Here is a 230,686-nt window from a genome sequence, read left to right as displayed (position 1 = left end):
AACGCCTGCGATCGGGGCTTCGCCTGCGGAATAGATGTCCACCATTTCTACCGTGTCGGCGTTTTCGAAGGCGGTGAGGAACTCCGTCCAGAGATCGCGGGTGCGGGTGTAACGATGCGGCTGGAAGAGCACGTGGATCGCGGAGTAACCGCAGTCCTTCGCAGCGCTCAGTGTGGCGAGTACCTCCGTTGGGTGGTGCCCGTAGTCATCGACGACCGTCACGCCGTTGGCTGTGCCCTTGGTCTGGAAGCGTCGGTCGACCCCTCGGAAGGAGGCGAGGCCCTTGGCAATCTTCTCCGGGCTGAGGCCAAGTTGGATGCCGATGGCGATGGCGGCGGTCGCGTTGAGAACGTTGTGACGGCCTGGAACGTGAAGGTTGAACGGTCCCATGAGGAGGCCGTGATAATTGACGTGAAATGTAGAGTGTGCGCTCTCGGAACGGGGGAGCATACTCACCTGGAAGTCGGCATCGGAGCTGAGCCCGTACGTGTGGACGCGGTGTCGGACACGGGGCAGGATGGCCCGCAGCATCGCGTTGTCCACGCAGGCCGTGATGGCCCCGTAAAAGGGCACCTTGTCCATGAACTCAACGAAGGCGGATTCAACGTCGGCCATGTCGCGATAACAGTCCATATGTTCGCGGTCGAGGTTGGTCACAATCGCGAGGATGGGGAAGAGTTTCAGGAATGAGCGGTCGCTCTCGTCGGCTTCGGCCACCAGATACTGCGAACTTCCCAGCCGGGCGTTCGACCCAAGGGCATCAACGCGTCCCCCGACGACGACGGTAGGGTCGAGGTCGCCACCCGCAAGGACAGCCGCGACCATGGACGTCGTGGTCGTCTTGCCGTGCATGCCTGCAACCGCTATCCCGTACTTCAGGCGCATAAGTTCAGCGAGCATCTCGGCACGCTGGATGACGGGTACCTTACGTGCGTGCGCTTGGAGAACCTCGGGGTTGTCCTTGGCAACGGCGGAGCTGGTGACCAGAACATCGGCGTTCGAAGCGTTTTCGGCGCGATGACCTTCAAAGATCGTGGCCCCCAGCGATTCCAGCCGAGCGGTCGCGGGTGACCGGCGAAGGTCCGATCCGGAGACGGTATAGCCCATGGTAAGCAGTATCTCCGCGATACCGCTCATGCCAATGCCGCCGATGCCGATGAAGTGGATCCGCTGCGTGGGAGCGAAGAGAAAATGGCCTGGTACGAACATCTGTTCACTCTATCAGCGGTGGCCGGATGCGCAAGAGACGAAAAGGCCGGAGGTTCGTCCCTCCGGCCTTTCATGCGTGGATGCTAAAAGTCTACTGCTGAGGAGGTGGTGGTGGGCCGTCGCCGCCCCGCCCACCCATGCCGCGCTCACGCTGGCGCGCCAGCATGGCGTCGTACTTGGGCTTCTGGTCGTCGTTCAAAACGGCGCGAATCTTGGCCTCGCTGGCGGCGCGCATGGCCATCATCTTGTCGCGCTTCTGGTCCTGGGGGGTAGCGGTGTCCTCCCGCAGTGCCATCATCTCCTTCCGGTTGTCGGCCTGGATCGTCTTGATCTGCGCGACTTGGTCCGGCGCGAGATTAAGTGCCCTGGTCATCATTTCGAGCTGACGCTCGGGGTTCATGCGTCCGCCGGGACCGCCCGGAGGTGGACCCTGCTCGCCGGATGGCGGCGGGGGAGGGGTGTCCTGCGCGCGCAGGGAAACGGCACCAATGGATAGCGTACAAAGCGCCAGTGCGGCGACGCGCACTGCATTGCGGGGGAAGTTCTTCATGGTGATGCCTCTTTTCAGTCGTGCTGGTGATGGCGATCGTGCTGCGTGTGAAGAGTAGCCCGGGGCGAGAACGCCCTTGGTCCTTCGGGAGCTTCGGTGAGAAAGCATACCCCAGCGAAGTGCTAATGCGTACAGACGATGGCTGGCTGAAAAGGTTCCGGCGAAGGCGATAAAAAGCGTCCCTTATCGCGAAGCAGCTTTGATGGGACTTCGACGCCAGGCTTGGACTCTCGCTAAATCCCGCGTTCCGATTGAAAACAAAAGGGATCGCCCTTCTTGGCGGCGTAGGCTTCCACCACCTCAAGAAACGCCCGTGCCGCGTGCGACAGCGTCGCCTGGCGCCGGTAGATGAGTCGGAGTTTCCGTTCGAGCTGAAGTTCGGGAATGGGAATCTGGATAAGCGAGCCATTCTCCACCTCGGACTGCACGGTCAGTCCCGGGACCAGCGCAACGCCGTTCGACATCTCGACGAAGCGCTTGATCGACTCAATGGTGGGCAGTTCCACACCCATGTGGAGCTGCGTCTTGTGCCGTTTGAAGGCCTGCACCACCTTGAGCCGCTGGGGAGAGGCGACGTTATGGGCGATGAAGTTCTGCGTTCCAAGCTCGCGGATCGATACCTGCTCGCGTTTGGCCAGGGGATGCCCGGGAGCGACAACGAACTGGAGCTCGTCGCGATAGACGACGACGGACTTCACCTGAGGATCTTCCGGGCGGAAGCTGACGATACCGATCTCCACCGAGTGCGAGAGTACGTCGTCCGGAATCCGGCTAGCGAGCTCGCGGCGCACGGCGATCTTGATCCGCGGATTCTGGCGGCGGTACTCGTCCAGTAGGGGAAGAAGGTACAGGCACGTGTACTCGTTGGCCGCGAGCGAGAGCTTGCCGCGATGCAGTTCACGCAGCTCGGTCAGGGCGGATTCGGCCTCACTACGCAGATTCAGCAGCTTGGCCGCATAGTCGCGCAGCACGGCGCCGGCATCGGTCAGGGTGCCGTCGCGCGACGATCGCTCAAAAAGAACCTCACCCAACTCCGACTCGAGTTTCGCGATAGCCTGCGATACCGCCGGTTGGGTACGATGCAGGCGGGCCGCGGCACGAGAAAAGCTGCGCTCTTCAGCAACGGCAAGGAAGGTTTCTAAGACGAAGAGGTCCAACGGGGTGCATCTCCTGTTCGGTGCGCGGCCCTCTAAGGATGGCCGATGCTGTCATTAGAATGCATGATACTGATTTGCGCACGCATAAGACCGGATTATGATGAATGAAGTTCGAGAGGCAGTCCTTATGGTAGAGACCGACGTAAAGCACACTGACGGAATCGTATTCTTCGACACGACGCTGCGGGATGGCGAACAATCCCCCGGATGCACCATGCATGCGGACGAAAAGCTGCGTCTTGCTCACCAGTTGGCGGCACTTGGCGTGGACGTCCTGGAAGCGGGATTCGCCATCGCGTCGACCGGCGACTCGGAGTCAATCCGGGCGATCGCCCGTGATGTGAAGGGTCCGAGGATCACCTCGCTCGCACGCTGCAAACGAGAGGACATCGAGGCCGCGGCGTATGCGATTGAGCCGGCAGCGAAGAATCGTATCCATGTGTTTCTGGCGTCGTCCGATCTCCATCTGGAAGCCAAGCTGAAGATCACCCGGGCCCAGGCGCTGGAGCAGGCGGCGGAGTCCGTCCGTCTCGCTTGCACGTACAGCGACGATGTCGAGTTCTCCGCGGAGGATGCGACCCGTACCGATCCAGATTTCCTGACGCAGATCGTCACCGTCGCCGTCCAGGCCGGTGCGAAGACCATCAATCTTCCCGACACCGTGGGCTATACGACGCCCGCTGAGTACACGCGTCTGTTCCAACGGATCAAGGCGACGGTGCCCGGTATTGAAAACATCATCCTCTCCACGCATTGCCACAACGATCTCGGCATGGCGGTCGCAAACTCCCTGGCCGGTATTGAAGGCGGCGCGCGGCAGGTAGAATGCACCATCAACGGCATTGGCGAGCGCGCGGGCAATGCGGCGCTCGAGGAGATTGCCGCAGCATTGATGGTGCGGCGCGATGTCATGCCTTACACCAACAACATCGTGATGACGCAGCTCTACCCGACGAGCAAGATGTTGGCGGAGACAATCAGCTTCGGTTGCTCGCCAAACAAGGCCGTCGTTGGTGCCAATGCCTTCGCGCATGAATCCGGCATTCACCAGCACGGCATGATGGCGAACCCGCTCACCTACGAAATCATGACGCCAGCCTCCGTCGGAGTTGCCGCAACCAACATGGTGTTGGGGAAGCACAGCGGACGACGCGCACTGGCGGACAGGCTGTCTGCCCTGGGGCATGTACTCGACCGGGAAGAACTGGATGCCGTGTATGGCCGGTTTACGGCGTTGGCCGACCGGAAGAAGTCGATCTACGACCAGGACCTGCTGGGATTGCTGAAAGCGGAGTCTCCTGTTCTCGCACCCGTTTTAGACATGTAACCAGATTGGCAACTTTTTTGATTGAGGGATTCTGAATGCGTTTGAAGATCGTTGTTCTGGCCGGCGATGGAATTGGACCTGAGGTAACGCGGGAGGCTACGAGTATTCTGCGTGCGGTCGCCGAGTTCGGTGGGCATGAGTTTACCTTCGTCCCGGCTCTGCTTGGTGGCGTGGCGATCACGGCCGAGGGCACGCCGTTGCCGCAGGCTACGTTGGATGTCGCGCTCGATTCGGACGCTGTCTTACTCGGCGCCGTGGGTGACAACAAGTTCAACGCGCTTTCGCCCGACAAGCGGCCAGAGGCTGGCCTGCTACAGATCCGTCAGGCACTCGGTGGATTCGCCAACCTGCGTCCCTCGGTCGCGTACCCTGCGCTTGCCGAGAACTCGCCGCTTCGCCCCGAGGTCACCAAGGGGGCGGACATTCTCTTCGTACGTGAGCTTCTGGGCGGCCTGTACTTCGGCGCGCCCCGTTGGTGGAATCGCGACACGAACGAAGCCATCAACACGATGCGCTATACGAAGGACGAGGTTGTCCGCGTCGCAAAAGTAGCGTTCGAACTCGCGTCCAAGCGCAAGAAGAAGGTGACCAGCGTCGACAAGGCGAACGTCCTCGAAGTATCCCAGCTTTGGCGTGCCGTGGTCACGGAGGTCGCGAAGGACTATCCCGAGGTGACGCTCGAGCACCAGCTCGTCGACTCCATGGCCATGCACCTCATGAACACGCCTCGTAGCTTCGATGTGGTGCTGACGGAAAACCTCTTCGGAGACATCCTCTCGGATGAGTCCGGCGTCATCACCGGCTCCCTCGGCATGCTGCCTTCGGCGACCATTGGCGGCAAGGTCAATCTGTATGAGCCCGTACACGGCTCGGCCCCTGACATCGCGGGAACAGGCAAGGCGAATCCGCTGGGCGCCATCCTGACCGCGGCGATGGTGCTCCGTCACTCCGCCGGTCTTGAAGCCGATGCGGCGGCCATCGAAGCAGCCGTGGCGCAGGTGCTCGAAGCAGGGCATCGCACTGCGGATATCGCTCGCGGCTCCAACCAGCAGGTCGTGACGACCGAGCAGATGGGCAAACTGGTGCATGAGGCTTTGGCCCACGCGCTCGATCGTCAACAGTCGATGCACGGTGTTTAGGAAGAAGAGCCTGTAATCCTATGCGTTACCTATTCCAACTCGTCGCTGCTTGCGCTTTGCTCCCCGGCTTTGCCTCCGCGCAACTGCTCGGCTCCACGGGGCTTGCCCCGAAGGAGCAGAAGAAGAAAGCGCATCGCGACAACGTGGAGTGGATGTGGCAGTACTCGCCGCCGCCCGCAGACGGCCGCGAAAACGAGTTGCTGCAGGATCCAAGGTTTGTGCCGTTTCTGCAGTCCTATCTGACGGCTCCCCAGGCGTTCTGGGGACCGCAGCAGGGGCCACGCAAGAGCCTCGCGGATACCGCGTTCGACTTTCTCGCCGTGCCCGGTCAGGTCATTGCAGACAGCGAACGCTACATCACAGTGACGGGCTGCGTCTTTCATTTTTGTTCGAATCGCGGTCTACTCTGGGTTGATCTAAACGCGAAGGATCCGCTGGTCATCTTCGCCGCGATCGACTGGACGACCGAGAACAGGACGCCAGACGATCCAGCCGCAACCTATACCGTCTGGATCTTTTCGGACCAGACCCTCAGCGCGAAGTCGGACGATAAAAACCGCGTTCCTCCTGCATTTTTGAAGAGTATTGCCCGTTGGACCGCAGCACCTGTTCCCGGGCAGAAGCATCTGCAGAACATTACGACAGCGGTGCTGGTCGACCCCGACGGGACACCGCATCAACTCCCTCCGGATGCTCTCGGAGTGACCAGTACCGAAGTGAAGGGGAAGTAACGATGAGTGAGATGAAGCCGCGCACGTTGTTTGAAAAGGTATGGGATCAGCATCTGGTGGCATCGCCCGCCGGAGAGCCCTCGCTGCTCTATATCGACCTGCACCTCGTCCATGAGGTAACGAGCCCGCAGGCCTTCGACGGCCTCCGTATGGCTGGCCGCAAACTCCGCCGCCCAGACCGCACGGTCGCAACGGTCGATCACAATGTGCCGACTTCAAGCGTGCAGGATCGTCTCGTGATCGCCGACCAGATCGCGTCGCGCCAGATAGACGCCTTGCGCCGCAACTGCGCCGAATTTGGCGTTGAGCTCTACGACGTGCAATCGCGTGAGCAGGGAATCGTCCACATCATCGGACCTGAACTCGGTCTCACCAAGCCCGGCATGACCATCGTCTGCGGCGACTCGCACACCAGCACGCACGGCGCATTCGGCGCTCTGGCCTTCGGCATCGGCACCAGCGAGGTGGAGCACGTGATGGCCACTCAGACCCTGCCGCAGGATAAGCCGAAGACCTTCCGCATCACCGTGGACGGCGATCTACCCTATGGCGTCACCGCCAAGGATATCGTCCTGCACATCATCGGCGAGATCGGCACTGCAGGAGCGACCGGCTATGTCGTCGAGTATGCCGGCTCGGCCATCCGTGCGCTTTCGATGGAAGGCCGCATGACGATCTGCAACATGAGCATCGAGGCAGGAGCTCGCGCCGGCATGATTGCTCCCGATTCGGTGACATATGCTTACCTCGAAGGACGCCGCTTCTCTCCCAGGGGCGAAGCGTGGTCTGAGGCCGTCTCGCATTGGTCCACGCTTGCTACGGACGAAGGCGCAACGTTTGACCGCGAACTCGTCATCGACGCCGCTACCCTGACCCCGACAGTCACCTGGGGCACCTCTCCCGGCATGGTCACCGGTATCGGTTCGACCGTACCTCTCGCCGACCCGAATGCCAGCGAGGCCGATCGCAAAGGCTTCGAGCGCGCCCTGGAATACATGGATCTCAAGCCAGGCACGCCGATGGAAGAAATCGCCATCGACCGCGTCTTTATTGGTTCCTGCACCAATGCCCGCATCGAGGATCTACGCGCGGCGGCCAAGCTGATTGAAGGCTACCACGTTGCGACGACCGTCTCCGCAATGGTCGTCCCCGGCTCACAATCCGTGAAGGCACAGGCCGAAAAAGAAGGTCTCGACATCGTTTTCAAGACCGCTGGCTTCGACTGGCGCGAGCCCGGATGCAGCATGTGTCTCGGTATGAATCCAGATATCCTCGCACCCGGCGAGCGTTGCGCTTCCACCTCGAACCGCAACTTCGAAGGCCGCCAGGGACGCGGTGGACGCACCCATCTCGTCAGCCCGGTCATGGCTGCCGCCGCCGCCATCGCCGGTCACTTTACCGATGTCCGCAAGTGGGAGTTCAAGGGAGGTTCGCGCTAATGATCGCCATCAACACACTCACCTCCATCGCCGCGCCGCTCGATATCTCAAACATCGATACCGACCAGATCATTCCAAAGCAGTTCCTCAAGCGCATCGAGCGCACAGGCTATGGCGAGTTTCTCTTCTTCGACTGGCGCCGCATTCAGGAAGGTCCCGATACCGGCAAGCCCGACCCGTCGTTCGCGCTGAACGCCCCGGAATACGCGGGGGCCAAGATCCTGATTGCGGGCAAGAACTTCGGCTGCGGCAGCTCACGCGAACATGCCGCCTGGGCCCTTACGGATTTTGGCTTTCTTGCCGTCATCGCCCCTAGCTTTGCCGATATCTTCTTTTCGAACGCCGGCAAGAACGGCATGATCCTCGTCCGTCTCTCGGAAGAGGACGTGAACCTCTTGACGCATCGCAGCCAGACGAATCCTAAGCATACGATCACAATCAACCTTGAGGCCCAAACCGTCACCGACGACCAGGGCTTCTCCGGCACCTTTGAAATCGATCCCTTCCGTAAGTACTGTCTGCTGAACGGACTCGACGACATCGGCCTCACCCTCCGCCACGAAGCCGAACTCGACGCCTTCGAAAGCAAACACGATGCCGCCTTCTGGTCCGCGCCCCGCGTCACGGCATAAGCAACACAAAAAGTCACAAAATAAGAAAAGGACGACATGAACCCGAAGAAGTATTCAGTTCCGTTGACGGAAGGTCCCAGCCGGGCCGCAGCGCGCTCTTACCTGCGCGGAGTGGGTTTCTCGAAGGAAGATCTGCACAAGCCCATCATCGGCGTAGCCAATACCTGGACCGAGATCGGCCCTTGCAACTTCCATCTGCGGGATGTTGCCGCAGCCGTCAAGCAGGGCATCCGCGATGCCGGCGGAACGCCGATGGAGTTCAATACCGTCACCATCTCGGATGGCATCACGATGGGCACCGAAGGCATGAAGGCCTCGCTGATCTCACGTGAGGTCATCGCCGACTCCATCGAACTCGTCGCGCGCGGCAATCTCTTCGACGGCATCGTCTGCATCGCTGGATGCGACAAAAACATGCCCGGCACCATCATGGCCATGGCGCGCCTCGACATCCCCGGCATCATGCTTTACGGCGGATCCATCGCCCCAGGCCGCCTCGCGCAGCCGGATGGCACCCACAAGGACATCACCATCCTCAACGTCTTCGAAGGCATGGGCTCGCACGCCGCCGGCAAGATCAACGACGAGCAACTCGAGGCGCTCGAAGCCGCTGCCTGTCCCGGTCCTGGCGCATGCGGTGGACAGTTCACCGCCAACACCATGGCGATGGCCGGCGAGTTCCTCGGCATCTCGCCCTTCAACCTCACAGGCGTCCCCGCGATGTCGGCGGAGAAAGCCTCGGCAAGCCGCGAGGCCGGCCGCATGATCCTCGACCTCTGCAGGAACGACATGCGCCCCTCGAAGATCCTTACGCGCCAGGCCCTCGAGAATGCCATCGTCGCCGTCTGCGCCTCCGGTGGCAGCACTAACGCTGTCCTGCACCTCATCGCCATCGCCCGCGAACTCGGCATCCCGCTCGACATGAACGACTTCGACCGCATCTCCGAGCACACGCCCTTCATCTGCGACCTCTCTCCCGGCGGCAAGTACGTCGCCAAGGATTATCAGGATGCAGGCGGCAGCCGCTTACTCGCAAAGCGTCTGCTGGAGAAAGGCCTCATCTCCGGTGACAGCATCACGGTCTCCGGCAAGACCCTCGCCGAGGAGGCTGCCGAAGCCGTCGAAACCCCAAACCAGCCCGTCATCCGCACCTGGGATAACCCGCTGAAGCCTACCGGTGGCCTCGTCATCATGAAGGGCAATCTCTCGCCCGAGGGCTCGGTCATCAAGGTCGCCGGACACGAGCGCATCTTCCACCAGGGCATCGCACGCGTCTTCGATTCGGAAGACCTCTGCCACGCGGCCGTTGAAGCCGGCAAGATCAACCCGAACGACGTGCTCGTCATCCGCTATGAAGGTCCCAAGGGAGGCCCCGGCATGCGCGAGATGCTCGCCGTCACCGCGGCGATCAAGGGTATCCCCGAACTCTCCGAGACGGTAGCGCTCCTCACCGACGGCCGCTTCTCAGGAGCCACGCGCGGCCTCATGTGTGGACACGTTGCTCCGGAAGCCTTCCTCGGTGGCCCCATCGCCGCCGTGCACGAAGGCGACTTGATCACCTTCGACATTCCCAACCGCGAGCTTCGTCTGGAAGTTGCACCCGAAGTCATCGCCGAACGCCTCTCCACATGGAAGGCTCCGGAGCCCCGCTACAAACGCGGCGTCTTCGCCAAGTATGCGAACTCCGTCAGCAGCGCCAGCGAAGGTGCAATCACCACATAGGAACGAGAGGCGCGGCGATGATGCTGCGCCTCCACCAACCGGACAAAGTGTAACCAAGCAGGGAACGTATTCAAGGAGGTCGTATGGCAGACACAATTGATAAAAACCATCCGCAGTTGACGGGCGCAGAGATACTTTGGGCAACCCTCGAAGGCGAGGGTGTCACCACTGTATTCGGCTACCCAGGCGGCGCTATCCTGCCCATCTACGACGCTCTCCGCAAGTTCCCCATCCACCATGTCCTCGTGCGTCACGAGCAGGGCGCGGCCCACATGGCCGACGGCTTCGCGCGCGCCTCTGGACGCGTTGGCGTTTGCATGGCGACCTCCGGGCCCGGCGCGACCAACCTAGTCACCGGCATCGCCACCGCCATGCTGGACTCGATTCCCATCGTCTGCATCACAGGCCAGGTGTCGTCCAAGGTCCTCGGCTCCGACGCCTTCCAGGAGGTCGACATCACCGGCATCACCCTGCCGATCACCAAGCACAACTTCCTCGTGACCCGTGCCGAAGACATTGCCCCCACCGTGCGCCTCGCCTTCCAGGTCGCGACCAGCGGGCGCCCCGGCCCCGTACTCGTCGACATCACCAAGGACGCGCAGCAGGGGACCGCACCTTACTCCTTCGAAGCGGCCGCTCCTGAAGCTGCGCGTCCCCACCCCATGCTCCGCGCTACCTCCGGCTCCATCCACGAAGCCATCGAGTTGATCGCAGCCGCAAAGAAACCTGTCATCCTCGCAGGCCATGGCATCACGCAGTCGGGAGCCGAAGCCGAGGTGCTCGCCTTCGCCGAACGCCAGCAAATCCCTGTGGCTTCCACCCTCCTCGGCCTCGGAGCTTTCCCCACCTGGCATCCGTTGTCCCTCGGCATGATGGGCATGCACGGCGAGTCCTGGGTCAACCAGGCCATTCAGCAGTCCGATCTCCTCATCGCGCTCGGCATGCGTTTCGACGACCGCGTCACGGGCAACCTCGCGCACTACGCGCCGCATGCGAAGAAGATACACGTCGAGATCGATCCGTCCGAGATCAACAAGAACGTGCGTGCCGATGTAGCCCTCATCGGAGACCTGAAGGCCGTACTCACGGGCATCCTGCCGGAACTCCCGCAAAAGCGCGACGCAAGCTGGATCGCTGCCGTTAACGCCATGAAGGGTGACGCCGCCGTCCGCGACATCATCAATCTTCCCGACAACGGTCACCTCTACGCCGCGCACGTCATCCACGATATCTGGCGTGAAGCGGTTGCTGCCGGTCGCGAAAAAGAAACAATCATCGTGACCGATGTCGGCCAACACCAGATGTGGGAGGCGCAGTACTTCAAGCACGACGCTCCTCGTTCGCTCGTCACCTCGGGAGGCCTCGGCACCATGGGCTTCGCGCTTCCGGCGGCCATTGGCGCAAAGGCGGCATGTCCAGACAAGGACGTCTGGGTCATCGCCGGGGATGGCGGCTTCCAGATGACCGCCTGTGAGCTGTCGACCATCATGCAGGAGGGCCTCGCGATCAACATCGCCGTCATCAACAACGGCTTCCTCGGCATGGTCCGGCAGTGGCAGGAGGCCTTCTATGACAAGAACTACTCCGCGTCGCCGATCCTCTCGCCTGACTTCGTCATGCTTGCCGGTGCTCACGGGATCGCCGGTGCTCACGTCTCTGAGCGGAAGAATGTAACCCCGACGGTCACAAAAGCAAGAACCTCCGGCAAGCCGTTCCTGATCAATTTCCAGGTCGAGAAGGAAGACGGAGTTTACCCCATGATCGCTCCGGGCGCTGCGCTGCATGAAATGGTACGCAGGCCGCAGGCTGATCCCCTCCTCGAGACGGCCGAGGACGAGTAGTTCTGAACGAAGGCGTTTCAGAGAACAATGAACACTGCGTCCAGAGAATTCAGAAAGGTTCTATGCTCCACACATTCGTAGCACTGGTTCAAGACAAGCCCGGCGTCCTCACTCGCGTAGCCTCGCTCTTCCGCCGCCTGAACATCAACATCGTCTCCCTCACCGTAGGCGAGTCCGAGCGCACCGACGTCTCCCGCATGACCATCGTCTGCGAGGCCCCGGACACCGCCGCGCACCGCATCCGCGCCTCGCTCTATAAGCTCGAGATCACCGTCGACATCGACGAAGTAGGCCGTTCCGAAGCCGTCATCCGTGAGCTCTGCCTCATCAAGGTAGCCGCCGGCCCCAAGACGCGCTCGCAGATCTTCGAGCTGGCCAATGTCTTCCGCGCACGCGTCGTCGATCTCGCCCCCGAGTCCATCATGCTGGAAATGACCGGAGCCGCCTCGAAGATTGAGGGTCTCGTTCAAGTCCTGCGCGAGTCCGAGTACGAGATACTGGAAGTGTCGCGCACCGGTCGCATGGCCATGCGCCGCGGCTTCCACACCAGCCGTGTCCTCAAGGCCCTCGGCTCGGCTCCGCCCAAACAGACGGTGCCCGACTTCGGGACGAAGCCTGAGCCCGACGAGATTCTACCCAACGAGTTTGCCGATGTTCACGAGGAAGAAGAGTACGACGTGACCGAGGCAGTGGACGACCACGGCGAAGAGGGCTGATCGCGCCTCCACCGCACCTAGAATTTTTCACCAACCAAACGAAAGAAGAGAACACAAGATCATGGCAAAGGCTTATCACGACGCAGACGCAGACCTCTCACTCATCCAGGCGAAGAAGGTCGCCATCATCGGCTATGGCTCGCAAGGCCACGCCCACGCTTTGAACCTGAAGGATTCAGGCGTTGAGGTCCGCGTAGGTCTCCGCGAAGGCAGCCCCTCCATCGAGAAGGCGAAGCTCGCCGGCCTCGAGGTCTCCACCGTCGCCGAAGCCACCAAGTGGGCCGACGTCATCATGAACCTGACGCCCGACCAGACTGCGGCGAAGGTCTACCATGCCGACATCGAGCCGAACCTCGCTCCCGGCAAGACCCTGATGTTCGCGCACGGCTTCAACATCCGCTTCCGCACCATCACGCCCCCGACCAACGTCGACGTCTCGCTCGTAGCTCCCAAGGCTCCCGGCCATCGCGTGCGCGAGGTCTTCACCGAGGGCGGCGGCGTCCCGGGCCTCGTAGCGGTCGAGCAGGATGCCAGCGGCAATGCGCTCGCCCTCGCTCTCTCCTACGCCAAGGGCATCGGCTGCACCCGCGCCGGGGTGCTCGAGACCACCTTCACCGAAGAGACCGAGACCGACCTCTTCGGCGAGCAGGCTGTCCTCTGCGGAGGAACCGCCGCTCTCGTCAAGGCTGGCTTCGAGACCCTGACCGAGGCTGGCTACCAGCCTGAGCTCGCCTACTTCGAGGTACTCCACGAGCTCAAGCTCATCGTCGACCTCATGTACCGCGGTGGCCTCGAGTACATGCGCCACTCCATCTCGGACACCGCCGAGTGGGGGGACTATGTAGCCGGACCCCGTATCGTCACGGCTGACGTCAAGAAGGCCATGAAGGGCCTCCTCAACGACATCCAGGATGGCACCTTCGCGAAGAAGTTCATCGAGGAGAACGAGACCGGCCGCCACGAGTTTGCCCGCATCCGCAAGGAAGAGGCCGCTCACCCGATCGAGACGGTCGGCGCCGAGCTGCGCAAATCTATGCCGTTCCTAAGCCCTGTCCGCGTGAAGGATGGAGCGGTTGTCAAGGCCTAGTTTTGGCTGCAAGAAGGAAGGGGAGCGGATCGTCCGCTCCCCTTTCGTGAGTTTTCTGCCTCGCCGAAGGGGAAAATCTCCCGGCAGGTTACAATCAATGCAAGCGGTTTAGTTGCATGGTGCGTCCAATGAGTGGCGCTTTCCTGTCGGTCCTTCGCGGACGGCCGGTCCGAGCGTATTCCGCGCGAGACTTTGAGGGGTTTTGAACGAATGAAGAAGATGATGTTGTTGGGTGCGCTCCTGCTTTCGGCCTCGGCCGCGTTTGCCCAGGAGAGCCGGCAGGATGTCAGTATCAGCGGAACCGCTCTCTGGGGTCCGAATGTGAACGGAAACGCCGTGCAGATGTACACGACCGTGACCACGGGTATTCTGGCCAGCTACCGGTATATGCTTACGCCGCACAGCGCGCTGGAAGGCAACTACCAGTTCTCGCAGGATTCAACCAGGTATGTGATCAGCTCGCTGCCCAATGGGCGAGTCCACACACGCAACCAGGAAGTGACGGCTGCGTACGTGTACAGCTTGAACTTCCGCAATTTCAATCCGTTCGCTGAAGTCGGCGTGGGTACGATCTTTTTCTCGCCCATCAAGGACTACGGGACGACGCTGCTGGATACCAAGCGGACGACCTCGATCGGCGCGCTCTTCGGCACCGGTCTGGCCTATGAACTCAGCCCCAGCTTCGACGTGCGCGTGGAATATCGCGGCATGCTCGTGAAGGCTCCGAACTTCGGTCTGGACAACTTCAAGACTGGCAGGTACGAGTTCGTTTCGACCCCCGCGCTTGGTCTCGCCTACCACTTCTAAGAAGCCATAACCGGTACGACACAGAAGCCCCGGCTGCCGGGGCTTCTGTGCGTTTAAGCCAGATCTCGATGGCCCGCCGTCGCCGGAGGTGCCAAACGGTGTCCAAGGCGGAACACCGGTTTCTCGATGAGGCATAGCTAACCAGCAAAGTCTACGGAGCCGACAGCGTATAGAGCCATGCGGACTGCTCTTGGGAACTGCACGAGTGTAGTCCCACTCTAAGAGCCCCTGACAGCAGGGCAGGGAAGCGCGAGGCAAACAAAACGGGATGAGCCGAAGCTCATCCCGTAGTTTTAGCCATCCCCCTAGGCTACTGGGCGGGCGGTGTCGCGGTCCCTGTTGCCGGAGCTGCACCAGCAGGTGCGGTCGTATCGGCTGGCGGCGGAACGGGCGTCCCAGCCGGTGCTGCAGGAGGCTCAGGTGCCTTGTAGTAGGAGAGCTTCAGGTAGACCGGAGCGACCTCGAAGGGCATCTTGTCCGGGGCACCCAGAATCGGCTCGATCGCCGTGTGCATGGCGATCACCTTATCCGACCAGGGATCGAAGCGGAGGAAGCTTGCCAGCGGCATCGCAGCCACCTGCTTGTTGTCCGCCATGTTCAGCTTGCCGCCCTTGGCCAGCAGAGTCTGCATCCAGAAGGTATCGTCCGAGTCCGAGCGGACAAGGGCATCGCCGATCACAGGCTCGTTCAGGCTCTTCAGATTCTTGACGCGCTCCTGCAACTGCGCCAGGTAGAGCCCGAAGTACTTCTGCCCGTCAACCAGTTCCTTGGCGTTCAGCAGCTCGATGGCCTTTTTCGCAGCAGCAGTATTGTCCGCCAGGGTGTGGTGCATCGGAATGCGCTGGAACACCGAGGTTGTGGGGAAGAGCAACCGGTCGTTGAAGGCAAACTTCGTATCGAGCCGGTGGCCGAGGATAATGTGCGCAATCTGGAATGCGAGGATCGCATTCAGGTTGGCAGTCTGCTGAGCACCATCCGCTGTGATGACGGCGGTGGTATCGAGCAGGGACTTCGAGATAATGATGGTGTTGCCAACCGCCAGGCTTTCGAGCGGCTCGGTCAGCAGCGTGCGGCAGCGGATCGGGGTCGAAACGGTGATGTTGTTGTAAACAAGGATGTTGTTCGCCAGTGCTTCAAGCGTCTTGTCGAAGTCGGAAGGCGCGTCGAGCAGACCGGCCTGGAACAGGCGGTCAAGCACGTTGTCCTCCGCCTGCTGCACCCAGGCGCGCTGTGCGCCGAGTGGGCTGACATCCTGCGCGTCGTTCGAAACATCGGTCGCTCCGACCACCTCTTCGGTCGCATTCTCGGCGCTGGCTGGCGGAAGCTTCAGCGAATAACCCCAGATGTGGTTGATCGCCTTGAATTTCAGGCTGTTCGTCTGGCTCTTGGGATCGCTCTCTTCCACGTAGAAGGAGGTCGGCAGCCACAGACCGGGCTGCGCATTGGTGCGCCAGCTATCGAAGTGATACCAGAACTTGTTCTGCTCGTCGCTTCCGGCAAAGTCGCCATTGAAGCGAACCACGTTCCCCTCGCGCGTCTCGATCCAGATGCGGCCGAAGAAGCGTCCTGCCGCCTTCTTGCCGGAGATCGGCGTGACATCGAATACCGCCGTTGGGATCGTGCCTAGGAAATCGTTACGAACATAGGTAAAGGTGTAGTGCTGACGGTCGAAGTCGTTCGAGTCCATCAGGATCATCTGTACGAAACCGGCCTCATGGAACGTAAGGCGCAGAGCACCGGAAAGACCGGTCATGTAACCCAGGGAATGCTTGAAAAAGCCGAGCTTACCGCCCGTCTTCTGTGCGGCGTTGCCCGTGTACTTCTCGTACGGCGCATCGCCGATGATCTTGCCGAACTCGACGCGGCCCAGGAAGTGCTGATCGGACTCCGGCGCCTGCAGCAGAAGCGGATCGGGCCGCATGTTCTGAATGTAGGTCTCGACGATGGGAGCGCGCTCCTTCACCAACTTGACGATGGCCTTTTCGCGCACGATCGCCTTGTCGATCAGAATGTTCTGGCTCGCCGTGGGCTTCTGCCCAGGGTTCTCCATTTCCTTCTTTTTCTTCTTGAAGATGGGATCGGCCATGGCCGGAAGAGTCATTGCGGCGAATGCCGTAAGAAGAAGACCGGCGGTGAACTGTTTGCGTAGATTCATGTGTTTACGGCTCCCGGTGTTGTTGGTGCGTCCCACCCTAAATATGTCCATTGTTACGTATACGTGGCGAAACTGCCAGAAGATGTTCAGCCAGCCAACTGAAATACGACATTGACTCGGCCTTCCCAATCGACAGGATGGCCCGAGGAATCGGTTGCAGGTTGAAAGCGGGTGGCTTCGACGGCCCGGCGTGCGGACTCATCGAGTCCGTGCCCCAAACCGTTGGTGACGCCGAGTACGGTAACGGCGCCGGTCGCCGATACACGAAGACTGACCGTGACGGTCCCTTCGATATGCTGGGCCCGGGCCTCAGCCGTATAATCCGGCCTCGGCTTGAAGACAACCTTCGGGCCGGTGCGTACCGGCCCTTGGGCAAGAGTCGGCACCTTCGCAGAGGCAATCTGCGGCGGATTGCCCAGGTTGACGCCTGCCACGGCAGCGTTCCTGCCCGTCGAGTTCAGTTCCCCCGTTCCACCAGGACGGCCAAGCGGGACGCCCTGCACAGCACGGACCCCATTCCCTGCCGTGTTCTGGCTACCGGCCGAACCGTTACCCAGATTCACCACAGCCGAGCGAGGACCCGCGCCCGTATTCTTGGCGTTCATGCCGGGCATACCGGCGTTGCCGAGGTTGACGGCCGCCGTCGCCGGACGGTTCGAAACGGCAATGGGGTTATTCGGATTGCCAAGCGCGACCGCTGTGGGGCGCGGACTGTTGTTCACCACCGAAGCCGCTTCAGGATGGGCCAGATTTACCACTTTAGGCGCAGCCGGTGGAGTTACGAGCTTAGGCGGGGCCGGCTTGTTGATCGGCACCGGCTCGTTCATCTTGATGATCGGAACCTTCGGAGGCTCGGGAAGGGGAACCTCCGCCACATGAATCTTCGGCGGATCGACCGGCGGAGGAACCTTGGGAAACTTCGGTGGAATGATCTTGGGCGGAATCGGCTTCGGTTCCGGCGGAATCGGCACGGGGGCCACCAACTCCGTCACCCGCATCTTGGTTTCGATGGTCTTCTTGGTCGCTGCGCCGATGATGACGATCACAAGAGCTAGAAGAATGTTTACCGTGATGGAGAAAAGCAGCGAACCTTTGCCCTGGTTTCCTGCATTCAGGACACCGAAGTCCTTGAACGCCGGGCGGTTGAGTCGCTGGTCATCGTCGGTCTGGAGCGGCTTTGGCATGGTCGGGGATATCCTTGGAAAAGCGGGGCGCTCTCCGAGCGCACAATGGAGACGATTTAGTGCGACGATACCAGAAACATAGGCGAAACACGACGAAGTTCGTCCTATCTTCAAGATACCGCGCGTACAACATCACGAGTGCCTGCGCCCAGGATGTGCAAGTGAGCACCGCAACGGTACTCAGGCGAAACGCCCAAAAATCACCACCACGGTATCTTGGACGCCCAGATGCGGCTTTGGGTTGGAGAACCGCGGTCGAATCCATCTCGACACAAGCATGGGACGGGTGGTGCGCCAGGAAGTTTACTCGGGCGGCATCTCCGAAATCAGTTCGACTGGTAGTTTGGTAGTGGTGAACTAAGTGATTTTGATCGGCATCTCGATCTTCCTATCTATATTATTTTCAAGGCTCTCGGAGGGCATTTGAACGTTCTCGTAACTGGTGGTGCTGGGTATATCGGCGGAACTGTGGTTCGTCTTCTCCTCGCCGGCGGACATAAGGTCACAATTTTTGACAATCTGAGCCATTCCAAGCGCTCCGCCGTGGCCGAAGGCGCGACTTTTGTCCACGGCGAACTGGCCGACAAGGAATGTGTGCTCAAGACCCTCCGTGAAGGGGCCTTTGACGGCGTGCTGCACTTTGCCGCCCTCATCGAGGCCGGCGAGAGCATGGTGGTTCCCGAGACCTTCTTCCGAAATAACACGGCAACCACCCTCACTCTGCTTGAGGCGATGCTCGAAGTCGGTCCCCGGAGACTCGTCTTTTCCTCCACGGCAGCCTGCTACGGCGAGCCCGAAAAGACCCCGATCCTCGAAGATGCCAAGCTCGAACCGACCAACGCCTACGGCGAAAGTAAACTTCTGGTCGAACACATGCTCCGCTGGATGAACAAGATCCACGGGTTCCGCTACGCCAGCCTCCGCTACTTCAACGTCGCCGGGGCCATTGAAGGATACGGTGAGGCGCACGAGCCCGAATCGCACATCATCCCGCTCATCCTCGATGCCGCCATGGGACGCAGAAAGAACATCAAAATCTTCGGTCAGGATTACCCCACCAAGGACGGCACCTGCGTCCGTGACTACGTGCATGTCAAAGATCTCGCCGACGCCCATCTCCTAGCCCTTGGTGCCCTCACCGACGACACCAGGCCCAGCCGCATGATCTACAACATCGGCACCGGTACAGGCTTCACCGTGCGCGAGGTCATCGACGCCGCCCGCCGCGTGACCGGCAAGGACTTCCCCGTGGAAGAGTGCCCTCGTCGCGATGGCGACCCGGCTGTTCTGGTCGCGGGTTCGGACAAGATCAAGTCCGAGCTGGGCTGGAACCCCACATCCGGCGATCTCGATACCATCCTCACCAGCGCTTGGAAGTGGCATCAGATTCGCTATGGATCCTAGTTAGACGGAGTTCGCCTTGTTCGAGAGTATGTTCCATCTGCATCTGCCGATCCTTGAGAAGATCATCCGGCCGATCATCGTCTACCTCTGCCTCATCGTCTTCCTGCGCCTGTTCGGCAAGCGCGAGCTGGCGCAACTCAACCCCTTCGACCTCGTCGTCCTGCTCAGCCTCTCGAACACCGTGCAGAACGCGATCATCGGCGACGACAACTCGGTCTCCGGCGGCATCATCGGTGCCTTCGCCCTTCTGGCCGTGAACTGGGTCCTCATGCGCGTGCTCTTCAAGATGCCGAAGCTGAATCAGGCGCTGGAGGGTTCGGAGACTGTGCTCATCCGCAACGGCGTTCTCGACCGCGAGGCCATGCGCAAGGAGACGATGACCGAGCTCGAGATGATGGAGGTCCTGCACAAGCAGGGCATCGGCCGTATCGAGGATGTGGAGCGCTGCGTGCTCGAACCGAACGGAAACTTCTACGTCGAGGCCCGGACCCCTTCGGTCCAGGATGCCGAGCGTGCCGAGCTCATGCGCGCCGTGGACACCCTCACCCGCGAGGTCAAGGCGTTGCGGGCCGAACTCACCGCCCGTTCCGGCTAAGCCTTGCCCGAAGGCTGAATGTCCCGCAGAGCCTTCTTCAACCTCTCTGGCTGCACCGGCAGTTGGACGTCCTTCAGAGCCGCCCGATACCCTCCGGCATAGATCGAGTACATCACGGCGAGCGCGCAGCCGACCCCGAAGACGAATCCGAGAAAAAAACCTACAACGCTCCACCAATAGAAAGACGACATAAGGCTCAGGATACCAGCGTGGATTTTGGCTGACGGAGATGCTCCGGATGCTGTAACCTCCCGGGATGCATGAAGTTCTGCGAAAACTCCAGCGAGAACTATCGGATGGGCTCAGCGGCCTCACCGCGGAGCAGACCCAGATGCGCCGGTCGCCGGAGGCCTGGAGCATCCAGCAGATCGTCGAGCATCTCCTCCTCACCCATGAGTCCACCGCAGCCACCTTCGAGACGCGCGTGCAGAAGGGAACACCCACACAAGCCAGCGCCTCCCTGCAGCAGAGGGCCGCGCAGTTCGTCGTGACGACCCTCGGCATCTTCCCCAAGGGCCGCCTCGCTCCGGAGAGGGTCATGCCCCCCGACCCCACCGTGCGTCCTCTCTCGGCCATCGAGCTCAACGCCCGCATCGCGGAGGTGCTCTTCCCCATGGATGCCGCAATGACCCAGGCCGAGCAACTCTTCGGCCTCAAGAAGCGCTCGGTAAGCCACGCCATCCTCGGCCCCATGAGCGTCTACCAATGGCGATTCTTCCACTTCGTCCACGGCGAACATCATCTCCGGCAGATTCTCGCTACCCGCCGCGTCTTCCAGATCTAAGCTTACGACCGGCTCTCCTCCAGCCCGCCCCCCGGTTGCGCTGGATCCTCCGGATGGTCGTCCACCACCCGCAGATACCGCCTCATGTAGCGCAGCGGCTCCTCGGCAACGGCCAGCTCACGCAGGTGATAGCGCCAAACATCGTCCCGCGCTGTTCGCCGCGTATAGCCCTTGCGAGTAACGGTACCGATCGTCCCATCGGCCTTGCGCCTCTGGAAGGTCTGGGTCGGAACCTGGAATGTAATCTGCTGGCCAGCCTTCCAAAAGTGTTGGGCGAACTCATGAGAAAACAGAAGCACATAGTAGCGCCGCTCCTCCGAGAGCGTCTTCAGGGCGTTCTGCGGGTTCGACCACGGCAGGCCGAGTCGGGTGAGGTACCACTTACGGAACTCGAACCCGTTGGCGCGAGCCTGGCCAACGAGCAGTTGCAGCAGTTCAAGCTTGGTCATAACGGTTGATCGCTCCTGGGAAATACTCGGATTTGGACCCAGATGAGTGGATGAAAACGATTCAGTCGATTTGCATGCGGAGTCCGAAGAGGACACGTCAAAAGGATATAGTCTTTGTGGGCCTCGCCCGCGGAACGGTTTTTGAAACCATCAGAGGATACTAAGGGCATGATGAGCGGTCTGGCACGCGCGGTTCGTTGCACGATAGGGATGCTGTGCCTCGGGACGGTCTGTGCATGCGCGCAGAAGCCGGAGGTCGCCCACACCGATCCCCTCAATCTCGACCCCCAGGTGCGGGACGCATACGAGCACTTCTACAACCTCGACTACGACGGCGCTCTCTCCCGCTTCGAGGTCGTCCAGAAGGCTCACCCCAACGAGCCCATGGCCTACAACTACCTGCTCATGGTCACTATCTTCCGCGAGCTCTACCATCAGGACCTCCTCGACACCACCTACTACGCGCACGATTCGTTCCTCACCAGCAAACGCACCGTCTCCATCCCGCAGGCCACGCGCGACCGCATCGAATCGCTGACGAACTCTGTCATCACCCTCAGCGACGCGCGCACCAAGGCCAACAACCAGGATAAGAACGCTTTCTTCGCGCGCGGCTATGCTCGTGGACTGCACGCTGCCTTCATCACCCTCGCCGACCACAGCTACGCCTCGGCGGCTCGCCAGGGCTACGCGGCACGCGGAGACAGCGAGCAGGCCCTCAAGATCGACCCCCAGTACGCGGACGCCAAAATGGCCATCGGCATCCAGCAGTTCGCCGTCGCCAGCCTTCCCCGCTTCGTGCGTCTGGTCGTTGGCATCGTAGGCGTAGGCGGCAACAAGGAGAAGGGAATCGAGCTGCTCAGGGATTCCGCCGCGCATGGCGTGGTCACCCGCGTCGAGTCCCGCACCACGCTCTCGCTCTTCCTCCGCCACGACGCCCGCTATCCTGAAGCCCTCGCCGTCCAGCACGGCCTCGCCGTCGAGTTCCCGCACGACTACCTCTTCCGCCTCGAAGAGGCCAATCTTTCCAAGGACGAGGGCATCGGTCCTAAGGCCATCGACGTCTACAAGGCCGTGATCGAGGATGCCAAGAAGCCCGGCTACTTCACTGACCCACGCCTCCAGATGGCCTACTTCGGCCTGGCCGACACGCAGCGCGGACAGAACCTCATCCAGGACGCCGCCGAAAACTATCTCCTCGCCGCCAACCAGCCCAACTGCAGCGACTGGCTCCGCAAGCGCGCCCAGATGAACGCCGGCATGATGCTCGATCTCCTCCACCGTCGCGACGAAGCCATCAAGCAATACAAGCTCGCAGCCGGCCCCGGCGAGGACCAGACCCAGGCCGACGCCGCCCGCAAGTACCTCAAAACCCCCTATACCGGGAAGTAAGCGATTTACAATCAACTTGGAGGAAACCATGCCTTTCCACTGGGTCCCACAATTCATCGCCGAGACCGAACGTATCTTCACCACGAAGCCGAAGGGGACCGGGAAGATTCTCCGCCCCCGCCACCCGCGCGTCATCGCTGGTGTCTGCTCCGGTATCGCCCAGTACTTCGGATGGGACCTGGCGACCCTCCGTATCCTCGTCGCGGTCTTCACCGTAGCGTCCAGCGGCTTCCTCATCCTCGCCTACGCAGCCGCCTGGGTCATCATCCCCGAAGGCCAATACGCTCTACCCGCAGATGCGAGGGCAACAAAGTCTTGATCGAATCACGTCCGTTTGTCTATCAGAAGCGCCGTCTTGTCTGCGGCGAGGTCGACCTCACCCAACTGGCGGAAGAGTACGGCACCCCACTCTACGTCTACTCCGCCGACCAGATCCTCTACCGCCTCGGCCTCTTTCAGGAAGCCTTCTGGGGCCGTCCCTCGACCATCTGCTACGCCGTCAAGGCCAACTCATCCATCGCCATCCTGCGTCTTCTCGGCGAGGCCGGTGCTGGCTTCGACATCGTCTCCGGCGGCGAGCTCGAACGCGTCCGCAAGGCCCACAAGCCCGCCCTCAAGCGCGTCGTCTTCTCCGGCGTCGGCAAGCAGGTCGAAGAGATCGATGTCGCCCTCAAAGCCGGCATCCTCATGTTCAACGTCGAGTCCGAGGCCGAACTCGGCCTCCTCGCCGCCCGCGCCGAAGCCCTCGGCAAGACCGCCCGCTTCGCCCTCCGCGTCAATCCCGATGTCTTTGCCGAGACGCACCCGTACATCTCCACCGGCCTGAGCGCCCACAAGTTCGGCATCGCCATCACCGAGGCTCGCCGTATCTACAAAAAGACCCTCAAGTCGAAGTGGCTCGATGCCGTCGGCGTCAGCGTTCACATCGGCTCGCAGATCCGCTCGGTCGAGCCCTTCCAGGCCGCCCTCGAGCGCGTTCTCGCCTTGGTCGCCGAGCTTCGCAAAGACGGTCACGACATCCAGTACGTCGACGCCGGTGGCGGTCTAGGCATCGACTACGGCACCGGGAGCTTCGACGCCGCCGCGCAGGTAGCCAAGTATGCCAAGGCCTTGGAAAAGGCGCTGGCCGACGAGCCGGCCCACCTCCTTCTTGAGCCCGGTCGCTTCCTCGTAGCCCAGGCCGGAGCCCTGCTCACCAAGGTCCTCGTCGTCAAGAAAAACGGCGACAAGACCTTCGTCATCACCGACGCCGGCATGAACGATCTCATCCGCCCCTCGCTCTACCAGGCCCATCACGAGATCGTCCCCGTCAGGCAGCCATCGGCCTCCGCCGCAACCGCCCCGGTTGACATCGTAGGTCCGGTCTGCGAGTCCGGCGACTTCTTCGCCCGCGACCGCAAGTTGGCAAAGGTCAAGGAAAGCGACCTCGTCGCGATCCTCGACGCCGGAGCCTACGGCATGACCCTCAGCTCCAACTACAACACCCGCATGCGCCCCGCCGAGATCCTCGTCGAAGGTCCGGAGGCCCGGCTCATCCGCCGTCGCGAAACCATGCGCGACCTCCTCGCCCCGGAGCTATAAACCGCCACGAATCCGGGTGCCCACATCTCGCTTCCGAGATGTGGGCACCCCGCGCCCCCGAATCTTTTTACGGGCACTCAACTCCCATCGCGAAATTTTTATCGTACAAGCGTTAACCACTCTTCCCGTCGAACGTTAACCTATGTAGTATTCGGCAATAGGGTCTTTGCTCTCCTCTTGAGGTCGTCATGAAGCGTGCATTCGCGTCGTTGTCTCTCTTCGCCATCCTCGCCGCCTCTTCCCTGGCGCAGACCGCGAAGACCTTCGTCATCGCCGACGTCCATCCCAGCCCCTACACCACCCAGCCCTTCATGCACGGCAACTCGATCCAGGGCGATCGCTACTTCCTCACCCAGGCCACCATGCTCGATCTCGTCGCCACCGCCTACGGGGTCGACAACAACAACGTGCAGGGCGGTCCACCCTGGCTGGAGCTCGACCGCTTCGACATCCGCGCGAAGGTCCCCGATGGCACCAAACCCGACGACGTCAAGCCCATGCTGCGCGCCCTACTCGCCGACCGCTTCCACTTGGTCGTTAAGAACGCGACCGCTCCCATGCCAGCCTATGTTCTCTCGGTGGCAAAATCCAAAATGACCGAGTCCGAATCTACCGGCGACGGCTCCTGCGTCCCCCAGCCCCCACCCCAAAATTCCCCCGCCGGGACCGTCCCACCCATCGTCGTCATCTGCAAGGGCGTGGCGATGCCTGAGTTCGCCCACATCCTCCGCAACTTCTCTGGCGGCTACTTCGGCGATAACCCCGTAGTCGACGGCACCGGCCTCAAAGGCAACTACGACTTCACCCTCAGTTGGACCTGGAAGGGCGATCTCGGAAAGGCCGGCAAAGACGGCATCACCCTCTTCGACGCGGTCGACAAGCAGCTTGGTCTCAAGCTCGACCTCAAGACCGCTCCGCGTCCCGTCTTCCTCGTCCAGAGCGTCGAGAAGATCCCCACCCCCAACCCCGCCAACATCGCCGAAGCTCTTCCCGAGCCTCCTCCTCAGCCCTTCGAAGTCGCGACCATCAAGCCCAGCGCACCCGACGAAAAGTCCTTTGGACGCATCACCGGAGGCCAGATCCAGGCCAACGCTCTACCGCTTATGTTCCTCGTCAACTTCGCCTGGGATCTCAACCCCAACAATAAGGAGAGCCTGGTCAACGCGCCCAAATGGCTCGAAACCGCCAAGTTCGACATCAACGCCAAGGCCGGCGCCAACGTCCGCGTCGACAAGTTCGCCGGGCAAACCCTCATCAACTTCGAAGACCTGCGCTCCATGCTCCGCGCCATGCTCACCGAGCGCTTCCAGATGAAAACCCACATGGAAGAACGCCCCGTCACTGCCTACACCCTCGTCGCCGCCGGCCCCAAACTCAAACCGACCACTGACCCCACCGAGCGTACGAAGTGCAAGGAGGGCCCCGGCCCGGATGGCAAGGATCCCCGCATCGCCAGCCCCATCTTGAACCGCCTCCTCACCTGCCAGAACATGACCATGGCCCAGATCGGCGACGAACTCCAGCGTGTAGCCAACGGCTACATCTACAACCCCGTCATCGACAGCACCGGCCTCAAAGGGTCCTACGACTTCACCCTCAGCTTCAGCTCCGCCGATAAGGTTCAGCTCACCGCCGGAGCCGACGCGTCCAGCGCCGACCCAAGCGGAGCGCTCTCCATCTTCGACGCCGTCAACCGCCAGCTTGGCCTCAAGCTCGAAAAGACTAAACGCCCCTACCCCGTCCTCGTCATCGACAGCATGAGCGAAACCCCCACCGAAAACTAAGAACCGCCACAAAATCGGGTGCCCCACAACCTGCCCTGAGCTTGTCGAACGGGTCTCGCTTCTGACATGTGGGTTCGTCCTCGCCGCGAACTCTCACCGGAAACCCATACGATATCCTTTCTCAGAGCCCCCAATGAGAAAGCCCTCTCTCACCGTCGCGATCATCGCCTGTACTGGGGCCGTCTACGCGGCGATCATCCTCATCGGCACCCATCTCTCCCCCTCCGCTCTCTCCCGCCTCGACATCTGGCCCGCCCCCCTCAAATCCCGCATCTGGCATCCCACCCCGACCCCCTCCACCGTCGCTTATGGACAGGCCCTCTTCAACGAGACCCCCGTCTACGCCGCCCGCTATACCCAGAGCCGCATCGCCTGCGCCAACTGTCATCTCCAGGGCGGCATCGCCCCCTACGCCTCCCCCGTCGTGGGCATCGTCCCGTCGTTCCCCTGGTACAGCAAACGCAACGGCCGCAGGATCACCCTCGAAGAACGCATCCAGGAGTGCATGACTCGCTCCGAAAACGGCCAGCCCCTCCCCCACGACGGCCCCGAGATGCGCGCCCTCCTCGCCTACATCAACCGCCTCTCCGAGCCCCACACCACCGAGGCGAAATTCATCGGACGCGGCCTCGAACCCCTGCCCATCCTCACCCCCGACCCCATCCACGGAGCCCGCATCTACGCCTCCCAGTGCGCCGGCTGCCACGGAACCAACGGAGAGGGAACCCGCCGTCCTTTCCCGCCCCTCTGGGGACCCAACGCCTTCAACGACGGAGCTGGCATGAACACCATCGAGAAGATGGCGCCGTTCATCCACTACAACATGCCCCAGAATCGCAAGGGCATCCTCTCCGTGCAGGATTCCTACGACGTCGCCGCCTTCATCCACGCCCAGCCCAGGCCCGCCTACAACCACGCGTATGATCGGTTCTAATCAAACATTCTAGGAGCACCATGAAGAAGCGTTCTTTCCTCCTCCTCGCGTCCTGCCTGATGTTCTCCCTCGCGCACCTCGCCTCCGCCCAGGCCACCCCTGCTCCCGCCGCCGCACCCGAGCGCCCCAGCCTCGCCTCCGGACGCGCCCACCACGTCGTCTTCGCCGTCACCTCCGGTGACCCCATCGACTGGAACATGACCCTCGGCAACATCCGCAACCTCGTCGCTCAGCTCAAGCCCGACGTCACCGAAGTCGAAGTCGTCGCCTACTCCCAGGGCCTCAGCATGATCAAGCAGGGCTCCGTCGTCGCCGCCGAGATCGCCGCCCTCCAGGAAAAGAGCGGCGTCAAGTTCGTGGCCTGCCAGAATGCTATGCGCTTCCAGCACGTCGAAGCGAAGGATCTCCTCCCCGGCGTGGGCCAGGTCCCAGCCGGCATCATCGAGGTCGTGACCAAGCAGGAGCAGGGCTGGTCCTACATCAAGGGCGGTCGCTAAGCCAGGGCAACGGATGAGCGCAAGGCACCCGGGCCCATCACAGCCCTGTTCACCGCATCGATAAAATCAGCAGCTCCTTATTACGCCATGGGCTACAATCTCGCCATGGTTGCCGACGCTCTCCGCGTGCGTTCCGCGCTGGACAACGGCGAATTTGTGCCATTTTTTCAGCCCGTCGTTGACCTCCGCTCCGGCTGCATCAAGGGCTTCGAGGTCCTCGCGCGCTGGAACGACCCCGTCTCCGGCATCATCCCGCCCGACCTCTTCATCCCCGCCGCCGAACGCGACGGCTGGATCTCCGATCTCACCATGGAGCTTCTCCGCACCGCCTTCCGTGCCGTCGACGACCTTCCCTCGCCCGTCCGTCTCTCCGTCAATCTCTCTGCGGGCCAACTGTGCGACCCCGCCCTCCCTTCCCAGATCGCCGCAGTAGCCGGAGCAGCGGGCTTCAGCCTCGACCGCCTCAGCCTGGAACTCACCGAGAGCGCTCTCGTCCGGGATATGGAGAGCGCCCGTGCCATCGCCCACGACCTCAAAGCGCTCGGCTGCAAGCTCTCCCTCGACGACTTCGGAACCGGATTCTCCAGCCTCCTCAGCCTGCAGGCTCTCCCCTTCGACATCCTCAAGGTCGATCGCAGCTTCGTCTCCTCCATGACCGTGAATAAGGAGAGCCGCAAGATCGTCGCCATGGTCGTCGGCCTCGGGCAGAGCCTCGGTATCGCCACGGTCGCCGAGGGCATCGAGACCGAGGAGCAGGACCAGATGCTCCTCTGGCTCGGATGCGACTACGGCCAGGGCTGGAACTACGGCCGCCCCGTCCCCGCCAGTGCGTTGCTCGACTCCTACTTCTCCGTGCGCCCCCGCCGGAAGCACGAGGGCCTACACCCAAAACGCTCTCTCAGCATGTTCGACGTGCCCCCCGCCACGCGCCTCGCCCAGCTCCGCGCCATCTACGATGGAGCCCCCGTCGGCCTCGCCTTTCTCGACCACGAAATGCGTTACGTCACCCTGAACAAGAGGCTCGCGGAGATGAATCGGGTGCCGGTGGAGGCGCATCTCGGAAACACCCTCGAGACCATGTATCCGGGCCTCTTCCAGATCATTGGAACCAACATCCGCCAAGCCCTCGCCGGGGAATCGGTCGTTGAGATGGAAGTCAATACGCCTCTCGATGGTCAGTTCCACGGCAGATCGTTCTTGCTCTCCTGCGAACCCGCACGCGACGAGGTCGGTGACGTGGTGGGCGTCTCGCTCGCCGTGGCCGACGTCACCGCCGTCAAGCAGCTCGAACGATCGCGCCTCGAGGTCCAGGAGCATATGCGTCACATGCTGGATCTCAACCCCCAGATCCAGTGGGTGTTGGATGAGCACGGCGGAGCCGTCGAGGTCAGCCGCGAGTGGAACGACACCACCGGCACCGGGACGGAGTCATGGCGCGGCTGGGGCTGGCTCGACGCCCTCCACCCCGACGACGCCCCAAAAGCCCGGGAGAACGTCCTCGCCTCCATCGCCAGCCGCCAGCCCATGGACGTCAAATATCGTGTCCGCGCTGACGGCGGCGACTGGGTCTGGAAGCGCGCCCGGAGCTGGCCCCGCTACGACGCCGAAGGCAACGTACCGTTCTGGTACGGCGTCCTGGAGGATTGCGAGCCGGATGCCTAGGCTGTCTCGGACATCCCCTGCGTGCTAAAATCACAGGGTTGTAACGCTCTGTGCGTTACCGTTTCAGCTCAATTCAAGCTTTGGGGTACACCATGTCCGGCCATTCAAAATGGGCGACGATTAAGCATAAAAAGGGCGCGCTCGATGCCAAGCGCGGCAAGATCTTTACGCGTCTCATCAAGGAAATCACCATTTCCGCCAAGCAGGGTGGAGGCGATCCCGACGGTAACCCCCGGCTGCGTGGTGCCATCGCTGCCGCCAAGGCTGAAAACATGCCCGCCGACAATATCAAGCGTGCCATCCAGCGCGGTACCGGTGAACTCGAAGGCGTCAACTACGAGGAGATCACCTACGAGGGCTACGGCCCCGGCGGTGTAGCCGTCATCATCGACGTCCTGACCGACAACAAGAACCGCGCCGTCTCCGAGATCCGTCACGCCTTCACCAAGAACGGCGGAAACCTCGGCGAAGCCAACTCCGTCTCCTGGATGTTCTCGAAAAAGGGCGTCATCGTCATTGCCAAGGACGCCGCCAGCGAGGACAGGATCACCGAAGTCGTCCTCGACGCCGGTGCCGAAGATCTCTCCGACGAAGGCGACAACTGGGAGGTGCTCTGCGATCCCAAGGACTACGAGTCCGTGACCGAGGCCCTCAAGACCGCCAAGATCACCCCCGAACACGCCGAGGTCACCAAGATCGCCTCGACCTACACCAAGCTCGAAGGCACCCAGGCCAACGCCATGGGCCGCCTCCTCGAAACCCTCGAAGACCTCGACGACGCGCAGAATGTTTACTCGAACTTCGACTTCGATGAAGCGCCGGAAGAAGACTGATCATCTCTTGATAAGCTGTGCGATGCCGCCGGCGAACCTGTCCGGCGGCATCGCTTTTTCCCCTCTGCCAACGCATCGAAACCCTGTTGCCTGCGGGCCTGGAGTCATCTTGTCTCTTTCTCTGAACGTACGAATCTGGGTAGCGGCGCTCGCCATGGCGGCGGCAACCACCGGCGCGGCAAACGCACAGGCGCCCGCAGCTGTTACCAATGCCCTCGAAAGCAAGCAGCTCCCTTGGGAGATCGGCGGCATCGTGCAGGGCGGCAAGGGCGTCACGGACAATCGCGACGACTTCAAATTCATCATGGCCGGCATCCACGCCGGCAAGGTCCTCACCGACCCCCATGGCTCCGGCTTCCTCAACGGTCGATTCGAGTACGCGGTCGAGGTCTTCCCCTTCTGGCAGTCCTATACCCCCACCTTCCAGCGCGCCAACTGCGTCCCCACCTCGAACCCCGCCGTCATCAGTTGCTCCCCCCTCTTTACCACCGGCGGAACCTACACCGGAGCCTCGGTCACGCCCATCATCCTCCGCTGGAACTTCAAGGGCACCGGCAAGCTCGTGCCGTGGGTGCAGGCCGCCGGCGGTCTCCTCTGGACCAACCACAAGTACCCCGGCTTCGGTTCGCCCATCCTCAACCTCGGCAACGACGGCCCTAACACAGAGGCCAGCGTGTTCAACTTCACGCCGCAGGGTGGCATAGGCCTCCACTACTTCATCAAACCCAATCGTTCCATCGACTTCGGAGCGAACGCCGTCCATATCTCGAGCGCCAGCCTCGGCGACAAGAACCCCGGTGTCAACGCCAGCGTTCAATTCAACGTGGGATACACATTCTGGAAGTAAGCTCGACCTCGCATCTGCTCCAACTATGAATCCAGACGCCATCATCGAATGCGTACCGAACTTCTCCGAAGGCAACGACGAACGCGTCGTCCGCCGCATCGTCTCAGCGATGCGCGTCGACGGGGTGAAGCTCCTTGACTGGTCCTTGGATCAGGCGCATAACCGCTCCGTCGTCACCATCGCCGGTCCCGCCTCCGCAGTCATTGAGGCGGCGGTGCGCGGGGCCGGCATGGCCGCGCAACTCATCGATCTCACCCGCCAGAATGGCGTCCATCCCCGCATCGGCGCCGCCGACGTCGTCCCCTTCGTTCCCGTCAGCGGCATGTCCCTCGGTGAAGCGGCGATGCTCGCCCGTCAGGCCGGCCTCGAAATCTGGAAGCGCTACGGTGTTCCGGTCTACTTCTATGAGGCCGCCGCCACCCGCCCCGACCGCATCCGTCTCGAAGACGTCCGCCGCGGCCAGTTCGAAGGCCTCCTCGAGGCCGCCCACAAGGACTCCACCCGCCGCCCCGACGTCGGTGGTCCCGAAATCCACCCCACCGCAGGAGCCAGCGCCGTCGGAGCACGCAGCTTCCTCATCGCCTACAACCTCTATCTCGACCAGCTCGACATCACCGCCGCCCGCGCCATCGCCCGCGACGTAAGAGCCTCAAACGGAGGCCTCTTCGGCGTCAAGGCCATCGGTGTCCTCGCCAACGGCCGCGCTCAGGTCAGCATGAACATCACCAACTACCGCATGACCTCCATGCCCCGCGTCTACGAGATGGTCGAAAATCTCGCCAGGAAGAATAAGGTGCGGATCGACGGCGCGGAACTCATCGGACTCATCCCGGAGGAGGCCTTTGAGCCGGATTCCGAATGGGTACGTCAAATAAGCGGGTTTATTCCCGAGGAGAAGGTGTTGGAACGCAAATTACACCATCCTATGGATTGGCCTACGCTCTAGCTTTGGTGACAATTCACCCCTCGTCATCCGTCTCCGGCAAAACCCCGTCCGGCGCCATCAAACCGATGGTGCCTCCGGGACGTACGAACTGTATTGAATTCAGCTTTTCCGCCGATATACTGATCTGGCGGAAGGAGAAATAACATGAAGTTTGGAAAAATGAGTTTGGTGGCCGGCCTCGCAATGGCGTTGACTCCCGTCCTGGCGAACGCGGCACAGTTGAGCGGTGACGCAAAGTCGGCCCTGCCCAAGGACGTCATTCAGGTCATCGTCGTCGACTACCGCGCGATGCAGAACTCGCCCGCGGCCATGAACCTGAAGGATCGCGTCCTTCCGCCCGAGCTCAAGAAGCTCGAGACCGCGCTCAAGAGCTCCGGCCTCAAGGTCGACAACGACGCCGACACCCTCGCCTTCGCGTCCTTCCGCGCCAACGGCGAGGGCACCCGCATCGTCGGCATCGCGCAGGGCCAGTTCCACACCCGCGAGATCATGGCGAACTTCGTCAAGACCAAGACCAAGACCACCACCGTGCGGAACAATACCGTGTACCCCATGGGCGCATCCGGCCTCAGCGTCGTCTTCCTCAACCAAACCACGATGGTCTTCGGCGATCGCGATGCCGTAAAGGCCGCGCTCGACGCCCGTGACGGTGTCGCCCCCAACTTCCTGCAGAACGGCGACATGGTCACCGAGATGAGCCAGGTTGACTCCAAGGCAGTCTGGAGCCTCCTCGATCAGAAGGGCACGCAGACCATGATGAAGAGCGTGCTCGGCGACGCCGCCCAGCTCGCCGACTACGACACTGTCCGCAACCGCATGAAGAGCTCCCGCTACACCATGGACTTTTCCAACGGCGTCCACTTCGACCTCACCGTCGTCACCAGCGACACCCTCACCGCAGCCACGGCCGCGACCCTCATGAAGGGCGTAGCCATCATGCGCAAGACGCAGGGCTCGCCGCTCGAGAAGACGGCGATCGACGCCACCACCATCGAATCGAACTCCGGCTCGATTCAGGTTGCCTACGCCTCCTCCGACCAGCAGTTCTCGAGCCTCCTCAGCTCGCCCCTGTTCCAGTCCGTCGTCAAGTAACACAACCCTGCTGTAAAACGGGCGGCCTTCGGGTCGTCCGTTTTGTTTTGTGAGAGCCGTTAGGACCTTCTAACCCACACGCCCCGTGCATTGGCCCCTAACCTGCTTTCCTCTCCGGCATGGATAGCGGACTCTACGCGGCATACAGCGGCCTCCTTGCCCGGACTCAGGCCCTCGACACGGCCGCCAACAACCTCGCCAATGCCGGCACCAACGGCTTCCGCGCCGAGCGCGAATCCTTCCGCGGCGTACTCGCCGGAAGCCTCGCCAACAGCGGCCTCAACGCCTCCCAGATCGGCCGTGCCGTCAACGACTTCGGCGTCCTCGGCTCCGCGGGCCTCGACATGAGCCAGGGCCAGCTCACCGCCACCGGCAACCCCCTCGACCTCGCCGTCGACGGCCCCGGCTTCTTCGCTATCCAGACCCCCCAGGGCACCCGCTACACCCGCGACGGAGCCTTCGAGCGCTCGCCCACCGGCATCCTCCAAACCCGTACCGGCGAGCCCGTCCTCGACACCCAGGGCAAGCCCATCACCGTCCCCACCGGAACCGTCCTCGTCGGCGCCGACGGCACCGTCTCCGTCAGCACGGCCGACTCCAGCGCCATCGCCGGCCAGATCGGCACCTTCACCTTCGCAGACCCCACCGCGCTCTCCGCCGAAGGCACCAACCGCTTCATTCCAGCCGATGGAGCCATCCCTCTCGCCGCCACCGGCACCATGCATCAGGGAGCCCTCGAAGGCGCCAACCAGGATGCCGTTCACGGCACCATGCAGATGATTCTCGTCCAGCGTCAGGCCGAGATGATGCAGAAGGCCATGACCGTCTTCAACAACGACTTCGACAAGACCGCCGCCGAAGAACTCGGCAAAGTTTAGGAGAACGCAATGATCCGAGCCCTATACACCGCCGCCAGCGGCATGAGCGCCCAGCAGGCCAACCTCGACACCGTCGCCAACAACCTCGCCAACTCCGCCACCGCCGGCTTTCGTCGCCGTCGCCTCCAGTTTGAGGACATGATCTACCAGAACGTCATCACCCCCGGCGCCGCGCAAAGCCAGCAAACCGCCTCCGCCGGCCTCCAGATCGGCCTCGGCACCCGCTCCGCCGCCACCGAGGTCATCATGAGCCAGGGCGACTTCAACCAGACCGGCAACCCGCTCGACCTCGCCATCCAGGGTCAGGGCTTCTTCCAGGTCCAGCGCCCCGACGGCACCACCGCCTACACCCGCTCCGGCAACTTCCACATGAACAACCAGGGCACCATCGTCACCGCCGACGGCGATCAGGTCCTCCCCGCTATCACCATCCCCACCAACGCCACCAACGTCACCATCTCTTCCTACGGCGTCGTCACCGCCACCATCCCCGGCCAGACCACCTCCGCCCAACTCGGCACGGTCCAGCTAGCCACCTTCGCCAACCCCGGCGGCCTCAACTCCATCGGCGGCAACCTCTTCCTGCAAAGCTCATCCTCAGGCAACGCCATCACCGAGGCTCCCGGCGGCAGCGCAGGTCTCGGCACCCTCCAGCAGGGCTACCTCGAAAACTCCAACGTAGATGTCGTCGCCGAGTTCGTCCAGATGATCCTGGCCCAGCGCGCCTACGAGAGCAACTCCAAGGTCGTCCACGTCGCCGACGACATGTACTCGCAGATCAACAACATGGTCCGCTAACCGTTGCCGTTGCTGTTGCCTTTGTTTCTAAGAGTGGACCAGGTAAATCCCAGGGAAATGGATTCACCTCATACGGAGATCGAAGATGCGCTTACCAGTCCTGTGCGTTCTATGCGTAACTCAATCCGTTGCTTTTGCCGAAAGCCCATGCGCCGCAACCCCTGCCGCAGCCATGCAGGCCTTTGCACAAGGCGCCCCGGGTGAGACAAACCTCGGCTATCGTGTTGCGAAACTGCGCACCGACCCAGCCCTCAACATCATCTGGGCCGACATCCAACGCTGCGATCATCCCGGCTGGCCCGGCATCAGCATCCCCACGCACGCGACCGTATCCCAGCCCGCCGAATCGCCCCTCATGCCTCACAAAGTCTTCGCCATACGCCCCGGTCAGACCGTCCGCGTCTGGCGCAACGAGCCCAACGCCCACCTCGAAATGCCCGCCATCAGCGAAGAGTCCGGCGCAGTCGGAGACCGCATCCGCCTGCACATCACAACACCCAACGGCCAGCCGCCCCGCCTCTGCTTCGGCGTCGTCCGTGGCCCCGCAAACGTGGAGATGGAGTAATCATGACCAACCCAACCCGCCCAATCCATCCAGCCCCCATGGAACCGAGCGTCACGAAGTTCGCTGCCATCGCCACAGCCATCCTTCTCCTCCTCGCCGCAGCCTGCGTCCTCCCCGCTCAGGAGACGAAGCCCAAAGGCGTCACCGCCTCCATCAAGGGCCTCATCACCAGCCCCAACCTCGCAGCCATGTCCCTATCCTCCTATCTCGCTCGCGTCCGAACCTCCACCTCCGTCGACCTCCCCACCACCGGAGCCATCTGGACCGACGGCGGCCGCTTCACGCGACTCACCACCGACGTCCGCGCCATGCGTCCCAACGACCTCATCTCTGTCGTCGTCTCCGAAAGCCTCGCCGCCGAGACCGACGGCACCGTCAAGAACTCCCGCTCCTCCAACGCCAGCTCCCAGATCTCCGCCCTCATGGGAGCCCTCCACGCCGGCAACGCGCTTCAGAACCTCCTCAATCAGAGCTCCGCGGCAGGCCTCAACGCACAGGGCCAGAGCGCCACCAACTCCAGCCTCTCCACCACCTTCGGAGGCCAGGTCGTCGACGTGCTTCCCAACGGCATGCTCGTCATCGAAGCCGCCCGCGAGGTCGAATTCTCCCAGCAGACCCAGACCATCGTCCTCCGCGGCCTCGTCCGCCCCGAAGACATCTCTCAGCAGAATCAGGTCCTCTCCACCGCCATCTCCTCGCTCGAACTCGAAGTCCGCGGGAAGGGAATCGTCAACGACTACACCCGCCGCCAGAACCCGTTGGTCCGCTTCATCCAGAAGCTCCTCGTCTTCTGAATCATTGCAACCGAAAAGGTTACAAATGCCAAAACCCGCCCTTAGCCTCAAGCTCCGGTTCGCCATCGCCGTCTTTCTCCTCGGCACAGTCACGGCGTTCGCCTCCGCCTCCGACTCCATCCCGCGTCAGGCACGCATCAAGGACATCGCTTCGGTCGAAGGCATCCGCGACAATCAGCTCGTCGGCTACGGCATCATCGTCGGCCTCAACGGCACCGGCGACAGCCAGCAGACCACCTTCCCCACTCAAACCCTCGCCGCCATGCTCCTCCGTATGGGAGTCTCCGTGCCCGCCGGCCAGATCCGCGTAGCCAACCTCGCCGCCGTCTTCGTCTCCGCGACGCTCCCGCCCTTCGCCCGCCCCGGCACCCGCATCGACATCACCGCCTCCTCCGCCGGAGACGCCAAAAGCCTCGAAGGCGGCATGCTCCTGCTCACCCCTCTCTACGGAGCCGACGGCAAGATCTACGCCCAGGCCCAAGGCTCCCTCGTCGTCGGCGGCTACGCCGTCACCGTCAACGGCAACACGAAACAGATGAACCACCCCACCACCGCGCGCATCCCCTACGGTGCCACCGTCGAGCGGGCCGTCCCCACGGAGATCGAGACCAGCAAGCAGTTCACCCTCCTCCTCAACGACGCCGACTTCCGCTCCGCCCAAGCCATGGCCACCGCTATCAACGCCGAGCTCGCCCGCCCCGCCGCCCACGCCATCGATAGCCGCCGCATCACCCTCAACGTAGCTCAGGGCCAAGCCGTGCCCGAGCTCCTCGCCCGCGTCGAGGCCATAGAGGTCCCCTTCTATCCCCGTGCCAAGGTCACCGTCAACGAGCGCACCGGCACCGTCGTCATTGGAGGCACCGTCGTCCTCCAGCCCGTCTCCATCCTCCACGGAGGCCTCTCCGTCAACGTCGTCAGCGAGTTCCAAACCTCGCAACCCAATCCCTTCGCCCAGGGCACCACCCAGACCGTCCAGCAAACCCGCGTCGAGACCCGTGACAAGCCCGTCAGCCGCATCGAGCTCAAGCAGGGTGCCACCGTCGACGACCTCGTTCGCAACCTGCAAACCATCGGTGCCTCCGCCCGCGACGTCATCTCCATCCTGCAGGCCATGAAGTCCGCCGGAGCCCTCGAAGCGGAGATCGAAGTCCTATGATCGCCATCCAACTCCTCACCGCTGCAACCTCCGGCACCCGCGAGAAGGCACGCCTCACCGACGCCGCGCAACAGTTCGAAGCCGTCTTCCTCCAGGAGCTCCTGAAGCCCTTGCAGGAGAGCGGCGACAGCTCCGAAGAAAAGTCCCCAGGCACCGACACGATGTCCAGCTACGGCACCGAGGCCGTCGCCAAAGCCATCGCAAAGGGTGGCGGCCTCGGCATCGCCCGTCAGATCGTCGCCAAGGTAGAGATCGAACGTCAGCACCAGAACGGAACGGTTAAGAATCTCTAACGGGTACTAAAGTTTGCCCTCCCCACGCCGATGAACTGAAGTAGACGGAGGCACCACACCATGAACTACTCGACCGGACTCAACCTGCAATACTTCCTCGGCAAGGTTGCAACTGCCGACACCACGCCCGCCGATAAGGCATCTTCAGTCACCGGCACAGCCACACCGGCGACCCTGCAAACGAACGATCAGACCCAGTTCAGCAAGGCCAGCGGTCTCCTCGTCGAGGCCCTCAGCGGGCCCGACGCCCGCATGCCCAGGGTCCTCGCTCTCTCGTCTGCGATCGCCGCCGGCACCTACCAGGTTTCGTCGCAGGATGTCGCCGGCAAGATGCTCGACGCGCTCTTGCAGTAACGCTGAGCTCTCGAAGCCAAAGGAGAAACACGGTGGTCATGACGGTCGAGCAGTTAGCCGGTGTCTTGGAAGATGCGGTACACAGCCTCACGGCGCTCGATGCCGAGCGTCTCGAAAAGCTCGAGCGCGAGCTCTCAACCGCCATCGCAACTGGAGCCGATTCACTCTTCGCCGAGCGCGACGCACGTCAGGAAGACGCACTCCGGGCCGTCATGGCCACGCACCGCTTGCTCGGCTCACTCCTCGAGAGCACAACCATCAACCTCAACATCCTCGAGACGCTGCGCAGCAGAACCGGGACAGGAGACGGACGATGGGGACGCTAAGCTCGCTCATGGATCTCACTCAGAGCGCCCTGCAATCCAACCAGGCCGCCCTCGACATCACCTCGAAGAACGTAGCCAACCAAAACGTCCAGGGCTACACCCGCGAGACCGTCTCCTGGCAGGCCGATGTCGTCTCCATCAACGGAACATCCGTCGGCACCGGCGTCACCACTGGACCCACCGCCGTCTCGCAACGCGACCGCGTCCTCGAGCAGCGCGTGCAGCAGCAGACGCAGCTCTCCTCAGCGGCCACCTCGCGCGCGACGGCCCTCGCCCAGCTCCAGTCCATCTTCGGCCTCAGTTCATCCAGCACCACCGCCATCAGCACGCCCCTGGGTGCCGCCATCGACAGCCTCTACAACGGCTTCAGCACCCTCGCCTCTTCCCCGGCGAGCACCTCCTCGCGGCAAGCCGTCCTCAGCGCCGCCAGCACGCTCGCCTCGGCCTTCCAGTCCGCCTCCACGCAGATCACCTCCACCAACGCCGGTCTCTCGCAAACCGCCACCAGCATCGTAAGCACGGTCAACGGCCTCACCAAGACCATCGCCACGCTCAACCAGCAGATCGGCACCCTCTCGCCCAACGCCGACGCAGGCGCCCTCGAAGACCAGCGTCAGGCCGCCGTTGCACAACTCTCGCAGTACATCGGCCTCGATCAGGTCACCACCGAAAGCAACGGCCTCACGCTCTCCACCAGCAACGGCACCGTCCTCGTCAGCGGCGCACAGTCCTTCGCGCTCTCCGCCACCACCGTAGGCAACAACGTTCAAATCACCGGAGCAGGGAACGCCACCGACATCTCGACCTCCCTCACCGGAGGCCAGCTCGGAGGCATCCTCTCCGTCCAGCACAACGAGATCCCAGCCCTCACCAGCTCCCTCGACCAGCTCGCCTACGCCATCGGCACCGCGGTCAATCAGCAGAACACCCAGGGACTCGATGCCAACGGCAACGCCGGACAGGCTCTCTTCACCCTCCCCGCAACCTCCACCGGAGCGGCCTCCTCCATCGCCGTCGCCACCGCCGATCCCTCCCTCGTAGCCGCCGCGGGTCCAGGCGAAGGCATCGCCGGCAACACCAACGCCAACGCCCTCGCCGCCCTCGCGACCGCCCCCTCCGCAGGCGGCCAGCCCCCCGCCAGCTTCTTCACCGGCATCCTCTCCGGACTCGGCGGAGCCGCAGCCACCGCGACCACCGACAGCACCGCCCAGCAGGCCTCCCTCACCCAGCTCACCACCCAGCGCAACGCCCTCTCCGGCGTCTCCCTCGACGAAGAGGCCGCCTCCCTCACGCAGTACCAGCGCTCCTACCAGGCCGCCGCCAAGCTCTTCTCCATCGTCGACACCGTCATGGAAGCGGCCATCAATCTAGGCTCGGCGACCACCATATAAGGAGCATCCATGCGCGTAGACCCCAACTATCTCCAGGGCCTCTCCGCCTCCATTTCGCAGTCCACCGCGACCGAGGCCACACTCACCAACGAGCTCTCCAGCGGGCTCCGCGTCCAGCAGCTCAGCGACGACCCCACCGCCGCCGCCCAGGCCCTGCAACTCACCTCCCAGGCCTCCCGCGCCGACACCTTCGTCCAGTCCGCCACCCAGCAGACCGGCGTCATGCAGGTCACCGACTCCGCCCTCGCCGAGGTCGTCACCCAGCTCACCTCGGCCATCTCCCTCGCCACCCAGGCCACCAACGGCACCCTCACCAACGCCCAGCAATCCTCCATCGCCACGCAGCTCCAGGGAATCCAGAGCGAGGTTCTCACCCTCGCCAACACCAGCTACCTCGGCCAGTACCTCTTCTCCGGCAGCAAAGGCGCCACCGTACCCTTCTCGCTCGACACCTCCGGCACCGCCACCTACGCCGGCGATACCGTCCAGCAGACCCTCAAGACCCCAACCGGCCAGTCGCTGGTCACCAACCTCCCCGGCTCCGCCGTCTTCTCCAGCACCTTCGCCGCGCTCGGCTCCGTCATCGCCGCGCTGCAATCGAACACCGTCACCGCCGCCAACACCACCGCCCTCTCCACCGCGCTCAGCGACGTCTCCACCCAGCGCACCGCCCTCGGCTCCTCTCTCAACCGCCTCACCGCAAGCAGCACCTACACCCAGACCCAGGTCGCAAACCTCCAGGTCACGCAAAACGCCCTCGTCGCCGCCGACACCGTCCAGGTCGCCACCGACCTCAAGAACACCGAGACCCAGCGCACCGCGATGCTCAGCCTCATGGCCGCTCTCAGCAAAGGCAGCCTCTTCGACTACCTCAAGTAAGCCACACGAATGTCTTCCCACATCTCGCCTGTGAGATGTGGGAAGACAGCCTCCCCCGCCCATCCCGCTATACTCAACCCATGCTCGGCACCCTCCAATTCATCTGGCGCGCCACCCGCGGCTCCCGCCTCCGCCCTTGGCGCAGCCCCTATCTCCGCTGGCGCTTTGAGACCTACACCGGCCAGAAGGCCGATACCGTCCAGCTCTCCGACTTCCTCCGCCTCATCGGCAGGGAGTGGCGTCAGTTGCTACACTTTCTTCGATGGACAAGCGAGATGAAGGAATACTCCGGCGAGTCCCGGAAGTAAACGCATGGTCGCGCCGTGATCTCCTCACGCGCGCCAGTCTGGCGGCAACAGCGACCCTCATCGGATGCGGCCACCAGACGAACTCCCCTCATCATCAGGCCCCCGCCTACGACGTCACCGGCCCTCACTCCCTCAAGGCCGTCGGAGCCACCCACGGACTGCTCACCGGCTGTGCCGTCAACGTCCGCGCCCTCCGCGACGACAAGCCCTACGCCGGCCTCGTCGCCAGCCAGTCCAGCATCCTCGTCGCCGAAAACGCGATGAAGTGGCAGGCCCTCCACCCCGCGCCCGACACCTACACCTTCGAGGCCGCCGACGGCCTCATCGCCTTCGCCGAAAGCCACCGCATCAAGATCCGCGGGCACAACCTCTGCTGGCACCTCTACAACCCCCAGTGGCTCAGCGCCATCGCCCCGGGGCAGGGAAGCGCCGTCCTCCGTGAGCACATCGAGCGCGTCGCCGGCCGTTACGCCGGCCGCATGCACTCCTGGGACGTCGTCAACGAAGCCATCGAGCCCAGGGACGGACGCGCCGACGGCCTCCGCAACTCCCCCTGGCTCACCCTCGCCGGCCCCGACTACATCGAACTCGCCTTCAAGACCGCCCGCGCCGCCGACCCCACCGCGCTCCTCTGCTACAACGACTACGGCATCGAGGGCGAGAACGAGGAGGCCCGGCGCAAGCGTCAGGCCATCCTCCTCCTCCTCCATCGCCTCAAGACCCGCGCCATTCCCATCGACGCCGTAGGCATCCAGTGCCACCTCACCGCCGGCAACCCCAACGCCTTCGGCCCTGGCCTCATGGACTTCCTCCGCGAGATCCGCGGTATGGACCTGCAGGTCTTCCTCACCGAGCTCGACATCAACGACCGCCAGCTCCCCGCCGACCAGGCCACCCGCGACGCCGCCGTCGCCGGCACCTACGCCCGCTTCCTCGACCTCGTCCTCACCGAGCCCGCCGTCACCTGCCTGCTCACCTGGGGCATCACCGACAAGTACACCTGGCTCAACACCGAAAAGGCCAGGCCCGACCACCTCCCCGAGCGCTGCCTTCCCTTCGACGCCGACTACAAACCGAAGCCCGCCTTTGCTGCCATGCGAACATCCATCGCGCACCGCACCCGCCCCACGACAAGAACGTAACCGCGCTGCGTTACGATGCATCAGATGGAAGAAACAAGGAGAACAAACATGAGTGAGTGGGTAAACCTGACCGCGGTCGACGGACACGAATTGAAGGCATACGTAGCCAAACCCGAGGGCACCCCTGTAGGAGCCGTCGTCGTTGTCCAGGAGATCTTCGGTGTCAACCCCTCCATCCAGGCAGTCGTCGACGGATACGCCAAGGAAGGCTTCCTCGCCATCGCCCCGGCTCTCTTCGATCGCTTCGAGCGCGACCTCCAGCTCGGCTACGGTCCCGACGACATGAAGAAGGCCTTCGATCTCTACGCCAAACTCGATCCCAGCATCCAGATCAAGGACGTAGCCGCCGCCTTCGCCTACGTCAAGGCCACAGCCGGCAAGGTGGCCGTCACCGGCTACTGCTACGGTGGCCTCATGACCTGGGTCTCGGCCGTACGTGGCGAAGCCCTCGGCGTGGTACCCGCCTGCGCCGTCGCCTACTATCCCGGCGGCATCGGCAAGTTCGCCACCGAGCAGCCCACCTGCCCCGTCATGCTCCATTTCGGGGCCGACGACGACCACATTGGCACCGATCAGGTCGACGCCGTACGCAACGCGCACCCCGGCGTCGAGATCTTTACTTACCCCGGCGTAGGCCACGCCTTCGCAAACTTCGCCCGTTCGAGCTACAATCAGGAAGCCGCTCAGATTGCCGATGAGCGCACGTTACAGTTTTTGAAGACGCACATCTCTTAGCCTTCTGGTTCGCGCGTGTGATTGCGGCGTTACCGGATGGTTGTCACCCCGATAGTTGGACAAATCTGTCCAAGGGTGGCCGGAGGGTGCATTTGCCCTGCTCCTCTTCCGGTGGTACCCTTTAGGGAGACACTAAGAGAGTGGACTAGAGATTTTAGGAGAAGTACCTGCTGTGTTAGCACCTGTTAAGAAGACCGACATTATCGCCAAGTTCCGTACGCATGACTCCGATACCGGGAGCCCCGAAGTCCAGATCGCTATTCTCAGCGAACGCATCGGTGAGCTCACCGAGCACTTCAAGACGCACAAGAAGGATCATGGTTCGCGCCGTGGTCTCCTCATGCTCGTCAGCAAGCGCCGTCGTCTGCTGGACTATCTCAAGAAGTGCGACGCCGATCGCTACCGCGATGTCATCGGCAAGCTGGGCATCCGCAAGTAGTCTTCAAGGCTCGACTCCGCAAGAGTCGAGCCTTTTCGACTTTTACGTGCCTCTTCGCACCGTGACCCATTCAGGACGAGCCATTTGACCAGAACCCATTCATCGCACCAGCACCCCCGCAAGGATCCCATTCGATCCTGCCTAGGGAGCTGCGGATGAGCCTGGGCCTGGATCCCGCTCCAACACCCTGCCCGCATGCCGCGCACGCCCTCACCGGCGGACGCAGCACACAATCCACGGCGCAGCCAAAGCAAAGTGCAGCGCGCTGCCTATTCCGGCCGGAGCCGGAAGGCTGCGCCTCGCTGTGCGTGCGATTGCCCTAGCGGCCTTACGATTTCCAACGACGAAAAAAGAGAGAAGAAAACCTATGAAGCAGGACGTTACCGTAGAGCTTGCCGGCGGCAAGCAGATCAAATTTGAGACCGGACGGATGGCCAAGCAGGCCTCCGGTGCAGCCCTCACCAGCAGCGGAGACAACGTTGTCCTCGCCACGGCCGTGGCCTCCCCTGAGCCCAAGGATGGCATCGACTTCTTCCCCCTCACCGTCGAGTACCGCGAGTTCACCTACGCCGGCGGACGAATCCCCGGTGGCTTCATCAAGCGCGAAGGCCGTCCCTCCGAAAAGGAAATCCTGACCTGCCGTCAGATCGACCGCCCCATCCGCCCGCTCTTCCCCGAGACCTTCCGCAACGAGACCCAGGTGGTCGCGTTCGTCTACTCGGCTGACAAGGAAAACGATCCTGACGTCCTCGGCATCAACGGCGCATCCTGCGCCCTCGCCCTCTCGGACATCCCCTTCCACGGCCCCGTCGGAGCCGTTCGCGTCGGTTACATCGATGGCGCCTACATCGTGAACCCCACCTACGCCGAGCGCGCCGTCAGCCTGCTCAACATCATGGTCGTCGGCACCAAGGACGGCATCGTGATGGTCGAGTCCGGCTCGAAGGAGATCTCGGAAGAGGTCGTCGTCGGTGCCATCGAGTTCGCCCACGTCGAGATCAAGAAGATCGTCGCGGCGATCGACGATCTCGTCAGCCGCGCCGGTAAGACCAAGCGCGAAGTGAAGCCCGTCGAGATCGACGTCGAGTACCTCAACGCCCTCGGCGAGAAGGTCGGCGAGCGCCTCAAGGACGCCCTCAACACCCAGAAGCACCCCAAGTTCGAGTCCTACGCTCTCGTCAAGGAGATCAAGGACGAGCTCAAGAAGGATCTTCCCGCTGACGATCCCTCCGCCGGCAAGAAACTCTCCAAGTACTACGAGCTCCTCCGCGAAAACATCTTCCGCGATCAGGTCCTCAACGACCGCATCCGCCCCGATCACCGCGCCTTCGACCAGATCCGTGAGGTCACCGTCGAGGTTGGCGTTCTCCCCCGCGTGCACGGTTCGGCCCTCTTCCAGCGCGGCGAGACCCAGGCTCTCGTCTCCGCGACCCTCGGCACCACCGACGACGCGCAGCGCATCGAAACCTACGAAGGCGAGCAGAAGCGCCGCTTCATGCTCCACTACAACTTCCCGCCCTTCTCGGTCGGCGAAGTCGGCCGCATGTCCGGCGTAGGCCGTCGCGAGATCGGTCACGGTGCCCTCGCGTACCGCGCCATCGAGGCCGTCCTCCCCGCGGAAGATGAGTCCCCGTACACCCTCCGCGTCGTCTCGGACATCCTCGAGTCGAACGGTTCCTCCTCGATGGCCACCGTCTGCGGTGCCTCCCTCGCGCTCATGGCAGCCGGTATCCCCCTCAAGGGAGCCGTCGCCGGTGTGGCCATGGGCCTCGTCCTCGATGGTGACAAGTACGCCGTCCTCTCCGACATCGCCGGTGCCGAAGATCATTACGGCGACATGGACTTCAAGGTAGCCGGAACCCGCAAGGGAATCACCGCGCTCCAGATGGACATCAAGGTCATGGGCATCACCGCCCAGATCATGCGCGAAGCCCTCGAACAGGCCCGCGTGGGCCGTCTCTCGCTCCTCGACACCATGGACGCGACCATCGCCAGCGCAGCCTCTGAGAAGAGCGCCTTCGCTCCCCGCATCCACACCATCCAGATCCCCACCGACAAGATCCGCGACCTCATCGGACCTGGCGGAAAGGTCATCCGCGGCATCATCGATGCCACCGGCGTCAAGATCGATGTCGACGACACGGGCCGCGTCAACGTAGCGTCCTCCGACGCCGACGGTCTCTCCCGCGCTATCCAGATGATCTCCGACATCACCGCCGTCCCCGAGATCGGCAAGATCTACCTGGGCAAGGTCGTACGCATCGCCGAGTTCGGCGCATTCGTCGAGATCTTCCCCGGCACCGACGGTCTCCTCCACGTCTCCGAGATCGCAGAGCACCGCGTCAAGGAAGTCAAGGACGAGCTCCGCGAGGGCGATCAGATCCTGGTCAAGGTCCTCTCCATCGAAGGCAACCGCATCAAGCTCTCCCGCAAGGCTGTCCTGCGTGAGCAGCGCGCCAAGCTCGGCCTCCCCGAGGTCGCTGAGCCCTCCGCCTACGGCGCACCCATCGCCCGCCCCGAACCCACCACCGAAGCCCCCGAAGACGCAGAAGACTTCGACGGCGAAGAGGGTGACGACGAGGAGGGCGGCGACGACGAGCCGAACTTCAACCGTGCCGAGCCCGCGCCCGGCGCAGCACCCGGCACCCCCCGCCCCGCCGGTTCCGGCGATCGCCGCCCCGGTGGCGGAGGCCGTCGCCGTCGCGGTGGACGCCGTCCCGGCGGCCCCGGTGGCGCAGCCCCCCAGGGCGGCGGCGGACCCCGCTAACCAGAACCGCAGCAAGAAGGGCCATGCGCAAGCATGGCCCTTTTCCTTTCACTTCACCACCATGACCAAGCTCCCAACCCTCGCCTTCTTCGCACTCTGCCTATGGAGCTCCGCCGCATGGATCGCCGCCGGCACTCTACCATCCCAACTCCCCGCGCTCCAATCTCAAGGCTTCCACTTCCTCCTCCTCGCCCTCGCCACGACGATCGTCTGCCTCTCCGGAAAAACCCCCGTCAACACGCAACTCCGGCTCATCCTCCCCGGCCTGGCCCTCTTCGCCGCCCCGTTGATCCTCCTCACCAACGCCCAAACCCTCCTCTCCTCGTCGTACAACGTCCTCGTCTTCGCCCTCCTCCCTATCGTCATCGTCGTCGCCCAGGGCCAAATCCGCTGGCTCATCCCAGCTCTGGCCGGAGTAGCCGGCATCCTCGTCCTCCTGCCCGTCTCCCTCCCCGAGACCCCCCGCGCCTGCCTCGGCCTTGCCCTCGTCCTCGCCGCCATGGCCCTCACCGCATGGGCCATCCTCACCCTGCACCGTACCCCCCCGACCGCCTGGTCCATCGCCGCCATCTTCCTCGCAACCGCCCTGATCCTCACCCTGGCCAGCCCCGTCCACACCCCCTGGAGCCGCAGCATCGCCGCCACCGAAGCCCTGCGCTGCCTCCTGCTCGACGCCCCCGAAGTCCTCCTCCTCCTCTGGCTCATCCCTCGCCTCGACCCCCGCCGCCTCTCCGCCCGCTGGCTCCTCGCCCCCCTCCTCACCGTCATGGAGGGATACCTCCTCATGCGTCCCGCCGCCGGTATCCGCCTCCTCATCGGCCTTGCCCTCCTCGCCATTGGCGGAGCCATCCTCCTCCTCGCCCCCGACGAGCACCCCGAATCCCTCCGCCTCTACTGATGTGATCGCCGTCACATCCAGACCGCTCGTCACACGGTCTACTGGTTACAGCCGAAAAGAATCTCGGCCCCGGAGGATCCTCTCATGCCCGTCCTGGAAGAGCCCGTCACCGTCTCGATCGATACCATTCTCCTCGCAACCGACTTCTCCATGGTCTCGGAGAAGGCCACCGCCTACGCCCGCGGCATGGCCCTGCGGTTCGCCTCCTCCGTCGAGGTCGCGCACGTCTTCGACCCCGCCGCCGCGATCCTCTCCGAAGAAGCTCTCCTCGGCCTCCCCGTCGGCGACCGCGTCCGCGTGCAGAACGACCGCCTCCGCGATCTCTGCCACACGCTCACCCGCGAAGGCGTCACCACGCACGCACAGCTCTCGCAGGCGCACGACCCCGCCAGGGCCATCCTTGCCCTGGCTCGCTCCACCGACGCCGGACTCATCGTCACCGGAACCCGCTCCAGAAACGGTATCGAGCGCCTCTTCCTCGGCTCCACCGCCGAGAAGCTCATCCGCCAGTCTGCCTGCCCCGTCCTCACCGTGGGCCCCTCCGCCCGCTGGCCCGCCCGTGGCCCCCTCGTCTTTCGCAACATCGTCTTCGCCACGGACCTATCCGCGCAGTCCTTAAAGGCGCTCCCCTACGCCCTCTCCTTCGCCGAAGACAGCGGTGCCCATCTCTACCTCTGCATGGTCGTCGAGGAGCAGTCCCTCACCCCCTATCAGCGCGAGCACCTCACCCAGGGCTTTCGCGAGGGCATGCAAAGCCTCATTCCCGAGCGCGCCCGCGACTGGTGTACGCCCGAGTGCATCGTGGAGTACGGGGACGCTGCCACCTCCATCCTCGCCGCGGCCCAGCGACTTGACGCCGGCCTCATCGTCCTCGGTGCCCGTCAATCCTCCTTCTGGCTCTCGTACCTGGAGCACGGCCTCACCCCCAACATCGTTGCCAACTCTGTCTGCCCCGTCCTGACCATCTGCTAGCAGGGGCTATACTCCGCTCATAGCTGACGTCGCAGTCCAAAGCTCCAAACACTGAAAGCCGGGATCAAGATGCTCTCCGTCACCCCAACCCGTCCGGTTCACGACTGCGGCCACTGTGAATACCGCTCGCTGCGCATGTTCTGCAACCTCGACGAAGCCGCCCTCGCCGACTTCAACGCCATCGGCGTTCAGACGAAGTTCCTCCGTGGCGAAACCCTCTTCCGCGAAGAAGCCCCCAGCGATGCCGTCTTCGTCCTCTGCTCCGGACAGGTCAAGCTCTCCTGCTCCTCGCGCGAAGGCCGCACCCTCATCCTCAAGATCGCCATGCCCGGCGACGTCCTCGGCCTCGGTGCCGTCATCTCCGGTACCCGCTACGAGGTCACTGCCGAGACCATCGAGCCCACCCAGCTCAACCGCATCCGCCGCGACGACTTCCTCGAATTCCTCAATCGCCACGGGCAGGGAAGCCTCCACGCCGCCAAGGCCCTCAGCGAGGAATACAAGTCGGCCTTCTTCGACGCGCGCCGCCTCGCCCTCTCCGGCTCCGCCGCCGGACGTTTAGCAGGTGTGCTGTTGGGCTGGGGCAGAGCAGCCGCCTGCAAGGGAGGCGAGATGCGCTTCACCATGGCCCTCACCCACGAAGAACTGGCCAACCTCGCTGGCATCTCCCGCGAGACGGTCACCCGCACCCTCGCCCGCTTCCGCCGCGAGAAGCTCATCCAGATGTCCGGCTCCGCCATGGTCCTGCTGGCCCCCGAACAACTCGAAGCCCTCTCCGCTTAGAGCGTCGGTAGCTCTCGCTCACCGAAAAACCGGTCTCGGTTCCGTGCGATGACCGAAGTGAAAACATACCACTTTTCGCCCACCACATTTTCCATGCATTTGGCCACAAAATCCATGCAAAACACCACGTTTTACCGTCCCACAAGTTCCTGGTAAAACGTTGGGATTTTTACATCGCCATCCCGTAAAGGCTTTAGAACACCACGATTACGGGAACGCTCGGAAGTGGTGCAAAACAGACCAATTTAACCTGGAAATTAACCTGTGTGGTCCGACCAATCAGAGCCCGATCGACATCAGCATCTCGCCCACGGCAGACCGCCACCGCTGCAGCTCTGTGCGGTCTCCAAGCTTCAACTGCTGCGCCGCTTCACCCAGCGTAATCCGTTTGGAATAAAGCTCATCCGTCACGCGATCCGCCAGATCCGGCAGAAAAAGGCTCTTTCCGCTCTGCTGCAGAACCGCATCTCGCACCGGGCTCTTTTCAAAAAGTTCGAACTTCCGCTCCTCGCCAAAATACCCGTTCCGCACCACATGGATGACGCCACCCGGCATCAGCTCCATGTACTCCTTCAGCAGGTCCACTGAGTCCCTCTGCCGATTGATGATCCATAGCGTAATCAACGGACGGCCCAGTTCAGCCAATGCATTCAACAGGATAGCGCCATGATCGCGTACGCCATTGTTGTTCCGTGCCGGCGTATTCACCACGATCGCCTTGAACGGATGCGTATCGCACACATTCACGAGATGAATCCAGCCTTCGACGTCATCCAAATCGACGCCTTCGCTCTCGATCACCTTGCCATACGACTTCCAGACGTCTGGATTCGTCGTATCGGCTTCAACAAACTTCAGAAACTTATGATTCGTTGCAAGATAGTCCAGGACGGCCATCGACGTGATCGACTTGCCGACGCCTCCCTTGCTGCCGCTGACAAAGATAATCGGTGCGTTCATCGTTCCCCACGCTGATGGTCTGTTGGATGGTGTGGGGCCAGTGTAGAACAGAACCTGCGGTGTACCAAATTGCTCAGATTTCGCAGGATTTAGCGCCCCATCCATCCGCCATCGACCGTCAGAACGGTCCCCGTCACATAGTCCGAGGCCGCCGAAGCAAGGAACAGCGCGGCACCGCCCAGGTCCTGCGGCTGGCCCCAGCGGGCAGCCGGAATCCTCTCCAGAATCTGCCGGTTGCGCGTCTCGTCCGCCTGCAACGCCTCGGTATTGGTGGTCGCAAAGTACCCCGGCGCAATCGCATTCACCTGGATTCCCTTGGGAGCCCACTCATTCGCCAGCGCCTTGGTCAACTGCGCCACGCCACCCTTGGACGCCGCGTACGCCGGAACCCGAATCCCGCCCTGGAAGCTCAGCAGGGAAGCGATGTTGATAATCTTGCCCGGAGCCTTGCGCGCGATCAGATCCCGCGCAAACAGTTGCGAGAGTTGAAACACCCCGGTCAGATTCACCTGCAGCACCTGCTGCCAGTCAGCGAGCGCCACGTCTTCGGCGGCCTCGCGATGAATCGTCCCCGCGTTGTTCACCAGAATATCGATGTGCCCAAAATGGGCCTTGGCCTGGGCGAACAGATCGGCTGCACCCTCGGTACTCCCAAGGTCCGCGCGAAACGCCGCGGCGGCCTCTCCAATCGTCTCAGCCGTAGCCGTCGCGGCCCTGCGGTTGCCATGCACGGCGACCTTCGCGCCGGCCTGCGCAAGCGCCTCGGCGATAGAGGCTCCAAGGCCCGAAGCAGAGCCGGTGACGAGGGCGACTTTGCCCTTGAGACTGAAAAGGTCGAGAACGTTGGTGGTATTTTCCATGGCACCTTTGACTCTATCGCTTTGCCCCGCAGGAGACAAAGACAGGCAGTTTCTCTGGCATACTGCTTGCATGCTTCCTTCAGGTGCAACCGCGGTCCTCAGGCGAAGGCTGAGCCTTGTGCTGGCTCTTCTCCTGGCCGCGGGCAGCGCCAGCGCCTATCCCAGCGCCCAGCCCAGCACCCAGCCCAGCACCCAGCCCAGCGCCCAGACCAGCACCCAGACCAGCACCCAGACGAAGCCCGCCGACCTAACCCCCGCCGACACCATGACCCTGCACGTCGTCGTCCGTGAACTCCAGGTCGCGGCTCTCGTCCTGGATAGCCATCGCCGGCCCGTAGCCAGGGTGGACCCGGCCAGCTTTCGCCTGCAGATCGAACATAGGCCCAGGTTCCAGCCCATGCGCGTGCATCGCGAGGGCGACGATCCCATCACGCTTGCCGTCCTGCTCGATGCCAGCCGCGAACAAAAGTATCTCGATCAACTCCCCGACGCCCTCGCCACCCTGCGGGAAAAGGCGCTCCTGCCCCACGACCGCCTGCTCATCTCCGCCGTCGATTGCAAAGGACTGATCTACAAGGGAGACACGAGCACCCCCGAGTCTGTGCGTACCGGCGTCCAGCAGTTGCTGGCGAGCGGAATGCTTCACGACGGCATGCACAAGGGCCGGCCAAGACTGTGTACCGACCGCGCCCACGTATGGGACGAGGTCGCCTACGCCTTGCATCGCGTGGCCTCGGAGCCCGGGCGCCACGCCGTCCTGGTCGTCTCGGAGGGCTACGACTACGGCAGCCTCAATACGCTTGCCAGGCTTGAAGAGTTCACCACGGCGGTCGCCGGCACCGTCTTCGTCCTTCCATCCCTCGACATGAGCGGGCCGAACGTGCGCCGCAGTCCTCTCGACCAGCTCGTCATGATGAGCGGCGGCGCGGTCCTGGAGGCGCCCGGCAAGGAGGGAATCGCACCGTCGCTTCTCGAATGCGTGGAGATGCTGCGCGACCGGTACATCCTTGGCTTCAATCAGCCCAGCCACCTCAAGAACGGACACAACGACCTGCATGTGACCATCCAGCACGCGTCGTACGATATCCGTGCGTCGGGGGTGAGCACCCCGGGCGAAGTGCCTGTCTCCGACCCGGCTCGCTCCGCTGCGAACCCCTCGCAGGCCAACGCCACCGAGGCTCAGCCGGCAGCGGGAACGGCCCCTCCCAAGCCTTGAAAGCGTTGAAACTGATACGCTGGTTCGGTATGCCCAGCGACGCTGGCACAGGTTTTTCCGGAGAGTGATACGTGAAGCTTTATCAGATGGCGGATGCGGTACGGTACAGCAGAATGACGACCTCGGAGCTGCGGGAGACGTTCCTGCTCGAGGGGTTGTTCAAACCGGGATTGATTGAGTGCGCCTATGTCGACCTGGACCGCACGGTCATCGGCTCCGCTGTACCCACCACCTCGCCCCTGAAGCTCGAAACCTACCCCGAGCTCCGCGCCGACTTCTTCTTGGAGCGCCGCGAAATCGGCATCCTGAACGTCGGTGGCGCCGGTTCGGTCATCGCCGATGGAACCACCTATGAACTCAGCAAGCTGAGCTGTTGCTATGTCGGCCGCGGCGTCAAGGACGTTCAGTTCGTCTCCGCCGATGCCGAAAATCCAGCGTACTTCTACCTCCTCAGCTACCCCGCGCACAAGGAGTTCCCGACCGCGATGGTGAAGTTCGAGGAGCTCCAGGGCCTCGCCCTCGGCTCCAGCGAGACCTGCAACCAGCGCACCATCTACAAGACCATCTTCAAGGACGGCATCAAGAGCTGCCAGCTCGTCATGGGATTCACCCTCCTTGCCCCCGGCAGCAACTGGAACACGATGCCTCCGCACACCCACATGCGCCGCAGCGAGGTCTACTTCTACTTCGACATCGATCCCGCGCACCGCGTCATGCACCTCATGGGACCCACGGACGAAACCAAACACCTCATCGTCGCCGACAAGGAAGTCGTCGTCAGCCCCGGGTGGTCCATCCACGCCGGCGTCGGAACCAAAAACTACACCTTCTGCTGGGGCATGGGCGGCGAAAACCAGGAGTACACCGACATGGACGCAGCTTCAATCGCGGAGTTGAAGTAGGCCATGGGGGATTCAGCCGGACTGCACCTGAAGGCAGTGACAGATACCAAGTTCGACCTCGTCTCACTCGGCGAAGTGATGCTCCGCTTCGATCCCGGCGAGGGTCGCATCGTCGGAGCGCGCAACTTCCGCGTCTGGGAGGGCGGCGGTGAGTACAACGTTGCGCGCGGCATACGTCGCTGCTTCGGCCTTCGCTCCGCCATCGTCACGGCCCTTGTCGACAACCCCGTAGGCCGCCTCGTCGAGGATCTGATGCTGCAGGGCGGCGTCGATCTTTCGCATGTCCTCTGGCAGCCTTTCGACGGCATTGGCCGCGAGGCCCGCAACGGTATCTACTTTCTCGAGCGCGGCTTTGGCGTGCGCGGTGGTCTGGGCATGATGGATCGCGGTGTCACCGCCATCTCGCAACTCAAGCCTGGCGAGATCGACTGGGACGCCATCTTCGCGGCAGGCGTTCGCTGGTTCCATACCGGCGGCGTCATGGCGGCGCTTTCCGAGGGCTCAACGGAGGTCGTCCGCGAGGCGATGCAGGCTGCCGGTCGTCACGGCACGGTCGTCTCCTTCGACTGCAACTACCGCCCGTCGCTCTGGAAGGCCCGTGGAGGCCGTCAGGGCTCGGTCGACGTCAACCGCAGCCTTATGCCTTACGTCGATGTCCTCTTTGGCCACGAGGGCGACGTCGCCGCCACCATCGGCCCTGCATCGCTCTCGGCACCATGGCATACGTTGGACAGCTACGGCCCGATGGCCTCTCGCGTCGTCGCCGACTTCCCCAACATCAAAGTGATTGCCAGTACCGTGCGCCAGGCCGTCACGGCCAATACCAACAACTGGGGTGCGTACGGCTGGGCGAACGGGCAGGTCTACGAGGGGATGAAGCTCCACGACCTCGAGATTCTCGACCGTGTCGGCGGCGGCGACTCCTTCGCCTCGGGGCTCATCTACGGCCTCATGGAGGGCAAAGGCATGCAGTGGTCGGTCCACTGCGGCGTGGCCCACGGAGCCCTCGCCATGACCACCCCCGGCGACAGTTCAATGGCCACCATCCCCGAGGTGGAACGCCTCATGTCCGGCGGTGGAGCCGGGACACAACGATAATGACGAAAGAGAGAGCAATGGACAAGATCAAGGTTCTGGAAGAGTTGAAGACAATCGGCCTCGTGCCGGTTTTGCGTGCGGACTCGGTGGCGAAAGCGCTGGCCCTTGCAGAAGCGATCGCGGCCGGCGGCGTCACTGTTCTTGAGATCACGATGACCGTTCCCGGCGCCATGCAGGTTATGCGCACCCTCGCCGAGACGCGCCCCGACATCCTCATCGGTGCCGGAACCGTCCTCGATCCCGAGACCGCCCGTATGTGCATCCTCGAAGGCGCTCAGTTCGTGGTCAGCCCAGCAGTCAACACCAAGACGATTGAAATGTGCCACCGCTATTCGATCGCGGTGCTGCCCGGTGGTCTGACCCCTACCGAGGTCGTTACCGCCTGGCAGGCCGGCGCCGACGTCGTGAAGGTCTTCCCGGCCAGTGCGATGGGTGGTGCTGCGTATCTGAAGAATCTCAAGGCGCCTTTGCCACAGGTGGAACTGATTCCGACTGGCGGCGTCTCGCTCCATTCAGCCATGAGCTTCCTGGAGGCCGGTGCGTTTGCGCTTGGTGTGGGCAGCGATCTGGTGGACGCGAAGGCCATGGCCGAGGGTCGGCCTGAGGTCGTCACCGAGACAGCCCGGAAGTACCTGAGCATCGTGAAGGAGTTTCGCGCGAAGGCGTGAAGCTCATTTAGTCTTCGATGTGATCTCGCGTCCTGAGGACGATGATGATGGGCACAATCAGTATGACGATACCGGCTGCAGACAGGAGAAGGTAGTTCATGTCCACTCCATTTCTTTCTGCGGAGGTCTTTGCCTCTCGCGGTTGGGATACGTCGCTGGGGGAAAAATACTGCAATGACTCATCCTACCCCGGCGAAGGGAGTCAGGGCTACCTCCGCGCCACAGGGGCATCGTTCCCGGTGAGGATGCAGGGGACGGCTACCAGAAGGAGCACGGCGAGAGCGAGAAGAAGATTGAACATGGGTTGATCTCCTTGGATGGGGAGGAGCAATCCCTCCCGACAAAACGATCATCGGCTTCTTTGCCGCACACGAACATCCCACTTTGGCCCCGAGAAGAGGACAGAGGTGGGAGATGGGGATAACCCCTTTGTGGGAGACGGCTGACTTTTGTGAGGGAGTAGGGACTTGCGTTCGATCGCGGACGACTGCATGCTCGGTGCGTGAAGAACCTGCTTCGGGCGACGCGGGCTCGATGGGTGCTGTTTCCGGATAAGAGGCGCGGAGACAGCGGTAAGGAAGCACTCTTAGATCGCGGTCTGTTCGTCCTTGAGGCCACCGGCACGAACACAGATCACGATGGGGGCGATCACGACGAAGAGGAGGGTGATGAAGATCATGTTCGTTTCTCTTTTCCTTGAGGAGGGCTTGTTCGCCTCCTGACAAGATCGATCTTCAGGCCGAACGCACGATGTTGCCATTGCACTTTGGGGGCTATCGTCGGACGAGGGTGTGATGGTCATAACCCAAAGGTGTTAGGCGTGGTACTCTGCGAGGCACCATGAGGCTGAACAGGCGAGAGTTTGCGGGCGTTGTGAGCGCAGCGTGGCTGGCACCGAGGCTCTTCGCCCAGACGGCCCGGCCCAATGTAGCGGCGATCGAGCGCGAACGCATGATTCGGCTCGGAACAGCGGCGCTCGACGAGCCGGTCGTGTCGGTCACGTCTCTTCCGGGTGTGGGTTCACCCGGCGGAAAGCAGGATTACTTCTCCACCGAGAGCTTCCGCGCGCACCGCAATGCTCTGCGTGCCATGTGTGTGCGCGTGGGGGCGCTCGCCGGTGCCTATGGCGTTACGCGCGACGATCGATTTGCCGCAGCTGCCGCGGTCGCTCTGCGCGTCTGGTTCGTCGACGAGAAGACGCGTATGACGCCGCATCTGCGCTTTGCGCGCGTGATGCCCGAAGCCGCAATGCCCGAGACCAGGACGACCGGAACGCCGGAGGGAATCGTCGAGGGCGTCTTCCTCGCGGAGGTGGGGGTTGCGATGCCGTTTCTCGCAGCCTCTCCCGCCTTGACGGATGAGGACCTCGCCGGAGTGAAGGTCTGGTTCACCGCCTACAGAAAGTGGCTCACCGAGCCCGAGGACGACGGACCGAGGATCGCTGCGCTGGCCCGCGACCTGCGCAACCATCACGGCTCATCCTGGATGCTGCAGGCGACGGCAGCCGCGCACTGCGTGAAGGACGACGTCGCGCTGGCCGATCTTCGCCACCGCTTCCAGCACGTCACCCTGCGGGCTCAGACGGTTGCGCTGGGAAACTTTCCGGCTGAGTTGCTGACGCAAAATCCCTACCGGAACTCGCTCTTCAACCTGGACATGCTGGCCGGAGCCTGTGAACTCCTGTCGAGTCCCTTCGAAAGCGTCTGGGACTTCGAACTACAGGACGGACCCGGGATGCGTGCTGCCTTGGCTTACCACTTCCAGTACATCGCCAGCCGTCCCAAGTGGCCTTATCCCGCGGACGCATCGCACTTTCTGGAACTGCCCCTGCGCAGACCTGCCCTTCTCTTTGCGGCGCGGGCGTACACACGACCGGAGTACGCCGACCTCTGGAAGTCGCTTCCCGCCGATCCGCCCGAGGCGCTCGCTGAAAGCTTTCCTATTCGCCAGCCATACCTCTGGGTCACGAAGCCACCCTTCCGCATCGTGGGATGATGGAAGGCATGAGACGCGAGTTATTGCCTGAAATCGACGAGATCCGTGCCGCTGCGGACCTCGTGGCGCAGTACCTGCCCCAAACTCCGCAGTACACCTGGCCGCAGATCAACGCGCGTGCGGGCCGGAGGGTGTGGGTGAAGCATGAGAACCATCTGCCGGTCGGAGCCTTCAAGGTACGCGGTGGGCTGGTCTACATGAACGCTCTGCGGCAGAAGCTTGCCCCGGGCAGCACGGTCATCTCCGCGACGCGAGGCAATCACGGGCAGTCGATTGCGGTCGCTGCCCGCGAGAACGGGTTTCGCGCCGTGATCGTGGTGCCGAAGGGAAACTCCCTCGAAAAGAATGCGGCCATGCGCTCCCAGGGCGCGGAACTGATCGAGTTCGGCGACGATTTTCAAGCTGCCACAGAGCATGCCATGACACTCGAGGCAGAGCACGGATGGCACAGGGTGAAGTCCGTAAGCCGGCATCTCGTCGCGGGCGTCGCCACGGGCTTTCTGGAGCTTCTCACGACGCATCCCGAGATCGAGACGATGTATGTCGCGGTGGGGATGGGATCGGGTATCTGCGCCGCGATGGCCGTGCGCGACGGCCTGGGCCTGAAGACGGAGATCGTCGGCGTCACCTCGTCGGCGGCACCGGCCACGGCGAGGTCCTTTGCGGCCGGGCGAGTGTCCGAAGCTGAGACTTCTACGCGCATCGCCGACGGCGTGGCCTGCCGCAAACCCGACGGGGAGGCCATCGAAACCATGCTCAGCGGTGTCGCGCGCCTCATCGAAGTCCCCGATGAGGCCGTCGAGGAAGCCATGCGGATCTACTTTGCCGACACGCACAACGTCGCCGAAGGAGCCGGTGCGATCGGTCTCGCCGCAGTCCTTCAGGACGAGGGAGCAGGCGGCGTCTGTGGGACCGTATTGAGCGGCGGCAACGTGGACTCGGATGTCTTCGCGCGTGTGCTGGGTTCCTGACCCTGACTTAGAAGCTTCGAGGATCCAAGTTTTTGGGTGAGGGCGCGGTCGGGAGTGTCAGTGAGACCGGAGGCAGACCTTCCGTCGTCGCCGTCAGGGTGATGCTTCCGTTGCCTGCTGTCGCGCCTACGATCGCCTGCGTGCTGCCTTGATAGACCGTGCGCTGTTTGGCGAGGTACGACTCATGGTCAAGCAGATTGCCATTGTCGACCGCGACGATCCTGCCCGGGCCTTTGGTTGCGAAGTGGATAACCGTCGTGGAGTCGGGAACAACGGTGTTTTCGGCGTCGAGCAGTGTCGCGGTAACAAAGACGACGTCGTCCCATATCGGCGTGGCCGCTCTCTGAGCCACGTTCAAAGCCAGATGGGTGGGCTTCCCGGCGGTGCGGAGGGTATCTTCCGCGACGATCTTTCCCGCTGTGCGAGCAACCGCCTTCAGCACTCCGGCAGCATAGGGAACCCGGAACTGGATGGGGCTTGCGTCGCGGTGTCGCTTCTCGGTCCCCAGCGATGTGCCATTCCAGCTGAGTTCCACTTCGTCAGCGTTGGTGTAGACCTCTACCTTCTCCGTGTGCGCCGTTGTGTCGACAGGATTCCAATCCATCAGCAGCGTTGGGGTCAGACGCGTTGCCGTGGGCTGATTGGGAGCTTCATAGCCAGGGTCGGTAGGATTCTTCTGGGCCGGGGCCACCCGCCGGGCGATCTTGACCATCGGAGTCTCGGTCCACCATGACTGCCGCTCAAAGGCACGCGGACGCGGCTCGGAGGTGGTCAGCAGAAGACCTCCACCAGCTCCAATTGCCGGCCAGTGTCCCGACTCGCCCAGGTAGTCGACGCCCGTCCACAGGAACTGCCCGGAGTACTCGGGATGGTCGCGCATCGCTACCCACTGCTCTTTGACATGCGTGTTCTCGGTGCCGATGATCGCCCGCGTCGGCTTATCGGCGTGGGCCTTCAGGATCTCCTGCTCCCGGTAGTTCTGCCCGATCACGTCGAGCAGGTCGGCCAGACCATCTTCATAATCGTGCGAGACGTTTGGCCGGAACAGCCCCTGCGTCACAGGCCGCGTCGGGTCGTTCTTGTGGAAGGTGTCGACGAGCGACTTGAGAATGGGGATCGCGATCTCAGGGTGCGGCGTGTCGTGGATCTCATTGCCCGCGCTCCACAGGATGATCGACGGATGATTGCGGTCGCGCTGGACGGAATCGGCGGTGTCGCGCAGGCTCCATGCACGGAAGTAGAGGTGGTAGTCGTAGGGATTCTTGGCTACCGTCCATGCGTCGAACATCTCGTCCATGACGAGGAATCCCATGCGATCGCAGAGGTCGAGGAACTCCGGCGCGGGTGGGTTGTGCGCGGTGCGGATGGCGTTCACACCGTACTTGCGCAGTTCGGTCAGGCGGCGCTCCCACGCAGCCAGGGGGACCGCGGTGCCGAAGGGGCCCGCGTCCGTGTGCAGGGCGGCTCCGTAGATCTTGTGATGCTTCCCGTTGAGGAAGAAGCCCTGGTTCGGGTCGAAGTGGAACTCGCGAATGCCGAAGGGAACCTTTTCCTGATCGCCCTGGATGCTGGCGGTGATGGTATGAAGGGCCGGATGATCGAGGTCCCAGAGCTCGGGGTGCGGAATGGAGAGCTCCGCTTCAAGGTCGGCGGATGAGTGTGCCGCGATGGTTGCCGGTTTGGATCGGTAGGGCGCGAACGATTCGACGAAGCGACCGTTCGGGAGCTGGAGGCTGATGGTCAGGGTCACATTGGCAGGTTTGTCGGAGTCGTTCTGGACCGTCGTGCGGACGTGGACAGTCGCGGAGTCGGGCGAGACCTTCGGCGTCGTCACAAACGTGCCCCAAGGAGCGATATGAACCGCGTTTGTGGAGATGAGCCGTACATGCCGGTTGATCCCGGAGCCCGTGTACCAGCGGCTGGCCGGCTGCTGGCTGGTATCGGTACGCACGGCGATGGAGTTCGCTCCAGCATGGAGACAGCCGGTGAGGTCATAGTGGAAGCTGACATACCCATAGGGGCGATGACCGAGCAGCTTGCCATTGCAGAAGACGTCGGAGTTCGCCATGACGCCATCGAACGCGATCCACGTCTCCTTGTGTGCCGCGGGAGCGGGGATGGTCTTGCGATACCACGCAATCCCCGTAGGGAAGTAGCCTCCGCCCTGTCCCGACTTGTTCTCGGCGGCGACCGGCCCGGCGATGGACCAGTCATGCGGCAGATCGACCGTCTGCCAGCCCTTGTCGTCGAAGCTCGCCTCGCTTGCACCTGCTGGATCGGACTGCGTGAAACGCCATGCGGCGTCGAGAGGCGTGACTGTGCGTGTCTGGGAGGCAGCGGGCAGGGCAGTCAGCAGAAGCAGGAGAAGCGTGCGGCGCATGGGCGTCCTTCATCGTTCGTGGGCTAAGACAAGAGTACGGTTTCGCCGCGCACGAGCCATCCTACTTTCGGCAGAGTGGCGGCAGGATTCGTGTGTCAGACTTGAAGCAGCACGTGTGGAGGGTTTGGATGTCGAAGTTTGTCGTGATTGCCGAGTTTGCCGTGGTGCCGGAACACAAGCAGGAGTTTCTCGATGTATGCGTCTACGATCATGAGCGGTCGACAGCGGATGAGCCGGGATGCCGGCAGTTTGATGTGATCGTCTCCGATGAGGCCCCGGACGCGGTCATCCTCTACGAAGTCTACGACGACAAGGCCGCGTTCGACGCCCACCTGAAAACACCTCACTTCGAAGTCTTCATGGAAGCGGTAAAGAAGTTTGGGGTGACGACGACGGTGGTGCGTACCCTGGCGCGTCATCACCCCTAAACGCTATTTGACGCCTGGCGTTGGCCCCGGCTTGGCAACGGGGTTGAACTTCTTCGCCAGCTCCGGCGTGGACATCACCTCGCCCGGCTTGGCATCGACGGCCTTCGCGGTCTCGACGCCGAAGACGTAGCTCGGTCCGAACATGTTGCTGGTAAAAATGACCAGCGACTTGTCGGGTGAGAAGCGAACGTTCGGTTCCAGCTTGTAGTTGTGCTGGCTCATCACGACGAGGTGTTCGGCGCGGAACATGCCGGGTTGGTAGAAGTCCGGCTGGTTGATGCCGTCCACCTTCTTCATCTCGGGGTGGAAGAGTTCGATGTACTCGCCGTCGGGCGCCTTGGCCACCTGGCCTGGATCGCCGCCGTCGCCGGTGAAGAGGGATTCATCCTTCGTCACGTTGAAGTGGATGGACCACTCGTTGCGCTCCATGTGAAAAGCGCGGCGCTGATGCGTCTCCACGTTGTAGCTGGCGAGGTAGAAGTCTTCGCCTTTGATGGGCTGCCAGTCGTACCAGAGGGTCTTGCCGTCGATGCCCCAGAACTCGTGTCCGGCGATCTCCTGGGCGAAGGTGCGCTTGTGGATGAGGGTATTCTGGGTGCCGTCGGTGCGGATGGTCCAGATGCGGTCGACCTTCTGCCAGGGGCCCTCGTGGCAGTACATCAGCAGGGTAGGGTCGGAGGGGGAGTAGAGCAGGTGGTTGATCCAGTCGGTGGAGTGGAGCAGGGTGTTCATCTTGCCGGTCTGGAGGTTCAGCGTAAAGAGAATCAGGGGCTGGCGGCTTGCGAGGCGGCGCTCCATCATCTCTCCCTTGCCCTCGGGCTGGACGAGCGTGCCGGAGTTCGCTCCGGTGGGTGCCTGCTGCACGCGTGGCGTTCCGGTCGGTGAGACGCGGTTGGCCCCGTACTCGGGGGCGACCGGTGGGCCGTCGTTCATGGTGCCGGCGGCCAGGGTCTCGTCGGCGTTGACGGTTGCGACGCCGCTTGCGCCCTCCGGCAGTGGAACGAGCCGGGTGATCTCGCCGGTCTCCATGTTGGCCTTGTAGAGGGTATTCCGGTGCGTCTCGGGATCCATCTTCGCATAGAAGACGCTGGGTGTCTTATGGCCGACGACGATGGCGTGGACGTTGCCGCGATAGCGCGTCATGGGGTCTGCGCCGGGATCGTGCGGGGGGTTGGGGACGAGCAGGCGGGTCTTCCTGGTCGCCAGCTCGAGGACGTGGATGCCGTCGGGTGCGGTGTAGATCATCAGTTTGCCGTCGGGCGAGTAGGCGTTGTTGTTGAAGTAGAAGCCGCTGGACTGGGGCTCGGGGGAGAGACGCCAGATGCGATGGCCGGTGGCCTGGTCCACCCAGGTGACCGGTGGCGCATCCTGCGCCGCGATCAGGAGGGGGCAGGCGAACAGCAGGGCGAGCGAAAGACGAGCGGCAAGACGCATAGGGGACTCCTGGAGGTTGGGCGACAAGGTCATGTGTCGGCGTCAACTTTATACAGGGAGACGATAGCGTTTGGGAAATTGTTTCGACAGGTAAACATGCTGCGTTGCGGAGTGGCCCCGTTTTCATGAACTTCCGCCGCTCCTGCGCGAAGGGGCGACATGCTATTTTGGTGGAGCATTGACAACGGTTTCATCCTCAACGGGAGTAGCCCAGAATGGCTGGATCGATCGAATGGGAGCGCCCTTTCTGGGTGGAAAGGCTTCGCGCCCATGTCCAGATCGCACGACTGGACCACTCGATCAAGAATCTGTTTGTGCTGCCTGGAATTGTCGTTCCGCTGAGTGTCGCGCCTGCTCTTTTAACGGGCGAGCTGTTGGTGAAGTTGGGAATCGCCGCCGTTTCGATCACGCTGGTGGCCTGCAGCAACTATGTGATCAACGAGGTGCTGGACGCGCCGTTCGACCGTCTGCATCCCACCAAATGCATGCGGCCGGCGGCGCGCGGCGTGGTTCACACCGGCGCGGCGTACGTGCAGTGGCTGGTGATGATGTTCGTTGGTGTGGGGCTGGGGTATGCGTTTCTGGGCGGGATGTTCGCGCTGACGGCGCTGACGCTCTGGGTGATGGGATGCGTGTATAACTTTCCCCCGGTGAGAACGAAGGATGTTCCGTATCTGGATGTCTTGACGGAGTCGGTGAACAATCCTCTGCGCATGCTGCTGGGCTGGTACGCGGTGACGACGTTGATTGTGCCGCCGGTCTCGCTTCTTTTTTCCTACTGGATGATCGGCTGCTACTTCATGGGGCTGAAGCGATTCTCGGAGCTTTCGGAGATCGGTCTCCGGTCGGTTGCGGGGTCGTACCGGGCCTCGTTCCGTTACTACACGGGGGAATCGCTGCTGGTTTCGGTGATGTTCTATGCGTCGGCTGCGATGCTCTTCTTTGGGGCGTTCGCGGTCCGCTACCGGCTGGAGCTGATCCTCGGCTTTCCGCTGGTGGCGCTGACGATGGCGATTTACTTCAGGCTTTCGTTCAAGAAGGACAGTTCGGTGCAGCATCCGGAGAAGCTGTATCGCGAACCGCTTCTGATGGCGTCGTTTGTGGCGACGGTCCTGGTGTTGGGGATGTTGTTGTTCGTCCGCATTCCGCGGTTGGAGCAGTTCTTTATGCCGACGCTGCCCGTTACGCCCGGCATGGCCGCTTCGGTGCGGCCGGAGCACTCTTTCTCCTGGGGCATGTAGGCCCATTGCCCCAGGAGCACTCATTCTCATGCAAAGACTTACGAATTTCATATGCCTTTGGGGAATACACTATTGTCCACGCGAAATGACGCTTCCGCGCGTTCTGAACGATCGAACGACGGATGAGGAAGCGGGTGGTGTGCAGAGATCCGGTGTCTCTCGCCCGGTCGCGGTGAAGGAAGCTTTGAATGCGTGGACCTCTTGTCGATTTCGTTTTACTGACGCTGATTGTTGTGTTCTTCGGAGTACAGCAGAGGCGGCGACCCGAAGCATATTTTCGCTTCTGGGTATGGGGCTGGGTCCTTGTGCTGACGAGCATTCTGGTGTGGGAGTTCAATCTGCATGGCGCACGCGCACAGATTGAGCAGGAGGCTGTGCGCCTGTCCTTGCTGGCGTGCGGCGGCCTGGCCTTTGTTTTTTCGTTTGTCGCCAAGCAGCGCAAGGGAAGGATTTCCCTGCTGCAGGGGCTTCTGATCGCGGTGCCGGTTTGCCTGGGGATGGAATTAATCGCGACCGAAGCCCATGGCCACGGGGTGCTGATCGCACTGGTCGTCGTGGGAGAGCTCATCTCCGCGGTGATGAGCTGGGTCTCGGTCAAGGATCGCCGGGGCTGGCTGCTTTGGCTGATGCTCGCGCTGTGCCCGGTGTTTTGCGCGTGGATGATCTTCGTGATCGTGACCGGCCATGCGGACGCGATGATGCAGGTCGCGCTCGGTCATATCTTTATCGTGTCGGGATTGCTATTCAGCACGATGAAACGCAAGGGCGGACGGTCGATCGGTTCGATCGGATTCTTCCTGTGGGGGGCCTGCTACCTGCTGGCGCAGCCACAGTTCATGCCTGCGGCCGGTATGGCGGCCATCTATTCGATCTGGACGGTTCCGAAGTTCCTGGTTGCCTTCGGCATGATCCTGAAGCTGTTTACGAAGGTGAATGCGGAGTTCGCGGAGCTGAATCGACGGCACGTCATGCTCTATCAGGAGTACCGTCTGCTGTTCGACAGCAACCCGCATCCCATGTGGATCTACGACGTGGCGACGAGGCGGTTTCTGGCGGTGAACGATGCTGCGGTGGTGGCGTATGGGTATCCGCGCGACACCTTCCTGAGGATGTCGGTCGAAGACCTGCGGGGGGATCTGGACGCAGCGCTCGATGGCGATGTGGGGATATCGTCGTTGAACCATGTTGTGCGGCACCGGCGTGCGGATGGCCGATCGTTCGACGTCGACGTGACCGGCAATGGGATTCGCTTCCAGGGGAAGGAGGCTCGCTTCGTTCTGGCCGTAGACATTACGGAACGCGAGACGCTGCACCGGGAGCTGGTGCGGCAGGCCCACTACGATGCACTGACGGGGTTGCCGAATCGCGTGATGCTTGAGGACAGGATCGGCCAGTGGCTGACGCGCTGTATCCGTGAGAACAGCATGGGTGCGTTCCTGACGGTCGATATCGACCACTTCAAGCGGGTGAACGACACCTATGGGCATCAGGCCGGGGATGAGTGTCTGCGGGTGGTGGCGGACCGTCTGCGAAGCCGTGTGAGGCAGGTGGATACGATTGCGCGCACGGGTGGCGAGGAGTTCACGATTGTGATCGGCGGACTGAAGTCGCGGGAGGGCGCGAGCAAGGTCTGCCAGGAGCTGTTGAAGCTGTTTGAGAAGCCGATCGCGATCACGGGATACGAGCTGCAGCTCTCGATCAGTATTGGCGTGTCGCTGTATCCGGACGACGGCGTGGAGATTGAGAAGCTCCGCCGGACGTCGGATCAGGCTCTGTACCGGGCGAAGCGGACGGGTCGCAACCGTGCCGTTTTTGCGGAACCGCTGATGGAGCAAGCCAGCGCATAGCAGCCTCTCATGTTCGTGGGGGAAGGTCTTGCGACGTGCCGAGAGGTAGGACCTCTGGTCCGTCAAAGTGGTCTGTTTTGCACTCTTTTAGGGCAGTGCTAGCGTGTTGCCGTAATCGTGGTCTTCTAAAGGACTTGTGGGTTGTCGATTGAAAAATCCCAATGTTTCACCAGAGACTTTTTGACCGCAAAAACGTGGTGAAACGCATGGATTTTGTGGAGATTTGATGGTTAAAGACGGGCAACGAAAATTGGTATGGCGATACATCGATTATCGCGCAAACCCTTAAGGTTTCCTGGCGATAATCGCACGCGATGGTTTTGGCGACGAGATTGCTCCCCCAGAACGGCTTAGAGGTCCTGGTAGTGGATGATGTCGGAGAAGCTTTTGGGGTCGAGGGAGGCTCCGCCGACGAGGCATCCGTCGATCTCCGGTTCGGCCATGATCTGCGAGATGTTGTCGGGTTTGACCGATCCTCCGTAGATGATGCGGGTCTCGTCGGCGCAGTGCTGGCCGAGACGGAAGGCTACCTCGCGCCGGATGATGCGATGGGCTTCGGCGATCTGGCGTGGGGTGGCGGTGCTTCCAGTGCCGATGGCCCATACGGGCTCGTAGGCGATGGTGATGGTGGAGGGGACTTCGGCGCGGATGCTGTTGAGGGCGCAGGCGATCTGCCAGCGGAGTACGGCTTCGGTGAGGCCGGACTGGCGCTTTTCGAGGGATTCTCCCACGCAGACGATGGGGACGAGGCCATGGGCGAGCGCGGCCTTGAGCTTCCAGTTGACCATGTCGTCGGTCTCGTTGGCGTAGATGCGGCGCTCGGAGTGGCCGAGGAGGATATGATCGCAGCCGATGGAGGCGAGCATGGTGGGTGAGGTCTGGCCGGTGTAGGGGCCTTCGTTCAGCCAGTGCATCGTTTGGGCACCGACGTCGACGCGCGAGCCTTTGCAGGCGTCGATGCAATAGGCGAGCGACGACATGGTGGGGAAGATGGCGATGTTGTCGCGCTCGTGGTTCTCGACCAGGGGAAGAAACTCTTTCAGGAAGGCGAGCGACTCGTTGGGTGTCTTGTACATCTTCCAGTTGGCGGCGATGAGTGGCTTGCGCATGGACTCCTTGGTTCCTGAGGGTTGGAGTGAATCTGGAGGGTACGGCGTGCGGTGCGCGGAAGGCAAGTGCTATTTAGAAACTCTAACCGTTTCGATTCAAAAGGGGAGCGCGAAGATGCGCTCCCCTTGTGGAAGCTATTTCCATGCTACTTGTCTGTGAGGGCCTGGATGCCGGGGAGGACTTTGCCTTCGAGAAATTCGAGGGAGGCTCCTCCGCCGGTGGAGATGTGGGTGATGAAGCTGGCGAGGCCGGACTTGTGGATGGCCGAGACGGAGTCTCCGCCGCCCACGATGGTGATGGCGTCGCGGTTGGCGGCGACGGCCTCGGCGATGGCGTTGGTGCCGTGGGCGAAGGGGGCGAGTTCGAAGACACCCATGGGGCCGTTCCAGAGGATGGTCTGGGCGCGGGCGATCTCGAGGGAGAAGAGCTCGACGGTGTCGGGGCCGATGTCGAGGGCCATGAGGTCGGCGGGGAAGTCGCCGGTGCCGGAGAAGACCTGGGTCTTGGCGCGTGGGTCGAACTTGTCGGCGAGGACGTGATCGACGGGCAGGAGGAACTTGACGCCTTTGGCCTCGGCTTTGGCGAGGGCGGCGCGGGCTACATCCTGCTTGTCGGGCTCGGCGAGGGATTTACCGGTAGCCTGGCCCTGGGCATTGAGGAAGGTGTAGGCCATGGCGCCGCCGATGAGGATGGTGTCGGCCTTGTCGAGGAGGGCGTTGATGATCTCGATCTTGTCGGAGACCTTGGAGCCGCCGATGATGGCGACGAAGGGCTTGTCGGGCTGGGCGAGAACCTTGCCGAGGAAGGTCATCTCCTTCTTGAGCAGGAGGCCGGCGGCGGATTGCTTGACGAAGTGCGTGATGCCTTCGGTGGAGGCGTGGGCGCGGTGCGCGCTGCCGAAGGCGTCGTTGACGTAGATGTCGCAGAGGGCGGCGAGCTTTTTGGCGAAGATGGGGTCGTTGGACTCCTCGCCGGGGTGGAAGCGGAGGTTTTCGAGCAGAAGGGTCTGGCCGGATTCGAGTTTGAGGCTCATCTCGCTGGCGACCTCGCCGATGCAGTCGGGCGAGAAGGCTACGTTTTCGCCTTCGTCGAGGAGGTGGTCGAGGAGGCTGCGGAGATGGGCGACGATGGGCCGGAGGCTCATCGAGTCGACGCGCTTGCCCTTGGGACGGCCGAGATGCGAACAGAGAATGACCTTTGCCTTGTGGCGCAGGGCGTACTCGATGGTGGGCAGGGTCTCGACGATGCGGGTGTCGTCGAGGATGACTCCGTCCTTGAGGGGGACGTTGAAGTCTACCCGGATGAGGACGCGCTTGTGTTCGAGGTCGATGTCGCGAATGCTGAGCTTTGGCATGTGTCTACGAGGATACCCGAGGCCTGTGAGTTTCGACTATTCAGGGATGTAGGCGTCGGCTTCGATCTCGACGCACCAGCGTGGGTCGAGGAGGCTGGCTACGACGACCATGGTGGCGGCGGGGCGAACGATGGAGAAGAACTTGCCGTGGACGCGGGCTACAGACTCCCAGTCGGCGGCAGCGGTGAGGTAGATGCGGGTGCGGTAGACGTGCTCGATGGAGCTTCCGGCTTCCTTGAGCGCGGTGGCGATCAGAGTGAGGCACTGGTCGGCCTGGGCGGCGTCGTCGGCGTCGTCACATCCGACGGGGCCGGTGCCGGAGACGTGGACGTGCCGGCCGATGCGAACGGCGCGGGAGAATCCGATGATGGGTTCGTAGGGGCTGGTGCCGGGAATGTTCGTTCGTGTGCTCATGCTGGTTGGATGCGGATGGGGAGCTACACGGCGACACGGTTGCGACCGAGGCGCTTGGCGAGGTAGAGGTTGGCATCGGCGCGGCTCATGAGGCTGGACCAGGATTCGGGGGTAGTGGGGGTAGTGGCGACTCCGAGGCTGGCGGTGACGGGGATGACGTTGTGTTCGAAGCGGAAGGTTGCGGTCTCGATCAGGATACGGAGGCGTTCGGCGATGTCGACGGCTTGCTCTAAGTTGGTCTGAGGCAGAAGGACGAGGAACTCCTCGCCGCCGATGCGGGCGAGGCGGTCGAATCCGCGGAGCGAGGGGGAGAGGATGCTGGAGAGGGTGTGCAGGACATGGTCGCCGGCGGGGTGGCCGTAGCGATCGTTGAGTTGCTTGAAGGAGTCGAGGTCGAGCAGGATGACGGAGAGCGGCAGCGCGGTGGGGCTGCGGACGAGGCGCGAGAGTTCGATGTTGCCCTCCTGCTCGATGCTGCGGCGATTGAGGAGGCCGGTGAGAGGGTCGGTGAAGGCGAGTTGCTCGAGGCGGCCCTGGAGGCGGACGGTCATGGTCCAGAAGTAGAGGAGGGGGACGGTCGCGGCGAGTACGGCGTAGCCGAGGAGTGCGATCCAGCGCATGGCGGAGCCGGTAACTTCGTCGGGTGCAACCCGGTAGATGGCGATCCAGACGAGGCGCGAGGCCTGGATGGCGCTGATGAGTCCGAAGATAGCCGCGGTGCAGCGGGTGGGGTAGCGGACCTCGCGGTCGGCGAAGCGGAACAGGATGATGGCCGTGGCACCGCTCTGGATGGCGACCGTGACACTGAAGAATAGGACGCGCGCCAGGTGCGAGGCATGGACGTAGGTGAAGAACAGGTGAGTGGTAAAGAGGATGACGGCGAGTGCGATGGAGAGCCGTCGCTGACTGCGTGCGCGGGCCCGGACCTCCGGAAAGCTGAAATGCAGCAGCGCGAAGCCGATGAGCAGGACGGTGTTGCCGAGTACGAAGGGAAAGAAGGCAGGCAGGTGGCCGTTGGTGACCAGCATGATGTTCGAGGTGAGCAGAAGGAGGAAGGCTGTGACCATCGACCGCATGCCCTCGAGCCTGCGGTTCTGCACCGCAATGAGCAGAAGGCAGAGGGTGCTGAAGACAACCTCGACGAGCAGGACGAAATAGGTGACCTGAAGATAGATGGCCGGTGATTCCTTCCTGGGGAGGAATCTATCTTAGCGCGAGTCTGCGATTGTGATGGCGGTGAAGCGGTGTGCGTTCACACCGGTCTGGTGCGCGTGCGCGGCGATCGCCAGCGAAATCATCCTGGGCTACTTCTGGAGGACATAGGCGAAGCGGCCGTTTTCGTATGTGGTGGCGAAATGCAAAGCCGGTTTCGCAGAACCATCTGCGAAACCGGCTTTGCATCACTCGTCCTGGAACCTGGCGGACTTCGCTCGCCTTATGGACGACACGACTGTTCTTCGTTAGAGGCCCTTTTTCACGAGGAAGAGGATGAGGTCCTTGACGCGGCTGGAGTAGCCCCACTCGTTGTCGTACCAACTGATGACCTTGCCGGTGGTCTCGCCGACGACCTTGGTGAGCTTGGAGTCGACGATGGAGGAGAGGGGGTTGCCCTTGAAATCGGAGCTGACGAGCTCTTCGTCGGTGAACCCGAGGATGCCCTTGAGGGGGCCTTCGGCGGCGGTCTTGAGGGCCTCGTTGATGCCCTTGATTGTCATGGGCTTCTCGGAGACGAAGGTGAGGTCGACGACCGAGACGTTGGGGGTCGGGACGCGGATGGCGAAGCCGTCCAGTTTGCCGTCCATGGCGGGGACGACGAGCTTCAGGGCCTTGGCGGCACCGGTCGAGGACGGAATCATGGACAGGGCAGCAGCGCGGGCGCGGCGGAGATCCTTGTGCGGTGTGTCCAGGATGACCTGGTCGTTGGTGTAGGAGTGGATCGTCGTCATGATGCCGGAGGCGATGCCGAAGGTGTCGTGGAGGACCTTGACGACGGGCGCGAGGCAGTTGGTGGTGCAGGACGCGTTGGAGATGACGTTGTGCTTCGCGGCGTCGTACTTGTCGTCGTTGACGCCGAGGACGATGGTGATGTCCTCGTTGGTGGCCGGGGCGGAGATGATGACCTTCTTGACGGTTGTGCCGAGGTGCGCGGAGGCCTTGGTGGCGTCGGTGAAGAAGCCGGTGGACTCGACGACGATCTCGGCTCCGACGGAGGCCCAGTCCAGCTTGGCGGGATCGCGCTCTGCGAAGACTTTGATCTGCTTGCCGTCGACGGCGATGAAGTCGGCGCCGTGGGTGATCTCCTGCTTGAGGTTGCCGAGGATCGAGTCGTACTTCAGAAGGTGTGCCAGCGTTGCGGGCGTGGTGAGGTCGTTGACGGCGACAAATTCAATCTCGGGATTGCCGAGGGCGGTGCGGAAGACGTTGCGTCCGATGCGGCCGAAGCCATTGATTCCAACCTTGACTGCCATGAAGGGGTTGCTCCTCTAATTTCTATCCACTTTGATTGTAAGGGAGGACAGGGATCAGGGAACAGGGGCCAGGGATAAGGCAGGGAATCGAGATTGGGGATGAGCGAAGAAGGTTAGGAACAGGGTTCGCTCCGTGTTTCCTGCTCTCTGATCTATGGCCTTCACCTTGCTCGTGGGTGTTGGCTGTGTTACAAGCGGAGCATGCGCGACTTGCGCCAATGGATCGTGGCAAAGATGAGACGACGTTCGAGACGTGGACCCAATGAATCGGAGTCCACTGGAAAAAGTGGGCAGGAACTGCCCCAGGGCCAGCTAGCACCGCTGCGTCCTACGTACCCGGAGCCGATCGCTCCGAAGGCGGAAGCGCCCGAAGCGGCACCTGCTCCGCCCCCGCCACCCCCCCCTGCGCCGGTCGCAGTGGAACCGGTCGCCGAGAAGAAGATTGAAGTGGAGACACAGCCCGAGAGTCTGGGTATTCCGCCGGCTGAGCCGACGGCGGTCTCGGCCAAGGAACCGCGCGGGTATGTGGTGCTGGCGATCGGGTTGCCGGGCTCCGGCAAGACGACCTGGTACAAGCGCCGTGGCGTTACGCCTTTGTCGAGCGATCTGCTGCGGACGCTGCTGTTCGACGATATTACCGAGCAGAGGTACCAGGGCCTGGTGTTTTCGACGCTGCGCAGCTTGCTGCGGGCGCGGTTGATCGCGAAGATGCCGTGGAACTATGTCGACGCCACCAACCTGAGTCCGCATGAGCGGCGGCAGTGGATCAAGATGGCGAAGAGCTTCCAGTACGAGGTGCACGCGGTGTTCTTCGACGTGCCTCTGGCGGTCTGTATGGAGCGGAACTCGAAGCGCGATCGCGCCGTGACGGATGAGGTGATGTTGAAGATGGGGGAACGGCTTAGGCCGCCAACCTTCAAGGAAGGCTTTGACAAGATCACGGTCGTCCGCGTGAAGGGACAGCCTGGTTCGGAGGGTGTTGGCGCGGCTGGAGCAGCGGCTGCGGAGGCACCTGCAGCGGAGCCGGAAGCGGCAGTTTAGAGACGGAGCAGGACGATGGGTGAGGGCAGCGTGGAGTTCGCGAAGGTGAGCTACACGCTGCCCTCTTCTGCTGTGCTGCTGCGGGATATTTCGCTGCGTCTGGAGCCGGGGACGGTGACGGCTCTGCTGGGGCGAAGCGGGAGCGGCAAGACGACGCTGCTGCGGATGGTGAATGGACTGGTGAGGCCGACGGCGGGCGAGGTGCTGGTCTCGGGGCGGGTGGTGGAGGACGACGGGCTGATCGAGCTGCGGCGGGGGATCGGGTATGTGATCCAGGAGTCGGGGCTTTTTCCGCATATGACGGTGGCGCGCAATGTGGGGATTGCGATGGAGCTGGCCGGCCGGAGTGAGGGCGAGATGGCTGCCCGGGTGGGCGAGGTGCTGGCGCTGGCGGGGATCGATGCGGTGGAGTTTGGCGGGCGGTATCCATGGCAGTTGAGCGGGGGGCAGAGGCAGAGGGTGGGTTTGGCCCGGGCGCTGGCGATGGGGGCTCCGGTCTTGCTGATGGATGAGCCGTTCGGGGCGCTGGATCCGCTGACCCGGGCGGAGATGCAGACGATGTTAAAGAAGCTGCTGCAAGCTGTTCAAAAGACAGTGCTTCTGGTGACGCACGATTTGGATGAGGCGCTGTATCTGGCGGAGCGGGTGGTGTTTCTGGAGGCTGGGGTGGTGGTAGCGGATCTGGCGGCGGATGAGGTATTGCGGTCGACTTTGCCGCAGGTTCGGGAGTATGTGGCGGCGGTGCATCGGGTGGTTTCGTCTTGAGCGGGCTGCGGCAGTTTCTGGCGGCGAATGGGTGGACGATTGGCCGATTAACCTTTGAGCATCTATGGCTTACGGGGTTTGCCATGATCTTTGCTTTAGGGATTGCGCTGCCCCTGGGGATCGTTCTGGCACGGTATCCGCGGTGGGCGGGGCCGGTGATCGGGTTTGCGAATGTGGTGCAGGTGATTCCGAGTCTGGCGCTGTTTGGATTGCTGCTGCCGGTGCCGTGGCTTGGGGAGAATGCGGCTCGCCTGGCGATTCTGGCGTTGACGGGGTATGCGCTTCTGCCGATTCTGCGCAATACATACGCGGGGATTGCGTCTGTCGATCCGGCTTTGATCGATGTTTCCAATGCTCTTGGAATGAGTAGTATGCAGAGGTTATTCAAGGTGGAGCTTCCGCTTTCGGCCAGCGTGATTCTGGCTGGAGTAAGGACGGCTACGGTGACGTGCGTGGGGGTGGCTACCATTGCGGCGGCGATTGGGGCGGGTGGGTTGGGGGAGTTGATCTTCCGGGGAGTGGCAAGCGTGGACAACGGGTTGGTGCTGGCTGGGGCGATTCCTGCGGCGATGCTGGCGCTGGTGGCGGATGCTGGGTTGGGGGTGGTTGAGAAGAGGATGGCGGTGCGGCGATGAGGAGCGATGCGGCGAGCTCTCAGCCCTTGTTCTCTGGCGCGCAGGTCACCTGGGGCGTTGCCCCAGGCTGGGATGACGCGCGCCTTTGGCGCCTGGGATTGGGGGCAAGCGAGGTTTGGCATTTGGATTGGGCGGCGGTGGCGCTTTGAGAACCCACATCTCAAAAGCGAGATGTGGGGCACCCGGGGTGGTGGCTCTGCTTGTGTTGTTGCTGGTGGGGTGTGGGCCGCCTCGGTCGAGCCGGGTGGTGATTGGCGCGAAGAACTTTACTGAGCAGGTGGTGCTGGGGGAGATGCTGGCGCAGGAGATAGAAGCGGTCACTGGGGAGAGGGTGGAGCGGCGGTTCTATCTGGCGGGGAGTTATCTCTGTCAGCAGGCGCTGGTGGGTGGACGGATCGATGGGTATGTGGAGTACACCGGGACGGCGCTGACGGCGATCTTGAAGGAGCCCCTGCCTCCTGCGGAGGATCGGGGCGGGGTGCTGGGGCGGGTGCGGGACGACTATGAACGGCGGTTTGGGGTGAAGGTCGAGGCTCCCCTGGGGTTTGAGGATACGTTTGCGATGGCGGTGCGGGGGGAGGATGCGCGGCGGTTTGGGTGGACGAAGATCTCGGACCTGGTGGGGCGGCCGGAGCTGCGGCTGGGGGTGGGGTATGAGTTTGAGTCGAGGCCGGATGGGCTGGCGGGGTTGGAGAAGGCGTATGGGTTGAGGTTCGCGGGGCGGCCCCGGACGATGGAGCTGGGGCTTTTGTATCGGGCGCTGGCGCAGAAGCAGGTCGATATTGTGTCGGGGAACTCGACGGATGGGCCGATCCGGGCGCTGGGGTTCAAGGTGCTGGAGGACGATAAGGGGTACTTTCCTCCGTATGAGGCGGTGCCGCTGTTTCGGGAGGATTCTTTGAAGGCGCATCCGGGGATTCAGGTGGCGATGGACCGTCTGGCCGGGAAGGCTACCGCAGAGGAGATGCAGGGGATGAACGATGCGGTGGATGCGCAGCATCGGGATGTAGGGGATGTGGTGCGGGAGTGGCGTCGGGGAAAGGGGCTTTAAGTGCAGGGATCAGGAAACAGGGATAAGGGATCAGAGGGCGTGGAGCCCTGGTTGCGGGGGACGTTTGCGGAGGTGGATGCGGTGCGGCGGCAGGTGCTGCATGCGCTGGAGCTGGCCGGGGAGGATGCGGCGAAGTGGTGCTATGGGCTGACGGATGAGGATGTGAATGCGCGTCCGTTTGGGGTGGCTTCGGTGGCGTTTCATCTGCGGCATATGGCGCGTTCGCTGGACCGGTTGCTGACGTATGCGGAGGGGCGGCAGCTTTCGGACGAGCAGATGGCGGCGTTGCGGTCGGAGCTTGCGGCCGGGGCTACGGTGGCGGAGGTGCTGGAGGAGTTTCGGGTGGGGCTGGACTCGGCGGCTTCGCGGGTGATGGGATTGAAGGGATATGAGGAGGTGCGTGGGGTGGGACGGGCGGGGTTGCCGAGTACGGTGGGTGGTCTGATGGTGCATTGCGCGGAGCATACGCAGAGGCATGTGGGGCAGATGGTGACGACGGCGCAGGTGGTGGTGGGGATGCGTCGGATTGCTTAGGCTGCATACCCACATCTCAGAATCGAGACCCGTTCGACAAGCTCAGGGCAGGTTGTGTGGCACGCGGATTGGTGGCTTAAACGAATGCACCCGGGTGCGGTGGTGGCTTTATTGGGCTTGTTTGTTGGTGATGGGGGTTGGCTCTTCGTGGAGGGCTTTGTGGGCGGTGGTCAGGAGGGTGGCGGTTGCGTTGTCTTCGCCCAGCTCCCAGATCATGAGGCCGCCCAGGGACTGCTCGGCGGCGTAACGTGCCTTGGCGCTGACGGAGATGGGGTCTTCGTAGGTCCAGAAGACGTCTCCGTCGAAGAGCCAGGGGGCCTGCGAGTTGGGATCGCGGTAGACCCTGGAGGTGGGGATCTTGGTCTCGATCTCCCGGTAGGGGCGGTCGCCGTGGATGGGTTCGCCCTCCTGGAAGAGGCCGTTGTTGTCCTCGGGGACGAGGCGCCAGCCGTATCCGTAGAAGGGTACGCCGACGAGGAGTTTCGCGGCGGGAACACCTGCGGCGCGATAGGCGGAGACGGTGTGGGTGACGGTTCCGCTGCCGACTTCGCCGGAGAGGGCGGAGACGAAGCCGGTGTGCTGGACCCAGGGGCCGGTGAAGTCGTAGGTCATGAGGCCCATCTGGTCGACGAGTGAGGCTACGATGGCCATGTCGGCGCCACCCATCATGCGGGGGCTGGGGCCTACGGCTACGTTCAGGAGCATGCCGGGGCGGACGGCGTCCATCTGGCGGCGGAACTCTTTGAGGAGCTCGATGTAGTTGGCGGCGTCTTCGGGGTGGGGGAACTCCCAGTCGATGTCGATGCCGTCGAAGAGGGTGCCGATGGAGATTTCGGGGGTGATGGTGCCTTTGATCCAGAGATGGACGCAACTGGCGACGAAGGCGGCACGGTTTTCGGGCTGGGCGTCGAAGGCGAAGTCTGCCGCCTTGCCTTCGAGGGAGAGGACGAGTTTGAGATGAGGGTGGCGGCGCTTGAGCTTGATCATCTGATTGAAGCTGCCGCGGAGGGGCTGGGTGGGGCTATCGGCGACGCCGTCTACGCTTTGGGCGGCGGTGAAGGCGTAGTTGGTGTCGGCATTGGGGTCGGCTACGGAGCAGTGTCCGCCGGTGACGAAGCCCTGGGCGTAGTTGATCTGGTCGAGGAGGCCGGCGTTTTCGGCTAGATTTTTGACGGTGTACTGGGGGTCGTTATAGAGGCCCCATTGCGGAAAGTAGCCGGTGAGGAGAGGGTGCGGCTGCTGGGCCTGGGCAGCGCAGGTGATCAAGGCGAGGCAGGAGAGCAGACGTTTTGCGCGAGAAACCATGCTTTTCTAGACGCGTGCGGGAGGGAAGCGATGCAGGGCTTATGGTATTGGGTCGCGCGTTTTTCATGACGCGAACAGCGATAGACTCGGCGTATGGGAATTGGGCGGGTGATGGCGTTGGATGTGGGCAAGGTGCGGATTGGGGTCGCGATGACCGATGGGCTGGGGATTACGGCGCAGCCGCTGCTGACGGTGTGGCGGAAGGGGAGGGGGGAGGATCTGCGGAGTCTGGCGCGGCTGGTGAGGAAGCATGCGGTGGTGGAGGTGGTGGTGGGGAATCCGCTGCATCTTTCCGGCGATGAGATGCCGTGGGGGGTGAAGGTGAGGGAGTTCGCTGGGGAGCTGCAGGCGAAGGTGGAGTGTCCGGTGACGCTTTGGGATGAGCGGCTGAGTACGACCGCGGCCCACGAGATTCTGGATGAGGCCGGGTACGGGACGGACCGGAAGGGGATTATCGATCAGGTGGCGGCGGTGGTGATTCTGGAGGGGTGGATGGCGGCGAAGGAGCGGGCTGCGGCGCGGGGTGAGGAGTGATGGTGGCAGTTTCCCCACATCTCCAAAGGCGAGACCCGTTCGACAAGCTCAGGGCAGGTTGTGGGGCACCCGGGTTGGTGGCTACTCGTGCCTGAGGGCTTCCATGGGTTCTACGCGCGAGGCGCGGAGGGCTGGGATCCATCCGGCGGCCATGGCGACTGCGATGAGGAGCAAGGCTGAGCCGGCGAGGGAGATGGGGTCGGCGGGCTGGAGGCCGTAGAGCATGGTTTTGACGACTCGACCGAGGGCCAGGGCGAGGGCCAGTCCGGCGGCGATGCCGATGCCGGCCAGCCATGTGGTTTCCTTCAGGACCATGCCGCGCACCTGACCGCGTTCGGCTCCGAGGGCGAGGCGGATGCCGATTTCGTTGGTGCGCTGGGAGACGGTGTAGGCCATGATGCCGTAGATGCCGACGCAGGCGAGGGCCAGGGCGAGGACTCCGAAGCCTGCGGTGAGCGAGGCAAAGAGGCGCTGCTGCTGGACGGTGGCGTCGATCTGCTGCTGTTGGGTGCGGACGTCGATGAGAGGCAGGTCGTGGTCGATGTTACGGACGGCGTCGCGCAGGGACGGCACGATGGCTTCGGGCTTGAGGGCTGTGCGAAGGACATAGGTTACGCCGCCCACCTCGCTCTCCTGCCGGTAGAGCTCGAAGTGGATTGGAGCGGGGGGTGTGCGGAGGTCGTTGTAGCGTGTATCGGCGCAGATGCCGACGATGGTGAGCCAGGTGCGATTCTTCTCCTTTGGGCCGTCGTTGGAGAAGCGCTTGCCGATGGGGTTCTGGTTGGGGAAGAACTCGCGGGCCAGGGACTGGTTGATGACGGTGACCTTGGCGGCGCTCGCGGTATCGGCGCTGGTGAAGGTGCGGCCGGTGATGAGGGGAATCTGCATGACCGAGAAGAAGTCCGGGCCGACGTTGGCGAGCGAGGAGCTATGGAACTGGTCTTCGTTGCCGGGGATTTCGGCGACGCCTTCGGGATACAGGGTGGACATCTCCCTGGAGTCGGCGATGAGGGGGATGTCGGTGACGGTGACTCCCTGGACGCCGGGCACGGCGCGGAGGGCGTCTTCGATGCGGGCGTGGAGGGCTACGTCCTTGGGTGCGGGGTAGCGGGTGCTGGGCGGATTCAGGTCGAAGATGACGAGGTTCGAGGTGTTGAAGCCGGGGTCGACGCGGTAGAGGTTGACGAGGGTGCGGACGAAGAGCGCGGCTCCGCTGACGAGAAGCGTCGACAGTGCGATCTGGAAGGCGACGATGGCTTTGCCGCTGAAGCCTTTGCGACGCCGGGTGGAGGTTTTGCCGCCCTCTTTCAGGGCTGTGCCGATCTCGGCGCGGGTGGCTCCCCAGGCGGGAGCGAGGCCAAAGAGGAGTCCGGTGAGGAGGGTGACGCCGGCGGTGAAGGCGAAGACGCGGGCGTCGAAGGGGACGTTGACGTCGTTGGTCTCCCAAGCGCTGAGCATCAATCTGGGCAGGGCGGTGCGGCCCAGGTAGCCGAGGAAGAGCCCGAGGATGCCGCCGAGGGCGGAGAGCATGAGGGATTCGGTGAGGACCTGGCGGAGGATGCGGGAACGGCCTGCTCCGAGGGCGAGGCGGACGCCCATCTCACGCTGGCGGGCGGAGGCGCGGGCCAGCATGAGGTTCGCGATGTTGGCGCAGGCCAGCAGGAGAACGAAACCGACCATGCCGAGAAGGACATTCATGGGCTGGGCGTAGTTTCGTCCGGAGAAGTTGAGGCCTTTGCTGCCGTCTTCGAGGATGAGGCGGGGCATGGTCTCCCCGTCCTTGGGGGTAACGTTGGCGCGGACGGCGGCGTTGAGCGCGGTGGCCAGAGCGGCCTGGGCCTTGTCTTCGGGGATGCCGGGTTTGAGGCGTCCCATGATCTGCACCCACCACAGGGTCTTGCTGGAGAGCAGGGAGCCGTGGCCGCCGATCTCGGCGTGGAGGAGCGAGATCATGGAGAGCGGCATGAAGATCTCGGGCGAGGACTGCGCGCTTTTGGCACCGGTGAATCCGGCCGGGTTGACGCCGATGATGGTGACCGGCGTCATGTTGACGGAGACGACCTTCCCGATGACGTTGGGATCACGGTTGAAGGCGCGGGTCCAGAAGGTGTCGGAGATGATGGCGACGGCTCCGGAGCCGGGGATGGCGTCGTCCGCGGGGAGAATGGTGCGTCCGAGTGCCGGGTGCACGTCCATCTGCTGGTAGAAGTTGCCGGAGACAAGTTCCACCTGGACGGCAACGGCGTTGTTGCCGATGGTGATGTTGGCGCGGCCCATGTCCTTGAAGGCGATGAGATCTTCGAGCCCATGGTTGTCGCGTCGCATGGCTTCGTAGACCGGGTACGAAAAGGAGTCCAGACGCGTGCCTCCACCGGGTGTGGGATAGGAGCTGCCCCAACTGGAGTGGACGACGCTCTTCTTGTCGAGGATGGCGGTGAGGAGGCGAAGCTGCTCGGGGTGCGGTACGCCGAGGCGCGCGTAGAGCATCTCGTTGGCGACGGAGAAGATGGTGGTGTTGGCGCCAATGGCGAGGCCGAGCGAGAGGACGGCGATGAGGGTGAAGCCGGGACTCTTGCGCAGGATGCGGGCTCCGTAGAGGACGTCGGCGAGTAGCTCGTCGAGCCAGCGGAGACCGAGGGAGTGTCGCATGTTCTCCATGTGCGCGGCGGGCTGGCCGAACTCGACCCTGGCGCGGCGGAGGGCGTCGGCGTGGGTGAGGCCGCCTCGTTCGAGGTCGGCGGCGCGGGCTTCGAGGTGGAACTGGATCTCGTCGGCCATGTCGGCTTCGAGCCGGCTGCGATGGGTGACGGAGCGGAGGAAGGACTTCAGACGCTGCATCATGGCTACACCTCGAGGGCGCTGATTTTCAGGATGGTTGCAATGATGCCGGCCATGCGGTTCCATTTGGCGGTCTCTTCGGCGAGCTGTTTGCGGCCCTGCGGGGTGAGCGAGTAGTACTTGGCGCGGCGGTTGTTCTCGCTTTCGCCCCACTCGCTGGCGATGGCGCCTTCGTGCTCCAGGCGGTAGAGGGCGGGGTAGAGGGAGCCCTGCTGGATGACGAGCTGCTCGCCGGAGATCTGCTGGATGCGGAGGAGGACGCCGTAGCCATGGAGTCGTCCGAGGGAGACGGACTTGAGGATCAACATCTCCAGGGTGCCTTGCATGAGGTCGGCCTGTTTGGCCATGGGGTCTCTCTCCTTGGTGGTCTAGGAGAAGTATGCTTGGTCTCTCCTAGATCGTCAAGGAGAGAGGGATGGTTATAGTGGGAGCGCGGATTGGAGAGGTGCGGATGCGTCTGTTGATGGCGGTGATGCTGGTTGGATTGAGCTTGCCTGCGGTGGCGGAGGATTGTGCGCAACTCAAGACGATGAAGGGTGTGACGGTCGCGGAGGTCGTGAATGCGGGCTCGTTTACGCCGGAGGGGGCGAAGGCGATCGATGGGCTGCCGGCGTTCTGCCGGGTGGCGGCTACGCTCGATCCCAGCGGGGATTCGGCGATCCGCGTGGAGGTGTGGCTGCCGTTGACGGGGTGGAACGAGCGGTTTGAAGGGACGGGGAACGGCGGGCTGGCGGGGCGCATCAGCTATGGGGGGCTGGTGAGTGGGGTGAAGGAGGGGTACGCGGTTGCGAATACGGACATGGGGATGGGTGTGCCGGAGGGCAAGGATGCGGGTGTGTTTGTGGGGCGTCCGGAGCGGTGGAAGGACTGGGGGTGGAGGTCGACGCATGCGATGACCGTCTTCGCGAAGGAAGTCGTGAAGATGTTCTATGGGCGGGTGGAGAAGAAGGATTATTTTGTGGGCTGCTCGACGGGCGGGGAGCAGGCGTTGATGGAGGCGCAGCGATTTCCGGATGACTATGACGGCATCGTAGGCGGGGCTCCGGCGCATAACCGGACCGGGGTGCATGAGAGCATCCTTTGGAACTTCGCGGCGGTGGAGGCTCCGGGGGCTTACCTACCGGCGGAGAAGCTGAAGCTATTGAACGACGCGGTGGTGAAGGCGTGCGATCTGAACGATGGGGTGAAGGATGGGCTGATCGGTGATCCTCGGCGGTGCGGGTTCGATCCGGGTTTGCTGGCCTGTCAGGACGGGGATGGGGATAGATGTTTGACGGCGGCTCAGGTGGCTGCGGTGAAGAAGATCTATGCGGGGCCAAAGGATCCGCGCAACGGGCGGCAGGTGTATCCGGGGCTGGAGCGTGGGAGTGAGTTTGCGTGGGGTTCGCTGGGGCCGAAGCCTCCGGCGGGGAAGGCTCCGTATGCTCCGTTTTTTGAGTGGGTGTTCGGTGCGGATTGGAACTGGAAGAGCTTTGACTATGGCAAGGATGTGGATGTTGTCCAGTCTAAGTTGGCGACGACTTTGAATGCGACCGACCCGAACCTGGATACGTTTCTTGGGAAGGGGCACAAGCTGGTGCTGTATCACGGTTGGGCGGACCAGATTGTGCCGCCTGAAGAGACGATTGCGTACTTCGATGCCGTGCGGCGGAGGCGTTCGGTGGATGAGGGAGCGAGGCTCTTTCTGCTGGCGGGGGTGCAGCATTGCAGCGGTGGGCCGGGGCCTTCGGGGATCGATCCATTGGCCGCGGTGGTGAGATGGGTGGAACTGGGACAGCCTCCCTCGAGTCTGAAGGCGACCGGGAATGGGATGACGAGGATGGTGTGTCCGTATCCGGTGGAGGCGAAGTTTGTCGGAACGGGAGATGCGAAGGATGGACCCTATGCGTGTTCGGTGAGGAAGTGAGGATGTGGCTTGCGGGGCAGGGGATGGAGTCTATAGCGTCTGGAAATTTCGCTGGGCATGCGAAGGTCGGGCATGTGATTGCCGATGGAGTGTTGCGGCTTCGGCATGGATATTGGGTTATCTTTACTGGTCGAAGCAACGGTTTGAGGCTTGCGGGACTCACAGGTATTTAGATACTGCGGAGTAGTTACCGCCTGGAGATCCAATGCTCATCCTTCTGATTGTTCTTATCCTTGTGTTCGGTTTCGGTGGCTATCGCATGGGTCCTGGTTTGGGCTACTATGGCGGCGGCGGACTCAGCTTGATTTTGACGATTCTCCTGATTCTGTTTCTGCTGGATGTTGTCCACTTCTAAGAATGTGCCACTTCGTTGTTCGAGGAGGGCTCCGGTCTCTGCCGGAGCCCGTTTCACTTTGCCTGCGATCGCCTGGGATGGGATGATGGGGGCATGGAGAACGAAGGAACAACGAAGCCGTTCGTGCTGCGGTCGCACCGTGTGGGCGATATGGGATGGGCGGTCCACCGCGAGGGCCTGGGCTACTTCGAAGAGTATGGGTGGGACGAGCACTTCGAGGGTCTGGTGGCGCAGATCGTTGCCGACTTTATTCGCAACTTCGATGCCGAGCGGGAGCGCTGCTGGATGGCTGAGGTGAATGGGCAGAGTGTGGGGCATGTGTTTCTCGTGAAGCATCCCGACGAAGAAGGTACGGCTAAGCTGCGACTTCTGTTTATCGAGAAGAGTGCTCGTGGGCTTGGGCTGGGACATGCGCTGGTGGGTGAGTGTGTGTCGTTTGCGCGGGCTGCGGGCTATCGCAGGATCGTTCTCTGGACGCAGAGCATGCTTGGAGCGGCGATTCGCATCTATGAGAGAGCGGGGTTTCGCTTGATTGCGGAAGAGCCGCATCGCAGCTTCGGTCACGATCTGGTGGCTCAGACGTGGGAACTGACTTTGTGAAGGTAGATTAACATTGGTGCGTTAGGCTCGCTTTGCCCTTATGACGACGACACATACAACTTCCAAGCCCACCGCCGCGCGACGCGTTGCCAAGAAGAAAGCTGCCAAGACTGCTCCGCAGGCGCTGGCGGAGAGCCTGTTCTTCAGCCGCGATGAGTCGTGGCTGCGGTTCAACCTGAGAGTGCTGGAGGAGGCGCAGGACGCGACGAATCCGCTGCTGGAGCGGGTGAAGTTCCTTGCGATTACGGCGTCGAACCTGGATGAGTTCGTCGAGATCCGTGTGGCGAGTCTGCTGCAGAGGATTGAAGAGGGGCATAACGAGCAGCAGGCTCCGGATGAGGGCGGACTGACGCTTGTCGAGCGCCTGGACCACGTGGCGACGATGCTGCACGAGTTTGTGGAGGCGCAGTACACGTGTTGGAATGAACAGTTGCTGCCTGCGCTCGATGCCGAGAAGGTGCGCGTGCTGCGGTGGAGGGATCTGGACGGCGATCAGCAGGCGTATGCGGTCGAGTTCTATGAGAACGAGGTCGATCCGTTGCTGACGCCGGTAACGATCGATCCCTCGCATCCGTTTCCGCGCGTGTTGAACAAGGCGCTTTGCCTTGCTCTGCTGCTGAGGCATAAGCGCAAGGGTGCGGTGGCGGCGGCTACGCTGCTGGGTGTGGTGACGGTGCCGCGGTCGCTGCCGAGGCTTGTGGCTCTGCCGCAGGTGGCGGAGGGCGCTCAGGATTTTATCCTGCTGCATGAGCTGATCGAGAGCCAGGTGGAACGGATGTTCCGGGGCTACGAGGTGATCGGCAAGTCGGCGTTTCGCGTGACGCGGAACAGCAATCTGTACATGCAGGAAGAGGAGTCACGTTCGGTGTTGGAGAGCGTGCGCGCGGAGCTGCATAACCGGCGCAAGGGCGATGCGGTCAGGCTGGAGATCGAGACGACGGCCCCGACGGAGATTATCGAGCGGTTGCGAACGAACTTCGAGCTCGATCCGTGGCAGGTCTTTCGGATGGATGGGCCGGTCAACCTCTCCCGGTTGATGAACCTGTATGGCGAGACGAACAAGCCGGCGTTGAAGTATCCAGTGTTCAAGGGCAAGAAGTACAAGCTAGGGCGGAAGTCGGTCGACCTGTTCGATGAACTGCGGCAGAAGGATGTGCTGCTGCATCATCCGTTCGATAGCTATGAGACGGTCGAAGGCTTTGTCGAGGCCGCGGCTGAGGATCCGTCGGTGGTGTCGATCAAGCAGACGCTGTATCGCACGAGTGCGGATTCGCCGATGTTTCGCGCGTTGACGGAAGCGGCGCAGAGTACGGATGTGACGGTGGTGATCGAGCTGATGGCGCGGTTCGATGAGGCCTCGAATATCCGCTGGGCGAGGGAGCTGGAGGATGCGGGCGTCGGCGTGTTTCACGGCATCTTCGGGCTGAAGACACATTGCAAGCTGGCTCTGCTGGTACGGCGCGACGCGGATGGGAAGACGCGGCGTTACGCGCATCTGGGCACGGGCAACTACAACCCGGTGACGGCGCGGTTCTATACCGACATCAGCTTTCTGACGTCGCGTCCGGAGATTACCTCGGCGGTGCAGTCGGTGTTTCGGTACCTGACGGCGGAGGCGGAGGGTGAGCACTATGAGCCGCTGCTGGTGGCTCCGCTGACGATGGCCGGTGACGTGATCGCGCTGATCCAGCGCGAGGCGGAGCATGCGAAGGCGGGGCGCAAGGCGGGAATCGTCGCCAAGATGAATGCGCTGCTGGATCGCAAGACCGTGGAAGCGTTGTATGCTGCGTCGCAGGCCGGGGTGCAGATCGATCTGATTGTTCGCGGGATGTGTTCCTTGCGGCCTGGGCTGAAGGGGCTGAGCGAGACGATCCGGGTGCGTTCGATCGTGGGCCGGTATCTGGAGCATAGCCGCATCTTCTCGTTTGTGAATGGTGGCGAGGATGAGACGTATTGCGGCAGTGCGGACTGGATGGCGCGGAATCTGTATGAGCGCTGCGAGGTGCTGTTTCCGGTGACGGATGAGGAAGCAGGGAAGAGGTTGCGGGAGGAGATTCTCGGAGCCTACTTGAAGGACAATACGAAGGCACGCCTGCTGCAGGCTGATGGGAACTATGTGCGCGCGCCGAAGAGTGGTGCCGCGTTTTCGGCACAGGATTACTTTACGGAGATGGCGTGCGAACCCGTGGCGGAGACGCCTGGGAAGGTGGCGACGAAGAAGGCGGGTAAGAAGGAAGTCATTTCGTAGCCGTAACCCGGATCCATGAGAGGGAAGGCGGATCTGCACAGGCAAAGGCATGCTGGTCTCGCTTGCTTTTGAATCGCTTTCAGCACGCAGCAGAAGAGGCTCCCGGGTGGGAGCCTCTTCTGCGTTGCGGCGGCGGTTGGCTGTTATTGCACGACGAGGGTAAGGGTGGTCACGTGCGAGGTGGAACCGGAGGTCGCCGTGATGGTGATCGCGTAGGTTCCGGGCGTGCTGTTGGTGGTGGTGCCGGCGACGCTCGACAGGCCGGAGGATCCGCCGCAGCCCGATATGCCGATGGCGGTGATGGAGAGCAGAAGCGCGCAGAAGATGCCGGCGGTGCGGCTGAGCTTGCGGCGTCTGCGGCCCGGGACGATGATGAGCAGCATGGAGGCGAGCGCCATGCCGCCGCTTGCGACGACCCAGGGTGGCGTCGTGGTGTGGTTGGCACCGACCTTGAAGTTTGCAGTGGAGGAGGTGGCGTTGGAGACGTAGGCCTGCAGCGTGAAGACCGTGGTGCCGGTGCTGCCGGCGGTGAGCGTGACGGGCGACACGGAGAAGCCTCCGCTTGCGTTGAGTGTGCTGGGCCCGGTGGCCGACATGGTGACGGAGCCGGCAAAGTTGTTCAGGGACTTGAGGGTGTAGGTGACGGTGGAAGAGCTGCCGGCCTTGATGGTCAGGGTGCTTGCCGCTCCGGTGAGGGAGAAGTCAGCGGATGAGGCTGAGGTGATGTCGACCGAGACGGAGCCTTTGGAGCTGGCGTAGGTGGTGTCACCGGAGTAGGCGACGGCGATGGTGTGGACACCGGCAGCGAGGCTGGTTGTGGTGAGCGAGAAGGACGCGGAGCCGGAGACGAGGGCTACTGCCGAGCCGCTCGCGGTGCCGTCGACGAGCAGTTGCGCGGTGCCGGTGGGGGTCGTGGTGGGTGTGCTGACGCCGCTGGCGACGGCGGCGGTGATGGTGATGGCCGTGCCCTGGGTTGCGCCGGGAGCGGAGGCGGTGACGGTGGTGGTGGAGAGGGTCTGTCCGGCGCTGGTGCCGAGTGCGGTGACCAGCTTCCAGTCGTTGACCATGTTGTAGGCGTCGACCGATCCCCATCCGGTGGCGAGATCGTAGCCGGTGCTGGCGGTGTAGCCGATGGTGCCGCCGGAGGGGCATCCGGTGGAGCCGGCGGTGCAGGGGACGGCGTTGGTGCCGGTGGTGACGTCGTGGAAGACGCTGTTGTAGTAGGTGCTGTTCGCCAGCGCGTAGATGGTCGGGTTGGCATTGCCGACGCGACCGCCGGTCTTCTGGACGACGAGGGCCATGAGTCCGGCGAAGTTGGGGGTTGCGACCGAGGTGCCGCCGACGACGTTGAGATTGTTGGACGCGTTGCGGAAGCCGTTGGTGCAGGATCCAGCGGAGCAGATGAGGTAGCCGTCGTGGCTGGCGGCGGCGTCGAGCGCGAGGTCGGGGACATCGCGGGAGAAGTCGTTGGCGAGTCCGGTCACCTGCCAGGAAGGCTTGGCGAAGTAGGCGCTGATGCCTCCGCCGCCGGCTGCGAGACCGGAGCTGGAGCTCTCGTTCCAGACGGCTTCGGGGATGTAGGAGATAGCAGATTCACTGCCGTTGTAGGTGCTGTTGTTGGCGGCGGCCCAGTAGCTGCCGGAGCCTTCATTGAACATGGTCCCACCGACGGCGGTGACGTAGGGGGAGCTGGCCGGAAAGTCGACGGCGAGACCCTGGGTGGCGCTGGCGACCTGGTAATCGCAGTCCGCGGCGCCTGAGTCACCGGCGGGGCCCATGATGGTGATGCCCTGGGCGTTGGCCTGCTGGAAGAGGAGGTTGTAGGACTGCAGACTTGCGGTGCCCCAGGCCGACTCGCAGTTGCCGTAGCTGACGGTCATGATGGGAGCGAGGTTGTGGTCGATGGCCTGGGTGAGCGATGTGCCGATGACGTCGGTGGAGTTGACATAGAGGATGGAGGCGGAGGGAGCGGCTGCACCGGACCACTCGACGTCGAGCTGGGCCTCGGTGAGGTCGTTGGTGCTGGTGCCGGGATCTGTGCCATAGAGCTGCACCGTGGGAACGTTGGCGATGAGGCCAGACGCGGTGCGGAAGGCGGCGACGTCGGAGAGGCTGATGTCGGTCTGGCCCATGACGGCGATGGTGATGCCGGATCCGTTGACGTTGTTCGAGAGCAGGGGATTGACGTCGTAGATGGTGTAGAAGTCGCCGGGCGCGACGAAGGTGTTGCCGGAGATGCTGGAGGTGAACTGCGGATGCAGGGCGTCTGCCGCGGGGGCGGCTACGGTGCGGGTCTTGACGCGAGAGACGAGCTTGAAGTCGTTCAGGCCGGTGATGCCGGAGACGACGCCTGCGAGGGCGGTTGGGAGAACGGGGTTGGACAGATTGGCGAAGTGCTTTTCGCCGTCGAGCGAGAGGCTGTGGATGCTGGTGCCGAAGGCCTGCTCGACCTGGGCGGCGGTTCCGGAGAAGGTGACGAAGGTGCGGCTACGGGCGGTGCCGGTGACGGTGAAGCCCTGGCTCGAAAGCCAGGCAGTGACCTTGGCGATATCGCTTGTGGAGAGGCCGAACTGGTCGGCGAACTGCTCGGGGGTGAGCCACTTATGGTAGTTGGCGGAGGCGGGCTGCTGCTGCTCGAGAAGAAGCTCGGTGAGCGCGGCCTGCTGGGCGTCGGTGAGGTTGAAGCGGAGGGTCATGCCGGTGAGCGCGAGTTTGGGGTCGGCGGCTCCGAGATCGGCGGCCAGACGCGCACGGGGGGATACGGTTCCTTCGAGCGAGGTATTGCTCTCCGTCGCGAGGGAGGCCGTAATTCGATTCTGCACGGCAGCCTGCGCATTGGGAATCGAAGTTGCAGCGAGGAGCGCGATGGCCGGAAGCGAGAGGAGACTGGCCTTGAACTTGAGACGATCGAACATGCAAACCTGCTTGTGCGGGAGATTACGCAGGGGTGAGTGGGGGCTGCCGCTACCGGCAGGGGAACGTCCACCTCTCACGGCGATGCGATATAGCTAAGGACGGGTTTTTTCAGGAAAGGTTGCGGTGCCGGCGGGGAGGGCAGACGCCCGCAACCAAAATGGGACTACTGGGTAACCGTGACCTGGAGCGGGTAGCTGTGCCGGTTGGTTCCGATCGTCTCCTGGCCCTGAGCGGTCACGGTAAAGACCGCTGTGCCGAGCGGGGTGCCCCCGCTGGTGGTCGTGGTGCCGGTGGTGGAGATGGAGTTGCCGCAGCCGATGTTGGACGCGATGCCCAGGGAGAATACGGCCAGAGCGACGAGGACTGCCGAGCGCAGCTTGCGGCGGCGACCGCGGGGGATCGCAAAGAAGAAGAGCATGCTGAGCATGGTCCCTCCGGTGAGGCGCAGCGCGGCCTGGACTCCGCCGATGGATTTACCGGCTGCCGTGGTGGTGATGGTGAGGATGGCTGAGCCACCGCCGGAGAGGGTCGCCGGGGCGATGGTGCAGGTGGTGAGGATGTCTCCCGGGGGCGCGCAGGACATGGTGATGGTGCCGTTGAACTGGTCGATGGGCGTGGCGGCGATGGTGGTGGTGACGGATCCGCCGCGGGAGACCGAGAGGGTCTGCGGGGAGAACGAGAGCTGGAAGTCGGAGACGTCGACGGTGATGGTGGAGGAGGTGATGGGCAGGTAGTTGCCGTCGCCGCCGTAGACCGCGTAGACGGTGTGTGGGCCGGCGAAGAGGCCTGTGGTCGTGAAGGTGCCGATGCCGGTGGCGACGCCGTTCGAGCCGAGTGTGGCGGTACCGATGAAGAGCGGGATGCCGGTCGCGGTGTCGTAGAGGGTGACGGTGCCGGAGGGCGTGGGAACGGTGCCGGCCTGGGCCTGGCTGTTGGTCACCTGGATGGTGAAGATGACGTTCAGGCCCTGGAGGGTGGGGCTTCCGTTCGAGAAGAAGACGATGCTCGGAGTGATCTTGGTGGCGGTGATATTGGTGGACGAGGCGGTGGTGCTGGTGAGGTAGTTCTTGTCGCCGTTGTAGGTGGCGGTGTAGACGCCGGTGGCGCCGGCGGCGAGGGAGGTGGTGCGGATGGCGACGCCAGAGCTGTTGACGTTCGCACTGCCGATGGCCGCGCCGTTGTTGTAGAAGGTGACGGTGCCGGTGGGCAGTGCGGTGGTGAGGGTCGTTGTGCCGGGCGAAGGCGCGACGGTGGCAGTGAGGGTGAAGCTCTGTCCGCCGAGTACGGTGACCGGGCTGATGCTCAGGCTTGTGGTGCTGGCGCTCTGGGTGGCGACGAAGGGGAGGTTGACGGTATTGGAGCAGGAGAAGGCGGTCGTGGTGACGCAACTGACGAGGATGTTGTAGGTCGCGGGCGGCGGTACGGGGAGGGTGATGGTCGCCGTTCCGGCGGAGACCACGCCGGTGTAGACCCCGGTGAGGCCGGAGTAGCTGGCCGAGACGGTGGCTCCGGTGGGAATCGTCGAGCCGGTGGCTACGGCGACGGTAGCGGTGACCGCTGCGGTGGTGTTGTAGGCTCCGGTGGCGGGGGTGACGGTCGCGGTGAGCGTACCGACGACGGCGGTGCTGCTGACGGTGACGGTGGTGGAGCCGGTGCTGGTGGCGTAGGTGGTGTCGCCCGAGTAGGAGGCGGTGATGACGTTCGAGCCGGACGCGAGCGTAGCGATGGGCGCGCAGGAGCCGGTTCCGGCGGTCAGTGTGATGGTGCAGAGCGCCGTGCTGCCCAGGGTGACGGCGACGGTGCCGGTGGGGACGGTGGTGCTGGCCGTGGCTGCGGCTACGGTCGCGGTGTAGGTGACGGTCGTTCCGGGAGTCGTGACCGTCGCGGGGCTGGCCGTGATGGTGGTGACGCTGGCGGTATTGCCTGCGGCGGCGTTGACGGTGACGGCGGAGGAGGTGCTGGTGGCGTAGTTGGTATCGCCGGAGTAGGTGCCGGTGATGGTGTGGGCTACGGTGCTCGAGAGCGAGCCGACCGTGAGGGTCGCGATGTTGGAGGTGACGATGGCAGTCCCGAGCGCGGTGGTGCCGTCGAAGAACTGGACCGAGCCCGTGGGGGCGGAGGTGCCGACGGTGCCGGGCGTGATGGTGGCGGTGAAGCTGAAGGACTGGCCGGTGTTCTTGGTCGAACTGGGGACGACCGTTGTGGTGGTGGAGATGAGGGTGGATGCGGCGATCGTGACGGCGGGCGAGGTGCTGGGAGCGTAGAGGCCGTCGCCGGAGTAGACGGCGGTGATGGTGTGGGCGACGGTGGTGGAGAGAGAGGCCACGTTGATCGATGCGGCGGTGCCGGTGATGGTGCCGGTGCCGAGCGCCGTCGTGCCGTCGTAGAAGATGACCGAGCCGGTGGGAAGGGTGCTGCTGATGAGCGCGGCGGGTGTGATGGTGGCGGTGAAGCTGAAGGCCTGACCGGTGTTCTTGGTCGCGCTGGGGGTGACGGCGGTGGAGGTGACTCCGGAGCCGGTCGCGATCTTCGTGACGGTGACGTAGTTGGCGTCGCCGTCGTAGGTGGCGGTGATGGTGTGGGTCGCGGCGGTGATGTCGGTGCCGGTGGCCTGGACCGTACCGGATGCGAGCGTGCCAGCGTTGATGAGGGTGCCGTTATCGAAGAAGCGAACGTTGCCGGTGGGAACGGCTGCCGTACCGACGGCTGGAAGCGATGCCGTGAAGGCGATGGCCGCGCCGGAGACGGCTGGATTGGGCGTGTAGGAGAACGTCAGGACGGGCGTTGCCTTGCCGACGGTGACGGTGGTCGTGATGGGATTCGGGCAATAGAAGGTGGCGTCGCCCGCGCAACTGATGAGCAGGCTGGAGGTGCCGACGATCGAGGCCGGGATGCTGATCGTCGCGCTGGCGGTGCTGGGGCCGGTCGCCTGCCACGCGCCGGTGTAGCTGGTGGTGGTGCCGGAGAGGGTGACCGTGACTGTGCCAGTCGGGGTGCCGATGGTCTCGACGCTCCCTCCGTTCCCGGTGGTGGTGTTGACGGTGACGGTGTAGGTGCTGCCGACCGTGGTTCCGGTGCTGACGGTCGCGGTCAGGACCAGCGGATACTGCGTGACGAAGACCGCGGCGGTTGGGCTTTTGGAAGTGGCGTAGGTGGTATCGCCGGAGTAGTTGGCCGTGACCGTCGTGGTTCCGGTGGGCAGCGTGCTGTTGGAGTAGGTCGCCACGCCGCTTGCGTTGAGCGCACCGCTGCCCAGAGTGGTGCCTGTGCTGGTCGTGAAGGTGACGGTGCCGGTTGGGATTGCACCGCCGGTGCCTGAGGTGACGGTTCCGGTGAAGGTGACGCTGCTGCCGTAGACGGGCGCATAGTTCGAGGCGGCGATGCCGGTGAAGCTGCTGCCCGTTCCGCGTGGGTACACCTGGATGAGCTTATCGAGGTCCACGAGGCCGAGGCCGGTGGCGGGCTCCCAGGTATCGGTGGCGCCGTCGGTCTGGGTGTAGAGGCCGGCGATCGGGGCGAGGTCGTACAGGGTAGCGTTCACGTTGCCGAGGCGGCCGCCGGCGCTGAGCGCGATGGTGGAGAGAGCCTGGGAAAAGGCGGAGACGCTGGTCGAGGTTAGGTCGGGCTCGTGACGGAGCTGGTCCGCGGGAAGTCCCGGAGCGGCCTGCCATGGTGGGCGGGCTTCAACCAGAACGGGATTGGCGGCGGCGGTCGCCGAGGGCAGGGCGATGGCCGTCACCTCGCCGAGCGAGGCGGGGAAGGCACCGAGGCCGGTGGGGCAGGCGCTGGCGGCGAGCACAGTGATGCCCTGGGCGTTCGCCTGCTGGAAGAGCGCGGTGTAGGTGTCGAGGTCGGCCTGGGCCACATCCGCATCGCAGGCGGTGCTGGCGAGCGTGAGGATCGGGGTCGTGTTGGCGTCGAGCGCCGCTGCCAGCGCGCCCGGGACGTCGGTTGCGGTGCTGCCGGTGAGAGTCAGCGCAGGAGGCAGGTTGTCCAGGCCGGATACGCCCGCGATCAGCGCGGCGGCATCGTCCGGCAGCGAAGGCTGGGAGACGTTGGCGTAGTAGGCGATTCCGCCGATCTGGAGCTGGTGCAGGGAGACTGCGAAAGCGGACTCCACGCGGGCTGCGGGGCCTGTGACGGTGAGGGTGGTATGTGCGGCCGACACGGCCGAGACGGAGAGAGCCTGCGTGTTCAGCCACTGGGTGGCGGCGGCGACCTGCTCGTCTGTGGCTCCGAAGCTGGCGGCAAACTGCTGCGGCGTGAGCCAATGGTGGTATTCCGCGGAGGCTGGATTGAGCTGATCGGCGAGGCGCTGTTTGAGGGCGGCGAGGCGGGCGGCCCCAGGTGCGAGGCGGACCGTCAGGGTGACCGGCGCGGAGTCGGGGACGACGGCCTGGTCGCTCGCAGCGCTGGCGAGAGGCGTCACGCTGGTTGAGAGGGTTACCCGCTGGGCGTGCAGGACGGACGGTGCGAGGGTAGCGACGAGCGCCAGTGCGGAGGAGACAAGGGCACGCCAGAGCGGCTTGCCGGAGACTGCGGAAAAACGGGCAAACGATTCGCTTCGATCGACAACGGGGGTGCAGGAAAGGCCGGACGGATTTGCCATAGGGACGCCCTTGATGTTTACAGATGAGGTTCCGAAAGGCAACAGCAAAGCACCAGCGTGATAGGCACTGTTCGTGCCATCAAGCTGGTGCTTTCGGGGTATTGACCATTGGCCCCGGTACGCAGGGGTGGCCGTCCGGGCAGGGCAGGTTTAGAGCGTGTACCGTCCGGCGTCGATCATGTGCTTGGCTACCTGGCGGCGCAGCGCGATGGTGTCGATGAAGTCGTGCTTGGCGAGGCGGCGGAGGATGGCGGTCTGGGTTTTGAGCATGTCGCCCTCGGCCGCGGCGGCGATGACCTTGCGGGCGGAGAGCTCGACCACGTCCATGGCCTTGGCGGTGTAGAGCCTGGCCATGGCGACGGCGATGTCATTTTTGCCGGCGAACTTCTCGGCGCGGAGCAGGGTGGACTCCATGGCGTAGACCTCGATGATCATGTCGGCGATGGCGCCCATCACCTCCTGCTCGTCGGCGATCTTCTGCATGTACTTCTGGGTAGCGACGCCGGCGGCGAAGAGCGCGGTCTTCTTGGCCTGGGCCAGGATGTCGAACTCCTCGGCCAGAGGCCCTTCGCGCTCCTCCTTCTCGATGGGGCCGGCCATGACCTCGTCCATGAGGTTTTTGATCGCGGGCATGAGGGCGAGTTTGCCGGACATGGCCGACTTCATGAGCCAGCCGGTGATGATGAGGCGGTTGATCTCGTTGGTGCCCTCGAAGATGCGGTTGATGCGGGCGTCGCGGTAGGCGCGGGCGGCTGGGTAATCTTCCACGTAGCCGTAGCCGGCGAAGATCTGGAGGGTCTCGTCGACGACCATGTCGAGCATCTCGGAGGCCCACACCTTCACGATGGAGCACTCGACGGCGTAGTTTTCGATCTGCTTCTGGATGGCCTTGGTGTCGTTCTTGTCCACGCCCGCAAGCGCCTGGTCGATGAGGCCTACGGTGCGGTAGCAGACGGCTTCCCCGGCGAAGATGCCAACGGCCTGGTTCGCGAGCTTCTCCTGGATGAGGCCAAACTCGGAGATGGACTTGCCGAAGGCCTTGCGGTCGAGGGCGTACTTGATGGCGGTGTCGAGCGAGCGGTGCGCTCCGCCGACGGCTGCGTTGCCGAGCTTGTAGCGGCCAACGTTAAGGATGTTGAAGGCGATATGGTGGCCCTTGCCGACTTCGCCGAGGAGGTTGCCGGCGGGAATGACGCAGTCGGACAGGATGAGCGGCGTGGTGGACGAGCCCTGGATGCCGAGTTTGTGCTCTTCTTTTCCGTTCGTGAAACCGGCAGTTCCGCGCTCGATGAGGAAGGCGGTGAGCTTTTCCTTGTCCTCTCCGGGGACGGCGCACTTGGCGAAGACGGTGTAGAGGTCGGCGAAGCCTCCGTTCGAGATCCACATCTTCTCGCCGTTCAGGGTATAGGTGCTGCCGTCTTCGGAGAGCACGGCGCGGGCGCGGGCATTGACCGCATCCGATCCGCTGGTCGCCTCGGACAGCGCGTACGCGCAGACCAGCTCGCCCGACGCGATGCGCGGCAGGTATTTGGCCTTCTGCTCCGGCGTGCCGTACCAGACCAGCGGCAGCGTGCCGATGCCGGTGTGCGCGGAGAAGGCGACCGAGAACGAGCCCTGTCGCGAGATGTTCTCGGCGACGATGGCCGAGGACATCTTGTCCAGCCCCAGACCGCCGTACTCCTCCGGAATGTCGATGGAGGTGAGGCCAAGCTCAGCGGCCTCCTTCAACAGGCGGCGTGTGATGCTGAAGTCCTTCGCTTCAATCGCGTCGGACTGCGGAACGACCTCATTGGTGGCGAAGTTCGCCGTCATCTCCGCGATCTGCTTCTGTTCCTCGGTAAAGTCCTCGGGAAAGACGCAATCGGCGGGGGAGGCGTCGGTGATGAGGAATGCTCCGCCAGAGATGAGCTTTTTGGTGTCGGAGAGGGGCGCGGTGGTCGTGGCCATGGTGTTACCTCGGGGTACGGAGTTGTTTGTATTTGGAGAACGAAAGGCCGGCGGCTGCGGTGCCTTGAGCCAGTGACGCAGGCTCTCGGCTACCGCGTAGAGACAGAAGATGGAGGTCGCGCTGGCGCCGATCGTAGCCATCAGCGATGGGAAGTCCGCCCTCGAGGCAAGCAGAACGAGCGGCACGGCGTAGCAGAGCACCAGCACAGCGGTGGCGAAGTAGAAGACGTACGTCGTGGACGGCGACGGTGCGGAGTTCGCCTCCAAGGCCGCGTAGAGCACAAGCGGAATGCATCCGCTGAGCCCTGCCGCGATGGTCGAGAGTCCGTACGCGATGTAGCCCTCCATGCTGAAGAAGTTCATCGTGCTTACTCACCTCCGCGACGACCAGATCGCGGTTCGAGGAAATCCGGCGGCCCAAGCTTTGGTGTTCGATCTTGAAAGAAAAGTTGGTAACTGGCCATCGCCATTTCAATAACATCCGTTAGAAAAATCATCCGCGAAGCAGACAGAGTGTCCGGCGGGGGTGAAAAAAAGACCAATAACAGAGGGAAATAGGCCGAGCCTGCAAGGAGGCAAATGCGAGCGGCAGCACTCTTCCACCGAAAACATGCCGTGCCGAACAGAAGCAGAAGGCTCGCGGTAAACGAAAGGCCGGCGAGCCAGTTTAGCTGGACGCTGCGGAAACCCGTTATGACCGCCACCATAAGCAAATACCACGACAAAAACAAAGAGCCGACGAACGTAACTGCCGTCCAGGGCCAATGCAGAATGTCGAGATGGGTCAGTTTGGCCATGGGTCGCATCAGACGTGCCTAATCGATCGCCTCGAAGATTCCAGCGGCGCCCATGCCTCCGCCGACGCACATCGTGACCATGCCGTACTTCGCTTTGCGGCGGGGCATGTCGCGGAGGAGGGTTGCGGTGAGTTTGGCTCCGGTGCAGCCTAGCGGGTGGCCGAGGGCGATGGCTCCGCCGTTTGGGTTCAGGCGGGCGGGATCGATGCCGAGGACCTTGATGATGGCCAGCGACTGGGCGGCGAAGGCTTCGTTCAGTTCGATGACGCCGATGTCGTCGAGGGTGAGGCCAGCCATCTTGAGGACCTTGGGGATGGCGTAGATGGGGCCGATGCCCATCTCCTCGGGGTCGCAGCCGGCGTAAGCGAAGGCTACGAAGCGGGCCAGGGGCTTGATGCCGAGCTCGTCGGCGCGCTTGCGGGACATGACGATGGCGGCGGCGGCTCCGTCGCTCGTTTGGGAGGAGTTGCCGGCGGTGACGGTGCCCTTGGCGTGGAAGACGGGCTTGAGGCGGGCAAGGGCTTCGAGGGAGGTGTCGGCGCGGGGGCCTTCGTCCTTCGAGAAGGTGGTTGTGGTCGGTTTGGTCTTGGACTTCTTGCCCTTCGCATCGTAGGACGGTGTGGCGGAGACGACTTCGATCGGGACGATCTCGTCGTCGAAACGGCCTTCGGCCTGGGCGGCTAGTGATTTTTGGTGGGACTCGTAGGAGAACTGGTCCATGGCTTCGCGGGTGATGCCGTAGTGAGCTGCGACGCGTTCGGCGGTGAGGCCCATGGACATGTAGGAGCCGGGGTAGTTCTCGACGAGCCAGGGGTTGACGGAGATCTTGTTGCCGCCGAAGGGGACGAAGGACATGCTCTCGGTGCCGCCTGCGAGGATGACGTCTCCGCCGCCACCCTTGATGCGGTCGGCCGCGAGCGCGATGGTCTGGAGACCGGAGGCGCAGTAGCGGTTGACGGTCATCGCGGAGGTGGTGATGGGAAGCCCGGCGCGGAAGGCGGCGATCTTGGCGACGTTCATGCCTTGTTCGGCCTCGGGCATGGCACAGCCCAGGATGACGTCTTCGATCTCGGCTTTATCGAGCTGGGGGATGCGGGCGAGCGCGCCCTGGATGGCGAAGGCGGCGAGGTCGTCCGGGCGCGTGGTGCGGAGGGTGCCGCGCGGGGCCTTGCCGATGGCGGTGCGGACTGCGGATGCGATGATGACTTCGTTCATTGGTACCTCAAAATCGGAGTGCGGTTATGGATTCACACCTTGCTTGCCGGGATGTAAATCGACCTGGACGCCATCGGTTCGGAGGCCATCGATGACCCGCTCCAGCATGGACTTCTCTTCGTCTTCAGTGAGTTTGATCGGGTTACCCGCAGCCTGGAATACATTTGGAAAGATGTATCCATCCTCGTAGGCGAATTGAAAGGAGCCTCTTTTGTCGGTATAGGTGACAGACCGATGTCGAATGGTTAACTCAGCACCGTCATCTGACTCGAGCTTTCCGAAGTACTTCCATCGCCTTTTGAACATGGCCGTTTCGGTCTCCTAGTTACGTAGGGGCTTACCGGTTTTGAGGGTGAAGGCGATGCGCTCCTGGGTCTTCTTCTCGCCGCAGAGGGAGAGGAAGGCTTCGCGTTCGAGGTCGAGGAGGTATTGCTCGGTGACCGGGGTGCCGGGGGTGACCTTGCCTCCGCAGAGCGTGTGGGCGACCCAGTTGGCGATCTTGGCGTCGTGGTCGGAGATGAACTGGCCCTCGCGCATGGTCCATACGGCCAGCTTGAGGGTGGCGAGGGCGTTTTCGCCGGGGGCGGGGATCGTTGTTTGGGCTACGGGCGCGGTGTAGCCTGCGGCGGCGATCGCGGAGGCGCGGGTCTTGGCGTCGGTGAGGAGGCGCTCGCGGTTCATGGTGATGTTGTCGGAGGGTTTGAGGAAGCCTAGAGTGCGAGCTTCGGCGGCGGAGGTGGAGACCTTGGCCATGGCTATTGTTTCGAAGTTTTTCTTGAGGGCTTCGAAGATTTCTACGCCCTCGCCACGGGCGTCGGGGCGGATGCTGGACCCGGCTTCGATGCTCTTGATGGTCATCTCCTTGCATCCGCCTCCGCCGGGGATGAGGCCGACGCCGGTTTCGACGAGACCCATATAGAGTTCGGCGTGGGGCTGGCGGGCTGCGGCGTGGAGGGAGATTTCGACGCCTCCGCCGAGGCACATGCCGTAGGGGGCGACGACGACCGGGCGAGGGCAGAACTTGATGGCCTGGGTCATGTTCTGGAACTGCTTCACGGCCATCTCGACCTCGTCCCACTCTTCCTCTTGCACGGAGAGCAACAACTGCATGAGGTTGGCACCGACGGAGAAGTTGGTGGAGTCGCCGGTGATGACGAAGGAGGAGAAGTTCTGGACTGCCTCCGAGGTGGGCTTGAGGTTCTGGGTGATGAATGTGACGATGTCGCCGCCGAGGGCGTTCATCTTGGAGTGGAGCTCGATAGCGGCTACGCCGTCGCCGAGATCGATGAGGCTGGCTCCGGCATTCTTCTTGGCTATACCGTGGCTCTTCTTGACCGTGGCGAGGGAGGAGACGCCTTCCGCGACCGGGACGGGCTTGTAGGTGGCGGTGAAGGGGTCGAAGAAGACGCGCCCTGAGGGTACGGTGGGGTCGTCCTTGTACCAGGTGGGGTTTTCCGAGGAGGCGAGGAGTTTTTCGACGTTGGCGGCGATGGGCTGTCCGGCTGCGCGCATCTTGTCGGTGGTGGCGCGGACGCCTGCGGCGTCGAACATCTCGAAGGGGCCAAGCTCCCAGTTGAAGCCGGTCTTCATGGCCTGGTCGATCTCGACGATGGAGCCGGCGGGCTCCTTGCCGGTATCGGCGACGCGGTTGGCGGCGTAGGTGAAGAGCTCGGTGAGGAGGGGCCAGTAGAAGGCGGCTGCCTTGTCGGATGTGGTGTCGGCGTGGAGGAGCTGGGGGATGCGGGCCTCGGTGCGCTCTACGTTCTTCGCCATTTCAAGGGCGGGGAACTTGGGGCGCATGGAGGGCTTGTAGTCGAGGGTCTGCCAGTCGAGGACGAGGCGGAGGTCGCGGCCATCCTTATCTTTGCCCTCCTTCTTATAGAAACCCTGCTTCGCCTTGTCGCCGAGCCACTTGTTTTCGATCATCTTGCCGATGAAGTCGGCGAGTCCTACATCCTGCCGCTCGTCGCCGATGGAGGCGGCCTGCTTGGCGAAGTTGGAGGCTACGTGGGCGAGGACGTCGACGCCGACGAGATCGCCGAGGCGGAAGGTGCCGGTCTTGGGCCAGCCGAGGGGCGATCCGGTGAGGGCGTCGACCTCTTCGATGGTGAGGTTCTGGGCCATCATGAGGCGGATGGCGTTGCCCATGGAGAAGGTGCCGATGCGGTTGGCGATGAAGTTGGGCGTATCGTGCGAGAGGACGATGGCCTTGCCGAGACGTTTCTCTGAGAAGAGTGAGACGGCGGCGATGTCTTCTGGGCTGGACTCGGCGGTGGGGATGATCTCGAGCAGGCGCATGTAGCGCGGGGGATTGAAGAAGTGGGTGCCGAACCAGTGGTGGCGCAGGTCGTCGGGGAAGCCGGCGACGATGTCGGCGATGGGGAGGCCGGAGGTGTTAGAGGTGATGATGGAACCGGGCTTGCGGTGGACCTGGACCTTTTCGAGCAGGCCGCGCTTGATGGCGAGGTTTTCGGCGACGACTTCGATGATCCAGTCGCAGTCGGCGATGAGGGCCATGTCGTCGTCGAAGTTGCCGAGGGTAATGAGGCGGGCCGAGTCTGGCGTGTAAAAAGCGGCGGGTTTGGACTTCTTCAGCCCGTCGAGCGCACCGAGCACGATCTTGTTGCGCTCGGGTTTGGAGGCATCGGCTGCGGTGCCGGGCGGGACGATGTCGAGCAGCACGACCGGCACGCCGGCGTTCGCGATGTGGGCGGCGATGCGCGAGCCCATGGTTCCGGCGCCGAGAACGGCGACCTTACGGATGTCTCTTTGCGATGTGGTGCCTGGGTTCGACATGGCTGCTGCGCTCTCCTGAAGCCCGTTTTACCGGACGGCTCGACTGTACTGAATGGTCATTCATTTCGTCAAGTGAAGCTTGCATGAAAAAGAACGTCGCTCACGTTCTCTTTTTAAATCCGTTATGGTTATGAGGTCTCATCCGGAGGTTTTCCCTTTGTTCAAGACGTACCGCTCTCTCCCCCCAACTCTGGCTCTGGCTGGCGCACTGGTGTTCGGTCTGGCAGGAACGCCGGTGGTTGCCCATGCTCAGGATCTGGCCAGTTTTGAAAAGCGCACCACGGTCAAGGTTTTGCCCAATGGTCTGACGATCCTGATCTGCGAACGTCCCGAGGCTCCCGTTTTCAGCTACTTCACGATGGTGGACGCAGGCTCCGCTGACGATCCGCAGGGTGCCAGCGGGCTGGCTCACATGTTCGAGCATATGGCCTTCAAGGGCACCAGCGAGATTGGCACGACGAACTATCCGGCAGAGAAGGTCGCGCTGGCCAAGGTGGAGATTGCCTACGCCGCCTACGACGCCGAGAAGCGCAAGCGCGTCGGACAGGATCCGAAGAAGCTGGCCGAGCTGAAGAAGACCTTCGACGCCGCGACCGATGCCGCGCAGAAGTATGTGATTCCCAACGCCTTTCCGCAGATCGCGGAGCAGAACGGCGCGGAGGGGCTGAATGCCTCGACCGGCGAGGATTCGACGCAGTACTTCTGGAGCATGCCTTCGAACCGGCTGGAGCTGTGGGCCTATATGGAGGCGAGCCGGATTGGCGACCCGGTGGAGCGTGAGTTCTACAAGGAGCGCGACGTGGTGCAGGAGGAACGCCGCATGCGTATCGACTCCTCTCCCGTTGGCCGAATGGTCGAGCAGTTTCTGGCGACCGCGTACGTAGCGCACCCCTATGGGCGCTCGGGCGTGGGCTGGGAGAGCGAAATCAGCCAGGTGACCGCGACCGAGGCCGCTGCCTTCCACAAGAAGTACTATGTGCCCGCGAATATCGTGATTGCGGTGGTGGGCGATGTGAAGGCGTCGACCGCGATGCCGATCCTGGTGAAGTACTTCGGCAAGATTCCCGCTGGACCGAAGCCCGAGCCGATGACGACGATTGAGCCGCAGCAGATGGCGGAGAAGAACGTCATCATCCACGATCAGGCGCAGCCCTTCTACCTTGAGGGCTATCACCGCCCGGACTACCGGGATCCCGATGATGCCGTCTACGATGCGATCACGGACATCTTCTCGAATGGCCGTACGGCGCGTCTGTACCGCACGCTTGTCCGCGACCAGCGCATTGCCGCCACAGCGCAGGGCTTCTCGGGCTTCCCCGGCGACAAGTTTCCGGGGCTCTTCGCGTTCTACGCCGTGCCGCTTCCGGGACATACGACGGATGAGGTGGCGGCCGCGATCCACAAGGAGATCGAGCGCCTGAAGACCGAGGATGTGACGGACGACGAGCTCGCGAAGTTCAAGACGCGCACTAAGGCTGATCGTCTGCGCGGTCTGGCGGACAACGCCGGTCTTGCGCAGCAGCTTGCCGACTACCAGACCAAGTTCGGCGACTGGCGCGCGATGTTCCGTGAGCAGGCCAAGGACGACGCCGTGACCAAGGCGGATATCCGCCGCGTGGCGAACCAGGTTTTCGTCGAGAGCAACCGCACCACGGCGCGCATCGAGTCGATCGTGCCCAAAGCCGCTCCAGCAGCGAAGAACGGAGCCGGACAGTAACGATGAAAAACCAAATTCTCTTCACCACTCTTTTTGCCCTTGCCGCAGTCGCAGGAGCCCAGGTTCCCGCTCCCAGGCCCGTTCCGGCAACCGCTGCCGTCCAGCCGTGGAAGAAGATTCCGATTCCTCCGCTGCATGACTTCAAGCCGGAGCAGCCGAAGAAGATCGTGCTGGACAATGGTCTGACGATCTTTTTGCAGGAGGATCACGAGCTTCCGTTCATCGACGGCACCATCCTGATCAAGGGTGGAAGTCGCGACGAACCTGCCGATAAGGTGGGGCTCGTCTCGCTGTATGGGCAGACCTGGCGCACCAGTGGCACCGCTGCCGTGGCGGGCGATGTGCTGGACGAGCGGCTCGCGATGAAGGCGGCGACCATCGAGACGGGAGGCGGTCTCGCGACCACTTCGCTGCGCTGGTCTTCGCTCAAGGAGGACTACGATACCGTTTCGGCGTCTGCCTTCGACCTGCTGCTCCATCCCGCGTTCAAGGCCGACAAGCTCGCGCTGGCCAAGCGTCAGCTTGAGGCCGGCATTGCCCGCCGCAACGATGATGCCGCAGGCATTGCCAGCCGCGCGGCCGTGCAACTCGCCTACGGCAAGCAGGGCCCCTACGGACGCCAGGCGGAGTTTGCCACGGTGGAGGCGGTTACGGTGGCGGATCTCTCAGCGTGGCACGACCGCACGCTGGCGGCCGGCGGCATGATCGTCGCGCTCGAAGGCGACTTCGACTCCGCGGCGATGGAGGCCAAGCTGCGGAGTGTCTTTTCGACGCTGCCCCGCGGTGAGGCGCTTCCGGCTGTGCCGAACCTGTTTCCGCCGCCGCATCCGGGCGTCTATTTCGTCGACAAATCGGATGTGGATCAGTCGAACGTGATCCTCGTCGGCCTCGGCACGGAGCGCAGCAATCCGGACTATTACGCGCTGAGCGTGATGAATGAGATCTTCTCGGGCGGCTTCGGCTCGCGTGTCTTCCAGACCGTGCGGACCAAGCTTGGCCTGGCGTATTCGGTGGGTGGAAGCTACGGCGCGTCGTACGATCACGACGGTCTGTTCGAGGTGCAGGCCGCCACGAAGAGCGCGTCGACGGTCGCGGCGACCAGGGCGATGATCGACGAGATCGGCAAGCTGAAGAGCGTGCCGCCCACGGCGACCGAGCTGAAAAACGCCAAGGACGACGTGCTGAACTCGTTCATCTTCCACTACGACTCCAAGGACAAGACGCTGGCCGAGCAGTTAACGCTCGCGCTCTACGGCTATCCGGCTGACTTTCTCGAGAAGTACAAGACGGGCATCGAGAAGGTGACGGCGGAGGATGTGACGCGCGTGGCGAACAAGTACATCGACGCGTCGAAGCTGGCGATTGTGATCGTTGGCAACGCACAGGAGATGGGGGGACCGCCATCGGCGCTTGGTCCGGTAACGAACCTGGACATCACGATTCCTCCCCCGCCTGCCCCTCCGGCGAAGAAGAAGTAGTGTCCGGTAACGAAGGAATGACAAACGTCCCGGGGCAGGTTGAATCCAACCGGCCCCGGGGGAATCTATAATAAGCAGAATGTCGTTCGAAACCATCACGAAGATAGCCGACGCGGACTTCCCGACAGCCTGGGGTCACTTCCGCATCCAGGGCTACGAAGGCGTCATCGCCAACCCCCTCCCCTGCAACGACGCGATCCCCGCACCCGCCGTCCGGATTGAATCCGCCGTGGCGCTGGTGATGGGCGATATCCACGCGGCTCCGCCCATCATTCGCATCCACTCGCAGTGCCTGACCGGCGATGTGTTCCATTCGCTGCGGTGCGACTGCCAGCAGCAACTGCACCAGGCGCTCGACCGCATCTCGTCCGAGGGCACGGGCATCCTGCTCTATGAGCAGCAGGAAGGGCGGGGAATCGGCCTGATGGCGAAGCTCCGCGCCTATGAGCTGCAGGACCACGGCCGCAACACCATCGAGGCCAATCTCGAACTGGGCTATGCCGCCGATTGCCGCCACTTTGAGCTGCCGGCCGAGATTCTGAAGTCGATGGGGCTGACTGCGGTGCGGTTGATCACGAACAATCCCGAGAAGGTCGAAGCGCTTGAGCTTGCTGGGATTCGCGTCGTGGAGCGGCTTTCCGCGACGGTGCCCCCGGCGCCGACCAATGCCGACTACCTGCGGACGAAGCAGGAACAGATGGGACATCTGGTCTCGTAGCGGTAGACTTTTCTCATGCGTATCGTTCTTCCCGGCGGTAGCGGACAGGTGGGTCAGATGCTCGCCCGGCATTTTCACGCGCGAGGGCATCGTGTCACCGTGCTGAGCCGTTCGGCGCATCCGTCGCCATGGAAGACGCTGTCGTGGGATGGGCGGACCACCGGAGACTGGGTCACGGCGCTCGAGGGCTCGGACCTTTGCATCAACCTGACCGGACGCTTCGTCAACTGCCGCTACAACCAGGCGAATCGTCGCGAGATCGTCGCTTCGCGGGTGGATGCGACGCGCGTTCTGGGCCAGGTCATCGCCGGACTCGACAGGCCTCCCGCCCTCTGGATGAATGCCAGTACGGCAACGATCTATCGTCATACGCTCGACACCCAGCAGCCGAACGATGAATTCACGGGCGTGCTGGGAGGCGGTGAACCTGGAGCGCCGGATACCTGGAACTTCTCCATCTCCGTCGCCAAAGCATGGGAGCAGGCCTTCGACGAGATCCCCACGCCGCGCACACGGAAGGTGGCGTTGCGGAGCGCTCTCACCTTATCGCCCGACCAAGGCGGCGTCTTCGATGTGTTGCTCGGCCTCGTCCGCCACGGTCTTGGAGGCACGCAGGGCAGCGGGAAGCAGTGGGTCTCGTGGATTCACGAGGTCGACTTCATCGCCGCGGTGGAGTGGATCGTCGGCCACCCGGAACTCGAGGGGCCAGTGAATCTGGCCGCGCCCAGCCCGATACACAATCGCGATTTTATGCGTGTGTTGCGTGAGACGTGTGGGGTGCGGATAGGGCTTCCCGCGCCCGCATTTCTTATCGAGATCGGAACGCGGTTCATGCAGACTGAGTCGGAGCTGGTGCTGAAGAGCCGCCGCGTTGTGCCAGGAAAGCTGATGCAGAGTGGCTTCGAGTTCCGTTTCGAAGACTGGCCCGGCGCTGCGAAGGAGTTGGTGAAGCGCTGGCGGGCACTGCAACGCTAGATTTCATGAAGACGTCTTGCGGCGCTGGTCTCTCAATCCGGTCTCACTTTGAGTTGCGCCGGACTCGCCCAAAAGTAGCCTGCCACAACGAGCGATGCGCACCTCCTGGAAGGGTGCGCATCGCTCGTTCGTGGTTTTAGAAAAGGCTGTTTAGCCCTTGCCGGGCCGAAACATCACGGTGTAGAAGCCACCGAACAGCGTCATCCCCAGCCCCCACCAGAACGCCCCATGATACTTTGCCAGAACGTTGGCAGGCAGGTCTCCTGCGACCGTCGCGACCGTTGGATGGGAGAACTCGTAGATGCCCTGGCCGAAGATAATGACGCCGCAACTGAGCATGAGGACGCCGACGAAGAACCAGATGGAGAGAGACTGCTCGGTGCTTGGATCTACTTCAGGATGCGACATGAGGTCTCCTTACCAGAGCCAGAGGTTGAGAATGAAGAGGACGGTGGCGACCACGATGGCCCAGAAGATCGGCTTCTGGTAGATCTTCGTCGAGCCGTCGTCGGGGATGATCGTCGAGCCGTAGACCAGGCCGACCAGCTTCTCTTCCGGGATGGGCTTGGTCAGGTAGCTGACGACGATGGTGACGATGACGCAGACGACCCACGACCAGAGCGCACGGTACAGGTTTGCGGCCATCGCCTGCACGCGGTCGATCGTATCGGCGCTCGCATGCGGCTGCAGGATCATGAAGCGGATGTTGGTCTTGTCATGCAGCACCATCAGCCACATGCCCACGGAGGATGCTGTTCCACATAACAGCCCCCAGAAGCCGCCGGCCTTGGTGGCGCGCTTCCAGAGCATCCCGAGGATGACGGTCCCGAAGAGCGGCGCAATGAAGAAACTGAACAGCTCCTGCACATAGTCCATGATCGAGGCCGCACCCATGACGAGGTATGCGGTGCCGATGGAGATCAGCATGCCGATGATCGTGCACCAGCGGCCCATCGAGACGTAGTGCGAATCCGAAGCCTTCTTGTTGATGTACGCGCCATACAGGTCGTAGGTCCAGACGGTGGAGAAGGCGCTGACGTTGCCCGCCATGCCTGACATAAAGCCCGCAATCAGAGCTGTGATGCCGAGGCCGAGGAGGCCCGGTCCGAGGTACCGCACCATCATCAGCGGAAGCACCTCGTTGAAGCTGTGCGCGCCGTGGTTGATGACCATATCCGAGCCATCGGGATAGAGCTGCATGATGTGGCCGCTGCCGTCCTTCAACAGTACCAGCGCCAGCAGGCCCGGGACGATGACGAAGAAGGGCACGAACATCTTGAAAGCCGCGCCGATGATGGGAGCAAACTGCGCCGCGCGCAGGTTGTTGGCCGAGAGCACACGCTGCACGACGAGGAAGTCCGTCGTCCAGTAGCCGAAGCTGATGACGAAGCCGAGGCCGAAGACGATGCCGGTCCAGTGCACGCCCATGGGATTGCCGCTGAAGCTGCCGAGCGTCGACCACATGTGCATGTAGCTGGGGTCGCCGACGCGGGCGATCATCTGCACCTTCAGGTTGGCCCATCCGCCCGCCTCGATGAGTCCGAGGATCGGGATGAGCGCGGCACCCGCCCAGATGAGCACGAACTGCAGCACTTCATTGATGATCGCCGAGCGCAGGCCGCCGAGCATCACGTAGATCGCGACCGTGATGGCACCGACCCAGATGGAGAAGTTGATGTCCCAGCCGAGGACGACCTTCATCACCAGGGCCATCGAGTACATGTTGACGCCCGACATCAGCACCGTCATGAACGCGAACGAGACGGCCGAGACCGCGCGGGCACCCTCGCCGAAGCGCAGTTGCAGGTATCCGGGGACCGAGTGTGTCTTCGAGATGTAGTAGAAGGGCATCATCACGATGCCGAGGAAGAGCATCGCTGGAATCGCGCCGATCCAGTACCAGTGCGCGGCCAGAATGCCGTACTGGTAAGCCGCGCCGGCCCATCCCATCAGTTCGAGCGACCCCAGATTGGCCGAGACGAAGCTGAGTCCGGCGATCCATGCCGACATCTCGCGTCCGGCCAGGAAGAACTCTTCGCTCGTGTTGGTCGAGCCTTTCACGTAGAAGCCGATAAAGATGACCATCGCGAAGTACAGCAGCAGAATCGCGATATCGACCGGGGCCAGGTGCGTTAGCTGTGTCGTCAGCATAAGCGCGCCCGGCAGGGAAAGCATGGGATGCAACAGTGCGGGGTCCATCACTCGATTCGGTCCTCGTTCTTCTTCCGGGCATGCGCCGCAGGTATGGCGGCAGGTTTCGCTTCTGGGAAAGAGCCCCAGACCTCAATCTAAAACGATTGATGCTGCGAGAAAACGTTTATCTTGGCTCGGAAAACTATACAGGGGCTAACGCACGAAAGCCAAGATGCTGTTTGTCCCATGTCTTTACCATCCGCCGAACGATATCATGCCAACCACGCAACGTTCGAGCCCTCTTTGGAATCAAACGGTGAGTAACCGCTTTCACAAGGAGATACACCATGCACGTTCGCTCAGTCGGCCGCCTTCTGCTTTGCTCTGCCCTTGCCCTCGGGCTTTCTTCCTCGGCTGCCTTTGCGCAGGCCGGCCAGGATATGAAGGACGCGGGCCACGCGACCAAGGATGCCGCCGTCGATACCGGCCACGCCACTAAGACCGTCGCCAAGAAGACGGCGCACGGCACCAAGAAGGTCTACCACAAGACCGCGCACGGCACGAAGGTCGCGGCTCACAAGACAGCCGACGGTGCCGAAGTAGTCGGACACGACACCAAGGTTGGCGCCAAGAAGACCTGGCACGCCACCGAGAACGTGGGCGACAAGGTTGCCGACAAGCCTGCCACACACTAAGAAGAAGCGATCAAAGAGCCCGGGACGCCAACGCGCCCGGGCTCTTTTTATGTCTGGGAATCGAGGGCCACAGCTCGCCTTTGAGAGGCGGCTTTCCAAGCGACTCCTCAGCTACAGGGAAGTCGTCTGCTTCTCCGGCCAGATCCAGGCGGCAGCCAGCACCACCAGTGCGATCCAGTAAAGATCCGCGCCCAGCAGATGCAACACCTGCATCCAGATCGGTGCGAGCAGCAGCACATCCACGATGCCGAGCACGGCCTGCAGACCGATCAGCCCGACCATGATCTGCCCGATGCGTGCCCTCGCCGGCAGACCCCGCACCAGCAGCAACACGCACGCCAGTCCAATCAGTGCGGACGCAGGATGCACCCAGCGCATCCGCACCAGCTCCGGCGAAGAGGCCGCGAAGTCGGAGAGCAGGCCGGCACGAAGGCTGGGGGAGGGGAAGAGCGTATCCGCCAGCGCGGCCAGCGAGCCCGTCGCACTGACCACCAGTGTGGCGAAAATCGCCGCGATCGCCGTCCCGCTCGAACCTTTTTCGGTCTCGATCGGATCGCGCTCTCGTAGGTACCAGGCGGTCAGCGTCAGCGCACCCATGAAGAGCATCGTGTTGGTGAGGTGGACGGACTGCGCAATCACCCGGCCCACGGAGATGTTGTCTTCCACATAATGCCGCAGAACCAGAAGCGCGCCCAGGGCCGCCTCGGTGACAAGGAAGAAGCCCGACCACAGCACAGCCGTCCGCGCCCGGTGCTTCTTGGGCGTCACGCGAAACGTGTAGACGCCAAGCGCCACCAGGAGCATCGTGCAAATGCCGGAAGTCGACCGGTGCGTGAACTCGATGACGGTGGCGAGCCGCGGATGGTGCGGGAAGAAGTCGCCGTTGCACAGCGGCCAGTTGGCCCCGCATCCTGCGCCGGAGCCCGTTGCCCGCACGACCGCGCCCCACAGCACGACCAGAATGAAGAATCCCAGCGTGATCCACGCCAGACGCGCGGCACCCCGTGTGCTGCGTTTTGCCGATATGACCGTTACGGTTCCCATCGTTTATCCGCCCGCCAGTTCCGCTGCCCTCTGCGTCGCGCGCTTCACGGCTTTGATCAGCGTGACGCGCAGGCCGCCCTCTTCCAGCTCCAGGATGCCGTCGACCGTGCAGCCCGCGGGCGTCGTCACGGCGTCCTTCAGCAGCGCGGGGTGGTAGCCCGTCTCGAGCACCATCCGCGCCGAGCCCAGCGTCGTCTGCGCGGCCAGCAGGGTCGCCACATCGCGCGGCAGGCCGACGTTCACGCCCGCCTCCGCCAGCGCTTCGATGATGATGTAGAGGAACGCCGGACCCGAGCCCGAAAGCCCCGTCACCGCGTCCATGTGCTTTTCATCGACGACGACGGCGCGGCCCACGGTCTGGAAGATCCGCATCGCGACGGCCATCTGCTCATCCGTGCAGAAGCGTCCCGCGCACAGCGCCGTTACGCCCGCAGAGATCATCGCCGGCGTATTCGGCATCGCGCGGATGACGCCCAGGTCGCACCCGGCGGCGTCTTCAATGGAGCGCGTCTTCACGGATGCGGCAATCGACACAATCAGCTTCTTCTCGTTGAGCACCGGACGGATCAAGTTCACCAGTGCCGGTACCTGGATCGGCTTCACGCCCAGCAGGATGACGTCCGCCTCGCGCGCCGCCTCGATGTTGTCGATGCCGATCTCCACGCCGAACTGCGCGGAGAGCGCCTGGGCGCGGTCCGGGTGCTGCACTGTGCCGCTGATCTGGTCCTTGCCGAACAGGTTGTTCTTCAGGAACGCCTGCAGCAGAATTCCGCCCATCTTGCCGGCGCCAAGCACCGCCACCTTCACGTTCGGCATTGCTGCTGCCGGAACTGCCGCCTGCTCAATCGTCTCGCTCATGGATTAACGCTATCAGAACGAACCGGCACCCGGTGCGGGCGGCGGTCACTTCCGGCAGGACAACAGAGCTCTAGTTCGCAGCCGGCGGGCCGCCGCCCTTTGCGACCCACGCGTCTACCTGGGCCTCCAGCGTATCCATCGGCAGCGCACCGCCGCCAAGCACCACGTCATGGAAGTCCTTCAGCTTGAACTTCGGCCCCAGCGCCTTCTCGGCCTTGGCGCGCAGCTCGAGGATCTTCATCTGGCCCATCTTGTACCCAAGCGCCTGGCCAGGCCACGCGATGTAGCGGTCTGTTTCGGCCTGAATGTTGGTCTCGTCGATCGCGGAGTGCTCATGGAAGAAGTCGATCATCTGCTGGCGCGTCCAGTGCTGCGAGTGAACGCCCGTATCCACCACCAGCCGGATCGCCCGCCAGATGTCCGCCTCCAGACGCCCATAGTCGCTGTAGGGATCCTGGTAGAAGCCGATCTCCTTGCCGAGACGCTCGCTATAGAGCGCCCAGCCCTCGGTATAGGCCGTGTAGTAGCTCTGCTTGCGGAACTCCGGCACGCCCGTCATCTCCTGCGAGAGGGCAATCTGCAGATGGTGCCCGGGAATGCCCTCATGGTAGGCCACCGCCTCCACGCCGGCCAGCGACCGTTCCGTAGCGTTGTACAGATTCACATTCACGCGTCCGGGACGCTTGCCGTCGGGCGATCCCTGCTCGCAGTACGCCGCAGCCTGATCCTTCTCCGCATACTCCGGCACCCGCACGACCTCCAACGGAGCCTTGGGCAGCCTGCCAAACAGCTCCGGCAGCTTCGGCGCCATGCCGTTGATGTACCCGCGATACGCCGCCAGCAGGGCATCGCCGCTCGCCGGATGCAGCTTGGGATTCGCCTTCAACGCCGCACCAAACGTCTTCAGATCGCTGAAGCCCAGCTTCTTCGCGATCACCAGCATCTCGGCCTCGTCGCGCTTGACCTCATCCAGCCCTATCTGGTGAATCTCCGCCGCGCTCTTGTTCAGCGTCGTCGACTGCTTGATGCGAAAGGCATAGTAGGCGTCGCCATCCGGCAGAGCCCACGCGCCCGGATCTTTCCGGCCCGCCGGAACATACGTGTACTGGACAAACTTCGCGAAGCGCACGTACGTCGGCAGCACCGACGTCTCGATCGCGTCCATCACATCCGCTGCGATCCGCTTGCGATCCGCCTCTGCGATGCTCGCCGGGAACTTCTTCAGCGGCCCCGCAAACGGGCTCGCCTCGGCCTTCTGCATGGCAATGGACTCCACCTGCTTCTGCACTTTTTCCAGGATGTACTTCGGCGGAACCCGGCCCTCATCGATTCCCAACTGGATGTCCGTCATCACCTGCGAGAAGACCACGGGAAACTTCTTCAGACGCGTGACGTAGTCGTCGTAGTCCTTCACCGTATCGAATGGAAGCTGCGCCACCAGCATCGGCAGTGAGGTATGGATGCCGTTGAACTGGTTCACCGGCATCTCCCACTCCTTGAACCGCGCCGAGTCCTGGTCTTCGATCAGGGAGCGCAGCAACAGATCCGCTGAGAGCTTCACCTGCACCGGCAATCCGGCCGTATCGACCTCGGCCAGCCGCGCGATGAAACCCTGCTCCCGCTCATACCCGGCGTTGATTGCCTTCACCGAGTAGTCGGAAAGCTGGTCGTTGTAGCGCTTGTCACCGAGCGTCGAGGCCCACTCCGGCGCGTGCTTCATCTGGTCCTGCCAGTAATCGTCGAAGATCTTGTTCAGCGTGGCCGTGCGCGCCGCGACGGTGGTGGCCTGGGCACTCGCAAACGGAGTACCGGCGGACGCAAGCAGAACGGCAGACAAACCAACACTCGAAAACGACTTCTTCAACAGGTTCAAAGGGAGCTCCTGACACATTAGACGACTCCCCAAGTGTAACGTCCTCAGCCCGGGCCGTACCCCTGCCCCACACACGTTTCGAGCATCCGGTAGAGCGTCGACCGGCTGATCCCCAGCACCTCCGCCGCCCGCAGCTTGTTGCCCCCACAGCGCGTCAGCACGCCCAGCACATGCTGCTGCACGACATCCTCCAGGCGTTCCATGCTGCCTGCGGGATCGGGTCCATCGTTTGCCTCCAGCAGAACCGGCAGATGCGCCGCCTCCATCACCGGCGCTCCATCCGCAGTCCGTGCCGCGTCCCAAAGCGCCTTCTCCAGCTCCGCGATATCGCCCGGCCAGGTATGCGCCTTCATCCGTTCCAGGGCTTCGTCGCTCAGCGTCAACCCCGCCCCGCGCAGCACCTCCTGGATCACCGCCTCCAGATCCTCGGGCCGCGCATGCAGCGGAGGCGCCGCGATCTCCACCCCCATCAGCCTCTGCGCCAGATCCGGCCGAAACTGCCCCGTGATCCCCATCGTCCGAAGATCGCGATGCGTCGCGGCGACCACACGAATCCGCCTCCGCGCCGCCCATATCCGCAGCAAAGCCCCCTGCAACGCCGGGGGAACCTCGCCCACATCGTCCAGAAACAGCGTCCCTCCAATGGCCGGACCGCCAACAGCCTCGAGCACCGCCCGCCCATCCTCGCGGAGCATCGCTTCCGCCAGGGCCGTCGCCTCGCAGGCTACAAATTCGCCGCCCGCGCAGGGGCTGAACGCGTGCAGCATGCGCGCTATACCGACCTTTGCCGTTCCCTGCGGGCCTGTCAGCAGAGCCGTGCGGTAGTACGGCGCAATGCGTGTGATCTGCGAACGCAGCCGGGCCACCGCGGCGCTGCTGCCGGCCACCGCTGGCCCAAAACAAGCCTCGCTCTGTGCCCGCGGCCGCCGCAACGCATTGACCGGCGTCTCGTCCTCCGCGTGCCTGGAGGCCGGATCGCCAAAGCGGGAAGGGGAGTGTACGGGGCCTGTTCGGAAGGTATTCATCGCAACCTCCTTATCGGCACAATCTCCGTGAGGTTGAACGCTGCCAAACGCGGAACGGCCCGGAGAGGTCCCCTCCGGGCCGTTCTTCTCTTGCAAAGGAACATCCGAGCCGGCCAACGGAAGACCCGTCCGGCTGGACGGTCTTAGGCGGAAGCTTTCACGCAGTACGTATCGAACGCACGCGCCAGTTCCTGCGCAATCGCCGGAGCGGTCGAGGTCTCGATCGCCGAGCGCTGCATCAGGTACACGAGCTGCCCGTCGCGCAGAATCGCGATCGCCGGCGAAGTCGGCGGATGTCCGCCGAAGTAGCCGCGAGCCTTTTCGGTCGCTTCGCGGTCCTGGCCTGCAAACACCGTCACCGCGTGGTCCGGCTTGGTGCTATGCTGCATCGCCATCCGGACGCCCGGACGCATCTTGCCTGCCGCGCAACCGCAGATCGAGTTCACCACAAGCATCGTGGTCCCCGGCTGTGCCACAGCCGTATCAACCTCAGCCGCCGTACGAGCTTCGCTCACACCCGCGCGCGTCAACTCTTCGCGCATCGGAATCACCATAATCTCTGGATACATCGTTGAACCCTCCGGGGTTAATCTAGCCGTCAACAGCAATTCTACTCTGTGGCGCGTTCAGCCGCCACGTATGCAATAACCTACACCTAGATGCTCCAGATTCAGGAACAGATTCGTCTCGGCCCACACACCACCCTCCGGATAGGCGGCCCCGCCCGCTTCTACGCCGAAATCGCGACGGAAGCCGAGCTCGTCGAGGCCCTCGAATACGACGGCCCCCTCTTCATCCTAGGCGGCGGCTCCAACCTGCTGGTGCCGGATGAAGGCTTTCCAGGCCTCGTCCTGCACCTCGCCATCACCGGGCCAATCGTGACGCGGGAGAACGAAGTCGAAGTGCCCGCCGGAACCGAGTGGGACGCGTTGGTGCTGCATCTCTGCCGGCAGGGACGCAGCGGCATGGAATGCCTCGCCGGCATCCCCGGCCTCGTCGGCGGCGCCCCCATCCAGAACATCGGTGCCTACGGCCAGGAAGCTGCCGAGACCATCCACTCCGTCCGCGCCTACGACCGCGAGAGCAAGAAGTTCGTCACCCTTCCGCGCGAAGCCTGCCGCTTCGCCTACCGTTCCAGCCTCTTCAACACCACGGCCCGCAATCGCTACATCGTCACGCAGGTCACGTTCGCCCTCGACCCCGAAGTGAAGCCCAATCTCACCTATGCCGACCTCCGCAAGCACTTCGGCCCCGACGCCACGCCGGCCCCGCTTGAGGTCTACCACGCCGTCCGCGCGATCCGCGCCGCCAAGGGCATGCTCCTCGTCGAAGGCGACCCCGACTGCCGCAGCGCGGGCAGCTTCTTCAAGAACCCGGTCGTCCCCCCGTTCGCACTCGCTCCCATCGCCGCTGCGCTTGCCATCCCGGAAGAAAGGATCCCCCGCTACCCGGCCTCCGGCGGCAACCTCAAGCTCCCCGCCGCGTGGCTCCTCGATCAGGCCGGCTTCCACAAGTCCTTTGCGCTGGGAGAAGCGGGTATCTCCTCGAAACACACCCTCGCGCTCATCAACCGTGGCCACGCTACGTATGCCGATATCGCCGCCCTCCGCGCCCTCATCGTCGAAACCGTCGCGACCCGCTTTGGCATCACTCTGGAACAAGAGCCTGTCGAGCCCCACGTCTAGGTCATTCCTCCTACCACCGGTTTTTCGAACGCGCCTCGAAGATGAGACCATCTCCGAGTAGCCCCAACACAGGAGACACACGATGAAGAAGTTCGCCCTCTCGCTCGCCGTCCTGGCCCTCGCCACCGCCGCCCCCGCTTTCGCCCAGAACAAGGCCATCGGCTTTACCCCGGGCGCGCCCTTCAGCGAGGGCTACATCGCCGGCAAGACCCTCTACGTCGCCGGCCAGCAGGGCCCCGACGCCAACGGCAAGGTCACCGGCACCGACATCGCCTTCCAGACCGAGAGCACCATCAAGCGCATCCAGAAGACCGTCGAGCAGGCCGGCTTCAAGATGACCGACATCGTCTCGGTTACGGTTTACGTTACGGACCTCGCTGACGTGCCCGCCATGAACGAGGTGTACAAGAAGCTGATGCCGAACCCGAAGCCCGCGCGCGCCACCGTCAAGGTTGCCGGCCTCATCGGCGATGCCAAGATCGAGATCTCCGCCATCGCCGTCAAGCAGTAGCCGCCGTTCCGGTCCTCCCGTGAGTCGGCGGGGAAATTCCAAGCCGACCAACGGGAGGCACACGCGAAGCCCAATATGCGTCACGAAGTGACCGCCCCGCGCGCAGCGGGTTCGTCCGGCAGGAGAGGTTGTTAGCCTTTCAATAGACGCATCAGCCTCGCCCGCTCTTCGCCCAGCACCTCGGACGCCGGTCCCTGCGCGACGATCCGCCCGTCCTCCATCCGAATCACCTCAGCTCCCGACGCGAATACCTCGCCCACATCGTGCGTCACGTGCAGGACGGGCGTCTGGTGCGCGATCGGCCACCCCTTCAGGTCGGCCATCAACGCACTGCGCAGGCCCGCATCAAGCGCATTGAATGGCTCATCGAGGAGCAGTGCCCGCCCTTCCTCAGCCGCCAGGCACTGCGCCAGAGCCACACGCTGCCTCTCGCCACCGGAGAGCTCGGACGGCATCTTTGATTCCATCTCCGTCACGCGACACAGCGCCAGCACCTCGCGCACAAGACGAGTCCTGTAAGTCGACGAGTCGGACCCTTTTACCGCCATCATGTCCAGCGGCTTCAAGCCGTAGAAGACGTTGCGCGCCACATTCCAGTGCGGAAGCAGAGGAGCCTGCTGCGCCACCAGTCGAACCTTCCTCTGCCATGTGGGCACGTCAATGCCGACGTCGGAGTCCAGCAATACGTCCGAGCCACCGCTGACGATGCGCCCCCAATCGGGCCGTTCCAGCCCCGCGATCACGCGCAGCACCGTGCTCTTGCCGGCGCCCGAGGGAGCGAACAGGATCGTCCACGGGCTGGTCAGCGAAAACTCGATCTCGAGCGCAAGCCCGCCGATCCGGTGCCGGAACGATACATCCAGCCGGGGGCCGTTCCACACGGTCTCAGACAAGGGCGCGCCCCCTTCGATCCTGCCTGCCATAGAGCATGGCAAGGGCCGCGAACGCGACCAGCAGAAGCACAAGCGCCGTGCGGTTCGCCTCGCTGTATCGGCCGTCCTGCACCTGGTCGTAGAGCGCAATCGACATGGTTCTTGTCGCCCCGGGAATGTTGCCGCCCAGCATCAGCACCACGCCAAACTCACCCACCGTATGGGTAAAGGCAAGCACGGCGGCGGTCAACACGGAGCGCTTCGCGAGCGGATAGGTGATATCGCGGAAGACGCGGGCGGGCGGCTTGCCCAGCATGCTGGCCGTCTCGCCGAATCGCGGATCGACCGCCGCAAATCCGGCCACCATCGGCTGCACCGCAAAGGGCAGGGAATAGAGCATCGACCCCACCACCAGCCCTGAAAAACTGAACGCCAGCGGATGGCCCAGCAGCCGGATCAAGCCGCGCCCCACCGGGGTCAAAGGCCCGAGATCGACAAGAAGATAGAAACCGAGCACCGTGGGCGGAAGCACAAGCGGCAAGCCCACCAGCGCCTGCACCATCGCCCGCAGCCAGCCACCGCCGCCGGCCAGCCATCGCGCCAGCGGAATCGCGACCCACATCAGCAGCGCGGTCGTCACCGCCGCGAGCTTCGCCGTCAGTATGACCGCTTCCCAGTCCATACCAAGCAGTGTACCGAGTGTGGGTGCTACTTTTTCGTCCCCATCAGGTCGGCCATCACATTCCGATTTCCCTCTGCATCATCCCGCATCAGGATCAGGATCGCGCCCACCCGGGACGCCCCCATGTACACGGAATCGATATAGATCGAATGCGCCATGGTCTCGATCAGCCGGATCTCCTCGCCGCGCTTCAGGTCTCCCTTGGTCTGCACGGTGGACTTCAGCACCTTGCCCGATCCCTGTTCCTCTTCATAGGCCTTCGCCAACTCATCGAGGTGCGGCGTCATGCCCATTGAGATCCGCACCATGCGAAACCGCGTCTCTCCCGGGTCTGTGACCAGAAGAATGTTGTCCGTGCTGTACGTTCCCTTGCCCGTTCCCATGGCCAGCTTCACGCTGCCGCAGCGGAACTTCGACATGTCGTCGAAGAAAAGGGCCTTGCCCTTCATCCCCAGGTAGTCGTTGTTGTCGTACTTGTCCTGGTTGTAGTTCTTGAAGGTGGTGGAGGGCTTCTCGATTCCTTTGAAGTCGCAGACGTCCGTCCGCGCGTCGAGCGAGCCATCCTGCGCGGGGTCCACCGCGTCCGAAACCGCCGTTGTCGCCGCCTTCTGCGTCTCGCTCGACGCCACCGGACTCGTCGTGGTCGCGGTCTCTTCCATCACGGGCTGCTCCGTAGCTCCCTTTGCCTTGCAACCCAGTAGCACTACGGCCAGGAACGTTGAAATGACGGCATATCTCAAATGCATTCTTAACGCTCTCCTCGTGAAAGTTAGTGCGTGTCCACTGGTTCCAGCCCAAAGTCTTTCAACTTATCCTGGACCTCGCTTGATCGCACCCAGTCGAGAAACGCCGTGGCCTCCGCCTTATGCTCGGCATTCTTCATCACCACGCCGTACTGCAGAATCTCCGGATACGCCTTGGGCACCAGCACATAGTTCCCGATCTCCTTCATCTGCGGCGAACTCGCCAGGGTCAGCGAGACAAACCCCATCTGCGCATTGCCCGACACCACAAATTGAGCCGTCTGCGCCACATTCGGTGCCGACACCAGCTTCGGCCCCACGGCTTTCATCAAATCCAGCTTGTTCATCGCGGCATATGCTGCCCGCCCGAACGGTGCCTGAAACTGGTCCGCGACCGCCACCTTCGTTACCTTCGAATCGGTCAGCGCCTCCATATGCAGCGGGTTGAATCCTGAATCCTTCCGCGTAAACAGCACCAGCGTCCCCTTGGCGTAGCGCAACGGAGCCGGTGTCGCCGCCAACCCAGCCGCCACAACCTTCTCCGGAAAGACGAAATCCGCGCCGAGAAACACATCGAACGGAGCGCCATTCACGATCTGTTCCGCCAGCGTCGCAGAAGACCCGAACGACACCGAAAGCTTCACACCTGTTTTCTTTTCATACGCATAGGCGAACGCGGGCATCACCGGCTGCAGGTCGCTCGCCGCCGCAACTTTGATGGTGGTCTGCGCGAAAATTTGTCCCGAAAAAAGCCCGGCAAACAGGACAAATGCCCCAGCGAGCCTTGGAACACGCAGCCCGGTACGGTAACCTAGACAGAAAGAGATCAGGCGAGAATATGAGTTCAGCACACCAGTTACGATGCACAGACTGCGGCGATCGGATACCCGGCGCAAGCGCAGCCAGCGATTTCCGCTGCCTCCTTTGTGGCGGCTTGTATGAAGTGGTTTATCCGTGGTCACCCGGCAACTCCTCTTCCGATCTTACCGACGCGGCGGCAGCCCGTCTTCCGAACCCATCGGCCCTCCGCTACCTCTGGGCAGAGCGCCGCACGTCCACGATGGCCATCGATCAGTCGGGCGTCTGGCGCTTCCGCGACGTCTTCCCCATCCTCGACGACGCCAACAAGGCCGTCACCCTCCGCGAGGGCAACACGCCCCTCTACGACCTGCCGCGCAACGCCAAGGCCCTTGGTCTCGACTTCCTGCTCGCCAAGCACCAGGGCATGAACCCCACCGGCTCCTTCAAGGATTGCGGCATGACCTCCGCCCTCTCCGTCGCCCGCGAACGCGGCTTCGAGTGGGTCGCCTGCGCGTCAACGGGGAATACGAGCGCCGCGATGGCAGCCTATGCCGCCCGTGCGGGGCTTCGTTCGATTGTTTTCATCCCCGAAGGCAAAATCGCCTGGGGCAAGCTCTCCCAGTCCATGGACTACGGTGCCCTCACCGTCCAGCTCCGCACTGACTTCGACGGCTGCGTGCGCGTCCTCACCGACCTCGTCAAGCGCTTCCCCATCTACCTCCTCAACTCCGTGAACCCCTACCGCCTCGAAGGCCAGAAGACCCCCGCCTTCGAGATCGCCGAGCAGCTCGACTGGCAGGTCCCCGAGCACATCGTCGTCCCCGGCGGCAACCTCGCCAACTCCGCCGCGCTCGGCAAGGGCTTCCTCGAGATGCACCACCTCGGCCTCATCAACAAGGTTCCCGTCATCTCCGTCATCCAGGCCCAGGGCGCCAACCCCCTCTACCGCTGGTTTACCGACTCCAACCGCATCATGAAGCCGGTCGAAGCCAACACCCGCGCCACCGCCATCCGCATCGGCAATCCCGCAAGCTGGCGCAAGTCCGCCGCCATCATCGAGAAGCTCGGCGGTTGGTGCGAGCAGGTCTCCGAGCAGGAGATCGCCCTCGCCAAGGCCCAGATCGGCGCTGAAGGCATCGGCTGCGAGCCCGCCTCCGCGGTCACCCTGGCCGGCCTCAAGAAGCTTGTCGCCGCCGGCCGCGTCCAGCCCGAGGAGCGCGTCGTCCTCATCCTCACCGGCCACACCTTGAAGGACTCCGCCTACACCATCGACTATCACCGCGACGAGCTCTTCACCGACGCCGAGCGCGCGCAGCTCAGCCCGGAACAGGCCGCCGAACACGCCGCCCTGCGCAAGCCGCCCATCGTCCTCGACCCGGACACCGACACCGTTATCCGCACCCTCGAAGCCCATATGGCCCTGCAGCCCGCATAAACCGGCCAGCTCCATCCAGACAGGTGCTCCATCCTTTCGGCTGTATCGAAAGGGTGGGGTATTGAGCGGAGCGAGACCGCTTTTCTCTCCTTGATAAAGAAGGTCCATGTCCAAGCCCCTCCATCTCCGCCTCCCCGCCACCTCCGCTAACCTGGGCCCCGGCTTCGACGCACTCGGCCTCGCCATGGCCCTCTACCTTGAGATCGAAGCCACCGAAGCGGCGCCTGAAACCGGGAAAGACACCATCACCGCCACCGGTCGCAACCCTGAGCTCACCGCCGACGCCGAGCGCAGCCTCATCTTCACCACCTACCGCGAGGTTCTCGCGGCGCAGGGAATCGCGGCCCCCAAACTCCACCTGAAGCTTAAGAACGGAATCCCCCTCGGCATGGGCTGCGGGTCTTCGGCTGCCGCTCTGCTGGCTGGGGTGCATCTCGCCAACCACTTCGGCGATCTCAACTGGACGCCGCACCAGGTCATGACCGAGGCTTGCCTGCGCGAAGGGCACCCCGATAACGTAGCCGCCTGCGCGCTTGGCGGCATGACCGCCTCCAGCCAGCAGGGAAGCGAGATCCTCACCGCCACCCTCGGCCTCGCCCTGCCGTGGCGTCTTCTCCTCGCCCTCCCGAGCGCCTCCCTGGCCACCGAGAAAGCCCGCGCTCTGCTCCCCGATACCTACTCCCGCTCCGATGCCGTGGCCAATATCCAGCGCTCCTCGCTCCTCGTTGCCGCCTTTGCTCTCAACCGTCCCGACCTCCTCAACACGGCAATGCAGGATCGCATCCACCAGCCCTATCGCTCCGAGGCCTGCCCTCTGTTACCCCGATTAGCCCATTTGGGGGGTGTTCCAGGCGTCTATGGAGTCGCCCTCAGCGGTGCCGGTCCATCCGTTCTCCTCATCGTCGATCCGGCATGCCCTTTGGAATCAATAGAGTCCGCCGTCCGCTCTGCCGCCAACGACCCCAGCATGGAACTTCTTGTGACGGTCATCGCCGGACCGGCTGAAGTAACCGTTTAGTCACCTTGTAACCGTGTTACTTAAGAGCACTTTACATTGGGGTCAACATATCTTACAGTTCTCTTCGTGGACAGTTCTGGGGAGGACTGCTACGCCGCCCGTTGATCTCCAATGAGAGGTCCGGGCGTTCTCCTTTTAAGCGGGGACTGATCTCCGACCTTGGAAGTGTCCGGATTTGAACCCACAGCATCCCGAATAGCATCTATTATCAGGAAGGCAATTAGGCTGCCCGCCCAAATGGGTCCGCAGCAGGAGGAATCAGAAAATGGCAGGACAGTTCGTCACCGAAGTCAGCGATGCGACCTTTCAAAAAGAGGTTCTGGAGTCCACTCAGCCCGTTCTCGTCGATTTTTGGGCGGCATGGTGCGGCCCCTGTCGCGCTCTTGCGCCCGTCGTCGATGCGGTGGCCACGCAGTATGAGGGCAAGATCCGCGTCATGAAGATGGACGTCGACGCCAACACGGCCACGCCTGGGCGCTACGGCATCCGCGGCATTCCCGCGCTGCTCCTCTTCAAGAACGGCCAGCTCGCCGACAACATCGTGGGCTTCGTCCCCAAGGACACCATCGACAAGGCTGTCGAGAAGGCACTCGCCTAAGCATCAAGCTTCAAGAAAACGCCCGGTCCGCCTCAGCGCAGACCGGGCGTTTTACGTTTCCGGGTGAATTTCGTACTATCGCTGCCATGGCCGTCTTGTTCGAGTGGGATCCAGCAAAGGCAGAGTCCAACCGGCGGAAGCATGGCGTGACCTTCGAAGAAGCGACGACCGTCTTCTACGACCCCTGTCGTCTACTCTTGCGGACGATCAGCACTCTTTCGATGAAGTGCGGATGATCACGATTGGCTTATCGGATCGCGACCGCCTCCTCTTCGTCGTTTACACTGAATTCGAATCAGTCGTCCGTCTCATTGGAGCCCGTGTCGCCACCGCGTGCGAGAGAAAACAAGATGAAGACCTCCACTGAACTCGATCCTCTCGCTCCCAGACCGAACCTCGACTTCAGCAAGGGTGAGCGTGGCCGCCATATCGAGCGTCTGAAGCAGGGAAGCAATGTCGTCATGATCGCACCTGACTTGCTCGATGCTTTTCCAGACGCTGAGTCGGTGAACGCCGCGCTACGTTCGCTGAAAGAGATTGCTGCCCGATCCGCGCACCCACCAACGAGCTAACCCAAAAGCGTCCTACGCGGGCGGCGGGCGTTCACACGCCTTTTTACAGCTTCGCGTGGCCCTTCCGCTAGTCGAGAACAAAATCCCACGCCGACTAACGGAAGGCCCGCACGATTTCGCAGCGCCACGACCGGTATACAAGTCACGCAGTGGCCGCCGCCCGCGCAGGGCGCCCGTCCGTTAGGACACGGGTGGTAAACTGGCGATTCATGCTGGAATGGATGCTCTTCCGCGCGATCATGGTGGCCTTCTTCATCCTGGCCAACAGCTTCTTCGTGGCTGCTGAGTTTGCGCTCATCAGCATCCGCGAAACACGCCTCGACCAACTCATCGCCGCGGGACGCCCCGGCGCCCGCACTGCCCTCCTGCTCAAACGCAACATCGACGACTTCCTGCCCGCCGTGCAGTTCGGCGTCACCCTGGCTGCGCTGGCGCTCGGCTGGATCGGTGAGCCCGCCGTCGCCGACCTTATCCTCGCTCTCGCCGCCCGCGGACTCCACCATCTCCCGCCCCACGCCGTCCTCTACGCGCACGGTCTCGCAGTCGTCATTGCCTTCGCCGTCATCACGTACTTCGAAGTGCTCCTCGGCGAACTCGTCCCCAAATCACTGGCTCTCCAGCGCACGGAACGCATCGTCCTCGCCGTCGCCGGCCCCATGGACGTCTTCATCCGCATGACCCGCCCCGCCGTCCGCCTCATGAACGCCTCTGCGGGAGCCGTTCTCCACCTCTTCAACGCGCCGCTGTCCGGCGAGGGCCCCGTCCACTCGCCCGAGGAGCTCAAACTCATCGCGACCTCGACCCGCCGCATGGGCCTTCTCCCCGAGTTCCAGGAAAAGATCATCCATCGCGCCATCGAGCTCTCGCACGTGACGGTCCGCGAAATCATGACGCCCCGCGGCAAGATCTTCTCCCTCCCCGCCGACCTCCCCGTCGAGCGAGCCAGCGCCCGCATCATTGAAGAGCAGCACAGCCGCATCCCCGTCTACGAGTCCACCATCGCCGGCCGGCACAAGTCACGCCACGCCGATACCGACCAGATCATCGGCATCGTCTACTCCAAGGACATCTCGCGCCTCATGCACTTCCGGTCGGTCGCGCTGTCGCTGGGCAGCTCCGGAGACTCCGGCCTCACCCTCCGCCAGGTCATGCGCGAACCCTTCTTCGTCCCCGAGACCAAGCTGGCAGTCGAGCTCCTCCAGGACTTCCAGATTCGCCGACGCCAGATAGCCGTCGTCGTCGACGAGTTCGGGTCGACAGTCGGCCTCGTCACCGCCGAAGACGCCCTCGAGCAGATCGTCGGCGAACTCGAAGACGAGTTCGACATCGCTTCTCGCCCCACCCTCACCAGCGCGACTGGTGTCATGACCCTTGATGGCTCGGCAACCCTACGCGACCTGAACACCCAGCTCCAGTGGAACTTCCCTCGCGAGGCCGGCGTCGAGACCCTGGCCGGCTTCCTGCTGGCGCAGCTTGGCCACATCCCTCACACCGGCGAGAGCATCACCTTCGAGCAGCGCCGCTACACCGTAGCCGAGATGGCCGGCCGCCGCATCAGCCGCGTCCAGGTCGAGCGCCTCGACAACCCCCTCTCGGACGGCCAGCCCCTCTCCGCCGAAGCCGCCAGCGAGGTCGGCCCTTAATGCTCGCAACTGACAACATAGAACTGACAACTTAGAACTTGATGACCATGCCCAAGCCCCTCCGCCGCGTCCTCCTCACCCTCCCCGTCCTCTGGGTCGTGGTCACGGTCGTCTTCCTCCTCATCCATCTCGTCCCCGGAGACCCCATCGTCCAGATGCTCGGCGAGGGCGCGACCGCCACCGACATCGACACCCTCCGCCACGCCTATCACCTCGACCTTCCCCTCCACACCCAGTACTTCGAGTACCTCACCGGCGTCCTCCACGCGAACTTCGGCACCTCCCTGCGCCTTCACGACACGGTCCTGAGCCTCATCCTCCAGCGCTACCCCTACACGCTCGCCCTGACGCTCTCAGCGCTCATCCTAGGCCTCACCCTCGCGATCCCCGCCGGCATCCTCTCGGCCCTCCACCGCGATCGCTGGCAGGACCGTACGGCAGGCGTCGTCTCCCTCGTCGGCCTGTCCTTCCCCAACTTCGCCCTCGGCCCCATCCTCATCCTCATCTTCTCCATCAAGTTCGGCTGGCTCCCCGTCTCGGGAGCAGGCACCGATACCCAGACCTTCCTCCTCCACCTCATCCTGCCAGCCTTCACCCTCGGCCTCGGACTCGCCGCGATCCTCACCCGCATGGTCCGCACCGCCATGCTCGAAGAGCTCAGCCAGGACTACATCCGCACCGCCCGTGCCAAAGGCCTCACGGAAAACCAGGTCGTCTACCGCCACGCCCTCCGCAACGCGTTGATCCCGATCCTCACGGTAGTAGGCCTGCAATTCGGGTCGTTGCTCGCAGGTGCGATCGTGACGGAAACCATCTTCAGTTGGCCCGGCATAGGCCGCCTCACGCTCTCCGCCATCTCCAATCGCGACTACGCACTGGTCCAGGGCTGCATCCTCGCGGTGGGCCTCACCTACGTGGCGGTCAACCTCTTGACCGATGTCGCCTACACCATCGCCAACCCCCGCATGCGCACCTGACTCGCCACCAATCCGGGTGCCCCACATCTCGCTTCTGCGATGTGGGTATGCCGCCTCAACCGCCCCAAAGGCATCCATCGAGAATCAACCATGCATAAACTAGCCGCCGCTCTCCTGTTGACCACCGCCCTCCACGCGCAGCAACGCACCGTCCACGACACCCAGGACCACCTCACCTTCCAGATCCCCTCCACCTGGTCTCTCGCCACCCACGACAGGGAACTCAGCACCTTCCACCACGAAGCCCGCACCGCCCCCGCCAGCACTCGCCTCCACTACGTAGCCGCCATCGCTGAGAACCCCTACCCGGCCAGCAACTTCTCCGGAGCCCACTTCTACGTCAGCGTCACCCCCGCTCAGACCGCCGATCAGTGCTCCGCGCAGGCCACCAAAGCCCCCAAAGACGAGCCCCACCACTACCTGCCGATCGCCGTCCCCCTCAATACCTCCATCGCCTCCATCGACGGCCACCCCGTCGCCCACGGACACGACGACTCCGGCCGCGTCTGCACCGAGTACCGCGACGAGATCTACACCACGCGCGTCCGCAACACGTGCCTCCGCTTCGACCTTGCCATGAACAACTTCTGCGGCGGGGAAGTCAGCGGCGTCCGCGACATGACGCCCGCCGAGATCGTCGACATGCGCACCCGGCTCGAAGCCATCCTGCAGTCCGTGAAGTTCGACCGCTAAACGGCAAAAGCCCCACCTCCGAAGAGATGGGGCCTCACCAGGCGCGCTCTAGACCAGCGAATCCTTCACCAGATCCCAAGTCCGCCGAATCCCATCCTCAAGCCCAACGGAGTACTTCCACCCAAGCCCATTCAGCTTGGTGACATCCATCAGCTTCCGCGGCGTCCCATCCGGCTTGGTCGTATCGAATACGAGCTCACCCTCGAACCCGATTACCCGCCCGACCGTCTCGGCAAGCTCCCGAATCGTGACATCCTCGCCCGTCCCGATGTTGATCAGCGGCGGTTCCGTCTCGCTCAGCAGCGTGCCATACGTGCCTTCGTCCAGATTCATCAAAAACACCACCGCCTGCGCCAGGTCGTCCGAGTACAGCAACTCCCGCTTCGGCGTCCCCGTGCCCCACACCACCAGCTCCTTCGCGCCCGTAGCCTTGGCCACAGCCGTCTTGCGAATCAGCGCAGGCAGCACATGCGAGTTGTTCAGGTCGAAGTTATCCCCGGGTCCGTAAAGGTTGGTCGGCATCGCCGCCAGATACTTCGTCCCATACTGCCGGTTGTAGCTCCAGCACATCTCGATCCCGGCGATCTTCGCCAGCGCATACGGCCTGTTCGTAGGCTCCAGAGGCCCGGTCAGCAGGCAGCTCTCCGGCATCGGCTGCGGCGCCATCTTCGGATAGATACAGGACGACCCCAGGAACAGCAGCCGATCCACCCCGTTTGTATACGAAGCCTCGATGATGTTGTTCTGGATATCCAGGTTGTCCCGGATAAAGTCCGCGGGATACGTATTGTTGGCGAGAATCCCCCCCACCTTGGCCGCCGCGAGCACCACAAAGTCCGGCTTCTCCGCGGCAAAGAACGCGCTGACCGCCTCCGACTCCAGCAGATCCAGCTCCGCATGCGTCCGCGTCACGAGGTTCGTATACCCCAGCCGCGTCAACTCCCGCACAATCGCCGAACCCACTAACCCGCGATGCCCGGCCACATAAATCCGGGCATCGCTCTTCATATAGCCCATGGTTTAGGTCTCCCGCACGTTGTAAGCATCGAACCCATGCTGGATCGCCAGTGCATCCCGCTGCGCCGATTTCAGGTCCGACTCCACCATCTCCTTCACCAACTGCGAGAACGGAGTCCGCGGCGTCCAGCCCAGTACCCGCTTCGCCTTCGAGGGATCGCCCAGCAGCGTCTCTACCTCGGTCGGCCGGAAGTACCGCGGATCGACGGCCACCACCACATTGCCATCCTTGTCCACTGCCTTTTCGTCGACGCCCGTGCCCGACCACGTCAGCTCCAGCTCCAGCAGAGCCGCGCAGCGCTGCACAAACTCCCGCACGCTGTACTGCTCGCCGGTTGCGATCACGAAGTCCTGCGGCTCGTCCTGCTGCAGCATCATCCACTGCATCTCGACGTAGTCCCGTGCATGTCCCCAATCGCGCTTCGCATCCATATTGCCCAGGAACAGCGACTTCTGCAGACCGACCTTGATGCGCGCCAGCCCACGTGTAATCTTTCTGGTTACAAATGTCTCGCCGCGCAGCGGGCTCTCATGGTTGAACAGGATGCCGTTGCACGCAAAGATCCCATACGCCTCGCGATAGTTCACGCAGATCCAGAACGCATACATCTTCGCCACCGCATACGGGCTGCGCGGATAGAAAGGAGTCGTCTCCTTCTGCGGAATCTCCTGCACCAGCCCATACAGCTCCGACGTCGAAGCCTGGTAGAACTTCGTCTTCTTCTCGAGACCAAGAATCCGGATCGCTTCCAGCAAACGCAGAGGGCCCATCGCGTCGGCGTCCGCCGTGTACTCCGGCTGCTCGAACGACACCTGCACATGCGACTGCGCGCCCAGGTTATAGATCTCGTCCGGCTGCACCTTCTGCACAATGTGGATCAGCGACGACGAATCCGTCAGGTCGCCATAGTGCAGAATCAGCTTCGGGTGCGGGTTATGCGGATCCTCGTACAGGTGGTCGATACGCGCCGTATTGAACAGCGACGACCGCCTCTTGATGCCATGCACCTCATAGCCTTTTTCAAGAAGCAGCTCTGCCAGATATGCACCATCCTGGCCCGTAATGCCTGTAATCAGGGCTTTCTTCAACGCGTTGCCTCCATAAAGTTCAAACGTCAGTCAAAAGAGTCCAAAGGGGAACAGACTCAGTTTACGTCACATCGCTCGCGCGCCGTGTCTGTAACAAAGGCCTCCGCGCCAGTGTCAGCAAATCCCGCTCAAACCGGCCCAATACCTCATCGCGGCCAAGGTGCTTCACGGCATACCGTCTCGCCGCCGCACCAAGCCTCGCGCGCAACTCCGGCTCCGCGATCAGCTTACCCACCGCTTCATACAGCGTCGCCGGGTCCTCCGCCTTCACCACCAGCCCGCACGCTTCGATGCCGGCGACGGGGTCTCCGCCCACCACATGCGCCACCTGGGTTCCCAACTCGGCCGTCGCCACAATCGGCTTCCCACTCGAGAGCATGCCGGTCAGCTTCGAAGGCATCACCAGGTCCGCTGCGCCGCCCCTCTGTGGCATCAGGTGAATATCCGCGCAGTTCAGCAGATCGTTCAGCCGCGCAAATGGCTGAAGCGGCAGCATCGTCACATTCTTCCGGTGCGCGACCAGCGTCTCCAGTTGCGGACGGAACGCCCCATCCCCGCAGAACAGGAAATGGACCGAATCGTCGTTCTCAAACGTCTCCGCCAGCGGAGCCAGCAGCTCCAGACCCTGTTTCGCGCCCATATTGCCGGAGTAAAGAAGAATCGTCTTCCCCTCCAGCCCCAGCTCCACACGAAACGAGTTTGGAGTCGACGCCTCCTGCGGATGAATCGCGTCCACATCTACCCAGTTCGGAAACAGGCAGGTCTTTTCGACGGGAACGCCCTTCGCCACCGATCGCTCCAGCATCTTTCGCGAGATGCTCGAAACCCGCGTAAACGCCTCCGTAAACACCTTCTCCAGCCACAGCGCGAACGTGTGGATCGGACCGTCCTTGGGCAACAGCCCCAGTTCGAACGCCGCGTCCACCTCAAAGTCCTGCACATGCAGCCAGCTCGCCGAAGAACAGACATTGGCGATAAAAAGAGCCAGCGGAGCGCCGAAAAACGTAGGCTCGACCGTCCACACCACCTCCGGCTGCCACACCACCTGGCGCAGCATCACCGGCAGACTGCCCAGCATGAACGAGAAAAGATGCAGCACGCGCTTCGGACCGTTCGGCTTCTCCGGCACATACAGCGGAGTCCGGTACACCGTCGGAACATTTGGGTCGTTCTTGCCTTCCACATGGAAGGACTGCCCACGATACTCGTCCCACACCCGCCACGCCGGATAGTACGGGGGAGCCGTGACAACACGCACGTCATGACCCCGGGAGGCCAGCCACGTCGCCATCTCGCCCGTGTACTTGCCAATGCCCGTGAGCTCAGGCGAATAATTCAGCCCGTAGACGAGGATGCGGAGTCGTTCTGGCGCTTGGGAGGTCAGAGAGTTCCTTTCAAAATCGTTAGAGGCCGTCTTCCCATTCTAACGTCGGGAAGCTTGCATCCGCGAGTACAAACGAGCGATGCTCATCATGTGCCTGAAAAACAAACAAATCGAGGCTGGTTCACCCAGATTTCATTCCGCATCCGCACCCAGCCCCTCGCTGCGATCGGCGTCATCCTGCTTCTCGGCTTCATCCTCTGCGCAGTCTTCGCTCCATGGCTCGCCCCCCAGGATCCCGCCCAACTTGACCTCCCTGGCCGCCTCACCTCACCCAGCCACGCCCACTGGTTCGGAACGGACGAGCTTGGCCGCGATATTCTTTCGCGTTCTATCTATGGTGCGAGAATCTCCATGATCGTTGCCGTGTCGGTGGTAACTTTTTCGTTAATGCTTGGCCTCGTCGCCGGTGGCCTCTCCGGTTTCTACGGCGGTATCACCGATACCATCCTCAACGTCTACGTCTCGAACGCCTTCCTCGCGCTTCCCGGCATCCTGATTGCTATCGCCTTCGTGGCGTTCCTGGGGCCCGGCCTTCTCAATCTCATCCTCGCCCTCTCCATCTCCGGATGGGTCGGTTACGCACGTCTCGTGCGCGCTCAGGTCATGGCCGTCAAGGAAAAGGAGTTTGTAGAAGCCGCCCGCGCCCTCGGAGCCTCCGACCTCCGCATCCTCACCCGTCACATCCTGCCCAACATCCTTCAGCCCCTCATCGTGCAGGCGGCCATCGGCATGGCGGGAGCCGTCCTCGCCGAAGCGACGCTCAGCTTCCTGGGCCTCGGTATCCCGGCTCCCGCCGCCAGTTGGGGAGCCATGCTCAACGACGGCCGCTCCCACCTCTTCGAATCCCCCCACCTGGTCTTCTTCCCGGCCATGGCGGTCATGCTCTCCGTCCTGTCCTTCAACTTCATCGGAGACGCCCTCCGGGACTTCCTCGACCCTCGCACCCGTCTCTCCGTAGGAATGTAGAACCATGCAGATTGGCATCCTCTCCGACACCCATGGCCTCCTCCGCCCCGAGACCCTCGAAGCCCTCAAGGGAAGCGAACACATCCTCCACGCCGGAGACGTAGGCAACATCGAAATCCTCGAAGCCCTGAGGCAGATCGCTCCCGTCACGGCCATCCGAGGCAACATCGACGTCTACGGACCCTGTGCCGAGCTGCCCGCAACCGAGGCCATTGAGCTCGACGGTCACCTCTTCTACCTCATCCACTCCTTGCCGGACCTCGACATCAACCCCAGACAAGCCGGAGTCTCCTGCGTCGTCACCGGGCACTCTCACAAGCCGGTCTTCGAGCAGCAGGAAGGAGTCCTCTATCTCAACCCGGGCTCCGCCGGCCCCCGGCGCTTCGGCCTGCCCGTCACCCTGGCGCGCCTCCAGATCGCGGCAACCCTGACCCCCGAACTCATCACTCTCCTCTAGACCCGCCATGCGGTCGACCCAAAGAGAAGTCGAAAAGTCCGTTTTTGTCTCCATCTTCGCTTTGAGGGTTGTCATAGTCGTTTGGGCGATAATCGAATCGAAAACAGACCACTTTTGCGAACGCGCACTTTTCCATCGTTTTGCCACAAAAACCATGCAGAAAACCACGTTTTACCGGTCCAAACGTTCCTGGTGAAACATGGGGAATTGAGCCTCTCCCTCTCGTAACTCTTTTAGAAGACCATGCATAGCCGGTTGACCATGAATTGTGCTTTTCATACCACTTCTAACCCGGGAGGTTCGACCAAATCCCGCATCTGACCATGGAGACTGTCGCAATAAATCGGGGTTCGACCCATCATGAAGTTCCGCAGCCGCCAGCTCGTGCTTGCCCTTCTCGCGGTCGCAACCATCGCCCGCGCCCAGTCGAACGTAGCCGAGCAGTATCTGGTTGCAGCCGCAAATCAGGAGCGTGCCGCGGAGGGAATCGCCCCGCTCGCCGTCGATCCGGCCCTCAGCGCCGCGGCCCTCGACCACGTCCGTCTCATGACCCAGCGCCAGGACATCTCTCACCAGTTTCCCGGAGAATTGGGTCTTTTCCCCCGCATCCAGACCTACAGCCAGGCCTTTGACGCTGTCGCCGAAAACGTCGCCTACGCCCCCACCGTGGAGCGCCTGCACACCGGCTGGATGAACTCTCCGGGCCATCGCGCCAACCTCCTCAACCCGAACTACAACGTCATCGGCGTAGCCGTCCTCATCAACGGTCGCGAGATCTACGCTGTCCAGGACTTCGGCCATCGCTCGGGACCCACCCCACCCCAAAGCATCGAATCCCAAGCCGCTGAACCGGGAACGGATCCACAGCTGGAATCGCAACCTTCGAGGAATCAATCAGTTGCGGCTGCCGCGATAGCTCCCGAGGCGCTTCTGCTCTTCAAAGCCGCCAACCGCGAGCGCGCCCAGCAACACGCCCCCCAGCTCCGTTGGGATCCCTCCCTGGAGCAGGCCGCCGCCTTCCACGCCGCCCAGATGGCCCAGCGCGGGACCATCTCCCACCAGTTTCCCGGCGAACCCGACCTCTCCACCCGAGGAGCCAGCGCCGGGGTCCACTTCTCCCTCATCTCCGAAAACGTAGCCGAAGCTCCTACCGCACAGCGCGTTCACGCCGCCTGGATGCAGTCGGCAGGGCATCGCACGAATATCCTCGACCCCAACGTCGACGCCATCGGGATCGCCGTCGTCGTCCGCAACGGCCAGCGCTTCGCTGTGCAGGACTTCGCACGTACCACCCAGAACCTGACGCTGGAGCAGCAGGAAGCCAACGTGGGAGCGCTTCTGGACAACGCCGGCTTGAGCCTCATCCCCGACAATCGCGACGCGCGCGCCACCTGCGCCACCAGCTCCGGGTTCAAGGGCCAGAATCAACCGGGCTTCATCATGCGTTACACCACGGCCAGCCTGGATGTCCTGCCCGACCAGCTCGCCCCGCACCTCAAGGCTGGCCGCTACCACCAAGCCTCCATCGGGGCCTGTGCCCAGAACGGCAAAGGCCCCTTTAGCACCTATCGCATCGCGATCCTGCTGTACCCCTAGGCGGGGACGGCGACGCCGGCCGTGGCCAGCTCTTCCTTCGAGGCCGGCTGCGTCGGCTCCATCTGCAGCAAATCGTTAAAACGATTGAAGTAATTGAAGAGCCCGATGGCCGCCATCAGCTCGACGACCTCACCCTCCGAAAAGAAGCTCCGCAGCCGTGCGAAGTCCGCGTCGGTGTAGCCATGCGCATCGAGCGTCATCACCTCGGCCAGATGGATCGCAACCTTCTCCCGTTCCGTGAACTCGCCCGTCCCGGGCTGGTCCAGCGCCGCCAGTTGCGCCTCCGACCACCCCAGCTTGCGGCAGATCGTCGTATGCGAAGCCAGGCAATACGGTGTGCGGTTGAGCTGCGAGGTCCGCACAATGACCAATTCCTTCAGCGCCTTGGTCAGCGTGCCGGTATTCAGCACCGCCTCCATATGCGCAATGATCGTCTCGAAGATCTCCGGCCGGTGCGCCATGGTCCGAAACATATTGGGGACATTCCCCCTGTCGCGCAAATAGCGGTCATAGATAGCAACCGCCGCCGGCTGCACCTCATCGCGTTGCATTCTCGAAATTCTAGGCATCAGAATCCTCCTCGGACCATGATACTTTGACCCGCGGCCCCATCTTTGATATAAACAGTGAGGCGGCCCATGCCAATGTGGTCAGTCCAATAGACACTCCTGAGTAGCTCAATGGCAGAGCATTCGGCTGTTAACCGAAGGGTTGTAGGTTCGAGTCCTACCTCAGGAGCCATATTTATCAAGCATTTATATTGCGACCGCTCGACAGACAATTGCGGACTGATAATCAACACAGTGAGTTGCCGTGAGTCGCACAATTACGGGCTTCTACTAAAGCTAGCTAGTAGAGCTCAGCGAGCACACGATGTACAAGACTCACGGCAATAGCTCCCTCACCGACTGCGGAAGCGACACGTTTCACGCTCCCCGCACGCACGTCGCCGATCGCAAATACGCCAGGAAGGCTACTCTCCAGCAGTTGAGGAGCCCTCGTCAAAGGCCATACTGGGCTGGAGCCGCGTGGGACGCATAAAGGCAAATTATGCCCGGTGAGTATAAATCCCTTGTCATCGAGTGCTACACAGCCTTGAAGCCATACGGTGTTGGGTGATGCGCCGGCCATGACGAAGACATGACGTGAGGGAAGCGTGAAAGTCTGGGAGGTCTTCTTATTCGCCCAGCATACTTCCGACAAAGATTCATCGCCCGCAAGGCGAGTTAACTCTGTTTCACAGAGCAGCTCGATGGAAGGATTCGCGTTGATTCGTTCGATCAGGTAGCGCGACATCGTCTTTGTTAGGTCCTTTGATCGGACGAGCATGTAGACTTTGCTCGCTGTCTGCGAAAGAAAGACAGCCGCTTGACCGGCTGAGTTGCCCCCGCCAACCACAACAACATCTTCACCCACACACATCTGGGCTTCGATGTAAGTCGCACCATAGTGAATGCCATGCCCTTCGAGTCGAGCAAGATCTGGAACTGCGGGTTTCTTGTAACAAGCTCCAGTAGCAATAACGACGGTTTTAGCAAAAAGAACGCTTCCATCATCCATCACGAGTTCATAAGGTCGGCGTTTGCAATTGAGTTGAACGATCTTTCGAGCGACCGCGATCGTAGTGCCGAACTTCCGCGCCTGTGTAGCTGCATTCGAAGCGAGTTCCTGGCCTGAGATACCAGTCGGGAAGCCAAGATAGTTTTCTATGCGAGAACTGGCCCCAGCCTGCCCACCGGGGGCATGACTCTCAATGAGAAGAGGTGCCAATCCCTCAGACGCTGCATAAACAGCGGTCGCCAGGCCTGCCGGTCCACCCCCTACAATAATCAGATCGCGCAATAGGTTCTGCCGAAGGTCATCATTCAGACCGAGGCAATCTGCGAGTTCACGAGGAGTGGGATTTCTCAGGATCGCCTTCCCATTGCAGATGACGATCGGTATCTCGGCAGAACTGATGGTGAATCGATCCAACAGATCCTGAGAACCATCATCCGTATCCAGATCCAGATAGGTATACGGATGGCTATTACGTCCCAAGAACTCCCGGAGTCGGGCGGTGTTTGCAGAATGCTGTGAGCCCACCATGACGACGTTGCCCAACTGCCTTATGTTCAGCATGGTCCGACGAAGAATGAACGCTCGAAGCAATATCTCACTGAGTTGCGCGTTTCTGGTTGCCAAGGTCCAAATATCTTCGGAACGGACTGTCAGGATGTCTCCAGATTGGACGACCCGTGCTAAAACAATCGCACGTTGTCCGCCGATGATCCTGGTCTCCCCAGTAAACATCCCGGGGTACAAGATGGTGATGGCTCGCTCGCCTTCTGTGTCCGGTTGAACAATCTCTACGGTTGCCGAAAGTAGGATGTACAGGGGCACGGCAAGATCGCCTGAGCGATAGAGGACCTCTCCGCTCTCTACTCTCCGCAACGTGGCATACTGACGCAACTGATCTATCAGTGCTTTGGTGAGAAGCGGATACGTCTCGGTATCCGCATTGAGCGAACTGAGAGTGGGGGTTGTTGACATCTCACCACTCCGTGCGAGCTCGGCGGGCAAGTGCAGTCTTGGCTGCATCTGCTAACGTGAGGACCGCCGCGGCCAACATAATGAAATCCTTTACGATCAATCGACCGACCCCCGAGAGATATGGGAAGCCGTGATTGCCATCCCCGAGCGGCGGCACCCAGGCCTCGGGAGTGGTGATGAGAAAAGAAAGTGTCGTACAGGCCATCACAATGAGTAGTCCGCTGCCTATTGCCGAGATTGAGGGACGAAACGGATAGAGTGCGATCAACAGCCCGATCCCTACGATGACGACTCCTAAGGCGTGGGAGAACGTGTAGGTACCGTTCTGTCGGTGCCATTCGCGATGTTGAAGGTTTAACTCGCCTTCCTTATTCATGTGGGTTCGGTATTCTCCAGGGTGTCTATAGAGAAACCTCATAACAGGGCTATTGGAGACGAGGGGAACGATGCTATCCGCCTCATAGTCCGCGAACTTCAGACCGCCAATCCAGACAAGCACGAGGACCAAAGCCACACGTAGCATTCCCATTGCAACTCGGTCCATGCGAGATGCCGTGCACAGGCCCACGAACAGCCATCTACCAAGACGCGATCCCTCGTCACTTCGCACAGTGTTGCTCATCTTTTTCTCCTGAAGGGTTAATTTTGCTGGTGTTGTGCTCATCACGCCGTCGAATTCAGACGACGTGATGAGGTTGCCGGCATCGTGATCAAGCCTTCAAGAACGCCAACAGATCAGCGTTGACTTCATCTGCTTGGGTTACGGTCATGCCGTGGGGAGCGCCCGGGTAAATCTTCAAGGTTGCATTCTTGATGATCTTTGAGCTGAGTAGAGCAGAATCTGCGATCGGAACGATCTGGTCTTGATCACCATGCAAGATCAGTGTTGGCACTTCGATCTGCTTGAGATCTTCTGTCAGATCCGTCTCAGAAAAGGCCTTAATGCAATCGTATGTTCCAACGACAGAGGCCTGCATGGCCTGCAGCCAAAAAGAATCACGAACGCCTTGAGAGACCTTTGCATCCGGCTTGTTGTACCCGTAGAAGGGCACGCTCAGGTCCTTCATCATCTGCGAGCGGTCTCCGACAACGCTGGCTCGCATCGCATCGAAGACTGAGATGGGCAAGCCACCAGGGTTTTTGTCGGACTTCAGCATAACCGGGGGAATGGCCCCGACGAGCACAAGCTTTGCGAGTCGTTTGTTGCCGTGCCGACTGACATAGCGCGTCACCTCACCGCCGCCCGTCGAGTGTCCCACGAGAGTGACATCCTTGAGGTCGAGAGCTTCAATCAACTCCGCAAGATCATCGGCGTACGTGTCTAGGTTGTTCCCAGCCCAAGACTGTCCTGACCGCCCATGACCCCGGCGATCATGGGCGATGACGCGATACCCTTTCTGTCCCAGAAAAAGCATCTGTGCATCCCATGCGTCTGCGCTGAGAGGCCACCCGTGTGAGAACACAACAGGCTTGCCGGTACCCCAGTCTTTGAAGTAAATCTGCGTTCCATCCTTCGTCGTAATCCTGTCCATAGCCTTTCCTCCTTGTTTTGTGTGAACTTTGGAGTTCGCAGGTTGAGGTTTCGGAGCAAGCGGCTCCGTCGATAGCGCTGACAGGCCTGCACTGGCATCAGCGGGAAGCGCCATAAGCGCAAATGTTGCCGCCCCACCGAGAAGCACGCCACGCCGCGACACTTCCGTCTTTGCAATCGGGGGCTGTAGGCGACTGGTCGCGATTGTCTGGGTTGCTTTGTCGTCTTTGTTGAGCACGGCTTCCTCCTGGGCTACCACTGCGTCCGTCCTAACGCACAACTTCTTCGCAGATCGATTCCCGCTGTGGGCGAGGCCACCATCAGAGGCGTTCCCGAACTTGGATTTCCGAAGATGAGCAACTCTGTTGCCGGCATCGTCAGGTCAGCCATCGCAGCCTCGTCTGCGTGATCGATTCGAGCCATAATGCGAAAACCTTTCTCCAGAACAGCGTCCTCAAGAAGAGTCATCGTATCGAGGACTGAGCGCGGACTACTCAAGTGAATAAGCTCACGATCTAGCGAGTCCACCATCATCCCTCCATCTTTTGTTCAGTTGCGAGAAGACCGAAGCTTGAGTTGGCCCCTCTCTACAGCACTCAGACTGTGTAGATCTGAGCGTAGGTTTGAGTCAACGCTGCGTCTATCATGTGTTTCCACTACATCGGCATCATGCTCTACCCCCGAAGGAAGTGGTAACGATGATTCTTCTGTCAATCACTTCGCGGTCAAAGCGTGCAAGCTTTTCGAGTCACCATAAATCCTGAAGCAACACGGTGCCTCGTTTTCCCGCAGCTTGAATATTCTGGTTGCCCGACTGGAGCTCCAAATGCTGTGGTGAGCGTGTTCACTGCGATCCTCCACTGGTAATGCCGGATGACGCGCTAAATGCACAAGAATCCGACTTCACATTTTGGTAGTGGACGCTCAACGTTGAGAACTGGGCGCCAACGATCCAATCAGGAATTCGGAAAAGACGAATTCTGAATCTGCTCATAGAAGTTGCTCCGCTTGTAGTTGCGAAGGAAGTGGCAGCAGATATCCTCGTTGCAGGTTCCCTCAGTTGTCTTGGTCTTATGTCCGAATCCCCCCAGAAAGGCTTCTGCTATTTGCTGTTTAAAATTGACGCGGGGATATTCGGCAACGACACTCTTTCGGAGAGTCTCCGGAAAAGTCTCATATCCGATGCCGAGAACATCCAGGCCCACGCCGTTGTAAAGGAGTTCCACTTCCAATGGCTTGTACGCGGCTATGCCTGGCGTGGTGTGGAGTGCGATTGCATCCCATGCTGTCTGGATCGTGGCCGCAGGAACGCCATGCTGATCGAGAAACTGTCGAACGGCGTTTGCGCCGTCTACTTCGAAACGGTCACTTTCGCTGCTGAACTGCTTGAGCAACCCAAGATCGTGGAATGCAGCCGAGACAAACAGTATTTCCGAGTCGAATTTCTCGCCGGTCTGTCTGCCAAGCTCGTTGGCCCAAAAAAAAACACGGTGGGAATGGTTGAAGAGAAGTGGTGTGCTGAATTCGCGCAGGATGCCGGTGGCCTCGCGTGTCAATTGACTGTCAGGAACGCCAGACTGAACGCACTGGAATTCTATGGCTGGCTTAGGGATTGAAATGATTGTCTTTGGGAGCCTAAACATGTTGTATCCTCCAGGGAAAAGCTGTTCAACATCCTATATTTGTTGACCTTCGAATAAACGATTTCCGCCGTCGAAAATAGATCTTGCATGGCGCTGTGCCCGCGTGGATACAACTTCGTGGACCGAGTGTTCAGGCTATAAGCTGTCTCTTGCGGTTCCAAGGCGTGAAGTCGTCTGTCTTGAGTGCTGAGTATCTACAACCAAGCGTCATCCAGCTCTTGGTTAAGGCTATTGCACAAGAACATCAGTCACAATTGTGCGTTCATATTAAGATGTTCATGTGAGGCATTTATCTTCTCCATGTGCCCGCCTTGAGAGAAATGACAACGCGTATAACACTAAGGGGTGTTATGGACTGTGCACCTGAGTAGAGTCTTTGCCACTTTTTGTTTTCTCGTCAGCATTGAAGGATGGTCAAGGCTCGCAAGTTGTATCCGTCGGATGTGACGTAGGAAGAGTGGTGGTTGGTGTTGCCGTATCTGTTCCTGTGCCGGGAGGATGTCGTTCAGCAGGAACAGGAACTGCGGGATGTGTTCGATGCGGCCCGGGACGTGTCACGCAGCGATTGTTCGTGGCGGATGATTCCGGGGGATCTGCCGCCGCGGGCTGCGGTGTATCAGCAGTTTCGTCGTTGGCCGGACGCAGGTGCTTCCGAGGCGCTGGTGTCGGATGTCCAGTCGATTGCACGCGACTGGGCGGAGCGCGAGGGCCAGCCGAGCGCGACCTGCAGCGACAGCCGCACGCTTCAGTCCGCACCGGAAAGCTTGCGCGCGCGGCTATGACGGGGCCAAGGGGAGAGGGCATCCAAGGTCCACATCGCGGTCGATACGTTGGGACACATGCTGGCCTTGACGGCGACGGGAGGCGATCAAGACGATCGTGAGCAGGTTGCGGCACTGGCCGAACAAGTGCAGCAGGTGATCGGAGGCACGGTTGAGTTGGCTATGTCGGCCAGTGCTACACCGGCCCCAAGGTCGCCAACGCCTCACAACAACACGGCATAGGGCTCGAAGTGGTCAAGCACCGAGGGCAAAACGAGGCTTCGTGCTCCTGCCGCGCGGATGGGCCGTGGAATGCCCCTTCGCTTGGGCAGCACCCTTCTGAGGACTTGCCAGAGACTACGAACGACCTCCACAAACCATCAAAGGAATACACTCCATCGCTTTCGCTATCCTGATGACCAGCAGATTCATCACACTTGCAACTTCATATCACCCTCTAAGCTGCGATTAATCAATATTTCTTACAACGTCAGCAAATCCGTAGCCCATTCCCTGTGTGGAACACTCAAAAATGGCTTCGACTGCAACCACGTACCGTTCTGATTTGGTCAGGTACGCTTTGCGATAGGGCTTGGGGCTCTGCACACAAATGAAGTCTTCGCGGGAACCCCTCCATATCTCGAAAAAAATCGGTTCATTGGGGCGTTCCGTCGTCTCCTGAAGGATGGCGGTAATGAACTCCGGCTCTTGAACGCAAAGGTCTAGAACCGTCTTCGATTCGGGCATATCGCATCGTGAGTGCTTGGCTTGAGGGTGTATTTCAGGTTGAGCGTAGTTTCCTGCTTCACTGCTTGTTCAAATCGCTTTAAAACGGAAGAGAGGCCGCCATCGAAGGCGGCCTCCACGAAGTGATCTAAACAGCGACTGCGCCACCGTCCACGAAGAGTTCAACACCGGCGATATAGCTGGCGTCGGCGGAGGCGAGGAATACGGCCGCCTTGGCAATCTCCTCCGGCTCTCCAACTCGACCGAGCGGTACACCCGAAGCTAAATGAGCATACAAAGCCTTCCTTTGCTCCTCGTTCGCCGCCAGCCCCCTCAGCCCTGGGGTATCGATGGGGCCCGGGCTGACAACGTTGACGCGGATCTTTCGATCCTTGAGATCGTTCGTCCAACCACGAGCAAACGATCGAACAGCAGCTTTAGTCGCTGAATAGACGCTGAAGTTTGGATCGCCCTTGACGGAAACCATCGAACCGTTCAAAACGATCGCACCGCCTTCGGGAATCAGTGGCAGCGCCTTCTGCACGGTGAAGAGAAGTCCTTTCACGTTCGTGTTGAACGTTTGGTCAAATTGCTCCTCTGTGATCTGCCCTATGGAAGCGAAGCTGCCACCACCAGCGTTTACAAACAACACGTCCAGTTGGCCCTTCTCCTGCTTGATTTGTGAGTACAGAGAATCGAGATCCGAAAGGTTCGAAGCGTCGGCACGAACGGCCTTCGCATGGTCGCCCAAAACGGCTGCGGCTGAGTCCAATTCTGCCTGACGCCGTCCGGTTATGTAAACGAACGCGCCTTCAATGATGAACTGCTTCGCTGTTGCCAGTCCGATGCCTGAGCTGCCGCCCGTTACAAGTGCTGTCTTGCCGTCCAGTTTTCCTGCCATTGTGTCTTCCTTTTCAGTGTGTCCAGATGTATGGCCTCATTGTTGTTTTGAGGATTCACTCGACAAGGTTGTTGGCGAGCCGCAAGTTTCATACATCGCCAAGGATGACACAGGCGCAACACCGCAGATATCACGGCTTTCTATTAACACCTCTGGCATGACTCTTGCAAAGGCCGGCTTGGTTGCCCTTTACCCATTTTCCACCTGTGGACAGGCGGTCTGAGCCGAGCAAGCGATCTCGATTCAGCTTATGTAGAGAGCATGGTGCAAATCGATGCAAATTTAACTCGCGCTTAGGGCTAAGCCCTATAGTCACAGTCGCCCTGCAGGAAGTGAGTGATCATCCCACACTCAGCGTGCATCCTTACAAGACAATTTGATGAAGCCACGGCTAAATGGCTCATGAACTAGTGCAGGATGAACAGCGATTAGTGAATGTCTCAGCACAGGTCCCAATGGGAGTAGTGGCGGCATCGTCGGTACGTGTGGTTCGTTGCAAGCGGCGTTCACTAATGGAAATACGTGATTGTCAACCTTCATCTTTATACGTACTTCTTATACAGAGACGTCACAAGGCGTGCATGCGCCGACCACTTAAGCGTATCGGTGGTAACAACTGACGAACGAAGGGATATGTATGTCCGACAGACACGAACTCACGCGAAAACAGCAAGCGCCGCTCCTCAACCGGTCGGATATCGACTCGGGCTCAACCGAAGATATCAGTTACGCACTCAATACCTTGCTCGCCGATGTTTTCTGCCTGTATCTCAAGACAAAGAACTTTCATTGGCATATGAGCGGCCCCCATTTTCGCGACTACCATTTGATGTTGGACGATCACGCAGATCAGATTTCCGCTTTGACGGATGAAATTGCAGAACGCGTGCGCAAGATCGGGGGAACGACGATTCGTTCTATCGGGGATATCGCTCGGCTGCAACGTCTCCATGACAATGACGCCGACTACGTTACACCAGGTGACATGCTGAGTGAATTGCATGAGGACGAAAAAGCTCTCACGCTCAGTATGCGCGCTGTGCGTGGGTTGTGTGATGATTCGGGTGACTTTGCGACTGCGAGCTTGCTCGAGAACTGGATTGACCAATCACAGCGCCGCGGGTGGTTCCTCTTTGAGTCAACGCGTGGCTAGGAAACCACGGATCACATTGAGCGTCGATCTATATGATGCAAGACGGGCGCATACCGGGAAAGAGGACTTGTTCAATGAGATGGCTTTTCATTACGGTGTCAGCCGTGATCGTCATGGTCAGTTCTCAGCATGGAGTGACCCAACAAGTTGCTCCAATAGTTGGATCCGATTCACATCGAACAGCTGTAAGCAATCCTGTCCAAACAGCACAGATTGTGGGGATAGAGTCTCTCTTCGAGAGGTTCACTTCGATACAGGCACACCGCGCCTGCGGTGCTCCAGCAACCATTGAGGAATTGACAACACGGCAAGAGCTTCTTGAGGCCGTTCAGAAGGCCACACTGGATGTAGACGGAGTACTCGCCGAAATAGCGAATGAACAAGGTCAACTGTCAAACCTTCGAACATCTCTACAATCTCGCCGAGACACTACGGTAGCCAGATTGAATGCTGCCGCGCTGATTACCGGATCCGGTGCTGGTGCAGCCGTTAGCGCGACGCAATTCACAGGCTTTGGTGGACGAACAAACAACATTGGCGATGGCGTTGGTGTCGGCGCGGGTGCTGCGTCTACGATCCTCTCCATCATCGCTGCTCGCAAACAGAATGGTTCAAGGCAATCCGTAGGGTCGATACCAAACATGCTCGCCCCGCTCTTTGATCAGCAGCCGGTTCCTAACACGTACTATCCTTCGGCTGTCCTACGCTATCTCCAGGCAATACCAGCGAATGAAGATGCTGCTCGGGGCACTCGTTTGGACCAACTGAAAGCAATGTGGGTTGAATCCGGTCGCCTAGATCGCTCCGGTCCCAAGCGCCAGACAGATATAGCGGCGCTAACGACGAGTTCCAACGCGACGGTTAAGGTTTCAATACAAGATCTATCGACAAGGATTGCTATGCTCCTAGATGTTTCTGGGCGTGTCTCGCTTATGAAGCGTGATCTTTCAGGGTTCTTGCATTTTTATATGAGCACAACATCCAAATGTTCCCAGGAATGAACGTCATGGCTCGCCCTGGACTGTTTGCTCGGGCGAATGGAGATGGGCGTCGCTCTAGATAATTTAAAAGAAGAATATGTCGTGAGTGCGATCACTGTCTCGCCGAGGCCTTGCGCGCTTAAGTCGGCGAACTATTCGGCAGGCGTCTTAGGCGGTTTCTTTAGGCTGGCACGATGGTGCCTCACTGCCTCGATTACGAGGTCCGGATAGGTCTCCAGCAGTGCCAGAACGAAATCATCAGGACGTTGCGCTGCGATACTGTTGCGAGAGTTCGACTCGGAAAGTCTCCGATATTGAGCGTGACGATCACGCTTGCGTCACACCGAATCGCGGCAGCGAGGACGTGACGATCATCCTGATCCGGCAGCTCAATTGAGGCGATTAGATGCTCGTACCCAGTCACCAGCGCCTCCGGCAGAGCCTTGTCGCATGTGCCCTTATCAGCGACTAAGGATCTTATACGGAGATGGTTCACGCTAGACATGCGTGATATTCGTTCCGTTGGGTTGATCGAGGAGATGTCCAGGCTATTCACAAGGGCAATCCAATCCTCTGTCGCGCCTATCGCCATCATTTCTTTATAGAGCGTGGTGACCGCCCTGATTAATGCACCGAGTTCCTTTCCAGCAGAGTTGGTCAGTCGATAACAATCGTCATGGAACATCGTGGACGGGTCGATGTCATCGGCCTGCAGATCACGTTCCAGTTCAAGTGTTGAGAACACATCTCCTCCTCCTGATCCAGACCGAGCGAAGTGACTAAACCCTCGACATGGGAAATCCTCTTTGTCCGATGTCAAGACAGATGTTAGCGTGGCTACGTGAGTGTGGCTATCATGCTTTTGCATAAGGGCATCGGTGCATGTGCGGAGCGCCAATCATGTAATGAAAGACATAACATGCAGACATATTCTTCATTGCTACCTTGCTGATTGAGGCAAGGTCTCAACGCATGGACGGAGCCTTCCACTACATGTCCACAAGCGACAATATCAGCAGCGAAGAGGAGCGCCACAATGGATTCACGACCACCGTTCATAGGGAAGTGGGGTTCAAAAGTACGCGCTGCCGAGAATGGATGAAACACAAGAGGGCCGGCTCAGAGTCTCTCATGTACTCAATAGATTCCAGGTGCCATAACCGCGCCGACATCGTGATTGGCAGGGAGGAGATCGTCGCTTTGCTGTCGGGGAATCGGTAGCGAGAGCACGACTATCACCTCATCGAAGAACCTCTGGCATTCACCGAAAATCACATTGTGGTAGGGCGCTCCTATGAGTACCACGACGAAGCCGGCAACTGATTCCGGGCCTACGGAAGCGAGAATCGGGGGTTCGACGAACGCGGTCTGACGGATGCGCGGCACGCAAGCGTCAATGAGCTGTCAATCAAGAAAGCGGATCATAAATTCCGCTGGCTTCTAGGTAAGAGGTCCGACGGACATCCAGGCCTGACCGATCTGGGTATCTAGTCTCGAACCGTATACATAGGGATTTCCTGTGCTCAGTTGCGATGTCTCCGATCAAGACTGCAGAACGTCAGTAATGGAACAACATGATATCCGGCGATGGTCTCGGAAAGCTAGGATCGTCTTGTCAATGCGGTAATCATCACGAGAAACCCATGCTGTAGACAAATCGAAGCAAAAAGGGAGCGACACGATGACTGAGGAATTATCGAATACATCACGCCGCCGCTTTCTCACCGTCGCGGGTGCGTCCACTGCTGCAACTCTGATACCCACGCGCCAGATCGCCGGAAAGGATTTTTTTGTCGAAACGGATGTTGCGTCTACTCTCCCCGAAAAGACTCCGATGAGCCTGCGCCATCACGATACGGCACTGGTCTTTATCGACCCGCAGAATGACGTTTTGAGTGAGTCGGGAAAGGCGTGGGGAGTTGTCCGCGAGAGTCTTAAGGAGAACAATACGATTCGAAACATGGAGCGCCTTTTCAAGGCGGCGAAGGCCCACGGCTATGAGGTTTTCATCTCCCCTCACTACTTCTTTCCCGAAGACAAGGGTTGGGAGTTCAATGGACCGCTGGAAGCGGATGAAGTCAAGACTGATCTCTTCGCCCGGAAAGGACGGTTGACACTCGATGGTCTGAAGGGTTCCGGCGCAGACTGGTTGGAGCGTTTCAAACCCTATATCGAAGATGGCAAGACCATCGTCGTTTCGCCCCACCGCGTATGGGGCCCGCAGACAAATGACCTCATTCTTCAACTGCGCAAGAGACGCATCAGCAGAATCATTCTCGGCGGGATGCTGGCAAACATGTGTGTCGAGTCCCACCTGCGTGAACTTGTGGAACAAGGCTTTGAAGTGGCAGTGGTAAAGGACGCAACCGCCGGTCCGCGTCATCCTCAATGGGGGGATGGATATCAGGCAGCGATGATTAACTACGCATTCATTGCGCACGCCGTCCTGACGACGGATGAGACCGTCAAGGCGATGGAACGCTTATAACTGTCTGAGAGATCCTACGGGCGCCTGGAGCAGTTCTCTAGCTTCACAAACGAAGAGGATGGAATGCCGGGGTCCGACTACGCTCGTATCAAGTCGGTTGGAACGGTTGGTATCGAAAGTCCTTCCACACTTGCTTTTGTGTGGGATATCGACCACTCGGCCACACTCATCTGTGTTCGGTACAACTGGCTCGGTGCTCTCTGAATCGTCCTGATTGTATTGCTATCCGTCCTGATTGCCTCGGATATACGTTCAGTCTAGGCGTGATCCGAAGGCGTTTTCCCTTGTGCTTCGCGTGGCTAGCAATCAAGAAACCCACGCTTCATTGCGATTGTGACAGCGTGCGTTCGATCGTTCGCGCCGAGTTTCGAGAGAATACTCTTCATGTGTCCCTTCACGGTGGCTTCGGACACGTTCAGTTGGGACGCAATGATCTTGTTGGAATTGCCTGTCGCCACACGCCTTAAGACATCCACTTCTCTATCACTGAGCGCATCATCAGTGACGTGGTCGGCGAGTTCTGCCGCGATTTCAGGCGGAATACGTCGTCTGCCGGAATGGACGATCCGGATCGTGTCGAGCAGTTCCTTCCGCATCATGCTCTTGAGAAGATAGCCTGCAGCACCCGCTTTCAATGCACGTAAGGCTTGAACATCTCCCTGATACGTCGTCAGAACAATGAAACGGGCGTTTGAAAATTCCCTTCTGATTGTCAACATTGCATCAATACCGTTCATACCGGGCATCTGCAGATCCATGAGGGTTACATCGGGACAATGGATCCGGAAATAGTCGACGGCCTCCTGGCCACTGGTCGCTTCGGCCACCAACTCGAAATCATCCTCACCTTCCAGTACCGCTGCTATCCCCTCACGCAATAAAGGGTGATCGTCTACGGTCAAGACTCTGATCTTTTTCGTCATGATCGGCTCCTTTGAAATCGAATGAACATGTCGTAGAGACGTTGCCGCAGGGACCGTCTCTTGTCGTGGGGATAAGCGACCGTAGATGGAATTGTGAGCTCGATTTCGGTGCCAGAACCAGCCTGACTCCAAATATCAAGTCTGGCGGCAATCTTCTGCGCTCTTTCGCGCATCCCGGATAGTCCCCAGTGGCCCTTACGCCCTTTGGTCAAAATGTCAGCGTCGATGCCTATACCGTCGTCCCGAACTCGTATGGAGACTCGTGATACCAGATATGTCACTTCGACCTCCACGTTCCGCCCTTGAGAGTGCTGGAAAGCATTGACTAGGGCCTCCCGTGCGATCCGGTACGATTCATTGAACACCACAGTTGCCATAGCCTTCGGTTCCCCCACGATCATGAGGCTAAAACTGGCGGTATGATTCTGAGCCAATTCTTCTCCACACTGTCGCAAAGCCTCACACATCTCTGTCGCGGATGTCCCTTCCTCCCTCAAGTCCCTGACGCTTTGTCGTCCTTCGAGAAGGACCTCGTCGGCTCTATCTAGCACCTGCTCCATGGTCTGCCGAGCAACTGCTTCAATCGGCAGCATCTTCACCACGGCTTGGAAGCGGAGCATCAAGCCTTGGAATCCCTGCAGAAGAGTGTCATGAAGTTCCCGAGCAATTCGTTCTCGCTCTTCCATGCGCGCGTTCAGCCGTTCCTGAAGTTGATAGGTGGCTTGCTTGAGACGCATTAGATATAACGCCCACAAGATCGCTCCAGATGCTGCTACACACATCAATGCGAACCACCGTGTCTGATAGTAAGCAGGAGCGATCGTGAAGCCAATCGTATCGCCAACGCTGTTCCATAGGCCATCATCATTGCAGGCGATGACATGAAACCGGTAAGTACCTGGCCGCAGATTGGTGAAGAAAGCCTGGCGCCGAGTCCCCACATTTTGCCATTCGTTCTCCAGCCCATCAAGTTTGTAACGAAACTGCACCCGCTGAGGAATGGCGAAGCTGAGCGCCGTGTAGTTGATTTGCAGTTCGCGCGTCAAAGCTGGCAATGCTAAGTTGTTTTGGAGAGGGTATTCCCTCGTATCCGCGACGATCTCCTCGATATGCACGGGCGGCAATATGTTGTTTGCTGGGAGATGGAGGGGATCAATTTGTTGCAGCACAGAACCATTGGCGAACCATAGTTTCCCGTCAGGTGACATCGATGTTTGCGGCTGATAGGACGGTGGCGCGGGTTGAGCCCCATCAAGGACATTGAAGATACGATACTTAAGCTTCGCCTTCGGATCCTGCCACCAGCGAGCCAATTCACTATCTGAAATCGACAAGAGTCCGCATGACGCATAGAGCCAAAGTGTTTTTTGACTGTCAAAGATAAGAGAATATACCCGGTTGCACGGGAGATCGTTATCCGCATTGAGATCTTGAGCGCGCCCCCGTTTCCAGCCAAGCACTCCGGAGGAGGTCGCACCTAAAATTCCCCCATCAGCAGCTGTTGCGAATTGGACAACGTGCCAAGTGGCTTTGATCCGGTGCAGAGGTATCACCTTCCATTGACGCGCCTGATACTCCGCAAGGTCACCGCTCTCAAGGCCCACAAGTAGTTCCCCATCGGGTTCGGGGGCGAATGCTCTTTGGCGCATTCCATCTGGGGCTTCCACCTCTTCTATGACTTTGCCATTGACGATGTGGAGAAGTCTATGTGGAAGTTTTACTGATCTTGCCCATACCGTTCCGTTCAGCCCATTGGCAAGCTTTTCGACTGCCCCTACTGGGCCACCGTTGGTGTCCGTGATCTGTTGAAATTTACCTTCTTCACGCACGAAGAGTTTGTCATCGACCCCAATCCAAAGCTTCCCAAACCGGTCTTCGAGGAGTGAGGTGACGTCGCGTCCTGGAAGTCCATCACGTGGGCCCATCGACGTGACTGTCCTTCCTCGAATGGACTCAAGTGTCCCATCTGACATCCAGATCGTACCGTCACCCGACGCGAGAACCGCATCTACCTGATCTGCCCTCAACCCTTCAGCCTTTGAATAAGTAACAACTTTAAAGTCTCGAAATTTATCGATCCCCTTGGAGGTGGCAATCCAAATATTTCCCTCCTGATCTTCGAAAAGACTATGCACGGTGTCGCTCGATAGACCATCCGATGAACCAAAATGATCGAGGGAAGCACCGTTAAGTCTGTATATCCCTTTATCTTTCGTGCCGATCCAAAGAGAATGATCCCGATCGAATAGCAGAGCAGTCACCGCGAGGCTGCTGCTGTCAAATCCAGAAATCAATATCGGGTTCCACTTACCTCCCGAGAAGCGCTGGAGACCAAGTCCTTTACCAGAAAACTCCATCCCGGCCCACACAGAGCCATCTGCATTCTTGGCAAGCGCGGTAAATCCATCCAGCTGATGGTTGGCTTTCAAGCCAGCAGGTGCGTAAATCGTAGACGATCCTCTATTCCAATGGGCGACTTCGCTTGCAGCTGCTATCCACCAATCGTCCTCATCGCCTTCAAGTAAAGGCCCCGCTAATTTATACGGGATACCCTCGACGTTACCGTAGCAGGCGATTCTTGCCCCCGCGACTCTGCAAAGAGCCCCGGCACCATCAGGCGTCTTTCGACGTGAAAACCATATGTCGCCTTTGCGACTCTCGCTAATCTGACTCACCTCGCCTATCACGTCCAGATAGTTAGTCAGGTCCCCGTCTTTGAAGTGGGCCAGATAGGCCGAGGTTCCAATCCATAGACTGCCGTCCCTTGCAGCCAGAAGCGAGCTGATATTCGGCGAGCGAAGTCTTTCTTTGGGTGATGGACGGAACGGAGTGAAGTTGACGCCATCGAATCGTAGTAGTCCTGATTGCGTACCTATCCAGATATAACCGTCCGCAGTCTGCGCAAATGCGCTGGGAGCACCGCTGAATACGCCGTCTTGGATCCTCCAAACCATATGCCCATATTGGGTGAGTCTATGGCTTGGTTCCAAGCCAACAGCGCTAGGGCCAATGCAAGCACACGCAAGTCCTGCTGCCAGCCCGCAGCACATCGCCTGTAAACGCTTTTCTCGCCTGTGAGACTCGCAGCGCATCTTAACTCCCGCAAGACCGATGTGAACAGAGAATACGCCACCTGTGGCCATTCGGAGCCTCCTAAAGGATGTTTGCGTGACCCTTCTTTCGAGATTGCTCCATATTCTCCGGATCGATACCATCCAGATGTGCAAAGACTGTTTTCCATGTTCCCCACGGGAACTGCAGGCGCTGCGCTCTTCATTCTGCGAATTTCAGTTGCCGCGACGTTGGTTGCGGGTGGAACCGCACACGGGGCTCAGATGTCGTGGTTCGGGATTCGTTTAGGATCAGCGATTCTTGCGATCTTCCTGTGTGTCGGCCTGTTTACACCCTATTGTTCTGGGATGGGCTGCCTCGTTCAGATATACGTATTACTGTTCACGGGGGGAACGGATCAGTTCCCCTTGGAGATAGCAATAGTAAACGGTGGCATCTTAGCCATCCTGGGGCCGGGGGCGTATTCCGTCGACGCCCGTATCTTTGGCCGCAAGCTTTTGAATTTTCCACGACGTAGATAGATCTGGCGTCAGCCATACTGCGGGAAGCGATGGTCGCCGACGAAAACTGCCTTCTCCGAGATGTCTTTGGACGCCGCTTCCACGCAGACTCTATCCAAAAGGAGTATCGAAATTGAGCCCGAACGGGGATTACACCTCAAGCCAGCGATGGGGATACTTGCTTCAACAGCAACTGAGCGCTGGTTTCCCTATTCGTTCGAAAGGCCGGTCTCCCATGCAAATCCTCGAACGCAACTCTGATATAAGAATCGAATCCGGCGACTATCGTAATCGTTCCCACTCTTTTGCGTTTGATTCTCGGCGCCATGAAGCGCCCTGCGACGTCATTTATCTCATCGATGAAGATCCGCAAATCAGGGTGAAGATTGCCACATACTTTGCGGCCCTTGGTACAAAGGTCGCCGCCTTCACGTCCGGCTCCGATTACCTTAACTTCGTTGGTCAGGAATCGGCCGCCTGTCTGGTCCTTAACACCCACCTGCCCGACATGAGCGGCTTTGAGTTGCAGCGCCGCCTCGCTCCGAAAGGAAATCCACCAGTTATCTTCATCAGCGACCACAAGGACATCGCATCCACCGTTAGGGCGATGAAAGACGGTGCAATCGAATTCCTCATTAAACCTGTCGATCTCGAAGCGCTGGTTGCCGCAGTCCAGGAAGCGCTTATCCACGACCGCAAGCAACGCCGCAGGCGAGCCGAGAATGCGGAACTACGAGAGCGTTTCTCTTTGTTGACTCCCCGAGAGCGCGAGGTGCTGCCCCTCGTCGTGGGAGGTCTTCTTAACAAACAGGCCGCATTTGTCCTGGGCATCTCTGAAGTCACGTTACAAATTCACCGCAGTCAGATCATGCGGAAGACCCGAGCAGAGTCACTCGCTGAGTTGGTTCGCATGACTATCAAGCTCCGAATACCTCATTGGTCCGAACAGCAGTTTCGCGACGATGTTCGGCGGAAGGTAACCTCATTCGACATGCGGAATGCTTCGGAAGCCCTTCCAGGAAATGCATTCTGAGAATTCCTTGCACAACGTTTATGGATACCTTACGGCCTCGTTTCGACGAATTGCCAGACGCGCTTTTATCGCGTCAGCAAATCCGAACCCCATTCCCCGAATGGCACGCTGAAAACGGCCTCGACTTTTACTACATCCAGGATGATGGATCTCTCTCTTATAATGGTGGCGATGATGATGATGACGGAAGTTGGTACGACCCCAGCACTTGGTTCGACGACATCGGCAATTGGTTCGGTGACCTATTTGGTGGGGGCGGAGGATACGGCCCTCCCCATGGGGGAATTCCGGGCGTTGCCGCAGCGCAAGGCGGTATACCCGGAACAACTCAGCTCAATAGCGGAAGTACCTATCTCGCGGGGCTTTCGTATAATGGCGGGTCGACAGGCGTCAGCAGCGGCGCATGGGCAGTCGCTGATGCGGGTCCTGGACTCGACCGAGATGGAATGTCATCGATTGCTATGAATTATGCATCAATGAACTTCAATATTCCGTGTGGATCGGGCATTGGTATCTGTGGCGGTGTCAGTACACCCGCCCCAAGTAATACCAAACCAAAAAATTGTTTAGGCGAAGCGTTTTCTGACGGTAGAGGTACAGCTCTCGCTCTGGATCTGGTTGGAGATGTTGCCATCGGCGTCGCGATTGCGAACCCCGCTTCTCTTACCGCCTTGGCTGTAGGGCAAGCGGCGAGCGTGTTAGCTACTGCGAATTCAATCCAACATACTGACTGGACAGGAGTTGGGGTAGGTTTGGCAAGTCAAACGGTTGGTGCGACCGGTATCGTGACTCATGGTCTAGAGGTGGGCGCATTTATTCGAGAGGGGGAGCATTTGCCAAGGGTTTAGGTCGTATAGGAATTTTTGGAGCTGTTGCTTCTACAGTGCTGGACGTTTCTTCGGCATATTCCGCCTATTCCACTTGCAGGAGCACGCCATGATAACCCTTGATCGCAGTCATTTCGACAAGCTCCCATATGCAGTACAAGCACTAGTCTTTATTGCGCTTGGATTGCCGTTGTTCGTTCCTTTTGCTATATCAGGCGATTTGTCTCGCGGAACCTTGGTGTGGGCATTTTGTACCGCACTACTCAATGCTTTATATGCTTGCGGGGAAAAGCGGATCATCAGAATAATAGGACCATCCACAGCAATACTAGTGGCGCTCCACGTCTTAATTGTGGTGGCGAACCCTCTACGTCAAGTCCATCTCTTAGGAGGTCTGTTTGTGCCGACTGCTCTGGCGGACTACTGTGTTGACTATGCTTACTTTTGGCTCACGTCAAAACCTGCAAGAATCGCGTAATCGGTTACGGAAGTCCTATCTGTGGTCTCCGGTTATGGCTTCATGCCCCAAATAACGGGCCGACTTGGAGTCAAAAGAACAAAGCTTGTCTGGACAAGATCAACAGCACGCCTGACGGTAAGTTCTACAACTTCTTCAGTCCGTTATCTATGATTCCGGGCATCGGTCCTGAATGGAAGGGCAGCATTGCGGAGGATGTTGGTGGTGGTCTAGCCAAGTTTGCCATCTTCAAAGGGATGACTGCCGCAGGTAAGAACTGGGCTGGCACCGCAATTGGAGTGATGGGTGGCGAAATTGCCAACGGCATCCATGTGGTAGCGGAAGAGGTTTTGGCTCCGGTCTCGGCGGCAGCGATGGCTGGCCAACTCACCGTGCATGCTGGGTGTGCTATCGGGGCTAATTTCTGATGACCGATATCAAACAGCCAACTCTTCAGAAGATAATCCAGGCATGTTCCCGTCTATTGCTGTGGGCTGGAGCGGCGGTCTTCTTGGTCGGGGATGCGTTCCTTTACGAGATCGAGCATGTTAGCTTCTTTGCGTCGGCGGCGATTGGCATCCTTGGAGGATTGTTAGTCATGGCGCTGGGCGCAGGGATTTCAGTCGCCAGCAACTCAAAGACGGGGGCATTGATGGCTACAACTACGGCACAAGTACAGTTCCTGTCTCGACCGTTACTATGCAGGAGTTGAAAGAGCACAAGGTCACGGTTGGTTGGGCAGAAGATGACGAGCATTTCTTGAGACTTACCGGTGAGGTGCTGGCGGCTGCTCTTCCGCAACGGTGAGACCAACAACTATGCCGATGGATGGAACGATCAAGGCCAGCCAGAGCCTCACGACAAGTGCAGCAAAGTGCGCGTCGCAGGCTCTATGAACACGACGATCTCCGACCTCTCGAAGTTTACCGCTGCCCTTGTGAGAGGTGATGGTTTGAGTGCCGCTTCCCGCGCCGAGATGACCAAGCCGCAGTTGCACCTTGCCACCTCGAACGAGTTCCCACTCTTCTCTCCCGACGCACCAGCCAGCCAGCAACGTAAAGATCTCTATGCCGGCCTGGGTGTCATCGTCTTTGACGGCCCGCAGGGACTGGCTTTTTCAAAGGCGGCCACGACGGCAAGACCGCCAACACAATGGTGTGTCTTGAGGCTACTCAGCGATGTGTCCTGATCCTTTCGAACGATGTTCGTTCGGAAGCAGGCTTCGCCGATTTGGTGGGCTTCATTCTCGGCAAGACAGGTGTGCCCTACGATTGGGAATATAGCGACCGGGCGGGGAAGTCCTAAGCTGCGATCCCCCTGGCTGGGTTCTGGCAAGGGGGATCGCCGTCTCTACCGCAAAGCTCGCATTCTAGAGAGCCTTCCCTGGGTTGTAAGGCGTGCGGGGGACGTATCTCGCAAGAGTGTGATGAAGGCTTCTACAGGAATACCAGGCCACGTTTGAACTAGGCACATGGAATGTCAGGCCTGTATACCCGTCTATCGCCTGAAATAGTATGAACGCAAAACAGTCTTTCTACTCTGCGCGTAGCGCTTCCACCGGATCGATCGCAGAGGTCCTTCGCGCCGGCAGATAGCTCGCCAAAGCAGCCGCCGCAACCAGGGCGGCGGGCACGGCGATGAATGTTGCCGGATCCAACGGGCTGATGCCGAACAGCAGCGTTCGCAGTAGGTGCATCAACGCAGCCGAAGCACCCAGTCCGACCACCGTGCCGACTGCCGTCAGCACCATCGCCGACCGGACGAACATCCACACCAGTTCGGTCTTCTTTGCGCCCAGCGCCATGCGGATGCCGATCTCGCGTGTGCGCTGCGAGACTGCATAGGAGATTACGCCATAGATTCCGAGAATGCCGAGGGCAAGCGCCATGATGCCGGCTATGCCCAACATCACCAGGGTGAACGAAGTCCGCGCCATCGATTGCCCATAGATATCCTGCATCGTGCTGATGTTAGCGACCGGCAGATTCGCATTGACGGACCATACCGCCTGCTGCATCTCGTTGATGAAGGTCTGCGTTCCAGCGCGATTGCTGCGGATGGCAAAGAAGACGTTGCGCCACGCACTCAGTTTGTCCGGGGCAGAGGCATCACCACTCAAGGAAGGCCAATAGACCGTCGCCGGAGATACCTGATCGACACCGTTTTCGCGCACATCCTGCGCCACACCCACCACCTCATACCAGGGTGAGTCCTGATACTTGTGGAAGCGCTTGCCGATCGCCTCGCGAGGCGATCCCCACAACTCCCGGGCAAGGCTTTCGGAGACGATTCCGATATGCCGGATACCGTAAATCTCGGCCCAGGTGAAGTCTCGTCCGGCCACCAACCGCGTTCCTGCGGTGTGGAAGTATCCGGGCGAGATGTAGTTGAACAGGCGCATGGGAGGACTGTCCGTACTGTCGTAGTTCTTACCTTCGATCAGGATCTGGTCCCAATCCGGCTCTGCTCCACTCAGCGGAACCGAAGCGACGAAGCCGGCGGAGGTGACGGTGGGGAGGGTGGAGAGTTTTTCCAGGATGTTGTTCTGCATTCGCAGGGCAGTGGTAGGACCACTGACGAGTGTTTTTGGGATGGTGAGTCGCATGACCTGGAGGGATGACGGGTCGGTGAAGCCCGGATCGACGTTGCGCATCGCCAGGAAGGTTCGGATCATGAGTGCGGCTCCGATCAGCAGGACGAGCGCCATCGCGACCTGCGCAGTCACCAGCAGGTTGCGGCCGCGCTGCCGTTCGCGGCTCATACTTGCCGTCCTCATGGCACCCATTAAGGTAACTCTCTGCTGCGAGGGCATGTAACGCAACACCGGTGGGATTCCGAAGAACAGCCCCGAGAGCACGGACACGACCAGGGTGAAGCCGATAGACCATCCATCGAGCGATATCTCACTCAATCGCGGGAGGTTACCCGGCCCGATCGATGTGAGCAGACGCAGGCCGCCAAAGGCCACGGCCACGCCAGCCGTTCCGCCCAGCAGGCCGAGCGTCATACTCTCCAGCAAAAGTTCTCGGGCGATGCGCCACCTGCCCGCGCCGAGTGCTGAGCGCACCGCAAGCTCCTGCTGGCGTCCATCCGCGCGCACCAGAAGCAGGTTTGCCACGTTAGTGCAGGCGATGAGCATGACCACGCCGATCGTGCCCATGACGACCCACAACACTGTTCGGATGCTGCCCACGACGGTATCCTTCAGCGGCTGCAAGGCCGGCCGGATCTTCCACGTCAGGTAGAAATGCGGGTCGGAGCCTGGGCCGTTGGTCCAGGTGTCCATCCAGACGTTCAGCAAATCCGCCACGTCCGCGTTTGCCTGGGCGAGCGAGACCCCAGGACGGAGCCGCCCGATGCCGCGATATGCGAACCCGGCCAGCTGCTGCTTGACGGGATCGAGGCCCAGCGGAATCATGAGGTCGAAGTCGTAACTCAGGATCTTGAAGCCTCTGGGCATGACCCCGGCGATGATGCGCGGCTGAGAGTTGACCTGGATGGTCCGGCCAACGACGCCGGGATCTCCACCGAAGCGGCGCTGCCAGTAGCCGTAGCTCAGCATCACGCGCCCGAGGGCGTGCGGATCCTGGTCGGCCGCAGTGAGCCATTGGCCGGTGAGAGCGGGTACGTGGAGCGTTTCAAGGACTCCGCTGGAGACGAGTGCCGTGTTGATCTGTTCGGGCTGGGCGAAGCCGGTGATGCTTGCCGACCCGGCTTCCCATACGCCGATCGATTGGAAGACGCGGTTATGCGCGGCGAAGGTGAGATACATGGAGGCTGAAAGGCGCAGCTCATTGCGGAAGTCGGTGAGCCCGGGGGCTCCCGGGGCGTCGAGATGCAGCGCGACCAACTGCTCGGGTTCGGGATAGGGGAGGGGCCGCAACAGAACGCTGTTGAGTACGCTGAAGACCGCCGTATTCGCGCCGATCCCGATGGCCAGAGTCAAGATTACGGTGATTGCGAAGCCCGGCGAGCGCTTCAGCCGCCGGAAGACGTGCTTTATGTCCGTCAGTAGCGCTTCCAGTCTTCGCCACTGCCACACCTCACGGCTTCGTTCCTGCAGGAGGGTGACATTGCCGAAGTCGAGGCGTGCGATGCGCTCAGCGGCCTCGCGTGTGATGCCTTCTTCCATCAGTTCCTCGATGCGTTCGTCGAGGTGTTCCTGGATGGAGATTGAAATGTCGCCGTACCGGCGATCTCGGGAGAACAGACGGCTGAACAGGGACATTTCACACCTCCCAGGCTTTGGCGGCGGCGAGCACGCGGGTAAAACCGGCAAACATCCGTTCGAAGCTGACGACTTCGTTCTCGAGGTGACGAATACCCGCATCGGTGAGCGAATAGATCCGGGTGGGTCTGCCCTTGGCGGAGATTCCGGCCTCCGATTCCAGCAGGCCCTCCTTCAACATGCGTTGCAAGGCCGGGTAGAGCGAGCCCTCCTCGACCTGAAGGAGGTTGTCGGACACCTGCTTGATGTGTTTCACCAGCCCATAGCCGTGCATGGGACGCAGCCGTAGCGACTGGAGGATCATGATCTCCAGCGCGCCGGGGAAGAGGTCGCGATGTTCGGGGTTCTTCGCCATACCCAGGAGGTTATGGCAGAATACCTATTTTGTAAATAGGTATTCTACGAAAAATTTCATCGCCATTGGACCAGGATTTAAATGGCGCGTGCCGCAACCGGAGTTTACGGTTGCGGCACGTGAGGGACGGCCTGTGGAGTTTGCCTCGAGCTACATGAGGCTGTTCCTGGCGATGATCTCCTTGTAGAGATGACCGCTGAGCTTGAGCGTTCGCTTCTGTGTCTTGAAATCGACATAGGTGATGCCGAAACGTTTGTCATAGCCGTCCGCCCACTCGTAGTTGTCGAGCAGGCTCCAGAGGAAGTACCCCTTGATCGGGATGCCTTCGGTGACGGCGCGGTGCATGTTGGCGATGTAGTTCCGCAGGTACATGACGCGGTCCGTATCGTAGATCTCGCCGTCCGGCGCCATCTGGTCGGTGGAGGAGCAGCCGTTTTCCGTGATGAACTGCTCTTTGGGATGCCAGTTCTCGTGGATGAGCCGGGGCGCCCAGTAGAGGGCTTCGGGGCCGACGGTCAGCCAGGGGCTGAGCATGTGGGGGAAGGACGCAGGCGGCGGCACGCTGACGTAGCCAATCTCATTGTCCGCGGCGCGCACATAGTCGGGCGTGTAGACGTTGACGCCTACGAAATCGATCGGCGAGGAGATGGCGGCGAGATCTTCCGCGGTGAACTGGGGGGCATCGGCTCCGAGCTTCCTGAGGTAATGGTCGGTGTACTTTCCGCTGAGGATGACGCCGAGGTACTGCGCGTTCTCTTCGCGCATGGCGATTCTGGCGGCGGCGATATGCTCGGGCGCTTCGATGACGGGTACGGTGGCGCTGGAGTTTTCCGCGAGGCCAAGCTTCGCCCTGGGCGCTGAGGCCCGGATGGCGCGGACAGCCAGTCCGTGAGCCAGCACGGCATGGTGCGTCAGTTGCGCAAGGCGTTTGCGGCCGACCTGAAGACCGGGAGCATGCCTTCCGGAGCCGTAGCCGATCTCGGTGAAGCTCCTGATTTCGTTGGTGGTCATGATGTTCCTGACGGTGCCTGAAAGCCTGCCGGCGATGAAGCCTGCGTAGTCCGCGAAGGCCTTGGCGGTGTCGCGGTTCTCCCAGCCGCCCTTATCCTGCAAGGCCTGCGGCAGATCCCAATGAAAGAGCGTGGCGTAGGGCTCGATGCCATTGGCGAGCAGCGTCTCCGTGAGCCTGCGATAGAAGTCGATGCCAGCCTGGTTGGGGGCTCCGGTCCCGTTGGGGAAGATGCGGCTCCACGCGATGGAGAAGCGGCAGGTTTTGAGGCCGAGGCCGCGCATGAACTTCACGTCTTCGGGGTAGCGATGGTAGAAGTCATCGGCTACGTCGCCGGTGTCGCCGTTGTGTGTCTTTCCCGGTGTGTGGGAGAAGGTGTCCCAGATGGTGGGGCCACGGCCACCTTCAGTTGCTGCGCCTTCGACCTGATAAGAAGCCGTGGCGGAGCCCCAGAGGAATCCCGCGGGGAAGCTGCGTGGGCCGGATGTGTGGGGCGTTGGGGCTTGTGCCAGGGCATTGCCGGCGAGCGGCACGGAGGCAACCGACGCGCCAAGAAGGTGCGCGAAGGAGCGGCGGGAAAGGTGCTGGGACATGTTTTCTCCGGGGGCGTGAGACGGTTCAAAAGTGAGGTTGTGCAAGCACCACGATAGTAGCGTATCCGGCTTCACCCGCTTCCTAAGATGGATTTGTGGGTGGTAGAGGTCGGACCACTGTGTATTGAAAGTGGTCTGTTTTGCCCGGTTGTGGTGCGTCGCCGCAACCATGGACTTCTAAGGAGGTTACGAGACGGTGATGCGAATTTCCCAAGGTTTCACCAGGAAGATTTTGGACCGTACACGATGGACAAATGCATGGAAGATGTGGCCAAAAGCTGGGTTCGGACGATGTCGGAAAAGTGGTCTGTTTTCGCTTCGATTACCGCCCGGATCGTTCCCGATTGGGAACAGGAGCGGAGCAAGTTTCAAGTTGCCACCTGACTTACAGGCTACGGGTCGCGGTACTCGCGACGCTTGAGCTCGCGGATGGCCGGTTCGTGGCCTTGCAGGGCAGCCTGCCGAATCCAATGGCGGGATTGCGTGTAGTCATGCTCCACGCCCTGTCCGGTGGCGTAGAGGTGGCTGAGCTGGAACTGTGCTTCGGCGTTGCCCTGGTCGGCAGCCTTGCGGTACCAGGCGGCGGCCTGCGTGTGGCTGCGTGGAACGCCCTGTCCGGTGTAGTAGAGATCGGCGAGTTTCTGCTGGGCTTCGGGGAAGTTCTGGGTGGCGGCGACGCGATACCAATGGGCGGCTTCGGCGTTGCTCTGCGGGACGCCCTCGCCTTTGCGATACATGAGGCCGAGGTTGTACTGAGCCCAGGCCAAGTTGCTGTGAGCGGCTCGCTGGCACCAGAGGAAGGCTTCGGGAAAGTTGCCGGCGGCGTAGAAGCGGAAGCTGAGGTTGGCCTGGGCGTAGGCGTGGCCTTGCTCGGCGGCTTTGCGCTCCCAGAGGGCGGACTGAGCGTCGTCCTGCGGGAGGCCCTGACCGGCGTCGTAGAGGGTGCTGAGGAGGTACTGGGACTCGGCGTGGCCCTGCTCGGCGGCGCGTTGGAAGGCGGCTGCGGCTTCCTGGAAGTTGCCGATGTTGTAGGCGGCGACGGCTTCACGGTAGTGCGGGTTGGAGGCTGCGTTGGCGGCATCGCGGCGACCGCGGGCGATGATGCCGGTGCGCGTGGCGTGGAGCGAGAGGGCGGCTCCGGTGGGGATGTGCTGGAGACCTGTCCTGACTTTATCGTCCATGGGCGGCGATCTGGCGGTCGATGAGCTCGAAGCGGCGCTGGGCGTCGGCGACCTGGTCGCGGAGGCTGGCGGCGAGCTCGGTGAGGAGATCGCGGTGCTCGCGGGCGGCGGCTTCGGCGTCGAGGTGGAGTTGGGCGAGTTCGCTGGAGAGCAGGGTGTGACGCTCGGCGTCGAGGTTGGCGATGTCGCGTTGGGCGTGCTGGATCTGGCGGGTGATGCGCAGGAGCTCCGCGGTGGGGCCTTCGCCGGCGATGGAGGCGTTGATCTCGCGGTGATCGTCGAGGAGGCGCTGGAGGGTTTCGGTATCGCCGCGGCTATAGGCCTGGTTGGCGCGCGCCATGAGGAGCGTGAAGTGCTTCTGTTCGGCATCGTCGCGCGCGAAGTCGGGGTGGATGCGCTTCGCTACGTCCCGGAAGAGGGCCTTGAGACTGGGGGGCGGATCGAACTCCTCGGCTTCGTGGGCTGATCCGAAGGCGGCGTCGTGAGTCTCCTGCGCCTGGCGGCGGGTTTCCTCGGCGTGACGGCGGGCGGAGTCGGAGTCGTAGAGGTCGACTTCGCGTTCCGCGATGCGTGCTTCGAGTTCGTCGAGCTGGGCGTAAAGGATGCCGACCTGACGGAGGTAGCGGCCTTCGAAGGTCTTGAGTTGCGCGCGGAGTTGAGCGAGCTCTGACTCGCGTTCGGCGAGCGTGGTGCGGACTGCGGCAAGCTGCTCGCGCTTGTCGAGGAGGGATGCTGCATCCGGAGTTTGCTGGAGGATGATTTCGGCTGGCATAGAACCTTCCCCCATGAGGGGAAGATCCAGTTTAGCGGAATCGATGTGTGCTTATGTTGGGAGCCTGATGCGGCTAGTGGAGATGGGGCTGCAGCTTGGGCATGGTGGTGGATGGCATGAGTTCGCGGCTCTTGACCCGGACGGCGCGCTTCTGCTCGATGCGGCTGAGTCGCTCGGCCACGGCGAGGCTGATGAAGTGATTGAGCGATGTGCCTTCTTCCTGCGCGAACTGTGTTGCCTGTTCTCGCAGGGAGAGAGGCAAACGGAGTAAAAAGCTCTGCTTCCGTTTCAATTCCGGTTCCATGTGTGAGCCTCTCGGTTTGGTGTTTGGACGACCTTGTTGAAGGGTCGATCGGACCGAGTATTGACCAGCGAGTGGTCGCTTGGCAAGGGCCTGGATTACTTCCGTACCGTGACAATTTCGAGCTTGAAAACTTGACGACGATCAAGGCGCTTCGTGAGAGGGGTCTGATATCACACACGATATTGTTCTCGCGTTTTATTCGGTTTTGAGGGCAAAGACCTCTATCGCGCAAGGGCAGGCACAGGTCATTCTGCATTCGCGACTTCGTTTGCCGATCTCCAGTTCGAGAGAGGCCTTCCTGGGTAGCCATTCATTTTTTAGAGCAATCGGAGTGAACATCACATGGGACAGTTCCTCACACACGCGGCTTCAGATACGGTCTTGGGATCTCCTGCTTCACGGCATGAGATCGACCTTGCGCAGCCTTCATCCTCCCCAACCTGCACGACGTCACCATTCCGGGCAACGAGTGTGTTCCGCGTTCCCGGATTTCTCTGGATCATGCTGTGTGTGGCCTGCATGACGCTGGCGGGCTGCGGCTCAGGCGGCTATGCGGGTGGTGGGATCACGGGGCTTTCCACGAGCGCCGTCAATCTTGACGCTGGACAATCGGAGACGATCAACGCGACGATCCAGGGAACGAATCCGATCACATGGACTCTCTCCTGCACGACGGGATGTGGGTCGGTCGCGTCTTCTTCGGCGGGCTCGGTGGTGTATAGCGCACCATCGGGTATCACGTCGCCGTTGAAGCTGACGTTGACGGGCACGACGATGGGCACGACGAACTCCCAGTCCGTGAGCATCACGGTGAACCCGGATCCGGTGATTACAGGTGCGGCGCCCTCCGGCACCGTGGGTACGGCCTACTCCATGACGCTGAGCGCGACGGGCGGAACGGGCGCGCTCAAATGGAGCATCGCAAGCGGGACTTTGCCTGCGGGGCTGAGTTTCAATGCGACCAGCGCTACGATTTCGGGCACGCCCACCACGGTGGGCGAGTCCACGTTTACGGCGCAGATCACCGACTCGAGTGATGTGCCGTATACGACGACGGCGCAGAGGACGATTGTGATTGCAGCCGGCGGCGCGGCGCTTTCGTTGACGGGCAATCCTACCGCGGGTACGGTGGGCACGGCTTACTCGACGGCGTTCCAGGCTGCGGGCGGCACGGGACCGTACACGTACAGCTTGACCTCCGGCGCGTTGCCTTCGGGCCTTTCGCTTTCGGCGTCGACCGGTGTGGTCTCCGGAACACCGACCGCAGCGGGAACCTCCGGGTTCACGGTTCAGGCGCAGGATTCGACCGGGGCGAAGGCTTCGGGAACCTACAGCATCGTGATCGCGAGCGGGACGAGCCCGTTGACGATCAGTGTTGCTTCGCTTCCGAACGGCACGGTGGGAACGCCTTACTCGTCGACGATCGGCGTGACGGGCGGAACTGCGCCTTACACCTGCACGATCACCTCGGGCACACTGCCCGCGGGACTTTCGCTGGGTGGCGGTTGCGTGGTGAGTGGAACGCCTACGGCCGCCGGCACGGCGAACCTTACGGTGAAGGCGACGGACTCGGCCAATCCCACGGCGACGACGAGTGGACCGGTGAGTCTGACGATTGCACCGGCACCGCTTGCGATTACCGTGGCCTCGCTGCCGAACGGCCAGGTTGCCGTTGCGTACAGCGCGACGGTCGGCGTGAGCGGCGGCACTGGGCCGTACAGCTGCTCGGTGACGTCCGGCACGTTGCCGGCCGGACTGTCGATGGGAGCGGGTTGCGTGGTGAGCGGAACACCGACCACGGCGGGCACTGCGAACCTTACGGTGCGGGCTACGGACTCGAGCAACCCTGTGCTGAATACAAGCGGTCCGGTGAGCATCACGATCGCTCCAGCGGGGCTTTCGATTACGACGGGTGCGCTGCCGGGTGGAACGGTGGCTGTGCCTTACTCGGCGACCATCGGTGTCGCGGGCGGAACGTCTCCGTATAGCTGCTCGATCACGTCGGGTGCGCTGCCTGCGGGTCTTACGCTTGGCGCAGGCTGCGTGGTGAGTGGAACGCCGACGGTGGCGGGTACGTCGAACCTGGTCGTGAAGGCGACGGATGCGGGCAGCCCCATGCTGACCGCGAGCGGGCCGGTTACGGTCACGATCGTTCCTGCACCGGCGAACATCATCATCAGCTCGCCGCCGACGGCGACGGTTGGCACTCCGTATACCGGGCCGATTCCGGTCTCGGGAGGCGCACCGCCGTACACCTGCACGATCACCGCGGGCACGCTTCCGGCCGGACTTACGCTGGGTGCGGGTTGCGTGATCAGCGGTACGCCGACCACCGCAGGGCCTTCGACGATTACAGTGAAGGCGGTCGATTCGAGCAATCCGGTGAATACAGGCACAGGGCCGATCACGGTGACGGTGCAGGCAGCCGGGCCGACGCTGATGCTGGCGTCTCCACCCGCGGCTACCCTGAACACACCTTACACGGGAACGATTCCGGTGACGGGCGGAACTGGTCCGTACTCGTGCTCGATCAGTTCGGGCGCGTTGCCTGCCGGACTTACGCTGGGTGCGGGATGCGTGATCTCGGGAACGCCGACGGTTACGGGCACGTCTTCGGTGACGGTGACGGCGACGGACTCCAGCCATCCACAGGGCAGCGGTACGGGGCCTGTGACGGTGACGGTGGGCGGTGGGGCTACGTTGACCCTCACCTCGCCTCCGGGAGCTACGGCGGGTACTCCGTATAGCGGTCCGATCGGTGTGACGGGCGGAACGGCTCCTTACACCTGCGCGCTGGTGTCGGGTACGCTTCCTGCCGGTCTTACGCTGGGTACGAACTGCGTGGTTACGGGAACGCCGACGACGCCGGGTACCTCGTCCATCACGGTGAAGGCGACGGACTCCGGAAGCCCGGTGGTGACGTCGACGGGAACGGTGAGCATCGTGGTCGCACCGGCTACGCTGACGCTCTCGGTCTCTTCACTGCCCAATGGAACGGTCGGTGTCGCCTACGCGCAGACGATTGGCGCGGCGGGCGGAACGGCTCCGTACAGCTGCACGATTATGGCGGGCACGCTGCCAGCAGGGCTCTCGCTTGGAGCGGGATGCCTGGTGAGCGGAACGCCGACGACCGCGGGTACATCGAACCTGACGGTACGGGTGACCGACGCGGGCAGCCCGATGCAGACGGCTACCGGGCCGGTGAGCATCACGATCGTGGCGTCGCCTTTGACGGTCACGGTTGGGGCGCTTCCGAATGGCACGGTGGGTGCGCCTTACTCGTCCACGATTGGCGTCTTGGGTGGAACGGGTCCGTACTCCTGCGCGATCACGACAGGGACACTGCCTGCCGGGTTGACGCTTGGAGCGGGATGCGTGGTGAGTGGAACGCCGACGACGGCCGGTCTCTCGACCATGACGGTGAAGGCGACCGACTCCGGCAATCCGGTGCAGACGGCGAGCGGTCAGGTGACGATCACAATCCTGCCTGCGGCGCTGACGCTTGCTGTGACGACGCTGCCGAATGGAGTGGTGGGAACGCCCTACACGGCCACGGTCGGCGTGAATGGCGGCACTGCTCCGTATAGCTGCTCGATCACGGCGGGCACGCTGCCTGCGGGGCTTACGCTGGGTGCAGGATGCTCGGTGAGCGGAACGCCTACGGTTGCCGGCACGTCGAACCTGACGGTGAAGGCGACGGATGCAGGCACTCCAAGCCAGACGACGAGCGGTCCGGTCAGCATCACGATCACGGCGGCTCCGACGCTGACGATTACGTCTCCGCCAGCGGCTACTGCGGGAACTCCTTACACCGGCACCATCGGTGTGACGGGAGGTACCGCGCCCTATACCTGCACCATTACCGCTGGGACGCTGCCGACCGGCCTGACGCTTGGGGCGGGATGCGTGGTGAGTGGAACGCCGACTACGGCGGGAAGCAGCCCGATCACCGTGAAGGCGACGGACTCCAGCAGTCCTGCGACCACCAGCTCGGGCCCCGTGACGATTACGGTGAACGCGGCGGCTGTCACGCTGACGTTGAGTTCGCCTGCGAACGCCACGGTTGCTACGCCCTACGTTGGAGTGATCGGCGTGAGCAATGGCACGGCACCTTATAGCTGCACACTGGCGGGGGGGACGCTCCCGGCTGGTCTGACGCTTGGGTCTGCCTGCACGGTCACCGGTACCCCGACGACTGCTGGAGTGAGCACTGTCTCGATCACCGCGACGGATGCCAGCACACCGGTCAAGACCACAACGGGGCCTGTTGCGATCACGGTTCTTCCCGTGCCGCCGCTGACCTTTACCGGATCGCTTCCGAACGCAACGATTGGCGTTGCGTATAACCAGACGCTGCATGCTTCGGGTGGAATCGGTCCCTACACGTACGCCGTCACGACGGGCGCTCTGCCTGCCGGATTGACGCTCTCGACAGCAGGTGTCGTGAGCGGCACGCCGACGGCTCCCGGGGCGAGCAGCTTTACGGTTACGGCAACGGATAGCGAAGCCACACCGCAGACTGCAGCTCTGCCTCTTGTTCTCCTGGTCGTCTATCCCACCACGCCGAACGATCCTGAGTTGACGGGGCCCTATGCCTTCCTCTTCCAGGGTTACGACGATGAGGTGGCGGGCGTGCTCGCTTACAAGACCGCTTCGGTCGGCAGCTTTACGGCTGACGGTACGGGCGTTCTCAGCGCGGGCGAACTGGATTCGAATCATCAGACGTCGAATCCGACGGGTAACACGATCAGCAGCAGCAACTTCGTGGGCACGTACACCATCGGTACGGACCAGCGCGGGACGATGGCGATCACGACGCTGAACGCCGACGGCACCACTGGCTCCACCGCGATCTATGCGATCTCGGTGAAGGCTCCGGTGGCTCCGGCGACGGTCGCGACGAAGGCGGACATGATCGAGTTCGACTCGAATAACCTCAGTGGCACGAAGGGATCGGGGACTCTGCTGCAGCAGCAGCCCACGACCTTCGCGGCTGGCCTGACAGGCAGCTATGCCTTTGGGCTCTCCGGTGACTCGCCTTGCCTGCCGGCCTGCACGGTGGGGATCTTCGCCGGTCCCGCTGCTTCGGTCGGTCAGTTCTCAACCGATGGCGCGGGCGCGATCAGCGGTGGAACGGGCGATGAGAATATCGCCCAGACCAACCTTGCCAACTCGTCGCTGAGCGGCACCTACACGACGGCCGATGGCAATGGCCGCCTGGAGATGTCGATGCAGACGACGGGAACACCGGCAGGGGTGTACCCGACCGACTACGCGGTGTACCTGGTTGGAGCGGATCAGGCCTTTATCCTCTCCACGGACAAACACTCGTCGTACATCCTGCTGGCCGGTACGGCGCAGCGGCAGACGACGACAACCTTCAGCAACGCTTCGATGAGCGGGCCGTACGTGGGGTATGAGAACTCCGCGACGAACCCGGGTCTTGTTGGCGCGACGCTGCAGAATGTGCTGAACCTGTCCACATCCACGATCTTCCGGGGTACGGCGGATGCGGCCGGGACATGCAATACGACCAACGTCGACATCGGCGGCCTGACGGGTCTGGTGAATGGATTGACCGGACTGGGCAGCGGCGCTCCTATCCTCAACGCACTTCTGGGCACCTACCAGTCGACGGGTAATAGCGTCTGCACGGTAAGCAGCAATGGAAGAGGCGTTCTCAACTATCCTGCGCCGAGCGGCTTGCTGCCTGGCATTCTGACCCTGCTTGGATTGGGCAATACGCCTCCTCCGGCACGCGTCTTCTACCTCGTTGCACCGAACCGGGGCTACTTCCTGGAGACGGGCTACGCTGGTCTCGGCAACTTCGAACCGCAGACGGGATCGCCCTTCAGCTTCTCCACGCTGAATGGAACGTACGTCTACGGCACGACGGCGGCGAGTACGGTGGCGAGCATCGACGGCTCCGGTACGTTTACCGCGGACGGAGCGGGCCACGCATCCACCACGACCGATCTGAACGTCGGTGTGGGAACGATCAACATACTTCAGCTCGGGGTGACCGGCACGCAGAACTACACCCTGACCGACGCAACCGCGGGCCGCTACCTGCTGGGCTCCTCCACGGTGATCTACGCGATCTCGCCAACACGGTTCGTACTTCTCGATACGAGCGCGCTGTCGACCTCGCCTTCGGTCGTGCTGTTGTACTAAGTCGCTCAAAAAAAACTCAACACCGGGCCCCGGATGGGGCCCGGAAGGAGATAGGAAGATGCGTATGTCGAAGGTAGCTCTTGTTCTTCTTGCGGCGGGCGCTGTTGCCCCTGCTCTGAACGCACAGGCCATCCCGGTGAGCTCAGGGTTTGCGACTCCACGGGTGGAGATCTCGGCGGGCTACAACTTTATCAAAGCGAACGCTCCACCATCCGGTTGCGAGTGCTTCAACCTCAATGGCGCTTATGTCTCGGCGGACTACAACTTCCTGAACTGGCTTGCGGTGACCGGTGAGTTTACGACCGGGCATGCGAACAAGATCAGTGCGCTTGGGCAGAATCTGACGCTGAGGACCTATATGGGAGGACCGAAGGTTTCACTGCGCATGAATCGCTTTGTACCGTATGGTGAGGTTCTTTTCGGCGAGGCGCAGGGAAGCGACTCTTACTTTCCGACGGCGACGAGCTACACGACGAGCGCGTCGAGTTTCGCGCTGTCCGTGGGCGGGGGCCTGGATGTCAATCTGACGAGACGGTTTGCGGTTCGTGTGCCGGATGTGCAGTATCTGCGAACGGGATTTCCCAATGCCGCGGACAACGAGCAGAACCAACTGATGATTGGGGTGGGAGTTGTGGTGAAGTTCGGCGCGCGGGACGCGTGGTCTTCTCCCGCTCCGGTGGTACCGCCGCGTCCCAGCGAGATCGAGTTTTCGTGCAGTGGCAATGCGGGCAACATCGAACCGGGACAGCTTTTGCGGATCATGGGTGATGCGAAGACCACGCCGGATCAGTTGAAGGTGGTCTATTCGTGGTCAACCAACGGAGGCACGGTTACGGGGGGCGGACGGAGCATCAGCATCGATACGACGGGTCTGCCGGCGGGGGAATACACGGTTACGGGAACGGCGGCGCTGGCTTCGAGTCCGTCGACGAACCAGAGCTGCGAGGTCGCGTTCCGTGTCAATGCGCCGAAGCCCGCGGTGGTGGACACGCCTGTGCCTGCGGCGGCGCCGACGGCGGCAGAGATGAAGAAGGACAAGGAGTTTCACGATAACGTTCCGGACGCTCTGTTCGACTACGACAGCTACACGATCCGACCCGATGCGCAAGAGGCGGTGGAGCATGCGGCTGCCTACCTGATGGCTCATCCTACGATCAACGTGATTATCGCGGGCTATTCGGACGAGCGTGGATCCGCGGAGTACAACCTAGCGCTTGGCGAGAAGCGAGCGAATGCCGCCCGGGATAGCCTGATGCGTCTGGGAGTTCCCGGGCAGCGTTTGCGGATCGTCAGCTATGGCAAGGAGACACCTGTATGCAGCACGCAGGATGAGACGTGCTATCAGCAGAACCGGCGGGCCGCGTTTGCGTTGAGTCGCTGACGGAGCACTACGGCTGGAAAGGAACCGCCCCTGAAGCTGGACCATCGGTCCAGCTTCAGGGGCGGTTTGCTGCGCTTCCGATGGATCGTGTTCGGTGGGGCGGCGGCTGTGGGATTGGCCATTTTCGCGCGGGGTTGGCGTTCGGCGGCGATGCTGTTATGAAGGTGCTGATTGCGGTAGGCCTATGCGCAGGTTTCGCGTGGCGGGCGACTCTGGACGACTGAGTGCTGTATGCATGCCGACAGACTTCCGGGTGCTTGAAGCACGCATGACGAGACCTCAGGCAATGATCCGAAGGCCGCCAGGATTCGCCGGCTTATCGACAGGCTTGGGTGTGAGCGCTTCGCGCCGGGCCAGGAGCTCGATCATCTCGATGAGCGGGATGCCTTTGCTGAAGAGAAAGCCCTGGGCGAGGATGCAGCCGTAGGAGACGAGCTGGCGCCGCTGTTCTTCTTCTTCCACACCCTCCGCGGTCACTTTCATCTTGGCGGCTGCGGCGATGTTGATGACGAACTGCACGATCTCCGCGTTGATCGGGCTCTTGCTCATGTTCTTGACAAAGGACTGATCGAGCTTCAAGGTGTCGATGGGGTACTTGCCGATGTAGCTCAAAGAAGAGTAGCCGGTACCGAAGTCGTCGAATGCGATTTGCACCCCGAGGGCGCGGATGTCTTCGAAAAGCTTGCCGACGCGCGCTGCATCTGTGAGGAAGATGCTCTCCGTGATCTCAAGCTGAAGCCATGTGGGATCGATCTTCGTTTCTTCGAGGACTTCGACGAGCTCAGAGAAGAAGGTGGGTACGTCGAGTTGCTTGCTGGATACGTTGAGGCTCATGAGGAGTTTCTTGCCGGCTGCCGCGTGAAGCGCAGCCATGTCGCGGCACCCGCGTTTGATGACCCATTGGCCGATACTGACGATGTGCCCCGACTCTTCAGCCAGCTTGATGAAGTCGCCAGGGAAGAGAAGACCGCGGGTGGGATGATTCCACCGGATGAGGGCTTCCATGCCAAAGATGGACCAGTCGCGCATATCGACGAGTGGTTGGTAGAAGAGCTCGAACTCCTCGTTTTGAATCGCCGCAGTGAGCTGAAGCCGGGCCTGCATGGAGGCCATGGCAGCCTCCTGCATGGTGGGATGATAGGTGACGACGCGACCGCCACCCTCGCGTTTTGCGTGGTACATGGCCGTATCCGCGTCGCGCAGGATCTCTTCGGCGTCGGTGTAGCTTGGGATGATCTGGCAGTGCCCCACGCTGGCTTCCATCGGGATGGACATGCCACCGAGGATCACAGGCTCCTCGATCACGGTGAGGAGGCGCTGCGCCGTTCTCAGGGCCTGCCCAACTCCACGAACATCCGGCAAGATGACGGCGAATTCATCGCCGCCTACGCGTGCAAGGATCTCGCCGGGGCGCATGCATTGCTTCAGCCGTTGAGCCATCTCGATGAGAAGAAGATCACCCAGGCGGGCACCGAACATGTCGTTGACTGCTTTGAAGGTGTCGAGATCGATGTAGAGGACATGGGCGTTGACGTTGGTGCTGGCGTGAACCTTGTCCAGCACCGCAGGAAGGGTTTCCATGAGATGTGCGCGGTTGAAGAGGCCGGTGAGGCTATCGTGAAACGCGGCATGGCGCAGCTTGACTTCGGTTCTCTTTCTTTCCCGGATCTCTTCGGCGAGAGCGTCGTTTTGCTGACGTGTGACCTTCTGCTCCGTGAGCACTGTTTGCATGCGGTGACGATCTTCGGTCTGAGCGAGCTCTTTCTTACGCTTGGATGTGCTGCGTTGCTGGATGACGGCAACCAGGACGAGGAACGATGCCACGAAGAGAGCAAGAACGAGCGTGAGGGCCACAGGAGAGATGTGGACGGCCTCTCCTGCTCCAGCCGGTGAGGAGAACAGCCCCATTGCACACTCGTTCTGTATCGACCCTGCGAATCGCGTCATGCGTTCTTTCTCCCTTCGATGAAGCCTGGATGGGCGTCGACTTACTCCGCATACACGGATGTAAGCGAGTTCGTTTTCCTGTGGTGATACTCCCGCTTCACCAATATCTGCGCGCCAATTACCTGAGTGCAAGGGGTGATATCACGAGTGATATTGAAACCGGGATGAAATTGCGGACGGGTGTTGCAACCTATTTTTTTTATGTTTTTATGGGGATGTCGCAACCGCTTCCACATACTTTGAGGTTGTTTGGGTTGCGGCAACTACTTCGGGTAAGCGCTGTAAAACAGGTAGGACATCCAAGGGGGATGAAATGAAAATGAATAAGAGTCTTGTGTCCGCATTTCTTGCCGATGAGTCCGGTCAGGATCTCATCGAGTACGCACTGGTCGCCTCGCTCGTCGGTCTCGCCGCAGTGGCCACGCTGCAATCGCTTGCCACTTCCATCACCGGAGTCTTCACCTCCATCGGTGCAAGGCTGAATGCGGCGGTTGCGGGCTAACTCACTTCATGTCGAGGACCGGGTAGCCGGTCCTCGACATGCAAACCATTGCACTCTGCGCAGCGTGAGATGAAAGTGTGTCGGGGGAGACGCAGATGTCAATCGATAAAGATTTGATCTATCCGGTGTTTGCTGTGGTGTGCGGGCTTGCAGCCGCTGTGACGGATATTCGCAGCCGGAAGATTCCGAACAGTCTCACGGGTTCAGCATTGATTGCGGGTCTGTGTCTTCACCTGAGCCTCGATGGGTGGCGCGGGCTCCTGAGCTCGCTGGCAGCAGCCCTCATCGCCGGCTCGATCTTTCTCTTCTTTTACGTAGCAGGTGGCATGGGGGCGGGCGATGTCAAGCTGATCGCCGCTGCCTCCGCCCTGGTGGGTCTCGGAAACACGGCACCGTTGCTTATCTTTACGACACTTGCAGGCGGCGTGATGGGACTGGTCCTTGCCGCAATCCATGGACGCCTGCTCGCGACGCTGCGCAATATGCTTCGCCTCGCCGTACACCATCGCGAAGAGGGCTTGACTCCGCATCCTGAACTCAATGTTTCCAATCCGGCAACGCTTCGTCTGCCTTACGGCATTGCCATCGCGGCTGGATGTCTTTTGACGCTCTACACTTCAACCATACGGGGCTTTGGCCTATGATCGCTCGCCGTCTTCTTCTCGCCCTGTCTCTCGCCATCGTGATTTCGGGACTCTTCACCTACTGGCTGAGCAAACGATTCAGTCATTCGAAGGCAGCCCCCGTGGCGCAGCTCAACTATGTCTCCACCGTCCATGAGATGAAGGTCGGAGACAACCTAAAAGCAGCCGATCTGACGATGATCGCGTGGCCCAGCACTACACCTCTGCAAGGCGCTTTCCTGAAGCAGGAAGATGTCGTGGGTCGTACGTTGCTCTATCCCATCGCCGCGCATCAGCCAGTGCTTGAACATCAACTGTCCGGGGCCGGGGGAGGGAACGGACTTTCAACGAGGATTCCCGATGGGATGCGCGCCCTGTCGCTCAAGTCCGACCAGGTTGTGGGTGTCGCGGGCTTCCTATTTCCGGGGACTCATGTGGATGTTCTGGTGACGTACCACGCGAATGGTTCCAACGACCCTGTCACGGCGACGGTTCTGCAGGACGCTCCCATCCTTGCGGCGGGACAGAAGATGCAGCCCGATCCCGATGGCAAGGCGAATACGGTGGATGTCGTGACGCTGCTCGTCTCGCCGCAGGATGCCGAGAAGGCGGTGCTGGCGAGCACGCAGGGCACGGTGCATTTCGTCCTTCGCAATGGCGAGGATCACGAGCAGGTCAACGATCAGCCGATGCAGATTTCTTCGCTGGGGAAGGTTGCGGCTGTGAAAGCTCCCGAACGGGTTGTGGCGAAGAAAGTTGTCGTCGCAGCCGCTGCACCGAAACCTTACAGCATTGAAGTTCTGCGCGGTGACAAGCAGACTGTGGAGACCTTCTAATGACATTCAGAGTGCGTATTGCAAGACTCCTGTGCTGTGTGGCATGGCTGCCCTTCGCCGGTTATGCCCAGAGCGCTGCGCCGGTGACCGATGCGGCAGACGCCGCGGCTGCCGACTTTTCAAGCTCCGTTCCGTATGCGCCGGTGATGCGTGTGATCGTGGGGCGCACGGTCACGATCAACACCAAACACAGGCTGACGAAGGTCTACGTGACAGACCCTTCGATTCTGCTCTCTTACACCGCGAGTCCCAATCAGGTGTTGGTGACCGCGAAACAGGCTGGGGTTAGCTCACTGGTGTTGTGGGATGAAGCGGGCGAGTCTCGCACGTTCTTCTTCTCCGCCGATGTGGACATCACCCGGTTGCAGGGTGCCCTGAAGCAGGCGATGCCGAACGAAATGATCGAGGCACAGGGCGATCAGGGACGCGTGATTCTGACCGGCCATACGAGCTCGGCGGCACTCTCCGAATCGGCTGTGCATCTTGCGGCACTGTACTCAAAGGAAGTCTCCAATACGATCGTGGTGAACTCCGCAGCGATCAAGCAGGTACGTTTGAAGGTGCGGATCGTCGAGGTCGATCGATCGAAGCTCGACCAGTTCGCCTTCAATTTCTTCAGTGCCGGGGGCAAGAATCTGGCGTCGACGACGACGAATCAGTTTCCTTCGACCGCTAGCGTGACAACGAGCGGTTCGTCGGGAAGTAGTTCCTCAGGGACGTCGAATAGCGTGGGGCAGAATACGGTCTCCGTCTCGAATCCGCTGAACTTCCTTCTGTATAGCTCGCAACTGAATGTTGGAGCGATGCTGCAGGATCTCGAATCGCGGCAGGTGCTGCAGATCCTGGCAGAGCCGAACATTACAACGCTGAGTGGGCTGAAGGCGAATTTCCTGGCAGGTGGTGAGTTTCCTTTTCCAGTGGTCCAGGGTACGTCGGGAGGTCTCACGTCGATCTCGGTGCAGTTCCGGCCATACGGCGTGAAGGTTGAGTTTCTCCCGGTCGTCAATGTGGATGGTTCGATTCAACTCAGCGTGTCGCCGGAGGTGAGCGCGCTGGACTATACGAACGCTGTCACGATCAGTGGATATACGATCCCGGCACTCTCGACCAGACGCGCCGACACGCAGGTTGTGCTGAAGAGTGGACAGAGTTTCGCGATCTCAGGGTTGCTCGATAAGCGGACGACAGACTCTCTTGCACGCACGCCCGGTGCTGCGAACATTCCGATTCTGGGGAAGCTGTTCAAGTCGAAGAATATCAACCATTCGACCACGGAACTGATTGTCATCGTCACACCGGAGATCGTGGATCCTCTGCACAACCCGGATCATTTCCTTGAACCTCTGCCGGCTGTGCCGTTTCTCGATCCAAAGGTCTTTGACGCTCACCTTCCCAAGATTCAACCCAACTAGACGCCTGCCAGACGGAGGGAGCTCATCTTGACGAACTTAGATCATGTGCTGGATGTGAGGGAGACCGCGGTCCTGGCTGTTCATCTCGACGCGGACTTTGTAGAGACGCTTGAAGAGACGTTCGACCGGAGAGGTTGGAAGATCAATCTCTCGACCTTCGATGCTTATCTTTCGGCGGAGCGGCGTCCGGCTCTGGGCGCGCTGAAGTCTGCGGTGTGTATTGTTTTCGTGGACTTCGACAGCAACGCCGCCGAAGCTGTGGAGACGGTTCGCTATCTGAGCCAGATGCTCAGCGGCGGTGTGAGTGTTGTCGCGGTTGCGAACGAGTTGAAGTCGGAGACGGTGTTGTCGGCGATGCGGGCCGGATGCAGTGAAGTGGTGAAGCGCGAGGCGTCGTCGAGTGAGATGCTCGAAACCATCGAGCGTCTGCGCGGGAGCTGGTCGTCAACGCCAGCGGCAACGACGTCGCAAGGGGCGGTCATCGCGTTCTTCGGTGCGAAGGGTGGAACGGGCACGACGACCCTGGCAGTGCATCTGGCGACTTCTCTCGTTCGGCGCCATCAGAAGCGGGTGCTGCTGATCGACCATCATCCAGAGCTTGGTCATGTCTGTGTCTATCTTGGGCTGGATGGGACACGGTGCCACTTTCAAGAGGTTGTGCGCAATGTCGGGCGGTTGGATAGTGAGCTGCTTCGCGGGTTCGTGGCGCGGCATGCATCGGGCCTGGAGGTCTTGTCGTCGCCCGATCTATGCGGAGGAGAGAAGCCCGTTGAAGCGCATGCGGTCAGCAGGACGCTGGAGTTTCTGAGTACGGAGTACGACTTCGTGATTCTGGATTGCGCGACCGCAACGGAGGAGTACAACGTGCCCGTGATCGAGTCTTCGTCGATGTTGTATCTTGTCGCTTCTCCCGATGTGGGCTCTGTGCGCAACCTATCGCGCTATGTGGACGCGCTTTCGCACGGAGACCAAGCGAGCGACAAAGTGAAGGTTGTGATGAACCGCTCGAGTTCGACGTATGCCATCGAGATTCCCCAGATTGAACAGGCGATCAAGTTGCCGGTTTCCATCAAGATCTCAAGCGCGTATCCGGAGCTTGTCCGTGCCGGGAACCTGGGCGAGCCGATGTCGCCCGATGCAAACACCGAGGTTACCAATCAATTTGTGAAGTGGGCCAATACGCTCGTTGGGATTTCATCCGAAGTCGCCGTGCCAAAGAAGAACAAGAAGGTTTTTGGCATGTTGAATCTCTTGAAGGCATAGCCGATAGGAACATGGGGTGCGTGGAATGGATGTCGCCGGAACCGATTTATTGCCAAGCCGAACTCCGATGCAATCGCCGCGCGTGAGCAGGGGAGTGCCCGAAGCTCTTCAGCAACAGATCAAGTCCGCGGTTCATAAAGAGCTCATCAAGCGGCTGGATCTGAATCGGCTGGATGAGTTCAATCAGACCAGGGCGGGGCAGCAGCAGCTCTTCACGCTGATCCAGAAACTGATGACGGAGCATGGCATTCCGCTGAGTACCACGGAGCGGGACAAGCTGAGCCAGGAGGTGGTGGATGAGGTGTTTGGACTCGGTCCGCTGGAGCCCCTGCTGAACGACTACACGGTCAACGACATTCTCGTGAACACGTATAACTCCGTGTATGTGGAGCGGCGGGGGATTCTTGAGAAGACGAATATCGTCTTCAAAGACAACCGTCACCTGATGCACATCATCGACAAGATCGTGTCGGCTGTCGGCCGCCGGATCGATGAATCTTCGCCCATGGTGGATGCGAGGCTCGCGGACGGGTCGCGTGTGAATGTGATTATCCCTCCGCTTGCGATCGATGGGCCGATTCTGTCCATTCGGCGGTTCGGCCAGACTCCGCTTCGCTCCGACGATCTTCTGCGTTCGCAGATGCTGACGAAGCCGATGCTGGATCTTCTGCAGAGAGCCGTGGAGTGCAGACTCAACATCGTGGTTTCGGGTGGTACGGGCTCCGGCAAGACGACGCTGTTGAATGTTCTTTCCGGCTTCATCTCAGCGAGAGAGCGCATTGTGACGATTGAAGATTCGGCTGAACTTCAATTGAAGCAAGAGCATGTTGTGCGGCTGGAGACTCGTCCACCGAACACGGAGGGGCATGGCGCGGTGCGGCAGCGAGAGCTGATGATCAATGCGCTGCGCATGCGTCCGGATCGCATCGTGGTCGGTGAGGTTCGCGGCGAAGAGACGCTGGACATGCTGCAGGCGATGAACACCGGTCACGATGGATCGCTGACGACGATCCACTCCAACTCGCCGCGCGATGCGCTGGCACGTATCGAAACGATGGTGATGATGGGAGACATTCGGCTGCCGGATAAGGCGATCCGCGCCCAGATTGCTTCGGCGATTCACCTGATCGTCCAGGTGGCCCGCATGAACGACGGAACACGCCGCATCACCCATATTACGGAGTTGACGGGATCGTATAGCGACTCGGTGAGCATGAACGACCTGTTTCTCTTCGAGAAGAAGGGTCTCACGGCAGCGGGCAAGGTGAGGGGCAGGTTCCATTCCACGGGTATTCTGCCGAAGTTCGCGGAGAAGCTTTCAGCGTCAGGTCTCAGTCTGCCGCACAATCTGTTGAATCATTCCGAAGAGGTGTAACGAGGCTCTCCCATGATTGTCCTGGCACTTGTGTTTTGCATGTTGCTCTTCTTCATCTTCGCCGCGGTGATTTATGCGACCGGACCTTCCACGGAGCAGGCCGCCGTGCATCGTCGCATCGAGCAGATCCTTTCGACGCATACGCGCAGCCAGGAGGTTGCGGCGGTCCTGCCGTCCTATCTCGATAAGCGCGAGGATGGATTCCTGGGGTTGCTCGACGAAAGACTTGCGAAGAAGCGTTTGACGCATGGGCTGCAGAGGCTGATTGTGCAGGGGCAGACCTCGACGACGGTCGCAAAGATCCTGCTTATTTCCGGGGCGGCTGCGATTGCGACGTTTGCGGCGGTGTATCTCTTCTTTTCGATGTTGCTGCTCGCTGTCGGTTGTGGGCTGTTGGCCGGTGTTATTCCGACCATCTTCCTTCAGTACAAGCGTGCGAAGCGCATCGCGGCCTTCAATAACGCTCTGCCCGACGCGGTTGAGATGTTTGCCCGCGCTCTTCGCGTTGGAAATTCACTGGTTGCGTCGATCCAGATCGTGGCCGAGGAGTCGGTTGAGCCCGCCAAGACGGAGTTCGCTGAGGTCTTCAAGAAGCAGAACTACGGTCTTCCGTTGCGCGATGCACTGATACAGATGATCGATCGTGTTCCCTCGATGGATCTGCAGGTTGTGGTGACCGCGATTCTCGTGCAGAAGGATTCCGGGGGCAATCTTGTGGAGATCCTGGAGCGCACTGTCGCAGTGATCCGCGACCGCCTGCGTATTCAGCGTGAGATCAAAACACACACTGCGCAAGGGCGCATGACGGGATGGATTCTTTGCCTGCTGCCGCTTGCGATGTTGTTGTGCATCAACCTGCTGAATCCGGGGTATTCCACGGTGCTCTTTCATGACCCGACAGGGCAACGCCTTCTCTATATCGGCGTGGGTCTGCTGAGCCTAGGTGCCTTTCTTATCCATCAGATCGTGAAGGGAATCGAGGTATAGACGATGACCCAGATCCTCTTTTATGTCGCGGTATCGGTGCTTCTGTTTTCGCTGGCGGTCCTGCTTCTGTCGCCGTTCTTTTTGAAGCCTTCGCCTGAGGCACGCCGTGTCCACGAGCTTGTCAGCAGTAACCGTGTGGACCAGCGGGTGCTTGGTCGTAAAGAGCGATTTCAAGAGGCAATCTCTTCTCTTTCCCAGGGAATGCGCAGCAAACTGAAGCTGCCGACGGATACAAAGTCGCTGAACCGGCTTGCGGCTGCCGGCATTCGCAACCCCGCAGCGCCAGACATCTTTATGGCAGCGCAGTTTCTGCTTCCGCTGGGAGCAGCGTTCGCGGCCAGCTTTATCCCGACAAATACTTTGTTCTGGGCAGTCTCCTCGGGCGGGGTTGCTTACCTGTTGCCGGGCATGTGGCTGACGCACAGGGTAGGACAGAGGAAGAAGAAGATTCGCAGCAGTCTTCCGGATGTGATCGACCTGCTTGTGATTTGTGTGGATGCGGGGCTGGGGCTGGATCAAGCGGTGATGCGCGTATGCGAAGAACTTGCTTTGAACAATCGCGAGATTCAGGAGGAGCTCAGCCGGGTGCAACTGGAACAGAGAGCCGGCAAGCCGAGGCTGGATGCATGGCAGAACATGGCGACGCGAGTGAAGGTCGATGAGGTGTCGGCGTTCACGAGCATGTTGGTTCAGACGGACAGGTTTGGAACGCCGATCGCGCGGGCACTGAGCGGATTCGCGTCGGAGTTGCGGGTGAAGCGGCGTCAGCGTGCGGAGGAGGCCGCCGCCAAGACGAAGATCAAGATCATCTTTCCGCTGGTCTTGTGCATCTTCCCCTGCCTGTTCATTGTTTTGCTTGCCCCCGCGCTGCTGGCGATCACGCGCAGCCTTGCGAATATGGGCAAATAACGGGTTGAAGGATTTTGAGAAAGGAGGTCACTCATGGACATGGAAACCACCATCCGAGTCGTTGCGGGAGCGCTGGCACTTGTTGTGCTTGCCATCATCATCTACCGCCGTGGAAAGAAGGAAGCTTAGTTCTCCAGGAGAGAAGCATGCGCAGGGTGCAGATTATCGATAAGGGCAGGAACACGGTGATTGCAGGAAACGTGGGGGTGGCCGACCATGGCTTCGCACGCATGCGTGGCCTTCTCGGTCGCAAATCGCTGGATGCAGGGGAGGGCTTGTGGATCAGGCCCTCCTCGGGCATACATACCTTTGGCATGTCGTTTCCGATCGATGTTGTCGGCCTGAACGCTTCGCTGACTGTTACGAAGCTTTGGAAGAATGTGAAGCCGCAAAGGATGACCACCCTGAAGTGGAACGTTCGGAGCGTGATCGAACTCCAGGCGGGCCTGATCGAATCTTCCGGGCTGAAGCTTGGAGATCAGGTGCTGGTCAAGGACTATGTTGCAGAGAGCGAGGCACGCTGACCGATGGCATCCCATGCCGCATTGAGAGAAGAAGGAGGACAGGCGCTGGTGGTCGTGGTCCTTGCGATGACCGTGATCATCTGCTTTCTGGGGCTTGCCATTGACGTCGGACATTTGCGCTATGAGAGGCATCGTCTGCAGAGTGCGACCGATGCCGCGGCGTTGGCGGCCGGGTTGGAACTTCGCATCTGCGGAAGTGTGCCCAATTGCCCCGCGATGCAGGCAGCCGCGACGAGTGCCATGACCGAGAACGGCTATACCGGGAGCACGCTGATTACCAATTGTTCGTCGACTGCCGGCACTGCGCTTACGCTGATGGTGAACAGCCCATCGTGCGCGCTTGGGGCGAAAGATCCGAATACGGGAAGCAATCGGTATGTCGAGGTCGTCGCTTCGGAGACGGCAAGGACGTATTTTGGACAGTTCGTTGGATTCGATTATGTGAAGCTCTCGGCGCGGGCCGAGGCGACGCGGAATCCGGGTCCCAACTGTATCTATGCCCTCGACCCGAGCGGGGCTCAAGCGATCGCCGTGCTGGTAGGCATCGCCGTTACGTCGAACTGCGGCATCGTGGATGAGTCCAGCTCAAGCCTGGCCATGACGTGCATTGTGGGTGCTTTCATCTCCGCGCCGAAGATCTCGGTGACGGGTGGCACCGGGAATTTGCTCTGCGGATTGTCAACCAAGGCCACGAAGGGTGTTCCTGTGCCAACGCCAGCCGATCCCCTGGCATACCTGCCTGCTCCTGCGAATGCAAATGGCGCATGCGGGACGAGTACAGGGAGTCCTTACAGAGGCTCAAGTACCGCTGTGAATCTCCTGCTTGCGGGAACGTACGTCTTCAACCCAGGGGTCTACTGCGGAGGCATCTCGATCACCGCGGGAGTGCTGATGAACGTCACGTTCAACCCTGGTGTTTATATCCTGAAGCAAGGGCCGGGCTTACTTGGCGTCACGCAGGGAGGTCTGACGATTACGCTGTCCTTGCTCTCCAATATCACCGGGACTGGCGTGACTTTTTATAACACCGGACCTTTCGGGGGGTACTCGATTACCGCGCCTGCGGCAGTTGGCCTGAGCAATGTGAATCTGTCAGCTCCAACCAGCGGGACCTATGGCGGCATGTTGTTCATGCAGGACAAAGGCAATACTTCGAGCGGCACCTTCGTTGCCAATCTGCTGCAGGGGAGCAAGCTCGAAGGAGCGTTCTACCTGCCGAACGCGTCCGTGGCCTATGGCGTCGGTGCGATCTCATCGAACTACAACATTCTTGTCGCCAAGGATATTGCCTTCAATGTGGCCGTTGCGAGCACGTTCGGGAACAACTATGCGGCGCTTGGAATCGGCTCACCCCTGAATGGGGATGCTGCGGTGCTGGTGGAATGATGAGGAAAGGTGTCTTTATGACGAGATTTCTACGCAGTCTGTATGCGAAGCAGCAAGGATCGACGGTGCTGGAGATCGCCCTGGTTCTGCCTGTGCTGCTTCTGCTGCTTGTTGGGGCCGTCGATTTTGGGCGTGCCTACTATCTCGCTCTGGAGGTCTCCTCGGCGGCGCAGGCCGGTGCGGGTTATGGGGCGCAGAATGCGACGGACACTGCGGGGATGGTGAGCGCCGCGAAGCGGGACGCGGCCGATATCACGGTGCTCGCGCCGGTGGCTACGTATGGATGCGAGTGCTCGGATGGTACGTCGCAGGTGGCCGGATGTGGCAGTGCTCCCTCATGCGCGTACAACGTCGTGAACTATGTGCAGGTCAATACGAGCGCGGTGTACACGCCGATTCTGCCGTATCCGGGGATAGGTTCCAGCTTTACCTTGAGGGCAGTCGCGCGGATGAGGGCTGCCCATTGAGAATCCTTTCCGGCATCGTACGTATCCAGTCGGGGAGGGAGACGCCCGCTCGCGGAGCCGCGCTTCTTCGTGGCGAATCGGGTTCAAGCCTGATCGAGTTTGCTTTTTCCCTGACCATTCTTCTGCTCTGCATCATCGGGATCCTGGATTGCTCGCGGCTTCTTTACCTCAATCATTACGTGGGCAACGCTGCTCGTGATGGGGTCCGCTATGCCATGGTTCGGGGCTCGACCTGGAGCGGCACGAGCTGTGCCTCTACCAGCACATTCAAGTGCGCGGCCACCAGCGCGAACGTGACAAGCTACGTGATTGCCTCGTCGCCCAGCGTCATGCCAACCGGGTCCGTTCAGGTTACGACGACATGGCCTGGCACGAGCGCTTCGGGGGGGAGCTGCGACACCTCATCCGGCGCGAACAGCCCGCGCTGCAGCGTGCAGGTGACCGTGAGCTACCCCTTCAAATTCCTGATCCCCTTCATCCCTAGTACCTCTTTGACGGTGAAGAGCAGTTCCATTCTCACGATCGCGCAGTAAGAACGACCGATCATCGCGCACGGCCACGGGCCTGCCGATTCGACGGAGGACATGATGCCGGAATACTTGTTGGCGATCGAGTTGAACGATGCGAATTCAGACGACTATAAGACGCTGCACCAAGCCATGCAAGCCGCAGGGTTCCACCGCTTCCTCGCGACGGCGGAGCATAGAAGCTGGATGGTGATGCCGCTTGCGATTTATCGCGGCTGGTCCTCAAAGAGCGTGAACGATGTCCTTGCGGTGGTGAAGGGGGCCGCGAACTCCACGGTCTGCCTGAATAAAGTCTATTGCGCGGCGGTGGAGTCTTCTGGCAGCAATTTTGACGAGTTTTGATTGGAAGGCTCACCGATCGGAGAGGTCGCCTCCGGACTCTGATGTGCGGTTGGGGTTTCGCCATTTAGAGTTAAGGGGAGGTGTTTGGCGAATGATTACGTTTGAAGAGCATGTGGTGCGGCAGCATCCGGAACTGGGTGCGGAGTTTGGGTGGGTGCTGAGTGGTTTGACGCTGGCGTCGAAGAAGATCGAGGCGCAGATCCGGTCGGCCGGGTTAAGCGGTGTGTATGGCGCGCAGGGCTCTGAGAATGTGCAGGGGGAGGCGCAACAGAAGCTGGATGTGGTCGCGAATGACGCGATGATGGAGAGTTTGGGTTCGCGGGCCGGTGTGGCTGCCTTGGTGAGCGAGGAGGATGAGGCTCCGGTGGCGTTTGACGCCGATGGCGGGAAGTATATTGTGATCTTCGATCCGCTGGATGGCTCTTCCAACATCGATGTGAATGTGAACGTGGGGACGATCTTCAGCGTTCATCGGCGGCTTGCTGATGGCTCACTCGATGCCTCGATCCTGCAGGAAGGAACGAAGCAGGTTATGGGGGGGTACGTGGTCTATGGACCTTCGACCGTGCTGGTTTATACCGCCGGGGATGGGGTGTATGGATTTACGCTCGATGCGGCTTCGGGTGCCTTTGTGCTGACCAACGAGGCGATGGTGATGCCCGAGCAGGGGCCTTATTACAGCGTGAACGAAGCGAACGCCGTGACCTGGCCGGAGGGCTTCCAGGCCTATGTGGAGATGCTGCGTACGGGCGGGTTGGGGATTGCCTATAGCTCGCGGTACATCGGAAGCCTGGTGGCGGATTTTCACCGCACCTTGCTGAAGGGGGGCGTGTTTTTGTATCCGCCGACGAAGAAGCAGCCGGGAGGCAAGCTGCGTTTGCTGTACGAGGCGAATCCGCTGGCGTTTATCGCGGAGCAGGCGGGGGGAATGGCGACGACGGGGACGGATCGGATTCTCGAAATTCAGCCGGGGAAGATCCATCAGAGGACGCCGTTTTGTGTTGGCAGCAAGAGGGAGATGGAGGCTTTGCAGGCGGCGGTTGGAGGCAAGGCTTGAGCACTGCGGAGAGGCTCTACTACAACGCGCAGGAGACGCTGGCGTTTGAGGCCGAGGTCACGGATATTCGTCTGGAATCGCGTAAGGATGGCGTAAACCGGTGGCAGGTTGCGCTGGACCGGACAGCATTCTATCCGGAGAGCGGCGGTCAGCCGTGGGATCTGGGCACGCTGGAGGCTGTGGCTCGGAGTGGAGCGCGGTTGGAGGTGCCGGTGCTGGCGGTGGTGGAGGAGGACGGCGAGGTGTGGCATGTCGTCGAGAAGCCACTGATGGCCGGAACGGCGGTCACCGGGCGGGTGGAGGCGGCGCGGCGGCTCGACCATATGCAGCAGCATACGGGGCAACATCTGTTGTCGGCGATCTTTCTGGCTGAGCTTGGCGCGGCTACGGTGTCGTTTCATCTTGGGATGGAGAGCTCTACGATCGATCTTGCCGTGAAGGAAGTGCCGGCTGCGGATCTTGTGCGGGTCGAAGAGATGGTGAACCGGTTGATCGGAGAAGACCGCCGGGTTTCGGCGTCGGTGGTGCTTCCGGAGTTGGCTGAGGAGATGCTGGCGCGGGGGCAGTTGCGGAAGCTGCCGGAGCGGGCTGGAGAGATCCGGGTTGTGGAGATTGAAGGGGTGGAATGGAACGCCTGTGGCGGCACGCACGTCGCTTCGACTGGCAGGATCGGCGGAATGGTGTTGCGGCGTACCGAGAAGGTGAAGCAGGGGATACGGGTGGAGTTCTGCTGCGGGTTGCGGGCGGTGCGTATGGCTCGTGAAGATTTTGCCACTACGGCTGAGTTGGGTAGGTTGTTGTCTACGGGCCCTGCTGAGCTGGTGGGCAAGGTTGGCGGTTTGCTGGACGAAGCGAGGGCAGGTGAGAAGGCCCGTTTTGCGCTTCTGGAAGAACTTGCCGGTCACGAGGCCAGAGCGGTTGTCCGCAACGGACGCGTGGTGGAGACCACAGCTCGCGATGTGAACTACGCGAAGCTCCTGGCGTGGCGCATTGCGGCCATGGGTCGGGTCGCAGTGGTCAAGGCGTCGGAAGGCGACCGTGCAACGTTCGTGATGGCTTCGTCGAGCGGGGTGGATTGCGGCGCGGTGATGAAGGGCGCACTGAGTGTGCTGGGTGCTCGTGGAGGTGGGTCGCCCACGATGGCGCAGGGGGCGGTGCCGGCCGTGGACGCGGAAAGGCTGGTGGAGCTTTTGCGGCTGGGGCTGGAAGATGAACGCGGAGGTTGAGGTGAGGGCGATCTGCTGTTACACTTGGAGACGTTCCCGAGGGCTACGGTTTGCCGCGTAGCGCCGGTGTGTTGGGGCTGTAGCTCAGTTGGGAGAGCGCCTCGTTCGCAACGAGGAGGTCAGCGGTTCGATCCCGCTCAGCTCCACCAAAAACTCAACAATTTAGGTCGGAGATCCGGGAATGAGAAAAGATCCCGGATCGGCGAAGGAACTCCAACGCCGGTAGGCGGCTTTTTCCTTGAGGGTACGCCCGCGATTCCACCTTTCTGAATGCCTCCCGCTTCTCCTCTTCTATCGCCTGCGGGTACATTCCCGGGTGTTTCCAGAGTTGGGTGACGCGTGAGTTCCATGCTGCGTGAAGGCTTGGGCCTGAGACAGCAGCAGGAATCTGCTGCCGCGTCCGGTAGGCTTCAAAGACGCAGGAGTTTGCGGATTTCAAAGCGGTACATGTCTTCGAACGTGCAGAACTCAGGTACACCCAGCTCAATGACAGGCGCGGTTGCCACGATGCGATTGACGTGGTGCTGCAACAGCTCCTGGTAAAGAGCCTTTTCTTGTGGCGTGAACGGAGCCATCTGATAGGCGATGGTGACGTGGAAGGCATAGGCCGCATGGTCTTTCGCGCGAAGGTTGAAGAGGCCCGCGAGGTCGTCGCGCAGCGCGCGGAGTTTGGCGTTCTCCGTATCATCGGCGGGTGAGATCCGAAGCGTGCAGGCGCGGCCATAGGCGAGGGTGTTGCGAAGATTCACCGAGACTCGGATGGGCATGGCACAGCGTGCCCTGAAGCCGGCGAACCGTTCCTCCATGATGCGGTTGCATGTATCGATGGGTGCGTCGAAGGGAATGTAGTCGGGCCAGGTTTCGCGGTTACGGGCCTGATCGTTGGGACACGAGAAGACGGTCATATGGAGGCTCTCGCCGGGAAGCACTCCAAGCTTCGAGGTGAGCGTACTCTTGCGGAGTGCGTCGCCGAACTCCACGATGGCGTCGCGGGTGCGGCACTGCTGCGGCAAGTGGCAGATGATGGTGCTGCCTGCGAAGGGCTTGACGTGGCCGTCGCGGCTGAACTTGAGGATGGTGTCCGTGGACGGGATCGCAGGGATGGGATCGTGATCCTGCGTCGGTGCCGCCTGGGCATGGATGCCATGGGGCAGAAGAGCCGCCAGGGAAGCGGCGTATGCGCCGAGAAGAAAGTCGCGACGATTGCGGATATCCAATGTGTGCTCCTTGTGCGTGGGGCCGAAAGGCAAGGAAATGGATCTGGGCGGCACTGGTGTTGCTCCGTTGCCGTCCAGATCCGTTGGTGTTCGTTCGTCAGAACGCGAGACGGAGAGCCAATTGCACTTGACGCGAAGGAAAGACGCTCGTGCTTCCGCTGAAGGTCCCAAAGCTTGCGTTGGGGCTCAGAACTCCGGTCGCGCTCACCGTGCCGATGTTGGTGCTGGGCGAGATGTAGTTGGTGGCGTTGAGGACGTTGAAGGCTTCCACGCGGAACTCAAGCGTCTGCCGATCGGTGAGAAGTGAGAACTTCTTGTGCGCCGCGAGATCGAGTTGCCCAAAGGCAGGCCCGCGCAGGTTATTCCGGCCTGCGTTGCCGAAGAGTTGAGCGCCGCCTGGACCTGATACGGCCGCTGGATTCAGGAAACCCGACAGTGCACTGGAAGACTTGATTAGCGTGCTTCCATAGACGGCCTGCGCATTGGTGACCAGGTTCGGACGAAGCGCGTATACAGAGCTTGTGGTAGACGCCACCTGGTTTGTATTGGCCGTGTAGGTCAGGTTGACGGGGACGCCACTCGTGACGATGTTGATGCCTGTGAGCTGCCATCCGCCGATGAGTTGTTGCTGCCATCCCGGGGCCGTGTTGCCCCAGTGGCGGCCATGGCCGAAGGGAAGATCCAGGATGATCGACGTGGTGTTGTTGAGGGGCTGATTGTATCCGGAGGGACCGCGGTCTCCGGCTATGTTGGCGATGTTGACGACTGCACCATCGCCATTGTTGGCCTCGAGATCGGCTGATGAGTTGTTGATGCCGCGCGACCAGGTGAAGGAGTTGATGAGGAAGAGACCGCCGGTAAAGCGACGTTCCAGCTTGGTTTGCAGCGAATGGTAGACGAGGAAGCCGGAGTTGCTCTCGGTAAGAATGTCGGTGAAGTTGGGGATGGGGCGTCGGTTGAGCAGGGAAGCGGTGCCGGTCGGAGTGCAGGCTCCGTTCGTAATTTCAGCCTGTGTGCAAAGTCTTGCCTGGTTGAAGTCTTCGAGTGCGGCGATATGTACGGCATGGTTGCCGACGTAGGACACCTCAAGCGTGGTCTTTCGTGGAAGCTGCTGCTGCACGGAGAGGTGAAAGGCCTGCACGTAGCCGTTCTTGAAGTCCTTTGGCGTGTAGCGAGTCTGTGCGCGGGTGGTGGTGAAGTTGCTTGGCCCGGCGAAGTTGGTCTGGTAGCCATCTTGCGTGCGGCGGAAGCAGGTTGTGGGATCCTGCGTGAGTGAGGTACAGATTCCCTGGCTCGGTGTCTGATTCACGGGAAGCGTGGCGCTGTAGTTATTGGGGCCGTTGTAAGCGAGAAGTCCTTCGCCGCCGAAGCGGAAGAGGTAGGCATAGCTGACGCCGTATCCGCCACGCACGACTGTTCCTGGAAGCGCCTGGTAGGCGAAGCCGACCCGCGGGCCGAAGTCCTTATAGTCGGGGTTGACGAGCGCGCGGTCCGCCAGTCCGCTTCCGCCGACGTAGTGCAGTTTATAAACGTGACCTGGAACCGTGCTGGTGACGTCCGCGCCCGTACCTGCCTGGATGAGCTGCTGGTTGATGGGATCGAAGTTGAGGATCTTGTTGTCCTGCTCGTAGTTGGGAGACATGAACTCGTAGCGCAGGCCGAGGTTGACCGTGAGGTTGTGCAGCATCTTCCAGTCGTCCTGGATGTAGCCCATGTGCCAGAAGCGCAGGTAATTCACCTCGTTGACGGCGTTCAGCGAATAGTTGTTGCGCGCGCCGAAGAGGAAGTCGGTCAGGTTCGCCGCCTGCGGCGTGGTAGCCGATCCGGTGGAGCTGAACTGTCCGGAGTAGGTGTCGGAGCCGAACTTCGGATGGAAGTCCGAGATGGCCTGAGCCAACCAGCCGTACTCGTATCCGATCTTCAGGCTGTGGCGACCTTTGACGAAAGTGTAGTTGACCTTGGGGTTCGCCTGCGTGGGGTTTGTGAATTGCGGGCTGGTGGCCTGTTCCCCGAAGGCGGTAAAGCCTGTGACGGACTGCGTGTTGAGGCCCCCGGTGTAGGTGGGGTCTTGCGGCACGTTGGGGATTCCGGCGAGCAGGTTGGGTTGTCCGATATAGGCTGGGCTCTTGCCGCTTGCGGTCCAGGTTTGTCCGAAACGCAGTTCAAGAATCGAGTTCGAGGAGAGAGCCCAGTTATATCCGGCTACGATCTGTCGAGTGCGTGCGTAGAGAGTTCCGTTGTTGTTTCCTCCGGCTGCTCCGGGAAAGCTGGGAGGCTGGAAGAACTGGACGGCGCGCTGGCTATAACGGAAGAAGCCGTTCTGGGTGGGGTTCAGGATGAAGTCGGCACGCGCGTCGCCCTTGTCGTCAGTCGTGGTGCTGGCAGGAAGATATTGGAAGTTGTTCGCGGTGAGGGCTGCCCCGGCGATGTTCGGGGTGGGAAGAAGCTTGAAGACTGCAAGGGCGACGGGATTGATGTTTGCGTCGCCAAGCGGAACCTGTCCGTTGGCATACACGACGTTGGTATAGGGATTCTTCACCGGGACAGCCTTGCCGGCCGCCGTACCATCCGTGGTGAACAGCCCCGTGAGTTCGGCCTGGGTGGGCAGAATGGCAGTCGTCAGAAGGTGTGCCACCGAACGGAGACCTTCGTAGTCCAGGAAGAAAAAGAGCTTGTCGTGAAAGACGGGACCACCGAGGGTTCCGCCGAACTGGTTCTGCACCAGCGTCGGCTTCACGCCCGTGCCGTAGAAGGGGCCGAAGGCATTCAATTTTGTGTTGCGCAGATAATCGTAGGCTCCGCCGTGGAAGATGTTCGTTCCACTGCGTGTTGTGGCATTGATGATGGCACCGCCGGCGCGTCCGTACTCGGCAGAGTAGTTGTCGGTCTGGACCTTGAACTCCTGGATGGCATCGGGCGAGGGCACCACCGCCTGGTTGGAGTACCCCTGGTTGGCCTCCTGGTAGGCGTTGTTGTCGATGCCATCGAGCTCAAAGTTGTTCGACTGCGAGGTCAGGCCGTTCACGTTATAGGAGGCGTCGCGGGGCGGGTTGGAGGCGACGGTTCCAAGCAGGGACTTGCGCACTCCGGGAACCAACGCGGCAAGGTCGGCGTAGGCACGCCCGTTCAACGGCAGCACGACGGCCTCGGCGCCCTGGATCGTTTGTCCTCGGTCGCTGCTGTCGGTCTCCAGTTGGCTTGCGGCACCGGAGACGGTCACATTCTGCGAGTCGAGCCCCAGGTGGAGTGTGAGGGACACACGCTGCCGTGCGCCGACGTTCACGCTGAAGGGATCGGTGGTCGCCTTGGCGAAGCCGCTCGCGGTGACCGTGAGGATATAGTCGCCGGGCTGAATATTGTCGAACTCATAGCTGCCGTTGGCATCCGTCGAGCGGACGCTGTTCGATCCCTTCGCGAGGCTGTGCAGCTCGACGCTCGCCGAAGCGATGTTGGCTCCGGAGGAATCAGTGATGTTGCCTAGAACTGTGCCGGCATCGAACTGGGCTTCGAGCGGAGTCACCCCGGCGAGGAGGGCAACAAGAAGGAGCAGCGTGAGTATGGGCTGGCGTTTGGCTAAGTGGAACAGGCGCATGGCGAGATTGTCTCCGGGATTGAGCTTCCGTCCATCGAACCTACGGCAGCATGGAAAACCAAACCAGGCAATTCGCAGCGACTTCGCTGTTAAACGGTGTAAGCTTCTCCCTATCAATTATTTACCTGCTGTTCATGGCTCAGGTTTAACCTTGGATTACCCCTTCAGAGCAACCCTTCTTCCAGGGCAGAGGTCAGGCCAGGAGACTCAATTTCCATGTCAAGTACCTTGAAAGATCCGGTTCATCTGTTGGAGATGGAGGATGATCCCCGCTGGCAACTCGTGCAACGCATCATCGTTTCCCCTTCGTTCGCGAAGACGGAACGCCTGTCCAGCTTCTTGACGTGCGTTTGCCAGTTGGCGCAGACCGGCCAGTTCCACAATATCAATGAGCAGTATCTTGGGGCGGCGGTCTTCGGTCGCAGCCCCGACTACGATCCGGGAGTGGACAGCATCGTACGCTCTCACGCCAGCCGCCTGCGCCACCGCCTGCAGCAGTACTTCACCCAAGAGGGTGCGGGGGAAGAGCTGGTCCTGACGATTCCAAAGGGTGGCTACGTCCCTCTCTTCGAGAGTCGACGTGCTCACCCTGACTTGCACGCCGCTGTGCCGCCTATCATGGACCCTCACTGGGAGCCGGTGGTTCCCGACGTGCGAGTTGTGGTCGAGCCTGCCTCACCCGCCGCTCCAGTTTCCTCGGTGGCGGGGAACAGGGCCGTCGTGGCGCTCAGCGCCGCCTTGTTGATCACGATGCTGCTGTCCGCCACCGCGATCGGTTATCTGCTCCTGCAACGCAGCCACGCGAAGCCGCCTGCCGCCGGTGCGTCGGAGAGTGTCCGTCTGTTTTGGGGAGAGCTCTTCAACGCGCATGAGAACACGGTGGTTGTGAACGCCGACAGCGGTCTAGTCATGTTGCAAAACCTTACCAAGAAACGCATCACCCTGGAAAACTATCTCAGCGGGGACTATCTCAAGGGTGTGCCGGCATCGGTGTTTTCGGCCAATCAGTCGCTCAATATCGGAACACGCCGTTATACCTCCATCGTGGATCTGACGATCGTCAGCCGGCTCTTTCGCATACCAGGTGCGAATCTGGAACGTGCCCAGTTTCGCTACGCGCGCGACCTGCGCATGGGTGAGATCAAGCAGGGCAATCTGGTACTTCTGGGGACATACGAGTCGACCCCATGGGTTCAGCTCTTTGAGCCTTCGATGAACTTCTACTTCCGCAACGATCTTTCGTCAGGCCACTTTGCGGTCTATAACCGCAATCCGAAACCGGGAGAGCAGGAGACGTACGTCGTCACCGCAAACGATCCGGAACATACTGTATACGGAGTCGTAGCGTACCGGCCCAGCCTGAGCGGGTCCGACAAGGTGCTGATCCTCGAGGGCCAGTCGATGGCAGGCACGGAGACCGCTTCCGATTTCGTCTTCGACGATGGCTACCTGTTGCCCTTCCTGCGTTCGATCCGCAGGCCCGACGGAACTATCCCTTTCTTCGAGTTGCTTCTGCGCTCGAAGAGCATCAGTGCCGAGGCGTCGAGGCTGGAGATTGTGGCGTATCGCACCGAAGGTTCTTCAGGTCACTGATCCTTCGGGAAGCGGTGTGTGCCTGCCCCTGGAAGAGGTGGACAGGAGTCCCGCATACCGGCGTCCAGAGGCGTGGGGGCTCTCCAAGTCGCACACGGGCAGCGTGATGGTCACGGTTGTGCCCTGACGGTGTGCGCTGCGGATGGAAATTTCGGCGTGGTGGGCATCCGCAATCCAGCGGGCGATGGAAAGGCCCAGACCGCTACCCTCTATCTGGCTGCGGGATGGGTCGGCACGGTAGAAGCGGTCGAAGACGTATGGCAGATCTTCCGGGGAGATCCCCATGCCGGAATCCTGGATGCGAATGATGGCTTGCGCATCGTCTGTCGTGATTGCGACGTCGATGGCAGCTTTGCCATCGTTATATTTCAGGGCGTTGTCGAGGACGATCCAGAGCATGCGACGGAGGCTGGTGGCATCGCCCTGCACCCAGACGGGGGTGGTGGAGAGATGGATGGTGTGGCCCTTTTCTGCTGCGATTCTGCGTGCCATGGAACAGGTCCCCTCGACGAGGGAGGCGAGCTCAAGGGGTACGAGGGATTTGTCGAAGGGCTCGGCATCGGAGCGGGCTAGAGTGAGCATCTGCTCCAGGACGACGGCGGCCTTGGCCGCTTCGTCGACGATGTCCTGGAATGACTGGCGGCTGGATTCGTCGATCCGGGGGTTGCGGAGGGCTACCTCGGCGACGGTGCGGGCAAAGGACAGGGGGCCGCGGAGTTCGTGCGAGGCGTCGGCGGTGAACTGCTTGATGGTGCGGACGGAGGATTCGAGGCGGGCGAGCATTTCGTTGCAGGTTTCGGTCAGGCGCTCAAGCTCGTCGCCGCTGTGGTTGACGGGGAGGCGCTCTGAGAGATTGCCGATGCTGATGGAACGGGCGGTTGCTGTGATGCGATCGACGGGGCGGAGGGCGCGGCGACTCATCCAGTAACCGCCGGCGGAGGAGACGAGGAGAAGGGCTGGGATCCAGGCGAGGAGTCCCCGCCAGAAGTCGTGCAGAAGAAGGAGATTACCGGCGTCCGGGGCGGCGAGGCCGATGTACGCCTGGGTTCCTTCCGCGATGATGGGACGGATGAGCACGGAGTAGGACTGGTCGCCCAAGTGGACATGAAGGAAGGTCTCCGGTTGGCCGTTGGAGATGGCTGGCCAGGGGAAGGATGAGGCTGCGGAGGAGGGCGAGGGGTAGACGGGTGTGTTGTCGGTGCGGACGATCTCAGCGAGCCCGTTCCCGGTGGCGTGGGCGAAGTCGCGGAAGTCCTGGACGGGATCGGCGTCGGTGTTGCGCTGGTCGCGGCGCAGGAGATCTTGGAGGCGGTCGGCGCGGCGTGAAAGGGTCTGGTGGCGTTCGGCCGTAAGCGTGCTTTTGAGGTGGAACCACATGACAGTGCCGAAGATGACCCAGCCGCAGAAGAAGATGGCGCCAAACCAGAGGGTGAGGCGCAGGGAGATGGAGACGTAGTTCTTCATCCCTATGCGGAGCGCAGCGAGTAGCCTACGCCGCGTATGGTGTGGAGCAACTCTTCTTCGCCGGGCTGTGTGATCTTCGCACGGAGGGCGCGGATGAAGAAGTAGAGGTTGTCGTGGTTTGCTTCGCCGTCATCGCCCCAGCCTTCGTCGAGCAGAACTTCATGGGGCACAACAGTGCGGGCGCGGCGCATTAGGGTTTCGAGGAGTGCGCACTCGGTGCGGGTGAGAGTGGCGACGCGTGAGCCGCGTTCGAGCTCGAAGCGATGGGGACGGAGGGTGAGGTCGTGGAAGGTGACCTCTTGCGGGGCCTGGGTGGGAAGGCGACGCTCGGCGGCACGGACCTTGGCGAGGAGGACATCAAGAGCGAAGGGCTTTGTGACGTAGTCGTCGGCACCGGCGTCGAGACCGCAGACGATGTCCTGCATGGAGTCGCGTGCGGAGGCGATGATGGTCTGGGTAAGGAGGCGGTCTTCGCGCATGGAACGGATGACCGAGAAGCCGTCGCGCCGGGGGAGCATGACGTCGAGAAGAAGAAGATCGAAGGCATTGGTGCGGCCGAGGCGCAGAGCCTCGTCGCCGTCGTAGGCGAGGGTGACGCTGTGGCCTTCGCCTTCGAGGGCACGACCGAGATGCCCGGCGAGGGCGCGTTTGTCCTCCGCGATGAGGATGCGCATAGGGGTACTTTATGCCTTGTTCTGTGAACATCCGGTGAAAACGGCGAAGTGTTTGGAGCTTCCTCAGATTGGGCATAGAGACGACTGCCATACTCCGGCCTGTTCCCCACTCCGCTGCCTTGCGCAGCTATTTCCCCGAGGAAGAGGTCTTATGTTCGTCGCTTATCGTCTTCGCCACGCATTGCTGTGTTTTACGATTCTGCTTTTGACGTGCGCTGGATTCGCGCAGAATGCCAAGGCCGTGATCAGCGGTGCTGTGCTGGATCCAAGGGACGCCGGCGTGACTGGAGCGCAGGTGCAGCTTGCGCCCACAGGCGTGACCGCCGTGTCGAATAGCGTGGGCGCCTACACGCTGCCTGCCGTGCCCGCTGGCCACTACACGCTGTCCGTCTCGTATGTCGGATTTGCCACGCAGAAGACGGAGGTGGACCTCACTGCCGGTCAGGCGCTGGACCTCGACCTGAGATTGAAGGTCGCGTCGAACAGCGAGGAGATCCTTGTGACGGCGGATCGTCCACATGGCGAGGCTGAGGCCATCAACCAGACGCGCAACGCGGACAATATTCTGCAGGTGCTACCCGCAGAGATCATTCGCTCGCTGCCGAATGCGAACGTGGCCGATGCGATTGGCCGTCTTCCCTCCGTGACGCTTTATCGCATTGAGGGTGAGGGCGTTTATATCCAGGTGCGCGGCACGGAGCCTCGTCTGACGAACGTGACGGTGGATGGTGTGACACTGCCTTCTCCTGAGCCTACGGTGCGGCAGGTTCGTCTGGATGTGCTGCCCTCGGACCTTGTCGATGCGGTGGAGTTGAACAAGACGCTTTCGGCAAACCAGGATGCCAATGGCATTGGCGGGTCTGTGAATCTGCGGACCAAGGAGGCCGGTGAGACGCCGACGATCAACCTCTTTGGCGATGGCGGGCGCACAAATATTGAGAACGGACGAGGCTCGTACGACTATGGCGGGACGGTCGGCAAGCGGTTTGGGACGACGAAGCGGTTCGGCATATTGGCGAACGGCGCGTTTGACTATAACGGTCGCGGCATCGACAACATTCAACCATCTTTGGATCCGCTCTCAACGTTTTCCGCGCCGTTCTATGACAACAATACGATCCGCGAGTATCGCTACTATCGCAAACGGTACGGGTTCGCCGGCAGTGCGGACTATAAGTTTTCGGACAATGTGAGCGTCTACGCGCATGGCATTTATTCGGACTTCAAGGACTGGGGAGATAAGTGGTACGTGTCGCCGGTGTCGACGCCGCTGACGTGCTCCTCGAAGGTTGTGGGTGGATGCAATAACGGAGCCAATATCGTTGCGCCCAGCCCTACCGTGGCGTCTTCGGCGCCGAAGTTCTACACGTCTTCGAAGCGGCCGGACTCGGCGGTGAGCGACCTTATCGTCGGTGGACGCGACTACCAAAGTAACTACTGGCTGCTTTGGCAGGGGTCGGCTGCCCGGTCGTATGAGAACAGCTCGGCAGGTAATCCGAAGGCGGACTTCTCGTGGATCGGTCCTTCGGTGTTCTGCAACTTTCAACCCAGCGCTCAGGCGGACCTGTATCATCCGACTTTCGGCAACTGTGATAGTGCAGGCTCTCCTTTACAAAACCCCAACAACTTCATCTTGAAGGACGTTACGACGTCGAAGGGATTGACCGCGCAGCTCGATCTGACTGCTTCGCTGTCGGCGGGGAAAAACTACAACCTTGGCGATCACTTCGGAACGTTCGAGGCGGGGTTCAAATTCAGCAACGCGCATAAGTACCAGAACGCAACCGAAAACGTCTACGATGGCTGGTCAACGAAGGCCGGTTCGGGTACGCCGACTATCGCGCAACTCCAGAGCAGCTTCGTAAACACAGACTTTTATAACGGACGTTACTTCGGCGGCAACTACGGGCCCGTATCCGATTTCAACCTGGTTCAGGCTTACACGTTGCAGAACTACTCCGGTTATCTCGACGGAATTAAGACTGCTGCGGCGACGTATCCCAACCTCTTTCATACGATTGAGCGCATCACGGCTGGCTATGCGATGAACACCATCGACTTCGGCAAGCTGCATGTGCAGACAGGCGTGCGCATTGAGGCGACGAACATGGATGCGTTCGGGTACAACGTCACGTTATACAAGGCGGGGGATCCGCATTGCGGAGGATCGAGCAACACGGGCTGCGGTGTGCCGATCGGCATCTCGAGCACACCTTCTTACATCGATGTGCTGCCCAGCATTCAGGCACGTTACCGGCTGACACCCGACTCCGCGCTTCGTGCTGTCTTCTCGCGGGGCATCGCACGTCCCGATGCCTATCAGCTTGTCCCCTACATCACCGAGGATAGCTCGGCGAGTCCTGTCGCAGTGACCATCGGCAACTCCAACCTCCGGCCGGAGCATGCGAACAGTTACGACCTGCTCTATGAGAACTTCCTTCGTCCACTCGGCATGGTGCAGGCCGGATTCTTCTTCAAGCAGCTCACGGCACCACAGCTTCTGACCACCATCTCCGGCGGCTTGAGCCTCTCGAATTTTCCCGCGGGCTACTTTCCCGTTGCGGTACAGAACGCGATTGCTCAGTATCCGGGCGATGCGATCACGCAGTACGTCAATGGACAGAACGCATACCTGTACGGGTTTGAAGTCAGTTTCCAGCAGCACCTCAGCTACCTCCCGGGCGTGCTGCGCGGCCTTGGTGTCTCGGCCAACTACAGCTATACGGCTTCGCAAGAGAAGGGCGTGCCGCTACGCACCGATCATCCTACGCTGATCGACCAGGCTGGCAATACCTTCAATCTGAGCCCAACCTTCGATACCAAACGCTTCTCAGCGCGTGTCGGACTTGCCTACAACGGCAGCAGCCTGTTCAGCTACAACTGGATCTCCCCGACGCTCGTCAGTGGGGCAGATCCAAGCGGACTCGGACCGAAGGGACCATCGGGAGACGTGTACACGCTGCCTCACTTCCAGGTCGATGCTCAGGCTACGTATCGCATCTACAACGGTTTGAATGCCGTGATCTCGGGGCTGAATCTTAACAATCAAGTCTTCGGTTACTACACGGGCAGCACGCAATTCGTGAACCAGCGCGAGTACTACAAGCCGACGTTCAGCGGAGGCTTCCGCTACAACTTCGCGAAGAAGCGCTAACCACCTGTCGAGGCAGCCAGCGGTGGCTGCCTCGATCTGTCTCCGCGCGTCGTTCAACACTCTTACAAGGAAACTCATGGCAAAGCTCTTCGCGATACTGGCTGCTGTATTTGCTCTCCTCACTCCTGCTCTTTTGGCGCAGAGGGGCTCCGCAACCACGAACGCCGACCTCAAATTCGTGGTGTATTTTAGCCGTCATGGAGTTCGCTCTCCAACTGGGAAGGCGGCACAGTATGACAAGTTTTCGAGTGCCGCATGGCCCACTTGGCCGGTGGCTCCCGGTATCCTTACGCCCCATGGATACCGGCTGATGGAGTTGTTTGGCGCCTATGACCGGCAGAAGCTGGCGCAGCAAGGATTGTTTGCGGCCGCGGGATGCGAGGCGGCAGGTCATGTGAGCTTCTACGCCGACTCCGACCAGAGAACGCGGGAGACGGGCAACGCCCTTGCGGCAGGGCTCTTTCCTGGGTGCGGGATCGCTGTCAGTTCGCGTGAGGAGGGAACGAATGATCCGCTGTTTCATCTTCCGTCTGAGGAAGTAGCCCGTGCAGACAGCGCCCTTGCCGTCGCGGCAATCGCGGGGCGTATTGGTGGAAGTGCAGGAAACCCAACGGAGGCTTATCGGGCGCAGATCGCCACCTTCGATCACCTGCTTGGTACGTGCGGGAAAACGGCAGCGTCAGCAAAGCGCAGTTCTTTGTTCGATGTACCGTCCACGCTCGAAGCCGGACAAGGCGATCACCTTGCGGAGCTACGCAGTCCTCTCAACACGGCTTCTACCCTGGTTGAAAATATTTTGCTCGAATATACCGAAGGCATGGACAAACAGCAGGTTGGCTGGGGCTGCGCGGATGGTGCGACCATTCGTTCGCTGATCGCTCTGCATACCGCCGCGACCGATTTTACGCAGCGGACACCGGCGATTGCTAAGTTGCAAGCCTCGAATTTGCTTAAACAGATTGAGGGTGCGATGCAGCAGGCAGTTGAGCAGCATCCGATGCCGGGAGTTTTTTCGAAGCCCACGGATAAGGCCTTGTTTCTCGTCGGGCACGATACGAACATCCTGAATATGGCCGGAGCATTGAACCTCACCTGGATTGCGGACGAGCGGCGCGATGACACGGCACCGGGCAGCACACTCATCTTCGAGCTATGGAAGGGGCGCGATACGGCAGCTTATACGGTGAAGGTCTTCCTCAGCGTGCAGACGTTGGAGCAGATGCGCAATACGACCGTGCTTACGCTGGATGCGCCCCCGGAGCGTGTGCCAGTATTCCTGCCGGGCTGCAGCCGTGTAGACTTTTCCTGTTCGTGGTCTGACTTTATGCGAACGCTGGAAGACGTTCAACGATGAGTGGTGCTTGAATCAGATTGATCACGTCTTGTCTTGATGACGCCGAAGGCATTCGTATGACACCTTCTCCCGAACACAATCCTTTGTCTATCACTTAGGGAGTCGCTCGCAGGGGTTGTCTCAGTCAGTGTCCAACAACCCTTCCGGGAATAAGAGGTGGTCGGGGCCGGCGGAGGGTGGAGGACATCGAAAGTATCCTAGACGAACTCGGCGAATGATACGCGGAAGATTTTTCTTCGTGATTGATTGTCTCGTCCATGCCTCATTTCCATGCGGACGACCACTGATTGACGCTCTTCATCGCTATGGGAGTTTAGCCCCCTCTTGCATGATGAAATACGGGATCAAGTTTATTTGCCCTGTGAAAATCAATTTTGATATATCAATTTCATCTTGCGGCTCACGATGTAGTTAGCGGTAACCTCTGAGGAATTGTAAGAAATGCTCACTTTGTCTCGGAAGCATTTGGTTGATGCACTCGTTGCCGTTATGCCCTAAGTGTCGCAGATCGGAGTTCCTGCGGCGGTGGAATCGCAAGCTGGTTGACAGGGCCTTGAGCTTCCTCATTCTGAATCCTTCTTCCCGGTTTTGTGACCATCGCCTTTTGAGGGTGGGTCTTGTGGCAAGTCCATGGGTTCTGATTGGATCCGCTGGAGCGCTGGCCCCGGCTTCATCGCTGTGCTTTTGGGTCATTTGTCGCTTGACTGGTTACAAAATACTCTACCTTTGGGAAACCTGCTTCTGTGAAATGACTGAGTTTGACTCAGGATTTGTGAGAGTAAATGCGCAAGAAGCCATTGTCGGGTTGACAACATCAGTTGCCAACGATATTAAAGAGCAATCCCCACTTGCACGAAAACAGTGTTTGCTTCGCGTCGACAGTCCAATAGAGAGCGGTGTCATTTGTCTGGAGAAGAAGCGTGTGAGCGTCGAGGACATCTTGTCGTGCGTGCGGCCACCATGGAGGCGCATCTCAGCATCGAACGTGCGTTGGCGTTGCCGGACTCGATCCAGACGAGCGGGGACTATCGCGACTGGCTGGGTCGCTTCTTCGGCATATACCTTCCGCTCGAGGAGGTTCTTCGCGGTTTCCATGAGTGGCCGTCCTGGAAGATTGATCTCGACGTGTTGGGGCAGGCCCGGGCACTGCGCCAGGACCTGATTGCGCTCGGCTGCGATCTCCGCACGATTGAATTGGCTGTGGGTGATGCGCTTCCCCGGCTTACACGCTTTGCGGAGGCTCTGGGTGCGCTTTATGTCTTGGAAGGCTCTAAACTTGGCGGTCGTATGATTCTGCGTGAGTTGTTGCCGCGGATGAGTTCCGAAATCTCCGGTGCCTGGATGTTTTTTGAGGGGCATGGCGCGGAGACGGGTGCTCGCTGGGCTGACTTTCGCGGCTCTCTAGATGCGTACTGCGCGGCAGAGCCAGCGGAGCTTGGCGGCGTGATTGAAGGAGCCAACGCAACCTTTCAGGCACTCCATCGTTGGATGCTGCCGCTGGTGGTGGAGGAGGTGGCTTGAGCGATGTGACTGGAAGTCCCATTGACGTTCAATCGAATTATCCAGTGGACCTGTCGAATTGTGAGAGGGAACCGATTCATATTCCCGGGTCGATTCAGCCTCATGGTGTGCTGATCGTTGCCGGTCTGCCGGATATGATCGTGCGTTACGTCAGCGCAAATTCTGACGGGCTGCTCGGGATGTCCGCCGCCTCCATTCTTGGCAGGCCGATCACCGCGTGCCTTGGATCCGTGATTGCGGAGCAGATTGTTCGTCGTGACGATCGCGGACTGATTCTTCCGGAGACCCATCGTTTTGTCACGCTGCCGATCGAGGACGGCGAATTGTGTCACTTCGACATCCGCCATTTGAACGGACTGTTGTATCTGGAGGTGCAACGAGTAGAGTCCGTTGAAGACGACGAGAAGCTTCCGGCGCGCGCTCAGATGGTGATCGACTCGATGCGCGCTGCCTGCAATCTGGAGCATCTGCTGAAGGCGGCGGCGCATCAACTGCGGCAGTTGACGAACTACGATCGCGTGATGGTCTATCGCTTCAACGAGGATGGAAATGGCCATGTGGTAGCGGAGGACTGTGACGCGGCGATGGATCCGTATCTCGACCTTCACTATCCTGCCTCCGACATTCCGGCGCAGGCGCGCAAGCTCTATCTGTTGCAGAGGATTCGAGTGCTGTGTGATGTGGATTATGTTCCCGTGCCTTTGCTGGCGCATGTCGTGCCCGGAAGCGATCCTCCGCCTCTGGATATGACTTTCTGCGACCTGCGCAGTATGTCGCCGATTCATGTGGAGTATCTGAAGAATATGGGCGTGAGCGCTACGTTGACGCTTTCGCTGATCGTGGATGAGCAGTTGTGGGGGCTCTTTGTATGCCATCATCGCGATCCGAAACTTCCATCACCCGCGTTGCGGAGCAGTTGCGATCTCCTGAGCCAGATTATTTCTTTCATGTTGCGCCAGGCCATCGAACAGGATTTTTCCAACGACACGAATCGCAGAAAGCAGATGGTAAGCCATATCGCGGAATCGTTTCAGCGTCATGGATCGATTGCGGATGGTCTGGCTGCTGCTGAGAACTCCGTCCTGGAATTGGTTGGCGCGAGCGGCGCTCTGTTGTGTTTCGACGGGAAAAACCTTTGCCTTGGAGCTACGCCAGCCCTGGACGACTGCCTGATTGTCATGAGCGAGTTGCGCGCGCTGAGCACGGATAAACACTTTTCACTCGACTCCCTGGCGAAGGCTTTGCCCGAGTTCGAACGTTTGCGTGACGTCGCCAGCGGGGTTCTGCTGATGTCGATTCTCGGCAGCCCGAGCGATGGCATCCTCTGGTTCCGTCCCGAGGTGGTGCGAACGGTGAAGTGGGGCGGGAATCCCGAAAAGGCGGTGCAGATCAATGCCCAGACGGGCCGGATCTCACCGAGGAAGTCGTTCGATGTATGGAAGCGGCTGGTGGAACTGCATTCGCTTCCATGGGAGCCCGTCGACCTGGAGGCCGTGAGCGAACTCAAGCGAGCGCTCTCGGCCTTCATCATGACTCAGGCCGAGAGCCTTCTTTCGCGGTCGAGCCTGGTGGACGTTCTTACGCTCCTGCCGAACCGCCGCCATTTCCAAGACAAGCTGAGAGAGTGGAAGCAACGTTCGGATCTCTATCCGGCCGCCGTGATCCTGATCGGTCTCGATCGATTCAAGCGCATCAATGAGGCCTTTGGGCATGCTGCAGGAGACGATCTGTTGATTCAAGTCGCACGGCGGCTTTCCCGTTTTATTGTGAACGATGTTTTGCTAGCGCGGTTGGGCGGCGATGAGTTTGCGATGTTCTGCAGCGGAATGACCGCCGAAGAAGTCGATACGATCGTTGTTGAGATTGCCGAAGCGCTTGCTACCCCGTTCCAGGTGCATGGACGGCCATTCCGCGCGACCGCCAGTCTTGGGGTCGCTCATTCCTCACATGGGGGGGAAGAGGAGCTGCTGCAGGCGGCGGATACGGCGATGCATCTCGCCAAGCGTTCGGGCCGCAACCGCTCGATCTCCTTCGATAAGCTGACCCAGGACGCATCGACCGCAAAGCTGGAACTGGAGCAGGATCTCTATCGCGCACTGGAGGGGGATGAATTTCGGTTGGTTTATCAGCCGATCGTCTCTCTCTCCGACCAGTCGCTCTATGGGTTCGAGGCGTTGATCCGATGGCATCATCCGCAGCATGGTGTGGTTCCGCCGGTCGATTTTATTCCGATCGCTGAGGAGACCGGATTGATTCTGCCGATCGGCCGATGGGTCGTGAGGGAGGCCGCGAAGGCTTTGAAACATTGGTCGGTTTCCCTTGGCGGAAGGCTGACGATTCATGTGAACGTCGCCGCGCCGCAGTTGATCTCGCCCGACTTTGTCGCCTATCTCGCAGAGATATCGCGGGAGTATTCTCTCGATCCGAAGGCGATTTCGATCGAGGTGACGGAGAGTGTGTTGATGCGCGATCTGGCCGTGGACACCCTGCGCGACCTGAGGAATTTTGGATTCGGCGTCTCGGTGGACGACTTCGGGACAGGGTATTCGTCGCTGGCGTACCTGCAAAAGCTGCCGGTCGATCTGGTGAAGATCGACCGGAGCTTCGTGCGGGATATCGCGGGCTCGGCGAAGTCCAGAGACTTTCTGAGTGCAATGGTGCACCTGATCAAGACGCTGGGGTTGGCGGTGATCGCGGAGGGCGTGGAGACCGAGGCGCAGAGTGAGTTACTGCTCAGCCTTGGTTGCACGAGGGCGCAGGGGTACTACTTCTCACGCCCCATGGGGGGAGAGGCGGTGGAGGGGTATCTTTCCGCGCACGCGGATGGGTACGGGGAGTTTCGCGTGGGGTGAACGGAGCTCCGGGTTATGGGGTGCCTGGATGGCCGGTTTCGGGGGGAACGGGATAGGCGGGTGGAGCTCCCGGGAATGTGACCACGAGATGCTCGAAGACGACACCGGGATCGACATAGAGGAGACGAAGGGTGTGACGACCCGGGGTGAGGTTGCCGAGGGGAAGGGTGACGACGGCGGCGTTGCGGAGGACATTCGCTGCCCAGACGGGGGCGGTGTCTTCGTGCCATTCGCCGGTGGCTCCGGCGTCGAGGGGCGTGGGTGATTGACCGTCGAGGGCGGCGGCGAAGCGCAGGCGATGGGCGGCGTCGAGCGGGAAGGTGGGGAGGAGGTAGACGGAAAGAGTGGCTGGGCCGTGGGAGATGGTGGTGAACTCGTAGTCAAGCCAGGGCTGGGTTGAGGTCGAGGCGAGCGCGTTGGCGAGCCGGCCAGGTGAGCCGTAGACGACAGAGCTGCCGGAGATTCCGAGTTCGGAGAGGATGTTCCAGTGGGAGGCTGATCCATCTTGTTTGCGAGTGAAGTGTGCGGCCGAGATGGAGACGGTGGCGTTGTCTTCGAAGAAGCCTTGGCAGCACGGGGCGATTGGCTGGGGTGGCGCTGCCTGCCAGGATGCTGGGAGGGGGATGGCGGCGTCGGCTGGGGTGGCGGTGGCGGGCATCTCGAATACGTGCCGGTTGCGGGGCGAGGAGGACATCATGCCTGCCCATTTGCCCCCTTCGAGGGTGTTGTAGCGAACTGTCAGGGACTGGATGGTGTCGTAGGCGGCGTGCGCGCGGGCTGCCGCGGCCTGAAGGGCGGGTTGGTTATGGAGCGACGCGTCGAGGTAGGTTTGATCGGTGTCGAGGAACTTTTCATTCTGGGCGGCGGCCGCCTCGACGGGGTAGCCGACGAGCTCGAAGAAGGCGTTGGCGGAGGCTGGCGGCACGGAGCTGGCAAGGGCGGTTTCCTGCTGGCGGAGGCTGGACCAGGCGGCGAGACGGTCGCCATTCTGGCCGAGCGTGGAGCTGCCCCAGGCCAGAGGGTTGAAGGCGGTGCGTCGGATGTCGTCGTTGTAGCCGTTGAAGCCCATGAATTCAGGTTTACGGATGAAGTTCAACTGGTAAAAGCGCTGCATGAGTTGGGCGGTCGCGGAGGCGTCGATCGTGGGGAACTGCTCGGCGAACCACTGGCGCAGGAACTCCTGCTGGGTGAGGGCTGAGACCGCGGGCTCATCCCACGCGAGCTGCATGAAATAGTCGATGTCGATTTCAGCTGGTTTAAGGTCGCCGACGTTGAGGATCCAGTAACGGCGGGCTTTGTGGTCGTAGGCCTTAGTCATCTCCTCGCGGATGAGGGCGGGTGGCGTGGTCGAGAGCCAGAGATGGTCGTGGGGGAAGCCCCAGTAGGAGACGTGGTAGTAGACGCCGGAGCCGCCGGGGCGCTGCTGCTCGGCGGTCGTGGGGAGCTGGCGGAGGTAGCCGTAGTTGTCGTCCGTCCAGCCGAGGGTGACATCGGGTGGGACCTGCATGCCAGCGCGATAGAGCTCGAGCGACTCCTTGTAGAGCCAGATGACCTGCGGAATCTTGCCCAGGTGGGGGTCGACCCGTCGCGCGAGGAGGGCGCGCTGGTCGGAGATGGCCTGTTCGACGAGGCGGGCCTTGACCTGGTCGTCGCCGGTGGCTTCGAGGCCGGTGTCGTGTACGCCGCGGAGGCCGACGGTGTAGAAGTTTTCATAGCGTCCGTTCTGGGCGAGGCGTTTGTCCCAGTAGGCATCCATCGCCTGTTTGTTGCGCTGATAGTTCCAGGGGCCGTCGGTCTTTTCGTTCCATTCGCCGACGTTGTTGCGGAGTAGGGCCTCGGAGTGTGAGGAGCCCATGACGATGCCCCAGCGGTCGGCGAGTTGGGCGTTCTCCGGGACGGCGTTGAAGGGCAGGGTTCCGGGGTGCATGGCCGGCCAGAGGGAGTTGGCATGCAGGCGGAGTAGGAGCTCGAAGATGCGGTTGTAGGTGTTGGGGCCGATGTTGCGGAGGTTTGGGTCCATCTTCGTCGCTGCCCAGGGGCGCAGACCCCAGTCTTCATCGTTGAGGAAGATGCCACGGTATTGGACGGAGGGAGGTGGTTGCACGATGTGGCTGGCGGTGACGTAGACGGCTTCGTGGTGAGGGACGGGGACATCGGCCCACCAGTTCCAGGGGGAGACGCCCATCTGGCGGGAGAGAGTGAAGAGGGCGAAGGCCGCACCGCGCCGGTCGCTGCCGGCGACGATGAGGGCGCGGCGAACGCCGGGAAGGGGGTGGTCGGCGACGGTGGTGATGGCGGACTCCCACTGGCCGGAGAGGGCGGAGAGGCCGAGTGTGCCGGAGGCCTGCAGGCGGCGCATGGCGGGGGAGCGGTCTATGATGCCGACGATGAGGAGCGAAGCGGGAAGGGGGCCTTCGAGCGAGTGGACGATGCGGGGCTGGATGCCGGTGACGCGAGCGACGTCGGAGGCGAAGGCGGTGACCGTAGCGCTGAGCTGGGCATCGTCCTGGGGGGCAAGATAGATGGCGGCGGCGTGGCCGTGGGCGACGAGCGGAAAGGAATCCCGCGTGGGGATGGTGCCGACTCGCAGTGCCGGTCTTGGAGCGTAGAGGCTGGTTGACGTCTGGCCGTGGATGGGGATGAGCGAGACGGCTAGAATCGCGAGGATCGCGAAAAAACGATGATGCATGATGATTCCTTCATGGCATGGAGGGTGGATGCCAGATTGTGTCCTTAGAATATGTACAGCTTCCTATAATCGAAGGAATGTTCTGTCTGGATGACGCCAGGATGAGAGGTGCGTTTGGACGGTTTCGTTTTAAGGTAGCCCAGCGGAGAGATCGTGTCGACAGTCGTTCCCGGTGTACAGCGCGTAGAGGTAAGCCCTGAAGAGTCGCAGGAGCTTCTGCGACGGCTGGTCAACAGCCAAGAATTGAAGCGATCGGCACGGCTGCGCGAGTTGTTGCAGTATCTCGGGATGCGGTCGATGCAGGCGCGCAGCGCCAACATTCGCGAGCAGGAGATCGGCGCCGCCGTCTTCGGGCGACCTGACGACTACGACACGAACATCGACAATATTGTGCGGGTGAATGTGTCGGAGCTGCGGAAGCGGCTGGCTCACTACTTCCAGGAGGAAGGCGCTGAGGAGAAGATCGTCGTCGAGATTACTCGGGGCGGTTATGTGTTGTCCTTTGTCGGACGGCCGATGGAGAGGGAGCTTCCTGCTCCGGAACCGCCCGCGGCAGAGGCGGAGGATGAGGGTCTTGCCGCTCCGGGTTCTGATTCTGGAGATGCGCCCGCTGAGGGGGGGCGGTCAACGCGTGGGTTGGGTGATTCGACGCTCGCATGGCTGTTGGGTGCGGCCTTGTTGCTGGCGGTGGGTGGGTGCGGCTTCTTTTCCTGGCAGGTCCATGCGCTGCGGATGCAGCTTCGTCCGTGGCAGGCTAATGCGGATATGTCGGCTTTCTGGTCGCAGTTCTTTTCGAGTGGGGATGCGGTGGATATCGTTACTGCCGACACGTCGTATGCGCTGGCCGAAGACCTGCTGCATCGCCCGATCTCGCTGGACGACTATCTCGACTACAAATACAAGAGCTATGCGGAGCAGGCGGGGCTGCCGGCGGGGACCCGGGATGCGTTGAATCAGGTGTTGGACCGGAATACGGGCAGCGTGGGGGATTTTGAGGCTGCGGAGCGGATTATGGCGCTGGACGCGCACTCACCGGCCCTGCGGCTGGCCTCGGCGCGAGCGTATACGGCGCAGAATATCAAGAACAACAACGTGATTCTGATTGGGAGTCGTGAGTCGAATCCGTGGGTGGAACTGTATAAGGACGAACTGAATTTCTTTGTGGAGTATGACCCTGCGCTGCACCGCTCGTATATTGCCAACCGGGCACCCGCAGCTGGGGAACAGAGCGTCTATGAGATTGTTCGCGATCCTGATCATGCGTACAGCGTCGTGGCGTTTGTGCCGAACCTGAACGATCATCTTTCGACGCTGATTATCGCGGGCACGGACTCGCAGGGAACCCGGGCAGCGGGTGAGTTCATCACCTCTACGGCGGGGATCGAGGCGATTCGGCAGAGGATGCCAGCGGGGCAGTATCCCTACTTTGAGGTGCTGTTGTTTTCGTCGCGTCTGGAGGGTACGACGCTGAGCACTTCGATCAAGGCGTTCCGGGGGCATCCGCGCTGAATCCTTGACGGCCCTGGGCAACTTCTAACATGTAAGGTCTGACGTAAATCCACAGGTTACTGACTGGTGTGGCGTGCTGTGCGACAGCGACAATGGGTCGCCATGTCAGCCTACTCGCGATTCTCCGCCCTTCTGCTCGCCTTCACCGCTCTTACGAACCTGGCCCAGGTGAGGGAGACCCGTCCTGCATCGTCGCTGGCCGACCGGGTGAACGTTCTGATTGGGACTGCCTCCGAGGGGCAGACGTTCCCGGCTACGGGTGTCCCGTTCGGCATGACGCACTGGACGCCGCAGACACGGGCGGGCGAGATCAAGTGTGTGGCGCCGTACTATGCGGGGGATACGCGCATCCAGGGGTTTCGCGGGAGCCATTTTCTCTCCGGATCGTGCGCGCAGGACTACGGGAGCTTTACGGTGATGCCGCTGAACGACAGCTCGAAGCTGGAGGCGGCGGAGCGATCGTCGGCGTTCTCGCGGTCGAGTGAGCAGGCACACCCTTACCAGTACACCGTGGATCTGGCAGATAGCGGGATTCATGCGGAGATTACAGGGTCCGAGCGGTCGGGCATGATGCGTTTCCGGTTCGCGCCGGGGAGGAAGACGGGCTGGCTAGCGGTGGAGAGCAACCTGCGACTCGGCAAGGGGACGATGCGGATCGATCCGGTGCGGCAGGAGATTACGGGGGAGAATCCGGCGTATCGGATCTATGCGGGAGCGGACCAGCCGGCGGGGTTTTCCGGGTATGTGGTGGTGCAGTTCGACCGGCCGTTCCGGGTTGGGGGCACGTGGGCGGGTGGGCAGAGGCACGATGGAGCGCTGGAGCAGGAGTCGACGGCGGGAGCGCCGGGGGCTTTTGTCACGTTTGGGCTGGGTGCCGATCATACGGTTAGAGTGCGGATCGGCACATCGTTTACCAGCGTGGAGGAGGCCCGGCGCAACCTTGCGGGTGAGATGCCGGACTGGGACTTCGATGCAGCCGCAGCGCGGGCCCATGCAGCGTGGGAAAAGGCACTGGGGCAGGTGGAGGTCGGAGGGGACTCGCCGGATCTTACGGTGTTTTATACGGCGATGTACCACTCGAAGCTGCTGCCGAGGATCGTCTCGGACCGGAGCGGGACGTATCCGCGGTTTGCCGGCAAGGGGCAGACGGAGCTGGCCAAAGGATTCACGTACTACGATGATTTTTCAGTCTGGGATACGTATCGCGCGGTGCATCCGCTGCTGACGATCGTGGAGCCGGAGCGCGATGCGGAGATGATCCGGTCGCTGATTGCCAAGGGCGAGCAGGGTGGGTTTCTGCCGATCTTTCCGGCGTGGAACAACTATACGGCGGAGATGACGGGAGACCATGTCGCGGCGATTGTGACGGATGCCTATGTGAAGGGGATTCGCGGGTTTGATGCTGAGGAGGCTTATGCGCTGATGCGGAAGAATGCGATGGAGGATCCCGCAGACCTGGATCTGTACAAGGACGGGCGGGGGCGGCGGGCGCTGGCGTCGTATTTGAAGTATGGGTATCTTCCGCTGGAGGATCGGGTGCCGTACGCGTTCCATGGGGACGAACAGGTGTCGCGGACGCTGGACTATGCGTTCGACGACTACGAGGTGGGCGTGCTGGCGGCGGCGCTCGGGCACAAAGAGGATGCTGCCTTGTTTGCTGGGCGGTCCGGGAACTGGCGGAAGGTCATCGATCCGGCGGTGGGATTCGCGCGGGGACGGCACGCGGATGGAAGTTGGGTGACTCCTTTCGATCCGAAGGCGACGGCGAGTTACATCACCGAGTCGACTCCGTATGTGGATACGTTCTCCGTACCGCAGGACGTGCCGGGGCTGATTGCGGTGCTGCATGGGCCGGAGGCTTTTATCCAAAAGCTGGATGGGCTGTTTGCCAGCGGGACCTACGACCAGGGCAATGAGCCGAGCCACCATATTGCGTATTTGTACGACGATGCTGGGGCTGCGGCGAAGACGCAGCTTCATGTCCACGACATTATGACGCGGCTGTACACGAACAAGGTGAGCGGTCTGATTGGCAATGACGATGCAGGGCAGATGTCCGCCTGGTATGTGATGTCGGCGTTGGGGTTCTATCCGGTGACGCCAGGGACGCCGCGGTACTCGATTGGGACGCCGCACTTCGACGAGATGACGGTTCATGTAGCGGGCGGCGAGCGTCTTCACATCGTTGCGCGTGGTGCGGAGGCCGGGAGGTTCTATGTGCGCTCGGTGACGTTGAATGGCAGGCGTTTGGAGAGGATGTATCTGCTCCACCAGGAGATTGTTGGTGGAGGAGAGCTGGTGTTCGAGATGAGTGAGCATCCTGCGCAGTCTTAACAGAGTTCTAACGCCCGACTAACACCGATCTCACCGTAAATTCACTTGGCTATCGTATGCGCGGGTAGGCAGGATGATCGCCGTTCCATAAAGCCATTTGCATGGTGTCCTTATGCAATAGCCGAGAAAAACAAAGGGAAGACCGCAAGAACGGTCTTCCCCGCACGCACCATATTGCTGATGAGAGGTCTACGCGCGAGCGTCAGGAGAAAGAAGATGAGAGAGATGAGCAGGTCGAAAGAAACATGGCGTTCCATGGAGCGGATGAGTCCACGAAGGCTGCGGCATGTTGCAGGGATGACGCTGCTGGTAATCCTGCTGGCATGTGTGCCGGCGGCGCTGTCGCAGGGCATTACCGGGACGATTACGGGTACGGTGACCGATCCGACTGGGGCGGTGATCGCGGGTGCGACCGTGACGATCACGCAGACGGAGACGAATGCGGTGCATACCGTGACGACTTCCGACGCCGGGACCTATACCGTGCCGCAGTTGCCGAGCGGCCACTACACCGTGAAGGTGGACAAGGATTTTTTCAAGGGATTCAAGCAAAGCGCGATCACGCTTTCGATCGATCAGATTGTGCAGGTGAATGCGCAACTGGCGGTGGGGTCCAAGCAGGATACGGTGGAGGTGACGGCGACCGCGCCGGTGATCCAGAAGGACGACTCGTCAGTGGGCTCGGTGATCGATAGCCAGGCGATTCAGAATACTCCGCTGAATGGACGTCTGAGTATCGTGGGGTTGATTGCGCTGGCTCCTGGTGTGCAGGGAGCTGGAGCGCAGGATCAACTTGCGACGCGCGGCGTCACGGCCGCGGTCGGCACGGGCGGGAGGAATGCGTATGGCAGCCTGGGCTCCACGCTGGATGGTGTTACCAACCAGGAGGTGACGCTGCAGCGTGGCGAGGGCGAGGTGCCGTCGCTGGATGCGATTGCGGAGTTCAAGTTTCTATCGACGGGAGCGCCTGCGGAGTTCAATCAGCCCGCGCAACTGGTGGTGGTGAGCGCCAGTGGCACCAATACGCTGCACGGCGAGGCGTTCGAGTACAACCGCTCCAAAGGGACGGGCGCAAAGACGAACTTTCTGGGCACGGGACAGGCCCCGGCGCGGCCCCCATATCAACGCAATGAGTATGGAGGGAATCTTTCCGGACCGGTGCTGATTCCGCATGTATACAACGGCAAGGACCGGACCTTCTTCTTCGCGGCGTTCGAGGGCTTTCATCTGACGCAGTCGTATCCGCTGACGTCGCAGCAGCCTACGCTGAAGATGCGGGGTGGAGACTTCAGTGAACTGCTCGCCGGGGGCGCATGCAACAGCACGTCGACCAGCATTCTTATCAAAGACCCGACGACGGGCCTGCCGTATGCAGGCAACATCATCACGAACTTGAATCCGGTCGACCAGCAGTTGCTCAATATTTTGTATCCGAAGCCGACGCAGTCCGGTTGCGGCACCAACACCTTCGAGCAGGTGCAGGAGCTGAGCCAGTCGACACGGTTCTCACTGCGGCTGGATCACAAGATCAACGACACGAACCAGATTCGCTTTACGTGGCTGCGTGCCTTCTATGGTCCGAACGCGACGCAGGGATCCACGAGCCTGCAGGGCGGCAACGCGCAGGATGGTGAGCACAACAGCAACTTCATCTTGGGGTATACCCACACGTTCTCTCCGACGCTTGTGCTGGATACGTATGGCTCTTACTTCCACCTGCCGATCTATCGGACCCCGCAGAACTACCAGACGAACTTTTCGAACATCATTCCCGGGCTTGGCGCAGAGCTGATCCAGGGTGCTCCGCAGATCACGATCACCAACATCACCGGTGTGAGCGAGTCCGGATCGAAGGACCTGGAACAGGATGCGCAGGTCAACGCGGTGGTCACGAAGGTGTTCGCGAAGCACTCGGTCAAGGCGGGGTTCTCGTATCTGTACGACAATCACTGGAACGATTCGGCCTCCAGCCCCCAGCGTGGTTCGTTCAGCTTCACGGGACGGTATACGGGATATGCGCTGGCGGACTTTATTGCGGGATATCCGGTTTCAACCGGGCTTCCGACGCCGAACAACTATATCGTGCGGAATATCTCCAGCCAGTACGGAGCATTCCTGCAGGATGACTGGAAGGTCACGTCGAAGCTGACATTGAACCTCGGCATCCGCTACGATCTGAACTGGTTCCGCGACAATCCGTACGGCAATAACTCACTGTATATTCCATCGTTGCAGAAGGTTGTCGTTTTCGCGAAGGCCTATCCGGCGTCGGCGATTCCGGCCTACCTGAACAATCCGAGCATCTCGTTTGCACTGGCGCCGACGGTGGGTTTGTCGACCAACGTCTTCGATTATCTTGGGCAGAATAAGAAGAACTTCGCGCCGCGCACCGGCTTTGCGTATGAGGCGTTTCCGAACACGGTTGTGCGTGGTGCGTTCGGGATCTACTTCAACCTGCTGCCTTCGTCGTATATCGACTCGGCCGCATTCGGCACGCTGCCGTTCGCGGGCGCGCAGACCTATACCAACTCCTCATCCAGCACGCCGACGTTCAGCATGAACGCGCCGTTCTCGGCGACCGGTGCATTCAGTGCGAATCCAAGCGTCTCCACGCAGGGGCCGCTGAAGACGCCGTACACGGAGGAGTACAACCTGGCCGTGGAGCACCAGTTTCACAACGGCTTCGATCTGCGCGTGGGCTATGTTGGGCAGCACAATCTGAAACAGAACAACCATGGTGGTCCTGGTACGACTGAACCGAACATCAACCTCGCCAATCCTCCTGTGGTGGGTGTGTCCGCGCAGTCCACGAACCTGGTGCAACCGTTCTCGGCGATTACGCAGTTGATCTATCCGATCTACCACAGCACGATGAACTCGCTCCAGGTGGGCCTGCATAAGCAGTATCGCCATGGTTTTGCCTTTGGCGCGGAGTACTCGTGGACACGTGTGCTGGGGACGGAGAATATCGAGAATCCTTCGGGAGCGAATTCTACCGACTCCTATGGACCTATCTCCGGCATCGCTCCGCAGGTGCTGACTGTGAATTACTCCTACGTGCTGCCGTTCGGGAGAGGGCAGGCGCTGCTTGGCGGCGTGGGCAACCTAGTGGATAAGCTGGTGAGCGGATGGCAGATCTCCGGGATCAGCACGTTTCAGAACGGACAGCCGTTCTCGGTGACGTATACGGCTCCGGGTATCACAGGGTTGGTCAGTGGGCGTGCGGATCGCGTAGCCGGGGTTCCGCTTTACCCCTCGAACAAGACCCGGAGTGCGTGGTTCAACACGGCCGCGTTCGCGGCACCGCAGTGCTACAACGCAACCGGAATCTTCGCGTGCAGCACATACAAGTCCACCTTTCCCACGAGCTATGCGCTCTATGGCAACTCCGGTTACGATCTGCTGCGCGGGCCGCGCTTTCAGGATTGGGACATGAGTCTGCAGAAGAACATTGCGTTCAAGGAGCGCTACAAGGTTCAGCTTCGGGCCGACTCCTTCAACGTGTTCAATCACCCCAACCTCGGTACGCCGAACGCCAACATCAGCAACAGCAATGTTGGAACGATCACGAGCGTCTCCGGTACGCCCGCCTATGAGCAGCGTACGGTGGAGTTTGCCGCGAAGTTCATGTTCTAGACGGAGTACTGCAATCGATCGTGCGCAGGATCGCCGAACTTGGCGGACTGCGCACGTTTCGTTTTGCGTGTGAACACGGTGCGGTTGCAGTCTTGTGTCTTAGGCCGGTGACGCAGGTCTCCCAACACCGACTGTGTCGATCGAAGCAGTAGTGCGTCGCCGAAGCTGGATTCAGAAAGATGTCTTGAACGTTTCCAAATCATTTCAATTAATTGACAATCAAAAATAAATAGCCCAAGAATGATGAGAGTAAAAATATCTGATTTTGCTCTATTATCGAAGGTGCACAGCAAGAAGATCCTCGGCATTCAGACGCGTTTGAGAGACCTAATTTCACCATGGCATAAAAATCCGTGGCATGTGCTGCGTTGATGGCGACAGGTGCATGGACTGACTGTATCGGCTTGCGAAAGTTGTGGTGTGGGAGAGCATGAGTTTTTATCTAGCCCTGGATGTGGGTGGCACCAAGACCGACTACGCGCTCGCCGACGAGACCCATGAGATCGCGCGTGTTCGCACTGGCACCATCAAGCGGATGCGTACCGACGATGCCACCGCGACGGTTCATCTTGAAAGTGCGCTCGCTGATCTGACGGCGCTCAGTGGCGTGGACATGAAGGCCATCCGCCGCACCTGCATCGGTACTGCCGGAGAGACAGTGCCCTTGGTCGCCGACTGGCTCCATGCTGCCTTCGATCGCCGCGTCTCCGGTGAGAGGCTCTTGCTCGGCGACGTGGAGATTGCGCTCGATGCGGCGTTTCCGGGGCAACCTGGCATCGTTGTGATCGCAGGCACCGGATCGAACGTTGCCGGACGTGCCCACAACGGTGCTTTGCTCAATGCGGGCGGATGGGGACCTGCGCTTGCGGATCAGGGATCTGGCCATCGCATCGGCCTGCAGGCGTTGCGTGCCGCCTTTCTCGCCATCGACGAGGCGCTGGACGACGCGACTCGCGCCGTTCCGACGAAGCTGATGCCCGCGATCCTCGACTTCTGGAAGCTCCCATCGCGGGAGCACCTGATCGAGTATGCGAACAGTATCCCCGCGCCGGACTTCTCCGCTCTCACCGGTCTCGTGGTGGCGGTGGCCGAGGATGGCGATGCGACTGCCAAGGCTGTGATGCAGCGTGAAGGGGAGTCTCTTGCTTATCTGGTGCGACTGATTGCGCGACGTCTGCGGACGATGGCACCCGATCCGGAGTGGGTGCCTCAGCTTGCGTTCACGGGTAGCATCCTTGAGAAAGTTGCGCCGGTACGAGAGGCCTTGATGGCCTCTCTCCAGGCTGAGTTCCCAACGATGCAAACACCGTCCGAGGTGATCGATCCGATCGCGGGAGCCATCTGGCGCGCGCGTAACGGCTAGGACTTTATGCCGGTGCACGCGCCGAGACGAAGGCCTTCGGCGTGAAGGTCAGGTCCTCGACAAACGGATATGAAGGCACCCGATACTTGTTCGGCGGCAGATGAACGATATCCTGGTTGATGGATCCATCGGAGAGCGCCATGAGGCTTGGATTCGCGATGGGGGCCAGTTCAGGCGACAGATAGCCGGACTTCACGACGATAATCTTGAAGTACTGTGGCTGAAGCCCGAGGCGCGTGAAGTCTACGATGTCGTGATAGGGACGCCGCTTCGCGCACAGCACAAGGGTTACACCCTCGATCTGCACGACGGCCTCGCGATCCATTTCATCCTTCGCGGGGAGGAGGAACACCACTTTCGCCACCGCGTGGACGGGGGTGCTGCCTAGCGGGTCAAGCGTGGCTCCAATCGAGAGGCGAAGTGTAGCGCCGACACCGGCTGCGTAACATTTGTCGGCTGCCGGTCTGTCGGTGATGCCAGCGAATACAACGTTCTTTGCTTTCAGGCGCAGCAACTCCTGTAATACCTCGGCGCGGTCGCTGGTTCCACCGCCAGTTGGATTGTCGCCGGAATCGGCGAGGATTGCCGGCTGTGTTTTGGCCTTCATTGCTTTTTCAATGCACTCGTCGATGGTTCCGGTTTCCGTGCCGAACTGAAACTCCCGGCGTGCGTCCCAGTACTGCTGCGCGAGGGACAAGGCGATTTTCTTTTCGCTGGCGACAGCTGTTCCGGTGACGACGGCACAGGCGGTAGACCGCGGCTCATCGGCCCAGACGTATCCCACGAGCATGGAGACATCCAGGATTCCAGGCTCTTCATTCAGCTTCGGAAGCTGTGCCCAAAGCCTCTCGCCCGGCTGCCAGGTCGTGCTGCTGCGCTCTCCGGGCATCAGGACCGGGATCGGAGCCCATACGAGCGTGGGACGGATGTGCTGCTCCAGGCAGTGCAGCAGCATGGCGCAGGCCCTTTGCATCGTCTCTTCACGGTCGATGTGTGGTGCGGTGCGGAAGGCGGACAACATATCGATGTTGTCGATGACTCGTTTGCTGACGTTTCCATGGAGATCGTAGCTCGCGGATAGGAGGCAGTCCGGCCCAACGACCTTGCGCGCCGCTTCCATCCAGTCGCCCTCGGCGTCCTGCATCCCATCCACGAACATTGCGCCGTGCATTGGCAGGAAGAGGCCATCCAGTGGGAGCAGAGCCTTCAGGCCGTCGAGAAACTGCTGCTTGATCGCAGCGTAGGTTGCGCGGTCGACCGGACCTCCGGGGGTGGCTGCGGCTACGGTCGTGGGCAGGAATGGGACCGCATACTTTTTCAGAAAGGCGAATCGTTGAGACTCGGTGAGAGCAGTTCCGCTGAGCACGCTAAAGTCCTGCATGCGCGCACGAATGCGGCTGTAGGTGCTGGACTCGATCCCGATGCCGCCAAACGCGACGCGGGGCTGCATGCTCGCCAACAACGAAGGCTTCACCGCCATGGAAAGGGAAGCGGCAGAAGCTGTTTTGAGAAATGATCGTCTATGCACGAAGACCTCCTGAATCTTGGGAAGGATCAGCAACAAAAATACGGCAGGCCCCGTGGTAGAGGGCCTGCCGCGTAGTAAGTCGGTTAGAACTTGAAGCGGGCCGCGAACTGCAGAATCCGCGGGTTATAGGCATTAGCTGTGCTTGTGATGGTACCGAAGGCAGCATTGCCGAGAGAGGCGTTGGGGAAGGCGAACTGCGCCGTGTTCATGACGTTGAAGGCCTCTGTGCGGAACTCCATGTTCACCCTTTCGGTGATCGTGAAGGTCTTGAAGAGGGACAGATCGACGCGCTGAAGACCGGGTCCGGAGACCTGATCGCGGTGCTCGTTGCCTACTACACCGCCAAGCTGCCTCTGGTAGGCCGCGGTATTGAACCACTGCAAGACGGACGGATGGGCGATGCGTGCGCTCGCAATCTGGTTGGGGCGGTCGGTGTTCGCTGTGCCAGGCCGCGTGCCGCTGCGGTTGGCGATGTTCGTGACGGAGAAGGGAAGGCCAGTGTTTAGCACAACGATGCCGTTCGCCTGCCAGCCTTTCACCAGGACGCCGCGGATGCCCCGGTAGCTGTTGCCAAACGGCAGCGAGTAGTTGAAGGCACCCGTCGCGCGATGCCGCACATCGAGATTGGCGTTGCCATACTCGAGTGTTGGCACGAGCGAAGGTACGGAGCCGAAGCCATCGCCGCCATCGTTGCTGATCGTCTCACTGTCGTCCAGATTGTGCGCGTAGGTGTATGTGACCGACGTATCGAGGCCCTTCGTCAGACGCCGCTTGAACACAAGCTGCAGAGCGTTATACGAAGAGATGCCTTTGCTTGTGAAGAGAGGAACGCCAGTGATCCCCGGCGAAGTGCCGTAGTAAGGGCGCAGGGTGTTGTAGTTGAAGGTGGAGACCACAAGGTTGGTTGCCGTGGGGTCCACAAACGACTGGCTGTTTGGGCTGGCCGCGTTCACGTCCGAGAGGTAATAGGCCAACCGGCGTCCGAGTTCGCCAACATAGGAAGCCGTTACGAGGTTGCCGCCGAACTCACGTTCTGCGGTGAGGTTGAACTGCTCGATATAGGTCGACTTGAAGTGAGGATCGAGAGCGGCGCTCACCGAGCCGGTCGGGTTGGTCGCGGAGTTGGCTACCGGCACAGGAAGTCCGTCGGCGAAGTACTTGTGGGAAGCATCGCAGGGTGACGTTGTGCTGCATGGACCAATGGTTGCGTTGAAGGGCTGGTTGACAAGCGCCGAACCGGAGGTGAGATTCTCCGGCGCAAAGCTGAGGCCGAATCCGCCGCGAATAACGGTCTTCGCGATGGGGGTGTAGGCAAAGCCGACGCGCGGAGCGAGGTTGGAATAGTCGACCCGCACGTTGCCGTGACCATCCACACCGGGCGTGCCTGCCACGACGATTTTGCCGGTATCCGTATCGAAGTTCGAAAGGATGTTGTTGGTGTCGGTATACGGCGTATAAAGGTCCCAACGCAGGCCTAGGTTGATGGTGAGGCTCTGCGCTACGTGCCAGTCGTCCTGCACGTAGACATGCGGTTCCCATGTACGGTTGTGCGGCTGGAAGAGGATGTCGTTCCGGCTCAGGCTGCTGTAGTTTCCAGCCAGCAGGGTCGCGAAGTTGGTGAAGGTCCATGAGCCCGATGCGGAGTCGGTCTGCGTCGTTGTGTCCTGACGGCGGATGACACCGCCGCCCAGTTTGATGGTCTGCTTGCCATGCGTCCAGCTTACTGCGCCGACATACTGCCACGTGTTTTCGAGATACACGATCGGCGGATGTCCGCCCAGCGTTGCTCCCTGGCTGATCGTGACCGGCGAAAGCTCACTCGTGCGCGGGCTGAAGTTTATGTTCGCCTGTCCGAATGCGGTATTCGGTGCCAGGCCGAAGTTCTGTGGATCTTGGCGGTTGTTCAGGAAGGTGTAGCCAGCCTTCAACTCCAACAGAAGGTTCGGCGTAAAGGTGTGGATGTAGTTGAACTGCACCTGGTGCGCGAGGCTCTTTGCCGGACCCGCATAGCTGCTCAGGTTGCCACCAGGCGCAATCGTCAAACCGGCTGCGCTGACGGAGGGAAAGAGGCCGCCGACATTGGTGATGACACGATTGAACGTATAGCGAATGAACCCGAAGTCCGAAGCGCTGAAGCGGTGATCCACGCGTCCGTCCGCTGTATCGCTCGTTTGCGAGTTCGAGGGCGACACCGTGTAGTTGTTCGTCAGCGCGGTGCTGGTGGGTAGAGGGAACAGATTGAAATACTGCAGGCCAACCTTATCGGGCGTGGTGACCGTCTGGTTGATTGCAGGGTTGTCGGTGAAGTTGCCTGGGTTCGCGCGCTCAAACGCAGTTGGCACTGTCGTCTGTGTCGGGTTCAAGCCGCGCACGATCCGCAGTCCCTCATAGTCTCCAAAGAAGAAGGTCCTGTCCTTCAAAATCGGGCCACCGATGCTGCCGCCGTACTGGTTCTGCCGGTAGTGTGGCTTGGGAATAGAGGCACCGAACTTGTAAGGATTCGTATTCAACACATCGTTGCGGAGGAATTCGTACACCGACCCATGCAGCTTATTCGTTCCGGATTTCGTGATCACATTGATGATCGCGCCTGCCGAACGCCCCGACTCCGCCGTGAACGTATTCGTCTGGATGTTAACTTCCTGAATCGCATCGACCGAAGGACGGACGCCAATGGAGCCGATCACGCGCTCGTTGTTGTCCATGCCATCGATCAACTGATTGTTGATGACGTCTGCCTGTCCGTTCACCGAGACCGACGACGTTAAGCGCCGGTCATCGGGGCGGTTACCGCTTGCGAGCCCGTTGTTCAAGCCCTCCGTGGCACCTGCCGTAATCTGCACCAGGTTATAGAAGTTGCGTCCGTTTAGCGGAAGCTCCTGCGTGGCCTTTTCGGTCACGGTGCTGCTGAGCACAGATGAGTCAGACTGCAGCGCCGGTGCCTGGGCCTCTACCTGCACGACCTGATCTTCGGATCCGAGCGTGAGGTGCGCATCTTCACGCGCACGATCCCCTGCAGCCAGCGCGAAATCTTGAATCGTGGCTGTCTTGAAGCCTTTGCCCATCACGGTCAGCGTGTAGTGGCTCGGCTTCAGGAGTGTGAACGTATATTGGCCGGCATCATTCGACGTCACCGTTCGTTTCTCCTGTGTGCCTACGTCGGTCAACTGCACCGTGGCGCCCGGAACCACGGCACCCGAAGCATCCGTGGCTGTGCCGATGACGTCGGCAGTTGTGTTCTGAGCCAGGAGCGAAGCTGGCATCAGCATCACACCGCAAAAGACCATTGGCAAAGTGAGCGTTGCGGTACGCCGCAGGAAGGAGCTGCGCCGCAGCGGGGAGGTATGACAGTTCAGTGTAAAAAGCGATTCAGAAATCATCTGGCTCTCCTTGTAGAGGGTTCAGCAATCTGGAGGAAATAAGGGAAGGCGCTCATTCTACGTTGGAAAACGGTGAGTCTACCCGGATCAAAACAGGAGGAAGACAATAAGGGCCCAGTTAGTTGAACTGCGAGACATCCATGCCGAGCGAGAACGTCTCGGGATGCTTGAGCAACTCATCCCACGTCACTTCGCGGCCTAGCACCGCCGCCTGGCGTCCGAGCATGCAGCTCCGTGCGCTCTCGACACCCGCAGCAATCTGGTTATGAAACTTGCCCGACGTAATGCTCTCGATGAACCCGCGATCCTTCATCGGGTCAGCCAGCGCAAGGTTGTCGGTGAAGGATCCATCGGCTGCGAACTTCGCCGGAGCGGCAGTGGCGGCAGCATCGTTCGCCCATGTCCACGGTTGCTCGCCCACAATACGCAGCGGTCCGGAGTACGGAGCCTCCGCATGGCCTGTGGTGCCGAAGATCGTCTCGGCCACATCGAAGTAACCTGTGTTCCCGAACTGCGTCGACGAGAAGCTCAGCTCCACCTCGCCGGGATAGGTGAAGATCACCTGGTAGTTGTCGCTGGTGTTACCGGCGTGCTGCACTACCTTGCGGCTGCACTTCGCCACGGCCTTTACCGGGTGCGCGCCCATGATCCAGTTGCACACGTCGATGACATGAATGTTCTGCTCCAGCAGGATGTCTCCGGACAGCGTGCGATCCCAGAGCCAATCTCGCAGGCGCACCTCATCCTTGCCCATCCCCGACCGGTCGGGATAGCTTGAAGCCGGCGCGTTATAGTGCGCCGAGATCGAAGCGACCTTGCCGATCTGGCCGTCGTGAATCCGCTTCACAATTTCCACGAAGGGCGGGGCGCTGCGAATTTGAAAGCCGACATCCACGCTGACCTTGTTGCCAACGCGTTCTGCAATCGCCAGCGCTCGCTCCGTCTGCGCGATGTCCACACCTACCGGCTTCTCGCAGTAAGCATGCTTGCCAGCGCTGACGATACCATCCAGATGCTCCACATGGAACCACGGCGGTGTCGAGATCTGCACGGCATCCACTTCGGAGGACGCCGCCACCTGCTGGAACGCGGTATGACCGCGGAACATGAGCTTCGGGTCGATCGACGGCTTGCCCAGCCCGCTCTGCAACGCATCGAAGTGCGTCTTCGCCTTGCCCAGTTGGTCCGGAAAGATATCCGCCAGCGCCACAATGCGCGCTCCGGTATTCTTCGCGAAAGAACTCGCCACGGCTGTTCCACGCCGTCCGCAACCAAGCAGCGCAAGACGGACAGCAGAGTTGGCCTCATATCCAAACGCAGTCTTCGGTTTCAGAATCATCAACCCCGAGGCTGCCGCTGCACCGCTGACAAACTTTCTCCGGTCCATAACTCGATACCGCCTTTTCTCTTTTTGAAGTGAACTAGATCTCCGCCAGAATGCGTTCGAGGTAAAGCTTCTCCTGCTTCACGTCCTCCATCTGCTGCGGTCCGGATGTCTCGCGCTCGATCGTGACCGCACCCTGATATCCCAAATGCTTGAGTTTGCCCAGCACCTGCTTGAAGTCAACCAGTCCCTTGCCGATTACAACCTCTTCGCCGAGCTTTGACGGGTCCGTCGGCCAGCGGCCATCCTTGGCGTGCATGGCTTTCACATAGGGGCCAATCAGTTCCAAGGCATCGACGGGGTTGGCCTTACCGTACATGATCAGGTTCGCAGTATCCAATCCCACGCCAAGGTGCGGGTGGTCAACATCCTTGATCATGCGCAGCATCGTCGTGGGCGTCTCCTGCCCTGTCTCCATGAGGAAGTCCTGCCCGTTCCCCGCGCAGTGCTTTGCGAGATCGCGAATCGTTACTACGGTCTCGTCGTAGAGCGGATCTGCCGGATCCTCCGGGATAAACCCGCAGTGCGTCTGCACGCGGCCAATGCCGAGCATCTTCGCGAAGTCGGAGGTCTGTTTGAGTGCGTCCATGCGTGCGGCACGAGTCGCGCGTGGCACCACCCCGATCGTTGCTGGACCCTGTGTGAAATTCCACTTCAGCGGACCGGGACCGACCACCTCAGCGGTCGTCGCTACCAGGCTGTTCCTGTCCAGGGCGTCCTGCATCTTCTGAGCGAGCGCGCTGTTGTATTTGCCGAGAAAGTCATCGAGCGAGAGGAAGCAGTTCGTAAACCCAAGCTTCCGCACCCGAGCAAGCGTCTCCTCGATGCCGCGTGCCGGTTTGATGAGGAGGCCTAGCTCCATCGGCTTCAAAGCTGTCGGCGGCGCTCCCATCCACGCGTGGCCCAAGGGCCATGCACTCCGCATCGAAGAGGCCATCCCGGCTTCAAACGCTGTGGTGATAAAGGCTCGACGTTGCATGGCAATCTCCCTGAAGAATCAAAGTGTTGCGCCGCTGCAGCTTCCTGGATTGTCATTTATTTCACTTTTAGACAAAATAAATATTCAATCTTTGTAGGGATTCGATGATTCTTTGAATAAATAATGGGACTATTGGTTCGGTTGCTGAAGATTATGAGACCCGGGGTTGCCTGTCAACGGAAAAATGACTCTAAGCGCAAGATTGTCAGTCCTTCCTCCAGGGCTGGGCGAGAAAACGAGCATTCGGCGGTCCGAATTCCCGCTTCGCAAAGGTCGCCAACTGTGGTGGTATAGATGAAAGTGAATCCAGAACCTTTACGAACGTCGCGGCGCGCCGTGATCGACGCGCTCCTTCAGCATCTGTCCATGTCGCGGTCAAGCCTCGCGGAGGCCACCGGCCTTAGCCGCTCCGCCATCACCGAGGTTACCCAGGGTCTCATCGACCTTGGTCTGCTGGAGGAACTTCCGGTTTCCTACGCGGAGCAGCGCCGTGGGCGGCCTTCGGTGCTACTTTCCTTCGCCTCTTCGCACGGCTATTTTCTTGGGGTTAGCATCACCGACCGCCCCTCGGCGATCGTGTTGGTCAACCTTCGTGGCGAGATTGTCGGCGAGTGTGAGATCCCTTTCCAGCCCATGCCGGCAGACGTAGCTGCTTCCATTCGCAAGGGCCTCACGCAGCTCCTTAAGATGACGCGCGTCCCACGGGAGCGCGTTTTTGGTGTGGGGATTGCGGTTACCGGCATCGTCGAGCAGGAGACCGGCGACTGCCGCTACTCGGCTGCACTCAACTGGCGCGATGTTCCCATCGGGAACATGGTGGAGAAGGCCACCGGCGTCAAGACGTACATTGACAACGACGCCAATATGATTGCGATTGGGCAGAAACTCTTTGGGCGCGGTCGCGATCTCAAACACTACTCCAGCCTCATCCTTGGTCGCAACATAGGCTGCGCACACTTCATCGACAACAAACTCTACCGCGGTCACGACGGAAGTGCCGGCGAGATCGGGCATATTACGGTGGACCCTGCCGGCCCGCTCTGCCGCTGCGGACGAAATGGGTGTCTCGATATGTATGCTGGTGGGGCCGCGCTCGAGAACAGCGCAAAGGCTCTTGGAATCGAGACTGCATCCATGCGTGAGCTTGAGGTGCTGGCCGCAAGCGGGAGCAGCGATGCCTATAACCTCCTCCGCCGTGGTGGACAGGCACTGGGCCTCACTGTGGCCAGCCTGGTCCAGATCAACAACCCCGAAACGGTCCTCTTCGCTGATCTCGAGGGGTTCGGCAATGGCCTCTTCAGTACAACTACCCGTCAGACGATCGAGAACAATATTCTGCCGCGCTTTCTTTCTACGACGCAGATTGTGTTTCAGCCTATGGATCAGAGCTTCCTCGCCCGCGGAGCTGCAAGCATGGCTGTGCAGAAGTTCCTTCACGCGTCAGGCTGAGCCGGGTGAACGCATGCCGGGGGCACTGTCCCAAAATCGGTGTTTTTTTTCTTAGAAGTTCGGAAAAGGTCCCTCGCCGTTCGACATACATGAAGCCACGACGTCGGGCCTCGTCCCGAGCGCGCGGACGAGCTATGTTCAGGAGTGGACGATGACGCTAGAGCATCAGATCAAAGCGGGGATTGGGCTGGCGGCCACCTATGTTGGTAACCATATGGTGAAGGGAATGGACTCCACGGAGGGCAATCCTGGCGTGTACGGTCCGGGTGCCACCACGTCGAATATCAACTCGCGCCGGCCTTATGCTGGACTGGCGTCCGTTCAACTGGTGTCGCCTTTCGGCATGAGCAACTACAACGCTCTGCAACTGAGTGCCAATAAACACACAAATCGTGGCTTTACGTTGATCAGCAACTTCACATGGTCCAAATGCATGGACAATGATTCTCAGAGCACAGGGGGCGTTACGGTCATCAATAAGCGCAACCTGAACGCCAACTATGCGCGGTGCGACTTCGACGTCGAGCAGTCCGGCACGGTGTCCACCGTCTATGATCTACCCCTCGTTCATGCCTTCCACGGCTTTACCGACAAGGTGCTGAATCACTGGCAAATTACTGCTATCGTGACCGCTTCCAAGGGGACTCCATTCAATATTTCGAGCGGGGTAGACAACGCTCTTTCCGGCGTCACGACGAACTCAAGCACGAATGATTTGACCGACCGGGTTGTGGGAGTCATTCCGCAGAGGCCAAGCGGTGTAAGCCAGCTCAAGGAGTACTTCAATACCGCTGCGTTTACCAAGAACGCGCTGGGCACCTTCGGCGACAGTGGGCGCAACAGTACCTTTGCACCCGGACAGTGGAACGCCGACGCAGGGGTCTTGAAGACCTTTCCACTGGTGCGGAAGTTGAATCTGACCTTGCGCGGTGAGGCCTTCAACCTGTTCAATCATGTTAACTTCGGAGCTCCGGTGGCGACGTTCACCAGCACGCAGTTCGGTCAGATCACGTCAGCTGCAGGTCCAAGAGTGCTGCAGGTCTCCATGCGCCTTACGTTCTGATGGGAAAGACAGCGATTGGGAGAATTTTTCATGTCGGAAACCAAAGCACAACGTCATACGACAGTGTCGTCGCTCCAAAGCTCCACGACAAGGCGGGACTTTCTGCAGGGCTCACTCGCGATCGCGGGAACAGCCGCAGTCTCCACGGTAGCGCCCACACTGGCAAGCGCGCAGAGCAAACCGAAGCGGCCGAACCTGGTCTTCTTTTTAGGGGAGGGACAAAGGGCGGACGCACTTTCGATCGCCGGGCATCCCCTGCTCAATACGCCAAACCATGATCGCATCGGGCGCGAGGGAGCTCGCTTTAGCAACGCGTTTTGCACGAATGCGCTGTGTGCCCCCGCGCGTGCCACTGCGCTTACGGGAATGTATTCTCGCTCGACCGGTGCCCTTGACAATACCAGGGCGCATATTCCCATGGCATCTGACATTCCCTTGTTCACTGAGATCTTGCAGAAGGAGGGGTACGAGGTCGCCATCCTGGGGAAGACCCATACGCGGAATGGAATGGAGGAGAGGAACTGGGACTACTATTTCGGCCACAATGATCCTGGCAACGACTACGCAAACCCCCTCTTCAAGGAGGGACGCAAAGGGAAGATCGGCCCGCAAAAGCGGTACGAAGGGGTGTATCCGGATGACCTGACCACGGACCGCGCGATTGCCTGGATGGAGGAAGATCGCGGGGAGAAGCCCTTCTGCATTCTGATCTGGTTTGTCGCGCCGCATGAGCCGTTCTTTCGTGCTCGCCGGCATGCCGATCTCTACAACGGCACGGCCATTCCCAAGCCCGAAACGTTCGATGACGATCTCAAGGGGTACCCAGGCAAGCCGAAGAGTTTTGTCGATGCGGAGAACAAGCTTGGCACGACTTCGACCCACGTAGCCTGTGGATCTCTCGAAGGGGTCGCGAAGGACTACTACGCAGGACTGGTCGCGGTCGATGAGAATATTGGACGGGTCTTCGGCTATCTCGAGAAGAAGGGAATCCTCGATGACACCGCCATTCTGCACTCCTCCGACCATGGATACTTCCTGGGGGAGTGGCGTCTCTTCGACAAGCGTCTGATGCACGAGCCGTCGCTGCGGGTCCCCTTCCAGGTGCGCTATCCACGGCGCATCCCTTTGGGGACCGTGCGTGAGGAGATGGTCTTGGATACCGATATCGCGCCGACACTGCTTGATCTGGCAGGTGTTCCTGTTCCCCCGCACATGCAGGGCAAGAGCGTTCTACCCCTGGCGAAGAAGCGGGACCCGGAGTTCCGCAAGGAGTGGTACTACGAGTATTACGAGTGGCCCAATCCGGAGAAGGTCGCTCCCCATCGGGGCATTCGGACGGAGCAGTACAAGCTCATCCAGTATGTTCTCGATCCTTCGGAGGGGGAACTCTACGATTTGCATGCCGACCCGGGGGAACGAAACAATTTGTACGGCAAAGCGCAATACGCTGCGCTGCAGGCTCACCTTTCGGAGCGTTTGATTGCTTTGCGGACGGCGATTCCGGAGCACATAGAGGCAGGCAAGGGATAGCTTTCCGTCAAGGATGTTTCATGGACTGCTAGAAAGCTGGACGCGTTAGTGTGCGTCCAGTTCGATTTTCTTCTGTACCGGTGGGCGTTTGAGAAACAACACCAGCGGAACCAGAGCCAGCATGATGCCGGTGAGAACCCGGAACTGATCCATGTACGCAAGCAGATTTGCCTGTTGTTGCATCGCTCCGTAGAGTTGCGCCATCGCCGCGTAGGTGCCGTCGGCCAGGTTTCCTGCGCGAGCGGCCATATGGCCGATGTACTGCTGGACCAGAGGGTTTGAGGCCACCATGTGGTCGCCGAGAATCTGCTGGTGAACCTGGGCCTTGCGCTGCAGCATGGTGCTGACGAAGGCGATGCCCAGACTTCCGCCTTCGTTTCGCATGAGGGCATAAAGACCTGCTGCCTGGGAGCTCTCTGTCTTGGGCAGAAAGCGGAAAACCACTGTGCTGAGCGGCACCGTGACGAGTCCGACGCCAAGTACCTGCACGATTCTGGGGAGGACGAGGTCACGTTCCGCGACGCCAAGGTTGAGCGATGCCATCCAGAAGACGCCCCCGGCAATGACCAGCATGCCGGCCACAATCAGTTTGCGCGGGTCGAAGCCCTTGGTGAGGACGTAGCCTACGATAGGGACTTCGAGGATGGTGAATAGACCGGCAGGTGACATCGCAAAACCAGCCGTGGTGGCGTCATAGCCCATCATCTGCTGCATGTAGGTGGGCAGCAGGTAGGTGGTTGCATAAAGCACGGCGTACAGGCCAAGGACAATGATGCAGCAGAAGAGAAAGTTGCGCTCCTTGAGTAGGCGCAGATTGACGATGGGATTCTCGCGGCGCAACTCCCAGATAACGGCGCCCGTGAGTGCCAGAGCGGCGACGGCGGCAAAGAAGACGATGAAGGGAGAACCGAACCAGTCGAGTTCCTGTCCCTTGTCGAGGACGATCTCAAGGGTAGCGAGGCCGATCGAGATGAATCCGAGCCCTCCCCAATCGACGGAGAGTTTGCGCGCCCTAGCCTTGGTCTGCTCCATGTGGTCGGGGTCCTTGAGGACGATGCGCGTGAGAAAGACGCAGAGGATGCCGATAGGGATGTTGATGTAGAAGATCCAGCGCCACGAGTAGTTGTCGGTGATCCAGCCGCCGAGGGTAGGTCCGAGGACCGGGGCGCAGAGGATGGCCACGGTGTAGAGTGCCATGGCCATGCCACGCTTTTGTGCATTGAAGCTGTCGGCCAGGATTGCCTGGACCGATGGTTGGAGGCCACCGCCTGCGACCCCTTGCAGCACGCGAAAGAGAATGAGGATGCCAAGTGAGGGTGCCAGTCCGCAGGCTGCGGAGAAGACCGTGAAGAGAAAGACCGACGTGAGGTAGAAGTTCTTCCGGCCCATCACGGACGAGATCCACGCGCTGATGGGGAGGACGACAGCATTGGCGACGAGGTAGCTGGTGAGGACCCATGCGCCTTCATCGAGCGAAGCGGATAGGCTCCCGGCGATGTGGGGAAGGGCGACGTTCGCAATGGAGCTGTCGAGTACCTCCATAAAAGTGCCGAGCGTCACCACGAGCGCAATGATCCAGGGATTGTAGAGCTTTGCTTCCGGGAGGCGTTCGTTGTCGAACTTTGGTGAGGAGGCGGCGAGCGAAGATTCGGCCTGGGCAATGCTGCGTTCTGTGAGTGTTGCTGTCATGATGACCCGCCGGTCTTATTATATGACTCATCAGTCATTACTGGCAACGTATGCTGGAAGCGACGATATGACACGCACCACGACAACCCGGAAGGATGTCCTGCAAGAGTTCCGGCGGACAGAGATTCTCGCCGCGGCGGCGAAGGTATTCGGCGAAAAAGGCTATGAGGCCACGCACATGATGGATGTGGCGGAGGCAGCCGGACTCGCGAAGGGAACGCTGTATCTCTACTTTCCCTCAAAAGACGCAATCTACGAAGCGACGCTCCGGGCTGCAGTCAGCGAATTACAGATCCTGACGGAGGATCATATTGGACGCGAGACGGATTTTGCCGGCAAGCTCGCGGCGTTTGTGCGGGTGCGGATTGCGTTCTGGAGCGAGAAGCAGTCGCTCTACCGGGTGATTGTGAGTCTTGGGCGAGAGGCGCACAACCAGAAGCGCAGCATCGCGCTGCAGCGGAAGGTGGTTGAATATCTGACGCAGCTCTTCCGAAGGGCGTCGGCGGCCGGCGAGATTCCGGAGCAGGACTTTGAGGCGGCTGCCTGGGCCACGATGGACGCCATCCGGGGTGTGAATGAGCGCCGAGTCTACTCTGAGGGCAATACGACGGAGCATGACACGCGGTTTCTCACGGAATTTCTGCTGAATGCGGTGGGGTGGCGCTCGGTCCAGGGCGGACCACAATAGATTCCCGTGGATGCGGCGCTCGCCATGGTGGAGACGGCTCGCCTCTTGCCTTTGTCCTTTGCGTTTCGTCTGTTTGCAGACTTCTGGATCGTGCGTGATCGGCATCGCCTTGGAGAATGGGGGGCCAGCAAGTAAATTAGACATGGGAATCCTATTGAATCGTATTGCGACTCAAATCGACACCTCCGCCTCGACGCTCCGTGCAGCCAAGAGGAAATTGTTGCTGCGAGATGGCTTGATCTTCGTCAGCCTTACTCTGATCTCGCTTGTTTTGTATGGCATAACTCTCCTCCTCTTCCGCTCGTTTGAGCTTCATCGGGATAATCTTGCGGTCTTCTGGTCGGATCGCGGCCGGGACGAGATGCAACATGGGCATGCGGAGCAGGGCGCGGTGTCGTTACGCAACGCGCTCTCGTATGACCCTGACAATCGAGAGTATGAACTTCTACTGGCGCAGGCTTTGCGTGATGCCGGACAAACAGAGCAGGCGAAGAACTACTTCCTCAACCTCTGGGAGTCGCGGCCGGGCGACGGTTTTATCAATCTTCAGTTAGCCCGTCTGGCGAGAGCGAAGGGAACCACGTCGGACGCCGTGAACTACTACCGCGCGTCCATCTTTGGAGATTGGCGTGGGGATGCACCCGTGCGCCGGCGAAGCATCCGCCTGGAGCTGGCAGACTACCTAATGTCCCTCGATCAAATGGAAGCGGCGCGCGCGGAACTCCTGATTGCGGCAGGGAACGCGCCCAATGACGCACAGATCAATTTGACCTTTGGTGAGAAATTTGCCGCGCTCGGTGATGTTTCCGACGCGTTAGCTTCCTACAAGAAAGCCCTCGGGGAAGATCCTCATAACCAATCGGCGCTCCAAGCTATCGGTCGCCTGTCGTTTCATGCGGGTGACTACGAAGCCGCGCACACGTATCTTGAAGTTGCCCTGCGGCAAGGGATAAAGGATCAGAGCCAGAGAGAGCAGATGTTAGCAATGGCCACGGATGCCCAGCGGCTGGTTCAACTTTCTTTCTCTCGACGTCTTCCTGCGCGTCAGCGCGCGGATCACCTACTGCTTGGGAGGGGAATTGCGGAGTCTCGCTTCAATGCCTGTTCCAGCCAGTTGGGAGCCACGGCTCCGCTGTCGGCAGCCATGCAGGATCTGAAATCACGCTGGAAGACCGCTGACTCGATCGTTCGCCGCACCGTGCAGCAAAATGCCGACGCGCAGGATACGTTGGCGGATCTTATCAGTGACACGGAAGTGACCACGTCCAAGGAATGCGGACAGCCCGCCGGTGACGATGCACTCCTTCTCATGCTTGCAAGCCACTAAACGTACCGCAGCGGAGTTTTCATGCAAGACACACCTCAACAAACCGTAGCGGGCTCTGCAACGCAAGAGACTGAATCGAACCTCGCACCTGCGCGAGAAGACAGACTATTCCTGCTCTTGTCGATCTTCATCGGTATTATTTCGGGTTTGCTCGTAGTTGCGTTTCGCATGGCGATCGAGTGGCTTTCGGTTCTTCTGCAAGGCTCAGCTCCGGGGCCGCGACAACTTCGCCTGATTATCGCTCCTGCGTGTGCTGGCATTGTCATTGCGGTTCTTACCCGCTATGTATTTCCCAAGGTGAGAGGCAGTGGGGTCAATCAGACCAAGGCTGCGCTCTATATCCATAACGGCTACATCTCTTTTCGCACGATGGTGGGCAAGTTTCTTTTGTCCGCCCTTGCCATTGGCAGTGGGCATTCCCTCGGTCCCGAAGATCCGTCACTGCAGATTGGTGCCGGAGTCGCTTCGCTAATCAGCCGCCGAGTCGGACTGTCGCGCGAGAAGCTCAGGGTCTTCGCTCCGGTGGGTGCTGCGGCTGGTCTTGCGGCTGCCTTCAACGCTCCAATCTCCGCGATCCTGTTCGTGATTGAAGAAGTGATTGGACAATGGACGGCAGGGGTTCTGGGCTCGATTGTCCTCTCCGCGGTCTCTGCTGTGGTCGTCGCCCGCCAGTTCTGGGGAGCGCAACCGATGTTCCGCATCCCGTCGATCGATGTCCGTGACCCACGTGAACTCTTGGCTTACGCGGTCCTGGGCATCGTAGGTGGGCTTGCATCGCTGATCTTCGCGAAGGCGCTCGGCTACCTTCGTCCCGCGCTGCGTAACCAACCACAATGGTCTCAGATGATCCAACCTGCGCTCGCGGGCGTTGTCGTCGGAGCGATTGGATATTTTGGGTTTCCGCAGGTGATGGGTGCGGGGTATGGTGCGATCGATCTTGCCATGCATGGACAGTTCGCTTTCAAGATGCTCCTCCTGCTTGCTTTGTTCAAGATCATAGCGACGACCCTGTCTTTCTCCAGTGGAACGCCGGGCGGCATGTTTGCTCCCACTCTTTTTGTCGGAGCGATGCTGGGGGCGTCTGTCGGGCAGGCCGAGCATCTGCTCTTTCCACATCTCACGGGTTCGAGTGGCTCGTACGCTCTGGTTGGCATGGGTGTGCTCTTTGCCGCATTCCTGCGCGCGCCTCTTACCTCTGTCTTCATGGTCCTGGAGGTAAGCGGCAACTACTCGATCATTCTTCCCGTCATCCTTGCGAATACGATCGCTTACCTCATCTCGCGTAGTTTGCAGCCGATTCCCATCTTCGAACTCTTTACGCATCAAGACGGCCTCTACCTGCCTTCCATGGAGGAGCAGCGTGAGGAAAGCGATCTTCGCTTCGAGGATGCTCTCCAACCGGCTGCTGTTCCGATTCTGCAAGGTTCCGACACCATGTGGAACGTGAAGAAGGTGTTGGAACAAAATCAAGAAGCCGCCGCCGCGCCCGCTGTCCTGATCCAGTGCAGTGACTCCACCTGGTATGCGGCGAATCAGAAAGAGTTGCGAGATTGGGCATTGGAGATCGACGAAGAAGACAAGCCAGGCGCGCATGTCTTGCTTCAGGAGCGCGCAGGAACCGAGAGAACGCCGCTGATCTTTCCTGACCAGCCACTCTCGAATGCATTGCCACACTTCCGGCGTTGGCCGATCCTTCCCGTCTCGAATCGCGCGATGCGGGGTGCTTTGGAAGGCGTGCTCTCGCTCGACGATGTCTTGAAACGCTATCAACGGAGTGGCGGCCACTAAGGGGACCGCCATCGATGAACCCACCGTGTATAACTTGCGCAGGGAATAGTCTCGTCGCGTGAGCCTGTCGATAGCTGAGCGCAGCAGTGGGAAGGCTTCTATCAGACCACTTATCCCCGATTCCAAATGCGAAAAGAAAGTCGAAAAAACCCCTCGCGGAGAAGAACGGTTCGGCATCTGAATAGGAATGTCTATTTCGTATGACGCGATTGTCATTGGTACTGGGGCTGGCGGTGGAACGTTGGCTCTGCACCTGGCCCAGGCCGGGAAAAACATTTTGATTCTTGAGCGTGGTTCCTTCCTACCGCAAGAGAAGTTGAACTGGGATACCCAGGCAGTCTTCCTGGACAATCGCTATCACACCAAAGAGATCTGGCAGGACAAGGACGGTAAAGACCTGCATCCGCAACAGGCTTACTACGTGGGTGGCCAGACAAAGGTCTATGGCGCAGCCATGTTCCGCATGCGTGCGGAGGATTTCGGCGTCATCCAACACAAGGGCGGGGTCTCGCCCGCATGGCCAATCTCCTACGCCGAATTGGAGCCGTACTATACGCGCGCGGAGGAACTTTTTCATGTTCACGGCGATCTCGGCACGGCACCGCGCGTACCCGGCGGCTTTGGCTCCTCGTTCGACCCCACGGAGCCGTTTCATTCGAAGAAGTATCCGTATCCTGCGTTCGCGAATGAGCCACGTATGCAGGTTATCGAGGACGATGTCCGCAAACTCGGTATCAACACCTTCCCGATTCCTCTTGGTCTGAAGCGCAATGAAGCCGACCCTCTTGCTTCCCAATGCGTGCGTTGCGATACCTGCGACGGCTATCCCTGCCTGGTCCATGCGAAGTCGGACTCCGATATCAACTGCATTCGCAAGATTCTGCATCTGCCAAACGTAACTCTCATGACCAATTCGCGCGTTACGCGCCTGTTGACGAACGCCGAAGGGACGGCTGTGACTGGCGTTGAGGTCATCCACGCGGGTGTTGGGAAGCCCTATGCCGCCCTATCTGCTGTAGGCGAGACAAGCGCTCCATCGGCGTCCCGCGAGGGAAAGACTGCGATCTACAAGGCTGGATTCTTTGCGGTCTGCGCAGGAGCGATTAACTCTGCCGTGCTCCTGCTCGCCTCCGCAAACGATAAACACCCGAAGGGACTCGCTAACCGCTCCGATCAGGTTGGTCGCAACTTTATGTATCACCAGGCCGATGCGTTGCTTGCGCTGTCGACGGTGCGCAACGATGACGCGTACACGAAAACATGGGGCACAAACGACTTTTATCTCAAGGATACAGACCCCGCCTACCCCTTTCCTCTCGGACAGGTGCAACCGGTCGGCAGCTTCCACCACGAGATGATGAAGGGCGATGCCCCACCCCTGACTCCTGGCTTTGTGCTGGAAGGAATGAAGCATCATGCCGTACCGTGGTGGCTCACAACGGAAGATCTTCCATCTGCCGAAAACCGTGTCACGCTCCACAACGCGACACCGCTTTCGATCGAGAGCAATCAGCCCGGTCTCTCCGGTGCCCATCCATCGGGAGACACTGGCAGTACGAACGAGACGGAACTCGTCAACAACCACAGCCCCCGTCGTATCCAGTTGTCCTACACACCCAATAATGTGGAGTCGTTCGACCGCCTCAAAGACCGCTGGATCGATGTTCTGAAGAAGGCTGGTCATGCCACAACCCACGTCCCGCTTCACGCCTATTTCAAGAAGCGTATTCCTCTGGAGGGTGTGGGCCACCAGAACGGCACCTGCCGCATGGGGCACGACGCAACGACCAGTGTTCTCGATGTCCACTGCAAAGCGCACGACCTGGACAATCTCTATGTGGTGGATGCGTCGTGCTTCGTTTCAGCAAGTGCAGTGAATCCCTCTCTTACGATCATCGCGAATGCTATCCGTGTCTCCGACCATCTGCTACAGGAACGGTTGAAGTAGCAGCAGGGTCTGAGATGCATAAACACTATTGGCTAGAGGCAAACACTCCGGGGTGAGCAACAGAGCACAGCGATAATCCTACTTCGTAACTATCGTCGGATCTGACGGAGATGCCACCGCTGACCGCCTGTCGATCTCAGGCTGCGCATAACCGTCGACTTTACCTGGCGGAAAGCGACAAGCCAACACCTGTTGGCAATGCGGCGAGAAGATGGACGGTTCATGCGCAGTATTCTTTGGAATCAAAATGCACCGCATCAGAGTTGCGCAGATGTTCCAGAAGATTGATGAAGGAGGGGTGACTTTATGAAGGACACCATGACACCGAGGCAAACCGCGATAATCGAAGACGGCCTTAAGCTGCTCACCGATGATCAGCTCGAACTTGCCCTGGAGGCCAGCCTCTACTGCCTCGACACCTGGCGGCGTGCTCACGACCGCACGCTTCAAGATTCTATGTTTAGAAATGGATACCCACGATGATTGAAAAATTGAAGGCGACGACCGGATCGGCGATCGGCTTTAGCATGATCGGAAAACTCTCTTCTGAAGATGTTGCGCAGTTCTCTCAAGAGATCGAGCTTGCGATGGCAGCCCACAAACGGCCGCTTGGGGTTCTGGCTGATCTCACTCGGATGGAGGGTGCCAGTTGGGATGCGCGGTGGCATGAAATGCGATTCCTGCAGCACCACACGAATGACATTGCGCGTATGGCTATCATTTGCGATGACCCATGGCAGCAGGTCTCCGAGATGGTTCTTGTCGCCACGGCAGTGCTGCAGGCAGAGACACTTTATTTTCATTCCTCTGAAATTCTGCACGCATGGCACTGGGTCAAGATGAACAAGCTGGACGAGAGTATGCCGGTCCGCATGATCTACCCCGGCAAAGGGCTCTTTCAGAACTACACGCCGGAATATATGGGAATTTAAAAAGTAAACACTGGGGCGCACGATCTGCGCGTCTGTCGCTCTTCTCGGTGACGATGAGCGCATCGAAGACACGCGTCCGGGGAGGAGTTTTTTAGGCGCTCCTGCGGGCCTGTCAAAACCATCCTTATCTTGTTCGGCTGATTGATTCCAAAGATGTTGTGACTCGTGTGCAATAGGACACATCATTCCAATTCGAGCTGGCCCATACTTGCGGGAAGTCACAATCAATCTATTCAGAATCATCAAGAGGACGTGATCTATGTCCCGACAAGATTCATGGTTGTCCCGCCATCGGGATATTTCTCTGGGACGTTTGCTCTTTGCACTCTTCCTACTCGCACTGATCCCTTGCCTATGGAAGCTGGGGCCGGTCAGTGCCGCACAGCAGAAGCAGGTCGTCACCAGTCCCAAAGCCGCCGCTCCAAAAGCTTCCGACTTCGTTGGTTCGGAGACTTGTGCCACCTGCCACGCAGACCTATCCAGCAAATTCGCTTCCAATCCTCATGTCGCACTTGCGATGACCCATGGAGGGAAGGGCGTTACGTGTGAAGGTTGCCACGGTGCCGGCAGGGAGCATGTGGAGTCGGGGGGGGACGTCACCAAGATCTTTCAGTTTGAAAAGGCGTCTTCGAAAATGGTTGATGCTAAGTGCCTCTCATGCCATCTTGGGACACACGCTAACTTCGATCGCTCGGCGCATGCAGAGGCTGGAGTGAGCTGCACGAGTTGCCACAGCAGCCATGCCTTTAGGGTGGAAACAAACCTATTGAAGGTGGCTGAGCCGAAGCTTTGCTATAGCTGTCATACCGATGTGAAAGCTTCCTTCTCGCAACCCTTTCACCACAAGGTCAACGAAGGTGTCCTGACGTGCAGCGATTGCCATAACCCGCACGGCACGATGAAGGACAAACTTCTAAAGTCCGGGGCCGATCAAAATGCTGTATGCACAAAATGTCACGTCGAGACGCTGGGGCCGTTTGTTCACGAGCACCCTCCGTTGAAGACAGACGGATGCACATCATGCCATCTTCCTCACGGTTCGCCCAATGCAAGACTCTTGACTCGCAGCAATGTGAACTCTCTTTGTCTGCAGTGTCACACGGCATCGATGAACTTCACGGCACCTGGTACACCGTCCTTTCACAACCAGGCGAACCAGTATCAAGCCTGCACAAGCTGCCATACCCAGATCCACGGCTCAAACGTCGATGCGAACTTCTTCAAGTAAGGGCGGCCAAGGATGATAAATCGAGTGCGTTTGCCATTGTTACGGAACCACGCATCGCAGGCTGTTTGGGCGACGGGTATCCTTTGTTTGCCTTTATCTGGGCTATGGAGTGCGATGTTGGTTGCGCAGACGGCGGTTCCTCCCGCGATGCAAAGCCCCGTCCCGCTGGTATCGAAAGATGCTTCGCCACCAACGCCTTCGGACAATGTACGCTTCGGATACATCATCCATCAGACGATTGAATCCGGCGGACACATTGCGTCGACCTCCGGCAGTGGAGCGATGTACGACACGCTGGTCAATCTACAAACCGGACCACGCATGATGAATTACACGCTTGACCTGCGGGCTGTGGATTCGCATCATGTGCGTCTCTTCGACCGTTTGGCCACCGACAGCTTTGGCTATGGTGGCGATCCCAATAGTGTGACGACGCTGAACTTCTCCAGAGGGAAGATGTATGACTTTCGCGGGAGCTTCCGCCGCAGTCGCCAGTATTTTGACTACAATCTTTTGGGCAATCCGTTGATTCCGCCTACCTCATCTCCGTATGTTCCCCTGAATCAGTCGCCTATTCTCTTCAATACGGTGCGGCGCAACACGGACCTTAATCTGACGCTCGCGCCTTTGTCACGTTTCTCTGTACGGCTCGCCTACAACCATAACGTCAGCCAGGGCCCCTCTTACAGCGCCGTGCATGAGGGTGGCGAAGGACAACTGATGCAGTTATGGCGAAACGGTACGGATACTTGGAATCTAGGACTCGACTACAAGCTTGATCCACACACGACGTTGAGCTACGACCAATTCGTCATGCATTACAAAGGCGATACGAGCTGGCAGTTGACGGGACTGAACTATAAGCTCTCGAATGGAACACCGGTCGCTCTTGGCATCGATCTCTCATCCGTCTGGGCCGCCCCCTGCGCCGCACCGTTTGCCACGAGTGGGACCGTCAACCCGGCTTGTAACGCCTTCCTCGCCTACAACCGTTCCGCACCAACGCGCACGCTCGCCCCGACCGAGCAGATGCGATTTCAGAGTGCATCTGTCCCCCAACTGAGCTTCAATGGCCGTGTTCTTTACAGTGCGTCAACGAGCAACCTGAACAACTATAACGAGTTTTTCAACGGATTCCTCTCCCGCACCAGTCTTCGCCAATCGATCGTGACCGGCTCCGCTCGAGCCCGGCGCATCAATGTAGATGGCGACCTGAGTGTGACCTGGCAGATCGCACCGAAGATCTC

General features: G+C 60.9%; 189 protein-coding genes, 2 tRNA genes and 3 pseudogenes (2 of these 194 running past the window's edge). 124 read left to right on the top strand and 70 right to left on the bottom strand.

What is annotated here, in order from left to right; all coding sequences use genetic code 11:
* The 3 genes from murC to BM400_RS17625 all read right to left on the bottom strand — a co-directional run.
* On the bottom strand, positions 1-1,209 hold the 5' portion of the coding sequence (gene murC / locus BM400_RS17635; RefSeq protein ID WP_089841233.1) for a UDP-N-acetylmuramate--L-alanine ligase. The gene continues 195 nt to the left of window position 1, outside the view; the window shows 1,209 of its 1,404 coding nt (coding positions 1-1,209); it begins with the start codon at positions 1,207-1,209; its stop codon lies beyond the left edge, outside the window.
* Between the two features lie 91 nt (positions 1,210-1,300).
* Positions 1,301-1,759, bottom strand: coding sequence for a hypothetical protein (locus tag BM400_RS17630; protein ID WP_089841231.1), 459 nt, complete (start codon positions 1,757-1,759; stop codon positions 1,301-1,303).
* 233 nt (positions 1,760-1,992) lie between these two features.
* The gene (locus tag BM400_RS17625; RefSeq protein ID WP_089841229.1) at positions 1,993-2,916 is read right to left on the bottom strand and encodes a LysR family transcriptional regulator; all 924 of its coding nucleotides are present in this window, start codon (positions 2,914-2,916) and stop codon (positions 1,993-1,995) included.
* Positions 2,917-3,043: 127 nt separating this feature from the next.
* Between BM400_RS17625 and BM400_RS17620 the strand changes: the two genes are divergently transcribed.
* The 10 genes from BM400_RS17620 (at position 3,044) to BM400_RS17575 (ending at position 14,357) form a co-directional block, all read left to right on the top strand.
* Entirely contained in the window at positions 3,044-4,243 is a 1,200-nt protein-coding gene (locus tag BM400_RS17620; RefSeq protein WP_089841227.1) for a 2-isopropylmalate synthase, read from the top strand.
* Positions 4,244-4,278: 35 nt separating this feature from the next.
* On the top strand, positions 4,279-5,382 hold the full coding sequence (gene leuB, locus BM400_RS17615; RefSeq protein WP_089841224.1) for a 3-isopropylmalate dehydrogenase: 1,104 nt from the start codon (positions 4,279-4,281) through the stop codon (positions 5,380-5,382).
* A gap of 20 nt (positions 5,383-5,402) precedes the next feature.
* Positions 5,403-6,113 carry a hypothetical protein gene (locus tag BM400_RS17610; protein ID WP_089841222.1) on the top strand — a complete coding sequence of 237 codons (711 nt, stop codon included), beginning with the start codon at positions 5,403-5,405 and terminating at the stop codon, positions 6,111-6,113.
* An 11-nt stretch (positions 6,114-6,124) separates the two neighbouring features.
* Complete coding sequence (gene leuC / locus BM400_RS17605; RefSeq protein WP_089842107.1) at positions 6,125-7,552, top strand: 3-isopropylmalate dehydratase large subunit; 1,428 nt, start codon at positions 6,125-6,127, stop codon at positions 7,550-7,552.
* Positions 7,552-8,184 (top strand): 3-isopropylmalate dehydratase small subunit, encoded by a 633-nt coding sequence (leuD, locus tag BM400_RS17600; protein WP_089841218.1) that lies wholly within the window; start codon positions 7,552-7,554, stop codon positions 8,182-8,184. The genes leuC and leuD overlap by 1 nt, the downstream gene beginning before the upstream one ends.
* A gap of 36 nt (positions 8,185-8,220) precedes the next feature.
* Positions 8,221-9,906, top strand: coding sequence for a dihydroxy-acid dehydratase (gene ilvD / locus BM400_RS17595; RefSeq protein WP_089841216.1), 1,686 nt, complete (start codon positions 8,221-8,223; stop codon positions 9,904-9,906).
* An 83-nt stretch (positions 9,907-9,989) separates the two neighbouring features.
* Positions 9,990-11,747: a biosynthetic-type acetolactate synthase large subunit gene (gene ilvB / locus BM400_RS17590; RefSeq protein WP_089841214.1), complete on the top strand. Its 1,758-nt coding sequence runs from the start codon at positions 9,990-9,992 to the stop codon at positions 11,745-11,747.
* A gap of 62 nt (positions 11,748-11,809) precedes the next feature.
* Positions 11,810-12,463, top strand: coding sequence for an acetolactate synthase small subunit (gene ilvN / locus BM400_RS17585; RefSeq protein WP_089841212.1), 654 nt, complete (start codon positions 11,810-11,812; stop codon positions 12,461-12,463).
* Between the two features lie 61 nt (positions 12,464-12,524).
* Entirely contained in the window at positions 12,525-13,550 is a 1,026-nt protein-coding gene (gene ilvC, locus BM400_RS17580) for a ketol-acid reductoisomerase (protein WP_089841210.1), read from the top strand.
* A 210-nt stretch (positions 13,551-13,760) separates the two neighbouring features.
* Entirely contained in the window at positions 13,761-14,357 is a 597-nt protein-coding gene (locus tag BM400_RS17575; protein ID WP_089841208.1) for an outer membrane beta-barrel protein, read from the top strand.
* A 310-nt stretch (positions 14,358-14,667) separates the two neighbouring features.
* Here BM400_RS17575 and BM400_RS17570 read toward each other — a convergent pair whose 3' ends face one another.
* The gene (locus BM400_RS17570; RefSeq protein ID WP_089841206.1) at positions 14,668-16,512 is read right to left on the bottom strand and encodes a hypothetical protein; all 1,845 of its coding nucleotides are present in this window, start codon (positions 16,510-16,512) and stop codon (positions 14,668-14,670) included.
* Positions 16,513-16,598: 86 nt separating this feature from the next.
* Positions 16,599-17,696 (bottom strand): energy transducer TonB, encoded by a 1,098-nt coding sequence (locus tag BM400_RS17565; protein WP_089841204.1) that lies wholly within the window; start codon positions 17,694-17,696, stop codon positions 16,599-16,601.
* Positions 17,697-18,119: 423 nt separating this feature from the next.
* On the opposite strand from BM400_RS17565, the gene galE reads away from it, so the two are divergent.
* The gene (gene galE, locus BM400_RS17560) at positions 18,120-19,100 is read left to right on the top strand and encodes a UDP-glucose 4-epimerase GalE (protein ID WP_089841202.1); all 981 of its coding nucleotides are present in this window, start codon (positions 18,120-18,122) and stop codon (positions 19,098-19,100) included.
* A 16-nt stretch (positions 19,101-19,116) separates the two neighbouring features.
* Positions 19,117-19,695 (top strand): DUF421 domain-containing protein, encoded by a 579-nt coding sequence (locus BM400_RS17555; protein ID WP_089841200.1) that lies wholly within the window; start codon positions 19,117-19,119, stop codon positions 19,693-19,695.
* Here BM400_RS17555 and BM400_RS17550 read toward each other — a convergent pair.
* Complete coding sequence (locus tag BM400_RS17550; protein WP_089841196.1) at positions 19,692-19,886, bottom strand: hypothetical protein; 195 nt, start codon at positions 19,884-19,886, stop codon at positions 19,692-19,694. The two genes, BM400_RS17555 and BM400_RS17550, sit on opposite strands and share 4 nt — an antisense overlap.
* Before the next feature lie 65 nt (positions 19,887-19,951).
* Here BM400_RS17550 and BM400_RS17545 point away from each other — a divergent pair, with 65 nt between their 5' ends.
* The gene (locus tag BM400_RS17545; RefSeq protein WP_089841193.1) at positions 19,952-20,479 is read left to right on the top strand and encodes a DinB family protein; all 528 of its coding nucleotides are present in this window, start codon (positions 19,952-19,954) and stop codon (positions 20,477-20,479) included.
* Positions 20,480-20,481: 2 nt separating this feature from the next.
* Here BM400_RS17545 and BM400_RS17540 read toward each other — a convergent pair whose 3' ends face one another.
* A complete protein-coding gene (locus tag BM400_RS17540; RefSeq protein ID WP_089841191.1) occupies positions 20,482-20,928 on the bottom strand; it encodes a hypothetical protein in 447 nt (148 codons plus the stop codon).
* 168 nt (positions 20,929-21,096) lie between these two features.
* Here BM400_RS17540 and BM400_RS17535 point away from each other — a divergent pair, with 168 nt between their 5' ends.
* The 28 genes from BM400_RS17535 to BM400_RS17395 all read left to right on the top strand — a co-directional run bounded on the left by BM400_RS17535 (position 21,097) and on the right by BM400_RS17395 (position 47,974).
* A complete protein-coding gene (locus tag BM400_RS17535) occupies positions 21,097-22,320 on the top strand; it encodes a tetratricopeptide repeat protein (protein ID WP_245781944.1) in 1,224 nt (407 codons plus the stop codon).
* Between the two features lie 28 nt (positions 22,321-22,348).
* Positions 22,349-22,639, top strand: a complete 291-nt coding sequence (locus BM400_RS17530) for a PspC domain-containing protein (RefSeq protein WP_089841189.1) — start codon at positions 22,349-22,351, stop codon at positions 22,637-22,639.
* A complete protein-coding gene (lysA, locus tag BM400_RS17525) occupies positions 22,636-23,901 on the top strand; it encodes a diaminopimelate decarboxylase (protein ID WP_089841187.1) in 1,266 nt (421 codons plus the stop codon). Before BM400_RS17530 ends, lysA begins: the two co-directional genes overlap by 4 nt.
* Before the next feature lie 188 nt (positions 23,902-24,089).
* The gene (locus BM400_RS17520) at positions 24,090-25,685 is read left to right on the top strand and encodes a TIGR03435 family protein (RefSeq protein WP_089841185.1); all 1,596 of its coding nucleotides are present in this window, start codon (positions 24,090-24,092) and stop codon (positions 25,683-25,685) included.
* 133 nt (positions 25,686-25,818) lie between these two features.
* Positions 25,819-26,619: a c-type cytochrome gene (locus tag BM400_RS17515; RefSeq protein ID WP_089841183.1), complete on the top strand. Its 801-nt coding sequence runs from the start codon at positions 25,819-25,821 to the stop codon at positions 26,617-26,619.
* 20 nt (positions 26,620-26,639) lie between these two features.
* Positions 26,640-27,116 carry a DsrE family protein gene (locus BM400_RS17510; RefSeq protein WP_089841181.1) on the top strand — a complete coding sequence of 159 codons (477 nt, stop codon included), beginning with the start codon at positions 26,640-26,642 and terminating at the stop codon, positions 27,114-27,116.
* 105 nt (positions 27,117-27,221) lie between these two features.
* On the top strand, positions 27,222-28,778 hold the full coding sequence (locus BM400_RS17505) for a sensor domain-containing phosphodiesterase (protein ID WP_175529093.1): 1,557 nt from the start codon (positions 27,222-27,224) through the stop codon (positions 28,776-28,778).
* Between the two features lie 92 nt (positions 28,779-28,870).
* Positions 28,871-29,611: a YebC/PmpR family DNA-binding transcriptional regulator gene (locus BM400_RS17500; protein ID WP_089841177.1), complete on the top strand. Its 741-nt coding sequence runs from the start codon at positions 28,871-28,873 to the stop codon at positions 29,609-29,611.
* Between the two features lie 109 nt (positions 29,612-29,720).
* A complete protein-coding gene (locus BM400_RS17495; protein WP_245781943.1) occupies positions 29,721-30,458 on the top strand; it encodes an acyloxyacyl hydrolase in 738 nt (245 codons plus the stop codon).
* Between the two features lie 25 nt (positions 30,459-30,483).
* Complete coding sequence (gene ftcD / locus BM400_RS17490; RefSeq protein ID WP_089841175.1) at positions 30,484-31,404, top strand: glutamate formimidoyltransferase; 921 nt, start codon at positions 30,484-30,486, stop codon at positions 31,402-31,404.
* A gap of 144 nt (positions 31,405-31,548) precedes the next feature.
* On the top strand, positions 31,549-32,496 hold the full coding sequence (locus BM400_RS17485; RefSeq protein ID WP_089841173.1) for a hypothetical protein: 948 nt from the start codon (positions 31,549-31,551) through the stop codon (positions 32,494-32,496).
* Positions 32,497-32,615: 119 nt separating this feature from the next.
* Entirely contained in the window at positions 32,616-33,374 is a 759-nt protein-coding gene (gene flgF / locus BM400_RS17480) for a flagellar basal-body rod protein FlgF (protein ID WP_089841171.1), read from the top strand.
* Positions 33,375-33,383: 9 nt separating this feature from the next.
* The gene (gene flgG / locus BM400_RS17475) at positions 33,384-34,172 is read left to right on the top strand and encodes a flagellar basal-body rod protein FlgG (RefSeq protein ID WP_089841169.1); all 789 of its coding nucleotides are present in this window, start codon (positions 33,384-33,386) and stop codon (positions 34,170-34,172) included.
* A 172-nt stretch (positions 34,173-34,344) separates the two neighbouring features.
* Positions 34,345-34,737 (top strand): hypothetical protein, encoded by a 393-nt coding sequence (locus tag BM400_RS17470; protein WP_089841166.1) that lies wholly within the window; start codon positions 34,345-34,347, stop codon positions 34,735-34,737.
* A gap of 2 nt (positions 34,738-34,739) precedes the next feature.
* On the top strand, positions 34,740-35,531 hold the full coding sequence (locus BM400_RS17465; protein WP_245781942.1) for a flagellar basal body L-ring protein FlgH: 792 nt from the start codon (positions 34,740-34,742) through the stop codon (positions 35,529-35,531).
* Positions 35,532-35,556: 25 nt separating this feature from the next.
* Complete coding sequence (locus BM400_RS17460; protein ID WP_089841164.1) at positions 35,557-36,687, top strand: flagellar basal body P-ring protein FlgI; 1,131 nt, start codon at positions 35,557-35,559, stop codon at positions 36,685-36,687.
* Positions 36,684-36,980 carry a hypothetical protein gene (locus BM400_RS17455; RefSeq protein WP_089841162.1) on the top strand — a complete coding sequence of 99 codons (297 nt, stop codon included), beginning with the start codon at positions 36,684-36,686 and terminating at the stop codon, positions 36,978-36,980. Before BM400_RS17460 ends, BM400_RS17455 begins: the two co-directional genes overlap by 4 nt.
* A gap of 60 nt (positions 36,981-37,040) precedes the next feature.
* Complete coding sequence (locus BM400_RS17450; RefSeq protein WP_089841160.1) at positions 37,041-37,334, top strand: flagellar biosynthesis anti-sigma factor FlgM; 294 nt, start codon at positions 37,041-37,043, stop codon at positions 37,332-37,334.
* A gap of 32 nt (positions 37,335-37,366) precedes the next feature.
* A complete protein-coding gene (locus BM400_RS17445) occupies positions 37,367-37,660 on the top strand; it encodes a hypothetical protein (protein ID WP_141223989.1) in 294 nt (97 codons plus the stop codon).
* Positions 37,648-39,051 carry a flagellar hook-associated protein FlgK gene (gene flgK / locus BM400_RS17440; RefSeq protein WP_089841155.1) on the top strand — a complete coding sequence of 468 codons (1,404 nt, stop codon included), beginning with the start codon at positions 37,648-37,650 and terminating at the stop codon, positions 39,049-39,051. The genes BM400_RS17445 and flgK overlap by 13 nt, the downstream gene beginning before the upstream one ends.
* A 9-nt stretch (positions 39,052-39,060) precedes the next feature.
* Entirely contained in the window at positions 39,061-39,930 is an 870-nt protein-coding gene (gene flgL / locus BM400_RS17435; protein ID WP_089841153.1) for a flagellar hook-associated protein FlgL, read from the top strand.
* Between the two features lie 80 nt (positions 39,931-40,010).
* Positions 40,011-40,238, top strand: a complete 228-nt coding sequence (locus tag BM400_RS17430) for a hypothetical protein (protein ID WP_089841151.1) — start codon at positions 40,011-40,013, stop codon at positions 40,236-40,238.
* On the top strand, positions 40,193-41,380 hold the full coding sequence (locus tag BM400_RS17425) for an endo-1,4-beta-xylanase (RefSeq protein ID WP_089841149.1): 1,188 nt from the start codon (positions 40,193-40,195) through the stop codon (positions 41,378-41,380). The genes BM400_RS17430 and BM400_RS17425 overlap by 46 nt, the downstream gene beginning before the upstream one ends.
* Positions 41,381-41,428: 48 nt before the next feature.
* On the top strand, positions 41,429-42,115 hold the full coding sequence (locus BM400_RS17420; protein WP_089841147.1) for a dienelactone hydrolase family protein: 687 nt from the start codon (positions 41,429-41,431) through the stop codon (positions 42,113-42,115).
* Positions 42,116-42,287: 172 nt separating this feature from the next.
* Positions 42,288-42,554, top strand: coding sequence for a 30S ribosomal protein S15 (gene rpsO / locus BM400_RS17415; protein ID WP_089841145.1), 267 nt, complete (start codon positions 42,288-42,290; stop codon positions 42,552-42,554).
* A 367-nt stretch (positions 42,555-42,921) separates the two neighbouring features.
* Positions 42,922-45,321, top strand: a complete 2,400-nt coding sequence (gene pnp, locus BM400_RS17410) for a polyribonucleotide nucleotidyltransferase (RefSeq protein ID WP_089841143.1) — start codon at positions 42,922-42,924, stop codon at positions 45,319-45,321.
* 982 nt (positions 45,322-46,303) lie between these two features.
* Positions 46,304-47,191, top strand: a complete 888-nt coding sequence (locus BM400_RS17400) for a universal stress protein (RefSeq protein ID WP_089841138.1) — start codon at positions 46,304-46,306, stop codon at positions 47,189-47,191.
* A gap of 69 nt (positions 47,192-47,260) precedes the next feature.
* A complete protein-coding gene (locus BM400_RS17395; RefSeq protein ID WP_245781941.1) occupies positions 47,261-47,974 on the top strand; it encodes a Crp/Fnr family transcriptional regulator in 714 nt (237 codons plus the stop codon).
* Between the two features lie 279 nt (positions 47,975-48,253).
* On the opposite strand, the gene BM400_RS17390 is transcribed toward BM400_RS17395, so the two are convergent.
* Positions 48,254-48,934: a protein mobD gene (locus BM400_RS17390; RefSeq protein WP_089841136.1), complete on the bottom strand. Its 681-nt coding sequence runs from the start codon at positions 48,932-48,934 to the stop codon at positions 48,254-48,256.
* Between the two features lie 89 nt (positions 48,935-49,023).
* The gene (locus tag BM400_RS17385; RefSeq protein WP_089841134.1) at positions 49,024-49,794 is read right to left on the bottom strand and encodes a glucose 1-dehydrogenase; all 771 of its coding nucleotides are present in this window, start codon (positions 49,792-49,794) and stop codon (positions 49,024-49,026) included.
* 70 nt (positions 49,795-49,864) lie between these two features.
* Here BM400_RS17385 and BM400_RS17380 point away from each other — a divergent pair, with 70 nt between their 5' ends.
* The 6 genes from BM400_RS17380 (at position 49,865) to BM400_RS17355 (ending at position 56,644) form a co-directional block, all read left to right on the top strand.
* Positions 49,865-51,010, top strand: a complete 1,146-nt coding sequence (locus BM400_RS17380) for a vWA domain-containing protein (protein ID WP_175529092.1) — start codon at positions 49,865-49,867, stop codon at positions 51,008-51,010.
* A gap of 71 nt (positions 51,011-51,081) precedes the next feature.
* A complete protein-coding gene (gene kduI / locus BM400_RS17375) occupies positions 51,082-51,912 on the top strand; it encodes a 5-dehydro-4-deoxy-D-glucuronate isomerase (RefSeq protein WP_089841129.1) in 831 nt (276 codons plus the stop codon).
* A gap of 3 nt (positions 51,913-51,915) precedes the next feature.
* Entirely contained in the window at positions 51,916-53,010 is a 1,095-nt protein-coding gene (locus tag BM400_RS17370) for a sugar kinase (protein WP_089841127.1), read from the top strand.
* Positions 53,011-53,027: 17 nt separating this feature from the next.
* Positions 53,028-53,678: a bifunctional 4-hydroxy-2-oxoglutarate aldolase/2-dehydro-3-deoxy-phosphogluconate aldolase gene (locus BM400_RS17365; protein ID WP_089841125.1), complete on the top strand. Its 651-nt coding sequence runs from the start codon at positions 53,028-53,030 to the stop codon at positions 53,676-53,678.
* Positions 53,679-54,518: 840 nt separating this feature from the next.
* Positions 54,519-55,673 (top strand): alginate lyase family protein, encoded by a 1,155-nt coding sequence (locus tag BM400_RS17360; protein ID WP_089841124.1) that lies wholly within the window; start codon positions 54,519-54,521, stop codon positions 55,671-55,673.
* Positions 55,674-55,681: 8 nt separating this feature from the next.
* Positions 55,682-56,644, top strand: a complete 963-nt coding sequence (locus BM400_RS17355) for a threonine dehydratase (RefSeq protein ID WP_175529091.1) — start codon at positions 55,682-55,684, stop codon at positions 56,642-56,644.
* 7 nt (positions 56,645-56,651) lie between these two features.
* Here BM400_RS17355 and BM400_RS17350 read toward each other — a convergent pair whose 3' ends face one another.
* Positions 56,652-59,024 (bottom strand): glycoside hydrolase family 2 TIM barrel-domain containing protein, encoded by a 2,373-nt coding sequence (locus BM400_RS17350; protein ID WP_089841120.1) that lies wholly within the window; start codon positions 59,022-59,024, stop codon positions 56,652-56,654.
* 128 nt (positions 59,025-59,152) lie between these two features.
* Between BM400_RS17350 and BM400_RS17345 the strand changes: the two genes are divergently transcribed.
* On the top strand, positions 59,153-59,452 hold the full coding sequence (locus tag BM400_RS17345) for a putative quinol monooxygenase (RefSeq protein WP_089841118.1): 300 nt from the start codon (positions 59,153-59,155) through the stop codon (positions 59,450-59,452).
* A gap of 3 nt (positions 59,453-59,455) precedes the next feature.
* On the opposite strand, the gene BM400_RS17340 is transcribed toward BM400_RS17345, so the two are convergent.
* A complete protein-coding gene (locus tag BM400_RS17340) occupies positions 59,456-60,886 on the bottom strand; it encodes an oligogalacturonate lyase family protein (protein WP_089841116.1) in 1,431 nt (476 codons plus the stop codon).
* Positions 60,887-61,101: 215 nt separating this feature from the next.
* Here BM400_RS17340 and BM400_RS17335 point away from each other — a divergent pair, with 215 nt between their 5' ends.
* Together BM400_RS17335 and BM400_RS17330 are read left to right on the top strand one after the other, a co-directional pair.
* Positions 61,102-62,127, top strand: coding sequence for a UbiA family prenyltransferase (locus BM400_RS17335; protein WP_089841114.1), 1,026 nt, complete (start codon positions 61,102-61,104; stop codon positions 62,125-62,127).
* Positions 62,128-62,315: 188 nt separating this feature from the next.
* Positions 62,316-63,974, top strand: coding sequence for a sensor domain-containing diguanylate cyclase (locus BM400_RS17330; protein ID WP_089841112.1), 1,659 nt, complete (start codon positions 62,316-62,318; stop codon positions 63,972-63,974).
* Positions 63,975-64,324: 350 nt separating this feature from the next.
* On the opposite strand, the gene tpiA is transcribed toward BM400_RS17330, so the two are convergent.
* From tpiA to gap, 5 genes are all read right to left on the bottom strand, one after another.
* Positions 64,325-65,083 carry a triose-phosphate isomerase gene (tpiA, locus tag BM400_RS17325; RefSeq protein WP_089841110.1) on the bottom strand — a complete coding sequence of 253 codons (759 nt, stop codon included), beginning with the start codon at positions 65,081-65,083 and terminating at the stop codon, positions 64,325-64,327.
* A gap of 146 nt (positions 65,084-65,229) precedes the next feature.
* Positions 65,230-66,438, bottom strand: a complete 1,209-nt coding sequence (locus BM400_RS17320) for a phosphoglycerate kinase (protein WP_089841107.1) — start codon at positions 66,436-66,438, stop codon at positions 65,230-65,232.
* Between the two features lie 36 nt (positions 66,439-66,474).
* The gene (locus BM400_RS17315) at positions 66,475-66,852 is read right to left on the bottom strand and encodes a Rid family hydrolase (protein ID WP_089841106.1); all 378 of its coding nucleotides are present in this window, start codon (positions 66,850-66,852) and stop codon (positions 66,475-66,477) included.
* A gap of 23 nt (positions 66,853-66,875) precedes the next feature.
* Positions 66,876-67,952, bottom strand: coding sequence for a GGDEF domain-containing protein (locus BM400_RS17310; RefSeq protein ID WP_175529090.1), 1,077 nt, complete (start codon positions 67,950-67,952; stop codon positions 66,876-66,878).
* A 360-nt stretch (positions 67,953-68,312) separates the two neighbouring features.
* Positions 68,313-69,320, bottom strand: coding sequence for a type I glyceraldehyde-3-phosphate dehydrogenase (gene gap, locus BM400_RS17305; protein WP_089841101.1), 1,008 nt, complete (start codon positions 69,318-69,320; stop codon positions 68,313-68,315).
* Positions 69,321-69,554: 234 nt separating this feature from the next.
* Here gap and BM400_RS17300 point away from each other — a divergent pair, with 234 nt between their 5' ends.
* From BM400_RS17300 to BM400_RS17280, 5 genes are all read left to right on the top strand, one after another.
* The gene (locus BM400_RS17300; protein ID WP_089842094.1) at positions 69,555-70,361 is read left to right on the top strand and encodes an ATP-binding protein; all 807 of its coding nucleotides are present in this window, start codon (positions 69,555-69,557) and stop codon (positions 70,359-70,361) included.
* A gap of 15 nt (positions 70,362-70,376) precedes the next feature.
* Positions 70,377-71,126, top strand: coding sequence for an ATP-binding cassette domain-containing protein (locus BM400_RS17295; protein ID WP_089841099.1), 750 nt, complete (start codon positions 70,377-70,379; stop codon positions 71,124-71,126).
* A gap of 83 nt (positions 71,127-71,209) precedes the next feature.
* Positions 71,210-71,761: an ABC transporter permease gene (locus BM400_RS17290; RefSeq protein ID WP_425432396.1), complete on the top strand. Its 552-nt coding sequence runs from the start codon at positions 71,210-71,212 to the stop codon at positions 71,759-71,761.
* 187 nt (positions 71,762-71,948) lie between these two features.
* A complete protein-coding gene (locus tag BM400_RS17285) occupies positions 71,949-72,812 on the top strand; it encodes a glycine betaine ABC transporter substrate-binding protein (protein WP_245781940.1) in 864 nt (287 codons plus the stop codon).
* A gap of 39 nt (positions 72,813-72,851) precedes the next feature.
* Positions 72,852-73,346 carry a DinB family protein gene (locus BM400_RS17280; RefSeq protein WP_245781939.1) on the top strand — a complete coding sequence of 165 codons (495 nt, stop codon included), beginning with the start codon at positions 72,852-72,854 and terminating at the stop codon, positions 73,344-73,346.
* Between the two features lie 108 nt (positions 73,347-73,454).
* Here BM400_RS17280 and BM400_RS17275 read toward each other — a convergent pair whose 3' ends face one another.
* Positions 73,455-74,651, bottom strand: coding sequence for a glycoside hydrolase family 18 protein (locus BM400_RS17275; protein WP_089841095.1), 1,197 nt, complete (start codon positions 74,649-74,651; stop codon positions 73,455-73,457).
* Between the two features lie 93 nt (positions 74,652-74,744).
* Between BM400_RS17275 and ruvX the strand changes: the two genes are divergently transcribed.
* A complete protein-coding gene (gene ruvX / locus BM400_RS17270) occupies positions 74,745-75,185 on the top strand; it encodes a Holliday junction resolvase RuvX (protein ID WP_089841093.1) in 441 nt (146 codons plus the stop codon).
* Positions 75,186-75,266: 81 nt separating this feature from the next.
* On the opposite strand, the gene BM400_RS17265 is transcribed toward ruvX, so the two are convergent.
* Complete coding sequence (locus BM400_RS17265) at positions 75,267-78,026, bottom strand: ABC transporter permease (protein ID WP_245781938.1); 2,760 nt, start codon at positions 78,024-78,026, stop codon at positions 75,267-75,269.
* Positions 78,027-78,028: 2 nt separating this feature from the next.
* Positions 78,029-78,370 (bottom strand): PadR family transcriptional regulator, encoded by a 342-nt coding sequence (locus BM400_RS17260; protein WP_089842086.1) that lies wholly within the window; start codon positions 78,368-78,370, stop codon positions 78,029-78,031.
* A gap of 68 nt (positions 78,371-78,438) precedes the next feature.
* Between BM400_RS17260 and BM400_RS17255 the strand changes: the two genes are divergently transcribed.
* The 4 genes from BM400_RS17255 (at position 78,439) to ppk1 (ending at position 83,132) form a co-directional block, all read left to right on the top strand.
* On the top strand, positions 78,439-79,929 hold the full coding sequence (locus BM400_RS17255; protein ID WP_089841089.1) for a tannase/feruloyl esterase family alpha/beta hydrolase: 1,491 nt from the start codon (positions 78,439-78,441) through the stop codon (positions 79,927-79,929).
* 205 nt (positions 79,930-80,134) lie between these two features.
* A complete protein-coding gene (locus tag BM400_RS17250; RefSeq protein WP_089841086.1) occupies positions 80,135-80,284 on the top strand; it encodes a DUF3309 family protein in 150 nt (49 codons plus the stop codon).
* A gap of 93 nt (positions 80,285-80,377) precedes the next feature.
* Positions 80,378-80,884, top strand: coding sequence for a GNAT family N-acetyltransferase (locus tag BM400_RS17245; protein WP_089841082.1), 507 nt, complete (start codon positions 80,378-80,380; stop codon positions 80,882-80,884).
* A 40-nt stretch (positions 80,885-80,924) separates the two neighbouring features.
* The gene (gene ppk1, locus BM400_RS17240; protein ID WP_089841080.1) at positions 80,925-83,132 is read left to right on the top strand and encodes a polyphosphate kinase 1; all 2,208 of its coding nucleotides are present in this window, start codon (positions 80,925-80,927) and stop codon (positions 83,130-83,132) included.
* A 143-nt stretch (positions 83,133-83,275) separates the two neighbouring features.
* Here the strand turns inward: ppk1 and BM400_RS22860 are convergent, their stop codons facing one another.
* The 7 genes from BM400_RS22860 to BM400_RS17205 form a co-directional block, all read right to left on the bottom strand.
* Positions 83,276-86,047, bottom strand: coding sequence for a protease pro-enzyme activation domain-containing protein (locus tag BM400_RS22860; RefSeq protein WP_089841077.1), 2,772 nt, complete (start codon positions 86,045-86,047; stop codon positions 83,276-83,278).
* A gap of 164 nt (positions 86,048-86,211) precedes the next feature.
* A complete protein-coding gene (locus BM400_RS17230) occupies positions 86,212-90,657 on the bottom strand; it encodes an Ig-like domain repeat protein (protein WP_089841075.1) in 4,446 nt (1,481 codons plus the stop codon).
* Positions 90,658-90,807: 150 nt separating this feature from the next.
* Positions 90,808-92,967 (bottom strand): acyl-CoA dehydrogenase family protein, encoded by a 2,160-nt coding sequence (locus tag BM400_RS17225; RefSeq protein ID WP_245781937.1) that lies wholly within the window; start codon positions 92,965-92,967, stop codon positions 90,808-90,810.
* A gap of 5 nt (positions 92,968-92,972) precedes the next feature.
* Entirely contained in the window at positions 92,973-93,401 is a 429-nt protein-coding gene (locus BM400_RS17220) for a hypothetical protein (protein ID WP_089841073.1), read from the bottom strand.
* Positions 93,402-93,419: 18 nt separating this feature from the next.
* On the bottom strand, positions 93,420-94,616 hold the full coding sequence (locus BM400_RS17215; RefSeq protein ID WP_089841070.1) for an acetyl-CoA C-acyltransferase: 1,197 nt from the start codon (positions 94,614-94,616) through the stop codon (positions 93,420-93,422).
* Positions 94,617-94,640: 24 nt separating this feature from the next.
* The gene (locus BM400_RS17210) at positions 94,641-94,922 is read right to left on the bottom strand and encodes a hypothetical protein (protein ID WP_089841067.1); all 282 of its coding nucleotides are present in this window, start codon (positions 94,920-94,922) and stop codon (positions 94,641-94,643) included.
* A gap of 15 nt (positions 94,923-94,937) precedes the next feature.
* A complete protein-coding gene (locus BM400_RS17205) occupies positions 94,938-97,412 on the bottom strand; it encodes a 3-hydroxyacyl-CoA dehydrogenase/enoyl-CoA hydratase family protein (RefSeq protein ID WP_089841065.1) in 2,475 nt (824 codons plus the stop codon).
* Between the two features lie 157 nt (positions 97,413-97,569).
* On the opposite strand from BM400_RS17205, the gene BM400_RS17200 reads away from it, so the two are divergent.
* From BM400_RS17200 to BM400_RS17185, 4 genes are all read left to right on the top strand, one after another.
* Positions 97,570-99,129: a M16 family metallopeptidase gene (locus BM400_RS17200; protein WP_245781936.1), complete on the top strand. Its 1,560-nt coding sequence runs from the start codon at positions 97,570-97,572 to the stop codon at positions 99,127-99,129.
* Between the two features lie 2 nt (positions 99,130-99,131).
* On the top strand, positions 99,132-100,607 hold the full coding sequence (locus tag BM400_RS17195) for a M16 family metallopeptidase (protein WP_089841062.1): 1,476 nt from the start codon (positions 99,132-99,134) through the stop codon (positions 100,605-100,607).
* Positions 100,608-100,686: 79 nt separating this feature from the next.
* Positions 100,687-101,325, top strand: coding sequence for a GTP cyclohydrolase II (gene ribA, locus BM400_RS17190; protein WP_089841059.1), 639 nt, complete (start codon positions 100,687-100,689; stop codon positions 101,323-101,325).
* A 15-nt stretch (positions 101,326-101,340) separates the two neighbouring features.
* Positions 101,341-102,300: a TIGR01777 family oxidoreductase gene (locus BM400_RS17185; protein WP_089841057.1), complete on the top strand. Its 960-nt coding sequence runs from the start codon at positions 101,341-101,343 to the stop codon at positions 102,298-102,300.
* A gap of 150 nt (positions 102,301-102,450) precedes the next feature.
* Here BM400_RS17185 and BM400_RS17180 read toward each other — a convergent pair whose 3' ends face one another.
* Positions 102,451-102,708 (bottom strand): hypothetical protein, encoded by a 258-nt coding sequence (locus BM400_RS17180; protein ID WP_089841054.1) that lies wholly within the window; start codon positions 102,706-102,708, stop codon positions 102,451-102,453.
* A gap of 9 nt (positions 102,709-102,717) precedes the next feature.
* Positions 102,718-104,499: a sodium:solute symporter family protein gene (locus BM400_RS17175; protein WP_425432395.1), complete on the bottom strand. Its 1,782-nt coding sequence runs from the start codon at positions 104,497-104,499 to the stop codon at positions 102,718-102,720.
* Between the two features lie 281 nt (positions 104,500-104,780).
* Here BM400_RS17175 and BM400_RS17170 point away from each other — a divergent pair, with 281 nt between their 5' ends.
* On the top strand, positions 104,781-105,128 hold the full coding sequence (locus BM400_RS17170; protein ID WP_089841051.1) for a hypothetical protein: 348 nt from the start codon (positions 104,781-104,783) through the stop codon (positions 105,126-105,128).
* Positions 105,129-105,239: 111 nt separating this feature from the next.
* Here BM400_RS17170 and BM400_RS17165 read toward each other — a convergent pair whose 3' ends face one another.
* The 5 genes from BM400_RS17165 to BM400_RS17145 all read right to left on the bottom strand — a co-directional run bounded on the left by BM400_RS17165 (position 105,240) and on the right by BM400_RS17145 (position 110,497).
* Positions 105,240-106,172, bottom strand: a complete 933-nt coding sequence (locus BM400_RS17165) for a COX15/CtaA family protein (protein ID WP_089841049.1) — start codon at positions 106,170-106,172, stop codon at positions 105,240-105,242.
* 3 nt (positions 106,173-106,175) lie between these two features.
* A complete protein-coding gene (gene proC, locus BM400_RS17160) occupies positions 106,176-107,030 on the bottom strand; it encodes a pyrroline-5-carboxylate reductase (RefSeq protein WP_089841047.1) in 855 nt (284 codons plus the stop codon).
* Between the two features lie 70 nt (positions 107,031-107,100).
* Positions 107,101-108,903, bottom strand: a complete 1,803-nt coding sequence (locus tag BM400_RS17155) for a DUF885 domain-containing protein (protein WP_245781935.1) — start codon at positions 108,901-108,903, stop codon at positions 107,101-107,103.
* A gap of 44 nt (positions 108,904-108,947) precedes the next feature.
* On the bottom strand, positions 108,948-109,928 hold the full coding sequence (locus BM400_RS17150) for a sigma-54-dependent transcriptional regulator (protein WP_089841041.1): 981 nt from the start codon (positions 109,926-109,928) through the stop codon (positions 108,948-108,950).
* 143 nt (positions 109,929-110,071) lie between these two features.
* Positions 110,072-110,497 (bottom strand): BrxA/BrxB family bacilliredoxin, encoded by a 426-nt coding sequence (locus tag BM400_RS17145; protein WP_089841039.1) that lies wholly within the window; start codon positions 110,495-110,497, stop codon positions 110,072-110,074.
* A gap of 90 nt (positions 110,498-110,587) precedes the next feature.
* Here BM400_RS17145 and BM400_RS17140 point away from each other — a divergent pair, with 90 nt between their 5' ends.
* Entirely contained in the window at positions 110,588-111,613 is a 1,026-nt protein-coding gene (locus tag BM400_RS17140) for a UDP-N-acetylmuramate dehydrogenase (RefSeq protein WP_089841037.1), read from the top strand.
* Between the two features lie 82 nt (positions 111,614-111,695).
* Entirely contained in the window at positions 111,696-112,124 is a 429-nt protein-coding gene (locus BM400_RS17135) for a RidA family protein (protein ID WP_089841034.1), read from the top strand.
* 131 nt (positions 112,125-112,255) lie between these two features.
* On the opposite strand, the gene BM400_RS17130 is transcribed toward BM400_RS17135, so the two are convergent.
* From BM400_RS17130 to modA, 4 genes are read right to left on the bottom strand one after another with little or no spacing between them, the layout of a single operon-like run.
* Positions 112,256-113,017, bottom strand: a complete 762-nt coding sequence (locus BM400_RS17130; RefSeq protein WP_245781934.1) for an ATP-binding cassette domain-containing protein — start codon at positions 113,015-113,017, stop codon at positions 112,256-112,258.
* Complete coding sequence (gene modB, locus BM400_RS17125; protein ID WP_089841029.1) at positions 113,010-113,678, bottom strand: molybdate ABC transporter permease subunit; 669 nt, start codon at positions 113,676-113,678, stop codon at positions 113,010-113,012. The genes BM400_RS17130 and modB overlap by 8 nt, the downstream gene beginning before the upstream one ends.
* 26 nt (positions 113,679-113,704) lie before the next feature.
* The gene (locus BM400_RS17120) at positions 113,705-114,424 is read right to left on the bottom strand and encodes a hypothetical protein (protein WP_141223987.1); all 720 of its coding nucleotides are present in this window, start codon (positions 114,422-114,424) and stop codon (positions 113,705-113,707) included.
* Positions 114,425-114,447: 23 nt separating this feature from the next.
* Positions 114,448-115,140 carry a molybdate ABC transporter substrate-binding protein gene (gene modA, locus BM400_RS17115; protein ID WP_281245521.1) on the bottom strand — a complete coding sequence of 231 codons (693 nt, stop codon included), beginning with the start codon at positions 115,138-115,140 and terminating at the stop codon, positions 114,448-114,450.
* 224 nt (positions 115,141-115,364) lie between these two features.
* On the opposite strand from modA, the gene thrC reads away from it, so the two are divergent.
* From thrC to BM400_RS17075, 8 genes and pseudogenes are all read left to right on the top strand, one after another.
* Positions 115,365-116,657: a threonine synthase gene (gene thrC, locus BM400_RS17110; RefSeq protein WP_342714608.1), complete on the top strand. Its 1,293-nt coding sequence runs from the start codon at positions 115,365-115,367 to the stop codon at positions 116,655-116,657.
* 106 nt (positions 116,658-116,763) lie between these two features.
* Positions 116,764-117,675 (top strand): homoserine kinase, encoded by a 912-nt coding sequence (gene thrB, locus BM400_RS17105; protein WP_089841020.1) that lies wholly within the window; start codon positions 116,764-116,766, stop codon positions 117,673-117,675.
* Between the two features lie 265 nt (positions 117,676-117,940).
* A complete protein-coding gene (trxA, locus tag BM400_RS17100) occupies positions 117,941-118,273 on the top strand; it encodes a thioredoxin (RefSeq protein WP_089841017.1) in 333 nt (110 codons plus the stop codon).
* An 86-nt stretch (positions 118,274-118,359) separates the two neighbouring features.
* A pseudogene (locus tag BM400_RS23010) lies at positions 118,360-118,640 on the top strand (BrnT family toxin).
* Positions 118,624-118,845 carry a hypothetical protein gene (locus BM400_RS17090; RefSeq protein WP_089841015.1) on the top strand — a complete coding sequence of 74 codons (222 nt, stop codon included), beginning with the start codon at positions 118,624-118,626 and terminating at the stop codon, positions 118,843-118,845. Before BM400_RS23010 ends, BM400_RS17090 begins: the two are co-directional and overlap by 17 nt.
* Positions 118,846-119,054: 209 nt before the next feature.
* Positions 119,055-120,488: a hemolysin family protein gene (locus BM400_RS17085; RefSeq protein WP_089841012.1), complete on the top strand. Its 1,434-nt coding sequence runs from the start codon at positions 119,055-119,057 to the stop codon at positions 120,486-120,488.
* A gap of 47 nt (positions 120,489-120,535) precedes the next feature.
* Positions 120,536-121,465, top strand: a complete 930-nt coding sequence (locus tag BM400_RS17080) for an ABC transporter permease (RefSeq protein ID WP_089842075.1) — start codon at positions 120,536-120,538, stop codon at positions 121,463-121,465.
* A gap of 90 nt (positions 121,466-121,555) precedes the next feature.
* Complete coding sequence (locus BM400_RS17075) at positions 121,556-122,158, top strand: hypothetical protein (protein ID WP_089841010.1); 603 nt, start codon at positions 121,556-121,558, stop codon at positions 122,156-122,158.
* Positions 122,159-122,206: 48 nt separating this feature from the next.
* On the opposite strand, the gene BM400_RS17070 is transcribed toward BM400_RS17075, so the two are convergent.
* The 3 genes from BM400_RS17070 to BM400_RS17060 form a co-directional block, all read right to left on the bottom strand.
* A complete protein-coding gene (locus tag BM400_RS17070; protein ID WP_425432394.1) occupies positions 122,207-123,175 on the bottom strand; it encodes a GDP-L-fucose synthase family protein in 969 nt (322 codons plus the stop codon).
* 3 nt (positions 123,176-123,178) lie between these two features.
* Complete coding sequence (gene gmd / locus BM400_RS17065; protein ID WP_089841008.1) at positions 123,179-124,264, bottom strand: GDP-mannose 4,6-dehydratase; 1,086 nt, start codon at positions 124,262-124,264, stop codon at positions 123,179-123,181.
* 61 nt (positions 124,265-124,325) lie between these two features.
* Positions 124,326-125,618 carry a WcaI family glycosyltransferase gene (locus BM400_RS17060; RefSeq protein WP_281245520.1) on the bottom strand — a complete coding sequence of 431 codons (1,293 nt, stop codon included), beginning with the start codon at positions 125,616-125,618 and terminating at the stop codon, positions 124,326-124,328.
* A 171-nt stretch (positions 125,619-125,789) separates the two neighbouring features.
* Between BM400_RS17060 and BM400_RS17055 the strand changes: the two genes are divergently transcribed.
* The 3 genes from BM400_RS17055 (at position 125,790) to BM400_RS17045 (ending at position 128,667) form a co-directional block, all read left to right on the top strand.
* Positions 125,790-126,614 (top strand): ABC transporter permease, encoded by an 825-nt coding sequence (locus BM400_RS17055; RefSeq protein WP_089842069.1) that lies wholly within the window; start codon positions 125,790-125,792, stop codon positions 126,612-126,614.
* A gap of 4 nt (positions 126,615-126,618) precedes the next feature.
* Complete coding sequence (locus BM400_RS17050; RefSeq protein WP_089841004.1) at positions 126,619-127,071, top strand: metallophosphoesterase family protein; 453 nt, start codon at positions 126,619-126,621, stop codon at positions 127,069-127,071.
* 360 nt (positions 127,072-127,431) lie between these two features.
* A complete protein-coding gene (locus tag BM400_RS17045; RefSeq protein WP_089841001.1) occupies positions 127,432-128,667 on the top strand; it encodes a CAP domain-containing protein in 1,236 nt (411 codons plus the stop codon).
* On the opposite strand, the gene BM400_RS17040 is transcribed toward BM400_RS17045, so the two are convergent.
* On the bottom strand, positions 128,664-129,218 hold the full coding sequence (locus BM400_RS17040; RefSeq protein ID WP_245781931.1) for a carboxymuconolactone decarboxylase family protein: 555 nt from the start codon (positions 129,216-129,218) through the stop codon (positions 128,664-128,666). The genes BM400_RS17045 and BM400_RS17040 overlap by 4 nt on opposite strands.
* Before the next feature lie 115 nt (positions 129,219-129,333).
* On the opposite strand from BM400_RS17040, the gene BM400_RS17035 reads away from it, so the two are divergent.
* Positions 129,334-129,408 (top strand) — tRNA-Asn (locus BM400_RS17035).
* Between the two features lie 108 nt (positions 129,409-129,516).
* Here the strand turns inward: BM400_RS17035 and BM400_RS17030 are convergent.
* From BM400_RS17030 to BM400_RS17010, 5 genes are all read right to left on the bottom strand, one after another.
* Positions 129,517-131,199 (bottom strand): FAD-dependent oxidoreductase, encoded by a 1,683-nt coding sequence (locus BM400_RS17030; protein WP_089842066.1) that lies wholly within the window; start codon positions 131,197-131,199, stop codon positions 129,517-129,519.
* A 1-nt stretch (position 131,200) separates the two neighbouring features.
* Complete coding sequence (locus tag BM400_RS17025; RefSeq protein ID WP_281245518.1) at positions 131,201-131,743, bottom strand: DUF417 family protein; 543 nt, start codon at positions 131,741-131,743, stop codon at positions 131,201-131,203.
* Between the two features lie 166 nt (positions 131,744-131,909).
* Positions 131,910-132,968, bottom strand: coding sequence for an alpha/beta fold hydrolase (locus BM400_RS17020; RefSeq protein WP_425432393.1), 1,059 nt, complete (start codon positions 132,966-132,968; stop codon positions 131,910-131,912).
* 14 nt (positions 132,969-132,982) lie between these two features.
* Complete coding sequence (locus BM400_RS23005; protein WP_217644118.1) at positions 132,983-133,153, bottom strand: DUF302 domain-containing protein; 171 nt, start codon at positions 133,151-133,153, stop codon at positions 132,983-132,985.
* Positions 133,154-133,686: 533 nt separating this feature from the next.
* Positions 133,687-134,373 (bottom strand): HD domain-containing protein, encoded by a 687-nt coding sequence (locus BM400_RS17010; RefSeq protein ID WP_089840989.1) that lies wholly within the window; start codon positions 134,371-134,373, stop codon positions 133,687-133,689.
* A gap of 464 nt (positions 134,374-134,837) precedes the next feature.
* Between BM400_RS17010 and BM400_RS17005 the strand changes: the two are divergent.
* Positions 134,838-135,606 (top strand): annotated as a pseudogene (locus BM400_RS17005) (IS5 family transposase).
* Here BM400_RS17005 and BM400_RS17000 read toward each other — a convergent pair.
* Together BM400_RS17000 and BM400_RS16995 are read right to left on the bottom strand one after the other, a co-directional pair.
* Complete coding sequence (locus BM400_RS17000) at positions 135,603-135,881, bottom strand: hypothetical protein (protein WP_089840987.1); 279 nt, start codon at positions 135,879-135,881, stop codon at positions 135,603-135,605. The pseudogene BM400_RS17005 and the gene BM400_RS17000 sit on opposite strands and share 4 nt — an antisense overlap.
* Positions 135,882-136,008: 127 nt before the next feature.
* A complete protein-coding gene (locus BM400_RS16995; protein WP_089840985.1) occupies positions 136,009-136,761 on the bottom strand; it encodes an SDR family oxidoreductase in 753 nt (250 codons plus the stop codon).
* 637 nt (positions 136,762-137,398) lie between these two features.
* On the opposite strand from BM400_RS16995, the gene BM400_RS16990 reads away from it, so the two are divergent.
* Entirely contained in the window at positions 137,399-137,914 is a 516-nt protein-coding gene (locus BM400_RS16990; protein ID WP_089840983.1) for a Dps family protein, read from the top strand.
* 1,132 nt (positions 137,915-139,046) lie between these two features.
* Here BM400_RS16990 and BM400_RS23020 read toward each other — a convergent pair.
* The gene (locus BM400_RS23020; protein WP_483866654.1) at positions 139,047-139,109 is read right to left on the bottom strand and encodes a hypothetical protein; all 63 of its coding nucleotides are present in this window, start codon (positions 139,107-139,109) and stop codon (positions 139,047-139,049) included.
* Positions 139,109-139,639: a hypothetical protein gene (locus tag BM400_RS16985; RefSeq protein WP_089840981.1), complete on the bottom strand. Its 531-nt coding sequence runs from the start codon at positions 139,637-139,639 to the stop codon at positions 139,109-139,111. Before BM400_RS16985 ends, BM400_RS23020 begins: the two co-directional genes overlap by 1 nt.
* Before the next feature lie 488 nt (positions 139,640-140,127).
* Here BM400_RS16985 and BM400_RS22610 point away from each other — a divergent pair.
* Together BM400_RS22610 and BM400_RS16975 are read left to right on the top strand one after the other, a co-directional pair.
* Positions 140,128-140,385, top strand: a pseudogene (locus BM400_RS22610) (DUF1348 family protein); the annotation flags it as partial.
* Between the two features lie 190 nt (positions 140,386-140,575).
* A complete protein-coding gene (locus BM400_RS16975) occupies positions 140,576-141,382 on the top strand; it encodes a cysteine hydrolase family protein (protein WP_217644117.1) in 807 nt (268 codons plus the stop codon).
* 299 nt (positions 141,383-141,681) lie between these two features.
* Here the strand turns inward: BM400_RS16975 and BM400_RS16970 are convergent, their stop codons facing one another.
* Complete coding sequence (locus BM400_RS16970) at positions 141,682-142,305, bottom strand: response regulator (RefSeq protein WP_089840976.1); 624 nt, start codon at positions 142,303-142,305, stop codon at positions 141,682-141,684.
* Positions 142,302-145,448, bottom strand: a complete 3,147-nt coding sequence (locus tag BM400_RS16965; RefSeq protein WP_175529089.1) for a sensor histidine kinase — start codon at positions 145,446-145,448, stop codon at positions 142,302-142,304. Before BM400_RS16965 ends, BM400_RS16970 begins: the two co-directional genes overlap by 4 nt.
* Before the next feature lie 664 nt (positions 145,449-146,112).
* Between BM400_RS16965 and BM400_RS16955 the strand changes: the two genes are divergently transcribed.
* From BM400_RS16955 to BM400_RS22160, 4 genes are all read left to right on the top strand, one after another.
* Positions 146,113-146,910, top strand: coding sequence for a response regulator transcription factor (locus BM400_RS16955; RefSeq protein WP_089840969.1), 798 nt, complete (start codon positions 146,113-146,115; stop codon positions 146,908-146,910).
* Between the two features lie 20 nt (positions 146,911-146,930).
* Positions 146,931-147,758, top strand: coding sequence for a hypothetical protein (locus BM400_RS21780; RefSeq protein ID WP_141223985.1), 828 nt, complete (start codon positions 146,931-146,933; stop codon positions 147,756-147,758).
* Positions 147,759-148,181: 423 nt separating this feature from the next.
* On the top strand, positions 148,182-148,622 hold the full coding sequence (locus tag BM400_RS21775) for a hypothetical protein (protein WP_141223984.1): 441 nt from the start codon (positions 148,182-148,184) through the stop codon (positions 148,620-148,622).
* 464 nt (positions 148,623-149,086) lie between these two features.
* Positions 149,087-149,383, top strand: coding sequence for a hypothetical protein (locus BM400_RS22160; protein ID WP_175529088.1), 297 nt, complete (start codon positions 149,087-149,089; stop codon positions 149,381-149,383).
* Between the two features lie 345 nt (positions 149,384-149,728).
* Here the strand turns inward: BM400_RS22160 and BM400_RS16930 are convergent, their stop codons facing one another.
* From BM400_RS16930 to BM400_RS16905, 6 genes are all read right to left on the bottom strand, one after another.
* On the bottom strand, positions 149,729-152,422 hold the full coding sequence (locus BM400_RS16930; protein WP_089840961.1) for an ABC transporter permease: 2,694 nt from the start codon (positions 152,420-152,422) through the stop codon (positions 149,729-149,731).
* 1 nt (position 152,423) lies between these two features.
* Positions 152,424-152,777 (bottom strand): PadR family transcriptional regulator, encoded by a 354-nt coding sequence (locus tag BM400_RS16925; protein ID WP_089840959.1) that lies wholly within the window; start codon positions 152,775-152,777, stop codon positions 152,424-152,426.
* A 150-nt stretch (positions 152,778-152,927) separates the two neighbouring features.
* A complete protein-coding gene (locus tag BM400_RS16920) occupies positions 152,928-154,379 on the bottom strand; it encodes a GH1 family beta-glucosidase (protein WP_089840957.1) in 1,452 nt (483 codons plus the stop codon).
* Positions 154,380-154,771: 392 nt separating this feature from the next.
* Positions 154,772-155,560: a tetratricopeptide repeat protein gene (locus BM400_RS16915; protein WP_089840955.1), complete on the bottom strand. Its 789-nt coding sequence runs from the start codon at positions 155,558-155,560 to the stop codon at positions 154,772-154,774.
* Entirely contained in the window at positions 155,550-156,332 is a 783-nt protein-coding gene (locus tag BM400_RS16910; protein ID WP_089840953.1) for a coiled-coil domain-containing protein, read from the bottom strand. Before BM400_RS16910 ends, BM400_RS16915 begins: the two co-directional genes overlap by 11 nt.
* A 73-nt stretch (positions 156,333-156,405) precedes the next feature.
* On the bottom strand, positions 156,406-156,636 hold the full coding sequence (locus BM400_RS16905) for a toxin-antitoxin system HicB family antitoxin (RefSeq protein ID WP_089840951.1): 231 nt from the start codon (positions 156,634-156,636) through the stop codon (positions 156,406-156,408).
* A 471-nt stretch (positions 156,637-157,107) separates the two neighbouring features.
* On the opposite strand from BM400_RS16905, the gene BM400_RS16900 reads away from it, so the two are divergent.
* Positions 157,108-162,810: a beta strand repeat-containing protein gene (locus BM400_RS16900; RefSeq protein WP_175529087.1), complete on the top strand. Its 5,703-nt coding sequence runs from the start codon at positions 157,108-157,110 to the stop codon at positions 162,808-162,810.
* Between the two features lie 58 nt (positions 162,811-162,868).
* Positions 162,869-164,191: an OmpA family protein gene (locus BM400_RS22155; RefSeq protein ID WP_175529086.1), complete on the top strand. Its 1,323-nt coding sequence runs from the start codon at positions 162,869-162,871 to the stop codon at positions 164,189-164,191.
* A 279-nt stretch (positions 164,192-164,470) separates the two neighbouring features.
* On the opposite strand, the gene BM400_RS16890 is transcribed toward BM400_RS22155, so the two are convergent.
* A complete protein-coding gene (locus tag BM400_RS16890) occupies positions 164,471-166,138 on the bottom strand; it encodes a putative bifunctional diguanylate cyclase/phosphodiesterase (RefSeq protein WP_089840946.1) in 1,668 nt (555 codons plus the stop codon).
* 319 nt (positions 166,139-166,457) lie between these two features.
* Here BM400_RS16890 and BM400_RS16885 point away from each other — a divergent pair, with 319 nt between their 5' ends.
* The 16 genes from BM400_RS16885 to BM400_RS16810 all read left to right on the top strand — a co-directional run bounded on the left by BM400_RS16885 (position 166,458) and on the right by BM400_RS16810 (position 179,723).
* Positions 166,458-166,640: a Flp family type IVb pilin gene (locus tag BM400_RS16885; protein ID WP_342714598.1), complete on the top strand. Its 183-nt coding sequence runs from the start codon at positions 166,458-166,460 to the stop codon at positions 166,638-166,640.
* A 95-nt stretch (positions 166,641-166,735) separates the two neighbouring features.
* Positions 166,736-167,284 (top strand): A24 family peptidase, encoded by a 549-nt coding sequence (locus BM400_RS16880; protein ID WP_089840943.1) that lies wholly within the window; start codon positions 166,736-166,738, stop codon positions 167,282-167,284.
* Entirely contained in the window at positions 167,281-168,099 is an 819-nt protein-coding gene (cpaB, locus tag BM400_RS16875; RefSeq protein WP_175529085.1) for a Flp pilus assembly protein CpaB, read from the top strand. Before BM400_RS16880 ends, cpaB begins: the two co-directional genes overlap by 4 nt.
* On the top strand, positions 168,099-169,511 hold the full coding sequence (locus tag BM400_RS16870; RefSeq protein ID WP_089840940.1) for a type II and III secretion system protein family protein: 1,413 nt from the start codon (positions 168,099-168,101) through the stop codon (positions 169,509-169,511). The genes cpaB and BM400_RS16870 overlap by 1 nt, the downstream gene beginning before the upstream one ends.
* A 27-nt stretch (positions 169,512-169,538) precedes the next feature.
* Positions 169,539-170,774, top strand: a complete 1,236-nt coding sequence (locus BM400_RS16865) for a CpaE/TadZ family protein (RefSeq protein ID WP_089840937.1) — start codon at positions 169,539-169,541, stop codon at positions 170,772-170,774.
* 94 nt (positions 170,775-170,868) lie between these two features.
* Positions 170,869-172,149 carry a TadA family conjugal transfer-associated ATPase gene (locus BM400_RS16860; protein WP_245781930.1) on the top strand — a complete coding sequence of 427 codons (1,281 nt, stop codon included), beginning with the start codon at positions 170,869-170,871 and terminating at the stop codon, positions 172,147-172,149.
* A gap of 12 nt (positions 172,150-172,161) precedes the next feature.
* Entirely contained in the window at positions 172,162-173,136 is a 975-nt protein-coding gene (locus BM400_RS16855; RefSeq protein ID WP_089840932.1) for a type II secretion system F family protein, read from the top strand.
* Positions 173,137-173,139: 3 nt separating this feature from the next.
* Positions 173,140-174,045, top strand: coding sequence for a type II secretion system F family protein (locus BM400_RS16850; RefSeq protein ID WP_089840929.1), 906 nt, complete (start codon positions 173,140-173,142; stop codon positions 174,043-174,045).
* 146 nt (positions 174,046-174,191) lie between these two features.
* Complete coding sequence (locus BM400_RS16845) at positions 174,192-174,569, top strand: DUF192 domain-containing protein (protein ID WP_089840927.1); 378 nt, start codon at positions 174,192-174,194, stop codon at positions 174,567-174,569.
* 21 nt (positions 174,570-174,590) lie between these two features.
* Positions 174,591-175,955, top strand: coding sequence for a pilus assembly protein TadG-related protein (locus BM400_RS16840; RefSeq protein WP_245781929.1), 1,365 nt, complete (start codon positions 174,591-174,593; stop codon positions 175,953-175,955).
* Between the two features lie 17 nt (positions 175,956-175,972).
* Positions 175,973-176,422 (top strand): TadE/TadG family type IV pilus assembly protein, encoded by a 450-nt coding sequence (locus BM400_RS16835; protein ID WP_245781928.1) that lies wholly within the window; start codon positions 175,973-175,975, stop codon positions 176,420-176,422.
* Complete coding sequence (locus tag BM400_RS16830; RefSeq protein ID WP_089840924.1) at positions 176,419-176,955, top strand: TadE/TadG family type IV pilus assembly protein; 537 nt, start codon at positions 176,419-176,421, stop codon at positions 176,953-176,955. Before BM400_RS16835 ends, BM400_RS16830 begins: the two co-directional genes overlap by 4 nt.
* A 51-nt stretch (positions 176,956-177,006) precedes the next feature.
* Positions 177,007-177,291, top strand: coding sequence for a hypothetical protein (locus BM400_RS16825; protein WP_089840921.1), 285 nt, complete (start codon positions 177,007-177,009; stop codon positions 177,289-177,291).
* Positions 177,292-177,382: 91 nt separating this feature from the next.
* On the top strand, positions 177,383-178,348 hold the full coding sequence (gene fbp / locus BM400_RS16820; protein ID WP_089840919.1) for a class 1 fructose-bisphosphatase: 966 nt from the start codon (positions 177,383-177,385) through the stop codon (positions 178,346-178,348).
* Positions 178,345-179,574 carry an alanyl-tRNA editing protein gene (locus BM400_RS16815; protein ID WP_089840916.1) on the top strand — a complete coding sequence of 410 codons (1,230 nt, stop codon included), beginning with the start codon at positions 178,345-178,347 and terminating at the stop codon, positions 179,572-179,574. The genes fbp and BM400_RS16815 overlap by 4 nt, the downstream gene beginning before the upstream one ends.
* Positions 179,575-179,647: 73 nt before the next feature.
* Positions 179,648-179,723: transfer RNA gene (locus BM400_RS16810), tRNA-Ala, on the top strand.
* Between the two features lie 261 nt (positions 179,724-179,984).
* On the opposite strand, the gene BM400_RS16805 is transcribed toward BM400_RS16810, so the two are convergent.
* The gene (locus BM400_RS16805) at positions 179,985-180,791 is read right to left on the bottom strand and encodes a DUF1868 domain-containing protein (RefSeq protein WP_175529084.1); all 807 of its coding nucleotides are present in this window, start codon (positions 180,789-180,791) and stop codon (positions 179,985-179,987) included.
* 97 nt (positions 180,792-180,888) lie between these two features.
* A complete protein-coding gene (locus BM400_RS16800) occupies positions 180,889-184,383 on the bottom strand; it encodes a TonB-dependent receptor (protein ID WP_089840912.1) in 3,495 nt (1,164 codons plus the stop codon).
* Positions 184,384-184,599: 216 nt separating this feature from the next.
* Here BM400_RS16800 and BM400_RS16795 point away from each other — a divergent pair, with 216 nt between their 5' ends.
* Entirely contained in the window at positions 184,600-185,976 is a 1,377-nt protein-coding gene (locus BM400_RS16795; RefSeq protein WP_089840909.1) for a hypothetical protein, read from the top strand.
* On the opposite strand, the gene BM400_RS16790 is transcribed toward BM400_RS16795, so the two are convergent.
* Both BM400_RS16790 and BM400_RS21770 read right to left on the bottom strand, forming a co-directional pair.
* Positions 185,965-187,440, bottom strand: coding sequence for a sensor histidine kinase (locus BM400_RS16790; RefSeq protein ID WP_089840907.1), 1,476 nt, complete (start codon positions 187,438-187,440; stop codon positions 185,965-185,967). The two genes, BM400_RS16795 and BM400_RS16790, sit on opposite strands and share 12 nt — an antisense overlap.
* A gap of 2 nt (positions 187,441-187,442) precedes the next feature.
* On the bottom strand, positions 187,443-188,114 hold the full coding sequence (locus BM400_RS21770) for a response regulator transcription factor (RefSeq protein ID WP_141223981.1): 672 nt from the start codon (positions 188,112-188,114) through the stop codon (positions 187,443-187,445).
* Between the two features lie 151 nt (positions 188,115-188,265).
* Between BM400_RS21770 and BM400_RS16780 the strand changes: the two genes are divergently transcribed.
* The 4 genes from BM400_RS16780 to BM400_RS16765 all read left to right on the top strand — a co-directional run bounded on the left by BM400_RS16780 (position 188,266) and on the right by BM400_RS16765 (position 196,995).
* On the top strand, positions 188,266-191,268 hold the full coding sequence (locus BM400_RS16780; RefSeq protein ID WP_175529083.1) for a TonB-dependent receptor: 3,003 nt from the start codon (positions 188,266-188,268) through the stop codon (positions 191,266-191,268).
* 76 nt (positions 191,269-191,344) lie between these two features.
* On the top strand, positions 191,345-192,622 hold the full coding sequence (locus BM400_RS16775; RefSeq protein ID WP_089840902.1) for a histidine-type phosphatase: 1,278 nt from the start codon (positions 191,345-191,347) through the stop codon (positions 192,620-192,622).
* A gap of 861 nt (positions 192,623-193,483) precedes the next feature.
* Complete coding sequence (locus BM400_RS16770; RefSeq protein WP_342714597.1) at positions 193,484-194,143, top strand: biliverdin-producing heme oxygenase; 660 nt, start codon at positions 193,484-193,486, stop codon at positions 194,141-194,143.
* Positions 194,144-194,187: 44 nt separating this feature from the next.
* Positions 194,188-196,995, top strand: coding sequence for a bifunctional diguanylate cyclase/phosphodiesterase (locus BM400_RS16765; RefSeq protein ID WP_175529082.1), 2,808 nt, complete (start codon positions 194,188-194,190; stop codon positions 196,993-196,995).
* A 13-nt stretch (positions 196,996-197,008) separates the two neighbouring features.
* Here the strand turns inward: BM400_RS16765 and BM400_RS16760 are convergent, their stop codons facing one another.
* On the bottom strand, positions 197,009-199,684 hold the full coding sequence (locus tag BM400_RS16760) for a glycosyl hydrolase 115 family protein (RefSeq protein WP_089840896.1): 2,676 nt from the start codon (positions 199,682-199,684) through the stop codon (positions 197,009-197,011).
* A 153-nt stretch (positions 199,685-199,837) separates the two neighbouring features.
* Between BM400_RS16760 and BM400_RS16755 the strand changes: the two genes are divergently transcribed.
* From BM400_RS16755 to BM400_RS16740, 4 genes are all read left to right on the top strand, one after another.
* Positions 199,838-201,193, top strand: coding sequence for a winged helix-turn-helix domain-containing protein (locus BM400_RS16755; RefSeq protein ID WP_141223979.1), 1,356 nt, complete (start codon positions 199,838-199,840; stop codon positions 201,191-201,193).
* Between the two features lie 102 nt (positions 201,194-201,295).
* A complete protein-coding gene (locus BM400_RS16750; protein ID WP_089840892.1) occupies positions 201,296-203,527 on the top strand; it encodes a GH92 family glycosyl hydrolase in 2,232 nt (743 codons plus the stop codon).
* Positions 203,528-203,791: 264 nt separating this feature from the next.
* Complete coding sequence (locus BM400_RS16745; protein WP_245781927.1) at positions 203,792-207,163, top strand: TonB-dependent receptor domain-containing protein; 3,372 nt, start codon at positions 203,792-203,794, stop codon at positions 207,161-207,163.
* Between the two features lie 430 nt (positions 207,164-207,593).
* A complete protein-coding gene (locus BM400_RS16740) occupies positions 207,594-208,526 on the top strand; it encodes an N-acetylglucosamine kinase (protein ID WP_089840889.1) in 933 nt (310 codons plus the stop codon).
* A gap of 4 nt (positions 208,527-208,530) precedes the next feature.
* Here BM400_RS16740 and BM400_RS16735 read toward each other — a convergent pair whose 3' ends face one another.
* The 4 genes from BM400_RS16735 to BM400_RS16720 form a co-directional block, all read right to left on the bottom strand.
* The gene (locus BM400_RS16735) at positions 208,531-210,054 is read right to left on the bottom strand and encodes a M81 family metallopeptidase (RefSeq protein WP_089842054.1); all 1,524 of its coding nucleotides are present in this window, start codon (positions 210,052-210,054) and stop codon (positions 208,531-208,533) included.
* 83 nt (positions 210,055-210,137) lie between these two features.
* Positions 210,138-213,317 carry a TonB-dependent receptor gene (locus BM400_RS16730; RefSeq protein ID WP_245781926.1) on the bottom strand — a complete coding sequence of 1,060 codons (3,180 nt, stop codon included), beginning with the start codon at positions 213,315-213,317 and terminating at the stop codon, positions 210,138-210,140.
* A gap of 235 nt (positions 213,318-213,552) precedes the next feature.
* The gene (locus BM400_RS16725) at positions 213,553-214,821 is read right to left on the bottom strand and encodes a Gfo/Idh/MocA family protein (RefSeq protein ID WP_089840884.1); all 1,269 of its coding nucleotides are present in this window, start codon (positions 214,819-214,821) and stop codon (positions 213,553-213,555) included.
* A gap of 34 nt (positions 214,822-214,855) precedes the next feature.
* Positions 214,856-215,797, bottom strand: coding sequence for a sugar phosphate isomerase/epimerase family protein (locus BM400_RS16720; protein WP_089840882.1), 942 nt, complete (start codon positions 215,795-215,797; stop codon positions 214,856-214,858).
* 366 nt (positions 215,798-216,163) lie between these two features.
* Between BM400_RS16720 and BM400_RS16715 the strand changes: the two genes are divergently transcribed.
* The 3 genes from BM400_RS16715 (at position 216,164) to BM400_RS16705 (ending at position 219,839) form a co-directional block, all read left to right on the top strand.
* The gene (locus BM400_RS16715; protein ID WP_245781925.1) at positions 216,164-217,246 is read left to right on the top strand and encodes an ROK family protein; all 1,083 of its coding nucleotides are present in this window, start codon (positions 216,164-216,166) and stop codon (positions 217,244-217,246) included.
* An 85-nt stretch (positions 217,247-217,331) separates the two neighbouring features.
* Positions 217,332-218,309: an outer membrane beta-barrel protein gene (locus BM400_RS16710; RefSeq protein ID WP_483866653.1), complete on the top strand. Its 978-nt coding sequence runs from the start codon at positions 217,332-217,334 to the stop codon at positions 218,307-218,309.
* A gap of 30 nt (positions 218,310-218,339) precedes the next feature.
* Positions 218,340-219,839, top strand: coding sequence for a sulfatase/phosphatase domain-containing protein (locus tag BM400_RS16705; RefSeq protein ID WP_089840876.1), 1,500 nt, complete (start codon positions 218,340-218,342; stop codon positions 219,837-219,839).
* Between the two features lie 45 nt (positions 219,840-219,884).
* On the opposite strand, the gene BM400_RS16700 is transcribed toward BM400_RS16705, so the two are convergent.
* On the bottom strand, positions 219,885-221,528 hold the full coding sequence (locus BM400_RS16700) for a DHA2 family efflux MFS transporter permease subunit (protein ID WP_089840874.1): 1,644 nt from the start codon (positions 221,526-221,528) through the stop codon (positions 219,885-219,887).
* 67 nt (positions 221,529-221,595) lie between these two features.
* Here BM400_RS16700 and BM400_RS16695 point away from each other — a divergent pair, with 67 nt between their 5' ends.
* The 4 genes from BM400_RS16695 (at position 221,596) to BM400_RS16680 (ending at position 227,279) form a co-directional block, all read left to right on the top strand.
* On the top strand, positions 221,596-222,216 hold the full coding sequence (locus BM400_RS16695; protein ID WP_089840872.1) for a TetR/AcrR family transcriptional regulator: 621 nt from the start codon (positions 221,596-221,598) through the stop codon (positions 222,214-222,216).
* 94 nt (positions 222,217-222,310) lie between these two features.
* Complete coding sequence (locus BM400_RS16690; protein ID WP_175529081.1) at positions 222,311-223,543, top strand: tetratricopeptide repeat protein; 1,233 nt, start codon at positions 222,311-222,313, stop codon at positions 223,541-223,543.
* Between the two features lie 117 nt (positions 223,544-223,660).
* Positions 223,661-225,331 carry a chloride channel protein gene (locus tag BM400_RS16685; RefSeq protein ID WP_245781924.1) on the top strand — a complete coding sequence of 557 codons (1,671 nt, stop codon included), beginning with the start codon at positions 223,661-223,663 and terminating at the stop codon, positions 225,329-225,331.
* A gap of 187 nt (positions 225,332-225,518) precedes the next feature.
* On the top strand, positions 225,519-227,279 hold the full coding sequence (locus BM400_RS16680) for a GMC oxidoreductase (protein ID WP_089840864.1): 1,761 nt from the start codon (positions 225,519-225,521) through the stop codon (positions 227,277-227,279).
* Between the two features lie 78 nt (positions 227,280-227,357).
* Here BM400_RS16680 and BM400_RS22150 read toward each other — a convergent pair whose 3' ends face one another.
* A complete protein-coding gene (locus BM400_RS22150) occupies positions 227,358-227,729 on the bottom strand; it encodes a hypothetical protein (protein ID WP_175529080.1) in 372 nt (123 codons plus the stop codon).
* A 29-nt stretch (positions 227,730-227,758) separates the two neighbouring features.
* On the opposite strand from BM400_RS22150, the gene BM400_RS16675 reads away from it, so the two are divergent.
* The 3 genes from BM400_RS16675 to BM400_RS16665 all read left to right on the top strand — a co-directional run.
* On the top strand, positions 227,759-228,211 hold the full coding sequence (locus BM400_RS16675) for a SpoIIAA family protein (RefSeq protein WP_089840861.1): 453 nt from the start codon (positions 227,759-227,761) through the stop codon (positions 228,209-228,211).
* A gap of 259 nt (positions 228,212-228,470) precedes the next feature.
* Entirely contained in the window at positions 228,471-229,439 is a 969-nt protein-coding gene (locus tag BM400_RS16670) for a DmsE family decaheme c-type cytochrome (protein ID WP_089840859.1), read from the top strand.
* Positions 229,440-229,553: 114 nt separating this feature from the next.
* On the top strand, positions 229,554-230,686 hold the 5' portion of the coding sequence (locus tag BM400_RS16665; RefSeq protein WP_089840857.1) for a porin family protein. 1,003 nt of this gene lie beyond the right edge of the window; 1,133 of the gene's 2,136 nt are visible here — the first part of the coding sequence; its start codon is at positions 229,554-229,556; its stop codon lies beyond the right edge, outside the window.

This window comes from Granulicella pectinivorans (assembly GCF_900114625.1).
GTDB classification, from domain to species: Bacteria; Acidobacteriota; Terriglobia; order Terriglobales; family Acidobacteriaceae; genus Edaphobacter; species Edaphobacter pectinivorans.
This window is presented reverse-complemented; position numbering and strand designations above follow the sequence as displayed.

What these genes read in the sequence shown, in the direction of transcription:
- BM400_RS16965 (WP_175529089.1), bottom strand. Translation starts at nt 145,448, where the DNA reads ATGGCCACAGGTGGCGTATTCTCTGTTCACATCGGTCTTGCGGGAGTT.
- BM400_RS17485 (WP_089841173.1), top strand. Translation starts at nt 31,549, where the DNA reads ATGAAGTTTGGAAAAATGAGTTTGGTGGCCGGCCTCGCAATGGCGTTG.
- BM400_RS21780 (WP_141223985.1), top strand. Translation starts at nt 146,931, where the DNA reads ATGGATACCTTACGGCCTCGTTTCGACGAATTGCCAGACGCGCTTTTA.
- BM400_RS17180 (WP_089841054.1), bottom strand. Translation starts at nt 102,708, where the DNA reads ATGTCGCATCCTGAAGTAGATCCAAGCACCGAGCAGTCTCTCTCCATC.
- BM400_RS17260 (WP_089842086.1), bottom strand. Translation starts at nt 78,370, where the DNA reads ATGGCCAAACAGGCCGACCTCATGCAAGGCACCCTGGAGATGTTGATC.
- BM400_RS17430 (WP_089841151.1), top strand. Translation starts at nt 40,011, where the DNA reads ATGCTCGGCACCCTCCAATTCATCTGGCGCGCCACCCGCGGCTCCCGC.
- pnp (WP_089841143.1), top strand. Translation starts at nt 42,922, where the DNA reads ATGAAGCAGGACGTTACCGTAGAGCTTGCCGGCGGCAAGCAGATCAAA.
- ilvC (WP_089841210.1), top strand. Translation starts at nt 12,525, where the DNA reads ATGGCAAAGGCTTATCACGACGCAGACGCAGACCTCTCACTCATCCAG.
- BM400_RS22155 (WP_175529086.1), top strand. Translation starts at nt 162,869, where the DNA reads ATGCGTATGTCGAAGGTAGCTCTTGTTCTTCTTGCGGCGGGCGCTGTT.
- BM400_RS17395 (WP_245781941.1), top strand. Translation starts at nt 47,261, where the DNA reads ATGCTCTCCGTCACCCCAACCCGTCCGGTTCACGACTGCGGCCACTGT.
- ilvN (WP_089841212.1), top strand. Translation starts at nt 11,810, where the DNA reads ATGCTCCACACATTCGTAGCACTGGTTCAAGACAAGCCCGGCGTCCTC.
- BM400_RS17230 (WP_089841075.1), bottom strand. Translation starts at nt 90,657, where the DNA reads ATGGCAAATCCGTCCGGCCTTTCCTGCACCCCCGTTGTCGATCGAAGC.
- BM400_RS17075 (WP_089841010.1), top strand. Translation starts at nt 121,556, where the DNA reads ATGCATAAACTAGCCGCCGCTCTCCTGTTGACCACCGCCCTCCACGCG.
- BM400_RS16825 (WP_089840921.1), top strand. Translation starts at nt 177,007, where the DNA reads ATGATGCCGGAATACTTGTTGGCGATCGAGTTGAACGATGCGAATTCA.
- BM400_RS16720 (WP_089840882.1), bottom strand. Translation starts at nt 215,797, where the DNA reads ATGCAACGTCGAGCCTTTATCACCACAGCGTTTGAAGCCGGGATGGCC.
- BM400_RS17145 (WP_089841039.1), bottom strand. Translation starts at nt 110,497, where the DNA reads ATGTATCCAGAGATTATGGTGATTCCGATGCGCGAAGAGTTGACGCGC.
- BM400_RS17255 (WP_089841089.1), top strand. Translation starts at nt 78,439, where the DNA reads ATGGTTATAGTGGGAGCGCGGATTGGAGAGGTGCGGATGCGTCTGTTG.
- BM400_RS16915 (WP_089840955.1), bottom strand. Translation starts at nt 155,560, where the DNA reads ATGGACGATAAAGTCAGGACAGGTCTCCAGCACATCCCCACCGGAGCC.
- BM400_RS16730 (WP_245781926.1), bottom strand. Translation starts at nt 213,317, where the DNA reads ATGCCAGCTTCGCTCCTGGCTCAGAACACAACTGCCGACGTCATCGGC.
- BM400_RS17165 (WP_089841049.1), bottom strand. Translation starts at nt 106,172, where the DNA reads ATGGGAACCGTAACGGTCATATCGGCAAAACGCAGCACACGGGGTGCC.
- BM400_RS16995 (WP_089840985.1), bottom strand. Translation starts at nt 136,761, where the DNA reads ATGGCAGGAAAACTGGACGGCAAGACAGCACTTGTAACGGGCGGCAGC.
- BM400_RS16695 (WP_089840872.1), top strand. Translation starts at nt 221,596, where the DNA reads ATGACACGCACCACGACAACCCGGAAGGATGTCCTGCAAGAGTTCCGG.
- BM400_RS17545 (WP_089841193.1), top strand. Translation starts at nt 19,952, where the DNA reads ATGCATGAAGTTCTGCGAAAACTCCAGCGAGAACTATCGGATGGGCTC.
- BM400_RS17040 (WP_245781931.1), bottom strand. Translation starts at nt 129,218, where the DNA reads ATGCAACGCGATGAGGTGCAGCCGGCGGCGGTTGCTATCTATGACCGC.
- ilvD (WP_089841216.1), top strand. Translation starts at nt 8,221, where the DNA reads ATGAACCCGAAGAAGTATTCAGTTCCGTTGACGGAAGGTCCCAGCCGG.
- cpaB (WP_175529085.1), top strand. Translation starts at nt 167,281, where the DNA reads ATGATCGCTCGCCGTCTTCTTCTCGCCCTGTCTCTCGCCATCGTGATT.
- BM400_RS16745 (WP_245781927.1), top strand. Translation starts at nt 203,792, where the DNA reads ATGAGTCCACGAAGGCTGCGGCATGTTGCAGGGATGACGCTGCTGGTA.
- BM400_RS17450 (WP_089841160.1), top strand. Translation starts at nt 37,041, where the DNA reads ATGAACTACTCGACCGGACTCAACCTGCAATACTTCCTCGGCAAGGTT.
- BM400_RS16845 (WP_089840927.1), top strand. Translation starts at nt 174,192, where the DNA reads ATGCGCAGGGTGCAGATTATCGATAAGGGCAGGAACACGGTGATTGCA.
- BM400_RS17385 (WP_089841134.1), bottom strand. Translation starts at nt 49,794, where the DNA reads ATGGAAAATACCACCAACGTTCTCGACCTTTTCAGTCTCAAGGGCAAA.
- BM400_RS16975 (WP_217644117.1), top strand. Translation starts at nt 140,576, where the DNA reads ATGACTGAGGAATTATCGAATACATCACGCCGCCGCTTTCTCACCGTC.
- flgF (WP_089841171.1), top strand. Translation starts at nt 32,616, where the DNA reads ATGGATAGCGGACTCTACGCGGCATACAGCGGCCTCCTTGCCCGGACT.
- tpiA (WP_089841110.1), bottom strand. Translation starts at nt 65,083, where the DNA reads ATGCGCAAGCCACTCATCGCCGCCAACTGGAAGATGTACAAGACACCC.
- BM400_RS16670 (WP_089840859.1), top strand. Translation starts at nt 228,471, where the DNA reads ATGTCCCGACAAGATTCATGGTTGTCCCGCCATCGGGATATTTCTCTG.
- BM400_RS16700 (WP_089840874.1), bottom strand. Translation starts at nt 221,528, where the DNA reads ATGACAGCAACACTCACAGAACGCAGCATTGCCCAGGCCGAATCTTCG.
- BM400_RS17195 (WP_089841062.1), top strand. Translation starts at nt 99,132, where the DNA reads ATGAAAAACCAAATTCTCTTCACCACTCTTTTTGCCCTTGCCGCAGTC.
- BM400_RS17465 (WP_245781942.1), top strand. Translation starts at nt 34,740, where the DNA reads ATGACCAACCCAACCCGCCCAATCCATCCAGCCCCCATGGAACCGAGC.
- BM400_RS17210 (WP_089841067.1), bottom strand. Translation starts at nt 94,922, where the DNA reads ATGTTCAAAAGGCGATGGAAGTACTTCGGAAAGCTCGAGTCAGATGAC.
- BM400_RS17250 (WP_089841086.1), top strand. Translation starts at nt 80,135, where the DNA reads ATGCTCATCCTTCTGATTGTTCTTATCCTTGTGTTCGGTTTCGGTGGC.
- BM400_RS23005 (WP_217644118.1), bottom strand. Translation starts at nt 133,153, where the DNA reads ATGGCTCGAATCGATCACGCAGACGAGGCTGCGATGGCTGACCTGACG.
- BM400_RS17620 (WP_089841227.1), top strand. Translation starts at nt 3,044, where the DNA reads ATGGTAGAGACCGACGTAAAGCACACTGACGGAATCGTATTCTTCGAC.
- BM400_RS16850 (WP_089840929.1), top strand. Translation starts at nt 173,140, where the DNA reads ATGACCCAGATCCTCTTTTATGTCGCGGTATCGGTGCTTCTGTTTTCG.
- BM400_RS16800 (WP_089840912.1), bottom strand. Translation starts at nt 184,383, where the DNA reads ATGCGCCTGTTCCACTTAGCCAAACGCCAGCCCATACTCACGCTGCTC.
- BM400_RS16910 (WP_089840953.1), bottom strand. Translation starts at nt 156,332, where the DNA reads ATGCCAGCCGAAATCATCCTCCAGCAAACTCCGGATGCAGCATCCCTC.
- BM400_RS16990 (WP_089840983.1), top strand. Translation starts at nt 137,399, where the DNA reads ATGTCCGACAGACACGAACTCACGCGAAAACAGCAAGCGCCGCTCCTC.
- BM400_RS16740 (WP_089840889.1), top strand. Translation starts at nt 207,594, where the DNA reads ATGAGTTTTTATCTAGCCCTGGATGTGGGTGGCACCAAGACCGACTAC.
- BM400_RS16885 (WP_342714598.1), top strand. Translation starts at nt 166,458, where the DNA reads ATGAATAAGAGTCTTGTGTCCGCATTTCTTGCCGATGAGTCCGGTCAG.
- gap (WP_089841101.1), bottom strand. Translation starts at nt 69,320, where the DNA reads ATGGCAGTCAAGGTTGGAATCAATGGCTTCGGCCGCATCGGACGCAAC.
- BM400_RS17295 (WP_089841099.1), top strand. Translation starts at nt 70,377, where the DNA reads ATGGGTGAGGGCAGCGTGGAGTTCGCGAAGGTGAGCTACACGCTGCCC.
- BM400_RS17245 (WP_089841082.1), top strand. Translation starts at nt 80,378, where the DNA reads ATGGAGAACGAAGGAACAACGAAGCCGTTCGTGCTGCGGTCGCACCGT.
- BM400_RS17400 (WP_089841138.1), top strand. Translation starts at nt 46,304, where the DNA reads ATGCCCGTCCTGGAAGAGCCCGTCACCGTCTCGATCGATACCATTCTC.
- leuC (WP_089842107.1), top strand. Translation starts at nt 6,125, where the DNA reads ATGAAGCCGCGCACGTTGTTTGAAAAGGTATGGGATCAGCATCTGGTG.
- BM400_RS17460 (WP_089841164.1), top strand. Translation starts at nt 35,557, where the DNA reads ATGCCAAAACCCGCCCTTAGCCTCAAGCTCCGGTTCGCCATCGCCGTC.
- BM400_RS16870 (WP_089840940.1), top strand. Translation starts at nt 168,099, where the DNA reads ATGACATTCAGAGTGCGTATTGCAAGACTCCTGTGCTGTGTGGCATGG.
- BM400_RS17170 (WP_089841051.1), top strand. Translation starts at nt 104,781, where the DNA reads ATGCACGTTCGCTCAGTCGGCCGCCTTCTGCTTTGCTCTGCCCTTGCC.
- BM400_RS17045 (WP_089841001.1), top strand. Translation starts at nt 127,432, where the DNA reads ATGAAGTTCCGCAGCCGCCAGCTCGTGCTTGCCCTTCTCGCGGTCGCA.
- ribA (WP_089841059.1), top strand. Translation starts at nt 100,687, where the DNA reads ATGTCGTTCGAAACCATCACGAAGATAGCCGACGCGGACTTCCCGACA.
- proC (WP_089841047.1), bottom strand. Translation starts at nt 107,030, where the DNA reads ATGAGCGAGACGATTGAGCAGGCGGCAGTTCCGGCAGCAGCAATGCCG.
- BM400_RS17630 (WP_089841231.1), bottom strand. Translation starts at nt 1,759, where the DNA reads ATGAAGAACTTCCCCCGCAATGCAGTGCGCGTCGCCGCACTGGCGCTT.
- BM400_RS17080 (WP_089842075.1), top strand. Translation starts at nt 120,536, where the DNA reads ATGCCCAAGCCCCTCCGCCGCGTCCTCCTCACCCTCCCCGTCCTCTGG.
- BM400_RS17380 (WP_175529092.1), top strand. Translation starts at nt 49,865, where the DNA reads ATGCTTCCTTCAGGTGCAACCGCGGTCCTCAGGCGAAGGCTGAGCCTT.
- BM400_RS17215 (WP_089841070.1), bottom strand. Translation starts at nt 94,616, where the DNA reads ATGAACGAAGTCATCATCGCATCCGCAGTCCGCACCGCCATCGGCAAG.
- BM400_RS17175 (WP_425432395.1), bottom strand. Translation starts at nt 104,499, where the DNA reads ATGGACCCCGCACTGTTGCATCCCATGCTTTCCCTGCCGGGCGCGCTT.
- BM400_RS17530 (WP_089841189.1), top strand. Translation starts at nt 22,349, where the DNA reads ATGCCTTTCCACTGGGTCCCACAATTCATCGCCGAGACCGAACGTATC.
- BM400_RS16795 (WP_089840909.1), top strand. Translation starts at nt 184,600, where the DNA reads ATGTCAAGTACCTTGAAAGATCCGGTTCATCTGTTGGAGATGGAGGAT.
- BM400_RS22160 (WP_175529088.1), top strand. Translation starts at nt 149,087, where the DNA reads ATGAACACGACGATCTCCGACCTCTCGAAGTTTACCGCTGCCCTTGTG.
- BM400_RS16775 (WP_089840902.1), top strand. Translation starts at nt 191,345, where the DNA reads ATGGCAAAGCTCTTCGCGATACTGGCTGCTGTATTTGCTCTCCTCACT.
- BM400_RS22860 (WP_089841077.1), bottom strand. Translation starts at nt 86,047, where the DNA reads ATGTTCGATCGTCTCAAGTTCAAGGCCAGTCTCCTCTCGCTTCCGGCC.
- BM400_RS17225 (WP_245781937.1), bottom strand. Translation starts at nt 92,967, where the DNA reads ATGAACTTCTTCAGCATGGAGGGCTACATCGCGTACGGACTCTCGACC.
- flgK (WP_089841155.1), top strand. Translation starts at nt 37,648, where the DNA reads ATGGGGACGCTAAGCTCGCTCATGGATCTCACTCAGAGCGCCCTGCAA.
- BM400_RS17300 (WP_089842094.1), top strand. Translation starts at nt 69,555, where the DNA reads ATGAGACGACGTTCGAGACGTGGACCCAATGAATCGGAGTCCACTGGA.
- BM400_RS17220 (WP_089841073.1), bottom strand. Translation starts at nt 93,401, where the DNA reads ATGGCCAAACTGACCCATCTCGACATTCTGCATTGGCCCTGGACGGCA.
- BM400_RS17030 (WP_089842066.1), bottom strand. Translation starts at nt 131,199, where the DNA reads ATGTCAACAACCCCCACTCTCAGTTCGCTCAATGCGGATACCGAGACG.
- BM400_RS17275 (WP_089841095.1), bottom strand. Translation starts at nt 74,651, where the DNA reads ATGGTTTCTCGCGCAAAACGTCTGCTCTCCTGCCTCGCCTTGATCACC.
- BM400_RS16855 (WP_089840932.1), top strand. Translation starts at nt 172,162, where the DNA reads ATGATTGTCCTGGCACTTGTGTTTTGCATGTTGCTCTTCTTCATCTTC.
- BM400_RS17505 (WP_175529093.1), top strand. Translation starts at nt 27,222, where the DNA reads ATGGTTGCCGACGCTCTCCGCGTGCGTTCCGCGCTGGACAACGGCGAA.
- ruvX (WP_089841093.1), top strand. Translation starts at nt 74,745, where the DNA reads ATGGGAATTGGGCGGGTGATGGCGTTGGATGTGGGCAAGGTGCGGATT.
- BM400_RS17350 (WP_089841120.1), bottom strand. Translation starts at nt 59,024, where the DNA reads ATGCGCCGCACGCTTCTCCTGCTTCTGCTGACTGCCCTGCCCGCTGCC.
- fbp (WP_089840919.1), top strand. Translation starts at nt 177,383, where the DNA reads ATGATTACGTTTGAAGAGCATGTGGTGCGGCAGCATCCGGAACTGGGT.
- BM400_RS16880 (WP_089840943.1), top strand. Translation starts at nt 166,736, where the DNA reads ATGTCAATCGATAAAGATTTGATCTATCCGGTGTTTGCTGTGGTGTGC.
- BM400_RS16790 (WP_089840907.1), bottom strand. Translation starts at nt 187,440, where the DNA reads ATGAAGAACTACGTCTCCATCTCCCTGCGCCTCACCCTCTGGTTTGGC.
- BM400_RS17315 (WP_089841106.1), bottom strand. Translation starts at nt 66,852, where the DNA reads ATGAGCACACGAACGAACATTCCCGGCACCAGCCCCTACGAACCCATC.
- BM400_RS17340 (WP_089841116.1), bottom strand. Translation starts at nt 60,886, where the DNA reads ATGCGTCTTGCCGCTCGTCTTTCGCTCGCCCTGCTGTTCGCCTGCCCC.
- BM400_RS16925 (WP_089840959.1), bottom strand. Translation starts at nt 152,777, where the DNA reads ATGGCGAAGAACCCCGAACATCGCGACCTCTTCCCCGGCGCGCTGGAG.
- BM400_RS17320 (WP_089841107.1), bottom strand. Translation starts at nt 66,438, where the DNA reads ATGCCAAAGCTCAGCATTCGCGACATCGACCTCGAACACAAGCGCGTC.
- BM400_RS17010 (WP_089840989.1), bottom strand. Translation starts at nt 134,373, where the DNA reads ATGTTTAGGCTCCCAAAGACAATCATTTCAATCCCTAAGCCAGCCATA.
- leuB (WP_089841224.1), top strand. Translation starts at nt 4,279, where the DNA reads ATGCGTTTGAAGATCGTTGTTCTGGCCGGCGATGGAATTGGACCTGAG.
- BM400_RS17455 (WP_089841162.1), top strand. Translation starts at nt 36,684, where the DNA reads ATGATCGCCATCCAACTCCTCACCGCTGCAACCTCCGGCACCCGCGAG.
- BM400_RS16955 (WP_089840969.1), top strand. Translation starts at nt 146,113, where the DNA reads ATGCAAATCCTCGAACGCAACTCTGATATAAGAATCGAATCCGGCGAC.
- BM400_RS17090 (WP_089841015.1), top strand. Translation starts at nt 118,624, where the DNA reads ATGAAGACCTCCACTGAACTCGATCCTCTCGCTCCCAGACCGAACCTC.
- BM400_RS17050 (WP_089841004.1), top strand. Translation starts at nt 126,619, where the DNA reads ATGCAGATTGGCATCCTCTCCGACACCCATGGCCTCCTCCGCCCCGAG.
- BM400_RS17540 (WP_089841191.1), bottom strand. Translation starts at nt 20,928, where the DNA reads ATGACCAAGCTTGAACTGCTGCAACTGCTCGTTGGCCAGGCTCGCGCC.
- BM400_RS16890 (WP_089840946.1), bottom strand. Translation starts at nt 166,138, where the DNA reads ATGACGCGATTCGCAGGGTCGATACAGAACGAGTGTGCAATGGGGCTG.
- BM400_RS16715 (WP_245781925.1), top strand. Translation starts at nt 216,164, where the DNA reads ATGTCGCGGTCAAGCCTCGCGGAGGCCACCGGCCTTAGCCGCTCCGCC.
- BM400_RS17355 (WP_175529091.1), top strand. Translation starts at nt 55,682, where the DNA reads ATGAGACGCGAGTTATTGCCTGAAATCGACGAGATCCGTGCCGCTGCG.
- flgL (WP_089841153.1), top strand. Translation starts at nt 39,061, where the DNA reads ATGCGCGTAGACCCCAACTATCTCCAGGGCCTCTCCGCCTCCATTTCG.
- BM400_RS17140 (WP_089841037.1), top strand. Translation starts at nt 110,588, where the DNA reads ATGCTCCAGATTCAGGAACAGATTCGTCTCGGCCCACACACCACCCTC.
- BM400_RS16780 (WP_175529083.1), top strand. Translation starts at nt 188,266, where the DNA reads ATGTTCGTCGCTTATCGTCTTCGCCACGCATTGCTGTGTTTTACGATT.
- BM400_RS17265 (WP_245781938.1), bottom strand. Translation starts at nt 78,026, where the DNA reads ATGATGCAGCGTCTGAAGTCCTTCCTCCGCTCCGTCACCCATCGCAGC.
- BM400_RS17550 (WP_089841196.1), bottom strand. Translation starts at nt 19,886, where the DNA reads ATGTCGTCTTTCTATTGGTGGAGCGTTGTAGGTTTTTTTCTCGGATTC.
- BM400_RS17515 (WP_089841183.1), top strand. Translation starts at nt 25,819, where the DNA reads ATGAGAAAGCCCTCTCTCACCGTCGCGATCATCGCCTGTACTGGGGCC.
- BM400_RS17365 (WP_089841125.1), top strand. Translation starts at nt 53,028, where the DNA reads ATGGACAAGATCAAGGTTCTGGAAGAGTTGAAGACAATCGGCCTCGTG.
- BM400_RS17565 (WP_089841204.1), bottom strand. Translation starts at nt 17,696, where the DNA reads ATGCCAAAGCCGCTCCAGACCGACGATGACCAGCGACTCAACCGCCCG.
- BM400_RS17335 (WP_089841114.1), top strand. Translation starts at nt 61,102, where the DNA reads ATGGCTGGATCGATCGAATGGGAGCGCCCTTTCTGGGTGGAAAGGCTT.
- BM400_RS17610 (WP_089841222.1), top strand. Translation starts at nt 5,403, where the DNA reads ATGCGTTACCTATTCCAACTCGTCGCTGCTTGCGCTTTGCTCCCCGGC.
- BM400_RS17425 (WP_089841149.1), top strand. Translation starts at nt 40,193, where the DNA reads ATGGACAAGCGAGATGAAGGAATACTCCGGCGAGTCCCGGAAGTAAAC.
- BM400_RS17500 (WP_089841177.1), top strand. Translation starts at nt 28,871, where the DNA reads ATGTCCGGCCATTCAAAATGGGCGACGATTAAGCATAAAAAGGGCGCG.
- BM400_RS16920 (WP_089840957.1), bottom strand. Translation starts at nt 154,379, where the DNA reads ATGTCCCAGCACCTTTCCCGCCGCTCCTTCGCGCACCTTCTTGGCGCG.
- flgG (WP_089841169.1), top strand. Translation starts at nt 33,384, where the DNA reads ATGATCCGAGCCCTATACACCGCCGCCAGCGGCATGAGCGCCCAGCAG.
- BM400_RS16970 (WP_089840976.1), bottom strand. Translation starts at nt 142,305, where the DNA reads ATGACGAAAAAGATCAGAGTCTTGACCGTAGACGATCACCCTTTATTG.
- BM400_RS17120 (WP_141223987.1), bottom strand. Translation starts at nt 114,424, where the DNA reads ATGCATTTGAGATATGCCGTCATTTCAACGTTCCTGGCCGTAGTGCTA.
- BM400_RS17185 (WP_089841057.1), top strand. Translation starts at nt 101,341, where the DNA reads ATGCGTATCGTTCTTCCCGGCGGTAGCGGACAGGTGGGTCAGATGCTC.
- thrB (WP_089841020.1), top strand. Translation starts at nt 116,764, where the DNA reads ATGTCCAAGCCCCTCCATCTCCGCCTCCCCGCCACCTCCGCTAACCTG.
- BM400_RS16675 (WP_089840861.1), top strand. Translation starts at nt 227,759, where the DNA reads ATGATTGAAAAATTGAAGGCGACGACCGGATCGGCGATCGGCTTTAGC.
- BM400_RS16725 (WP_089840884.1), bottom strand. Translation starts at nt 214,821, where the DNA reads ATGGACCGGAGAAAGTTTGTCAGCGGTGCAGCGGCAGCCTCGGGGTTG.
- BM400_RS17025 (WP_281245518.1), bottom strand. Translation starts at nt 131,743, where the DNA reads ATGGACCGAGTTGCAATGGGAATGCTACGTGTGGCTTTGGTCCTCGTG.
- BM400_RS16905 (WP_089840951.1), bottom strand. Translation starts at nt 156,636, where the DNA reads ATGGAACCGGAATTGAAACGGAAGCAGAGCTTTTTACTCCGTTTGCCT.
- BM400_RS17370 (WP_089841127.1), top strand. Translation starts at nt 51,916, where the DNA reads ATGGGGGATTCAGCCGGACTGCACCTGAAGGCAGTGACAGATACCAAG.
- trxA (WP_089841017.1), top strand. Translation starts at nt 117,941, where the DNA reads ATGGCAGGACAGTTCGTCACCGAAGTCAGCGATGCGACCTTTCAAAAA.
- BM400_RS17345 (WP_089841118.1), top strand. Translation starts at nt 59,153, where the DNA reads ATGTCGAAGTTTGTCGTGATTGCCGAGTTTGCCGTGGTGCCGGAACAC.
- BM400_RS17470 (WP_089841166.1), top strand. Translation starts at nt 34,345, where the DNA reads ATGCAGGCCTTTGCACAAGGCGCCCCGGGTGAGACAAACCTCGGCTAT.
- BM400_RS17575 (WP_089841208.1), top strand. Translation starts at nt 13,761, where the DNA reads ATGAAGAAGATGATGTTGTTGGGTGCGCTCCTGCTTTCGGCCTCGGCC.
- BM400_RS17420 (WP_089841147.1), top strand. Translation starts at nt 41,429, where the DNA reads ATGAGTGAGTGGGTAAACCTGACCGCGGTCGACGGACACGAATTGAAG.
- BM400_RS16705 (WP_089840876.1), top strand. Translation starts at nt 218,340, where the DNA reads ATGTCGGAAACCAAAGCACAACGTCATACGACAGTGTCGTCGCTCCAA.
- BM400_RS17510 (WP_089841181.1), top strand. Translation starts at nt 26,640, where the DNA reads ATGAAGAAGCGTTCTTTCCTCCTCCTCGCGTCCTGCCTGATGTTCTCC.
- leuD (WP_089841218.1), top strand. Translation starts at nt 7,552, where the DNA reads ATGATCGCCATCAACACACTCACCTCCATCGCCGCGCCGCTCGATATC.
- ftcD (WP_089841175.1), top strand. Translation starts at nt 30,484, where the DNA reads ATGAATCCAGACGCCATCATCGAATGCGTACCGAACTTCTCCGAAGGC.
- BM400_RS16760 (WP_089840896.1), bottom strand. Translation starts at nt 199,684, where the DNA reads ATGCATCATCGTTTTTTCGCGATCCTCGCGATTCTAGCCGTCTCGCTC.
- BM400_RS16930 (WP_089840961.1), bottom strand. Translation starts at nt 152,422, where the DNA reads ATGTCCCTGTTCAGCCGTCTGTTCTCCCGAGATCGCCGGTACGGCGAC.
- BM400_RS17150 (WP_089841041.1), bottom strand. Translation starts at nt 109,928, where the DNA reads ATGAATACCTTCCGAACAGGCCCCGTACACTCCCCTTCCCGCTTTGGC.
- BM400_RS17290 (WP_425432396.1), top strand. Translation starts at nt 71,210, where the DNA reads ATGATCTTTGCTTTAGGGATTGCGCTGCCCCTGGGGATCGTTCTGGCA.
- BM400_RS17135 (WP_089841034.1), top strand. Translation starts at nt 111,696, where the DNA reads ATGAAGAAGTTCGCCCTCTCGCTCGCCGTCCTGGCCCTCGCCACCGCC.
- BM400_RS17070 (WP_425432394.1), bottom strand. Translation starts at nt 123,175, where the DNA reads ATGGGCTATATGAAGAGCGATGCCCGGATTTATGTGGCCGGGCATCGC.
- BM400_RS16835 (WP_245781928.1), top strand. Translation starts at nt 175,973, where the DNA reads ATGACGAGATTTCTACGCAGTCTGTATGCGAAGCAGCAAGGATCGACG.
- BM400_RS17570 (WP_089841206.1), bottom strand. Translation starts at nt 16,512, where the DNA reads ATGAATCTACGCAAACAGTTCACCGCCGGTCTTCTTCTTACGGCATTC.
- BM400_RS16680 (WP_089840864.1), top strand. Translation starts at nt 225,519, where the DNA reads ATGTCTATTTCGTATGACGCGATTGTCATTGGTACTGGGGCTGGCGGT.
- BM400_RS17390 (WP_089841136.1), bottom strand. Translation starts at nt 48,934, where the DNA reads ATGAACGCACCGATTATCTTTGTCAGCGGCAGCAAGGGAGGCGTCGGC.
- BM400_RS17360 (WP_089841124.1), top strand. Translation starts at nt 54,519, where the DNA reads ATGAGGCTGAACAGGCGAGAGTTTGCGGGCGTTGTGAGCGCAGCGTGG.
- BM400_RS16750 (WP_089840892.1), top strand. Translation starts at nt 201,296, where the DNA reads ATGTCAGCCTACTCGCGATTCTCCGCCCTTCTGCTCGCCTTCACCGCT.
- ppk1 (WP_089841080.1), top strand. Translation starts at nt 80,925, where the DNA reads ATGACGACGACACATACAACTTCCAAGCCCACCGCCGCGCGACGCGTT.
- BM400_RS17330 (WP_089841112.1), top strand. Translation starts at nt 62,316, where the DNA reads ATGCGTGGACCTCTTGTCGATTTCGTTTTACTGACGCTGATTGTTGTG.
- BM400_RS17535 (WP_245781944.1), top strand. Translation starts at nt 21,097, where the DNA reads ATGATGAGCGGTCTGGCACGCGCGGTTCGTTGCACGATAGGGATGCTG.
- modB (WP_089841029.1), bottom strand. Translation starts at nt 113,678, where the DNA reads ATGGACTGGGAAGCGGTCATACTGACGGCGAAGCTCGCGGCGGTGACG.
- BM400_RS17205 (WP_089841065.1), bottom strand. Translation starts at nt 97,412, where the DNA reads ATGTCGAACCCAGGCACCACATCGCAAAGAGACATCCGTAAGGTCGCC.
- BM400_RS21770 (WP_141223981.1), bottom strand. Translation starts at nt 188,114, where the DNA reads ATGCGCATCCTCATCGCGGAGGACAAACGCGCCCTCGCCGGGCATCTC.
- BM400_RS17085 (WP_089841012.1), top strand. Translation starts at nt 119,055, where the DNA reads ATGCTGGAATGGATGCTCTTCCGCGCGATCATGGTGGCCTTCTTCATC.
- BM400_RS17000 (WP_089840987.1), bottom strand. Translation starts at nt 135,881, where the DNA reads ATGCCCGAATCGAAGACGGTTCTAGACCTTTGCGTTCAAGAGCCGGAG.
- BM400_RS17520 (WP_089841185.1), top strand. Translation starts at nt 24,090, where the DNA reads ATGAAGCGTGCATTCGCGTCGTTGTCTCTCTTCGCCATCCTCGCCGCC.
- ilvB (WP_089841214.1), top strand. Translation starts at nt 9,990, where the DNA reads ATGGCAGACACAATTGATAAAAACCATCCGCAGTTGACGGGCGCAGAG.